Raw genomic sequence first — 230,686 nt, 5'->3', positions numbered from 1 at the left:
CACCAATTACTGAATTATATTTTTCTAAAGCTTCTTGTTTTGAAATACGATTATTTTGAATGGCATTTAATGCTTCCACAGAAGTGTTGCCAAAAATCTTCCAAACATTTTTTATTTCTATAGCAGAGTCCATCAGATCCGTTCGAAAATTTAATAATTTTTTAAAGAAATATACCCGGCAACAAATTTGGTTGCCGGGTAAAATTTAGTTTAACTTAAAGGCCTAACCAACCATCAACTTTAGACTTATTGTTTTTCATCCATGTTCTAGCAACATCAGCTGGATCTTTTTTCTCAACTGAAATTTGAAAAGCCATTAATGAAACATCGTCTGCTGACAATTGAAAGTTCTTAAAGAAATCAACAATCGCTGGTGACTTTGCTTCTAAAGAAGTTCCCCAACCGATTTGGATTTGCTTAAGAGCATCTTTTGATGCAACATAAGATTTTTTGTACCAATCAGCATCTTCTTTAGGCTGAACCATTTTGTATTTTGCTTCATCGAACTTAGGTTCAGTTAACATAACTACATCAGCCATTCCCCAAATTGCATGTGGCTTGTAACAATAAAATGCATAACCTTCACTTTTTTTAATAGAGTCAAGTACTCTTGCATTTTTTACAGCTTCAGCAGCTCTGATTGCTTCAATGCCTGCATCGTATAAACCGTAATCTCTAAGTTTTACTTGGTTTACATTTGCAGAAGCCCATCCATCAGCACCAATCCAAAACTCACCTTTACCATTTCCGTCACTGTCCATTGCTTTAACAACTTCTGGTCTAGCTAAGTCTTCAATTGCTGTAATATTCATTTTTTTAGCAAATTGTTGAGACACACAATATCCTTGGTTTCCTTCGTAAGGTTTTGAACTTAACTTAAGAGTTCCTTTAGGAACTAGATCGTTAGTATAAGCCTGTTGATTAGGTAGCCAGATATCAGGGTGAACTTCTATCTCACCTTTGCTTCTATCAATTGCCGCGTAGATTGCAGTATTATTTCCTGGAACTAATTCTGCTTCTCCACCCATTTTGTCATTAACAACTGCTGCTAATAAATTTGCAATAGCTGTTGCACCTGTCCAACCTGGATCTCCAATTTTAACTTTCTCAGCAAGCACTGAAAAAGTAGCAAATAAAGAAATTAAACCAGCTACAAGTGTAGTTTTTATTATTTTCATTATATCCCTCTCGATTAATTTAAAAAAACTAGCATAACTTAAAACTTTTGAGCAAGTCAAAGAAAATTATCTACTTATAATCCCTAATATTATTTATCTTTTTATGAATGACTAATCCAAATAGTCTTGGTTTGAAGGTATTGGTCCAGAGCTTCTGTACCTTGATCTCTACTTAAAGATCCAGATTGTCTGTATCCACCAAAGGGCGTTTTAATATCTCCTTCAGAAAAAGTATTAACAGAGACAGTTCCACAAGGTAAACTTTTAGCCATATGAAAAGCTCTATCTATATCTTGAGTAAAAACACTTGCGTGCAACCCATACTTTGAATTACTTGCAATTTTCAAAGCTTCTTCATCACTATTGATTGTAAGAACACCAAGTACTGGTCCGAAAATTTCTTCTTGGGCAATAGTCATATTCTCTTTTAAATCATCAAAAAGAGTTGGTTTTGCAAAAAAACCTTTTTGATCTTTACTTGAAACTCCTCCAAATAATAGTTTAGCACCTTCATCAACTCCTTTTTGAATGTACCCATCAACAGTTGCTAGATGTTTTTTAGAAATCATTGATCCCATATTAGAGCTTGGATCTAAAGGATCTCCTACTTTAAGATCTTTTACTTTTTTGGAAACTTTATCTAAAAATTCATCTTTAACTTTAGTGTGAATTATTTGCCTCATATTTGCAGAGCAGTTCTGTCCACCATTCCAAAAGGCAGAATTAATTGCATTATCAATTAAATTATCTGTAATCTTTGCATCTTCTAAAACGATGAACGGACTTTTACCACCCATCTCTAAACCAATTGTCTTTAAATTACTTTCACCAGAATATTTCATGAACAGTCCTCCAACTTCTGTTGAGCCAGTAAATGAAACTGCATCAACATCATTGTGTCTACCAAGTACTTCACCAACATCTCCAAAGCCAGGTAATACATTTAAAACTCCATCTGGAATACCTGCTTCTTTAGCAATTTGAGCAACTCTAATTGCAGTTAAAGGTGTGTCTTCTGCTGGTTTAATTATAACTGAACAACCTGCAGCTAACGCTGGTGCCATTTTCCAAACTGCCATCATTAAAGGGAAGTTCCATGGAACAACTCCAGCAACAACACCAATTGGTTCTTTAACAATTAAACTAGTTAACGATGGTTCTGTTGGTCCAACTTTACCAAATACTTTATCTATTAATTCTCCATACCACTGGAAATGCATTGGCGCGTCATTTGCAACTTCATTAATACAATCTCCAATTAATTTTCCACTATCCACACATTCAAGAACTGAATTTTCTTCACCAGTTTGTCTTAATAATTCTGCAAATTTCAGTAAGACATCTTTCCTAAACTCTGGAGATGTTCTGGACCAAATTCCACTATTAAAAGCTTTTCTTGAAACTTTAACTGCTAGATCAACATCTTTATGATTACATTTTGAAACTGCACAAAGGACTTCGCCTGTTGCAGGGTTTATATTTTCAAATTTTTCGCTATCAATGGCATCTACATATTTACCATTAATAAAAGCTCTGCCTTCAAATTTTAAATTTTTAGCTATAGTTTTGTAATCTACAGTCATTTTATAGATTTAAAGATATTCTAAAGATTGATTTTAGTAAAGAAGCTATTCTGGATTTGCAGTCAATGTTTTAATCTCTAAGATGTTTTCATTAGGATCTTTAACAAAGAATGTTTCTTGTTCATACTTCGTGCCTTTAAACCTTAAATAAGGCTCATCATAATATTTTGTATTGTTGTCTGTTAATCTCTTTTTTAATGAATTAAAATTTTCTCTAGATAAATGTACACCGAAATGAGGAACAGAAACGTTACCCATATCAACATCATGTCTTTCGCTTTCAAGTTTATGCTCGCTTGCGTGAAGAGTTAATTCATTTCCCCAAAAATCTACATCTGCCCATTCTTGAGCTGAGTTATCTAATCTGCACCCTAATATTTCACTGTAAAAATGTTTTGCTTTCTCTAAATCGCCACAAGGTATTGCTAAATGAAAACAGTTGGTGTTTTTGTACATAGATTTTCCTCTTTAAATTACTTATTTAAAGCTTATATAAACCACTATAAATTTATAATCAACATTAGCAAATAATGAACGACTTTTTACAATCTATAATTGATAGAGATCCTGCGGCAAAATCTAAACTAAGTATAATTTTAACTTACCCAGGCGTTAAAGCAGTTTTTTTTCACAGAATTGCAAATTTTTTTCACCTTGCTAAGTTTCATTTAGTAGCAAGAATAATTTCACAACTATCAAGATTTTTAACCGGAATTGAAATTCACCCAGGTGCTAAAATTGGAAAAAATTTATTTATTGACCATGGTATGGGTGTTGTAATTGGTGAAACTTCAGAAATTGGAAATAATGTAACTATTTATCATATGGCAACATTAGGTGGTATTGCTCCAAGTATTAATTCAAATAATCAAAGAGAAGTTAAAAGACATCCAACATTAAGTGATTGTGTGGTTGTTGGTTCAGGTGCACAAATTTTAGGACCTGTAATGGTTGGTACTCATGCTAAAATTGGAGCTAACGCCGTTGTAACTAAAGATGTTCCTGAGAATGCAGTAATGGTTGGAATACCCGCTAAAAATGTTGGAACAGCAACTGAAGAATTTAAACCTTATGCGGTAGAAGAGGTAGATAAAAATACTTCAAGCTAATGAAAAATATTCAAGACAACTTTATTTCTGGAATAGGCAATACTCCTTTAATCAAGCTTAGAGCTGCATCAGAAATAACTGGTTGTAATATTTATGGTAAAGCAGAATTTATGAACCCTGGTGGTTCTGTAAAAGACAGAGCGGCACTTGCTTTAATTAGAGATGCAGAGACCAAAAAATTAATCTCTAAAGGTGGAACAATTGTTGAAGGTACTGCTGGTAATACTGGTATTGGCTTATGTCTACTTGGTAATTCACTTGGTTATAAGACAATCATAGTAATGAATGATAATCAAACTCAAGAAAAGAAAGATCTTCTTAGAAATATTGGTGCTGATTTAAGACTAGTTCCAGCTAAACCTTATAAAGATGATGCTAATTTTGTAAAAGTTGCAGCAAAACTTGCTGATGAATTAAGACCTTCAAATAATAATGGAGTTGTTTGGGCTAATCAGTTTGACAATGTTGCAAATGCTAAAGGTCATTATGAAGGAACAGGACAAGAAATTTGGGATCAAACTGAAGGTAAAGTTGATGGTTTTGTATGTTCATCTGGAACAGGTGGAACGATTTCAGGAGTAAGTAACGCTCTTAAAGAAAAGAATAAAGATATAAAAATATTTCTATCTGATCCAAAAGGCTCTGCTCTTTACAATTATATAAAAAATGGAGAATTAAAATCTGAAGGTGGTTCAATTACTGAAGGAATTGGCTCAAGTAGAGTAACAAAGAATTTTGAAAATGCTAAAATTGATGATGCTTATTCAATTGATGACCATGAAGCACTACCAATACTTTATGATCTAATTCAAAATGAAGGTTTAAGCCTTGGTACTAGTTGTGGAATTAATATTGCTGGTGCAATTAGATTAGGTAAAGAGCTTGGTCCTAGAAAAACTATTGTAACAATTCTTTGTGATAAAAGTGATAAGTACGCTACTAAAATGTTTAACAAATCTTTTCTTGAAGAAAAAGGATTGCCTTTTCCTAATTGGATTGATTAAATTTAAATAAAATTATGACTGGTCAAAGACGTTGGTTAAAAATTTGGGCAAGAACTGTTGGAATGCCAATAGGTATTAATGACAAAGATAAACCTGAATTTTTACCTATAAAACAAACCGATGTTAAAAAAGCATTAGCTTTTAGAACATTTTGGATAGCGCTTCATGTATTAACTTGCCTATTAATTATTGCTGGTAACGGCCGTGTAATGGGTTGGTGGTAATATCTAAATAATTATATATCTCTAACAATATTTCATTTAAGATAATTAGATGAATCTTACTGGCGGCTACATATTTCTAGTGTTAGCAATAACACTTGGTATTTCATCCAATGGTTTCTTAAAAGCTACAGAAGGCTTTACAAATATTTATCCTACTATTTTTTGCATTATTACAATTGTTGCATGTATCTTTTGTTTATCTAAGGCAATGACCATTATACCCGTTGGCTTTACTTACGCTACTTACGGGGGGCTCACTATTACAGCTGTAACAATCTTTGGTGTTGTAAAATACAATCAAACACCAAACCTTTATGCTGTTCTTGGAATATCTTTAATTATTATTGGTGTTATATTATTAAACACAATGGGAAAAACTAATTAATGAATATGACAACTTCCTACTTATTTCTAGCTTTAGCAGTAGTACTAGGTGTTGCTTCAAATAGTTTTGCAAAAAGTGCTGAAGGTTTTACTCTACTTGTTCCAAGTATTATTACGGCAATTACTATAGTTTTGTGCATGTATGCCTTATCAATGGTGATGAAAAATATTCCAATGGGAATTACTTACGCATCATTTGCGGGTCTTGCGATTATCTCAACTGTAGGTGTTGGCATAATCAAATATAATCAAGTTCCAAATCTTTATTCGATAGTTGGTTTATGTTTTATTATTGTGGGTGTACTAATGGTAAATCTTTTAGGTAATAATTAATAAAATTATTTAAATAAAATTAGTTAGAAGAGTTTCTAAAATTATCGAAATCCTACAGTTTTGCTAGGTTGCATTCAATAAATATATTTAACATAAAGTGAAATAAATATTTTGAATAGAGTATTCAAAAATGCTAATATATGAATATCAATAAAGGAGGATGATTATGAATTTATCACCACCTGACACATAACTGGTGTGATTAAATAATCAAAGACTAGATAAGACCATAGAAAATAAAAAATCTATTATTATAGATTTTAGCGTAAACCGCTGACTTATAGGGGAACTCTTTTGGAGTTTACCGAAAGGGTGACCCCCTTAAAAAAAAAGCGGTCAAAAAATATCCGGCAACACATGATTGCCTTCATCATCTAAAGTAATATCAAATTCATCTACTACATTAGAAATATCTAGCGACGAATATAAATGTGGAAACATAGTTCCATCTGATGCTTGCTCCCAAACTAAATGATCTAATTTTAAAGTATCGACCTTTAATAAAATTAAATCATTTTGATTTTTGTAAAACTTTTGAAGAGTTCCGGCAACCTGATCATCACCTGAAAAATGAATATAACCATCTTCTAAATCTTTTTTAGAACCAGTTAATTGACCTTTACTTTTAGCTTCTTGCCACTCAGATTTGGTGCATATTTTATAAACAAACTTAAAGTTCATTCAAAATTTATATTATTCAGGAGGGATATTGACAATAAGAAACTTCCCTCAAAAGAGGGAAGTTAATATTAACTATCTAATAGAGAGAGAAGATAATGTTAATTTTTTTTAATTTTATGGGCTCCTTATAGATAGTAAATTTCAATATTAAAATGACTATTTGTCACTAGTGGAATGCAAATATTGAATATTTTATTTTATCTGTTCACTTAGTGAACGATTTACCAGGATGAGTTTGGTTGACCTAGGAACTCTATTTCCTCAGGAGTAGATTTTCTATCTAACACTATGTTTCGATGGGGATATCTATGAAATTTTTTAATTGCTAATGTGTGATATTTCCAAGATTTTTTTATAGAAACTAAATCTGGATGATCTTTTAAATATTTATCGAGTAAATAGTAGGCCATATCATGATCTGTTATCTCCTCACTATGAATGAGTGGTAGTAGCATAAATAATCGTTGATCCTGATCCATGTCATCTAAAAATCCAGCATAAACAGAATCATTAACTATTAATCTTGCTTTATGGTCCTGACTAAAAGCTTTTGAGTCGTCTCTAAACATGTTTCTTGAAAATTGATCAAACAAAATAACTAGTGCTAAGCTTCCCAATGGAGTGTCTTGCCAATCATCATATTCATTTGTACTTGCTAATTCAAAGTCTTTTAAAAAAAATTTCTTAATAGAGACATCAAGTTTTTCATCTCTTTTAAATCTTTTTTCAATTGGAGTTTCTCTAAACCAGAAATCAATTATTTCTTGAGCTTTGGTAGGTACTACAGACATTTATTTAGAAACTGGTTTTAAAAGTTTAAGCATTTTATTATGTATTAATTGATTTGCAGATACTAAAATATTTCCTGCATTAACTGCATCTCTATTGCCCCAAGTGGTTACAACTCCACCTGCTGCTTTTATAATTGGCATTAATGGATGAATGTCCCAAATTTTATTAGTTGCTTGAAATACAACGTCAATTTTTCCCTCACAAAAATGAGAATAACTTAATGCATCCGCTGTTGGAAATTGCATTAATTTTAAAACTTTTGGTATTTTCATTTGCTGCTTAAGGCTAACTGCACCATGAAAAGCACCTGCAACTTTTATTTTAGAAAAAGAGACATCTTTTGAAACAGAAATTTTTATTCTTTTTTTATTCTCAAAAACATAGGCTTTTTTGTTGTTAATGTTTAAATAATATTTATTCAAAATCGGAAAATTTGCTAAACCTACAACAGGATTACCTTTGAAATTAAGAGAAATTAAATTGCTCCATGTGGGGTTACCTATTACAAATGATCTTGTTCCATCAATTGGATCTATCACCCATGTAAAGTCACTAGTTGATTTTTTATGGCCAAACTCTTCACCTATAACTTGATGACTTGGAAATTTTTTTTTAATTTTTAATCTAATAAATTTTTCAAATGCTTTGTCAGCTGTTGTAACAGGATCATACCCTTTGCCTTTAAGCTTATTAGATGTCACAAAAGATTTATTAAGTTTTGAGTAATAAAATTTATTTAAATTCTTTGCTAAAGTATTTAAAAAGTTCGAATATAGCTTGTACTCTTTCACACTTAATAAACTCATTATATTATGTTCTCAATTTGACTTTCTGCTTCTTTAATTGATTTTTCATAATCTATAGCCAATTGATCCGCAGCAATAATATCTATTTTTTTTATACCAAAAAAATTTAAAACATGAGTTAGCCAAGGTGTTAAAAAATCATCCTTACTATTGATTTTTGTGCCACCAGAAGTGATTATGAGATAAACCTGTTTGTCTTCAAGCAAACCTACCCTGCTTCCGTCTTCATTATATTTAAATGTCTCTTTAACTCTTGCTGCTAGATCCGCCCAGGCTTTTAGTGTTGCTGGTGGGCCAAAATTATAAATTGGCACAGAAATTATAATTATGTCGCTTTCTTTTAACTCCATGACTAGTTTATCTGACATTTCAAACATTTTCTTATGTTGCTCTGTTTGCTCACCATCAGGGATTTTCATTCCTGACTCAGTTAAATTAGAAATAAAGATCATTTCGTCATTAAGGTCTCGGTAAACAACCTCATCTTCTGGCTTTTTAATTTTGTCCAATAATTTTTTTGCTAAAGCTCTTGAGGTAGAACCTTCTTTTCTAGCGCTGGTGTCAATTTGATATATTTTCATGAATTAATTATCTTTAGTAGTTTCTAACCGAAATTTTGTAAAAATGGTAAATAATTTAGAATATAATAGCCAAGAACTTGTAATTGGTTTGTTAAAATTAAAATTCCTGTAATTAAAAGTATTATACCCCCTCCTTTTGTAACCAAATTAATATTTCTTTTGAAATTTTTGGAAAATAGTAAAAACTTTTGCATCAAATAACCTGATAGAACAAAAGGTATCGCTAATCCAAGTGAGTAAAAACTTAACAGTAAAATTGCTTTATAAATAGTTTCTTCAGTAGAAGCTAAAGCAAGAATTGATCCTAAAATAGGGCCAATACATGGTGTCCATCCAAAGCCAAATGCCATTCCAACAATAAATACAAAGAAAATATTATTTGATTTTTTTGTATAAAATTTCTTTTCAACATTAAGAAATTTAATATTTAAAACACCAATTAATTGAAGAGAGAATATAATTATTATAATTCCTGCAATAGTTCTTAAAATTTGAGAATTTTGTAAAAGAATTTGTCCTAAGAAAGAAGCAGTTGCACCAAAGACAATGAATACAAAAGAAAAACCTAATGAAAAAACTATCAACGGCAATAAATCTATTTTCTTTTTTTCTAAAATTTCATTTAATGTACTACCAGTAATAAATGAAACATAACCAGGTATTAGTGGTAAGACGCATGGAGATAAAAAGCTAATTAACCCTGCGCCAAATGCAATAAATAATTCTAACATTAAATATTATTCAGCTAACACTTTTAAGTTTTGTCTTCCAAGATTATCAATTGATAGCTCCATGTTATCACCATCTTTTAAAAAAACAGGAGGACTCATGCCAAGACCAACACCAGGAGGAGTTCCTGTTGTAACTATATCACCAGGCATTAACGTTATAAAACTTGTAATATGAGCGACCAAGAAGTTAAAATTGAAAATCATCTGATTAGTGTTACCTGTTTGATGTCTGTGACCATTAACATCTAGCATTAAATTCAAATTATTAATGTCTTGAATTTCATCTTTAGTTACTAAATATGGACCTAAAGGTCCAAATGTATCACCAGATTTACCCTTTACCCACTGACCTCCTTTTTCTTTTTGCCATTCACGCTCACTAATATCGTTACAAATACAGTATCCAAAAATATAATCTTGTGCATCCTTTTCTAAAACTCTTTTTGCTTTTTTTCCAATCACAAAAGCAATTTCAACTTCATGATCTAATTTTTTTGAAGTCTTGGGGATGATTACATTGTCGTTTGGTCCAATTATAGAATGAACAGACTTATTAAATAGAACTGGGTTTTCAGGTGTTTTCGCACCAGTTTCTTTTGCATGTTCCACATAATTTAAACCAATTGCAAAAAAGTTTCCAGGTTTAGAAATACAAGATCCTATTCTTTCACTTTGATTTATTTCTTCCAAGCTCTCAAGACTCATGTTTTTAATCTTTTCTAAATTTTCAAAATTAATACTTTCAGGATTTAAGTCTTTAATAATCGATGATAGATTTCTATATTTTCCATCCTTATCTAATACTACAGGAATTTCTTGACCTTCTTTTCCAATTCTTAAAAATTTCATTTTTTATTTATTTTTTCAATCGCATTATATAAAGAGCTATGATCTGTATTACCATGACCATCAGCTACTAGATCATTATACATTTCTTTAATTAAACTAGAAATAGGCAGATGAGTTTCAACTGCTTTTCCTGCGTTAATAATATTTGTCATATCTTTTAACTGTGTTGTGGTTTTTCCTTTTGGTGTAAAATCTTTATCAATCATTCTTTTTCCGTGTGTTTGTAATATTTTACTGTCTGCCCATCCTCCTGATAAAGCTTCAATCATTTTATTTGGATTGGTTCCAGACTTTTCACATAATGTAACAGCTTCTGCAACTGCTCCAATAGTAACACCTACAATAATTTGATTTGCTAGTTTTGAAATTTGGCCAGAAGACACGGGGCCTACTAATGTTGGGTTACCCATTTTTTTTAACAGCTCATAGCAATTTTTAAAAGTTTCTTCATCACCACCAACCATTATAGCTAAAGTTGCCTCTTCTGCCCCAATAGTTCCACCCGAAACTGGAGCATCTAAATAATTTATTTTTTTTTCTTTTAATTTTTTTGAATATTTTACGGTCAAAACTGGATTAACCGAACTCATATCAATAACAGTAGCTCCTTCTTTTATATTAGAAATAAATTCATCACTGCCCATTACTTTTTCAACAGCATTATCGTCCGTAAGCATAGTGATAATTATGTCAGAATTTGTGACAACGTCTTTAATGGATGCAGATATTTCTGCTCCAAATTCTTTTAGTCTATCTGCTTTATCTTGAGATCTATTATAGGCTTTTAAATTATAACCAGATTTAAGAAGGTTTTTTGCCATGGGAAAACCCATGAGTCCAATTCCAATAAACGCAATACTTTTCATTTTATTGATTATATAACTTATATTCTCTGTTTGGTATCTTTATCAAAAATAGAAATATTATTTAAATCAATAAACAGTGTCATTTCTTTATCAATCTCAACATCTATTGAAGAAGCAAATTTACCCAATAGTTCCTGCCCCAAATAGCTAAAAGTAATTATTTGTTCATGACCAACATATTCATGTAATTCAGTTTTAACTTTAATTTCAGCAAAATTTTCATCTTTTGCCACTCTAGCAGCATGAGTTTTTTTTAAAAAAATATGTTCTGGCCTTATACCGAATAAAACTGCAGAATTATTTTGTAATTCTTTATTGTGATTAAAATTTATAGTCTCATTTTCACTAGCATTATCAGGTAAGAATGAAATCAATTTATTATTTGATGTCAAAGAACCTTTAATAAAATTCATTGATGGAGAACCTACAAAGTCAGCAACAAACACACTACTAGGTTTATTATAAATATTTTTTGGAGTATCAAATTGTTCAATTTTACCATTATTCATTATTGCAATTTTTGTTCCCAAGCTCATAGCTTCAGTTTGATCATGCGTAACATAAACCATAGTCGTTTTTAAATTCTTATGTAGTTTCTTAATTTCTCTGCGCATCTCGATCCTAAGTTTTGCATCTAGATTTGAAAGTGGCTCATCAAACAAAAAGATTTTAGGCTCTCTAACTAATGCTCTTCCCATGGCTACTCTTTGCCTTTGTCCTCCAGAAAGTTGCGCTGGTTTTCTATCTAACAATTCGGTAATCTTAAGTAATTCTGCTATTTTGTTTAATGATTGATTAATTTTTTCTTTGGAAATTTTTCTTTGTTTTAAACCAAATGTAATATTATCTTTGACGCTCATTGCTGGGTAAAGAGCATAAGACTGAAACACAAAAGCTATATCTCGCTCACTAGGCTCCATTTTGTTTACTATTTGGTTGTCTATTAATATTTCTCCCACACTAGATTCTTCAAGACCAGCAATAGTATTTAACAACGTAGATTTCCCACAACCAGATGGGCCCAATAATACGAGAAAGTCACCTTCTTCAACGTTTAAATTTATTCCCTTTAAAACCTCTGTTTGTTTAAATCTTTTTTCTAAATTATTAATATTTAACGTTGCCATGTTATCCTTTCACTGACCCTGCTGTTAGTCCTTTAATAAAGTAATTACCTGCTAAGACATATATTATTAAAGTTGGTAATGCAGCCATAATTGCTGCTGCCATATCAACATTATAATATTTTACAGAGGCCGATGTTAATACCATATTATTTAACGCTACTTGAAGCGGTGCATTTTCACCAAAGGAAAAAGTCACACCAAATAAAAAATCATTCCAAATTTGTGTAAATTGAAAAATAATTGTCACTACTAAGATTGGTAATGATACAGGTAACAATATTTTAAAAAAAATTTTAAAAAAACCTGCTCCATCAACTTTAGCAGCTCTAATAATCTCATCTGATATTGAAACATAATAATTTCTAAAAAACAAAGTCGTGAACCCTAAGCCATACACAGTGTGAACAAGTATTAAACCAAATGGTGAATTTGATATTCCAAGAAAACCCAAGGTTCTAGCCATGGGAAGAAGTATTGCTTGATAAGGAATAAAAGTGCCAAAAAGAAATAGTAAAAATATTAAATTTGCACCTTTAAATTTCCATTTTGTTAAAGCATATCCATTTAGAGCTCCTAGAAATGTTGAAATTATTAGAGCAGGTATAGCTATTTTAAGTGAATTAAAAAAATATGGTTTTAAAAAAACATCACTAGTTCCTTCACCTCTACCAGCCCATGCAATTTTCCAAGATTCAAAATTAATACTGTTTGGCAAACTAAATAAGTTACCTTCTCTTATTTCGTTCATTGTCTTTAATGAAGTAACAATCATTACATACAAAGGGGTGATATAATAAAAGACAAATACTCCTAAAACTAAAAAAAGAAAAATACGAGATACTTTTTTTTTATTTAGCATCTTGCTCCCTTCTTAATTCTGAATAAAGATACGGTACAATTATTGCTGAAACTGTAGCAAACATCATAATTGCACTAGCAGATGCAAGTCCAACCTCACTTCTTCCAAAAGCCATTTTTGTCATAAATACTGCTGGCATATCTGAAGAAATTCCTGGGCCACCAGCAGTTAAGGCAATTACCAGGTCATAACTTTTAATTGATAAATGAACTAAAATTACAATTGCACTCATAAACACTGGTCGCATCATGGGTAAAACAATTTTTATATAAATTGAAAAAGTGCTAGCACCATCAACTTTTGCGGCTTTTATAACTTCGTCATCTATAGATCTTAAGCCTGCTAAAAAAATAGCCATTATAAATCCTGATGATTGCCAAACTCCTGCAATTACAATTGTGTAAATAGACATTCCTGGGGTAACCAACCAATCAAATTGAAAGTTTTCAAATCCAATTTGGTGTGCAAATTTTTCAATCCCCATTGTAGGGTTTAAAATCCATTTCCATGCAGTGCCCGTTACAATAAAAGATAATGCCATTGGATAAAGATAAATAGTTTTTATAACTCCTTCTGATCTAATTTTTTGATCTAAAAAAATTGAAAGAATGACACCAATAAAAATACATAAAATAATAAACAAACTTGTAAAAATAAATAAATTTTCAACGGCTATATGCCAACGTGGCATTTGCCATAACCGAACATATTGGTGAATTCCCCAAAATTCATAATTAGGTAATAGTTTTGATTTAGTAAGTGATATATAGAAAGTCCACCCAATAAAACCATATACAAACCAAAGTATAACTGCAAAAGATGGTGCAACTACAATTTTAGGTAAATTCTTTTTTAACCAATACATTATAAATAAATAATCTGTGCCACTAACTTAGTGACACAGATTTTAATTGTTTTAACTTTAAAATTACAAAGACGCTTTAACAGCTGCTGCTAGTTTCATTGCAGCATCTTTTGAAGACATGTTTGAGTTAAAGTGTTCAGTTACAACATCAGTTATTGCACCAGACTGAGCTCCTTTTAGAGCCATTCCATGAGCATAACTAGGCATTAAACCACCAGCTTTACTAGCTGCATTCAAGTCTGAATTTGATTTTTTTGCACAATCATCAAAGTCAGCCATTGAAACATCTAATCTTGCAGGTATTGAGCCTTTATACATGTTAAAAACTTTTTGAAAGTTTTTACCCATGATCAAACTTGCTAGTAACTTTTGACCTTCTAATTTATCAGCTCCTTTAACATTGTAGAATACAAAAGAATCTACATTATAAAGGTATCCATTATTTGATGGTGTTGGTGAACAAAGATAATCTTTTCCAGGTGTTAAACCTTTTGCAGAAAATTCTCCTTTTGCCCAGTCACCCATAATTTGAAAAGCAGCTTTGCCGTCCATAACCATACCAGTTGCAACGTTCCAATCTCTTCCTGGTGAACCTGCATCAGTGTATCCTTTAAGTTTTCTCATTTGGTCAAATATCTTAACCATAGTTGAACCACTTAAAGCTTTTGGGTCTAAATCTATAAAAGCTTTTTTATAGAAATCATTTCCACCTATTCCTAAAGCAACAGCCTCAAAAACAGTAGCATCTTGCCAAGGCTGACCACCATGAGCAAATGGAATTATACCTGCAGCTTGTAGTTTGTCTGCTGCAGCATTAAATTGCTTCCAAGTAGTAGGCATTTTAATTCCATTAGAATCTAAAACACTTTTGTTAGCCCAAAACCAATCAATTCTGTGAATGTTAACTGGAGCAGCACAATATTGTGTAAAATTATTACACTTCATATGTTGTGCAACTTGTTTGCTTACTAAATTGTCCCAACCCTCAGCTTTTGCAACGGAGTCGATGTTGTAAGGTTTGATAACACCTTGATCATCATATTCTTGAATTGCAGGTCCTTTAACTTGTGCAGCTGCAGGTGAGTCACCAGCAACAATACGAGCTTTTAAAGTTTGCATAGCAGCATCTCCACCACCACCTGCAACAGGCATATCAGTCCAAACACCACCTTTTGCAGCAAAGTCAGCTTTTAAAACACTCAATGCTTTTGCTTCTCCACCAGATGTCCACCAGTGAAGCACTTCAGCTTTAGGTCCAGCAAATGAAATATTTGGAACTAAAGAAATTGCAAATAATGCAATTAATACTTTTTTTATTTTCATATTTTTCCTTTTGGTTAATTTAAATAAATTAAATATTTGATAAGAATTTGTACAAATAAAACCTTTAAATAGTAAGTGGTAATTGAACACACAACTTATAATTGTTTTAACACTTTTTAATAATTGATATTGATTTAATTGTTAATATTTTATTATAAAAAAACAGAAAATCACTTTTCACGAGAATTAACTAATAATTACTTTTTCTACCCAATCTAGCAGCTCCTCTAACACCACTAGCATCACCATATTTAGGTTTAAGAAAAACTCCTTCGTATTCTCTTCCAATAACATATTTTTTTACTAGATTTTGAACCTCAGGAAAAAAATCAATTGAGTTAGAGACACCTCCACCAAAAACAAATGCATCAGGATCCATTATATTTATAATGGTTGCTAATGACATTGCTAAATTAATTTTAAATTGATCAATAAATTTTTCAGCATCTATATCATGTCTAGAGTTAAGTTGAAAAATGTCTTTAGTTTTTAAATTTGTTTTATATTTTTTATTATATTTTTTTGCTAAACCTATCCCTGAAATAAAACTTTCTATCTCAGACTCTCTTAGGTTCGATGTTTCAAGGTTTTCTTTTTTAGCAGCCATATATGGTAGTTGATTATGACCCCATTCTCCTGCAATACCATTTGGTCCAGATACAATTTGTTTATCTATAACAAGCCCTCCTCCAGCACCTGATCCTAGAATAATACCATAAACAATTTTATAATTTTTTCCCGAACCATCAATTGCTTCTGATAATGCAAAACAATTACCATCGTTTTCACAAAAAACCTCTCTTCCTAAAGCTTCATGTAAATCTTTTTGAAATGGTTTTTTTTCAATCCATATACAATTAGGTGCATTTTTAACAAGACCACTTTGTGGTGAATGAACACCTGGATGACAAACACCCACTTGAAGAGTTTGTGATATTTTTTTTTCTAATTCTAAAGAGGTGTTTTTTATTAATTTGATAATTTCGTTATAATCTTTTGGGCAGCCTCTTCTTTCTCTAAAGTGTTCAGCGCCTTCTCTATCTAAAACTACACTTTCAATCTTCGTTGCACCAACATCAAACCCTATCTGCATTTCATTTAGCCTTTAATGCCCATGTGAGTATATTTAACATTTAGATAATCTTTGATAGCCATTGATCCACCTTCTCTTCCGTATCCACTCTGTTTTATACCACCAAATGGTGCCTCAGCAACCGCAACAACTCCTGTATTAACTGCTACAGATCCAGTTTCTAATTTTTCTGATGCCAGATTAGCTGTTTCCATTGAATTAGTACAAACATAACTACATAAACCAAGGTCATTATCGTTAGCTCTTTCAATGACTTCATCAAAAGATTTAAATGACAACATTGGAACTAATGGTCCAAATGGTTCTTGTTTCATAATAGTAAAATCATCTTTTACATCATCAAAAACTGTTGGCTCATAATAAAAACCTTTATTAAAGCCTGCTGGTCTTTTTCCACCTAATAAAACTTTAGCACCTTCTTGTTTAGTTTTTTCAACTAATTCCTCAACTTCATTTAATCTTTTTTGAGTAGTTAATGGACCTAATTGAGTGTCTGGATCCATTCCATTTCCAATTTTTAACTTTTTAGTTCTCTCAATAAATAAATTAATAAATTCTTCTTTTTTTGATTCATGAATATAAAATCTATTAGGAGAAATACAAACTTGTCCATTATTTCTAAATTTTGCAGCAATAGCCATATCAGCTGCTTTTTTAACATCAGCATCATCAAAAACTATAAAAGGAGAATGACCACTTAACTCCATTGTTACTCTTTGAACTTTATCAGCAGCTTGTTTTAAAATTAATTTTCCAACTCTTAAAGATCCAGTAATTGAAATTTTTTTAACTATATCTGATTGAATTAATTGAGAGGCTATGCTTGGTGGATCGCCTGATAAAAGATTAACTGCTCCTGGTGGAACCCCACACTCTCTACAAATATCAACCAACTCCATTACTACACCAGGTGTAATTGTATCAGGTTTAATAATTACCGAACACCCTGCAGCCAGTGCAGTAGATATTTTTCTAGCTGCTAAAATAAGTGGAAAATTCCAAGGCGATAATGCTGCTACAACTCCAACTGGTTGATAATAAACATGAACTCTTGTGTCTTCAAATCTACTTTCAATAGTTTGTCCAAAAATTCTTTTTGTCTCTTCAGCATTCCATTCAAAAATGTCTGCTGCTCCGTTTGTTTCACCAACACCTTCTGCTAAAGGTTTTCCATTTTCTAAAGTCATCCATTTAGCTAATAAATCTTTTTTCTCTCGCAGTTTATCTGCTATACGTCTAAGAATATAAGATCTGTCCCAGGGTGTTGTTTTTTTCCAGATTTGTAATCCTTTTTCAGCTGACTTTAATGCTTTATCAACATCAACAGATGTTGCTTTAGAAGCATGACCTAAAATTTCCTCTGTTGCTGGATTGATAACCTCATAAGTTCCCTTGTCTGCTGAAGGAGACCAGTTACCATCAATAAATTGTCCAAATTTTTCGTACATGATTTATAAATTTTTACTACTTTTATCCTAAAGACCAAAGTTTTGGAAACATTATACCTTCTAATTTATCACCATTTTTATAGCCATTAGCTTCCATAATAGACCTTTCCTCTCTTGCCCATTCTCCCCTATAAATAATCTGCGAATTTTCTTTTGCCATTCTTAATGTGTAACGATGTATATCTCTATTTGGTATAACGGTATCTAATCCTCCATGTAATGTTCTAATATCGAAATAAATACAATCCCCAATATCTAGATCCCACTGCAAAAACTCATAATCATTTTTATTTTTTAATATATCGGGAGTTAATTCATATTTTTTTCCATTAACAATCCCTGGTTCACCATCAACTTCATGGCCGTCATTAAACCGCGTTCTTAGGAATAATTTATCCCACAAATGAGAACCTTTAACCCATGCTATACCATCCTCTTTTTTTATTGGTTCAAGTGGTATCCACAAAACACACATAGATCCTTCAAAATCAAAATATGATATATCGTGATGAAAAGGGGGTAATGATTTTGACCCTGCTTCTCTAAAAAACCAATTATCCATTACTAAATTAATTTTTTTTGCTTCCAAAAGTTCTGCTGCAATTTTTGCAGTAGGAGATTTAAACACGAAATCTCTAAATTCTTCATGCAAATCCCAAGTCCAAAAATCCTCATAATATCCAGGTTGATTTTGATCTTTAGTATGATTTACAAATCGAGGACTAGGGTTTTCTTTAGCTTTATTAATCCCTGTTTTTAACCTGTCAATCCATGCGTTATCAAATTTACTCTTGATTAAGACAGCTCCGTCTTTTTTAAATAGATCCAGTTCTGATTTGGTAATAATTTTGCTCATATATTATTATTATAATATAATGTAATAAATATAAGATGAAATTACTAAGTGATACTTTTGGAAGAAAATTTCCCTACATAAGACTATCGATCACAGACGTCTGTAATTATAAGTGCTCCTACTGTTTACCACAAGGTTACAAAAAAACACCTGGTGACACGAGAAGTTTTATGTCTGCTCAAGAAATATCCAGATTGACAAAAGCATTGTCTGAATTGGGTGTTTGTAAAATTAGATTAACTGGTGGAGAACCAACAGTTAGAAAAGACTTTTTTGATATCTTAAAAGATATGAAGCAAAATTCCAATATACCCAAAGTAACAATGACAACTAATGGTTATCGTTTAAACAAAATTGCAGAACAATTATTTGAAGCTGGTTTAGATGGAATAAATATTAGTATTGACAGTTTAAATAGAGAAACTTTTAAAAAACTAACAGGACATGACAGGCTTAATGAAATTTTAGAAGGCATAAAGATTTTACAAAAACTAGATTTTAAAAATATAAAAATTAATGCCGTTTTACTCAAAGGTATTAATGATACCTATGAAAAATTTGAAAAATTTGGAAATTTCATAAAAGATAACAATATTGATTTTAGATTTATAGAATTGATGCAAACTGGTGATAATTTAGAATATTTTAAAAAAAATCATGTTTCCTCTAAATTATTCAAAGATTATTTAGAGAAAAATAACTGGATACCACAAACTTATGGGAAAGATGCGGGCCCTTCATTAAATTTTATACATCCAAATTTTAAGGGTAAATTTGGATTAATTGCTCCTTATACTAAAGATTTTTGCCAAACTTGTAATAGATTAAGAGTTACCTCTAGAGGAGATCTAAGATTATGTTTATTTGGTAATACTGGAATTAGCATCAGACATCTATTACAAGATGATACTCAAAAAGATGAGCTTGTTGATCTTATCATAAAACAATTGCATCTTAAAAAAGAGTCACATTATTTAGAGCTTGGAGATACTGGAATTACTCCAAATTTATCTAGTACTGGAGGATAAATGGCAAACTTAAAAGTGATAAACGAGGAAAAATTAAAAGACTGGGCTAAAGAAATTTTTAAAAAAAATTCTTTTAACATGATTGATGTTTCATCAAAAAAAGAAACATTTAGAAGAGCGTTAGCTTCTGGGAGAATTTATGTAGGAAAAGAAGTTTTTAATCTAATTAGAAATAAAGAAATGCCTAAAGGTGATCCGATCACTTTAGCTGAAGTTTCAGCAATTTTAGGTGTTAAAAAAACTAGTGAATTAATTCCATTATGTCACCCACTTCCAATAGATCATACTGCAACAAAAATTATCATGCATGAAGATGATAGCTCTTTAGAGGTTTTTTGTGTTGTGTCAGCTGTTGCAAAAACTGGTGTTGAAATGGAAGCTATTATGGGAGTTAATGCTGCATTAATTACAATCTATGATCTTAGTAAAATTGTAAACCCAAATCTTAGAATTGATAATGTGAAATTATTAATTAAAGAAGGTGGAAAAAGTGGTCTATGGATCAATCCTGACGGACTACCAGAGTTTTTAAAAGATATTTTTTAAACATGAAAGTTAAACTTGAGTTATTTGGAGCAAGTAGAGATTTTAGCAATAAAGATTACTTAGAATTTAATATTAAAGAAAAAATTGAAATCAAAGATTTAAGAAGAGAAATCATCAATTACTTGGATATTAATTTTAAAGGTAATGAAGATTTTATAAAAATAGTTAAAAGCTCTGCTTTTTGCTCTGAAGATAATAATATTGTTAATGATAATTTTAAAATTACAAAAGATCAAAAAATTGGGATTATACCTCCAATAGGTGGTGGCTGATGTTACATGCAAAAATTATAGATATTGAAAAAAATAACATAAAAACTTCTGAAGCAGAAGCATTTATAAAATCCTGCTCATATGGTGCATCAATTATTTTTACAGGAAATGTAAGAAATATTAATGAAAATAAAGAAGTTATTGGTATAACTTATGATAGTCATGACGAACTAGTACTAAAAAGTTTTGAAGAAATTTATAAAGAGACTACAGAAAAACTTAAAATTATAGATAAAGCAGTCTTTATAGAGCATATAAAGGGCTATGTGGGGCTTGGAGAAACTAGCATAATTATCGCAGTTGCCTGCAAACATAGAGATGAAGCTTACGTATTATCTAGGTATATAATTGAAGAAATCAAAAAAAGATCACCTATTTGGAAAAAAGAACATTATAAAAATGATGAAACTGAATGGTTAAAAGGTAATCCTATTAAAAATGAAAAAATATAAACATTCAGAAATTACACCAGAATTAATTTACAATAAAAGAAGAAAATTTATTAAATCAATTGGGCTTGGTGTTGGTTCAATATCTTTGAGCAGTATACCATTCTTAAACAATGCTTATTCACAAAATAAAACTAAGCTAACATCATATGAAGATATTACGACGTATAACAATTATTATGAATTTGGTACCAGTAAAAGTGATCCTTATAGAAATTCACAAGAATTTATTACTAAACCTTGGAGTGTAACTATTGAAGGGGAAGTAGAAAATCCAGTTACGATTTCAGCTGAAGAAATAATTTCTTTATTTCCTTCGGAAGAAAGAATCTACAAACTAAGGTGTGTTGAGGGTTGGTCTATGGTTGTTCCTTGGATGGGATTTTCTCTAAGTAAGTTACTTAGTAAAGTATCTATTAAAAATACTGCAAAATTTGTTGAATTTGAAAGTGTTTATGACCCTGAACAAATGAATGGCCAAAGATATCCAGTTTTAAATTGGCCTTATAGAGAAGGATTAAGAATTGATGAAGCTATGCATCCTATAACAACAGTTGTTACTGGGCTTTATGGAAAAGCATTGCCTAATCAAAATGGAGCTCCATTAAGAATTTTTGTTCCTTGGAAGTATGGTTTTAAAAGTGCAAAAGCAATTGTTAAAATAAAATTAGTTAAAAATATGCCTACATCATCTTGGATGAGATCGTCCCCAAGAGAATATGGATTTTATTCAAATGTTAACCCAAATGTTTCGCATCCAAGATGGTCACAAGCAACAGAACGTGTCATAGGTGAAAGTATTTTAGCTCCTAGAATTGAGACTGAAATGTTTAATGGGTACGGTGATGAAGTTGCAAATCTATACTCTGGTATGGATTTAAAGAAAAATTTTTAAAAATATTTAGTTGGTTTTTTAAACTATGCAAAAATATATAAAAATATCAATTTTCTTTTTTTGCTTACTACCAATATTAATTATTTTTTATCAAATTGCTTTTAACCAATTAGGTCCTGAACCTGTGAAAAAAATAACACATGATACTGGTGAGTGGACACTTCGTTTTATCATAATAACTCTTGCAATGACCCCTTTACAAAAATTTACTAAATTAAATTTTTGGATTAGCTATAGGAGAATGTTTGGCTTGTTTGTTTTTTTTTACGCATCAGCACACATGATGACTTATGTTGGCATAGATTATCGTTTTGATTGGTCTGGTATTGGTGATGATATTATAAAAAAAAAATTTATATTTGCTGGATTTTTAGCTTGGCTTTTATTAGTGCCACTTGCTCTTACTTCATCTAAACGAATGATAAGGTTATTGAGAGATAAATGGAAAAAACTACACAAGCTTGTTTATATAATTTCTTTATTAGGAATTATTCACTACTTATGGTTAGTTAAAGTAGTTACAGTTGAACCTTTGATTTATCTTATTATTATAGTAATTTTACTTACACTAAGAGTTAAAATGAAATTTAATTAATTAATTGATTTTTTTTCAGGAACGCAAATCTCAGATCTTGTTAAAAATCTTCTGCCAGTTCCATTGTCTAAAGAAAACATTCCACCCATACCTTGAATGCAATCAATAATTAAATCTGTATTTTTCCATGCTTCATGTTGAGTTTCACTTATGTAAAAAGGAATACCACCAATTTTTCCAACTAAAACATCGTCATCACTTACTAAAAATTCTTTAACAGGATAACACATTGGAGCACTTCCATCACAACATCCACCAGATTGATGAAAGAGTAATTCTTTACCATGATCTTTCTTTAGATCTTCAATTAGTTCTAAAGCTGAAGGGGTTGCTGAAACTTTCATAGTTATATGGCCTGTAGTTTAATACAGGCCATCATAATATATCTGTTAAAAGAAGCCTAATTTTTTCTCACTGTACGACACGTGTAAGTTTTTCACCTGTCTATAATGATTAAGCATCATTTTATGTGTTTCTCTACCGATTCCAGATTGTTTATAACCTCCAAAAGCAGCATGAGCTGGATAAGCATGGTAACAGTTAGTCCAAACTCTACCAGCCTGGATTCCTCTTCCCATTCTATAAGCAATATTCCCATTTCTAGTCCAAACACCTGCTCCTAAACCATAAAGAGTATCATTAGCTATTTCTAATGCATGAGCTTCATCTTTAAATTTAGTAACAGATACAACTGGTCCAAAAATTTCTTCTTGGAAAACTCTCATAGAGTTATTACCTTCAAAAATAGTAGGTTGGATATAATTTCCTTTTTCCAAACCACTGTTTAAGTTAGCAACTTCACCACCACATAGAACTTTGGCACCTTCTTTCTTACCTAAATCTAAGTAAGACTTTATTTTTTCCATTTGTTCTAATGATACTTGAGCACCAATCATAGTTTCCATTTTTAGAGGATTGTCCTGCTTGACTGCTTTCGTTCTAGCAACTGCTCTTTCCATGAACTTATCATAGATAGATTCTTGGATTAATACTCTACTAGGACAAGTACAAACTTCACCCTGATTAAGAGTAAACATTGCAAAACCTTCAAGACATTTATCAAAGAAATCATCATCTTGATCCATAACATCTTCAAAGAAAACATTTGGAGATTTTCCACCTAATTCTAAAGTTATTGGAATTAAGTTTTGTGATGCATATTGCATGATCAAACGTCCAGTTGTAGTCTCACCAGTAAAAGCAATCTTTCTAATTCTTTTAGATGAGGCTAATGGTTTACCTGCTTCAAGACCAAAACCACTTACAACATTAACAACTCCTGGAGGCAATAAGTCTCCAATAAGTTCCATTAATAGCAAGATTGATGCTGGTGTTTGCTCAGCTGGTTTTAAAACTACACAGTTACCTGCAGCTAGTGCTGGTGCAAGTTTCCATGTTGCCATTAATAATGGAAAGTTCCATGGTATAATCTGTCCAACTACACCAAGTGGTTCAGGTATATGATAAGAATATTCACTATTACTTATCTCTGAAACCGAACCTTCTTCTGCCCTGATTACTCCAGCGAAATATCTCCAATGATCAACAACTAATGGTAAGTCAGCTGCCATACACTCTCTAATTGGTTTTCCATTATCTAAACATTCAGCAGTAGCTAATAGTTCAAGATTTTTTTCTATAACATCAGCTATTTTAAGTAGTATGTTGGATCTTTCAGTTATTGATGAAACTCCCCAAGTAGGAAAGGCAGCGTGTGCAGCATCTAATGCAGCCTCAACATCTTTTGCATCTGATCTTGGAACGGAACATATAACATCATTATTAATTGGACTTACGTTATCAAAATATTTTCCTGATTTTGGTTTAACGAATTTGCCACCTATAAAATTTCCATATTGTTCTTTAAATGGAAATTTAACTTTTAAGTGAGACGTATCTAGTAATGGAGATCGTCCACCTTTTACTGTTTCTGTGCTCATTTTTACCCTCTCTCTTTTATTAATATTCTTATGCTTATTTTTTTTTATTGGCTTAAGTAACTTCTTTTTAGCCACACCTTTTTTCTTTTTAACTTTTTTAATATTTTTAGGTGATTGCTTGACCAAGTTTTTCTTAATTTTTTTTTTGGTCTTACTTTTAGATTTTTTGGCTGTTTTTTTCTTTTTTGTAGCCATCACTTAACTAAACAAAAATTGATCTAAAGATCTATTAATTATATTATTATTTTCTACTTAAGATTGAATATAGCCTACATCTTGTGCTTAATTGAAATGTGTCTAATAATTTAGTTATGGATAATAATATAAAAAAAGAATTACAGTCTGCTACATTTGAAAGATTGCTCAAACATCTAGATGAACGAAAAGATGTTCAAAATATAGATATTATGAACCTTGCTGGCTTTTGCAGAAACTGTTTATCAAAATGGTACCGAGAAGAAGCTGAAAAAAAAAATATTGAAATTTCAGACTTAGATGCACGTGAACATATATATGGTATGCCTTATTCTGAGTGGAAAGAAAAATATCAAAAATAATTATTTTTCTTTAAGTCTTGGAAACAGTTCTACAAAATTACAAGGTTTATGATTTATATCTAACTGATGTTTTAAAATTCCATCCCAGGCATCCGTTACCCCGCCTGAAGAACCTGGTAAAGCAAATACATATTTTCCATTAGCTAGTACTGCACAAGCTCTAGATTGAATGGCCGATGTACCAACTGTTTTTAAACTTATTGTTCTAAACACCTCTCCAAAACCTGGAATATGTTTGTCAGCTATATCGTTTACTGCCTCTGGTGTAATATCTCGACCTGTAAGCCCAGTGCCCCCTGTTGTAATTACAACATCTATTTCAGATTGATTAATCCAATCTTTAAGGATTTTAATGATGTCCTCTTTGTTATCTTTACAAATTTTTCTATCTACTAATTTATGTTTAGCCTCCTCTATTTTTTTCACTAAGATCGCACCTGACTTATCATTCTCATAAGTTCTAGTATCTGTAACTGTTAAAAGTGCTATATTTACAATCATAAATTTAAAATAATTATTATGATTATATTATCATTTTTATTTCTTCTAACAGCAACTTTATATTCAAGTGTTGGCTTTGGTGGTGGCTCTACCTATCTAGCCTTTCTATTAATTTGGGATATTCCTTACTTGATCTTTCCTGTAATTGCTCTCTTTTGTAATATTATTGTCGTATCAGGAAATTGTATAAATTATATTAAAGCTGGAAATATCAATTTTAAGATCCTTGCCCCATATTTGATTTCATCTGTGCCACTTGCATTCATAGGAGGATCTTTATCAGTAGATAAAGAAATTTTTGAAATTTTACTTTTTTTAGTCTTAGCACTAGCAGGAGTTCTACTCCTCTTGAAATTTCAATCTTTTGATCAAAAAATTGAAGTTTATAAAAAGATACCAAAAATGTTATCGATATTAATTGGTGCATCTATTGGATTTGTGTCTGGTATAGTTGGAATTGGTGGTGGAATTTTCTTAAGCCCTATATTGTTATTATTTAGAGTAGATAAAGCAAAAAACATTGCAACAGCAGCATCATTATTCATACTGATTAATTCTTTATCAGGACTTGCTGGCCAATTTACAAAGGCATCAACAATAAATGGAATTTTTGATTATTGGCCATTATTTCTGTTTGTTTTAATAGGCGGTCAATTAGGAAATTTCTTGAATATTAAAATTTTCCCTGCAAGAATATTGGCTCTTGTAACATCAGCACTTGTCATATTTGTTGCTATTCGAATGGGACTAAAGTTGTTTGCATAACAGAAGTATTAAATTATTATAGAAAAATTATGAAAACATTCAGAGCATTTGGACCCACCATAGGAAAAACAAAGTTATCCAAAAAAATTATTACTATATTAAATAATCACGTTGATAAATCTCAATTATCTAAAAAAAATGACTATAGCTCTAAACTTGCAAGTCAAATTAAGAATGAAATTAAGATACCTAAAACATTAATTAATAAGAGTTTGTCTAAAGAATTAATAAAAAATATTAAAGTTTACCTTGATAAGTCAGGTGTTAAAAAAATTAAAGAAATTAAGATAATAAATCTATGGGTAGTTAAACAGTTAAAAAATGAATATAATCCAATTCATTATCATGAAGGACAATTGTCAGGGGTTGGCTATCTTAAAATCCCAAAAGATATGAATCAAAATAAACTAGTTAAGAATAAAAAGATTAAAACTAATGGAACAATTGATTTTATTAATGGTCAAAAAAACTTTTTAAGTCAAAGTATCTATAATTTAAACCCTACATTAGGAGATTTATTGATTTTTCCTAATTATTTAATGCACACAGCTTATCCATTTAATGTTGATGGTGAGAGAAGATCCTTCTCATTTAATGCTAAAATATTATTCAAGAAGTGATTTACTAATCAGTCTATTAGATATATAGATAGTTTAACCGATTTGATCCATATTGCAGGTACTAACTGCTAAAAAGGAAATCATTATATAATTGGTAAAGGTAGTTGAGCTGTATTGTGCACCTGGCATAAAGCCAAAGCACTAAAAAAGTTAGGAATAAAAATGGATATTAATTTTTTTAAAACAACACGAATTTTAGATGGTGGTATGGGGCAAGAATTGTTGGCTCGTGGTATGAAGCCAAACGGCACATTGTGGAGTGCAAATGCTGTATTAAAAGAAGAATACCATCAACTCTTACTAGACACACATTTAGATTTTATTAAAGCAGGTGCTGAAGTTATTGTTACAGCAACCTTTACTACTAGACGAATAAGATTACGTGATAATAAAATTGAAGATAAATTTGAATACTTAAACAAAAAAGCTGGTGAGATAGCTCAGAAAGCAAAAGAACAATATCCTAATGTGTTAATTGCAGGTGGTCTTCCACCTCAATATTTAACATACGAAGAAGATACAAGGCCAGATCATGAAATTAAACAAAATTTTTATGATCAAGCAAAATTATTAGATCCTTATATTGATTTTTTTTACCTAGATGTTTTGTCTAGCGTAAAAGAGTTTAGGTTAGCAATTGAAGCAATTAAAAAATTTAATAAGCCATATTTAATAGGCGCTCATATTTCTGAGGGAATAAATCTTCCAAGTGGTGAAAAAATATCAGATATTATTAATCATATTAACCATAACAATTTACTAGGATTAATTTTATCGTGCGTTTCTCCTGAAAACTTTTCTGAAAATTTAGAAGAAGTAAAAAATTTAGGTGTTCCTTTTGGATTTAAACTTAATGCTTTCGTGACAACTAAGCCTAAAGATGGCTATACTAACAATTACAATATGAGCAAAACTGGTAACCCAAATGAATTTTTGGGTCAAAGAAAAGACTTAACACCTGAATTGATGGCAAATTTTGTTAAAAAATTTAAAGATACAGGTGCAACTATTTTAGGTGGATGTTGTGAAACAAGACCTTCTCATATTAAGGAAATGACTAAATTTAAATAAACTAATCGTTATCAGTTAATCCAGCACCAGCACCACTTTCTTTTAAACTGTCATTTTCTTCAACAAAAGTTTCTTCTGAAAGCTTATAAAGCTCATTCCATTCTTTTTCTTCAAACGAGTCTCTGTTTTCTAAAACTTTTAAGTAAATATTTTCAGCAGATACGATGATTTCGTTTTTAGTATAATTAGAATAAATATTGTTATTGAAGTTTAACAAAAACTCCCTGTCATCCATTTTTAAGAATATTCTTTTACCGATTACCTCAGCTGCTCTACTTACAAATGGTAGGAAAAGTAATGGATATGAGATTTTTTTAAACGTTATCTCATTTAAAGTTTCTAGAGTTTTAATCTGATCTAAAAAATTTACCCCTGCGATTATTGGGCAATATTCATTTTTACCAGCCTCATTGTCTTGCTTTATGATGCTGATATTCTCTAACCTTGTTTCTTTTTTTTTCTTAAAAAAACTATTTAAGTTTTTAATTCCAGGTAAGCTAAAAATTTCAAGTAGTCTTATGTTTTTTCCAATTTCTTCTGCAATACCCCAAGAATATCCAGCAGCTCTACTTGATCTTTTAGAAACTGTATCTATTTCGCTTAATGATCTCATGTTGATTAATTATAAACCCAATGTTCATCATAGTTTTTTAATTGCTCTGGTAGGGGTGCACCTTGAAACATACATATTCTTAGCCACTTATCAGAACGTGGATCGAATTTTAATGCTCCAAAGAATGATAACTTTAACCTCAGCATATCAATAGGCATTATTTTTTGGCCAATAGTATTGTCTTGTATTTCAGAATAAGGGAATTTCTCTACTATAAATGCTCTTCTAACAACGTGTCTTAATTCATTATTAGTTGATAAAAATTTAGCAATAGTCCAGCTATTTTTAGTAACTGATAACAATTCATAAAGTTTTTTAATATCCCTTGCGATTGCTAAGGGTTGTTCTAACTCAGCACCCTCTTCATCAAATCTATTTGCTAGTCTTGGCTCTTCTTTATTTTTTGAGATAAACCAAAAATTTAAATTATTTTCATCTTTAGTAAAATCTATAGTTAGAATATCTGGATATTTTTTTTCTAAAATCAGCTTTAAGTCTTCTACTGTTCTTTCAGTTGGAATATTAAAGTATTTTTCTTCTTCAGAGCTCATTTCTTTAATTAACGGAGACGTTATATCATCATAAGGTTCCATCATCATTGAGACGACATATTCAATACATTCTTCACAATATTCTTTTTCTAAATACAGATACAATTCATTAAAAGCATAATCTTGCTCAAAATTAAAATCATTATCTAGGTAGACAATAAATTCATTAAGATCTTTTAATAAAGATTTAATTTTATTTATTTGATATTCACTTTCTGTATTCCAAGAAGTGATATTCTTTATTGATTTTTTTAAACATTCTAAAAATAAGTTTTTATCTTTCTCTGATATTGTTTTTATCTCTCTTATTTTTTTTAAAGAAATTTCTCTTGCTGAAATCCAATTATTTAAAAGAGTTGGATGATTAACAATAAATGGAGCCATTCCAAGACCCGTAGAATTTCCTATTCCTAAATTTTTACAAATATTTATATCAAGGTTTACGGCTTTTTTTGGATTCTTGCTTTTAGCAACATGATTAACCTGATCAAAAGTAAATTGTCTTACCAGATAAACCAACATCATCTCCAATCTAAATGGACCATATATTTCTTCTCGGTCTTTAATTCTAAATCTATCTGCTAAGCCAAATTTACCTGATCCATAAACTGCTGTGGTTCTATATAAATAACCAACACTAGTTAACAAATCATTATCAGGTTGCTTACCTTCGCTTAAACATTCAACCACATGATTGAAAACTCTAACTGATTTATTAGCTCTTGAAAGAGTTAATTCTTTATAAGAAAGTCTGCCAAATTCTTGTTTGGGTACTTCGTTTTTTAATCTTTCAATATCTTGTTTTTTTGGAACACCATCAAAAAGTGTGAAGGCTGCATCCCATTTGGTAGCTATAACTCTATCTGATCTTTCATCATCATCTAATTCATTTGCAAAACAAATTAATGAATAAACTCTATTTTTTTTCTTAAATGAATAAACTGCAGTGCCATAACCATGTTCGTTTAATTCAAATAAATCTCTTTTATAATTCCAATCCTTAAACTCTTTTAAAAAACTTCTTAAAAATGAAAGTTTAGATTGATGAAAAGACCCAAGTCTTGATAATTTCATTACTACATTGGGGTCTCTTAATGAAATATTCATTGATTCATTTCTTTGTAAAAATTGTACCAGTTGTTTCCAAGAATTCCATCAACTTCATTTTCTGAAAAACCAACTTTTTTAAGTCCTATCTCTAAGTTTTCAAATCCTCTTGCATCTTTAAACCAATCAGGCTGTTTTGGAAAACCAGGTTTGTTTTTAGACCCTTCTCCATAATTTTTGCTTTTAGTCCAAGTACCATTTCTCATCCACTCAACAATAGTATCTGGTTGATTTAAACAAAGATCTGAACCTATTCCAATTTTTTCAACTCCCATAATCTCAGCTGTCTTAGCTGTCATCTCACAAAAGCTTTCTAAAGAACAATCTGTTCCATCTTTTAAATGATGAGGATATAAAGAGAGACCCAACATTCCTTTGTGTTTGGATAAAATTTTTAGTAATTCGTTTGATTTGTTTCTCTTAGCTGGATGCCAAAATGATGGATTTGCATGAGTTATTGCAATTGGTTTTTCACTTATCTCAATTGCATCAATTGTACTTTTTTCTGCTGAATGAGACATGTCTATTACAAGACCTAATCTATTCATCTCTTTAATAACCTCTTTACCAAAATTAGTAACTCCACTATCAATTGCCTCATAACATCCCGTCGCTAGTAAGGACTGATTATTATAAGTAAGCTGCATAAACCTACATCCTAAATCATAAACTTTTTCAACCAATCCAATGTCATCTTCTATAGGTGAACAATTTTGAAAACCAAAAAAAACTGCAGTTTTATTTTCAGATTTAGCTTTTTCAATATCTTTAAAACTTTTGCCGTGAAAAATTAAGTCGGAATTTTCTGAAAAGTGATTTTCCCAATTTTTTAATACCGTTTTTAGCTCATCAAAATCTTCGTGGTAAACAATAGTTACATGGATTGCATCCAGTCCTGCTTGTTTATTGATCTGAAAAATTTCTCTAGACCAGTTACAATATTGTAAATTATCAATTTTAAAATTCATTGTGATCTTCTTTGTTTTAAAGAATATCAATAAGATAGATAAATTCTATTAATTTTATTGAAATTTTAGGCTTAATTTGAAATAACAATTTACGTTAGAATAAAATTACAACAAATGGCTAAAAATAAATTAAACAAAGTATCAATTGTTATGGGCAGTCAATCTGACTACAAAACCATGATATTTTGTCAAAATATTCTTAAAAAATTAAACATAAAATTTGAAATAAAAATAATATCAGCTCATAGAACTCCTAAAAGAATGTATGAATTTGCAATTAATGCTGAAAAAAATGGTATTGCAGTAATTATTGCTGGAGCTGGTGGATCTGCACATTTACCAGGAATGATTTCAGCCCTTACCTCTCTTCCAGTATTAGGTGTTCCAATTGAAAGCAAAAAGTTGAAAGGTCTTGATAGCCTTTTATCTATTGCACAAATGCCAAAAGGAATACCCGTTGGAACATTAGCAATCGGAGAAGATGGTGCAATTAATGCTGCCTTATTAGCCGCATCTATTATTGCTCTTAGTGATTTAAGTGTTAAGAGAAAATTAAATCAGTTTCGTTTAAATCAAAGCAAATCTGTTAAAAAAAAACCAAAATAGTTTTAAAATATGTCTAAACCAATTCTTGGAATTATAGGTGGAGGTCAGTTAGGTAGTATGCTTGCTATTGCTGCAAATAAACTTGAAATTAAAACAGTTATTTTTTGTGATGATATTGATGCTCCTGCGCAAAATTTTTCTAATGATTTTGTACACGGTGAATATAATGATAAAAATAAGATTAATGAGTTTTTGAGTAAAGTTGATGTTGTAACTTACGAATTTGAAAATATTCCCTACGAAACATTAAATGAAATTAATAAAATAAAACCTGTTTTACCAAAACCTTCCGTAAATAGAATAATTCAGCATAGATTAGCAGAAAAAGATTTTATCAATAATCTAAATATAAGAACTACAAGATATGTATCTATTGAAAAAAAATCTGAAATGGATTCTGTTAAAGATTTATTACCTGGTATACTTAAAACTACAACACTAGGATATGATGGTAAAGGACAACACCCTATTAACAGTTTAGAAAATTTAGACTCAATTGATGTTGATTATTCAAAAGGTTATATTTTAGAAAAATTAGTAAAATTAAAAAAAGAAATTTCAATAATCATTACAAGGTTTGCTATTCAAAAATATGAAATTTATGAACCCATTGAAAATGAACATGAAGATCAAATCTTAAGAAATTCTAAAATTCCAGCAGAGATTAGTGATAAAATATTAGAACAATCAAAACTATGGGCTACAACAATTGCAGAAGAATTAAAATATGTTGGAACTTTAAGTGTTGAATTTTTCATTGATAGGAATGACAATCTTTATGTAAATGAAATTGCACCAAGAGTTCATAACTCAGGGCATCTAACAATTAACGCGTATAATGTAAGTCAATTTGAAAATCATGTAAGAGCAATTTGTAAACTAGAGCAAATACCTCTTAAAAAAATATCCAATGCAATGATGATAAATATAATTGGTGATCAAATTACTAATTACAGAAATAAAGAACACAATGAAAATGAATTTTTCTTTGATTATCTTAAAAAAGAAATCAAACCAAAAAGAAAAATGGGACACCTAACAACCCTTCTTAAGTAGATATTACTCACATGCTAAAATCAATCGAAGGAAATTTTGATAATCCAGAAGTTCATGAGCTACTTATAAAGCATTTCATTGAGTTAAGATCTGTGTCACCTGAAGGTAGTGCTCACGTACTTGATATAGCTGGATTAAAAGATCCAACTATTAAATTTTGGAGCCTGTGGGAAGAAAATGACCTAATGGGAAGTGGTGCATTAAAATTCCTAGATAACGAACATGGTGAATTCAAATCTATAAGGGTTAGTGACAACTTTAGAGGTAAAGGAAATGGTACAAAAGTCATAAATCATCTAATTAATGAGGCAAAAAAACTTAATATTAAAAGATTAAGTTTAGAAACAGGTGCCGGTGAGTTCTTTTTAAATGCTAGAAAACTATTTAGTAAGTGTGGTTTTGAGCCCTGCGAGCCCTTCTCTCATTATAAAAAAGATATCAACTCTATTTATATGACCATGCTAATAAGCAACAAATAAGTCTTTAATTATTTATTCTTTTAAATTTAGTTGACAAAACCTCAATAAATCTAAACAAAGCGTGAATTACTTAATTATAAGTAATAAAAGTAACACAATAAAAAGTAAGAAGATAAATATGAGTCTACAAGGAAAAGTAAAATGGTTCAATCCAACTAAAGGTTTTGGTTTTATTGAAAGAGAAGATAAAGAAAAAGATGTATTCGTTCACGTTTCAGCTGTTAGAGATGCTGGTATGAACGGTTTAGATGAAGGTCAAGCTTTGACTTTTGAAGTTGAAGATGGTCCAAAAGGTCCTTCAGCGGTAAATTTAAAAACTGCATAATATTCACACTTTCTATTGGCTGAGATTTTTTAATTAAATTAATTTTTTAATTATTTAGCTAAATATTTCAGCCAATACCAATCAGTTTTTTTTAAGAAATTCACTCACTATAGTATTAAATTCATCTGGCTTCTCTAAATGAACATTGTGAGAGCAGCCATTAACTATTCTAAGATCGCTATTTATAATATTTTCTTTTAAAGTTTCTACTTGATTGAAGTTATAGGCTTTGTCTTGATCTCCCCAAATTATCAAAGTTTCGTTCTTAATATTTTTTAAATTTTCAATACCACTCCAATTTTTCATAGCAACAAGAGCATTGTCCGCCGCCTCTAAAGAGGTTTGCTTACCCGCTTCTTCACATAAATAAAAATATTTAGATTTATCCTCTTCAATGAACCATGTTTTTGCAATTCTATAAGCTGTATTATCCAGTCCATTAGTTTTTAGTTTGTCTCTAGAAACATCTATGGTTTCAAATCTGCCAGGTATATTTCCTCTTGGTCCTGTACCATAACAAATCAACTTTAAGATTTTTTCACCTACTAACTTTGCCATTTCTTGTACAATCATGCCACCCATTGAGTGACCTAATAAATAAAAACGTTCTATTTTCTTTTTTTCTAAACTTGTCAATAGAGATTTAGCCATATCTTCAATTGAGTTACATGAGTTAACTTTATTACTTTTTCCAAAACCAGGTAATGCTGGTGCCAAAACTCTAAAATTCTTTTTAAAAAAGTCAGTTTGCAAAGTCCACATCTCAGAAGATCCTAAAAAACCGTGCACTAACACTAGTGGAGTACCACTTCCCACATCTTCAATAAATATATCTTGCATATTTATATTTTATTAATAATCATCAAATATAACAATTTAATAATAAGTAGCTATCAGGTATGACAAATAGAAAAATAACTGACCTTTATGATGTTGAATTCACTCCATTTGATAATTATGGGGTTATTGTGCCTGGAATGAGTTGGCATAAAATTAGTTATAATAAAGAAAATGGTGGTAATGGAACTTATCTTTTAAAGATGGAACCAAATGCAAAAAGTTTGCCCCATGTGCATACAGGCTTTGAAGAGTTTTTGATGTTAGAAGGTGAATTAACTGATCCAGATAATAAAGTTTTTAAAAAAGGTGATTTTGTTACTTTTGAACCAGGCTCTACACACTCGTCCTTTACTAAAGATGGTTGCTTAATTTTAGTTTTTATGAGAGGTATCAACAAACCTCTTTAAGGAAATATTAAATAAATTTAATAGAATATATATATTTATGATTGGAATTTTAGGTGGAATGGGAACTCAAGCAGGACTTGATTTTTGCAATAAACTTGCAATGTTAAATAGAGGAAAAAGTGATCAAGAATACCCCCTATTCATGCTTTATAACAAATCAAATATTCCTGGAAGACCAGAATCTATTGGTGTTCAAACTAAATCATTATCCACAATTCCAAGAAGTTCAAAAAATACAAAAAAATATAATAGAGTTTTAAAAAGTTTGTTAGATGGATGTAAATCATTAGAAAAAAGTGGGTGCAAATTTATTGTTATACCCTGTAATACTGCACACTATTGGTATGAAGATTTAAAGAAAAAAATCAAGATACCAATCATTAACATGCCTAAAGAAGTTTTTATACAAACAAAAAAAAGTTGTAAAAAAAATTCTAAAATTGGACTTCTTGCAACAGAGGGAACTTTAAAAACTGAGATTTATGATAAAATTTTTAAAAAGGATTTTGTAATAATTAAACCTTTAAATAATTTACAAACAAGTTCAGTAAATAAAGCAATCAAACATGTAAAAATGGGCAATATAAAACTAGCAGAAAAAGCTATTGAGCCTGCAATTAAATATTTAATCAAACAAAAATGTAAAAAAATAATACTTGGCTGCACTGAGATACCTATTGCAATTTTTGCTTATAAATCTTTACGAAATGCTAAAGTTTCAAAATTGTACCTTGATCCTAATTTAATATTAGCCAACTCCTGTATGGCAAAATATAAAAAATAGATAATGAATACAAAAGTCAAAAAACCATATGTTATATATATGGCTGAAATTATTTACTCCTACGTTTCTATTGAAAAAAATAAAGATCCGGAGCTTGATGTAAAACAAGCTATTAATAAATTCATGGAAACTAATGAATTTATAAAATTAAGCACTGGTACATTACATGACGAATGGTTTGATGAATTAAAAAAAAATGAGTATCTAGACAAAGATACTGGAAATAAAATACCAGATGAAACTATTAAACTTTTAGAAATTCAAAAAGACATGACTATTAAAAATTTAATTAAAATTCCTAAACTTTACGAGACTGAAAACAATACTCTCATCGAAGCATCAAATAGAGCACAACAATTTTTATGGCGTATGTGTGAAAGTTATGAACTGTGGTGTAAAGAAACTGGGCAATCAGAGCAGCTATTATTAGGTATTACTGATTAGCTAATTGAATAATTTTACTTGTTTTTTCTATTCTACTTTTTACTAAAGCAAAAAACTCTTCTTGGCTTTCTTCTTCTTCAACTTTTAATTTTTTATCATCTATAAAGCTTTTAATATTTTCAGTAGGAGACTTACCAGTAATTTCTTTAACTGCTTGATTAGAACCATATGAAAGGCCAGCTTGATAGATATTACCAGAGCTAGCTAATGTATAAGCAGGTCCTAATAAGGCTGTACTTTGCACACAACCATTAAGAAAAAATAGCAAAAATAATCCAGCAAATATTTTTTTTAAAATCATTATACTCCCTCTTAATCCTAAGTATTTAAAAGCACAACTCAAGAGAGAAAGTGTTCATTTTGGATATTAATCTCTAATATTGGTATAAAATATAGCCTATAACCTTGGTATGGTTAAAATTTTTCCATTCATTTTTATTGTTTTATGGTCCTCAGCTTTTGTGACAACAAAACCAATAATAGATAACAGTGATCCCTTTGCGGCATTAGCATTTAGATTTTTTGTGGTAGCTTTTGGTTTCTATATTTATTCAATTTATACAAAACAAAAAATTTTAACAAATTCAAGAAACCTTCTACAATCACTTTTTAGTGGGGTACTTTTTCATGGTGTGTATTTGGGAGGTGTTTTTTATTCAGTTTCAATCGGGATGCCCACTAGTATTGCTGCATTAATTGTAACTTTGCAGCCAATTTTAACCAATGCCTTAGCAGGAAAATTTTTAGGTGAAAAAGTTAGTTTTAAACAATGGATTGGAGTGATCCTTGGGTTTATTGGTGCAGCTTTAGTTTTAGGTTTTGATATAGGATTAAGCCTTCCTATTTTTGGAGTGATAGCTTCTTTTGTGGCTCTTCTAGCGATCACAACTTCTACTTTATGGCAAAAAAAAATAAGTAATAATTTACCTTTGTCTGTCAGTAATATGTATCAAGCAATAGGTGGCTGTTCTTTTCATATAATAATTATTTTAATTTTTAGTGAACCTTATATTAATTTTACATCCACATTCTTAATAGCAATGAGTCATCAGATATTCCTTGTATCTTTTGGAGCTTTCACAATCTTAATGTTTTTGATTAAGAACAACTCAGCAAGTAAAACTGTTTCTATATTTTTTTTAATACCCCCTACTACCGCAATAATGGCTTGGATATTTTTGAATGAAAAATTGAATAATCTAGATTTAGTTGGTTTTGCTGTGGCAACTTTTGGTGTTTATATTGCAACAAGGAAGCAATAAATTTTTAAATTCCTTTATAACCAAATTCTAAGCAAGCATCAATAATTGAATGATAAAAAGATTCTCCAAAACTTCTTAATGTGAATATTCTAACTTTATCTGGATTGTCATCTAGCATATCAATTGTAACTGACATTCCGTTATAAATTGAATTTAAACAAGTATCTTTTTTCAATTCATTAAAATTAAAAGGGCATCCTTTTTTTAATATCTCTTTTGTATTTTTTCCCTCTATTTGAATTATCGCTCTGCTATGAGATATATTTGTTATGGCGAAATCTGTTTCTGGTAATTTTTCATTAATTTCTTTTAAAATTTCTTTTTTTGAAGAAACTAAAAGCCAGTTATTTGGTCCATTCCATAAAATTCTTGTATTGGTGTTACAGCTTATATTTAGAGTTTCATTTTTTAAGTTCAAATCATCTAACTTAATATTTTCAATAGTTATTGCTGAACTATTATACTTAACAATTTGAATGATTAGATAATCACTTAATTCGCTTATTTTTAACAGCTCTTTATCATTTTTTCCTTCATGATCGCCAAATAAACCTTTGATATGAATATTCTTTAAAGCAGAAATTGAACTCATGATCTTACTCTTTCACCTTTTGGATCAACATAATGCGATGAAACAATCTCAACTGGTATTGTTTTATTTTTTAAAGGTGACATTGCAAATAGTTTTTGCCCTATCATATTTTTTCCATCCTTAAGAATTGCTAGTGAAAATGGATTATCGTATTCAACACTCCAACAAGATGCTGAAATATATCCTAATTTAGGATTTGGTGTTGGAGCCATTGCGTCTTTAACTAAATGAGACCCTTCTGGGATACTTGTTTTCTTATCAATTGGAACAACTCCTACTACTTTTTGTCTATCTTCAGCTATAAATGCTTCTCTTTCTAATGAACGCTTCCCTATAAAGTCTTTCTTTTTACTAACAAGTCCTTCTAAAGAGTTATCATAAGGAATGGTTCTGCCATCAAGTTCTGATCCTGCAATGTGACCCATTTCAATTCTTAGAGTTGATAATGCTTCAGTGCCGTAAGGTTGAATTTTAAATTCTTGTCCTACTTCCATTATCTTCTCCCACATAAAGTTTCCATTGTCAGATTCGACATTAACCTCATAAGCAAGCTCTCCTGAAAATGAGATTCTAAAAATTCGTGCGTGAACTCCAAATAAATCAGCTTCTAAATATCCCATAAAAGGTAACCCTTCATTTGAAGCATCAATATTTGGAAATAATTTTTGTAATAAGTCTCTAGATTTTGGCCCAGCAATTGCAGCTCCTGCCCATTGCTCTGTAGTTGAAACCACTTTTACATTTAGTTCTGGCCATACAAGTTGTAGATAATATTCAAGATGAGATAAAACATTTGCTGCTTGTGCTGTTGTTGTTGTCATATGATAATGGTTTTCAGAAATTCTCGTTGTTGTTCCATCATCCATAACAATTCCATCTTCTCTTAACATTACACCATACCTTGCTTTACCAACTGGCAGTTTTAACCAAGCATTAGTGTAAACTCTATTTAGTAGCTCTGCTGCATCAGGTCCTTTAATGTCAATTTTACCTAAAGTAGTTACGTCACAAACACCTACATTTGTTCTAACATTTTTAGCTTCTCTTTTTGAACCTTCAAATAAAGTTTCTTCTCCAATTTTATAATATCTTGGTCTCAACCAAACACCTGCGTCTACAAACACAGCATTATTTTTTTCATGCCAAGTGTGCATTGGTGATTTTCTTGTTGGTTTTGAATGTTTGCCAACTTCTCTTCCAACAATTGCACCAATAGTAACTGGTGTATATGGAGGTCTAAAAGTTGTATGACCTACTTCTGGCACTATTTTATTTTCAATATTTGAAACTAATTGCAAACCATTGAGATTACTTGTTTTTCCTTGGTCTGTGGCCATTCCTAGTGTCGTGTATCTTTTTACATGTTCTATGGATCGATACCCTTCTTTTAGTGCAATTTCTACATCTGAAACAGCTACATCGTTTTGAAAATCTAAAAATCTTTTATATGTTTTTCCTTTAGGCAAAGGCACACACCAAAATTTATCATGGGTGGTAGATTTTTTTTCCATAACTGTTGGTGATGATGTTTTGTTATCATTATTAGTAATTTTTTTTGAAAGTTCATATCCAGTTTCAAATGAACTTTTTAAAGTTTCTTCTAATGTAAAAGTTCCATTAGCAGCACCTAAAGTTGTTTCATTTTGTTTTGATAATCCAGGTACAAATGCATCTATATCCTTATTAAAAGTAGTTTTATTTCCTGATTGAGAAGCTAAATGTATTGTTGGTGTCCAAAAGCCTGAAACACAAATACAATCACAATTAATATTTTCTAAAGTTCCTAGTTCGTTTTTATCATCAGAAATTTTAGCAACTTCAGCTGATTTAACTTTTTTATACCCTTTAGCAGCAACTACTACGTAAGAAAATTTAATTTCAATATCTAGTTTTTTTGCTTCATCTATAATTTCTGACTTTGGTTCTTTTCTTGTATCTAAAATAATTGGATCAACACCATTTTTTTTAAACTCTATAGCCGTTTCATATCCGCTATCATTATTGGTAAATATTAAAGGTTTTTTACCAACTAACACTCCATAAACTTTTAAATATTCTTTTGCTGCAGAAGACAGCATCACACCTGGTGTATCATTATTTCCAAATACTAAAGGTCTTTCAATTGATCCTGATGAAATTAAAACTTCTTTTGCTCTAATATACCAAAGTCTTTGTTTTGGATTATATTTTTTAGTTTTAGGTAAGTGATCACTTAATTTTTCTGACATCACTAACATATTGTGATCATAGTAACCAAATACTTGAGATCTATTTTTAACAATAACATTAGGCATTTCTTTAAGTTCAGAAATAATATTTTCAGCCCATTCTTTTCCTGTTTGATTTCCAATATTAACCTCGCTAGTTAATAAAGTTCCACCAAATCTAGGCTTGTCTTCTGCTAAAATTACTCTTGCTCCATTTTTAGCAGCAGCATATGCACTTGCTAAACCAGAGGGTCCTGAACCTGCAATTAACAAATCACAATACTCATATTTATGTTCGTATCTTTCCTTGTCATGTTCAATTGATGCAACCCCAAGTCCTGCTGCTTTTCTTATAAATGGCTCATAAACTTTGTACCAAAAACTTTTTGGCCACATAAACGTTTTGTAATAAAATCCTGCTGGAAGAAATATTTTTAACAAATTGTTGATAGCACCAATATCAAAATTAACACTTGGCCAACAATTAACACTTGTTGCTTCCAAACCTTCAAAGAGCTCTTGTTCTGTAGCTTTTACATTCGGTTCAGTTTCATTATTTCTGTATAATTGAACAATTGCATATGGCTCATCTACACCTGCACCAAAAAAACCTCTGGGTCTATGATATTTAAAGCTTCTTCCTATTAAATGAACTCCATTAGCAAGTAATGCTGATGCTAACGTGTCTCCCTCATAGCCAAAGTACGTTATACCATTAAATTTAAATGAGATTTTTTTATCTCTATTTATTAGTCCAATATTATCTAATCTATAATTTTGTGTCATATTAAATATCTTCGCTAGCTTTAACGGTTTTAAATATTTCGTGAGTTGCAGTGTCTCTTTCTACTTTAATCCACTGTCTGCACCCTGATATATGTTGCCATAGCTCTTTGTGTTTTCCTCTTAAACTTTTTCTATTATAGACAAAATTATCCCAATCTTGATCTGAAACTTCTTTATTAAGCTCTGGTCTTTTAACGGTTGCATCACCACCATATGAAAATTCATTTTGAGATCTCATCCCACAGTGAGGACATTTAATATGAAGCATTTATGAAATCCACGTTTTAGTTCCAAGTCCTTTTTCATCTAATAAGTGACCTGTGTGAAATCTATTTAAACTATATCCAGCATTTAATTTGTGAACTCTATCTTGTGCAATTGTATGTGCAAATGTCCATCCTGATGCTGGTGTTGCTTTAAATCCACCATAACACCATCCACAATTTAAATATAATCCTTCAATATGAGTTTTATCTATTATAGGTGAACCATCCATAGACATATCCATTATCCCACCCCAAGTTCTAAGCATTTTTAGTTTGCTAAGAAAAGGCATCATCGCAATTCCTTCAGTTAAAACATGTTGAAGGGTTGGAAGGTTTCCTCTTTGCGCATAGCTATTATAGCCATCCAAATCTCCTCCCATTACCATCTCACCTTTATCCGACTGACTAATATAAAAGTGTCCTGCACCAAAAGTTACAACTTTATCTAAAACAGGTTTAACTGGTTCTGAAACACAAGCTTGTAGAAGATGTGTTTCAATTGGTACTGTCATATTTAATTTCTCTGCTAAAATATTTGTACTACCTGCAACACACAGTCCAATTTTTTTAACTTTAATATCTCCTCGTGAAGTTCTAACTCCCTGAATTTTTCCACCTACCACATCAAAACCTGTTACTTCACAATTTTGAATAATATCTACACCCATTGAATCTGCTTGACGTGCATAACCCCATGCAACAGCATCATGCCTTGCCGTTCCAGCGCTTGGTTGCATCAGTCCGCCAAATATAGGAAACCTTACATTGTCTGAAAAGTCAGCCATTGGAATAATTTCTTTTACCTCTTCTCTATTTAATAAAACTGCATCGATACCATTTAATCGCATTGAGTTTCCTCTTCTTGCGAAAACATTCATCTGGGCATCTGAGTGAGCAAGGTTAATAATTCCTCTTGGAGAAAACATTACATTGTAATTTAAATCCTGACTCATTTTTCTCCACAAATCCATTCCAAACTCACTGAACAATGCATTATCGTCATGCATGTAGTTTGATCTAATGATTGTGGTATTTCTTCCAACATTTCCGCCCCCGATCCAACCTTTTTCAATGATAGCAACGTTTGTAATATTGTGCTCTTTAGCTAAATAATAAGCAGTTGCTAGGCCGTGACCACCTCCACCAATTATAACCACATCATATTCTTTTTTAGGAGTTGGATCTTTCCAGGCCAAATCCCAATTTTGATGACCAGAGAAGGCATTTTTAATCAAATTAAATATAGAATATTTTTGCATAAAATAATTTTATACAAAGGAATATAAATAGTTCTTATTTTTTTTATATATATTTTTTAGAAGTTTCCAAAAATTTAAAATAAGATATCAATTGGGCATTAAAAATTAATTTTATAGGAGTTTAAAATGAGCGAAGTTAAGTCAGACATTCAAATAGCTAGAGAAGCTAAAATGCAACCTATAAATGATATTTTAGCCAAGATAAATGTGCCTGATGAAAGCTCAGCTTTTAGTCCAATGGGAAGACACATTGCAAAGATTAATTTAGAATATTTAGACACTTTAAAAGATAAACCAAATGGAAAACTTGTATTAGTGACGGCAATCACTCCTACACCAGCTGGTGAAGGAAAAACTACAACTTCAGTTGGTTTAAATGATGGATTAAACAAAATTGGAAAAAAATCTATTGTTTGTTTAAGAGAGCCAAGCCTTGGTCCTTCTTTTGGAATGAAAGGTGGAGCAGCTGGTGGTGGTTATGCTCAAGTAGTTCCAATGGAACAAATTAATTTACATTTTACTGGAGATTTTCATGCAATAACATCAGCTCATAATTTGTTATCAGCCTTAATTGATAATCATATCTATTGGGGAAATAAACTTGATATCGATGTTAGAAGAATTGTCTGGAAAAGAGTAATCGATATGAACGATCGTTCTTTAAGATCTATAAATATAAACTTAGGTGGAGTTGCAAATGGTTTTCCAAGAGAAGATGGTTTTGATATTACTGTTGCATCTGAAATCATGGCAATCTTTTGCTTATCAAATGATTTGGAAGATTTAGAAAAGAGAATAGGAAATATTACAATTGCTTATACTAGAGATAAAAAACCTGTTTATGCTAAAGATTTAAAAGCACAAGGTCCAATGACAGTATTATTAAAAGATGCAATTCGACCTAACGTTACTCAAACTTTAGAAAATAATCCTGCAATTATTCATGGTGGCCCTTTTGCTAACATTGCTCATGGCTGTAATTCTGTAATTGCAACAAAGACTGGACTAAAACTTGCTGACTATGTTGTGACAGAAGCAGGATTTGGTGCAGACCTTGGTGCAGAAAAATTCCTTGATATTAAATGTAGAAAATCAGATTTAAAACCTAGCTGTGTTGTAATTGTTGCAACTATTAGAGCATTAAAAATGCATGGTGGTGTAGCAAAAGATGATCTTAAAACAGAAAATGTAGAAGCCTTAAAAAAAGGTCTAGTTAACCTTCAAAGACATGTAGAAAATGTAAAAAAATTTGGTTTACCAGTTGCAGTCGCTGTTAATCATTTTATTAAAGATACAGAGAATGAAGTAAAAGCTTTGATAGAATTTTGTGACACTATTGGGGTTAAAGCAAGTCTTTGTACTCATTGGGCAAATGGTGGCGAAGGTACAAAAGAACTTGCAAGTCATGTTGCTGAATTATGTGAGAAAAATGAGGATAAATTCAAATTCTTATATGAAAGTAAAACTCCTCTTTTTAAAAAAATAGAAACAATTGCAAAAGAAATTTATAGAGCAGATGAGGTTATTGCAGATACTAAAATTAGAGATCAATTAAAAAGCTTTGAAGATGCTGGATATGGTGACTTTCCAATTTGTATTGCAAAAACCCAATACAGCTTCTCAACAGATCCAAGCTTAAAAGGTGCACCAACAGGACACTCTTTACCAATTAGGGAGATTAAACTTTCTTCTGGAGCAGAGTTTATTGTTGTTATATGTGGAGCTGTTATGACGATGCCTGGGTTACCAAGAGTTCCAGCAGCAGATTCAATTAAGCTAAATAAAGATGGTGAAATTGAAGGTCTATTTTAGAAACTAGTTACGCAGATAATTAAGCCAGTTTCTAACTTCACATGTTCTGTCATTAAAATCTAATAGTTCGTTTTGAGATTTTATGTATGAGATATGACTTTCATACTCTTCTTCATTTAAAAAATTTTTATTTACAAATAGTCGTTCTTTACGACCTTCAATAAGTTTAAGCATCTGAAAGTACTCATAATCAGGATGATACTGTAAGCCAATAATTTCAGAGTTTCCCGCTCTAAAACTAACACCCATTACATTGTTAACTTTATCACTTGATAGAAGAATAGCATTTTCCGGTAATTCACTTACTTCATCAAAATTAAATGCTGGTGATGTAAAAATTTTTTTCTTATCTTTGTAAATAAAATGCTTCTCACCTTCATTATTAATAATTACATCTGATGCAATTCCAATGTGAGCACCATTTTTACCAGGGTTTACCTTGCCTCCAGCTGCTGTAGAACAAACTTGTAATCCCCAACAAATAGCTAAAATCTTCTTTTTTTGAGTAAAACAATTTGATGCAAAATTAATATGTTTCTTAATCACATCCGTCATATCATTTATTCGCATTGCACCACCCGTAAAGACAATACCATTATATTTACTCATGTCTTTTAGAGCATTCGTAGTCTCATCATCATTACCAGGATTTATAATTTCAGTAATTGCAGATGGTTCTATTTTTAAGATTAAATTTTTTAAATTATCTGCTGCAGAAGCTCCAGCTGCTTTAATAAAAAACTCACTATCTTCTCTAATATTTCCTTCAACAATTAAAATATTTAAATCACTCATTTAAACAATTCACCCGTCATACTGTTCTGGTACATTATCCTCATATCATCCTCAGTTAATTTTTTTGGATTTCCTCCAGTAGATGGGTCTGCTAAAGCCATTTTTGATAATCTATCAATATCAAAATCTTTTTCATCAATCACTTCTGATAATTTATGAGGCATATCAAGTTTTTTTCTTAAATCTAAAACCCAGTTAACAAAACCATCAAAAGATCTGTCTTTAAGTTCTAAATAGTCACAAATTTTAATTATTTTCTTTTCAATTACATCTTTGTTAAAAGTTAACACGTAAGGCATAAATATTGCATTAGATAAACCGTGATGAATATTATTTAATGCATTGACAGGGTGACTTAGAGAATGAATTGCTCCTAGTCCTTTTTGAAATGCAGTTGAGCCCATACTAGCTGCTGTTAACATATTCATTCTTGCTTCAATATTAGATCCATTGCTAACAGCTTCTAATAGCCACTTATCAATTAATCTCATTCCTTCTAAAGCAATTCCATCTGCCATCGGATGATAGCCTGGTGCACAATAGGCTTCTAAATTATGTGCTAGTGCATCCATTCCAGTTGCTGCAGTCATTTTTGCTGGTAATCCAACTGTTAAAATTGGATCTAAAATAACTATTGATGGTAAAAATTTTGGATGAAAAATAATATTTTTCACGCCTGTTTCTTCATTTAATATTACTGATGCTCTGCCAGTTTCAGAACCAGTGCCCGCAGTAGTAGGTACTGCAATAATGGGAGCAATCTTATCAGAGTTTGCTTTAGTCCAATTATCTCCAACATCTTCGAAATCCCAAATAGGTAGATTTTGACCTGACATAAAAGCAACTGCTTTACCAACATCTAAACCACTACCACCTCCAAACGCAATAACACCATCACAATTGTTTTTTTTATAACTATCAACACCTTCATTAACATTCGTGCCAGTTGGGTTACCAACAACATTTGAATATAATGCAGCAATAATTCCACCCTCTTTTAAAATCGATAAAGTGTTTTTAACAATAACTGATTGAGCTAATCCATTATCAGTAACAAGCAGTGGCTTTTTAATGTTTAAATTTTTACATGCTGAAGCAACATCATTAATTCTATTTTCACCTACCCACATTGTAGTAGGATAATTCCAGTTGTATTTTTGCATATTATGTTTTAGTGTTTTATAAAGTTGGTTGATGTATATCACTTTCTAAAATAATTTTAACCGAAATATTTATGCAAAAAACTATTACACCTATTGATAATACCCTTTATATCGAAAGAAATTATGATGGAGCTAAAATAGAAGAAACTATTAATGGCTCAATGAAAGCTCAAAAAATGTGGGCCGATCTAGATATTAAAGAAAGAGTAAAACTATTAACAAGTTTTGTTGAAGATTTTTTATCAAGAAGCGATCTGATTTGTGAAGAACTAAGTAGACAAATTGGTAGACCTATTTCTCAAGCGGCTGGTGAATTAAAGGGCTTTAAAGAAAGAGCCGATTACATGCTATCTATTGCAGAAAAGAAATTATCAAATATTGATGTAGCAAAAGATGATAATTTTAAAAGTTATATAAAAAGAAAAGCTCTTGGTGTAGTTTTTGTAATAGCGCCATGGAACTATCCATACCTCGTTGCAGTAAACTCTATAATACCAGCTATGGCAGCAGGTAATTCTGTTATATTAAAACATTCTGCTCAAACCCCTTTATGTTCTGAGCAACTTTACCAATCAGCTAAAAAAATTCTGCCTAAGGATATTTTTAATTATTTACATTTAAACCATGAAGATAGTTTAAAAATTGTTTCTGATAAGCGAATTAATTTTGTCTCATTCACTGGATCAGTAAAAGCAGGTTACGATGTTCAAAGAGCAACTCAGAATAAATTTATTGATATGACTTTAGAATTGGGTGGTAAAGATCCAGCTTATGCCAGATATGATTGTGACTTAGAAAAAACAGTTGAAAATTTGGTTGATGGATCTTTTTTTAACTCAGGTCAATCATGTTGTGGAATAGAAAGAATTTATGTTGATGAAAAAATTTATAATAATTTTTTAGAATTGTTTGTTTCAAAAACTTATAATTACAAACTTGGAAATCCATTAGAAAAAGAAACCAACTTAGGTCCTGTGGTTAAACTATCAGCTGCTGATTTTATTTTACAACAAATAAACTCTGCAATTGATAAAGGTGCAAAAAAAATGATTGATGAAAGTAAATTTAACTTTTCAAAAGAACATAAAAATTATTTAATTCCTCAGGTTTTAACAAACGTGAACCATGATATGGCTTTTATGACTGAAGAAACTTTTGGACCCTGTGTTGGGATTATGAAGGTTAAAGATGATAATGAAGCAATTAAATTAATGAATGATAGTCCTTATGGATTAACAGCTTCAGTTTGGACAAAAGATCTTGATGTTGCTCAAAAAATTGGCAATCAAATTAATACAGGCACGTTTTATATGAATAGATGTGATTATCTAGATCCTGCATTATCATGGACTGGTGTTAATGAAACCGGAAAAGGTTGTTCGCTATCTGAGGTAGCTTATGAAAAATTAACTTCACCAAAAAGCTTTCACTTAAGAAAAGAACAATAAAATGAAATTAAATTTTAAAGGTAAAACTGCTGTAATCACTGGTGCAAGTGGTGGTATGGGTTTAGAGATGTCAAAAAAACTATCTCAAAACAATATTTCAGTTTTAATGTTAGATTTAAAAAGTCCTAGTAAAGAATTTTTAGATAATAATAAAAAATGTGAATTTAAAAAAGTTGATGTAACTAATTTTAATAAATTGAAAGTATATATCGATAATTTTTATAAAAAACACAAAAGATTGGACTACCTAGTTAATACAACTGGTGTTCTTTGGTTTGATAAAGATGTATCAGCGGTAAATATAGATTTTAATGTATGGGATAAAGTTTTTGAAATAAATTTAAAATCTATGATGTATCTTTCAAAAATTATTGTACCTAAAATGATTAAAAATAAATTTGGTTCAATGGTGCATATATCTTCCATTGATGCATTATCTGGTGATGACAAACCTCAAGACGCTTATGGTGCTTCAAAAGCAGCAATGATTAGACTTTCAAAGTCCTTTGCCATTCAATTTGCATCTAACAAAATTAGATCAAATATAATCTTACCTGGGCCAATAGATACGGGTATGCAGATTAGATGGAAAAAAAATCCTAATACAAAGAAAAATTTAGAAAAATTTATTCCTTTAAATAAAGTAGGTAAACCCGAAGATATTTCAAATGCTTCTTTATTCTTATTAAGTGATCAAGCAGATTATATTACTGGAACTGAATTGATTGTTGATGGGGGTCTTACGGCTAATCCGTAGTTATTAACTTTAGGCGCCTCTTTCTTGAGGCGCCTAAAAAATATTTATTATCTATAAGGGTATCCAGCTTTTTCCATTGTGTTTGCATATAACTTAAATGCATCCACAACTTTTTTAGCTCTTGGACTAATACTTGAAGTCTCATCCCAGAATGCTTTAGAGTCGTTTACGACTTTAGCCCATTCATTATCAGGAAGACTTGTTAGTTCCATTTTTTTCCCATTAACACGAAGATCAGCTTCTCCACCCCAATACCAAACTTGTCTATAATAATGAGAGTCATTAATAGACATTCTGTAAAGTGCTTGAAGTTTTGGACTTAATTTGTCCCAAGCTTTTTGATTAGCAAAGTAAGATCCAAACCATGCTCCTGTAACGGAGTTAGTTAATGCATACTTGCAGATATCAGCCCAACCCACTTCATATGCCTCAGTAAACCCGCACCAAGCAACACCATCTAGTTCTCCGGTTTGCATAGCAACTTCCACATCATCCCAAGGAACCGTAACTGGTATTAGACCGTATTGCGCCAAGAATTTTCCAGCAGTAGGAACACCAAAAACTCTTAGGCCCTTCATATCTGCTAAAGAAGTAACTTTTTTGTTTACAGTGAAAAGATGACATGGATCCCAAGCACTTGTGCTCAACCATTTAACACCTTCAACCTCACTATAAGCTTCATCCCAAATTTCATTTAAACCATAATATTTAAATAAAGCTGGAACGTCTAAGCTGTATCTAGTTGCAAATGGAAAGTATCCACCAAACACTGAGATATCAACTGGTGATCCCATTGTAGCATCATCACTTTGTACGGCATCTAGAGTTCCTGCTTGCATGGCTCTGAATAGTTCATCGGTAGGAACTAATTGATCCGCATAATACAGTTCAATTTCCATTTCACCATAAGCAGCTTTATTAAATGCTTCAATTTGTGGTTTGATAACATGTGCACCAAGCGGAGCCCCTGAATATGTTTGAAGCCTCCATTTAATTGGGTTTGATGCAGAATAAGCGTAAGGTGCTTTAACAACACTTGCTCCTGCTACACCAAAAGTTAACAAGCCAGCTTTCTTAATAAACGATCGCCTCTTACTTGTTATTATTTTTTTTTCTTTTTTCATTAACTCTCCCTATTAGTTAAAAAGTATTCTTAAACCCTATTATAAAAAAAATTATGATTAAACCAAAAAATGAAATATTTTATTCAACTAAATAATAATTTTTTCAACTTTAAAACCTAAAGTTGTATTATTATTTTTTATAAGTACTTATTTGGAAGATAAGTTGCAATTTGAGGAAAAACCATAACCAAAATCAATGCTAAGAGCATCACTAAGAGAAACGGTGTAATAGATTTATAAATATCAGATAAAGTTATTTCTTTTGGTGCCATTGCTCTCATAAGAAATAAATTATAACCAAACGGAGGGGTCATATATGCAATCTGACATGTAATTGTGTAAAGAACGCCGTACCAGATTGGATCGAATCCCAATGAGATAATTAGAGGTACATAAAGTGGCGCCACTATAACTAACATCGCCGTATCATCTAAAAACATTCCCATAAATATATAGGAAAGTTGCATCATAATTAAAACTCCCCAAGGAGTTAAGTGCCATCTTTCTATAAATAAAGTTTCAATTGCACGCGCAGCACCAAGTCCATCAAATACCGCTCCAAAACATAGTGCAGCTAATATTATCCACATAAACATGCAAGAAACACCAAGAGTTTTTCTAAGTGTTGTATCAAGAACTTTTCGAGTAAATCTTTTTTTGTAAATGGATGCTAAAGTTGCAAGTAAAGCACCTACAGCAGAACACTCAACTAAACTTGCTATACCCATTAAGAATAATCCAGTCATGGACATAAATATTACAAATGGAATTATTCCAGCTGTTAAAAGTTTTAGTTTTTCTTTAAGTGGAATATTTCTTTCTTTTTCACTTAATACAGGACCTAATTCAGGTTGAAGACGACATCTTACATAAATATAAATTATAAATAAGGTAGCCATTAAAAGACCTGGTAAAAGTCCTGCAAGCCAAAGTTTACTTACTGGTTGACGTGCGATCATACCATAAAGAACCATCACAACACTTGGAGGTATTAAAATTCCTAACGAACTTCCTGCTTGAACGACACCAGTAATCATTCTTTTATCATAATTACGTTTTAACATTTCAGGGAGAGCAATGGTTGCTCCAATCGCCATACCAGCAACACTTAATCCATTCATAGCTGAAATTCCAACCATCATGAACATTGTACCAATTGCTAAGCCTCCTTTTATTCCACCAAAAAATACATGGAACATTTTATATAAATCGCTAGCAATACCTGACTCTGAAATCATAAAACCCATGTAAATAAAAAGTGGAAGCGTAAGCATTGGATACCACTTAAAAAGTTTCCATGTAGCCGTATATGGCATTTCAATAGCTCCATTTCCCCAAACTAATAATGCTGAAATAACAGCCACAAATCCAATTGCACCAAACACTCTTTGACCAGTAAACATCATTGCCAACATCGTTATGAACATGAACAATGCAATAAATTCATAACTTAGATATTGAGCGAGCATTATATTTTAATACCTTTAATTTTTGCGATATCTTTAATTAACATTGAAAAAGCTTGTAATAACATCAAGAGTATACCCAGTAACATCAAAGATTTTATGGGCCAAAGATAAGGCGCCCAAGCAGTAAAAAGTTTTTGTTTGTATTCCAATGTATATTGTAAACTTGAAATAGAGCCATAAAGAAGAACTACCAAGAAAAAAATCAAGAAAATACTTGTAAAAACATCCATTTTAGCTTTACCTTTTGCAGATAGTTTCCCATAGAATAAATCCATTCTAACATGATCATCAGTAATCATCGAGTAGCCACCCCCAAGTAAATAATACGCTGTAAGAGTAAATTGAGCCATCTCTATAATCCACATTAAAGGATAGTTAATAATGTTTCTCGTAACGAAAGATAATATTAAAAGAAACATCATAAAAAAAACACCGTACATTACAAATCTGCCAACTTTGACACAAATGTTGTCTATTATATTTACATAAATTGAAAATATTTTTGGCATAAATTTCTAATTTTTATTTTTTTTAATTTCTTCTTCACAAAATTTTTTAGCTTCCGCAAGATCAGTAATTTTAGATTTAGATAGTTTTTGGCTTCCAGCTAAACAGGCATCTACTGCTCTTTTAAGATTATGGTCGCTAAAATTTAAAATAACCACCATTCCAAGTATTATAAAAACAAATATTAATATATTTTTTACCATTGAATTTCTAATTTCTTATTATCGCATATAGTATTTAACATACTAAACATTAATGGAAAATGTTTAGAATTAAGATCTTGTAAAATTTTAGGACCAATTTCCAATGCAAGTTGTGCACCTTCAACTGTAATATTTTTCATAAATTTTTCTTTAGCTTCTTTATAAAGGTATCCTTCACCTAAATATTTTCCCATCAAGCTATTTCTTCCTCCTATTGCACTAACATACAAATCACCTAAACCAGCTAGGCCATAAACAGTTTCAGGTCTTCCTCCATAGAAAGAAACAAACTCAACCATTTCAGATATTGATCTATGAATTAATGAGGCTGATGTATTTAAATAATATTTAGATTGAATTTCTTTAGGTGCTTTTGAATTACTTAACCCTTCTGAGGCTCCAATTAACATAGAATAAATATTTTTAATTGCACCTGATAATTCAATGCCAGTTAAGTCATCTGATACTTCTGTTGAATAGTAATCTGTTGATATAATTTTTTTTAATTTTTCAGTTTCTTTGATATCTGGGTTTGCAATAACTGTGCCTGTCCTCATTTTATATGCAAGACCTGCTGCCAAACAGGGTCCTTTAATCGCTGAAATATTTACTTGTGTATGACCTTCATCTTTGAGAAGTTTTTTAATTTTATCTGAAAGTGTTATTAATTCATTACCCTCAATAGCCAGGCCTTTGGTTAATAAAATAATGGGAAGATTTTTTTTGTAGCTCTTTGTAATTTGCTTAACAAACCATTCAATTCCTACCGAGCTAACTCCAGCAACCATGATGTCTACTCCCTCTTCAAGTATTGATTGTAATTTTTCAAATTTTTCTACCTTCAATTTTGATGGTAATTCAATATTTAAAGCTGGATGAAGATTGTTATTAGATTTAATATTATTTATTAAATCATCTTCTAAATGCGTACCAACGAGTGTTACCTCATTTTGGTTTTCAAGACATGGTACAGCAAAAGCTGATCCCATTGCTCCAGCACCAATAATAATAATTTTTTTCATAATTTAGTATTTTTTTATATTAATTTTTAGCATTTTGTTGGTAAAGTACAGTTATAAATTTATAGAGAGAGATGATATTATGACAAAAGTAGCTATTATTGGTGCTGGCCCTTGTGGTTTGTCCGCTTTAAGATCCTTTGAACAAGCAGAAAAAAATGGTGAAAAAATACCTGAAATAGTTTGTTTTGATAAGCAAGAAGATTGGGGAGGATTATGGAATTACAGTTGGAGAACTGGATCTGATCAATACGGTGACCCTGTACCTAATAGTATGTATCGATATCTTTGGTCAAACGGCCCTAAAGAATGTTTAGAATTTGCTGACTACTCATTTGATGAACACTTTGGAAAACCAATTCCTTCTTTTCCACCTAGAGCAGTTTTATATGATTATATTTTAGGTAGAGTTAAAAAGGGAAATATAAAATCTAAAATAAAATTTAACACCTCTGTTACTAATGTTTCTTATGTAAACAGTAACTTTGAGGTTACTTATCGAGATAAAAAAAATGACAAAATTTCGAAAGATATTTTTGATTACGTAATTGTATCTACTGGTCATTTTTCGGTTCCATTCATCCCAGAATATCCTGGAATGAAATCATTTCCTGGAAGAATAATGCATTCTCATGATTTTAGAGATGCAGAAGAATTTCGAGGCAAGAATGTTGTTGTTTTAGGAAGTAGTTATTCTGCTGAAGATGTTGCTCTTCAGTGTCATAAGTATGGGGCAAAAAGTGTTACTATTGGTTATAGACACAATCCAATGGGATTTAAATGGCCCAAAGGTATGAAAGAAGTTTTTCATCTAGATAGACTTGAGGGGAATAAGGCAATATTTAAAGATGGCCACGTGCAAGAAGCAGATGCTGTAATTTTATGTACTGGATATCTTCATCATTTCCCTTTTATATCTGAAGATCTTAAATTAAAAACTGGCAATAGATTGTATCCTCCGATGCTATACAAAGGTGTAGTTTGGCAAAATAATCACAAATTAATGTATTTAGGTATGCAAGATCAATTTCATACTTTTAATATGTTTGATTGTCAGGCTTGGTTTGCAAGGGATGTTATAATGGGAAAAATTAAAGTTCCAAATGACTCTGAAATTGAAAAAGATATTAATAAATGGGTATCAATGGAAGAAAAATTGGAAAATCCTGAACAAATGATAGATTTTCAAACTGAGTACACCAAAGAACTTCATGATTTATCTGATTATCCTAAAATTAATTTTGAATTAATTAGAAAAACTTTTAAAGAATGGGAACATCATAAAGTGGAAAATATAATGACTTATAGAAATAAATCATTTGCTTCACCAGTGACAGGCTCTGTTGGACCAATTCACCATACACCATGGGAAGAAGCTATGGACGACTCTTTAAAAACATTTTTAAATAAATAAAAGATTTATTATCTAGTTTAAGAGAATATTAGCTATCCTATACCAAGGTGTTTTTTTCTTTTCCCAACCCACGTTCTGATTAAATGGTCAAATATTAGGCCAATAAAAGCAACACAAAGTCCCAATGTCAATCCTATACCTGCACCCTTTTTATCAGATAGAGCTTTTAGAATGTACTGTCCTAAATCTTCTGTTCCAATAAAAGCCCCAATAATTACCATGAACAAAGCAAATACAATTGTTTGATTTAAACCAAGCATCATGTGAGGAAAAGCTAAAGGGAATTCAATTTTTAATAACCTTTGTACTTTATTTACACCTGACATTGTGGCAGCGTCATGTAAAGCTTCTGGAACACTTCTTAAACCTTCAATAGTATACCTTGTTGCAGGTATAGTTGCATAAACTATTACAGCAATTAATACTGAAGTATCTGTAACTCCAAAAAGCATCATCACAGGAATCAAGTATACAAACGAAGGGAAGGTTTGAAAGATATCACAAACGCCCAGCATAAAATTTGCAGTATGCTTGTTTTGAAATGATATAATTCCAACTGTAAATCCAATTATAGTGGATATAAAAACTCCAAAAGTTGCCATGTACAATGTAACTAAAGCTCTATCCCACCAAGGACTCAATGCAATAAATAAAGTTAATCCGCCCACTACAAGAGCTGAACGAATTCCTCCAATTATATAACCCGCTCCAATGACTAAAACTAAAGTAGCAACTGCTGGCATTCTTAAATATAAAGCTCTCATGGGTTGCAACACATCTACTATCAACCAAGTATTAAAAATCTTTAAAGTATGAAAGAAAGTATCCCAAATCCAATCCACACCTTTATTCCAAAAATCTGCTGTTGATATTCCTTTATTGTGAGGAACTTCAAATAAATAATTAGACCCATCTTTAAAATAAAATGACCCCAGATATGAAAAAATAATTCCTAGAATTACAGCAGCTGCAAAAAATAATATATTTTTATTACGCTGAAAATAAGTCAAGTTACCAAAATAATCTATTTGCTTATTTGCCCAAGCTAAGGACATCTTATCCAAAAGTATTGCAATCAAACTAATACATAAACCAGCCTCTAATGCTAATCCAATATTTAGCTGGTTTAATGCTAATAATAAATTAAACCCTAAACCTTTTGCTCCTATAAAAGCTGAAATAACTGCCATAGAAAAACACACCATTATGACCTGGTTAACTCCAATTAAAATATCTCTTCTAGCAGTAGGAATTAATACTTTAGTCATCAGTTGCCAATTATTACACCCACTCATTCTACCAGCCTCAATAACCTCAGAGGGTATTCCTCTTAGACCTAACAAGGTTAATAATATCATTGGTGGAACCGCTACAACCATAGTTATAATAACTGCAGCATGATCACCAATGCCAAAAAGAACAATTGCAGGAACTAATACTGCGTATTGAGGCATAGTTTGCATAACCAAAAGTATTGGATATAAGAATTTTTCTACACGTTTGCTTTTAAATGCCATAACTCCAAAAGTTAAACCAAAAAGAAAAGAAAGTGGTGCTGCTACTAATATAAAAGAAAGAGTTTGCATCGAAGGTTTCCATTGACCAAAAACAGAAATATAAATCATGACTAAACCTGCAAATAAAGCTAAGCCTTTACCGCTTAATTTATATCCAAGTATTACCGCACCTGCTGTAACGATTGTCCAAGGTAATCCTGGCAGTTCTGCCCATGGATTTGCATCTATCCAATCCCAACTACTAAATGAAACAATTGTTTCAACACCTCCTAATAAAATTTCTCTTATTAACTCTATAAGAAACGTCATAAATGAAGTTAAATTTCTTGTAATTTGTAAAAGTAGAGGTTGAGTTCTGAACTCTTGAATGTCTTCATTCCAAAACTCCATTGGCATCCATTCATTCATTAAAAAAAATAAAGAATCGTTTATCCAAATAGGCAACCATCCAAGTAAAGGTGGTAGTCTCCAAAAAACATCAAACGCATAATATCTCACCTCAGCACCAAATAATGTGTAAGTACTTTGATTAGGGTCTTTAATGAATTCGGCTTGGCCTCTTATAAAATTATAAGTTTCAGGAACTTCTATTGCAAAACATAAGCTAAAAAATACAATTAACAAAAATAACCATTGAAAAAATTTTGGATATTTTTTTAATAATTCCATATTTTGCCTTTATTTTTTCTCCCTTGAAAAAACAGTATGAATTATTTTTGAGGGGTGAACGCTTCCAACAATTTTATTATTTTCATCTGTAACAGCTACAGATTTTTCTTGAGTTAAAATTTTTTCAGCCACATTTTCAATTATTTCATTTTTCGAAACTTTGAAATCACTTAAATTTTCAGTTTCTGGTTTTTCCATTAGATCTGCTATTTTTAGAACCTTTCCCCTAGGTACTTCTTCGGTAAATTTTCTTACATATTCAGTTGCTGGATTTAAGACAATGTTGGCGGGTGTATCCAATTGCTCAATAACTCCATCCTTCATAATTGCAATACGGTCAGCAAGTCTTAATGCCTCATCAAAATCATGAGTAATAAACATAATTGTTTTTTGTAACTTTTCTTGAAGTCTTAAAAATTCATCCTGCATTTCTTTTCTAATTAATGGATCTAATGCAGAAAATGGTTCATCTAAAAACCAAATATCGGGCTCAACCGCTAATGATCGAGCAATACCTACTCTTTGTTGTTGTCCACCAGAAAGTTCTCTTGGAAAGTAGTTTTCTCTTCCATCAAGACCTACAAGTTTAACCATTTCCATTGCTTTATTGATGCTATCTTGAGTTTTAATCCCTTTGATTTGAAGTGGAAAAGCAATATTTTCAACAACTGTTTTATGAGGCAGTAAAGCAAAACTTTGAAAAACCATTCCCATCTTATTTCTTCTAAGTTCAATTAATTCTTTATTATTTAGTGTAAGTAAATCTTGACCGTCTATATAAATTTTTCCGCTTGTTGCATCTGTTAATCTAGAAATACATCTTAGTAATGTTGATTTTCCTGAACCAGATAGCCCCATCACAACTAACATTTCACCTTTTACAACTTCAAAAGAGGCATTATTTACACCAACTATACACCCATTATCTTGAAATGTTTTTGCATCCACATTTCCATTTGCTTCATGAAGCATCTTCTTGGCATTAGAGCCAAAAATTTTGTAAACTGATTCACATTTAATTACAGGATCGCTCATAATGTATTAATAAGTTATACGAAATAGAAATAAAATACACTGTATATTATTTTTATTTATTGTTTTTCCTCCTTAAAAATTTTTAATAAAATAAACTCTTGTATCAATACCAGTACTTAAAAAACTTAAAGCTTCACCAGTAACAGTAATTGTTTCATCTATCCCAATGTTATTTCCACTTACCGTATAACCTGTAATACATTTGTTTTTGTCTTTGTCCCATTTAACAAATGTTTCATCAATTAGATTTCCATTCTTAGTATAAATTTCATGTGCCTTAAAATTTAAAAAATTTGCACCCATAATTGCACGTTGTGGAATAAGTTTTGTTGCATTACAAACTGCCTCATACAATTCATCTGTTAATTTAAAATGATTCGTTCCATCAAAAGTTACTAAAATACCTGATGGAAGACTTGATGTCAGTTCACTTAGTTTTCTTTCTTTTGCAATTCTTTCTTCTTCTATTTTCATCTTTTTAACTAATTCATCTCCTTGACCAAAAAAGATATTTAGAGTTACAAAAAATAAAATTACAACAACGGTAACTGAAATAAGACCAACAAATTGATTAAGTGCATGAGGTAAGTTTCTTAATTTATCTAAATATTTTTTTTCCATTATTATTTTAATTATTCTTGTAACTTCCCATTTTTCCAAATTCCTATTTTTTCCTTTCCATCGGACCAGGTAAATTTTCCTTCACCATTCATGAAGCCATTAGTCCATTCCCCATCATAAGTTGAGCCATCAGGAAAAGTTAAAATACCTTGACCACTCCATTCGCTATTTTTAAATTCACCTTTATAAATATAGCCATTTGGCCAAGTTTCAGTTCCATTACCCTCTTTTTGCGTCTGAACCCACTCTCCTTCATAGGTGGTTTTATCTGTGTACACCCATTTTCCAAAGCCGTTTTCACAGTTTCCCTCTTTACATCCGGTACTTCGGGCTAGGGCTATAGATGTGGTTAAAAAACTTAAAATAATACAAATAAGATATTTTTTCATTATTATATTTTACACAAAATTAGATAAAAAAAAATCAGACTTTTTTCTCATTTTTTTTACATGAATAAAAAGAAATATCTTTTTCAGAGTTTTCACTTTTCATGTCTCTTGTAATTTCATGAATTAATTCACCAGATTTTCTATTTATAATTCCTGATTCAGAGTAGTTTTTTTCTTCATCAATAGCTTTAAATAAAACTACGTCTTTGTTTACTATTCTAACTGTTAGTTTTTCTTTTTTTGAAAGAAATGAAGATAATCCATTTATTAAAAGTGTTTTTGGTTGTTTTGCATTGATTTCAAATTTATCTAAATCTTTATCCTCTAAATCCTTAGCTAAAAAAGTTTGATAATTATATTCTGCATTCTTAACTATTTTTTTTTCTAATTCACATACAAAGCTAAGACTAATATTTTCCTCTATATTCACATCTTGTGCTAAAGAAAAATTAAAAACAAATAAACTTATGGAAATGTAAAAAAAATATTTCATAACTTGTATAATTTTTTTCATTAATAATATGAATGTTTCTTGAAAAATTACCTATAAAAAAATCCCCCCCAATAAATATTGGGGGAGATCTTAAATTATTTGTTTATATCCTTATTTAGTAAAAGGAGTCCAAACTGACTTATTATCTGCAAGCCACTTTTTAGCTGCATCTTCGTGAGTCATTTTGTCAACGTCAACTAAAGCAGCCATTGCACCAATGTGACTTGTAGAGAATGACATCTTTTTAAACGTTGCAGCCGCAGCTGGATGAGTTTTTGGAAAGTCTGCATTTACAGCTTTTTTCAAGTAACCATCAGGCGAACCACATTTACCGTCACCACCATCTTCTGGTCTACAACCAGCAGTATATGGAGGGAAGTCTATAAATGTAAAACCAGCACCATCTGTAAAGTTTGGTGTCCAGTTGAATATTATAGTTCCTCTTCCTTCTTTTTCAGCAGCTACTAATTCTGCCCAAAGTGCATCTGCACTTCCAGCAAATTTAACTGTCCAAAGATCTCCTAAGCCTAAAGCATCAACCCTTTGAGGTATCAAATCTCCATGCCAAGTTTGAGGTCCTTCTAACATTCTTCCTTTTCCACCTGAGTCAGGTGTTGTAAAGTTTTTAGCACAAGCTGGATTTTTTAAAGCAGTCCAATCTGGTAGACCTGGACATAATCCTTTTTCAGCAACCCAGTTTGGATATCCCATATCTTCAAGCGTTCGAGCTTCATGATCTCCCCAATCAACTAAACCACCTTTATCAAGCGCTGTAGTAAATGATTTACCAAAAGCAGATTCCCAAACTTCATGAGATAAACTTACATCACCTAGACGAATTGACTCATACACAGCTTGTGAATCAGTATTTACGTATTTTACGTTATTTCCCATACTTTCGAAAATTCCACCAATAACGTGAGCCATTACAATTTGGCTTGACCAGTTATGAGTTGGAATTACGATGGGCTTTTTACTGTCTGCTGCGTTAGAAATTCCAGCGAAACTTACTACTGAAATTACTAGGGCAGACATTAATGATACTATTTTTTTCATTATTCTCTCTCCCTTAATATTAAGTTATAAAAGTATGTTCTCATTTATTAAATTTATAGTCAATCCCTTATGAATATATTATGCTTAAGGTAATTTATCAAAATTTACACTGGCAATGCTACATACTAGTAAAGATATACGAAGTCCTGGTTTAAGAACGTTACCACCTGGAGTTGAAAGATATTTTGTAAGAGGTGGAGGTTTATCAATTATAGAAGTTTTACCAGAAGATAAAATAGAAATAATAAATGAAGAAGGAAAACAAATTTGTGAAATAATTGTTTTTAATTCAAAAGGTAAATCTGATTTATCTATTTTAAATTTAAAAGAAAATTCTAACGCAGATTTTTCAAAAAAAACTATCTCAAACGATGAAAAAATTTCAAAAATTTTAAAGAAAAAAAACTTAAATTTAAGTAATGCTAAAGCATCTATCATTTTTAACGATGATTGCTTGATGGGTGAAAAAATAACACTAACCTCAAAAGATAAATGCATTGTAATGATTGCTGCACCTGGTGATGCAATGAATGTTCATGAACAAAATCCTCCAACAGATTTAACGATTTATTTAAATAAAGCTAAATTTATTGAAACTGATGAACAATTTATCTTACCAGATCCACTTAGTGATCCAATTATAGAACAACTTGTAAAAAGAAGAACTGCTGAAACCTACAGTGTTAAAGCTGGTGAATATATTCAAATAATTGATCCAGGTGGAAGACAGTGTTCTGATTTTTTAGCTTTTGATACACAAAAATTAAATGACGGTATTGAAAGCATTATTGATGATAAAACAACACGAACCTTTATGGGTGGTGCCTACCCTGGGCCAGGATTATTTTCAAAGTTTTATGACGGCGATCATGAAGCTATGATTGAAGTTGTGAGAGATACCGTTGGAAGACATGATACTTTCAATCTTGCTTGCACATCAAAATACTATGAAGACATGGGATATATGGGGCACATAAATTGTACAGATAATTTTAATAATAGGCTGGATAAATATGACATCAATTCTCGAAAAAGCTGGTCTGCAATAAATCTTTTTTTCAATACTGCTATTGACGCTAATAATGTTGCATCTTTTGATGAGCCTTGGTCAAGACCAGGGGATTATGTTTTGTTTAGGGCTTTAAAAGATTTAACTTGTATATCCTCTGCTTGCCCATGTGATGTAGATGCTGCAAATGGCTGGAATCCAACTGATATTTTTGTTAGGACTTATTCAAAGGAAAAAAAATATTCAAAAGCAATAGCATTTAGAATGAAAACAGACTCAGAGCCTAAATTAACACAAGAGACAGGGTTTCATAAAAAAACTTCTGAGCTAACAAGAAATTTTGTTGAGTATAAAGGTTTTTGGCTTGCTAATAATTTTACAAATTCAGGAACAATAAAAGAGTATACGGCTTGTAGAGAAAGTGCGATTGCAACAGACTTATCACCTCTTAGAAAGTTTGAAATTCTTGGACCTGATGCAGAAAATTTAATGCAATACACACTTACTAGAAATGTTAAAAAACTATCTATCGGACAAGTTGTTTATACAGCTATGTGTTATGAAAATGGCTGTATGCTAGATGACGGTACTTTATTTAAATTAGGACAAGATAATTTTAGATGGATCGGTGGAGATGAATACAGTGGTGAATGGTTAAAAGAACAAGCTAAGAAGAAAAATTACAAAGTTTGGATAAAATCTGCAACAGATCATATTCATAACATTGCCGTTCAAGGTCCAAATAGTAGAAAAATTTTAGAAAAGTTTGTATGGACGGCGCCAATCCAACCATCAATCACTGAACTTGAATGGTTCAGATTTAATATTGCAAGAATAGATCATGAAACAGGTACGCCAATTGTTATTTCAAGAACAGGTTACACGGGTGAACTTGGTTATGAAATATGGTGTCATCCAAAAGATGCTGCAGAAGTTTGGGATAAAGTTTGGGAAGCTGGTAAAGAGTTTGATATTACCCCATTAGGTTTAGAAGCTTTAGACATGGTTCGTATAGAAGCTGGCCTTATTTTTTATGGTTATGAGTTTGACGATCAAACAGATCCATTTGAAGCTGGAATTGGTTTTACAGTTCCACTTAAAACTAAGGAAGATGATTTTATAGGTAAAGAAGAATTAATTAAAAGAAAAGCAAATCCACAAAAAAAATTAGTTGGTCTGGAATTAGTAGGTCATGAACCGGCATTACATGGAGATTGTGTTCATGTAGGTCGTGGTCAAGTAGGTGTAATAACAAGTGGAATGCTATCCCCTAAACTTGGAAAAAATATTGCGCTTTGTAGAATAGATGTAAAATATTCTGAGATTGGAACTGAAGTTGAAATTGGTAAACTTGATGGTCATCAAAAAAGAATTGGAGCGAAAGTTGTACCTTTTCCTTTCTACGATCCAACAAAATCAAGAGTTAGAGCGTAATAAATGCCTAATAACAGTAAAGATCTTTTAAGTTTTTGGGAAGACCAAATGAAGCAATCCCATACTTCAAGCAACTATTTTTTTAGAAAATCCCCTTCTCATTATCATATGATGCTACTTGTAATGTCAGCTTACAAACATAATGAAAAGTTATCTGTTGAAGGGCTAAAGACAAAACTATTCAAAACTTCTAGACCAAAATCTGCATTGATTATTAATGAAGCTTGTGAAAAAGGATTCTTTCGTCTTGAAAAGACTTCAACTGACCAGCGAATAAAAAACATAGTGCCTAGTGAGACTTTTATTAATGAGTTTAAAGAATATTTAAATACACTGCAAAAGTTAAGTTATTAGTCACTTTTTAAAAAAATCTATAATATATAATTTATATATATAATTTATAGATCTATAAAAAATTGTATTTTTTTTTATCCAAAAAAATATTGTTTTGCTATGTCAACTTTACCAAAAAAAGCAAAAGTCGTAATTATAGGTGGTGGGATTCATGGCTTAAGTACAGCATGGAAACTTTCTGAAACTTATAAAAACGAAAATGACATAGTTGTTCTAGAAAAAAAAGATATCGCAGCAGGTGCAAGTGGAATTGCTTGTGGTGTTGTTAGAAATAATTATTTTCAGCCCGCTATGAGAGAATTAATGGCTCACTCAGTATCGGTTTGGGAAAGTGATCCCAAAGCATTTAAATATAACTCTGTCGGTTATTTGCAAATTTCACCGGAAGTTATGCACGAAGATGTTGCTTCAATAGCTAAACAACAAAAAGCAATAGGATATGATTCAGAATTTATAGAAGGTGAAGCAGACTGCATGAAGTATATGAAAAATATGTTTGGTGACTGGCAAGCTCAAGGGATAACTTCAGTTCTTCATGAAAAAAAAGGTGGTTATGCATTTAATAAAGATTCTATAAAAGCGCTTGAAGAAAAATCAACATCAAATGGGGTCAAGGTTGTTAAAGGGGTAACTGTTACAGGTTTTAAAAGAGGTAGTAACAGTAAAGCTGTTACAGGTGTTGAAACAGACAAAGGTATTATTGAGTGCGATCAAGTTGTTGTTGGTGCTGGTCCTTGGGTGAGAGATTTTTGGAATATGCTAGAGCTACCAAAAACTGCAAAAATTAAAGATAAAGATGGTAAATTTCATGAAACTGAAATGTGGAAATACTGGATGCTACAGGAAGGTGTAATTGGTGTTGATGAGGATTTTTTAAAAATGGATAATGGTGGTCAACCACCTGTAATTCATGTCGATTCTACGGCTCCTTTATATTCTGATAAAACAAAAAAATTAATTACTGATAAAATTTGGGGAATTTATTATAAACCTGATATCGAAGGTTTGGGAGTACAAGGTGGAACGTCACCCTACATAGTTGATAAACATTTTGATAAAGTTAATGTTGACCCCTATGGAATTGAGTCTCCTGAATTTCAAACTACAGAAGAGTTTAATGATATGTGGTGCTCAGCTTTAGCTCATTGTCAAAAAAGATTTGAAGGAAAATCTGATCTTTATAGAAAAGGCCCTTCAGGTGGACTTGGTTGCATGACCCCTGACTCATTTCCAATTTTTGATAAATTTTTAGAAAATGTTTACATGATTGCTGATGCTAACCACGGTTACAAAATGATCGGTGTTGGTGAACTTGTTGCAAAAGAAATTCTTGGAACTGAAAGTGATTTATTAAAACCGTTTAGATTCAACCGTTACGAGAAAGGTGAACTTCACCCAACTTCTAACAGTCCGTTCCCTTGGAGTTAAACTTCAAGCCTAGACACTAATAAATTTTTCAGTTACGGTTCGTTAAATAAAAATTCATTAGAGGGAGAGATAATGACAGATTTAGATAGACACGTAAGACAACCTGGTAGAGACAAATTAGTAAAGCAAGTTAGAGCTAAGATTAATGAGCTAGGTGTTGAATATATTTTTTTTCAATTTATTTCAGTAACTGGAAGAGTTGTAGGTAAAGGTATTCCTACTGATCACTGGGAAAGAACTTGCGAAAAAGGTTTTCAATTAGTTTACGGTGCTACAGCTAACTTATTTGTTGATCGTCATGGAGATTATATTGGTTATGGTCCAGAAGCAAAAGAGCTAGTTGGTATTCCTGATCCTGAAACTTTTTGCCAACTCCCTTGGGATAAAAAAGTTGCAAGAGTGTTTGTTACTTGCTTTAGAAATAGAGAAGAAAGAGAAAACCCAGGTGCACACTTAACTTCAGACTGCCGTGGAAATTTAAGAATACACGCTCAAGAATTTAAAAAGAAACACGGCTACCAATTAAGAGTTGGAACAGAGCCTGAAATGATGTGGTTAACTAAAAATGAAGATGGTTCACCAACAGGTAAAGGTTTTTCTAAACCCTACTGCTATCATATTGATCAATTCGAGTCGTTAAGACCAGTATTTATGAAAGTTTTTGAATACGCTAGAGCAATGGGCTTTGACATGATTCAAGGTGATCATGAGGATGCACCAGGACAATTAGAATTAAACTGGATGTATGATGACGTATTAAGAAATGCAGATAGACTTTCAACTTATAGACAAATTTGTGCTCAAGTTGCAAGAGAGTTTAATTTGATAGCTTGCTTTATGACAAAACCTTTTATGGGAGTGTCAGCAAGTGGTTGTCATACTAATATGTCTTTGTGGAAAGGTGGAAAAGATAAAGTTAATAAATTATCCCACAAATCAATACCAGCGATGGATGAAGTTTTCACTTATGTTGAAGGTGGAACTAATTACTTTATGCCTGATACTAAAGATATTCAGTTACCAGGTAAGGTTGGATTAAAAGCAATTGGTGGAGTAATGAAACATTTAGGTGCATTAACTGCAATTGGATCATCAACTGTAAACTCTTATAGAAGATTATGGGATACAGGTTTTTGGGCTCCTGTTTATGCTGATTGGGGATTTCAAAACAGAACATGTGGATTAAGAGTTTCTGCACCAGGAAGATTTGAATATCGTTCAGTTGACTCAATGCATAATCCTTACTTGATGGGTTCAGGATTATTGAAATGTTTTGATGATGGGATAACAAATAATATTGATCCAGGAAAACCAGAATCTAGAAGTATGTACGATGCTCAGGCAGCTGGTAAAGAAGTTAAAAAATTACCTTTAAGTCTAGGTGAAGCTTTAGATCGTCTGGCAGAAGATGAAGTGATCAAAGCAGCTATGCCAGATGAAATGTATAAAGTTTTCCATTGGTATAAAAATGATGAATGGGAAAGATTTTTAGGGGCAACAACTCAGTGGGACTTAGATACTTATCTAGATTGTCTACCGTAATCTTTAATAAAATAGGGGAAATATATGTGTGGAATAGCAGGATTAATACATAGAGGAAAATCATCCAATGTAGGAAGTGAGCTACAAGGAATGCTTCAAGCTTTAAAACATAGAGGAGAAGATTCTACAGGTTATGCTTTGTATGGAGATACTGATGGTAAAAATTTTATCATGCGTTTTAAAGTTGGAGAAAATGTTGGTGAAGGAAGTTCATCCATAATGGAAGATGTTTCTGTTTATGACAAAAGAAAGAAAATTGTTGATCAATATTTATCTGAACTAGGTGCTAAAATAGTAAAAGAGGAAAGAATTTTACCCTACTCTTTGAGATATGAGCTTGATTATGATGTAAAAGATCTACTAGAATTTTCACAAAAGATTGAAAGTATTCCAGGTGTTGAAATTTTATCTATGGGAAAATCCTTAGAGGTAATTAAAGATTTAGGAAATGCTCAAATGGTTCTTGATAGGTATGATTTAGGTAAAGTAGTTGGAACTCATGCAATTGGCCATGCAAGAATGGCTACAGAATCTGGTGTAGATATTAAATCAGCCCACCCTTTTTGGGGTTATCCTTTCAGTGATGTATCAGTAGTTCATAACGGTCAGTTAACTAACTATTGGAACAATAGAAGAATGCTTGAAAATAAAGGCATGAGATTTATGTCTGAGTGCGATTCAGAATTAATAGCGGTTTATATTGCTCAAAAAATGAAAGAAGGAGCAAGCCTTGAAGAGGGCATGAAAGCTTCATTAACAGGTCTTGATGGAGTGTTTACATATTTTGTTGCAACTAAAGATTCTTTAGGAATGGCAAAAGATACTATGGCTGCAAAACCTTTGGTTCTTTATGAGTCAGATGATTTAGTGGCAATGGGCTCAGAAGAAATAGCAATCAGATCAGTTCTACCACAAGAGATAGATACATATGATCCATTTGATGGAGAGGTAAAAGTATGGCAAATTTAAAGAATACAGAGAAAAAAACTAAAGCCCAGTCAATGGGTATGCACTCAGAAGTTTTAACAGGAAGAACTCAACAAAAGTTTTTTAATCCTGATGAAGGTGAAAACCTTTATTATTTTGGAACTTACGATGTAGATTTTAATAAAAGAACAGAGCTAGATGTTAAAGATATGACAGCTCCAGAAGCTAATAAAGAAATTGATAACTTAATGAGCCAAGGATTTGGCACAATTGTTATTAAAAACCCTCAAGGTAAACATAGTTTAGGGGTTGGTATTTTAAATAAATTAAATTTAATTTTTGAGGGAAGTTTAGGTTATTTTGGTATGGGTTCATGTGATGGACCTACTGTTAGAATTAATGGTAGAGTTGGTTGGTCTTGTGCAGAAAACTTAATGGCAGGAAAAGTTGTTATAGAGAAAAATGCAGGGTCTTGCTTTGGTGCCGCTATAAGAGGTGGTGATTTAATTTGCAAAGGAAGTGTTGGTGCAAGAACTGGAATTGACATGAAGGGTGGAACTATCATTGTTGGTGGTGATGCTGGAGCGTTCACTGGTTTTATGATGCAAAGAGGAAGAATAATTATTCTTGGTGATGTTGGAATAAACTTAGGTGACTCTATGTATGATGGCACAATCTTTATTGGTGGAAAAATAGGATCATTTGGAAGTGATGCTGTGCCTGCTGATCTAACTGCTAGTGATCAAGATTGGTTAAAACGAAAATTAAAAGTTGCAGAAATTGGTGAAAAATTTGATGTTAGTAAAATGACTAAAATTGTAGCTGGTAAAAAACTTTGGAACTATGACAATCTAGAACCTCATGAAAAGAAAGGAGCTATCTAATGGCTAAAAAGAAAACAAAAAAAAATGAAAAAAAATTAAAAAAAGCTAAAGGTAGTGTTGGTGGAAAAGCTGATGTTCATGCACATGAAGATGGTAAAAGAAATAAAAGTCTATTAGGTCACAATGCTATTTTTACTCCTGAAGTTATAGACGATATTCACATCAAAGCTCAACTTGGAAGATACAGAATGCGTGGAATGGCATTAATGAAAAAAATTCCAACATTTGATGATTTAGTATTCCTACCAGGAACTCTTACTAGATTTGTAATTGAAGGTTATAGAGAAAAATGTGAAACAAAAACTATTATCGGTCCTAATTGTGAGAACCCGATTGAACTAGATATACCAGTATATATTACAGGTATGAGTTTTGGTGCGCTTTCTTATGAAGCTAAAACTGCTTTAGCAAGAGGAGCAACAATGGCTGGAAGTGCTACTTGTTCAGGAGAGGGTGGAATGATTCCAGATGAAAGAAGATATTCTGAAAAATGGTACTATCAATGTATTCAATCAAGATACGGGTTTAACCCTCACCACGCTCAACTTGCTGATGCAATAGAAGTGTTTATTGGTCAAGGACAAAAAGTTGGAATGGGTGGACATTTAATGGGTCAAAAAGTTACTGATCAAGTTGCAGAAATGAGATCTTTACCATCTGGTATTGATCAAAGATCTCCAGCAAGACACCCCGACTGGCTAGGTCCAGATGATTTAGCTTTAAAAGTTGAAGAATTAAGACAACTTACAAAAAACAAAGTACCAATTCAGTTAAAACTAGGTGCATCAAAAGTTTATGATGATGTTCGTATGGCTGCAAAATGTAATCCTGACTCAATCTTTTTAGATGGTATGGAAGGTTCAACTGGAGCTGGTCCACATATAGCTGCTGCAAATACTGGTATCCCAGGAATTGCTGCAATCAGAGAAGCAAGAAGAGCTATTGATGATGTGGGTAAAACTGGACAGGTAACTTTAATTTATGCAGGTGGTATTAGAGATGGTGCTGATATGGCGAAGGCTTTAGCCTTAGGTGCTGATGCAATAGCAATTGGAACTGGTGCTTTAATAGCCTTAAACTGCAATAAAGATATTCCAGAAGCAAACTTTGAAAAAGAAATGGGTGTTAAGGCTGGTGACTGTTATCACTGCCACACTGGTCGTTGTCCAGTTGGTGTTGCAACCCAAGATCCTAAATTAAGAGCTAGATTAAATCCTGATGATGCTGCTTTAAGAGTTTATAATTACTTGCATGCAATGACATTAGAGGCTCAACTTTTAGCAAGAGCTTGTGGTAAAACTAATATTCACTCATTAGAACCAGAGGATTTAGCTGCACTAACAATGGAAGCTTCTGCACTAGCAAAAGTTCCTTTAACAGGAACCAACTTCACTGTTGGTGTTGATAACTATCACAAAATATAAGAGGTAAATATGGTTAAGAAAAAAACGAAAATAAAAGTAAAAAAAGAAAATCTAGGTGGAAAGTCTAAAGAAACTGCTAGAGAAAAAATGATTGGGCAACATATTGGTTATAGATATGATGTTAACTTACTCCCTGATTATAAAAAAATCACTCCATTCTTAAAAAAGTATATTGAAGCAATGGGATGGGATGATCTTAATTGGCTAGAAGATATACACATGGGTTATGAAGAAGATAGACCTGCTGTATTTTGTAGAAATGCAAATGGCTGGGTTACAATTCCAAAATCAATCAAATTGCCAAACAACCAACAAGACAGAGATATGATCGCAAGAGAGCTTTTAGTTAAGTTTCAAATGTCTAAAAAACACCCTCTTGTTGATTTGAAAAAAGCTTACCTTAAGTTTTAGTACCTCAATCAAAGGTTGATTATTTTTCAAAACTTGTAGTTATTACTTGCTTATTTAAGCAATGTATAGTTTGTCACGTCTCTATAAATTTTATAGTCTTTCTTAAAACTAATAGGAGAGAGATTATGGATGATCAATTAGGCGCTCTTACAGTTATATTTACAGAATTTTACTACTGGGTAACAGTGGTATTAATGTTCCTGATTCACGTCGGGTTTTGTATGTATGAAGTTGGAGCCTCACGATACAAGCATCACCAACATACTTTAATGAAAAATACCATGGTAATACCACTAGTAACGGTAACCTGGTTTTTCTTTGGTTGGTGGATTTACTGGGCATTCCCAACAGGACCGGGAATAGCACCTTCAATAATGAATGAGAGTTCAGCATTAATTACTGATGAAAGTACTTTTAGTGCGAAATGGTATGTGGCAAATACTGAATTTATGGCTGTCAACTTAGGTGACCGTATAAGTGGAGTATTCTGGGCTGCATTCTTACTATTTTCATGGACAGCTGCTTCAATTGTTTCTGGAGCAATCATTGAAAGAATTACAACTTTTGCATTTGGTATTTTAGCAATTGCAATTGGTTCGTGTTTCTGGGTAATTGATGCTGCATGGGGATGGCACTTTGATGGATGGATGCTTAAAATTTTAGGATATCATGACGCTTACGCATCAGGAGTAATTCACGCAATTGCGGGTGGATTTGCTTTAGGTGTTTTAATCGTTTTAGGACCTAGAATTGGAAAGTTCTCATCAAGTGGTGAACCAAGAAATATAGGACCAAGAAACCCATGGCTAGTTACAGTTGGATTATTTTTAATCTATACTGGTTTCTGGGGATTTTATGCGGCATGTAACATACCGATATTTGATCTTGGACCTGAGTATGGAATGGAAGGTGTAACGTACTGGACAGCAACAAACATATATGTAACCCCAACCACACTGAGTGGAATAACCTATAACTTCCTGATGTCATTATCAGGTGGATTATTGGCTGGATATGTGGTCGCTAAAGGTGATCCATTCTGGACTTACTCAAGTGGACTAGCTGGGATCATCTGTGCATCTGCAGGTAATGATTTGTATCACCCGATACAAGCAATGCTTATTGGTGCGATCGGTGTTGTTATAGCATATAAAATGCATTACTGGGTTGAACGTAAGTTCAAAATTGATGATGCAGTTGGTGCAGTAGCGGTACATGGTTACGCAGGATTTGTTGGTCTTGTAATTTGTGGGTTTGTTTTAAATGGCTATCCTTCATCTGGATACAGTGTTGGAGCTATGTGGGACGGATCAACTTATGCATCAATCAATCCACTGGGACAATTCCTTGGAGCAATTATAATGTTCGGAGTTCTTGGAATGTTACCAGGCTACGTTATTGCTAGAATACTAAGCGCTTTTGGTAAATTAAGAATACCGCGTGAAGTTGAAATAGCAGGACTAGACTATGAAATAATGGAGGACGATAGAGAAGCTGAAAAAGCGGTCGCCTCTTCAACTAGGTAAAGGAGAAAAAATATGGCTACAGTTACAAACTGGATAGATCATTTAAGTGCAGAAGAGGTTGTCGGAGCCATTTATCCGGGAGCTGGATCCACTGAAACTTTGCTAGTTATTCTTGGTGTAGTTTTTTGGATTGGATGGCATGTCATCACAGCTAAATCTGAGAGTGAAAAACTTTCAAGATTAGCTAAGAAAAGACATGGTGCAAATGATCATAAAAGCAATATTACCGACTGGTAATATTAAATAAACTTTGGGCGCTACTTAATTGTGGCGCCCTTTTTTTTATAAAAATTCAATATGAATGAGAATAATCAAGAAAATCAAAGACCAAGTAAGATGAGAGGTGTTGTTTTTCCAAAAGCAAAGTACGGAGTAATAGCAGCTATTATCATCATTGTAGTAGGAAATATTTTCTACTATAAAGAATTCTTAATATCCTTAATTAAATAAACTTAAAAATCTATGTGTGGAATAGTAGGAATTTATCTTAAAACAAAAAAATACGAAAAAGATCTTGGTAAATTTTTATCTGGAATGCTTGATGGTATGGCGACTAGAGGCCCTGATAGTGCTGGATTTGCAATATACACAAAACAAAATAAAAACAAATTTAAATACTCTATTTGTTTAAATCAATTAACAGATAAAGAATTTAAAAAAAAAATATCTAAATTTTTAAAAAAAATAACACTTAAAACTTTTTCGGATCATGTAATTCTTGAAACAGAGGAAAAACCCGAAAAGGTATTAGAAATCCTAGATTCTAAATTAAAAGAAGTTTCTTTGGTGGGTTATGGTAAAAGTATTAATATCTTCAAACAAACAGGAAATCCTAAAGACGTGGTTAGAAAATTTAAATTATCTTCTTTTTCAGGAACTCATGCTATAGGACACACTAGGATGGCAACAGAAAGTGCAATTACAACTCAAGGTTCTCACCCCTACTCTACATCAGAGGATGAGTGCTTGGTTCATAATGGATCTCTTTCAAATCATAACAACATACGAAGGTCTTTAAAAAAAGAAGGTCAGAAATTTAATTCAGAAAATGATACTGAGGTTGCGGCTGGTTACATCTCTAATCAAATTTCAAAAGGAGAAAATCTAGAAGAAACCCTAAAAAATAGCCTAAAAGATTTAGATGGTTTCTACACCTTTATAGCTGGTACTAAAGATGGTTTTGCATTGTTGAGAGATGAAATAGCTTGCAAGCCAGCAGTTGTTGCAGAAACAAAAGATTATGTAGCGGTTGCTTCAGAATTTCAATGTATGGCGCACTTGCCAAATGTAAACACAGCTAAAATTTTTGAACCAAAACCTGGTATTGTTTATCACTGGTAAATTATGAATTTAGATCTAAATAAAAAAAAACTAAGAGAAATTAATCAACTACTACAAAACGTTGGTAGAGAAAAAAATAACAGAAGTTTCCAAATTTTAAATCCCCAAGGTCAACACGCTATTTGTGCAGGTTTAAAAGATGATATTGAAGTTTCAATAAAAGGACACACTGGCTATTATTGTGCTGGGATGAATAAAAATGCTTCTATTACCGTACACGGAAATGTTGGAACGGGTGTAGCTGAAAACATGATGTCTGGTAAAGTAATTATCAAAGGCAATGCTTCTCAATCTGCTGGAGCAACTGGTCATGGCGGTTCTTTAATTATTGAAGGAGACGCTAGCTCAAGATGTGGCATATCAATGAAGGGGATTAACATTATAGTAAAGGGGTCTGTTGGTCATATGTCAGCATTTATGGCACAAAAAGGTAATTTAATTATTTTGGGAGACGCTGATGCTGATTTAGGAGACTCAATTTATGAGGCAAAAATATTTGTTAAAGGTAAGGTTAAAAGTTTAGGTTCTGATTGTATAGAAAAACAAATGGATGATAAAAATATAAAAGAATTAAATAAAATTTTTAAAGATTTGAATATATCTGAAGATGCAAAAAAATTTAAAAGATATGGATCTGCAAGAAATTTATATAATTTTAAAATTGATAATGTGAGCTCATATTAGTTATGAAAAAAGATTTAAAAGAATTTAAAACGTTTCCATCTTCAACAATTAAAGAAATTCAAAGAGCTGCTAAGGAAGGAATTTACCAAATTAGAGGATTGGGTGCTAAAAGAAAAGTTCCAGACTTTGATGACTTGGTATTTTTAGGAGCTTCCATGTCTAGATATCCATTAGAAGGTTATAGAGAGAAATGTAATACCTCTGTAATACTTGGAGACCGTTTTGCAAAAAATCCTATTAAATTAGATATACCAATTACTATTGCTGGAATGAGTTTTGGAGCTTTAGGTGCCAATGCAAAGGAAGCTTTAGGCAGAGGTGCTTCTGCTATGGGAACTTCGACAACCACTGGAGATGGAGGCATGACAAAAGAAGAAAGAGGATCTTCTAAATATCTAGTATATCAATTATTACCTTCTCGATACGGTATGAATCCGGATGATTTAAGAAAAGCAGATGCTATAGAAATAGTTGTGGGACAAGGTGCAAAACCTGGAGGGGGTGGAATGCTTCTTGGACAAAAAATTAATAAAAGAGTTGCTGGTATGAGAACTTTACCTGAGGGCATAGATCAAAGAAGTGCTTGTCGACATCCAGATTGGACAGGACCTGACGATTTAGAAATAAAAATTCAAGAATTGAGAGAAATTACAAATTGGGAAAAACCAATTTATATAAAAGTTGGAGCAGCAAGACCATACTATGATACGACTTTAGCAGTAAAAGCTGGCGCTGATGTTGTTGTGTTAGATGGAATGCAAGGTGGAACAGCTGCAACACAAGATGTTTTTATAGAACATGTGGGTATACCAACTCTTGGTGCCTTAAGAGAATCTGTAGATGCTTTAAAAGAATTGAACATGCATAGAAAAGTTCAATTAATTGTTTCTGGTGGAATTAGAACTGGTGCTGATGTTGCAAAAGCAATTGCAATGGGAGCAGATGCTGTATCAATAGGATCTGCTGCTATGATGGCTTTAAATTGTAATGCAGATCTTTATAGAAAAGATTACGAAAAACTTGGAACAGAGCCAGGTTACTGTCATCACTGTCATACAGGAAAATGTCCTGTAGGTGTTGCTACACAAGATCCTATACTAGAAAAAAGACTCAATCCTATAGAGGGGGGTAAAAGATTAAAAAATTATTTATCCACATTAACCCTAGAGTTGCAAACATTAGCAAGAGCAAATGGAAAATCAGATGTAAGAAATTTAGAACCTGAAGATTTAGCAGCTTTAACAGTAGAAGCTGCAGCAATGGCAAGAGTTCCGCTGGCTGGAACAGATTGGATACCAGGACTAAAAAATAAAAAATAGTATTGTGAAGACTAATTAACAGTTGTAAATTAAGAAATAAAATATGCCTATTAATTTATCTAAAATTGCTAAAGCTAAAAAAATAAAATATTTTTTGATTAGTTTTGTAGATTTTTTTGGTGTCTTGAGATCAAAATTAGTACCAGCACAAGCGATTGCAGACATGCAAAAGAATGGGGCGGGTTTTGCGGGTTTTGCAACTTGGCTAGATATGTCTCCTGCAGATGGGGATATGTTTGCTCTACCAGATCCTAAAAGTTTAATTCAATTGCCTTGGAACAAAGAAATTGGCTGGTTAGCTTCTGATTTATATATGTATGGTAAACCAGTTAAGGCTTCACCTAGAGTAATGCTCAAAGAGCAAATTAATAAATTACATAAAAAAGATTTAGTCATGAAGTCAGGTGTAGAGTGTGAATATTTTTTGATCTCAGAAGATGGGAGTAAAATTGCTGATGCAAGAGACACTCAATCAAAACCTTGTTACGATCAGTCTGCTTTAATGAGGAGATATGATTTAATCAAAGAAATATGCGATAGCATGATTACTATGGGTTGGAACCCATACCAAAATGATCATGAGGACGCTAATGGCCAGTTTGAAATGAATTGGGATTATACAGATTGTTTAACTACAGCTGATAGACATGTATTCTTTAAATATATGGTGAAATCATTAGCTGAAAAACATGGTTTGAGAGCAACATTTATGCCAAAACCTTTTAGCAATCTAACAGGAAATGGCTGTCATGCTCACATCTCTTTATGGAATGGAAAAATTAATAAATTTCTAGATAATGGAGACAAATTAGGTTTGAGCAAATTAGCATATAATTTTCTAGGTGGAATTATGAAACTTACTCAGCCTTTGACAGCATTTTTTAATCCGACAATTAATAGTTATAGAAGAATAAATGCACCACCAACAAAATCGGGAGCTACATGGTCACCTAGTAGTATTTCTTATACAGGAAATAATAGAACTCATATGATAAGAATTCCAGATAAAGGTAGATTTGAACTAAGGTTAATGGACGGAGCAGTAAATCCTTATTTGCTTCAAGCTGGAGTAATAGCTGCTGGTTTACATGGAATAAATAATAAAATAGATCCTGGTGAACCTTTATCTTGTAATATGTACACTGATCATAAAAATTACCCTCACCTAAAAAAATTACCTGACATAATTGAAGATGCATTAGATCAACTAGAAAATAGTAAAGAAATTAAGGAAGCATTTGGCGGTGATACTATTAAAAGCTATCTAAAGTTAAAAAGGTCTGAAATTAATGATTTTAATCAAGAAGAAAAATTTGATAAAAAAAGCTCGGTAACTCACTGGGAAAAAAATAGCACTCTTGATTGTTAATAAATGAAATCAATCATGCAGAAAGACCTTTGGTCTATTACATCATTTTTAGAGAATAAAAATTATAAATTTAATAAAGAAAATATACTTACGCAACTTCCAGAAAAATTTATAGATGAAGCAATTAAGGCTATATCTAGTTGGGATAATTATGCCCCCACTCCATTGGTTAAATTAAATAAACTAAATGATGAATTAAAATTTAAAAATATTTACTACAAAGATGAGGATAAACGGTTTGATCTAAAATCTTTTAAAGCTTTAGGTGGAGCTTTTGCTGTTTACAAGATTGCCAGTGAAAAAGAGAATATAACTGTATCAACAGCAACAGCTGGAAATCATGGTCGATCTGTAGCCTGGGGGGCTCAAAGACTTGGATTAAAATGTAAAATATTTATAAGTGAATTTGTTAGTGAATCTAGAGCTGAAGCAATGCGTAAATTGGATGCTGAAGTGATTAGAGTTAAAGGTAATTATGATAATTCATTAAAAGAATGCATAAAACAATCTAAAGAAAATAATTGGGAAATTGTACAAGATGTGTCTTGGGAAGGTTACAAGGAAGTACCAAAATTAATTATGGCTGGATACACCATAATGATTAAAGAAATTTTAGATGAAGTAAAATCTAATTCAATATCACACGTATTTCTTCAAGCTGGAGTTGGCGGAATGGCTGCAGCAATGATTGCTGGCTTTGCAAAATTATCACAAAATATTCCAAAATTTATTATTGTTGAACCAGAAAATGCAGACTGTGTATTTCAAAGTATTAAGAATAATAAACCCACAAGTGTTGATATTAAAAAGGAAACAGTAATGGGTGGAATGTCTTGTGGTGATGTATCAAGTATTGCCTGGGAAATTTTAAAAAATTCTTCAAATTATTGTTTAACTATATCTGATGAAGCAATCTCAACTACTGTAGCATTGCTAGCAGAAAAGCGTTTATCCGATCTAAAAATAATAGCTGGTGAATGTGCTGTCCCAGGTATAATCGCGTTAATAAGCTCATTTAACAATAAAGAATACTTAGATAAGCTAGAGTTAAATGAACAATCAAATGTACTTTTATTTGGTTGTGAAGGTTTAACTGATAGTGCAATGTATCAAAAACTACTAAGTGATGGATTGCAAAAAATCTGAGTAAATATGACAAAAAAAGCCATTGTTTGGATTAGAGAAGATTTTAGAATTGAATATAACGAAGCCTTAGCGACAGCAACTCAAAATCATGAGTATGTAAGTGCTCTTTATATATATAACCCAAAAAACTTTGATAAAAAAAGAGAGGCTCAAAAATGGTGGCTGTCTAAATCATTAGAAAATTTAAGTATAGATCTAAAGAAATTAAATATCACATTGGAAGTTCAGTTAGGTGATGAACTAGAGGTATTATCAATTTTAAAAAAGAAAGATGATGTTACTGTTTATTGGAGTAAAGTTTATGAGCCAGATGTAATTAATAAAGGTAAAAAAATAAGAGATCTATTTATTAAGAATGAAGTTCAATATAAATATTTTAAAGGAAATATTCTTGTAGAATTTCAAGAAATGACTAAAGACGATGGCACTCCCTATAAAGTATTCACTCCATTTTGGAAAAAAACTGAACAGCATTATATTTCAAAAGCTCCTTCAAAATTAATACGAGTTAAATCAAAAATTAAAAAGATAAACATATTTAAAAATTCAATTTCTATAAAAGAAATATTACCTAAAAAAAATTGGTATAAAAAATTTGAGAAATACTGGGACCCATCTGAAAAAGAAGCTAAAAAATATTTACAAGAATTAATAAATAATAGAATTGAGGACTATGGTGATGCACGAGATATTCCAGGTGTTAACGGAACCTCCAAGTTATCTCCTTTCTTAAAATTTGGTCAAATACATGTAGAAACAATTTGGAAGAAATGCCAAGACATTAAAGTTAAAAAAATTGGATATAGAAAGTATATTAATGAATTAGGATGGAGAGAATTTTCTCATAGTTTAATTAATTACTTTCCACAAATGTTAAAAGGTAATCTTAGAAAAGATTTTGACAATTTTCCTTGGGTTAAAAATGATAAATTTCTTAAAGCTTGGAAAGCAGGCATGACAGGATACCCTATTGTAGATGCTGGAATGAGAGAACTATATGAAACAGGATGGATGCACAATAGAGTTCGAATGATTGTTGCTTCTTTTCTTGTTAAACATTTAAGAATTCATTGGATTGAAGGTGAAAAACATTTTAAAAATTGTTTAGTTGATTATAATGAAGCCAGTAACGTTGCTCAATGGCAATGGGTTGCAGGATGTGGTGCAGATGCAGCTCCCTACTTTAGAATCTTCAATCCTATCCTTCAGGGGGAAAAATTTGACAAAGATGGGATTTATACAAAAAAGTGGGTTCCAGAACTTAAAAACATGCCTAATAAGTTTCTATATAAACCATGGGAGCTTGAAACCAAATACCAAGAACAGATTAAAGTAGTTGTTGGTATCAACTATCCAAAACCAATTGTAGATCACGTTGAAGCCAGAAATGCTGCTCTAGATGCTTTTAAAACAATTAAGAAAAACTAATCTCCTAAATAATGAAGAATAATCAGTCTTTTTTGCTTCTCAATTCTGTGCTCAAAAAGATATAAACCCTGCCAAGTACCAAGTAATAACTCATTGTTTTTAACGCTTAAAGAGATTTGATTATTAGTTAACGCAGATTTTATATGTGCAGGCATGTCATCTTTTCCCTCAGCTGTATGGATGTAAAGGGAATTGTCCATAGGTACGAGCTTATTAAAAAAATTTACTAAATCACTTTGAACATCTGGATCAGCATTCTCTTGAATTATTAAAGAAGCACTGGTGTGTTGAATGCTTATATTGATAATTCCATTATTAAATTCATTATCCTTGATCCATTTGTTAGTTTGGCTTGTAAATTCATAGAGATTCTGGCCATTAGTACTCAATTCTAAGTTAAAAAACTCTTGTCTCATAACTTCGTATACTTAATAGATGTTAATTCATACAACCTACTAATAGTTCTTTTAAATATTTTTTTTAAATCTTCAGAAGAGCTTAATAAATCTAATTGTAATTGAGAAGTTATCATAAGTGGTATTTTTTTTTCATAAAGAATATCAATTAAAGTAATAAATCTTTGTTGTTGATTAGAATTATCACTGTTAAAAATTGGAATATTTTCTATAACAATAAAATTACATACTTCAGTTATTTTAATGTAATCTTCAGCTCCAATATTTTTAGAACATAACTCTTTAAAATCAAAACGTGCTATTCCATTAAAGTAATTCTTAATAGTAAGCTTTCTACCTTTAATACTTAAGATCATTTCTTGATTAGTAAGATTTTTAGTTATTTTTCTAAAAAATTTATTAAGTTTAAAATTAGTTGATTCATTTAATGGATAAAAATATCTTTCATTTCTGTTTTTTACAGACTTTCTATAATCATCTTGGATAATCAATTGTGTCTCGTAAGTTTTTTCCTTCATTATTTTAATAAAGGGAAGAAATTGATCTCTTTGTAATCCGTCTTTATAGAGATCATTTATTTTAGTATTTGATGAAAATAAAACTTTTATATTCTCATCAAATATTTTTTTAAATAAGCTACCTAAAATCATAGCATCTACAATATTTGTAACCTGAAACTCATCAAGATAAATTAATTTAGATTTATTTTTTAGTTTTTGAACAAATTTATCTATAATATTTTCTTGTGTATTTTCTTTGTTTTTAAATACAAAGTCGTGAAAACTAATCATAAACTCATTAAAGTGAAATCTTTGTTTAGTTTTATCAAAATTATTATAAAAAAAATTTAGTATCATGGTTTTACCTACACCCACATCCCCTTGTAAATAAAACCCTGTTTTATAATTTTGTTTAGTAAATATTTTTTTTAAAAGTGATTTATTAAAGTTTTGAGTATAGAATAAACTCAATTCTTCTATTAAGCCTAATTGACTGGGATTAATTTCTAAATTATTAATTTTACAATAACTAAGAAATAATTTATTTAAATTCATTTTTTCGTTTTAAAATCTATACCATATTCAGATCTAGGGCCTTTTCTTAATCCAAAGGGCCCAGATATAAACAAAGTAAGCGGTCTTGTTCCTGGTTTAAGATCAACTCTGTGTAAATTATTAGCTGACCTGAAACCTATATATCCAGGCGCTCTCCAAAATCTTCCAGTATTTAGTGTTTCCCAGTAACCCCCTCTTAATATCACTGTTATGTAAGGAAATGTATGATTGTGAACTCCCTCTCCATGATCGTCAGCTAACATTTCATGTAATAAAATATTAAATGGAAACCATTTTGGCCTATGCCTTAATAAGACATAATATCTGTTCATCCAAGGTTTAGCTTCATTAAATTTGGGGTGAGAGGGTCCTCGATCTAAAACAATTTTTTTTCTTCCTAGCTTATCAAGTAACTTAAGAAACATTACTAATTTAATTTAATAATAGAATTATCAGTAATTAGATATAAATTTTTATTAAATATAGCTGGCCTAGAAATTTTTTTATTGTCAATTTTTAGGATAGTCCTGGCTTTGCCGGTAGCAATATCAATAACTAGAAAACGTCCAATATTAGTTGATAGGTAAATATTTTTGTTCCCAACAATAAAGCCAGCTGGTCTTATCTTAAGTCTATTTTTAGCTTTAAATTTATTAAGTAAATAATTTGATCTTATAATATTTCCAGTATTTTTTTCCATAATAATTAGATAACCTTCCATTGATATAGTGAATATTAAGTCATTAATTATTACTGGTCTTAAGTTGGAGTTAATCTCTTGTTTCCAGTTTAAGTTACCAGTTTGTATATCTAGTGAAAAAAATTGATTTTGGTTATTAGAAAAAAACAATGCCTCTTTGTCAGCTACAACATCAGATGTCTTTAAAAAAAAACCCGTATCAAAGGCTAAACTACTTTGTGTAGGGGTTTGCCATAATAAATTACCGTTATTAATATCGACAGCACTTATATCGCCCAAAGAATTATTAAAGTAAATTTTTTCATTTAAAATTACTAATGAAAGTCTTTTTTGAGATCTTATAAGTGAACCTTGCGTTTTTCGAGCCCAAATTTCTTTTCCATCGTTTATTGAATAAGCTCTTAAAGTATTTTCAAAATCTATTACATAAATTCTATCTTTATAAATCTTTACTTGTGAATTAAATGGCGCATTATTATTTTTAGACCATAATAATTTTCCTGTATTAATATTGATAGCATATAATTTTGCTATATTATCAGCAATTATTAAAATTTTATCATTGTAACCAAAAAATAAAAATGGGTTTTGTTTTTTTTCATATTTTGAATAAAAGTTTTTTTTCCATATTAAATTCGATTTATTGTCAAAGTTTAAAATAGACCCTTCATTATCAAAAAAAATAATATTATTTTGATTAAATGTGATTTCTGGTTCGTATTGATAAAAATCTTTTATCTTTTTAAATTTATATCTAGATAAACTCTCAAGTTTACCGTTGTAGTTAATTTTGCCGCTATTATTGCTAAGATTTTTAAAAAAACTATTACTTACAGCTCTTGAATCGAGCTCTATTTTTAAATTAGGATTAAATTCAAAATTTAATTTTTCTTCTTTTTTGAAGATTTCTGTTATGTTTTTATTTTTTTCTTCTTCAATATTTTCTTTATTCCAAAACTTTGAGCTTTTGTGAAATGAACAATTTGTAATAAAAATAAAAATTAATAATAATTTAAAAATTTTACTCACCTATGTCTCTTTTAAGTCTTTTTTGTGATGCTAGTTTAATTTCATTATTTGCATTGGGTAGTAATAAAATTTGATTAAAAAATTCTTTTGCTTTTTGTTTTTCCTCTTTTGAATAAAAAAATTCTGCAAGTAAGTATAATGCATGGGACTTCCAGATACTTTCAGAATTAATTACTGGATTAAGTATTTTCAATAATTCGTTTTCACTAACAAAGTCTGAATTGAATAATGCTTTTTTATATATAATCAAATTCTTAATTTCGTTATCAAGTTTTGTTTTTTCAATTAATTCATTAAATAATATATTTATCTCATCATTGCTCTCTAATAAATTATTGTCTATTAGATGGTATAAAGCTAATGGAGAATAAGTTGCATCATTACTTTTTACAACATTAACCATTTCATCAATTGTTTTTTGTTTATTTTCAGGATTAAGATCTATTAATGCTAAGTTGTATTGATTGGCTAATTTAATTCTATTTTTTTCTTTAGAATTTTCAAATGATAGATAGCCAATTATAATTACTAATATTATTGAAATAATTATTATAAGTTTTTTTTTATTATTTATAAAAAAATTCTTTATTCTCTCATTTCTTGTGTTTGTATCTATGATTGTAATTTCTTCGTCCATTTCTATATCATGTTCCTTAATACATACTGAAGTATTCCACCATTTTTATAATACTCTAATTCGTTTTTTGTGTCTATTCTGCATAACGTTTTGATCTTTTTAATATCTCCCGAGGCATATTTTATTTCAACTTGAACATGATCTGATGCATTTATACCCTCTTCAATTTGAAGAACGGTTATCAACTCTGAACCAATTAATTTTAAGTTTACCCTATCGTGCCCTTCGGTAAATTGTAGAGGTAAAACACCCATTCCAATTAAATTAGATCTATGAATTCTTTCAAAACTTTCTGCTATTACAGCTTTAACACCTAATAGTTTTGTTCCTTTAGCAGCCCAATCTCTTGACGATCCTGTTCCATATTCTTTTCCACCTATAACAACAAGGTCTGTGCCTCTTTTTTTATATTCCTCAACAGCATTATAAACTGGCATTACTTTTTCTTCTGGATATAATTTTGTAAATCCACCTTCTGTTCCTGGTGCCATTTCATTTCTTATTCTAATATTTGCAAAAGTTCCTCTCATCATTACCTCATGGTTTCCTCTTCTTGATCCATAAGAGTTATAATCTGTTGGAAGTATTTGATGTTCCATAAAATACTCACCTGTTGGGCTTTCTTTTTGAATATTTCCTGCTGGAGAAATATGATCAGTTGTAACCATATCCCCTAAAATCAAAAGTGGTCTTGCATCTTTAATAGGTTTAAAGCCCTCAGGTTGATCAGATAAATTTTCAAAAAATGGTGGTTTCTTCACATAAGTTGAACTTGAATCCCAATTGTAAATACTGGTATTTTCAGTTTTAATTTCTTGCCACTGTTTAGGGCCTTCTGAAACATTTGAATATCTTTTAACAAACATCTCTGCATTTAAAGATTCTCTTAATGTGTCTTCAATTTCCTTATTAGATGGCCAAATATCTTTTAAAAATATATCTTTACCATCTTTACTTTTTCCTAAAGGCTCTTTGTATAAATCAAATTCCATGTGACCAGCAAGTGCATAAGCTACTACAAGTGGTGGTGATGCTAGGTAATTAGCTTTTATATGTGGAGATATTCTTCCTTCAAAGTTTCTATTTCCAGATAAAACTGACACAGCGTAAATGTTTTCCTTGTCTATTGCTTTAACAATTTCCTCTGGTAAAGGGCCTGAATTTCCTATGCAAGTCGTACAACCATATCCAACCAAATTAAAACCAAGCTTATCCAAAAATACATTTAGTCCTGCTTTTGCTAAATAATCTGTAACTACTTGTGAGCCTGGTGCTAATGATGTTTTTACCCAAGGTTTAGTTTCTAAACCAAGTTCAACAGCTTTTTTTGCTAATAACCCAGCTCCAATTAATACATTTGGATTGGATGTATTTGTACATGAAGTAATAGCTGCAATTAATATTGAGCCATCTTTAATTTCATAATCTGTTCCTGATACTTTTGAAACATGTTGTTTTTTTCTATTAGTTGCTTCTTCAAAAACTTTTTTAAATCCAGTAGATGCCTCTGTTAATAAAACTTTATCCTGAGGTCTTTTAGGTCCTGAAATAGTTGGAACAACTGTAGACATATCTAACGATAAGGTATCAGTAAATTCAACTTGGTCATTAGCCCATAAACCTTGCTCTTTTGCATATTTCTCAACTATATTTACTATGTTCTCATCTCTTCCTGAGAATCTTAAATATTTTAATGTCTCTTCATCAATTGGGAAAAAACCACATGTTGCTCCATATTCTGGTGCCATATTTGCAATTGTTGCTCTATCAGCAAGAGTTAAATTCTTTAAACCTTCTCCATAAAATTCAACAAATTTTCCAACAACTCCTTTATCTCTTAACATTTTTACGACTGTTAAAACTAAATCTGTTGCAGTAGTACCTTCTGGCATTTTATTTTTAACTTCAAATCCTATTACTTCTGGAATTAACATTGAAATTGGCTGACCTAACATTCCAGCTTCAGCTTCTATTCCACCAACACCCCAACCAAGAACTGATAAACCATTAACCATAGTAGTGTGACTATCAGTACCAACTAACGTGTCAGGAAATAAATAGTCCTCGTTTTGAAATTTTTCAGACCACACTACTTTTGATAAATATTCTAAATTAACCTGGTGACAAATCCCAGTTCCAGGAGGAACAATTCTAAAGTTATTAAAAGCTTGTTGACCCCATTTTAAAAATGAATATCTCTCACCATTTCTTTTAAATTCAATATCAACATTTTTTTCAAATGAATCTTTATTTGCTGATTTATCTACTTGAACTGAATGATCAATTACAAGGTCAACTGCAGACAGTGGATTAATGGTATTTGGATCTCTATTTTTTTCTTTAACGGCTTCTCTCATTGCTGCAAGATCAGCAACAGCTGGTATTCCTGTGTAATCCTGTAACAAAACTCTAGCTGGCCTATAAGCTATTTCAGTTAATGATTTTTTTGTTTTTAACCATTCTTTAATTGCTTCTATTTGGTTTTTAGTAACTGACAGATCGTCCTCGTATCTTAAAAGGTTTTCTAACAAAACTTTTAATGACTTTGGAAGTTTTGAAATTCCATCTAAACCGTTCTTTTCTGCTTCTACTAAAGAATAATATTTGTAGTCCCTATCATTAATACTGATAGTTTTTAGGGAGTTATAAGAATTTTGATTTCCTGGTTTCATTTAATTTAGATATAGAACCCTATTATACAAACAATAAGTAGCAAGGACATAGCATAATTAAATCGTTTAATAAAATTATTATTTGTCGCAAAATTCCTTAAAAACTTACCTAAAAAAGCCCATGCTGTAATACTTGTTAGAGCTGTCAAAGAGCAAACGATAATAACTGTTAAAGAACTATTTAAGTAATCGTTTTCTAATACAAATTTTGAGATCAATGTAATAGCTGCCATTACTCCTTTAGGATTTAAAAACTGGAATGTAAAAGTATCAATAAATTTTACTGGATTAATTTTTTTACCCTCTTTGGATGTTTCAGAAAATGAAATTTTATAAGCTAAATATAAGAGGAATAAAGTTCCTAATATTCTGATCACTTCCTGGATTAGTGGATATTTAATAAAAGTTGATATCAATACAAAATTGATCAAAATTACTAACACAGTATAACCCAACCAAACTCCCATTATTAATGGAATTGTTTTTTTTATACCAAAATTAAAACCTGAGTAAGAAGCAACAGCATTATTAGGTCCTGGTGTAAAACCTAATGAACAAGAAATTCCAATCAATAAAAATAATTCAGGATGCATAAAGTTTAAGCTATTGGAAGCCCATTCTCTGATTGTTGAGATGGGTGAACTAGTATAACTTTGCCTTCATCATCAATCGAACCTAAAATAAGAACTTGTGAAACTACACCTGCAATATTTTTTTCTGGAAAGTTGCAAACACCAATAACTTGTTTACCTTTTAAATTTTCTTCATTGTAATAATGGGTAATTTGTGCGGATGATTGCTTAACACCTATATCTTTTCCAAAATCCACTTCAATTACTAGTGAAGGTTTTCTAGCTTTTTCATTTTTTTTAACTGATATTACAGTTCCAACTCTAATATCTATTTTATCAAAGTCATTATAGGTGATTTGTTCTTTCATATATTTAATATATAATGGTTGATAAATATGAGTACAGAAAATAATTTAAAGCTATTGTATAATAATTCAGTTCAAATTTTAACTGACTTAATAGCTTTTAAAACTATTTCAGGAGAAGATAATAGCTCATTAATTGATTATTGTGATGGTATCTTAAAAAAATTAGGTGCTACTTCTTTTAGAACTTATGACAGTGAAAAAAAAAGAGTAAATTTATTTGCAACACTAAAAGCTAAAAATTCAAATAGTAAAAAACCAATCATTTTATCAGGCCACACTGATGTTGTTCCTGTGTCAAAGGGCTGGAGCTCTGATCCTTTTACTGCAACTATTAAAGGTGATAAATTATATGGAAGAGGTTCGTGTGATATGAAGGGTTTTATTGCTTGTGCTTTAGCTTATGCACCTGTTTATTCTAAATCGAACTTAGATAGAGACATTCATTTCTCATTTACATTCGATGAAGAAACTGCATGTCAGGGTGCTCCTATACTAATAGAGGAATTAAAAAAAAGAGATATTAAAGATGGTATTTGTATTATTGGTGAACCGACTAATATGAAAATTATCGATGCTCATAAGGGGTGTTATGAATACACAACTTATTTTAAAGGTTTAGCAGGACATAGTTCAGCACCTCACAAAGGTGTGAGTGCTGTTGAATATGCATCAAAATACGTAAATAAATTAATTGAACTTAGGGAGAAACTTAAAAGTAGAACACCAAAAGACTCCATTTTTGAACCACCTCATTCCACTCTTTCTATTGGTGGTGTGTTTGGTGGTATTGCGCATAATGTAATAGCAGACAAATGTCATGTTAATTGGGAAACACGACCAGTTATTAAGGAAGATGGTGTATTTTTAAATCAAGAAATCGACAAGTATGCAAATGAGGTGTTATTACCTGAAATGAAAAAAGTTTTTCCTAATGCTTCAATTGAAAAAGATATTATTGGTGAAATAGTTGGGTTTGATAGAGAAGATAAGTCAGATGCTTGTGAATTAATTTCAAGTTTAACGGGTGATAATTCTAGACAAGTTGTTTCATTTGGAACTGAAGCAGGTTTATTTCAAGAAATTGGGATTAGTACTGTCGTGTGTGGTCCAGGATCAATTGATCAAGCTCATAAAATTGATGAGTTCATTGTTTTGGATGAGCTTAAAAAATGTTTAAACTTACTTGATGGTATCAAAGCAGAATCTGTTTCAAATTAATAAATTGTTAAACAATACAAAGTAAATTATAATTTTTTATGTCTAAAAAAGATCCAAGAGATATGATTGGGTATGGTTCTAAGGATCAAAAGATTATTTGGCCTAATAATGCACGTATTGCTGTTCAAATAGTTTTAAATTATGAAGAAGGTGCTGAAAATTGTGTTTTAAATGGTGACAATAACTCAGAAATTTTCTTATCAGAAATCATTGGCGCTCAACCTATCAAAGGTAGACATATAAATATGGAGTCTCTTTATGAGTACGGTTCAAGAGCAGGATTTTGGAGATTGCATAAACTATTTCAAGAAAAGAAAATTCCTATTACGGTTTTTGGAGTCGGTATGGCTTTAGAAAAAAATCCTGAAGTTTGTAATGCTATAATAAAAGCTGATTATGAGGTTGCATCTCACGGGTGGAGATGGATTGATTATCAAAATATTAAAAAAGCAGAAGAAAAAAAACATATGAAACTTGCTATTCAAGCTCATACAAAAATTTTTGGGGAGAGACCTAATGGTTGGTATACCGGTAGATGTAGCCCCAATACTAGAGACTTAGTTATGGAAGATGGTGGTTTTTTATATGACAGTGACTCTTATAGTGACGACTTACCATACTGGGAAACTAGAAATAAGAAAAAACAATTAATCATTCCTTATACTCTAGATAACAACGATATGCGATTTGCTACCAATCAAGGGTTTAATACAGGTGATCATTTTTTTTCTTATCTAAAAGATAGCTTTGATGTTTTATACGAGGAAGGAAAAACAAACCCTAAAATGATGTCAGTAGGATTACACTGTAGATTAATTGGAAAGCCTGGAAGAGTTCAATCTTTAAAGAAATTTCTAGATTATATTCTTAAACATGAAGATGTATGGATATGTAAAAGAATTGATATAGCCAAACATTGGATTAAAAACTATTCTTAATAATGTCAAAAAAAATTATTTTTACAAATGGTCTTATAGATTTAGCTCAACCTAGATTGGGAACTAAGGTTATATTTAAAACTGATGATTTTTTTGCTTCAGCAAATAGAATTATTAGTCCTTTACCAGCAATTTTTAAAGATGGATTGTTTGATAAAAATGGTAAATGGATGGATGGATGGGAATCTAGAAGAAAAAGAACTAAAGGGCATGATTATATAATTTTAAAATTAGGAAAACCTGGTTCTATTAAAAAAGTTGATGTTGATACATCACATTTTAATGGAAATCAGCCAGCTATGATTTCTATTGAAGGAACAAACTCAAGTTCAAATAAAATAAGTCAATTAAAGTGGGAACCATTACTTTCTAAGAAAAAAACTAAAGCTAATAGCCATCACTTCTTTACTACAAATAGTAAAAAAAAATTTACACATATAAAATTTAATATTTTTCCTGATGGTGGGGTTGCTCGACTGAGGTTATTTGGCTCAATTGCTAAATCTAATAAATTGAAAAATAAAAAAACAAATCTTGCATCACTATTAGATGGTGCCTCTGTTATTGCTTGTAACAATGAACACTTTGGTAAAGCTGAAAATATTTTAGCCCCTGGTAAAGCTAAAAATATGGGAGATGGATGGGAAACAAGGAGAAGACGTGGCCCAGGATTTGATTGGCTAATATTAAATTCTTTAGATGGAAAAGAAATTGATAAAATTGAAATTTCTACTCATCACTTTAAAGGTAACTTTCCAAGCTATTGCTCTTTACAAGCTGCTTATTTACCAACAATAAAAGGCTCTAAACAAATTGTAAATTCTTCGGTCAAATGGAAGTATTTATTAAAAGATGCAAAATTATCCTCTAATAAATTACATATTTTTAAAAATAATCTAATGAAAAAAGATAAAATTAATTTTATAAAAATTAATATTTTTCCAGATGGTGGGATATCTCGATTTAGAATATATGGAAAAAATGTATGACCAACTTAGCAATCAAACCCAAACCTATTAATAAAGAAAATTTTAAAAAGTTTGGAGATATGATCACAACAGACGATATCAAGCCTTTAGAAATAAATGATGGCTATGCAAAACGATATGATGGGATAGCTAACCTGGATGCAAAGAAAGATGGTGGAGAGTCTATAATTAGTATTTTTTCAGCTTTAAAAAGATCTTTTCCTATGAAGATTGATATGATGGAAAAACATCCACTTGGTAGCCAAGCCTTTATCCCAATGAAAGAAACAACATTTTTAGCTTTTGTTGCTCCTGAGGGTGATAAGCCTGATTTAAATAAAGTGGAGGCTTTTATTATTCCAAACGGAATTGGAGTAAATTATAATGCTGGTATTTGGCATTTTCCTTTAATTGCAACTGAGGATATGAATTTTTTGGTTGTTGATAGAAAAGGTGAAGGTGACAATCTAGTTCTTCATGATTTAAATAAAGAAAATATCACTTTAGAATTTAAAATATAAAAAAAGCCCACCAATGAATTGATGGGCTTTTAGTTATAACTTTAATTATCTTTTAGATATAGCTAGATGAACTACAGCACCTAGTGATGCACCAATTATCCAAGCATATCCTCCGCCACCACCTAGGTTTGCAAAGAAATCATCTAAACCAAAAACTAAAATGTTTGGCCAAACAGTTCCAACTGCGATGTAACCTGATAGTATCCAAGCTAACATTCCTTTATAATTGAAGCCACCATTGTAATGATACTTCCCACTAGGGCTAGCATCAAACAATGCATCTACATCTAGTTTTTCTTTTTTGATGATATAATAATCAACAATCATGATACCAAATACAGGTGCAAGAATTGCTCCTAGTGTATTAACAAATGGAAATAAACCCATTTGAGTAATAACAGCAACCCACATACCACCAATAATAAAACCAAAACCAGCAGTAATTAATCCACCTGTTTTGAAATTTATCTTATCTGGCATTAAATTGGCCAAGTCATAAGCTGGAGGTATAAAGTTTGCAACCATATTAATACCAACTGTTGCAGCAAAAAAAGCAAATGCAGCAATAATTGTTAAACCTAGGTTATCTACTTTAGCTACCATCTCTGTAGGACTTGCAACATACTCACCAAAAATTGCGATTGTTCCGCCTGTGATCATTAAAGTAATAAAAGAGAATAAGATCACGTTACCTACTAATCCCCATAGGTTACCTTTCCTCATTTCATCTTCATTTTTAACAAATCTAGCGAAGTCACCAAAATTGATAACTACTGCAGCAAAATATCCAACCATGATAGAAAATACTGCTAAGAAAGCTCCAAATGATCCTAAGCCTTCAAAGCCACCTGTTCTTTCACCACCAGAGAATATATTTCCAACTTCCGAAAATAATCCTCCACCAGCTTTAGCCCAGATAATAATCATCAATAGTATCATTACCGCATAGACAGCAGGACCAGCAAAGTTTAAGAATTTTTTAACAAGATCTACACCCTGCCAAAATAAATAAACTTGAAATGCTGAAACAAATATAAATGAAACCCACATTACACCTGTCATGCCAAGAAACATAACTTCACCTTCCATTCCTGTTATTCCAGTAATTAAAAGTGCTACAGCAGTTGATGCTGCATAAGTTTGTGCTCCATACCAAAACATTGCAACAAGACCTCTGGCCATTGCTGGAAAGTTTGCTCCAAAGACACCCATACTAACACGAGCAAATACTGGATATGGAATTCCATGTTTTACACTTGGTTTACCTGATAAGTTTACTAGCCACATTATAAAAAATCCTGCTAGAATTAATGCAGCAAATACAGCCCAACCATTTAGTCCTGACGCTAAAAACAAAGATGCAGCCAAAGTATAACCAAATAAACTTTGAACATCATTAGCCCAAACATTAAAGATTTCAAACCATCCCCAATTTTTTTTATTGCTTGGAGTTGGAGCTAAATCTGAGTTGTAGAGTTTTGACGATCTACCCATATTATTTCTCCTTTTTATTTTTGTTACTCTTATTAACTATAAAGCTATGGTAACACTACCTGCGACATTATGGATTATTTATGTTATGTAAAGTATAAAGCGATACAACTTTTAGTTTAGAAAATTAACTAATAAATATAGGGTTTATTGAATTGCAGAAAACCTATTATGAACAGCAATTTAGTTAAATTAATCGTTCCAACCGCTAACTACTTTAACTTCTAAATATTCTTCTAGACCTAATTTACCTGCTTCACGTCCAATACCTGAATGTTTGTATCCACCAAAAGGAGCATCAGGAGCTAAGCCTGCACCATTAATATCGACCATTCCTGATCTTAATTTTCTAGCAACTCTATTAGCTTTTTCTTGATCTTGAGTTTGAATAAAATTTAATAATCCATACGGAGTGTCATTAGCTATAGCAATAGCTTCTTCTTCAGTTTCGAAAGGTATAATTGACAAAACAGGACCAAATATTTCTGTTCTTGCAATCTGCATTTGGTTATTAACATCCGCAAATGCTGTAGGTTTAACAAAATAACCTTTATCAAGGCCATCTGGTTTGCCTGTTCCACCAGCAACTAATTTTGCACCTTCGTCAATTCCAACCTGTATTAATGTTTGAATTTTTTCAAATTGAGTTTTTGAAACAACAGGACCAATATGATCACCATTTTTTGTTGCAACATCAACTTTCATTGAGTTAGCAAAATTTTTAACTCTTTCCACTGCATCTGCATAGATTGATTTTTCTACCAACATTCTTGTTGGAGCATTACAGGATTGCCCTGTATTTCTAAAACATCTAAGCGCTCCTCTTTCAACTGCTTCAGCATCAGCATCTTTAAATATAATGTTAGCACCTTTTCCTCCAAGCTCTAAACTAACTCTTTTAAAGTCTTTTGCCGCATTTTCAGAAATTAAAGCACCTGCTCTAGTTGATCCTGTGAATGAAACCATGTTTACATCGGGGTGACTTGTTAATGCATTTCCAGTAACTGCACCATCTCCATTTACTAAATTAAATACACCTTTTGGTAATTTAATTTCATCAATCATTTCTGCTAAAATCATCGATGATAAGGGGGCTATCTCAGATGGTTTAAGGACCATTGTACAACCTGCAGCAATAGCTGGTATTACTTTTAAACAAACTTGATTCATCGGCCAATTCCATGGAGTTATTAACGCGCAAACTCCTTTTGGTTCATGCAAAATATTATTATTAAGAGCATGTTCTCCTAATTTTGCTTCAAATGTGTATTCTTTTAAAACTTTTATATAAGATTTTATGTGACTAGCACCAGTTCCAGCTTGTAATTGAGTTGAAAAATCAATTGGGGCTCCCATTTCAAGGGAGATTGCTTCAGCCATATCAGCCCATCTTTTTTTATAAACATCATATAAGGCTTCTAAATATTTTAATCTTTCTTCTTTTGTTGAGAATGCCCAAGTTTCAAAAGCTTTAGTTGCAGCACTTACTGCATCATTTACATCTTCTACTCCACTTAAAGATATAACTGCGCATTCCTCTTCAGTTGAAGGGTCAATTACTTTGAAATCATTTGATTTTTTTGGAGAAACCCATTCTCCATTTATATAAAAATTTTTTTTATCTAGCATTCCTAAAAATTATATTATCTTTTAACTTTTGCAAACAAATTAGTTAATTCATAAACAATTGTAGCTGCTGCTAAAGATGTAACTTCTGCATGGTCATATGCTGGAGACACTTCAACTACATCCGCAGAAATTAAATTTAAACCTGAAAGGCCTCTTATGACATTAACCATTTCTCTTGTAGTCATTCCTGCAATTTCAGGTGTACCCGTTCCTGGTGCAAAAGCAGGATCCAAAACATCTATATCAATAGATAAATAAAGTGGATTGTTTCCAACTCTTTTTCTTATTCTTTCAGCAATTTTATCTGTACCTTGTGTTTGAAATTCATCACAGTGAATGATTTTAAAACCAAACTCTTCATCATTTTTTATATCATCTCTACTGTAAAGAGGACCTCTAATCCCAACATGCATTGAAGCATCATCTAAAAATAAATTTTCTTCTCTTGCTCTTCTAAAAGGAGTTCCATGAGTATAGGGTGCTCCAAAATATGTGTCCCATGTATCTAAGTGAGCATCAAAATGTACTAAAGCAACTGGACCATTATTCATTTTATTAATAGCTCTTAGCAAAGGAAGAGCAATTGTGTGATCACCTCCTAAACTAATAATGCCACCTACTTTATTTAAAAGTTCTGTAGCGCCCTCTTCTATTTGTTTAATGGCTTCATCAATGTTAAATGGGTTGCATGTGATGTCGCCTGCATCAGCAACTTGCTGAACTTTAAATGGTTCAACATCATAACTTGGATGATAATTAGTCCTTAAATGTCTTGATGCCTGCCTAATACTCATAGGTCCAAATCTCGCACCAGGCCTATAACTAGTGCCTGCATCAAATGGAATTCCAACAATTGCTACGTCACAACTCTCAACATCTCTTAATTCTGGTAATCTTGCAAATGTAGATGGCCCAGCAAATCGTGGAACTTTAGTTCCACTTATTGGTTGTACTGGATTTTTGTTTCTTTCTTTTTTCATTTTATAAATAAAATGTACCACATTCTTTAAGAATGGAATATCTTCTATCTTTAAAATTATGAACTTAATAAGAGCTATTTTACTATTAATTTTTTTAATTACACCTCTAAAGGCAAATACTATTTATAATTTAATTAAGATACCTAACTTAGAGGTTTATGAAATAAATACAAAAAATAAACTTAGATATTTTTATGCAGCTAGACCCTTCCGACTAGGCACTCAAAAAAACATTGTTTGTTCAAATCCTAATAAGAAAGATTTAGAATCAAAATATAAGATTATTCATAAAAATCTTAATAGATACTCTTATGACTATCTAAAAAAAATTAATCTCAAATATATTGTAATGTGTCAAAATTTATCAATCTCAGAAATATATACAGCTGGTATTCCAGATAATGTAATGAAAACATTAATACTAGATATCAAATTTAATCAGAAATATTTTGAAAGAGTAATTCATCATGAAGTTTTTCATGTAATACATCTTCAGCACAAAAATATTTTTAATGAAGAAGAATGGGCTAAATTTAATAATTTTGAATTTAAATACGCTGAATGCTCTACTTGCACAAAGAATATATCTTTAGAAAAATATCAAGAGACTAATGGGTTTTTTACAGAATACTCTAAATCAACAGCCTCAGAAGATATGGCAGAAGTTTATTCACATATGATTTTTTTAAAGAAAAAAGAAATTAATCAAATTCGTAAATTTGATCCTATTTTAAATAATAAAATTTCATATATTGAAAATAAAATAAAAGAAATAGATAATTCTTTTACTTTCTAATGATAAAAAAAATTAAAGCTTCTAAATCAGAAAAATTTATTTTTATTTTTTTAATCCTACTAGCTATCACAACTTTCTTCACATATTTTATAATTAAAAATAAATGTTTATTTGTTAAAAATATTGATCCAAAGAATATTACTTTTAAGAATCCAAATAATATTGCAATTTTAAATGTACCTTGTGGAAATGTAATTATAGAACTTTATCCTAACATTTCACCTAATGCAGTTCAAAGATTTGTAACTTTAATTAGATCTAAAGCTTATGAGAATATTGCTTTTCATAGAGTAATCGAAAATAAACTTATCCAGGCTGGTGACCTAGAGTTTGGAAAAAAAGGAAATTTAGATTATGGAAAAATTGGAACTGGAAAATCAGGTTTAGGTACAATTAAATCAGAAATTGATAATGAGTTTAATTATACCATAGGTAGTGTCGGGTTAGCTCGAACATTTAAGAATGATACTGAAGACAGTCAATTTTTTATAATCCTACAGGATGAACCATTATTTGAAGGTGAATATACACCTGTTGGAAAAGTTCTTTATGGTTTCGAAGCATTGAAAAAGATAAAATCTGATAAACGCTCAGAGTATATATTAAGACCAGATTTTATTAATTCATTTAAAATGCTTAATTAACAATGAATAAAATTTCAAGTTGAACCCATTTTAGTCACTCTACAACTATTATTATTAATTAAAAATTGATGAGATACGTTTGTGAAAAATGTCCTAAAAAATACAATTAGGAAAAAAATTAATTTAAGTAAAAAAAAATTAATTGAACAACCCTTAAAAATTTTAAAAAAGATTAATATAGAAAAATTAACAAATTTCACATCATCTTCACTAATAGAAAAATACAATAATTTCAAAGAAAGAGCTAAACAAAAAGAACTGCGTAGAATTAAACTAATAAAAGAAGAGAAAATTAAAGAATTAAAAAAAGAAAAGTTAGAACAAGAAAAACAAAAAAAAGAAGAAATAATAGAAGAAAAAAAAGAAGAAATATTAGAAAACGAGGTAAAGAAAGAAGAAGATGAAAGATATTAATTAGTTAATTAAAGCCTTTCCTGTTGCTAGTGTGTGTTTAATACGGTCTTGAGTTTCTTTTGTCTCTATTAATCTCATGAAAGCATCTAATTCTAATTTAAATAAATCATCTTCTGATAAAATTTTATCTATAGTTGTATCTCCTCCACTCAAAACATGAGCCAGTTCTTTTGCAACAGTAACACCGTGATCACGAATTATTTTTTTATTATAAAGGTTTTCTATAATTTTATTCATTTCTGTTAAAATTTCTTTTCCTGGTAGTTTAAATTCAGTCTCTGTTGGAGTTTTAAATTCTTTATTGTCGTCTAAGATCTTTTTTGAAACTTCTAGTAAACTATTTCTATTCATTATTTTTTTATCTTCTGGTCTTAAGTATTTTAATGGTTCTGCCTCAATTGGTGAAGTTGCTGTTTTTCCATAACCAATAATATCAAATACTTTAAGTGGTGCATAATGAGGATCTTTTTTAGCCTCATCTGTATCAAACCATCTTGCCAACATTTCCTTACATCCACCTCCAGCTGGTATCAGTCCAACTATTGTTTCCACTAATCCAACTACAATATTTGTATGTGAAGCAACAAAATTACTTTGGACCATTACTTCAAATCCACCTCCTAGAGTTAAACCTGATGGTGCAGATATCACCGGGTGATTAGAATACTTAAGATGCTTGCAGGTTTCTTGAAAGTATCTAATAAATTTTTCTATGGATTTAAAATCATTTTTGTTCGCAAAATCCATTGTATAACTCAAGTTTACTCCAGCAGAAAATTGCATACTTTCATTTATTATAATCAAAGGTTTGTCAGTGGCTTTTTTTAAAGCATCCATTGAATCGTAATCTAGAGCATTTGCTTTAGTGGTAAACTCAACAATATTATAATCTTTAAATCTATATATCTGTGCTGAACTGTTTCCATCAACACTTAATGCTTTCTTTTTAGCTTTTCCAAACGTTTCAATGTCAGTGTATTTTTGTCTAGATCCATAAAAATCTTGATTTCTATTTTCAGATAAATTTTCTAAAAAAGCATTTCCCTTAAAGTCGTCTATTTTACCAAAAAAAGTTTCAACTCCGATTTCCTCCAACATTTCAAATGGACCTTTAGTCCAGTTAAAACCTAATCTCATTGCTTCATCAATATCATTGAAATCTTTTGTAATTGATGGAACTAAAGAAGAAGCATATTTGATAATCTTAGAAATAACAGACCAAGCATACTCACCATACTTGTCCTCTCTAGATATTAATTCTTTAAGGTCTATTTTGTCTGATTTAATATTAATTTTTTTACTTACAGAGTATTCTCCAGTTTCAAGATTAATTGCTTCCATAATCTTAACTTCACCAGTTTTGTTAACTCTATAAAATCCACCCTTGCCTTTTCGGCCAGTATATCCTGTTTCAATTAATTTTTTTACTAAAGGAATTTCTTTTGCAACTACTTGAAAAGGGTCATTTTTTGATAATTCTTTAATAAAACTTTTTAAAACATCAGCCATTAAATCAATACCAATTAAATCATAAAGACCAAACACACCTGTTTTTGGTATACCCATTGGTCTTCCAAAAATTGCATCAGCTTCTTCTATACTAAGTTTCATTTTAAAAGCCTCAGTCATTGCAACTTGCATTGCATAAACACCTATTCTATTTCCTAAAAAGCCTGGCGTGTCATTACAAATAATTGCACCTTTTCCAAGTTCTGTTTCACAAAAAGTTTTTAGAGAGTTTATTTTATCTAAATCATTATTTTCATTTTTAACTATCTCTAATAATCCCATGTATCTGACTGGATTAAAAAAGTGAGTAATGCAAAAATCTTTTTTTTCTTTCTCTGATAAGTGTTGAGATAATATTTTGATAGGAATAGATGATGTGTTTGAAGATACTATCGCACCTTTTTTTCTTTCTTTGAATATTTTTTTATAGATATCATGTTTAATATCTATTCTTTCAACAACAGCTTCTACTACCCAGTCAGCTTCTTTTACTTCATCAAAATTATCTAAAATGTTTCCTACTTTAATGTTTTTTATTTTGGACTTATCTAACAAAAGTGGTGGTCTCGATTTGTAAATTTTATCCCGTGCTTGCTCACTTATTTCAGTTTTTAAATCTAATAAAGTTACTGGAATATTTGCATTACATAAATGTGCAGCAATTCCACTACCCATAGTTCCTGAACCTATAACTACTACTTTTTTAATTTTCATAAGATTTTAAAATCGAAGAATTGTTTATAATAAAAAAAATGATCTTAGTAAATCAATTACCTGTTAATTCCTCTTAGTCTTTCAGATCTTCTTCTTAAAAGTTCTGCGCTAACAAGAATTAATGTGGACATTATAATTAAACAAGTTGCCACTGCCATTATTGTTGGGCTTAGCTGTTCCCTTAGACCAACCCACATTTGAATTGGAATAGTAGTGTTTTCAAGTCCTGCTAAGAATAACACAACGACAACTTCATCAAATGAAGTTACAAAGGCAAATAATGCACCTGAAATAACACCTGGTAAAATTAATGGTAATGTTATTTTCATAAAAGTATTAACTGGATTACTTCCTAAACTTGCAGCAGCTCTTGTAACACTATGGTCAAACCCTGTTAATGTTGCTGTTACTGTAATAACTACAAATGGTGTACCTAAAATAATATGTGCTAAAATTATTCCTGTATGCGTTGCAGCTAAACCTACTTTTGCCATAAAGAAGAATATTGCTGTTCCTGAGATAATTAACGGCACAATCATTGGAGATATTAATAAAGCCATGAACGCTGCTTTATATGGCATATGTCTACTACTTAAACCTAGCGCTGCAACCGTTCCTAAAATTGTAGAGCCAATGGTTGCAAAGAAAGCAATAAAAATACTATTCTTTGCAGCAAGTCCCCATGGATTTTTAGTTCCATAAATCATATCCTCATACCATCTTAATGAAAATGCGTCAGGGTCAAGTGCTAACATTCCTTTAGAAAAGTGAATATATTGCTCTGCATTAAATGAAAGTGGTAAGATTATAAACAGCGGCGCAATTAAAAAGAAAAATACTAATGCACAAATTGTTAAATAAGTGTAGTGCCAAACTCTATAATTCCATGATGTATAATTTGGTAATGACATAATTTATCCTAATTTAATATTATCTATTCCTACTAATTTATTATAGATCCAGTAAATAGTTAGTACACCAACCAACAGCATTGTTCCTAATGCAGCAGCAAATGACCAATCTAGAGAACTTTTCATATGATAGGCAATTGTATTACTAATCAAAGACCCACTTGCCCCTCCAACTAATGCAGGAGTTATATAATAACCTATTGCTAAAATAAAAACTAACAAGGATCCGGCACCAATTCCAGGAATTGTTAATGGAAAATATATTTTTCTAAATGCTACAAATGGTGTTCCACCCAAAGATTTTCCAGCTCTCATTAAGCTTGGAGATATTGTTTTCATCACACTGTAAAGCGGTAAAACCATAAATGGTAATAAGATTTGAGTCATTGCAACAAAAGTTCCAATTACATTATACATCAATTCTGGTCTGGCATCGTTTGCTGCAAGTCCGAGCCATACAATCAAATCATTAATTGGGCCTTGTTGCTGAAGTAAAACCATCCAACTTGAGGTTCTGACCAATAGTGATGTCCAGAATGGAAGAAGCACACATATCATCAGTAAATTACTATATTTCATGGGTAATGTAGCTAATAAGTATGAAATTGGATAAGCAAGCATGAAGCAAAATATAGTTACCCAAAAAGCAACTTTAAGAGTTCTTAGCCAAAGTATTTTATGAATTCTTCTGTCTTCATCTTGTTGAACGATGTTTCTGTCTGGGTCAAGTTTTAAATCCACACCTTTTAAGTATTTAGCATATGACCATTTTGGTGCAGTATTCTTTAGAGCAACCCAGTAATCTACATCTCTCCAGATTTTATGAGTTTCCATAAACTGCTCTTTGTAGTTACTCTTTTCAAATTTCTTAATTTTTCTATTTGTTTTTTTTAATCCACTACTAAAACCAGATTTTTCATAGTTTAATCTCTGATATAATTTTCCAGCTTCTTTATTAATAGCCAATGGATAGAAATCCTTGTAAAAAGCTTCATATACATCCTCTTCTGGTAACTCTTTACCATCCCATTTCTTAAGTGCTGCAAAAGTATTTGGTAACTTACTTGTAATCATACGATCATCAACACTTCTAAATAACATATCACCTATCGGAAATACGTATGTAATTATAAGAAATAAAAATAAAGGACCTACAAGCATTAAAGCCTTTAGCTTATTTTTTTTCTCAGCTTTTTTTAAGCTTATCTCTAAAGGTATTCCGTCTGATGATAATATCTTTTCTGTACTCATATATAAAATTTTAAAAAAAAAGGGCGGTTATTATGTAACCGCCCTAGTATTTTATAACAAAAACTTAATCTATAAAACTAAATTATAGTCCAGCTTTCATTGCTTCCCATTTTTCACCAATTTCATCCTGGTTATCTGCCCAGAATTCAGGGTTCATAAGAATGTATGATTTAGTGTTCGCAGGGGCTGTTGGCATATGTGGTACCATGTTAGTCTTACCATCTTTAAACCAAGGTTCTCCTGCTTCCATGATAGCGATTGAAGATTTTCTCCAAGGAGCGTAAGCAATATACTTAGCACTTCCTGCTAAACCTTCAGTACTTGTCATTTCTCTAAGAACTTTCATAGCTTTTCCGTTAGCATCGTTAGGTCCACCTTTAACCATAGCGAAATACTCATAGTCAAGAATTTGAGAGTCCCATACTTGTACAATTGGAGTTCCTTCCATTTGTGCATTGAAGAATCTACCATTCCAACCAGTAGCCATAACAACCTCACCGTTAGCTAATAATTCTGGTGGCTGAGCTCCAGCATTCCAGAATACACATCCACCTTTTGGATCTGCACATAGTGCTTTGATTTTAGCAATTGCTTTATCAACTCCACCATCAGCTTCAAGTTTGCTGTAAATCTTATCACCACCTTTACCAGCTTTTGTACCTGCTGCCATAGCTAATTCTAAGTTAGACATTGCACCTTTGTAGATAGCTCTTTTACCAGGAAACTTTTTAGTATTAAAAAAGTCTTTTGCTGATTTTGGAGTACCTTTTACATTGTTTTTATTGTAAGCAAAGTTCCAAGAGTACAAGATGTTTCCAACTGCACATTTTGAAGGCATGCCAGTAAAGAAGTCTTCACTTGCAGGTGTTCCATCTGGAGCAGGTGCGAAGTCTTTATCGAAATCGAATTCAACAAAAATTCCTTCATCACATCCAATGATAGTATCTTTTGCGTATACATCAATGATGTCCCAAGTGATTTTTCCAGCTTCTTTTTGAGCTTTAATTTCTGATAATCCACCAGTGTAGTCCACCCAATTAACAGGTATTCCTAATTTTGCTGCTGTAGGATCACCATACCCTAATTTTTGACTTTCAGTGTAAGCACCACCCCAAGACACTACAGTAACTGCAAATGCTGAAGTTGTGATAGAAAGTACAAAAGATAGAGCAAGTAATAATTTACTTAATTGTTTCATTTTATCTCCTATTTAACGTTAACGTTTGTTATTTTATAAAGTGAAAGTAAAACAATATAGACAAGTTTAGTCAACAGCCAATTATGTCTATTTTGCCTTTATTTTATTTAAGTTTTTTTAGGGATTTTTTTTAAGATTATTTTGGATCTAAAGCTCTGCAATCAATACTGTTCCAGCCTATATTAAGTACATTACCTTTTTTTAGATCTAATCTTGCAGTGCTATTTGGTACTTTAAGGATAAAATCTTTATTACCAAGTAAATCAACTCTTAGTCTAGTATGATCACCGTGATAAATTATTTCTTCAATTTTACCTTTATGGTTATTATCCATTTTATCTGTAGGATCTATAATTGCTCTTTCAGGTCTTAGTGAAACTTTAGTCTTATCCCCTTTTGCTTTAACAGCAACTGGATTTGCTAAAATTTCTGTGCCATTTTCTAATTTAACTTTACATTTGTCTCCTGAAATATCTAAAACTTGACCTGAAAATTTATTATTTTCTCCAATGAACTCAGCAACAAATGAATTAACCGGTTTTTCATACAATTCATCTGGACTTGATAGTTGCTGAACTTTACCATCATTGAAAACTGCAATACGGTTTGACATTGTTAATGCTTCAGTTTGATCGTGTGTAACATACACAACTGTTACACCAATACTTTCGTGAATATGTTTAATTTCATATTGCATACTCTCTCTTAAATTTTTATCTAAAGCTCCAAGTGGTTCATCCATAAGTACTACTTGTGGATCAAAAACTAAAGATCTCGCCACAGCAACACGCTGTTGTTGTCCACCAGATAATTGCATAGGCATTCTTGCTTCAAAACCTTGAAGGGATACCATTGATAAAGCTTTATCAATTTTTTTATCTGCTTCGTCTTTTGGAATTTTTCTCACTCTTAATGGAAAAGCTAAATTTTCATAAACTGTCATATGTGGAAATAAAGCGTAGTTTTGAAATACCATTCCAATCCCTCTTTTGTGAGGTGGAATATTTGAAATAATCTTACCATCTAAATAAATTTCTCCATGAGTTGGAGTTTCAAAACCAGCAAGCATCATTAAACAAGTTGTTTTACCAGAACCAGAGGGTCCCAACATAGTTACAAACTCACCTTCTTCGATGTCTAGATTTAGTCCTTTAACGACAAGTACTTTGCCATCGTAGCTTTTGTCTACATTGTCAAATTTTACAAATTCTTTATTTTTAATCATATTTTTTAAATGAATTTAAAACATTTGTTTACTTGTTTATCAAGTTTTTTTATTTCAATTATTTAATGTGCAGATCTTTTGAAAAATTACAAAATAATTCACATCCTTTGTCAGTTATTCGTATTGCTTCTGATGCTTCAACTCCCCACCCCCCAAATTGCATTACAGCAATCATATGAAAAGTAACATTTGGTTCTAGAATAGTCATATCACCTTTAGATATATTAAGAGTATGCTCACCCCAATCAGGTGGATAACCAATTCCTATTGAATAACCAGTTCTAGAGGTTTTTTCTATTCCATATTTATCTAAAATTTTCCAAAAAGCTTGTGCAACATCATCTGCAGTTTGTCCAGGTTTTGCAGCATCTATTCCAGCTTGAAGTGCCTCATTAGTTTTATTCATAGTATCAATTTTCAATTGATCTGGTTTTCCAAGTAAAACTGTTCTAGCCATGGGACAATGGTACCTTTGATATACCCCTGAAAGCTCTATTATTGTAGCCTCACCCTCTACAAACTTATCTTGAGTTGCTGTTAAATGTGATGCTGAAGTACCTTTCCCAGTTGGAAGTAGCGTTGCAATACTTGAATATTCACCACCAAATTCTGGCGTTCCATAAAATAATGCTTTTTGAATTTCACCCACCGCATCACACTGCCTGACACCAGGATTTATAATGTCAATTGCTGTTTGCATTCCTTTTTGAGAAATTATTGCTGCAGATTTCATAAGTTCTATCTCTGCATTAGATTTAACAACACGAGCCCAATTAACTAATCTTTCAGAATCTTTTAACTTAACGTTTGGTAGCCCTTGTTTCATTTTTTCATAACAATAAGCAGTAAAATAATGACTATCCATTTCTAAACCTATTGTAAGTTTATCCCATTTTCTTTCTTTTATAATTTCTACTAAATTATCAAATGGATGAAGTGGCCATGTATGAATATATTTTTCGTCATAGACTAAAATATTTTCATTTTTTAAATAAGTTTTTATATAAGCTCCACCTGAATCTTGCTTTCTTACCCAGCATAATGGCTCATCAGCATTCACATGTACAATTACAGCTTGAGCATAATAAAACGACCAAGCATCATAACCAGTTAAATAGTTCATATTGGCTGTATCACTAGAGATTAATAGTTCAATGTTTTTTTCTTGCATTGCGCTTTGAACTTTTTTTAATCTTGCTTTGTATTCTTCTTTGCTAAAATTCATATCTTAATAACTATTAGTTTTCTTTGGAAATTTTTTATTTTTAACTTCATTTTTAAATTTAATTATAGCAGTATTAATCTGTTTTGTAATATTAGAAAATTTTTTAACAAATCTAACTTTTATTGGGTTTAAACCTATTAGATCGTCAGTAACCAGAACTTGTCCGTCGCAGTGTACTGATGCACCAATACCAATTGTTGGAACTTTAACAGTTTTTGTAATTTCTTTTGCTAATGAACTTTCAACACACTCTAAAACAATTGAAAATACACCAGCTTCTTCTAAAAGTTTAGAGTCCTTTAAAATTTTATTTCTTTCTGTTAACTTTTTTCCTTTAAATTTAAAATTTGTTGCAGATTGTGGAAGAACACCAAGATGTCCCATTACTGGAATTTTATTCTTAATTAAAGTTTTGATTATTTGAACAACTTTTTTACCCCCCTCAAGCTTAATTGCATCACACTTCGTTTTAGACATTATTTTTTTTGCATTATTTAAGGCTTCTTTTGGGTTTCGGTAAGTATTATGAGGCATATCTACTACCATTAAGCTTTTTTTAACACCCATTCTTACACTTTTAGAATGTTCAATCATCATATCTAATGTCACTTTTTTTGTGGAAGAAAAACTATAAAGTACAGATCCAAGGGAGTCGCCTACTAAAACAAGATCACAGTGTCTATCTACTATTGATGCAATATTTTTAGAGTAAGCAGTAAGACTTATAATTTTGGATTTATTTTTTTTTTAATAAAGTTTAAGATTTTTTTGTTCATTTTTTACCAAACACCTTCATTTTTCATTGAGGACCAAGGTTCTTTAATTTCTAAATTACCCTCTTGTAAGATTTCTATAGAAATATTGTCAGGAGATCTGACAAATGCCATATGACCATCTCTAGGCGGTCTATTAATTGTATACCCCATATTTTTAAGTCTCTCACATGTTTGATAAATATTTTCAACACGGTATGCTAAGTGACCAAAATTACGAGATCCATCACCCAACTCATCACCATCCCAATTGTAGGTTAGCTCTAATTCAGCTTTTTCATCGCCAGGTGCTGCTAGAAAAATTAAGGTAAATCTGCCTTGCTCATTTTCCATTCTTCTAGTTTCAATTAAACCTAATCCCTTGCAGTAGAAATCTAATGATTTCTCTATGTCTGAGATTCTGATCATGGTGTGTAAATATTTCATAATATTATGCACTCTATAGTAAAGTATTACTCTAATTCAATGGTACTAGGTGGTTTTGAAGTAACATCGTAAACAACTCTGTTTATACCTCTAATATTATTAATAATTTGATTAGAAATTGATTGCATAAAACCTTTAGGAAAATCAAAAAAATCAGCTGTCATTCCATCTTCAGAGGTAATTGCTCTTAACAAACAAATATGTTCATAAGTTCGATTATCTCCCATAACACCCACAGTTTTTACTGGTAGGAGTGCAGCATATGCTTGCCAAATTTTATCATATAACCCATGTTCTCTTAAAGCTTTTATAAAATAGAAATCAGCCTCTTTTAAAATTTTAATTTTTTCATTAGTTATAATACCAGGCATTCTAATAGCTAGACCAGGACCAGGAAATGGATGTCTAGAGATTATGTCATTAGATAAATTAAGTTCTAATCCTAATTTTCTAACTTCATCTTTAAATAAAAATTTAAGAGGTTCTACTAATTTTAATTTCATTCTTTTAGGAAGGCCCCCCACATTATGATGTGATTTTATTTTTGAAGTTTGACTACCAGTCACAGATTTACTTTCAATTAAGTCGGGATAAAGAGTGCCCTGAGCAAGAAATTTAACATTCTTAATTCTGTTTGCATATCTTTCAAATATTTTAATAAATAGATTACCAATGATTTTTCGTTTTTTTTCAGGATCAGATACATTTGTTAATTTTCTAATAAATTCTTTTTCTGCATTAACATAAATCAAATTAATTTTTAATTTTTTCTTAAAAGTATTAACTACTTGTATTTCTTCGTTTTTTCTTAAGAGACCGTTATTAACAAAAATACAAGTTAAATTTTTTCCAATTGCTTTGCTTAATAATTGTGCAACCACACTACTATCCACACCACCCGACAATCCACAAATTACTTTGTTGTCACCTACTTGCTCTTTAATTTCATTGATTAATTTTAATTTTTGATCTTTTGATGACCAGTTTTTTTTAATTTTACAAATGAGAAAAACAAAATTTCTTAATAAAATTTTACCTTTATTAGTATGTGTTACTTCAGGGTGAAATTGTACACCATAAAAATTTTCTTTAATATTTTCAATAATTGTTAATTTAGAGTTTTTTGTAGAAGCTATAATTCTAAAATTTTTTGGCATTTTTGATACTTGATCAGCATGGCTCATCCAAACATCACTTCTATTATTTTTATTAAAAAAATTCTTAGTTAAAATACTATTGGAGACTTTACTTATAGTAGCCAAACCAAACTCTCTATGTTTTGATTTTTTAACTTTGCCACCTAATAGTTTTGACAATATCTGATGTCCAAAACATATGCCTAGGATTGGAATTCCAAGTTTCAATATCCTCTTATCAAATTTAAATTTATCATTTTCGTAAACATTAAGAGGACCACCAGACAGTATTATTCCAGCAATATTATCTTTTGCAATTTGAGATATTTTTATTTTTTTATGACTTACAATTTCTGAAAAAACCCCTAATTCCCTTACTCTTCTTGCAATTAATTGTGTAAATTGAGAACCAAAATCGATTATTAAGATTTTACTTAAATTATTACTAAGACTCATTTTTAGGTTCCAAATTCTTTAAGGATTCTAAAATAGAATTTTTCTTATCACACAATTTATTGCAAATTTTTGAAAAATTATCTGCTAGTTCTTTTACTTTGGAATAATTAGATCTTTTTAACTCTATTTCCATAAGCATGTAGTTTGCTTCTTCATTTTTTGGATCAAGTAATAACACTGTATCTATATTTTTTTGTTCTTCTCTTTTGTTCTCTTCAAAATTATAAATTTTTGCTAAATACAAATATGAATCTTTGTCCTTAGGGTTAAAAACAATACTTCTTTGAAACAAAAATTTAGATTCTTCATATTTTTGTTCATCGTATTTATTTTTTCCTTCTTCAAAAAAGTTATTTTCTGCAAAAGAAGAGCTTCCAAAATTTAAAATTAAAAACAGGACAATTATTAATTTATTTATTGTTCTCATTAATACTTGCTCTCATTTTTAATTTGATCAACATTATGAACCATACTTTCATAAAAACCAGCCTTAGTTATTTTTACAAAATTCGGTTTATTTTTAAGGTTTGGTACTTTTTTAGCACCAAGATATCCCATAGATGATTTTAATCCTCCAATTAATTTATAAATTATACTTTTAACATCACCTTTATATTTCACAAAACCTTCTACTCCTTCTGGAACATATTTAGATATATCTTTTTGTTTGGTTTGAAAATATCTATCAGCTGATCCTTTATTCATCGCGCCAACTGATCCCATTCCTCTAAAACTTTTAAATAACTTACCATTTTTTTTAATTAATTTTCCAGGTGTCTCTAAGCTTCCTGCAAACAAAGAACCAATCATTATAGCATCGGCACCTGCTGACAATGCTTTAGCTAAATCCCCTGAATATTTAATTCCACCATCTGAAATTATTTTTACTTTATTGTTTTTAACACCTTTTTTAACTGCAAGGATCGCACTTAATTGCGGTACACCAATACCTGCAACTAGCCTAGTTGTGCAAATTGATCCTGGCCCTATTCCAACTTTAATAATATCTACTCCTAATTTTATTAAAAATTTTGCTGCTTCAGTTGTTGCAATATTTCCAGCACATAGAGTTGTTTTGTTTGTTTTTAATTTTTTTATAGCTTTAATAATTTCAGCTACTTTTTTGCTATGTCCATGAGCTGTATCCACAACAATTAAATCAACTTTTTCTTTTAAAATTGCTTTTGCTCTTTTAAGTTCTAATGGACCAGCTCCAACTGCCGCACCAACTAATAAGTTTAATCTTTTAACCTTTTTAATTTCTTCAACTTGTTTTTTAATATCCAAATTTCTGTGAATTACACCAATGCCTCCAGCTTTAGCTATTGCTATTGCCATTTTGCTCTCCGTAACTGTATCCATTGCAGAGGATAATAAAGGTATTTTTAATGTTAAATTAGATGATAATTTAGTGCTGGTATCAACTTCAGAAGGTAAAACTTCTGAGTATTTTGGTGCCATTGTAACATCATCAAAAGTGAGAGCTTCTTTTATAGGATCCATAATCATTTATATATGATTCCCCTCAAAAAAAAAGTCTCTATCTTAAGATTTTACAAATAATAAAACTTTCCTTAGATTCTTTTCTGCTAGACTTGGGTTTAAACACCTTCACTTCTTTAAATAATTTTTTACCCAAAGCAACAATTTCGTTAAATGATGAGCCTAGAAAAATCTTAGAGACAAATCGTCCTTCTTTAACCAACATTTCTTTGGAAAAATTCATAGCCTCCATTGCAAGTTCGCCAGTATAAATTGCATCTATATCTTTTATACCCGTTGTATTTACAGCCATATCAGAGACAACAACATCAACTTTTGATTTGAATAAAGCTTTTATTTTTTCTTGAGATTCTAAATCAGTAAAATCACCTTTGATTTGGATTGTATTCTCGATTTCCTCCATACCTTTTAAGTCGATTGAAACCAATCTTCCACTTTTTACTGTTCTTGAAATATATTGAGACCAGCTACCAGGTGACGCCCCTAAATCGATTACAGATATTCCATTTTTAAATATCTTAAATTTTTCATCTATTTCTATTAATTTATATGCTGATCTGGCTCGATAACCGTCTACTTGAGATTGTCTAACATAAATATCTCTTTTTTGTTTATTAATCCAGTTTTTAGAGATTCTATTTTTTTTCAATTAATGACCAAACCTTAAGCTTTTTGATAAAATTTTACCTTCTAAAGTTTTTATGTCTATCTTTACTTCTCTATGTAATCTCATGTCTTTATCTCCATTCCAAATTCCAGAGGCAAGATGTATTATTCCTATATTATGATTGGGCAAATAAGGTTCAACAAACTTTTTTTCTTCATCATTAAATTTTGGTAAAAGATTACTAACTAACCAGTTACAATTATGAGGCAAGAACTCTGTTTCTAAATCGTCAATGTAAACTGACATGTTAATAGCCAATTGTTCTGAACCAAAAATATTTCCAGCTTTAAGTGTTTGTTCTAAATTTTTTTGCCAAGTCGTCCAGCCGGCTGAATTTTTTTCTAAAGAAAAAACACCAATATTGATATGTGGGGCAAAAGCAAGCTTCCGAGCTTTATCTATTCCAATTTTTGACTTTATTGCATGTTTAAAATTTTGAGATTTAATTATTGCTAATTGCCCAAATACCCATTTAACTTTAGACATTATTTTATATCCTGGTGTAAAGGTTTGAGTAATTCCTAATTTTCCATTTTCACAGGCCTTAAAATAAAGCTCTATTGAACTCCAATCCCCTACCCAAGCGTCACAGTCTATCCATAAGAATTTTTCATAACTAGGAAAATATTTTGGTAGAAAGGCTCGAGATACTTGACTCTTTAGCCACTCTTTTTCTTTTACCTTGAAGGCTGGAACGTCAATATCCCATTCGGCTGATTTAATTTCATCAACTTTTTTTGATAATTCATTTTTCTGTTTTTCAGATAAACCTGCATCTAAGATACAAATTGCTATATCTTTGCTTTGTTCAAAACTTTTAATAGAATCGACCAATTCATTAAGTAATTCAAAGTAATTTGAGTCTGCCAGAGATACAATTACATTTTTTTTCATCTATAGAATATCTTCAAGGTCTTCTTTAGTGTCACTTTCACCATTTAAAATGTTCTGTTTATGAATTTTTTGATAACTAAAATATCCAACTGGAATTAAGCAAATATAGATTAATCCACAAATAACTAAAACTTTAAATGTATATATTAACAAAAGTCCAAAAAATAAAACAACACTAAACAATGCAAAAATTGTCAAATGACGAGGAATAGAAATTCTTTTAAATGCAAATGTAGGTACTTTACTGATCAATAAAAATGATATCAAAATAAACAGTATTGGTACTACTATATCGTAATTAATTTTGATTAAATTTATCTCGCTTAGACTTAATATTAAAGGCATCAATACCAAAATTCCACCTGCAGGTGACGGCACACCCTCAAAGTAATTATCCTTCCATGATGGTTCAGAGTTTGAACTTACATTAAATCTTGCAAGTCTAAGGGCAACGCAAACTACAAAAATCATTGTGAGTAACCAGCCAAATTTACCTAAATTATTTAAAGACCAAAAATACATTATAAAAGCAGGAGCTACTCCAAAGCTAATTAAATCCGCCAATGAGTCTAATTCTTTTCCAACTAAAGAAGTTCCTTTTAACATCCTAGCAACTCTGCCATCTAATGCATCAAAAATTGCGGCAAACATAATAGCTATAATAGATAATTCAAACTTTGCATCTAATGCAAATTTAATAGAACTTAATCCAATACACACATTTATTAATGTCAGTGCATTAGGCAAAAGCATTCTAGCTTTTTTATCTGATACTATTTTAAAATTATTTTTTGGTTGTTCCATAAGCTACTTTTTAGCTAATAGTGTTTCACCAGCAATTGTTTTTTGTCCAACTTTAACTAACGGCTCATAATTCTCAAAATAAACGTCCGCTCTACTTCCAAATCTAATTATACCAATTCTTTCACCTTGTTGTAATTGTTGATCTTTTGAAGATTCACAAACAATTCTTCTGGCAATTAAACCGGCAATTTGAACAACTATTATTTCTTCGCCATGAGTATTTGTTATCTTGTAATAGTTTCTTTCATTGTCTTCACTTGCTTTATCAAGTGATGCATTTAAAAATTTTCCAGGCTTATAAAGTATTTCTGAAATTTTACCTTCACAAGGAGTTCGATTTACGTGACAGTCAAATACGTTCATAAAGATACTAATCTTAGTAAATTTTCTATCTTCTAAACCTAATTCTTTTGGACCATCTACTTCATGGACCATCAAAACTTCACCGTCAGCAGGACTGGTTAGATAGTTTTCATCATTTATTGAAATTCGTTCTGGATCTCTAAAAAAATAATAAACCCATATCGATAATACTAGACCAATTAATCCTAGAAAAGTGCTCAGGACATATAAAAATATTGTTACAATAATAGCTATCGCTAAAAATTTGTAACCTTCAGAATGAATTTTTGGGAAAATTTTCTCTAACATAAGCTTATATTTGATAATTTTTTATTAATATGTATATAAAGCACTAAATTACAATTACTAATATATATTATTCATTTATGGCTAAAATAAAGGTTAAAAATCCAGTTGTTGAACTAGATGGTGATGAGATGACTAGAGTCATTTGGGAATTCATCAAAAGTAAACTGATTTTGCCTTATTTAGATTTGGATATTAAATACTACGATCTTGGTATGAAAAGTCGTGACGATACAGATGATCAAATAACAATAGATTCTGCTAACGCAATTAAAGAACATAGTGTTGGCATAAAATGTGCAACAATTACACCAGATGAAGCGCGTGTAGAAGAATTTAAGCTAAAAAAAATGTGGAGATCTCCAAACGGAACGATACGAAATATTCTTGGAGGTACAGTTTTTAGAGAGCCTATAATTTGTAAAAATATTCCAAAACTTGTTCCAACTTGGACAGATCCTTTAATTATTGGAAGACATGCTTTTGGCGATCAATATAGAGCAACAGATTTTAAAGTACCCGGTAAAGGTAAAATGGAAATAAAATGGACTGCAGAAGATGGCAGTGATGAAATTAAATATGAGGTCTTTAACTTTCCTGGACCAGGGATTGCTTTATCGATGTACAATTTAGATAAATCTATAGAAGACTTTGCAAGATCTTGCTTTAACTATGGAATAATTAAAAAATGGCCCGTTTATCTTTCTACTAAAAATACTATTTTAAAGATTTATGATGGTAGGTTCAAAGATATCTTCCAAGATATTTTTGATAAAGAGTTTAAATCTGATTTTGATAAACTTAACATTACTTATGAGCATAGACTAATTGATGACATGGTTGCTTGCGCTATGAAATGGAGTGGTAAATATATTTGGGCTTGTAAGAATTATGATGGAGATGTTCAATCTGATACTGTGGCTCAAGGTTATGGATCATTAGGGCTAATGACAAGTGTTCTTCTTGCACCTGATGGAAAAACTATGGAAGCAGAAGCAGCTCACGGAACTGTAACTAGACACTACAGAATGCATCAAGAAGGTAAAGAGACTTCTACAAATCCAATCGCTTCAATTTTTGCTTGGACTAGAGGTTTGGCACATAGAGGAAAATTAGATAGTAATGAAGATTTGATTAAATTTTCAACTACATTAGAAAAAGTTTGTATTGATTGTGTTGAAAATGGATCAATGACAAAAGATTTGGCAATTTTAATTGGGCCCTCAAGTAATTATCTAACGACTAATCAATTTTTAGATGAATTAGATGGTCAGCTTAAGAAAAAGCTTAATTAATTAATTTTTTAATATTTTCAAAAGACTCTTCAATTTTATTAGGCAAAGTTCCACCAGCTTGTGCAAAGTCAACTCTGCCACCACCGCCTTTACCCCCAATAACTTCTGAACCAGCTCTAACAATTTTTACGGCATCAAACTTTTCTTCTAATGTTTTGGTAACACCTACAGCTAAGCCAACTTTATTATCATTGATTGCATAAATTATAACTAATCCCTCTCCAATTTCTTTTTTGCCTTCATCAATTAGCTTACGTAAATCTTTAAATGGTAAATCTATAATATTTTGAAATCTAACTTTAAATCCATTAATAGTTTGATCGTTGATTTTATTTTTATCTTTATCTTTTAATATTGAGATAACTGAAAGTTGATCAAATTGTCTATTAAGGTCTTTTATTAAAGTTACTTGATCCTTGTTTTGAAGATTAGGTTTTCCTCCTAATTTAATAATCTTTGCCTCTAATTCTTTTATAACTGCCTCATTTTTTTGATCCGACAAATTGGATTGGTTTTCTTTTTCCTTTAAAAAATCAACTAACTGCACATCTCTTAACGCTTCAACTCTTCTTACGCCTGCAGCAATAGATGATTGGCTAATAATCTTAAATTTTCCAATATCAGCTGTGTTTACAACGTGTGTTCCTCCACATAACTCAGTTGAGAAAAATTTACCTTCTTCATCTCCCATAGACAAAACTCTAACTTCATCGCCATATTTTTCTCCAAATAAAGCTAGGGCACCATTTTCAACAGCTTCTTTAGGTGTCATTACTCTTGTTTTCACCTCTGACTTTTTTTCAATTATTGAGTTTACATAATGTTCAATTTTTCTAATCTCTTCATCTGAAATAGGTTTCATGTGACTAAAATCAAATCTTAATCGATCAGATTGAACTAAAGATCCTTTTTGGGTTACATGCTCACCCAAAACTCTTCTTAATGCTTCGTGCAATAAATGAGTGGCAGAATGGTAAGCTCTAATATTATTTCTTCTTTGAGTATCAATTTTTAATTCAACACTATCATTTAATTTAATTGAACCTTTTGTTACTTTTCCATAATGAACAAATAAATCCCCTAGTTTTTTTTGCACATCAGATACTTCAAATTCAAAATTTTGCGCACAAATTATCCCTGTATCTGCAACTTGCCCTCCTGACTCTCCATAAAAAGGTGTTTGATTAGTAATAATGATACCCTCATCGTCTAGACCTAAACTATTAACTTCTTTGTTTCTTTTTAATAATAGTTTTATTACTCCTTCTGCTTCATTCGATGCGTATCCTAAAAAATCTGTATTACCAATTTTATCCTTGATACTAAACCAAATTTTATCTAGAGAGCTATCTCCAGATCCTTTCCAATTTTTTCTAGCTAATTCAACACTTTGTTTCATCAATTCACCAAATCGTTCTTTATCAAATTTTAGTGACTTTGATTTTAATATGTCCTCTGTGAGATCTAATGGAAATCCATAAGTTTCGTATAATTTAAAAGCAACATCGCCTGGTAATATTTTTCCTGCTTTTGATATTTCTTCATCTAATATTTTCATTCCTCTATCTAGTAAAACTAAAAATTTTTCTTCTTCAGTTTTTAATGTTTCTTTTATTAAAGATTGTGCTCTTTCAAGTTCTGGATAGTTTTTAGACATTTCTTCTAGAAGCGTTTTAAAAATATTATAGAAAACTGGTTTTTTAGAACCTAGTAAATGTGAGTGTCTCATTCCACGTCTCATAATTCTTCTTAGAACATAACCTCTTCCTTCATTAGAAGGTAAAACTCCTTCTGCTAATAAAAATGAACTTGCTCGTAAATGATCTGCTATTACTCTAAAACTTGATTGATTATCATCAGTTACCTTAACGTTTAATGTGTCAGATGCAGATAGTATTAGTTTTTTAAAATGATCTGTTTCGTAGTTATCGTGTGTTCCCTGTAGTAGTGCAGCTATTCTCTCAAGACCCATACCCGTATCCACAGATGGTTTTGGTAAATTTATTCTCTTATCTTTTGAAATTTGCTCATATTGCATGAATACTAAATTCCATATTTCTATAAACCTATTACCATCCTCGTTTTTAGTGCCAGGTAAACCACCCTCTAGATGATCACCGTGATCATAAAATATTTCAGAACATGGTCCACAAGGCCCTGTGTCACCCATAGACCAAAAGTTATCTGACGTTGCTATCTTGATTATTCTATCATCACTAAAACCAGCTATTTTCTTCCAAAAGTTAAATGCTTCTTCATCGTCATGATAAACTGTTACATAGAGGCGATTTTTATCAATTCCGAACTCTTTAGTTATTAAATTCCATGCGTAACTAATTGCCTCTTCTTTAAAATAATCTCCAAATGAAAAATTTCCAAGCATTTCAAAAAATGTATGGTGTCTTGGTGTATAGCCTACATTTTCAAGGTCGTTATGCTTACCACCTGCCCTTACACATTTTTGGGAAGTTGTTGCTCTTACATAGTCTCTTTTTTCTAATCCGGTGAATACATTTTTAAATTGTACCATTCCTGAATTTGCAAACATTAATGTTGGATCATTATTTGGAACTAAATTACTAGACTCAACAATCTTGTGATCATTTTTTTCAAAATAATCTAAAAAAGTTGTTCTGATTTGATTTAGCGTTATGTCAGCCATATAATTAAAATACAGCTTTTTTATTTGATGTCTAGATAAGTGTAGGGAAAAAAGGCGCTTAAATTAAGCGCCTTTTAATAATTAAAGATGACTTTAACTAATTCTTTTTAGATGGAGGTGTTACTTCTTCTTTTATTTCCAGTTTAGGCTCCTCAATTTGATCTTTTGCTGCTTTTTCTGGATCTAATGGATTACCTTCAATTTTTTTTGCTATCACTCCAGCCTTTTCTCTAATTGCCATTTCAATTTCTGCTGCAATTTTAGGATTTTGCTCTAAATAAGTTTTAGCATTTTCTCTTCCTTGGCCAATTTTTTCACCTTTATAAGCGTACCAGGCTCCAGCTTTTTCAACAATGTCAGCTTTTGCACCAAGGTCAACTAATTCACCTACTTTACTAATACCTTTGCCGTACATTAGGTCAAATTCAACAACTTTAAATGGTGGTGCTACTTTATTTTTAACCACTTTAACTCTTGTTGAGTTACCAATAATTTCATCTCCGTTTTTAATGGCACCAATTCTTCTAATGTCCATTCTAACAGATGAATAAAACTTAAGTGCATTTCCACCAGATGTAGTCTCTGGACTTCCAAACATAACTCCAATTTTCATTCTAATTTGGTTAATAAAAATCATCATTGTGTTCGTGCTTGAGATTGAACCTGTTAGTTTTCTTAAAGCCTGACTCATCAATCTTGATTGAAGTCCTACATGGTGATCTCCCATTTCTCCTTCAATTTCAGCTCTAGGTGTTAGTGCTGCAACAGAGTCAATTACGATAACAGAAATCGATCCTGATTTAACTAAAGTATCAGCTATTTCTAGAGCTTGTTCACCAGTATCTGGTTGTGAAATTAATAATTCTTCAGTATCTACACCAAGTTTTTTTGCATAAATTGGATCTAAAGCATGCTCTGCATCTATAAACGCACAAATTCCTCCAGCTTTTTGGGCTTCCGCTAATACTTGCAATGCTAAAGTTGTTTTACCAGATGATTCTGGTCCATAGACTTCAATAACTCTTCCTTTTGGTAAGCCACCTATTCCAAGCGCTACATCTAAACTTAATGATCCAGTTGAAACAGACTCAACGTCCATTGCTCTTCTTTGGCCAAGTTTCATTACTGATCCTTTTCCAAAATTATCGATAATTTGGCTCATTGCCGCGTCCAAAGCTTTGTTTTTTTCGTTGCCTTCTGATTGTTGCGCTTTTGTAGATTTAACTACTTTTAAGTTGTTTTTAGTCATTTTATGCCTTTTTTATTAAATAATTAGTGTTCGAATCGTGTATTAAATGTACACATTTTGTTCTTATTTTCAATAGTTATTTTTTTTATAATAAAATGGCCTAATTACTGTATTTTTAAGTAATTGCTATTCAACAAACCGATAGCTTGAAGAAGTTTAAATTGTGAAAGTAAATAATTTCTTTCAGAATTTGCTAGGCTTATTTTTGAGTTTAATAAAATTGAATTTGACTGAATAACATCAAGTGTGGATCTTCCAAGACCTGTTTCATATTCAACTGTTATTCCTTCATTTGCTGTTTCTGCCGCTTTAACTTGCGCAGTAACTGAATTCAATAAACTTTTTGATACTTGAAAGCTTGACCATGCGCTTGCAATATTTGCGTCATTTGTTTTTAAGGCATTCTCTAATAATAGTTTTTTTCTATTTTTCAAATTTTTACTTTTATTTAATGAGGCGGTATTTTTTCCACCATTAAAAATTGGCCATGAGATAGTTGCTTTTAATATTTCTTTATCACGCTCTCCAATACTTGAGCTTACATTGTCCGATTTTGAACTATTAAAGGATAAAGATGCAGATGGTGATAGATCAGATCTAGCTATAGTTACATCTTGTTCAGATTGTTCATACTCTAACCTTGAAATAATTAAATTTGGATTAGTTGTTTTTGAAATTTCAATTGCTTCATTTAAATCTTTTGGTAATTCAAAAGTTAAATCTGAATTCTTACTTAAAGTATTGGTATTTACAATTGGGCCTATAATTTTTTCATAGGTTAACTTAGCTGTAATTGTTTCATTTTTTGCTTGTAAAAATTGTGCTTGTGCACCTGCAAGTGAAGACTCAGATTGTGCTAAATCAGATATAGTAATTTGACCTCTTTCTAATCTTGCTTGATTGGTCTCAACTTGTCTCTTTAACAGGTTAACGTTATCTTGATTAATCTTAAGTTTTTCATCAGAAAAAACTAAACCCGAATAAGCCTCAATAGCTTGGTACAAAATCTCCTGTTCAGTTTTTAAAAGTTTTGCCTCAGCTAAAGTTAATCCAATTTTACTTTTTTCCATGCTGGCTATACCTGCAAATCCTTGGAATAATTTTTGCTCAATATCTATTGATTGAGTTTTTGGATCGACATCAGTAAAAGATGAATTAGTACCTGTTCCATCAGTTAACTTTTCTGTATTTTCTTGGCTCTTAGAACCTGACAGTGTCACACTTGGTAAAAACTCACTTCTTGATATTTTTACATCTTCTCTAGAAACTTGAATATTTTCACGTTCTGCGTTTAATACTGGGTTTTCATTATACGCTTGAAACAATGCTTTTGATAAAGGTACTGAAAAAGCTTTTCCATTAAAAAGAATAATAGCTAAGAATATTAATATTATTTTTTTCATTATTTTTTAAACTTTATTTTTTCAATCTGATGATTGCTATTTAAATTCATTATAACTGATGAGCTTTTTATCGCATCTTTAAACATTTGTTGAGTAATTCTTTGATAAGTCTGCATAAAGTTTATCACATCTCCACTACTCATAATCTTTAGATTTTTCTTGTTTTTTGTTTGAACCCAGAGCTTTCGCTCCTGTTTTAATCTCCATTCTCTCAATAAGCTAAAGTTTTTAGCCTTTAGATACAGTAATCCATCTAATTGTTTGAATAAGGTTTTGTATTTAGTTTTTAATTGATTGTTAACATGGGTTCTCCATTTAGTTCCTTGATCATAAACTTTTTCAAGTGAGTTAATTGGTTTTTTAAGCTGACTACTTGATTGGGCTCTTGCTCCAACGCACCAACCTTCAAAAATGACCACATCAGGCTTTGTTTTGATTTTATACCATAAGCTCTTTTGGCACCTATCATCTATTGCTTTATTAAATGTTGGAATTTGTAAACTTTTAAAGTTTTTATTTTTAATCTGTTTAAAAAAATTTAACATTAAATCTACATCGTGAGTTCCTGGTACTCCTCTCGTCATTAATAAAGGGTGTTTATTTTTAGACAATAATGTTCTGTCTTTTCTTGTTTTATAAAAATCATCAATAGAAACTTTAAAAACATTTAACTTAAAATATTTTTTTAAAATTAAAGATAAAATTGATGAGATAGTTGTTTTGCCTGACCCTTGTCCTCCAGCCAAACCTATCATTAATGGTTTTTTTTTATTAATCTTTTTTGCTATCCAAAAACTAACAGGTATTAAAAAAGATTTGATCATCTTATCTTTATTTTTAAATTTATCCTTCTTGGTTTCTTGAGAAGAGATAAATTTAAAACAATCTTTTTTTACTTTTTTAAAACAATCATTAACTGCTTGCATAAAAAATTACTTATTGTCTAGAGGATGATTTTGCCCATCGTTGACTGCAACATTTTCTAATTCAAACGTATTTATTTCATCTACGCATCCGAGATTAAATCCTGTCATAGCTGGATTGGCTCTTGGATTATGATGTGTATAAATTCCGCAGTTCGAACAAAAATAGTGTTTTGCAATTTTTGAATGAAATTGATAAAGTTTTAATTTATCCTCACCTTTAATTATTTTAAAATCTTCATTCTTAACCATAGACATTATTGCTCCTTTTCTTTTACAAATAGAACAATTACATTTTAAAACTTTTTCTAAGTTATTAGGCACGTTTATTTCTGCTTCTACTTCTCCACAGTGACATGTTAGTTTTTTCATTTATATTTCTCCTTTATTTTTTATATTTATTTCAAACATTGCTTCATTTCTTCTGTTCATGGGTAGCGTGAAAGGTCCATCGTAAGTTGCTTTAATAGGTGGGCTCAAAATTATCATATTATCTTTTTTTAATTCATTTTCTAAAACGCTTTTATGTTTAATAAAATTTTTATCAGAAGCCCTTCCTGAGTATCTAATAACCGCATAATAACCACCTTTAATATTTAATATTTTAACATCTGGATTAGACGGGCTTGGTATGTTTTCTTTATTAAATCTTGAAGGTAAATAAAATTGCATGGTCATATTTCCTTTTTTTTCTATTTGGGTGACTGGTGTTGTCATCTTAATCTCTTCATTTTTATCATTGTTGCCTGATATGTAGTTAAATAATTTTCTAAAACTGTTGCCTTCATTTGATATATCTGTTTCAATTGCTAAACGATCAGAATATTTTCTGATTTCATAAACTTCATTTTTTTTCACTACTTCATAGTTTGCTTCTTCATAAGACATACTGTTAGAAGTTATAATTAAGCCAAGTAACACAATTGATAGAAATTTTTTCATTTTAATATGAAGCTTAAACTATCTCTGGTTGAAGTTATCCACAAGAGCACAAAATGTAGTTTCAATGTTCATGTTTTGATTCACCTTTGATTCAGTTACAGACTCAAAATACAACCTATTGCGTGTACTGTATAACTAGTCTATAAATTAGAACAAAACAAGAACATGAAATTAACTATTCCCTTTTACTTACATAAAGCTGGAGCTGGCTTTCCCTCTCCTGCAACAGATTACATTGAAGAAGATGTAGATCTTAATGTTCACTTAATCAAAAATGTTCCTGCAACTTTTATCATTAGAGTTCAGGGAAAATCGATGACTGATGTTGGTATTTATGATGGTGACTTATTAGTTATTGATAGAAGTTTAAAACCTAAAAACTTTTCAACAGTGGTTGCAAATGTTCATGATGAGTTAGTTGTTAAAAGTTTTGTTAAATCAAAAGATGGTCAATTTTTAACATCAGGTTCAAAAAATATTGAAGATAAAATAATTATTGGAGATGAAACTGAAGTGTTTATTTGGGGAGTTGTGACTTATGTCATCCATTCAACGTACTAAGAAAATAGCATTAGTAGATTGTAATTCATTTTATGTTTCTTGTGAAAGATTATTCAATCCTAAAATTAGAAATAAGCCAGTTGTTGTATTGTCGAATAATGATGGCTGCATTATTGCAAGATCAAATGAAGCAAAGTTTCTTGGTATTAAAATGGGTGAGCCTTACTTTAAAGCTAAAGAAATAATACTTAAAAATAGAGTTTATGTATTTTCTTCAAATTATTCTTTGTATGGAGATTTATCAAGAAGAGTGATGAGAACTTTAAAAAGATTTAATCCTGAGTTAGAAATATATTCAGTAGATGAAGCTTTTTTAGATTTGAGTAATTATCCAGATGACGAAGTAGAAGATGTGGGAAAAGAAATTAGAAACATTGTTTTACAATGGACAGGAATTCCGACTAGCATTGGTATTGCTAAAACAAAAACACTAAGCAAAATTGCAAATCATATAGCAAAGAAAAAACAATCTGGTGTTACAAACTTGATAGGAATTGAAAATATTGATCCACTATTAGAAAAAATAGATATCAACGATGTGTGGGGAGTTGGTAAACAGATGACAAAATTTTATCATCAAAATGGAATTTATAATGCTAAGCAATTAAAAAATATGTCAAATACTTGGATTAAAAAAAGTTCTAACGTTTTAAGTTCTAGAACCGCCTTAGAACTTAGAGGTATTCCTTGTATCCCACTAGAAACTAAAACTTCAAAAAGAAAAAGTTGTGTAGTGTCAAGGTCATTTGGTACAAGAGTTGAAAAGTTTCAAGAGTTAGAAGAGGCGGTTGCAAGTTATTGCTTAAATGCTTCAGAAAAAATTAGATCAGAATCTTTAATAGCAAAATCAATAACCGTGTCTGTTAGAACAAGCCCTTTTCAAAATAGAGGAGTGCATTATTCAAATGCTAAAACTATAGATTTTCCAATAGCTACCAATAATAGCATTGAAATAGTTAAAACTGCTTTGATTGCTTTAAATGAAATCTTTATTAATGGATACAGATATCAAAAAGCAGGCATAACATTGACTGGTTTAGTTAGTTCAAGTGGCAGTAAAAATCTATTTTCCACTGAAAAAGATGAGAAAATTAAAGGCTTAATGAGATCTATTGATAGCACAAATTATAAGTATGGACGATCAACATTAAGTTTAGCTAGCGCTGGAGTAAATAAAAAATGGAATATGAGAAGAGACCACTCTTCAAAGATAGATACAGCTGATTTTCATTCACTACCAATAATAAAAGCTATTTAAATTGATCTATGCTGCTAATATTTTCTAAAGAGTTTTCAAATTCTAAAATACTTTCTCTCTGAGAAAGTATAATTACTGAAAACATCATAATAAGAACTCCTAAAACAGGCAATAATGTAATCCATGATAGATTACCGGCAACTAAAAATAAGTAAGCAATTAAAAAAAATATAGATCTAATCAATAGTGTCATTTTAAAAACAGCTATAATTGATAGTGAGTGTTTTAATAAGTTAATAAAACTCATTTTCGATGGACCAAAAAATCTTTTACCTCTTATTGATGGGATAGATTTTCTATCTTTAAATAGTTTAGCAACAGCACCTGAAAAACTACTCCATGTTGCTTTATCTTTTATCATTTTATTAACTGCAAATTTAGGTAAGCAAATAAAATTACCAAACTTAATAGACTGTCCGGTGAAAACAAAAGTTAAATATTTGTGTAAAAGGTAACAAAGTTTAAAGAAAGAAGCTTCAGATCTTTTTACTCTATTAGCTGTAATAACTTTATCAGGATAGTTATTTATCTTATTAATAAGAAGAGTTATTTCTTCCGGTCTATCTTCACCATCTCCATCCATTGGAATTATATAATCGTAATCTTCATGCTCAGCAATATATCTTAAGCCAGACGCATTACATCTAGCATGTCCTTTATTTGTTTTCATGTTGATTATTTTTATAGACTTAAGGTTATTAAAATTAAAATCATTGGTAGGTTTTTCTTCCGTAGAGCAATCGTTTACAATTATAATTGAGAATTCATGTTTTAAATCATTAACTTTTAAGTCTATATCTTCTAAAAGTTTAAAAGCTGACTTCCAATCATTATATATAGGGATTAAAATTTTTATTTTGCTCATCTATTTCCTACACAAATATTATCAATACAAATATATTTCGACAATGACTTAAGCTTATCTTTTGTAATCAATCCTTCCCAAACGGGTCTAGAATTTAGGTGATATGATAAATTTCCAGCATGCCATTCATCACCAAGGACAACATTAATTGGTAATGTATAATTTTGCTTCCATAAGTATTCAGTTTTAATTGCTATTTCTTTACCTAAATAATCTGTTCTTTTGTCAGTTTCAGTAATTGAAATATAAGCATAAGCAAAGGGTGAAAAAATAAATAAAATCAAAAATGTTGATATAAACCCATTTAACTTTTTAAGATTTATTTGTGCTTGAAAAATATAGATAATGAATACACCAAAAAATAAATAAAATGGGGTCATCCACATTGTTCTTATTTTAGACCCTATTAACATCGAGGTTAAGAACATTAATCCAATTGGAATTAAATTAATAAATATTAAGAACAATAGCTTCTTATCTTTTAAAGTTACTTTTAACTTAATTTTTTTTATTAAAAAAAACGACATTAAAAAAAATGGAATTATTATTCCTAGTTGTTTAACTAAGAATATTAATGGGTAAGTTATATGATCTAATAAACTTGAATTCTCAAGCCCTGTTCTAGCTAATCCATACGTAATCGTAATGTAATCATTATTAGTTAACCAAATTAAATGAGGAATTAATAAAACAATAAAGACCTCAAAAGATATTAAATATTTGAAATCAAACTTTTGATATTTTTTTACAAAAATTATATAAAAAAATAATAGGACTATTGATATTAAAAGGTAAATAAAAAGATATTTTGATAAAAAACCTATGGCTGCAAAAACTCCAAGCAAAAAACAATCCATAAAGTTTATTGCTTTTTTATCAAATATTTTCCAAGAATAATAAACACACAACGACCAAAAAGGTAGTTGGCAAACATTCACATTAAATTCAGGTGTTGTAAAATTATAGAAATAAATACCCTCTAAAAGAAGTACCGATATTAAACTTAAAGTTTTATTCTTAAAAAGCTCTTCAGCAAATTTAAAAACAATAATAAATGCAGTCACTACAAATATTTGACTTAATAAATAATAAGCCCAATCTTGGGCACCGAAAATTTGATAAAAAATTTCTGGAAAAAATGCACTTCCTGGGGGATGTTTGTTAAATCCCCATTCCAAATTACTTCCCCAGGCTAAAGCCTCAATAACATCAAGTGGTAGATTTTTATTTGTTAATGAGGGGATCAATGTCCATAAAATTAAATGAGTTATAAGAAAACTATAAAACAATTTATTTATATTGTTTTTATTGATTAACATTTAATTGATTTTATATGAATTAAGCTTGCTTGACACGTATTAATTGCTGAATATACTCCGGCCACTAAATTTATACATATGCCTAAAATTGCAAAATCATCTACTAAAAAACCAACAGCTAAAACAAAAAAAGTTGCTGCTGCAGTCAAAAAAGCTACTAAAGTAATAAAAAAAAATAGTACACCTGAAATTAAAGTAAAGGCACCAATTAGAATTTCAAAAACATATATACCAAAAGAAACAGAAAAATATATGTGTGATAAGCATTTATCATTTTTTAAGATAAAACTTACTGAATGGAAAAAAGAATTAGTAAAAGCAAATAATGAAGCTCTTTACAATGGGTCAATGGATGACAATAGTGTTTCAGCAGATATTGTTGATCAAGCAAGTTCTTACACGGATAAAACTGTAGAAATGAAAGCAATTAATAGACAAATTAAATTAATTTCTAAAATTGACCAAGCTTTAATAAGAATAAAAGATAAAACTTTTGGATTTTGTGCAGAAACTGCTGAGCCAATAGGATTAAAAAGATTAATGGCTAGACCAGTTGCCCATCTTTGTATTGCAGCACAAGAAAAGCATGAAAAAGATGAAAAGGTATACGCTGATGATTAAACTTAAAAATTGATAGCTAAAACCTCTTTATTATTAACATTCCACTATATTTCCTGCTTCTATTTTACCTTCATCTAAAGATCTCAAGTAAACACCCATATCGCAATGATCGTAGTTTTTTTTTAATAACTTCAGCAAACTCTTATCACTACTATCTGTTTCAGGTTTTAAATTAACTGCAGTACAGCGTGGAATATTTTTTACTATTTTAAAAGAAATATTATTAATTTTTATAATCTTTCCAATCCATTTACGCTCTTCCCAAGCTTCAAGTCCTTCAATGTAAAAATTTCCTCTAAATCTCTCTAATTCAATTTTTTGATTAATTTTTTTTTCAAAATCTTTAATACTATTTAAATTTATAAGGGATACGGAATTAAAGATCTTATTTGAATGAGATGTATCAAAGAAAGGGGCAATATTACTTTGTAATAAGAAAATTGGTTTGGTTAATGAATTTTCTAATTCTAGTATTTTATTTACAAGTATAGATTTTTGCTCTGGATCATCTGCTATTATTGATAATAGCTGCTTGTCACCAAGTTTTAAAATTAATTTATTATTTTTGTATTCAAAATTGTATTTATTTAAAACTGGTGAATTTTTTAATGTTAAGAAATTATTAAGCTTTCTTTCACTTGGATTTTTCTCAAGTATAAGAGCTTTTTTTGAGTCAATAATTCTGGTAAATGCAAAACTTCTATCATTTACAATTCCCAAATCTTTTTTAATGATACATGATTTGATATTTGTAAAAGATAAAGATTTTACAGGACTAAAGTATATTGATGAAATCAAAACACTCATAAAGATTATTATGGTTGTGGAATCTTAGAGTTGTTTTTTAATAAATCGTACCCTCTAATAACAGCTTCTCTTCTTGCAATATCTAAATACCATCTAGTTAAGTTGCTATAATTTTTAAGACCAATATCATGCCATTCATGTCTTGCAATCCATGGCCAAGTTGCAATATCTGCAATTGTATATTCATTTCCTGCTAAGTATTTTGATGAAGATAATCTTTCATCCAATTCGCTATAAATTCTTTTTGTAATTTTAAAATATCTTTCTTCTCCAAATTCACTTTTACCAGGATTATAATGATGAAATTGATGATGTTGTCCGATCATTGGTCCAATAATTCCCATCTGTGCCATCAACCATTGATTTATAACATTTCGATCTTTTGCTTCATAAAATTTATTATATTTTTCAGCTAAATATATAAGTATTGCTCCAGACTCGAATAATGACTGTCCATTTTCGTGATCTGTAATTACTGGTATTTTTCCAAATGGGCTTATCTTTTTAAAATCTGTTTTAAATTGTTCATCTTTTGACAGATCAATTTTAGTAACTTTAAAATCACAACCTATTTCCTCTAACATTATTGTAATTTTTTTTCCGTTTGGAGTGTCTGCTGTAAATAACTCTATCACTCTTTAACACCTAGTCTGCCTTTTACCGTCTTAGAAGAAGTGGTAAACTCGAATCTGTATTTTTCATCTGGCTTAGCATACTTAAAGCAACCTCTCGCAGCTAATGCTCCTTCATGAAAGCCAGAAAGTATCAATTTAAGTTTTCCAGGATAAGAGCAGATATCACCAATTGCAAAAATACCTTCCTTATTAGTTTCAAAATTTTCTGTGTTAACAGGAATAGTTTTTTTGTCTAAATTTAGCCCCCATTCCGTAATTGGTCCAAGCTTCATAATTAGTCCAAAAAAGCCCAGAACATAATCAGTTTTAATTTCTTTTATACTATCATCATCATGCTTAATATTTATGCTTTCAACTTTTTCATTTCCATTGACTAAATCTAATTGGTATTTTGTATGAACTTCTATTTTGCCTTCTTCTTTTAATTGGTTAACTTTATCGATACTTGCTTGCATTCCTCTAAACTCATCTCTTCTGTGGACCAATATAACTTTAGATGTATTTGAAAGTTCAATTGCCCAATCTAATGCTGAGTCTCCTCCACCAAAAATTGTAACTGTTTTATCTTTAAAGATTGTTTTATCTTTAATTGAATAAAGTATTTGCTTGCCTTCATATTTTTCAATCTCTTTTGTTGGAAATTTTCTGGGCTCAAAAGAGCCTACACCTGCTGCAATAATTATACTTGATGCTTCAAATTCAGTTCCTTTGTTTGTTTTAATTATCCATTTTTTTTCAACTTTTTTAAGCTCTTCTACTCTTTCGTTTAAATGAAAATTTGTTTTAAATGCTTTTATCTGTTCAATTAAGTTTTTAGTTAATTCTTCTCCAGTACATTCAGGAACTGCGGGAATATCATAAATTGGTTTGTCTGGATAAAGTTCAATACATTGGCCTCCAATTTTATCTAAATTATCAACTACTTCACATTTTAACCCAATGATGCCTAATTGATGAACGCAAAATAATCCTACTGGGCCTGCGCCTATTATTAAAGTATCTGTTTTAATCATTTAACCTTGTTTTGATGGAATGCTAACTGTTAGTCCATCTAATTCATCTGAAACTAATATTTGACAACTCAATCTACTGTTTTGTTTTGGTTCAAACGCCATATCTAACATGTCTTCTTCTCCGTCTTCTTTTTTTGGAAGTTTATCAAACCATTCTTCTTTGACATAAACATGGCAAGTAGCACAAGCCATTCCACCACCACAATCAGCATCAATTCCAGGAATGTCGTTTTGAACCGCGCCCTCCATTACACTCAGCCCGTTAGAAACTTCTATGGTATGAGACTTTCCATTATTTTCTAAGTATGTAATCTTTGGCATATATCTAAATATAATGAGATAAAAAAAAAGGGCAAGTATGTAAAAACATACCTGCCCTTCTTCTAATTATTTAACGAGTAAAACTACTTCTTAGCTCTACCAGGTTGAGACATTGCTGCTGCCCAAATGATTAGACCAAAAGCGATCTTGTTCAAAAAGTCAGCTGCGTTGTAAATCACGTTTAGTGAGTTTGCGTCCATTCCACCAGTCATGTAACCAAATACATAACCTAATGGGTAGATAGCCCAACCAACTGTAACGATCATTCTCATTGCACCAAATGCAGTAACAAGAGCCTTGTTTCCACTTTTCGCTGCATTTTTTCCTGCTTCGCCTGAGAATACTTCATAAAGAATGTAGAACCATCCAGCCATACCGATTACAAAACCAAGTGTAGTGTTGATGTATCCTGCTTCTCCTAAGTATCCACCGATTAACATTACTAAAGTACCAATCATCAATCTCCAGAAAATTCCAGAGTTTGCTTTATTTACTGCTGCAAGAACAAAATAGAATTCTAACATCAATAATGGAACTGTAATTAACCAGTCAATATATCTGTATACTGTTGGTGACTCACCAGTCATAACCCACACATCTCTCATGTACATGTAGTGAATAAATGCAATACCAGTAACCAGTCCTGCAACAGTGATTGAAACTCTCCAGCCAGCTGGAACCGATGCTCTTTCAATAAAAAAGAATGCCGTTGACGCTAATAACGCCATTGACACAAGCCAGAATGAAATTCCAACAAAGTCATCAGAAGCTAACAGTGTAGTTTCTGCGTTTGCTACACCTGAAATACCCATTAGGGCTACAGCTGTAAGAGCAAACAATTTTAGTTTTTTCATAAAAAACTCCCTCTTTCGTTAGTTTTTAACTTTTTAGTTTATATAAACTAGACTTAAACAAATGCTTAAGTCATGTTGAGGATTAACTATCAAAATAATTAAGTTTTTAGAAGGTTTAATTGCCTCTAATTTGTATTGATTTTACTTACTTTTTGAATTTTAATACAATTTTTAATTTAATAAATCTTAAAATATCAAAATAAAGAATCATTAAAGATGAATAAAAAATTCAGTGAAATTTATCAAAACTCTATAAAAAACCCTGAAGATTTTTGGCAAGAAGTGTCTAACGATATTTTTTGGTTTAAAAAACCAACAAAAATTCTAAACAAATCTAATCCTCCTTTTTATAAATGGTTTGAAGATGGGGTTACTAACACCTGTTATAATGCTTTAGACCTTCATATCGATGAAGGTAGAGGTGAAAAATTAGCTTTAATCTATGACAGTCCCATAACTGGCAACAAAAAGCAGTTTACCTATAAAGAATTAAAAGAAAAGGTTTCAAAATTTGCAGGAGCTTTAAAAAACCAAGGGGTTAATAAGGGAGATAGAGTTATAATCTATATGCCCATGATCCCAGAGGCAGTTATAGCAATGTTGGCTTGTGGAAGAATTGGAGCAATTCACTCTGTGGTGTTTGGTGGTTTTGCATCCAGTGAATTAGCAAGCAGAATCGATGATAGTAAAGCAAAAATATTAGTTACGGCTTCGTGTGGTTTTGAACCTGGAAGAACTGTTGAGTACAAACCTCTAGTGGATGAGGCCATAAAAATGGCATCACATAAGATAGAAAAATTAATCCTATTTCAAAGATCTGGAAATGAAGCAAATATAAATGCTCCAAAAGAAATCAGTTGGGATGAAGCACTTTCAAATGCAAAAGAAGTAGATTGTGTTGAAATGAATTCAAATGATTTAGCTTATATTTTATATACCTCAGGAACTACGGGTGTGCCAAAAGGAATAGTTAGAGATATTGGTGGTCATATAGTTGCTCTAAAATGGACTATGAAAAATATTTACAATATCGATACTGATGATGTCTGGTGGTCAGCAAGTGATATTGGCTGGATAGTTGGTCATTCTTATATAGTCTATGCTCCTTTGTTTAAAGGTTGCACCACAGTACTATTTGAAGGAAAACCTGTTGGCACTCCTGATGCTGGTGCTTTTTGGAAAATAATTTCTGATTATAAAGTAAAATCACTTTTTACTGCACCAACTGCTTTTAGGGCTATTAAAAAAGAAGACCCTGAGGGAAAGTTTTTTTCTAAGTATGATTTAAGTAAATTTGAGTCATTGTTTTTAGCTGGTGAAAGGGCGGACCCAGATACCATTAAGTGGGCAGAAAATTTATTAAAAGTTCCTGTAATTGATCATTGGTGGCAAACTGAAACTAGTTGGGCAATTAGTTCTAATTGTACAGGAATTGAAATGATGAAAACAAAGTATGGCTCAGCTTGTAAGGCAGTTCCTGGTTATGACGTTCAAATTATGAAGCCAGATCAAACTTTAGCAAAACCTAATGAGATGGGAGATATAGTTATAAAATTACCTTTGCCTCCTGGAACTTTTCCAACACTATGGAATGCAGATCAAAGATACAAAGATAATTACATGACCAACTATGACGGTTACTATGAAACTTATGATGCAGGTCATATAGATGAAGATGGTTACATTTGGATTATGTCTAGAACAGATGATATTATTAATGTTGCAGGTCACAGATTATCAACTGGAGCAATTGAAGAAGTATTATCAGAACACCAATCAGTTGCTGAGTGTGCGGTATTAGGCGTTGCAGATAAATTAAAAGGACAATTGCCAATTGGTTTGGTCGTTCTTAAATCTGGTGTTGAAAAAGATCACACAACAATTTCAAAAGAGTGCATTCAGATGGTTAGAGATAAAATTGGTCCTGTTGCTGCATTTAAGATTGTAATTGTTATTAAAAGATTGCCAAAAACAAGATCTGGAAAAATATTAAGAGGAACAATAAGAAAAATTGCTGATGGAGAAGATTATAAAATACCAGCAACTATTGATGATCCTGTAATTTTAACTGAGATAAAAGAAGACTTAATGAAAAATAATATTCTTAAATAATGATAAAGACATATTTATTTTTAACTATTGCCATTTTTTGTGAAGTAGGTGGAACAATGTTATTACCTGTTTCACAAAATTTTACTAAAATAATTCCAACCACAACACTTGCAATTTTGTATTTATCTTCATTTTACCTTTTAACATTTGTGGTTGATAAACTTCCTATCGCCATTGTTTATGCAACATGGAGTGGCCTTGGTATATTTACAATTGCAATATTAGGATATATTTTCTTCAAACAATCACTATCATGGCAGGCTGTTTTAGGGTTATTCTTTATTGTTACTGGTGTTGTTCTGGTAAATAGCTTTACTATAAAAACTATTTAAAATTTTAAAGGCTTACCGTCAGGTTCACCCAAAATCTTACCGTCTCTCATTTTGATTTGGCCAGCAATAATTGTTGACACAGGAGTTCCTTTAAATTCATACCCATCAAAAGGTGACCAAGCACATTTACTTTCAATATTTTCATTTTTAATTGTAATTTTTTTATTCATATCAACGATTGTGAAGTCTGCATCAAATCCTTCTTTAATAAAACCTTTGTCTTGAATGCCAAAAATTTTTACTGGATTTTCACATATAGAATTCATTAATTGTTCTAAACTTAATTTTCCATCATTAACATGATTTAACATAACCGGTAAAAGTGTCTGAACACCTGGCATTCCAGATGGTGAATTGGGATATTTTTTTTCTTTGTTTTCTTTTAAGTGTGGAGCATGATCAGATCCAATTGTGTCATTAAGATTATTTTTTACTCCATACCATAACCTGTCATAGTGAGACTTATCTCTTATTGGTGGGTTCATTTGAGCATATGTTCCAAGTTTATCATAACAATCTGGGGCATAGATTGTTAGATGTTGAGGTGTTATCTCAAATGTGATGTTACCTTTGTGCTGCGATAAAAAATCAATTTCTTGTTTTGTTGTTACATGAAGGATGTGTGCTTTTTTTTTATATCGCTCAGCTATTCTTACAATTCTTCTAGTCGATGAAATTGCACATTCTTCACTTCTCCAAATTGGATGTGAGTGAACATCTTCATCTTTAATTAATTTTTTATTCCTATTTAAAATTTCTTCATCTTCAGAGTGAACTGAAACAACTTTAGAGCTACTTTTAAATACTTTCTCAATATCTTCTTCAAATTGAACCAATAGATTTCCTGTAGAAGAACCGGCAAAAAGCTTAATTCCACAACATCCTTCTAAGTTTTTTAAGTCTGCTAACTCATCAGCGTTATCTGGTGTTGCACCAAAATAAAAAGCATAGTTGCAATACATTCTATTTTTTGCAAGATCTAATTTCTTTTGAAATTCAACTTTATTAGAAGTTGGTGGATTAGTATTTGGCATTTCAAAAACACTCGTTATTCCTCCAACAATTGCTGCCCTACTTCCAGAATGAAGATCTTCTGTGTCAGTTGATCCGGGTTCCCTAAAATGAGTTTGAGTATCAATACATCCTGGTAAAACTGTTAATCCCTTAGCATCAAAAACTTCTTTTGCTTCACTATCAATTTTACCAATTTCTATAATTTTACCATCTTTGATTGCTATATCTTGATCTTTAAGATCTTTATCTATGTAGCAAGAACCGTTTTTAATTATTAGATCTAACATTTATGAAAAAAGTAATTATATTATATTAAGACATCAATCAATTATGAATAATCAAAATGTATACATTTTAGAAGATAGAGGAATTCTGTATATAAACGGTGCAGATGCTAAAGAATTTTTACAGAATATGATTAGTAATGACATTAATAAAGTAAGTGAAGACAGTAGTTGTTTTGCATCACTATTAACTCCTCAAGGAAAATTTCTTTTTGCTTTTATTATCATAAAACACAAGTCTGGCTACTTCATTGACTGTGAAAAATCTCAAACAGAAGCACTTTTCAAACAACTTAGTGTCTATAAACTTAGATCAAAAGTTGAAATTATGAATCTTAGTAACGAATTTGTTGTAGCTGCGTTTAATAAAGAAAAATTTTTAGAATTTGAAGGATCAAAAGATATTGCTGGGAATACAATTAAATATAGAGAAGATTCCATCTTGTTAGACCCAAGAAATAAAGATTTAGGTGCAAGGCTTATCATCAATTTAGAAAAGCTTTATCTGTCTTTAAAAAAATTAGAGCTAAAAGATTCTCCAATTACTGAATATTATAAATTGAGTCATCAATTAGGAATTCCTCAAAAAAACATGAATGAATTACAGAATAAGCTATTTGGAATTGAATGTAACTTTGAAGAATTGAATGGAATAGACTTTAAAAAAGGCTGTTATGTTGGGCAAGAGAATACTGCAAGAATTAAATTAAAAAATAAACTTTCAAAAAGATTATTACCTATTTATTTAATTGAAGGAGAAATAAATCAAGATGATTTAATCTATAATGGTGATTTTGAGATAGGAAAAGTTTTAATAAGTAATGAATATCCTTTTGCTTTAATTAAATATTTGGATGATAATTTTAATCAAGAAAATGAGTTTAAAAGCAAAAACGCCAAGTTAAAAATCAAAATTCCTAGTTGGATTAATTAGTGCGTCAGAATAAATGCATGACAAGATTGTATCAAATTGATAGGTTTTAATATGGAGTTTACTGAAGAAGTAAAAAAAGCAACCGATCCAATTTATCAAAAAATCTCTAAGGTTTTACCTGAGATTGAATGGTCAGTTCATGCTCCCTATATTCATAGAATTAATCAATTAAAAAAAGGGAAAAATGCGGTTATTCTTGCGCATAATTATCAAACACCAGAAATTTATCACGGTGTAGCAGATTTTGCAGCTGACTCTTTGGCTCTAGCAGTAGAAGCTTCAAAAACTTCAGCAGATATTATTGTAATGGCTGGTGTACACTTTATGGCAGAGACAGCAAAATTAATGAGTCCACAAAAAAAAGTTTTGTTACCCGATATGCTTGCAGGATGCTCCTTGTCATCCTCTATTACAGGTAAGGATGTAAGATTATTAAAAGAAAAATATCCAGGTGTACCTGTTGTTTCCTATGTAAATACTTCGGCAGATGTTAAAGCTGAGACTGACATTTGCTGCACATCAGCTAATGCTGTTAAGATTGTTAATTCTCTTGGTGTTAAAAAAGTTATATTTCTACCTGATGATTATTTAGCTAAATATGTAGCTTCTCAGACAGATGTTGAAATTATTGCTTGGAAAGGAATTTGCATTGTTCATGACCAATTTAATGAAAAAGAAATTCACGATATAAGAAAAAATAATCCAGGAATAAAAATTATTGCACATCCTGAATGTCCACCCGATGTAATTAAAGCAAGTGACTTTGCTGGTTCAACTTCAGGAATGATCAAATATGTAGAGGACAATCAACCTAAAAAGGTAATGATGGTTACAGAATGTTCTATGAGTGATAATATTCAGGTAGAAAATCCTAATGTTGAATTTATTAAACCATGCAATCTATGTCCTCATATGAAAAGAATTACTCTACCAAAAATTTTAGCCTGTTTAGAAAATGAAACTGGTGAGATAATTATGGATAATGAAACTATCAATAAGGCAAGAATACCTGTTGAAAGAATGACTGCTATTGGCAGATAATAAATGTGCCTAAAATTAAATTAAGCAACTATTATATCAGGAATAAAGTTAAGCTTGCATTAAATGAGGATCTTTATCCAAATGGAGATATTACTTCAAGTTTAGTTAAAAATAGTAAAGTTATAAAAATCAAATTAATTTCAAACCAACAAGCTGTAATTGCTGGCTTAGAGTTTGTTAAACAAACATTCAAATTAATTGATAATAAAATTAAATTTATTATTAAAAAAAAAGAAGGTTCAATAGTCAAAAAGAACGACGTAGTGGCAACAATTGAAGGTAGGGCTGAAAATATTTTAATTGGTGAGAGAGTTGCCTTAAATTTTTTAAGTCATATCTCTGGAATTGCTACTAAGACTAATCAATTTGTTAAATTAGCTAATAAAAAAACTAAAATTTGCTGTACTAGGAAAACAATTCCAACCTTAAGAGTAATACAAAAATATGCCGTTACGTTAGGTGGTGGTACAAACCATAGGTTTAATTTAAGTGATGAATTTCTTATTAAAGACAATCATATTGCAAGCTCTGATATTAAAACTTTAGTATCTCTTGCAATCAAAAATAAAAAAGGAAGAAAAATTACAGTAGAAGTTGATAATTTAAATCAGCTCAAAAAAATAATGGGTTTAAAATTTAATACTGTTTTGTTTGATAATATGAACAATAAAACACTCAAGGCAGGTGTTAGAATGGTTAAAAAACATTATGAAACAGAAGCTTCTGGGAACGTTAATTTGAAATCTATTAAAAAAATTGTAGCAACGGGTGTCGATAGAGTTTCAATTGGAAGTATCACTCATAGTGTACCAGCTATAGATTTTAAATTTGAAATCTAATTTTTTTTAGAAAGTTCAGCTTGTGCAGCAGCTAATCTTGCTACTGGAACTCTATATGGTGAGCAAGAAACATAATCCAAACCTGCATTAGCACAAAAGTGAATACTTTTAGGGTCTCCACCATGTTCTCCACAAATTCCAAGTTTAATTTTTTTATTAGTTTTTCTTCCTTTTTCAACTGCAATTTCTATTAAATCACCCACTCCGTCATCTATAGAGATAAATGGATCTATAGAAAAAATCTTATTCTCGAGGTAATCATTTAAAAATTTACCACTATCGTCTCTACTTAAACCGAATGTTGTTTGAGTTAAGTCATTAGTTCCAAAACTAAAGAACTCAGCGTGTTTAGCTATATCATCAGCTTTAATTGCTGCTCTTGGTAATTCAATCATTGTACCAACTAAATAATCTATTTTAATTTTTTTATCCTTTTGAACTTCTTTTGCAACTCTGACTACTAAATCTTTCATTATTCTAATCTCAGCTTCAGTTGATACTAAAGGGATCATAATTTCTGGAAATGCCGACTTAATTTTTTTTATCTTAAGTTCAGATAAAGCCTCAAAGATTGCTCTACATTGCATTTCATAAATTTCTGGAAAAGAAATTCCTAATCGACACCCTCTATGACCAAGCATCGGGTTTTGTTCATGCAACTCGTTAATTCGAGACTCAATTTCTTTTAATGGTAACCCCACAACTTTTGCTACATCATTAATTTCTTTTTCTGTTTTTGGAAGAAACTCGTGTAATGGTGGATCTAACAGTCTCACTGTGACAGGAAGACCATTCATAATTTTGAATATTTGTACAAAATCTTTTTTTTGATGTGGTAAAAGTTTTGCTAGCGCCCTGTTTCTATCTTCTACTGTTTTTGATAAAATCATTTCTCTAACAGATAAAATTCTCTCTTCATCAAAAAACATATGTTCGGTTCTACAAAGTCCTATGCCTTCTGCTCCAAAGTCTCTTGCAGTTTTTGTATCTAATGGTGTTTCTGAATTCGTTCTCACTTTTAGTTTTCTAAAATTATCTGCCCAGCTCATTAATTTAGAAAAGTCTCCTGAAATTTCTGGTTTAACCGTTGGCACTTCTCCTAGGATAATTCTTCCTGTTGAACCATCAATTGTAATAATGTCTCCCTCTTTAATTTCAATAGAAGAAGTTTTAAAGGTTTTCGCTTCATAGTTAATATCAATCTCACTAGAGCCAGAAACACATGGTCTTCCCATTCCTCTTGCAACCACTGCAGCATGACTAGTCATCCCACCCCTTGCTGTTAAAATTCCTTTTGCAGCATGCATTCCATGAATATCTTCAGGTGACGTTTCTACACGTACTAAAATAGTATCTTGCATAACATTATTTAATCTTTCTGCTTCCTCTGATGTAAAAACAACCTTACCACTTGCAGCGCCTGGAGATGCTGGCAAACCGTTTGCTATAACGTTTAGTGTGCTTTTTTCATCTAATGTAGGGTGTAACAATGTATCTAAAGAAGCTGGATCTATTCTCATTACTGCTTCTTTTTTAGAAATCAACTTTTCTTTAACCATATCAACTGCAATTCTAACAGCTGACTTTGAAGTTCTTTTTCCTGATCTTGTTTGTAGCATCCACAATTTATTATTTTCAACTGTAAATTCTACGTCTTGCATATCTTTGTAGTGTTTTTCTAAAATTTTTAAAATCTTATCTAATTGTTTAAATACTTTTGGCATAGCTTCTTCCATCGAAGCTTCTTTTGCTTTTGCATCTTTTCTTGCTTTTTTGGTTATATACTGAGGGGTTCTTGTACCTGCCACCACATCTTCTCCTTGAGCATTAATTAAGTATTCACCATACACTTCATTAACCCCATCTGATGGATTTCTTGTAAAGACAACACCAGTTGCACAATCATTACCCATATTGCCAAATACCATTGATTGAACGTTAACTGCAGTTCCCCATTCAGCAGGAATTTGGTTTAGTTTTCTATAAACTTTTGCCCTGTTACTTTCCCAAGATAGAAATACCGAACTAATAGCTCCTAATAATTGATCATATACGTTCTGGGGAAATTCTTTTTTGGTTTGATTTTTAATAACTTTTTTAAAATCATTAATTAATCCCTCCCAATCATCTGCATCAAGATCTGTATCTAAAAGAACACCTTTAGTTAATTTGTAATTTTCAATTAATTCTTCAAAGTGATAGCCCTCAACACCCATAACAACATTGCCATACATCTGAATAAATCTTCGGTAACTATCTTTTGCAAATCTGCTATTAGAAGTTTTTTTTGATAGTGCAATAACGGTCTTATCGTTTAATCCTAAATTCAAAATTGTGTCCATCATGCCAGGCATTGAAACTCTTGCACCAGATCTAACAGATAATAATAAAGGATTTTTTAAATCACCAAATTTTTTCCCTACTTCTTTTTCGATAATCTTTAATTCCTTTTTTATAGTATTAACAATTTTTGAATTTAATTTTTTCTTATCTTTGTAAAATAATTCACAAACTTTTGTTGAAATTGTAAATCCAGGAGGAACTGGCAGTCCCATTCTGCCCATTTCAGAAAGGTTTGCCCCTTTTCCACCTAAAAAATTTTTAGGATTTTTAATTTTTTTTGAATCTTTTGATTTAAAATTTAAAATTAGCTTATTCACTGTTTGATTTCTATATTTGAAAAATTTATGTAATTATCAAATGTTCTACATAACATTTGTAAAAGTTCCAATCTGTTTTTTTTAATATTTTTATCATCATCATTGACCTTAACATTGTCAAAAAACTCTGAAGTTGCTTTTTTAGCGCCAGCAAGAATTTCAAGTGTTTCTCTGTAGTTTTCATCTTTGCCAATATTTGTAAAATATTTTCTTATTTCATTAATTTTTTTAAATAGGTTTTTTTCATAGTCATTTTTAAAAATACCAGGGTCAGTTGTATTTGATAGTTCAAGATCTGTATTTTTTAACTCACTTTCAAGTATACTGTAAGCTCTCTTATAGCTTGTGATAATGTCCTCTCCTATGACTTTGCTAATTAGCCCATTAAGTGTTGAAGCTTTTTTATATATTTTGTTCATATGATCTAATCCATGTGCTTTTATACTGGCTTCTATTATCTCTGATCTAATCTTTTTCTCTTTCATGTAGTATTTTAATCTGTCCATTAAAAAATCGGATAATTCTTTTTGAGATGAGTCGTTTGAAAAAATAAACCCTTGGTCTTTATGCAGTGAAGTGGAATAACTAATAAGATCTTTAATCTTAAACTCTTTATTATTATCAATTAATAGTTTTATTACACCAAGTGCAGACCTTCTAAGCGCGTAAGGATCTTTTGAGCTAGTTGGTTTTTGGTTAATTCCAAAAAAACCTACTAAGGTATCAATTTTGTCAGTTAAAGCTAAAGCAATACTAAACGGTTTCTTTGGAGTTTTGCTATCAAGACCTACTGGTTGATAATGTTCACTTATTGCTAGCGCTATCTCTTTATCAAAACCTTGCACTTCAGCGAAATGTCCGCCCATAATTCCTTGAAGCTCAGGAAATTCACCAACAATATCAGAAACTAAATCAACTTTGCAAATCGATGCTGATAGTTCAACTTGATCTTTACTAATTAATAATTCATCAGAAATCATTCCTCCAAGTTTTCTCATTCTTTGAATCTTATCAAAATAAGATCCAAGACCTTTAAAATAATTCATATTTTTTAATTTTGAAACTTGTTTAACTAAATTTTGAGATTTATTTTTTTCCCAAAAAAATTGAGCATCACTTAATCTTGCTTCTACAACCCTTTCATTACCCATCTTAATATAACCTTTTTCATCTTTGTTATTTGCCACAACTAAAAATTCATTAGTAATTTTTCCTTTTTTATCAAATGTTGGAAAATATTTTTGATGGTGTTGCATTGTGATAATCAAAATTTCTTTTGGAATATTCAAAAATTTCTGATCAAATTTACATACCAAAATATTTGGTTGCTCAACAATATCTGTAACTTCATCTAAAAGTTTATTATTAGGCTCGACAATAAAATTATTTTTTCTAGATATTTTTTCAATTTCTTTAATAATAAATTCTTTTCTCAATACGTGATCTATAATTATGCCAGATTGACTAAAGAAATCTTTGTAACTTTTAAAATTTTTAAATATTTTTTTTTTATCTTCAAACTCTTTGTCAATAAATGTTGTGTTAGAGGCTATTAAATGATGAAATTTAAAATTTAAACTTTTATCATCAAAAACTGCTAGGATGGATTTTAATGGTCTCGCCCAACTAAGGTTATAGTTTCCCCAAGTCATAGATTTTTTCCATTGTAATTTATCAAGGATTATAGGTGTGTATTCTTGAAGTAAATCTATGGTATTAATTTTAGTTGATGCTTTCTTGAAAAAATAAAATTCTCCTTTTTCCAATGTTTTTTTAAGAAGATCTTTTTTTTCTATTTGATTTGACCTTAAAAACCCCTCAATAGCTTTTTCTGGAGCTTTAACATTTGGTCCTTTTATTTCTTCAGCTTTTTGTATTATTTCTTTAGATAGGCCTTCAAATAAAATTATAAGACGATTTGGTGTTGAGAATGAAGAACTTTTTTTGAACAGAATTTTTTTTTCCTCGAATAAATTTTGAAAATTTTCTAATAAAACATTACGTGAGTTACTCTGTAAACCAGCTGGTATTTCCTCACTAAACAACTCTATAAAAAAATCTGACATTAATCTGTTTGACTGCTTAACCAACTTTCGGCGACTGCTTTTGTAATGTCTCTAATACGCCCTATATAACCCGCTCTTTGAGCAACACTTATAACTCCTCTTGCATCTAAAATATTAAATGCATGGCTTGCTTTTAGACATTGATCATATGCAGGTAGTGAAATTTTTTTATCTACCAATGCTTTTGCTTCAAGCTCGAACATATCAAACATTTTGAATAGATTTTCTGTATTGGCATGTTCAAAATTATATGCTGAAAACTCTTTTTCAGCTTGAAGAAACACATCCCCATATTTTACACCTTCATCATTCCATAGTAGATCATAAACATTTTTCATTTGTTGAGTAAACATGCAAATTCTTTCCAGACCATATGTTATTTCAACTGAAACAGGTTTACATTCAAATCCAGCCATTTGTTGAAAGTATGTAAATTGAGTAATTTCCATTCCATCACACCAAACTTCCCATCCTAAACCTGCCGCACCTAAAGTTGGACTTTCCCAATCATCTTCAACAAATCTAATATCATGTTCTTTATGATTAATACCGATTACAGCCAAACTATTTAAATAAAGTTTTTTGATATTATCTGGTGAAGGTTTTATTAAAACTTGGAATTGATAATAATGTTGTAATCTATTTGGGTTTTCTCCATATCTTCCATCAGTGGGTCTTCTTGATGGCTGAACATAAGCTGCTTTCCATGACTTAGGTCCTAATGATCTTAAGGTTGTAGCAGGATGAAAGGTTCCTGCACCAACTTCTATGTCATATGGCTGTAGAAGAATACATCCCTGTTTGCTCCAATATTTTTGAAGGTTCAAAATAGTATCTTGAAACGATTGAAATTTAGGTTTTATAATTTTTTTCTTAGAAGCCATATCTTTGCCAGATAGATCTTTCCTCTAAAATATTTGCTAGTTGATCTATTTGATTGCTAGAGGAAGATAATTTCTTACTTAACCAACCCTTAGATTTTTCAAATTTTTTGATAATCACATCTTCACCAAATTTTTCTTTTAAAATTTCATTAGCATTACCTAATCCATCAATAAGACCAAGTTCTTTTGATTTACTACCCGCCCAAAACTCTCCTGAGAACAATTCAATCCCATCCTTTTTAAGTTTAGATCCTCTACTTTCTTCTACAACTTTAATAAAATCTTTATGCAGATCTAGTTGAATATTCTTAAGTCTCTCAATATCTTCTGATTTCTCTTCTTGAAAGGGATCTAATGAGCTTTTATTTTTTCCAGCTGTATGAACTCTTCTTTCTACACCAATTTTTTTAATTAGTTCTGTAAATCCAAATGATGAATAAATAACCCCTATTGATCCAATAATTGAACTTGAATTTGCATAAATCTCATCTCCTGCACAAGCTATTAAGTATCCACCAGAAGCTGCAACATCTTCCGCGAACACTATTACTTTTATTTTGTTTTTCTTAGCTTGAGCTCTAATAAATTTGTAGATTAAATGTGATTGGACTGGTGATCCACCAGGTGAATTTATACTAATTGCCACTGCTTTTGCTTTTTTTAGTGAAAAAGCCTTTTCTATAATCTCTTCTTGTCCTGCAAAATCTATACCCTGTTTAAACTTTCCAGCATTGCCAATTACACCATTTAGCTTGATATGAGCTATTATTTTTTTCTTTTTAAAAAAAGAGAACATTGTTAATCCTTATAGAATTTTTGATTTAATATAAAGCCTACTTATAGTTGAAGATTAAGGTGCGTCAATTGATAAGTAATAAATATAACTTAATTATACTAACTTATTTTTTATGGGAACTGTAGTTCAACTTAAAAACCAAATAAATAATTCATATTATCAGCTAAAAGATTCTGTTGATGAAAAATTAGTTTTAGTTGAAGAAAAGATTAAATCAAAACTCTTGAGTGAAGTAGACCTCGTTCAAAAAATGACTGAATATCATATCGACACTGGTGGAAAAAGATTAAGAGCCCTACTAACACTTGGGTCAGCTAAGTTATGTGGCTACACTAAAGGAGGTCGAGATATTAATTTAGCAGCATGTGTAGAAATGATACATGGGGCCACTTTAATGCATGATGATGTCATTGATCTTGGAAATATTAGAAGAGGTAAAAAAACATTAAATTCAATTTGGGGAAATCACTCTTCTGTATTAATTGGTGACTATCTTTTAAGTAGATGTTTTGAAATGATGGTCGATGATGGGAATATAGAAGTTTTAAAACTTTTATCCTCAACTTCGTCAAAGATCGCTCAAGGAGAGGTATTACAACTACAGCACAAAGGTGAAGTAGACATGTTAGAAGAAACATATTTTAAGATTATTACAGCAAAAACAGCTGAACTTTTCTCTGCAGCAACTAAAGTTGGTGCAATTTTATCTAATAAAGAAACAAAAGAAAAAGAGGCACTAGAGTTTTATGGAAAAAACTTAGGCTTAACATTTCAAATTGCTGATGACACATTAGATTACAATTCTGATCTAAAATTTTTTGGTAAAAAAATTGGTAAAGATTTTCTTGAGGGTAAAATTACTTTACCTGTTATTTTATTATTTCAGAATGTATCATCAATAGAAAAAGATAAGTTAAAAAATATTTTTAAACAAGAAACAAGATCAAATGAAGATTTAAATTTTACCTTAGAGATTATTAAGAAATACAACATAATCAATGAATGCTACAAAAAAGCTGAACATTTTGTTAACCTTGCATCAAATTCTTTAACTGTATTTAAGGATAGTGATGAAAAAAAGATTTTAGAAAGTCTTACATCATTTAGTCTACAAAGAACCTTTTAGGGACTTAATAAAGATTTAACCCAGTTTCCCTCGGTATCTTTAGTATATTTAAGTCTTTCGTGAATTCTGCTCTCTCCATCTAACCAAAATTCTATACTTGTGGGTATTAAATTCCAACCTGACCAATGCTCTGGTCTTGGTACATCATTTTTATTACTATATTTTTTTTTATATTCTTCTATTGAGTTTAAAAGCTCATCTCTATTATTTATTACAGTGCTTTGTTTTGAGGCCCATGCACCAATTCTACTCTCATAACCTCTACTGCTATAATATTCATCTGCCACTTTATTAGAAACTTTTTGCACCACTCCATTAATTCTTACTTGTCTTAGAAGGCTTTTCCAATGAAAACACATGGATGCTTTTGGATTTTTTTTTAATTCATTTCCCTTTTGACTATTTAGATTGGTATAAAAAACAAATCCATCTTTGTTAAAATCTTTTAATAAGACCATTCTAATTGATGGAAAATTATTTTGATCTGATGTGGCTAAAGCTAGTGCATTTGGATCATTTAACTCTGTTTTTTTTGCTTCATTCATCCAAACTTCAAATAAATCTATTGGATCAATTTTATCTAAAAAGCATTTATTAAGGCCTAATGAGTTTTTTTGATTCATAATTTTAACAAAATAATCTATATACTATAGATAATGTCATTTAATACTTTTGGAAAGCAATTTCGTTTCACAACATGGGGAGAATCTCATGGCCCAGCATTAGGCTGTGTCGTTGATGGTTGTCCACCAAATATAAACTTAAAAGAGCAAGATATTCAAGTTGAGCTAGATAAAAGAAAACCAGGACAATCAAAATTTACAACACAGAGAAAAGAAGATGATAAAGTGCAAATTTTATCTGGTGTATTTGAGGGCAAAACGACTGGAACACCTATTTCTTTAATTATTTACAATCAAGATATGAGGTCAAAAGATTATGGAGATATCAAAGATAAATTCAGACCTGGACACGCTGATTTTACATACTTTAAAAAATATGGAATAAGAGATTACCGTGGCGGTGGAAGATCCTCTGCAAGAGAAACAGCTGCAAGAGTTGCTGCGGGTGCAATTGCTAAAAAAGTTTTAGAGAATAAATTAGGTAAAAAATTTAAAGTTGTAGGGGCTGTTACTCAATTAGGAATATTGGGATGTGATACTAGAAAATGGAACGATCTAACAATTAACAAAAATCCTTTTTTTTGTCCTGATAAGAATATGCTGAAACTCTGGGAAAAATATTTGTTAGATATAAGAAAGTCTGGATCATCTTGTGGAGCAGTTATTGAAGTAAGAGCCAGAGGAATTCCTGTTGGTTTAGGGGCTCCAATTTATTCTAAACTAGATATGGATATTGCCTCTGCAATGATGAGTATTAATGCTGTGAAAGGTGTTAACATTGGTTCAGGAATGAATTCTGCGCAATTAAGTGGAGAACAAAACTCAGATGAAATTTCACAAAAAGGTAAAAAATTAAAATTTGATTCTAATAATGCAGGTGGAATTCTTGGTGGTATTTCAACAGGACAAGAAATTGTTGTTTCATTTGCTGTTAAGCCAACATCATCGATTTTAACAACTAGAAAAACTATAAATAAGTTTGGAAAAAATACTACTATTTCAGTTAAAGGTAGGCATGATCCTTGTGTTGGTATTCGTGCAGTTCCTGTAGGGGAAGCAATGATGAATTGTGTTTTGTTAGACCATTACTTAATGAACAAAGCTCAGTGTAGCTAATTTTTTTAAATTTAATTTTTAACTACTTTTATCGACTCTTTTGTAAATAAGATGTCTAGTATTTTTTTTGATATTTGAGATGCGTTAAGACCAGCAACATCATACATTTTTTTTGGACTATCTTGTTCGATGAAAATATCAGGCAATATCATGGTTCTAAATTTTAAACCTTTATCAAATATACCTTTTTCTGATAATAAATTTTCCACGTGAGAGCCAAAACCTCCAATAGATCCTTCTTCTACAGTAATCATAGCCTCATGTTCTCGCGCACACTTTAAAATAAGTTCTTGGTCCAAGGGTTTAGCAAAACGAGCGTCAACTATCGTTGACTCAATTCCTTTATTTTTTAATTCTGCTGCTGCAATTTTACATTCTTCCAATCTAGTTCCTATACTTAAAATACAAACTTGTTTCCCTTCTTGAATAACTCTTCCTTTTCCAATCTCTATGTTCTCATCTATTGATGGTAATTCCACTCCTATGCCATTTCCTCTTGGGTATCTAATAGCACAAGGTTTGTTATTGATTGTCATCGATGTATTTATCATTTTAACTAATTCTGCTTCATCACTTGGTGCCATTACTATAAAATTAGGAAGAGTAGAAAGATAAGTAATATCGAATGAGCCAGCATGAGTTGATCCATCAGCACCTACTAAACCTGCTCTATCTATAATAAATCTCACAGGTAAACTTTGAATAGCCACATCATGAACCACTTGATCATAAGCTCTTTGTAGAAAAGTCGAATAGATTGCAACATATGGCTTATAGCCTTCAGTGGCTAACCCTGCTGCAAAAGTAACAGCATGCTGCTCAGCAATTCCAACATCAAACATTCTTTTTGGAAAATCTTTGGCAAAAATATCCATACCTGTTCCACCTGGCATAGCAGCAGTAACTCCTACAACCTTGCTGTCTCTTTCTGCATGCTTCACTAAAGTGTTTGCAAAAACCTTTGTATAAGCTGGAAGATTTGTTCCACTTTTTACCTGTTCACCAGTTACAACATTAAATTTTGAAACACCATGATAATGATCACTAGCTTTTTCAGCATAAGAATATCCTTTACCTTTTTGTGTTTTTATATGAATCATAATTGGACCTTGATGCTTTGAATCTCTTGCATTTTTTAAAATTGGTATGAGTGTAGACAAATCATGTCCATCTATTGGACCAACATAATAAAAGCCTAAAGAATTAAAAAGAGTACCACCAGTTACAGCTGATCTTAAAAAATCCTCAGCTTTTCCAGCTTTAGCACTAAATCTTTTAGAAAAAGCAGAAACTATTAATTTAAAAGTTTCCCTTAAACTGAAATAAATTTTTCCTGTTAAGAGTTTAGCTAAATAAGTTCTCATAGCACCTACTGGTTTTGCAATCGACATATCGTTATCATTTAAAATAACAATCATTTTAGTTTTTGAAGCACCTGCGTTATTCATAGCCTCATATGCCATACCCGCACTAATTGCACCATCTCCTATGACTGCAATTATATTATTTAATTTATTTGATAACTTATTTGCTTCCGCCATGCCTAGAGCCGATGATATTGATGTTGAGCTATGTGCTGCACCAAATGGATCATACTCACTTTCAGATCTTTTTGTAAAACCAGACAATCCATTACCTTGTCTCAGTGTTTTAATCTTTGATTTTCTTCCAGTCAAAATTTTATGTGGGTAAGTTTGATGACCCACGTCCCAAATTAGTCTGTCATTTGGAGTATCAAATACGTAATGTAAAGCTACGGTTAGCTCAACAACCCCAAGACCTGCACCTAAATGTCCTCCTGTTTCAGATACTGCATCAATCATCTCTTTTCTAACTTCGTTAGAAACTTCTTGAAGATCGTTCTCTGATAATTTTCTTAAGTCAGAAGGAAAATTAATATCTTTGAGAAATTTATAGTTTTGCATTATTTATTTCTTTTTAAAATGTAGTCTAGGGTTTCATTTAAATTGTTAGTGCTTGAACCATATTTATTTAAATCTTTAATTATTTTAGACTTAATTTTATCAGCATATTTAATAGCATTTTGATATCCTAGTAAACTGATTAAAGTGGCTTTACCTTTTTTCTTGTCTTTACCGGTTAACTTACCAGCAATAACTGTAGAACCTTTAAAGTCTATTAAATCGTCAGCAATTTGAAATAAAAGTCCAATATTTGACCCTATATTTTCAAAAAACTTTATTTGTGTATTACTTTTTCTCTTAATAATAACTGGGACAGCGCAACAAAAGCTAAAGAGCTTGCCTGTTTTTTTTATTTCCATGTCTATAATTTTACTTTTAGAAACTTTTTTTTTTTCAAAACTAAGATCTAAATATTGACCACCAGCTATTCCTAGATGTCCAGAAGTCTCTGAGAGCTTTTTTACTAGATCTACTTTTATTTTTTCATTTATCTTTAAGCTCGAACTAACCAAGATTTCAAAAGCCATTGTTAAAAGTGAGTTTCCTGCTAGTACCGCTGTTGATTCTCCAAATTTAATATGTGTAGAAATTTTTCCTCTTCTTATTTTATCATCATCCATGCAAGGTAAATCATCATGTATTAATGAATAAGCATGAATACATTCAACTGCAGCGCCAATAGAAATTAATGTTTTATAATTAATTTTAAATATAGCTCCTATATCAATTAAAATTTTTGATCTAATTTTTTTTCCACCTGGAAATAACCCATATTCCATAGCAGCTATTAATTCTGTTCTTTTTTGTCTTTTAATAAATCGCTTTAAAAAAAAGTTTGTATCTTTTGCTATTCTAGCAAGTTTATTTTGCATTTTTTTTTGAACTTATATTATTAATTTTTTTTTTTGTTTCTTCATTGATCATTTTTGAAGTTTTATAGAATTTTTTTTCAATAATACTATTTAATTTTAATAATTGCTGGTATGAATCAATTGAATTCTGCAAGTCTTTTTCCGACTCTAAAGACTCAATAATATTGTTTGCCTCTTTTGTTAACTCCTCAAGAGATAGTGTGATATTATCAAGTGGTAAATTTTTATCTTTCATATAATAATAATTATTAATACATGAAATCTAATCAATCAAATATCAAAAAAGCAAAAAAATACCTTGATAAAAATTACTGTATTGGCGTACCAACTGAAACCGTTTATGGTCTAGCAGCTAACGCATACAAGAATTCAGCGGTAAAAAAGATTTATAATTTAAAAAAGAGACCAAAAAACAACCCTCTAATCGTACATTATCACGATATCGATTCTCTTAAAAAAGATTGTTTAATAAATGATAATTTTATTAAACTTTATAAAAAATTTTCGCCTGGCCCAATAACATACGTATTACAATTAAAAAAAAACTCTAAGATTTCAAAATATGTAACTAATAATAAGAAAAGTTTAGCAGTAAGATTTCCAAAACACACAATATTTAAAAATTTACTAAAACAGCTAGATTATCCATTAGCTGCACCTAGTGCTAATATTACAACTAAAGTAAGTGCTGTTAATGCAAAAGATGTTAAAGAGGAATTCGGCAATAAAATTAAATATATTTTAGACGGAGGTACTTGCGTTATTGGAATAGAGTCTACAATAGTTAATCTTACAGCTAGGCCAACTATACTAAGATTAGGAGGTCTAGATATTTCAAAAATTCAAAAAGCTTTAGGTTTTAAGATGAATATATCTACCAATCCTAAGAAAAAAATAGCTCCCGGCCAATCACGGTTACATTACTCTCCTGGTATTCCTTTAAGAATAAATGTCACAAAACCCAAAAATAACGAAGCTTTCATTTTAATTAAGAAAAAGAAAACTAAACTCAAAAACTATTTTTATTTAACCTCGAAAAGTAATTTAGATGAAGCAGCAAAAAATCTTTATTCGTGTCTAAGAAAAATAAAAAATGAGGGTTATAAATCGATTGCTGTGGAAAAGATTCCTAATATAGGACTTGGTAAAGCTATAAATGATAGATTGCGGAGGGCATCAAAGTATTAGACATTTTGTTTGGTTATGGTGCGCCTGCTAGGAGTCGAACCCAGAACCTCCTGATCCGAAGTCAGGCGCTCTATCCAATTGAGCTACAAGCGCATATAGTATTAATATTACATTTTATGGAAAAAAACATTAATTTAATAGTTGGTGAAGACGAAAATAATCTCAGGCTTGATGTATTCATTAATAAAAGAGAAAACTTAATTAGCAGATCCAGAATTAAGAATTTAATTCTTAAAGAAAAATTAAAAATAAATGATCAAATTATTAATAGTCCCTCAAAAAAAGTACTGAGTGGAGATGAGATAAATCTTCAAATTCCAGAACCTAAAGAAGCATCATTAAAGCCATATAATTTTAAGTTACAAATTGTTTATGAAGATGATGATTTGCTAATAATCAACAAACCAGCAGGTATAATTATGCATCCAGGTGCAGGAAATTATGATGAAACAATTGTTAACGCCTTAATGCATTATAACAAGGACTCGTTATCAACAATAGGTGATGAACTAAGACCTGGCATAGTTCATAGGATTGACAAGGATACTTCTGGATTAATAGTTATTGCTAAAAATAATGAAACACACAAAAACTTATCACATCAATTTAGTGAGCACACAATTACGAGAGTTTATCAGCTTTTAATTTGGGGGAAACTTAGACCGTCCTCTGGAAAAATTGATACGTTTATAACTAGAAGCTCAAAAAATAGACAGATGATGGAAGTTAGCAATTCTAAAGGCAAAAGAGCAATCACTAATTACAAAACAATTGAGATTTTTGAAAATGATAAAACTCCTACATTAAGCTTAGTGGAATGCAGATTGGAAACTGGAAGAACGCATCAAATAAGAGTTCACATGACACATATGGGTAATAGTATTATGGGTGATGGAAAATATAAAAAAAAATATAAAAAACTTAAAAATATCGATACTAATTTAGAAAATTTAATTTATAAATTAGATAGACAATTTTTGCATGCTCAAACATTGGGGTTTATTCACCCAAGAACTAATGAGGAAATGGTTTTTACCTCAATTTTGCCACAAGAACTTGAAAATATTTTAGTATTGCTTAGAAATACTGGCAAATAAAACCTTGAAATAATACTATAGTCAATTAAATAAATACAACTTATGAATACTACAATGAATAGTAATCTTCCCGCACTTTCTAATGAAGGTGGTTTATCAGCTTATCTGGAACAAATTAAAAAATTTCCTATGCTGGCAGCAGAAGAGGAATATATGCTTGCAAAAAATTGGAAGGCAACAGGAAATGTTAAAGCTGCAGAAAAACTTGTTACTAGCCATCTAAGACTCGTTGCAAAAATTGCGATGGGTTACAGGGGATACGGTCTTCCAGTAAATGAAATGATTTCAGAAGGAAATGTTGGGCTAATGCAAGCTGTTAAAAAATTTGAACCTGAGAAAGGATTTAGATTAGCAACTTATGCAATGTGGTGGATTAGAGCTTCTATACAAGAATATATTCTAAGATCTTGGAGCTTAGTAAAAATAGGAACAACAACTGCACAAAAAAAATTATTTTTCAATTTAAAGAAAATTAAAAATCAAATCGCTCCTCAATCTGAAGGCGATTTAAGACCTGAACATGTAACTGAAATTGCAAACAAGTTAGATGTCAAAAAAGATGAAGTAATTTCAATGAACAGAAGACTATCTGGCAAAGAATTTTCTTTAAATGCACAAGTTGGAGAAGATGGTGATGAGTGGCAAGACTGGTTGGTAGATAAAGAGCTTGATCATGATCTTAAATTTGCACATCATGAAGAAATGGGTCAAAGACAAAGCTTACTTAAAGATTCTATAAAAATTCTTAATGAAAGAGAAAAAGAGATTTTATACTCTAGAAGATTAAATGATGAACCTACAACACTTGAAGATTTAAGTAAAAAATACAAAATTAGTAGAGAAAGAGTTAGACAAATTGAAAATAAAGCATTTGAGAAGCTTCAAAAACACATGTTATTATCTGCTAAATCTAAAAATCTACTTCCAGTAAACTAAACCTCAAAGGGGTTTTCTAAAAGAATAGTATCTTCTCGTTCAGGGCTTGTAGAAATACTTGAAACTTTTGTTCCAATAAAATCTTCTAATGCATAAATATAATTTTTTGCATTTTCTGGTAAATTTTCAATATTCTTTATTCCTTGTGTGGAGCTTTTCCATCCAGGAAAAGTTTTATAAATTGGTTTAATTTTTAACTGATCCTCAACTGCAGCAGGTAAGTAATCCATTTTTTTGCCATCAAGCTCATACTCAACACACATCTTAATTTCATCTAATTCATCTAAAACATCTAATTTAGTTAATGCTATTCCGTCTATGCCTGAAATTTTAATTGTTTGTCTAACCAAAACACCATCAAACCAACCACATCTTCTTTTTCTACTAGTGACAGTCCCAAATTCTTTTCCTCTTGAACCAAGCAATTCTCCAATATCATTTGTTAACTCAGTTGGGAAAGGTCCTTCACCAACTCTGGTAGTGTAAGCTTTTGTTATTCCAAGAACATAATGAATAGAATTAGGACCACAACCAGTTCCTGTTGCAGCCGCAGATGCAACAGTATTGGATGATGTTACAAAAGGGTACGTTCCATGATCCACATCTAGTAGTATTCCTTGTGCACCTTCAAATAATATTCTTTTTTTTTGTTTCTTAAATTCATCAATTCTAAGCCAAACAGGTTGAGAAAACTTTAATATTTCTGGAGCAATTTTTAAGAGTTCTTCTTTAAGCTTATCTTTTTCAAAAATTTTTTTACCTAACCCTTTTCTAATTGCATTATGATGAAGAAGTACTGTTTCCAATCTATGGTCTAGATTAGTCTCAGATCTTAGATCCATAACACGGATTGATCTTCTTCCGACTTTATCTTCATAGGCTGGCCCAATTCCTCTTCTTGTTGTTCCAATTTTTCCTTTTCCAGCAGCATCTTCTCTTATTTCATCCATTTCTCTATGAAATGGTAAAATAAGATTTGCAGATTCTGAAATTATAAAATTATCCACATTAACCTCAACACCCTTAGATTTAATTTCCTCTATTTCCTCTAATAGTGCCCAAGGGTCAACAACAACTCCATTTCCTATAATAGAAATTTTATTTTTTCTTACAATTCCAGAAGGTAGTAATCTTAATTTATAAGTTGTTCCATCAATTACTAATGTGTGTCCAGCGTTATGTCCTCCTTGAAAACGAATAACAACATCTGCTTGGTCTGATAGCCAGTCGACTATTTTACCTTTTCCTTCATCACCCCATTGAGATCCAACAACTACAACATTTTTCATTATCTAAATTTTTTTTCTATTGTTACTGAACTTAAATGGTTGATAGGCCCATGACCTTTACCGAATTTAAGGTTTGAATTTATTGAATTGTGTACATACTTAGTTGCAAGCTCACAAGATCTCTTTAAGGTTTTTCCACATGAAAAGAATGTAGAAATAGCAGAAGAAAGAGTGCAACCAGTGCCATGTGTATTCCTGGTTGTAATTCTTTTATTTTTTATAATGAAAATTTCATTTTTGTTTACAAAAATATCTTGGACGATTTTAGATTCTAAATGACCACCTTTTATAAAAACATTTTTTGCTCCTAATTTTATTAATATGCTGGCAGCAAAAATCATATCTTCTTTTGTTCTTATTTTAGTTTTAGTTAATATTTCCGCTTCTGGAATATTTGGAGTAATTAGGCTAACTTTTTTAATTAGTTCATTTTTTAATAACTGAATTGCCTTATCATCAATAAGTTTTGCACCACCTTTAGCTACCATAACAGGATCTAAAATTATTTTTTTAACTTTAATAAGATTTAATGAGTGAATTACTGATTTTATTACTTTTGTAGAATGCAACATTCCAATTTTTATGGCATCAGGTTTAATGTCTTTTGAGGTAAATTCTATTTGATTTGAAATTTCTTTAGGATCAATTGGTACTATTGATTTTACACCTGTTGTATTTTGGATTGTGACAGCTGTTATTGCTGTCATTGCATACGAACCTAAAGCTGTGATAGTTTTAATATCAGCTTGGATGCCAGCACCACCAGATGAATCTGATCCGGCAATAACTAATATTTTAGATTTTGGTTTCAATTTATTTAATTTTTCTTAAAACGATTTTCAAACATTTTTGAAGCAGTTTAATATTATCACTCTCTCCCATTACTCTGATTTTAGACTCCGTTCCTGAGCTTCTGACTAATATTCTACCTTGACCTTTAATTAATTTTTCAGCTGATTTTATAGAATTTTTAATATCAATATTTTTAATTATATTTTTGTCCTTAACATCAATATTTTCTAATATTTGTGGAGTTTTCTTAAAGGTATTAAAAAAACTACTAGCTTTTTTTCCTTTTCTTAATGAAAATAAAACCTCTAAAGCAACTAATAGGCCATCTCCAGTAGTTGCAAATTTGCCTAGAATAATATGCCCAGATTGCTCACCACCTAAATTAAAATTATTTTTTTGCATTTTCTCTTTTACAAAGCGATCTCCTACATTTGATCTTAAGAATTTTATATTATGTAGTTTAAAAAACTTTTCTAATCCATAGTTAGACATTAACGTGCCAACTACACCTCCTTTTAACATTTTTTTTCTTTTCCATCTCATTGCTATTGCAGCAATTATTTGATCTCCATCAATTACAATACCTTTTTCATCACACATAATAATTCTGTCGGCATCTCCATCAAGTGAAATTCCTATATGTGCTTTATATTTCTTTACTGCAAATCTGATTTTATTTGGAAAAGTAGATCCACAATTTTTATTAATATTAAGACCATTAGGATTTATTCCAATTGAAAATACTTTGGCACCTAAAGATTTTAATAATTCAGGTCCAGCCTTATATCCAGCCCCATTTGCACAATCAATTACTATTCTTAAACCTCTTAGATTAAAATATTTTGGTAAATTACTTTTTAAAATTTTTATATAATCTTTATTTGCAGTTTCTAACCTTTTTACACGACCCAAATTTTTTGGTTTTGATAAAGATTTTTCAATCTTTTGATCAATTAAAGTTTCAATTTTCTTTTCAATTTTATTTGACAGTTTTAACCCATCAGGTCCAAATAATTTTAACCCATTGTCATGATATGGGTTATGAGATGCTGTAATCATAATTCCCATATTGGCTTTAATACTCTTTGTTAGCATTGCTAAGCCATTGGTTGGAAGTGGGCCTAATGTATAAACATGCATACCAGCCGATGTAAGTCCTGATACTAACGCAGGTTCCAAACTATAACCTGAGAGTCTCGTATCTTTAGCAATTATTGCTATTTGTTTCTTTTTTTTTTCAGTTTTAAAGTAAGTTCCTGTTGCAAGACCAAATTTAAAAAACATGTCTCCATTAATATTTTTACTATTAACAGCACCTCTTATTCCATCTGTTCCAAAATATTTTTTTGCCATTAGTTTTTAATTAATTCTTTAAACACCTTTATACTTTGTCTTAATTCATTCACATCATGAATTCTTAGAATTTGAACTCCTTGCATTATTGCATACATGGAAGAAGCTACTGTTCCACCTAATCTTTCCTTGCTATCATTTTTTCCAGATAAATCCTTAATAAATTTTTTCCTAGAAAGTCCAAGTAATATAGGAAAACCAAGAGTATGAAAAATAGAAACGCTTCTAATTAAATTCATATTATGTTTCAAATTTTTTCCAAAACCAATTCCTGGATCAATTACAATATTATTATGTTTTATACCCATGGATCTTAAAAATTTAATCTTTTGTTCAAAAAAATCATAAATATCTAATAATTCATTTTTGTACTTAGGGTTTTTTTGCATTTTTTCTGGTGTACCTTGTGAATGTTGAATGACAAATGGAGTTTTGCTTTTTATCAATACCTCAACTGTTTTTGGATCATAACTTAGACCTGACACATCATTTATAAGTTTAACTCCTAACTGAATCCCTTTAACCATAATTTCTGATTTTCTTGTATCTAATGATAGTGGAATTTTTTTATTAACATCTTTTAATATTTCTTTTATTCTATTCCATTCTTCCTTTTTACTTACAGGTTTAGATCCAGGTCTTGTTGATTCTCCACCAACATCAATAATATCTGCTCCCGATTTAAATAAATTCTTTGCATGAGATATTCCTTTTTTCTTTTTATTAAACTTGCCTCCATCAGAAAAACTATCTGGTGTTGAATTTAATATACCCATTATATTAGGTGTTTTATTAAAATTTAAACTTGAAAAATTTTTATTTTTTTTAACAATAGTCTTGAGATCTTTATTAATTTTTTCTTTCAGTAGTTTGGGTAATTTTTTTATATCTTTAAGATTAATTTTTTTGATAGAAGTTCGTGTAAGAATTTCAATTTGTCCAAAGGAAATTTTCTTATTGCCATTTAGTGGAAGATTTTTTTTTTTCTAACTAATTCAACTGAAAATTTACCATAAGCAAAATTACACGCTCTTGTGTAATATTTTTTCATTTAGCCTTAATGAACTATTTTCGGCTTAAGACCCATTGAACTTAAAGCTGAACCTTTATCTTCATCTTCAACTTTTAAATCCTCTTTATTGCTTGGATATATATTTTTATTTATCAGGTTTTCTATTTCTTCACCTGTAAGTGTTTCATATGTTAAGAGAGCTTTAGCTAATTTATGCAGATCATCAATTTTTTCAGTTAAAACTGTTCTTGCTCTTTCATAACCTTTGTCTACAATTTTTCTAATTTCTGAGTCTACTTTCTTTGAGGTTTCTTCAGACATATTTTGAGTTCTCGCAACAGACCTTCCTAAAAATACCTCTTCTTCATTCGAACCATAGGCAACAGGTCCCAACTCTTTACTAAGGCCTGCTTGCATTACCATAGCTCTTGCTCTTTGAGTCGCTTGTTCAATATCACTAGATGCACCAGTTGTAACTTTATCTTCTCCAAATATGATTTCTTCTGCTACTCTTCCACCCATAGCTATAGCTAATTGAGCATGAAGCTGTTCTCTTGTTTGAGATAGCTGATCTCTCTCAGGTAGTTGCATAACCATTCCTAAAGCTCGACCTCTCGGAATGATTGTTGCCTTATGAATTGGATGAGCCGCATCCTCATTAATAGTTACTATTGCATGTCCAGCTTCGTGGTAAGCTGTTAATGTTTTTTCTTCTTCTGTCATGACCATGGATCTTCTTTCTGATCCCATCATCACTTTATCTCTTGCTTCTTCAAACTCAGTTAGAGTAACTAGTCTTTTATTTTTTCTTGCAGCAAGTAATGCCGCTTCATTAACTATATTTGCTAAATCTGCACCTGAAAAACCTGGGGTTCCTCTAGCTACTGTTCTTAAATTTACATCAGGTGCCATTTTAATTTTTTTAACATGAACTTTTAATACTTTTTCTCTTCCTATTATATCTGGAAGTCCAACAACTACCTGTCTATCAAATCTACCTGGTCGTAATAATGCTGGGTCTAATACATCAGGTCTATTTGTAGCGGCAATAATTATTACACCTTCATTCGTGTCAAAGCCGTCCATTTCAACTAATAACTGGTTTAAAGTTTGCTCTCTTTCATCATTACCTCCTCCAAGACCAGCACCCCTGCTTCTTCCAACAGCATCTATCTCATCTATAAAAATAATACAGGGTGAATTTTTTTTACCTTGTTCAAACATGTCTCTAACTCTTGAGGCTCCAACACCCACAAACATTTCAACAAAGTCTGATCCTGATATTGTAAAGAACGGAACTCCTGCTTCCCCAGCTATAGCTCTAGCAAGTAAAGTTTTACCTGTTCCAGGTTGGCCAACTAATAAACATCCTCTTGGTATTTTTCCACCAAGTCTACTAAACTTTTTAGGATCTTTTAAAAATTGAACAACTTCTTCTACTTCTTCTTTAGCCTCTTCTACTCCAGCGACATCATCAAAAGTAACTTTACCTTTCAATTCATTCATCATCTTTGCCTTAGATTTTCCAAAACCCATGGCTCCACCTTTGCCACCCTGCATCTGTCTCATAAAGAAAATCCAAACAGCGATTAGTAACAACATCGGAAACCACGACAATAAAACACCAAACAAAGAGGGCATCTTATCTTCTAAAGGAGCAGCTGATATACTCACACCTTTTTCAGATAGCTTCTCAATTAAATTTGGATAATTCGGTGAATAAGTAGAAAAAGTATTTCCATTAGCTAATACTCCTCTAATATTGTTTCCTTGAATATCAACTTTTATAACTCCACCATTATCAACTTCTGATAAAAATTCTGAAAATATAATAGAATTACCTTTGCCCACATTAGCTTGAGGATTCTTAAACATATTATATAGGCCTATTGTTAGAAAAACAATTACTGCCCACATTGCTAAATTCTTCATATTCATACTTATAAGATAATAATTATTATTAATTAAACAAGTGTCAAATTGTTACAAAACCTTAACTTTATTAGTGTTTTCCCTTGAAATTAATATCGTCTCATTAACTCTTTCAACAAAACAACCTCCTAAAGTTATTTTTGAAAATGTCTTTAGGATAATTCGGTTAATCAGTTCATTGATACTTTTTCCTCTAACAGGATAGTATTTTTTTCCTATTTTTTGAATAACAAATGTCAAAGATCTAAAAACAACTTCATGCGATTGATCAAAAAAATTATGACTTAAAATATAAGTATCTTTTGTTTTAATATGTATAGAATTATCCTTCAAATTTTTGTTAACATAAAACTTAATTGATTTGTCTGAGTCTCTTAAATTATCAATGGTTAATTTTAGTTTTTTTAAGTCCAATCCCTCTTTTTCAAGAGATTCTAATAAAGTTCTAATTCTTGTTCTTTTATATATCTCGTTAATATTAGATGGATCTTTTATAAAAAATTTAAATACTATTTTAGAAATATTAATTAAATCTTTTTTTTCTAAGTTGAGTAATGGTCTTAAAATATTTAGATCCTCATCTTTATATTTTACACTTTTGTTAAAAGATACCAATCCATTTAGTCCACTCCCTCTAACCACTCTAATTAAAAAATTTTCAACTAAATCATTTGAATGATGTCCTAATAATAAGTGCTTAATATTATTTTTTTTACATTCTTTTGATAGTAAAGAATATCTTGCTTCTCTTGCTAAAGATTGAATATTTCTAGAAGGTTTTTTTCCTTTCCAGCTTAATACTTTGCATGTAACACCAATTTTTTGTAAAATTTTTTTTACTAACGTTGCTTCCTTTGTCGACTCAGTTCTAAGTCTATGATCAACTAAAAAAAATTTAACTTTTATTTTATTTTTTATTGAATAGCATTTAGCCAAGTAAGCCAGTGCCAAACTATCGGGTCCACCCGAAACTGCTACTGCTAAATTTTCCCCAGAATTTAAAGAGGAAGAGAATTCACCATAAACTTTTGAGATTTTTCGATCTTTTAAAAAACTAAGAATTTGTTTATGAGTTTTGTTTTGAACACTCAAACTTTTTTGATTCATATTTTGCTTTTTGAAGCACAGATTGATTTGCTTTAGGATATTGCTCTTCAACCCCCACAATCATTTTACAACCTTGCTCTTTTTCTCCTATTTGAACCATTGATACACCAAGTTTTAATAAATTTATAGGAGCCTTCTCACCTTTTGGATATTTTTGATATCCTTCAAGATAAGCAGTAGCTGCATCTGTATAAAGTTGTCTTATTCTAAATGTTTCAGCATACCAATATTGAGCATTGCCTGCCAATTTATGCTCTGAATTATTTATCACAAATTCTCTAAAAGCTCTCTCTGCAGTGCTGTAATCACCTACCTTTAAAAAACTAGTTGCAAATTCATATTGTTTTTCTGGAGTAGCATTTGGAAGTATATTTTTTTCTGATTCAAAGTTTTCTGTCACTATTGATGAAGTAGTTTCTACTGATTGTATTTGCTGACTAGTTTCTTCACTTTCTGTATCTTTATATGAAATAGATCCTAAGTCTTGAGGTTGTGAAGAGCCTGGTAAAGTTTTGTCTACTTGTTCCTTTGGTATTGAAGTTAATTTTTTTCCAATTTCTCCAGATGATAAAGTATTTTCCAGATCTTGAAATCTAATTTGGTTATCTGCTTGAACCTTAGAAAGCCTATTTGATAATTTATCTAACTTGAAATTAATTTCTTCAAACTTATTAGTCAGTTCTTGAAATTGTTTTTCAACATCAGACAATTTTAGAAGATGTCTTGTTAAAACATCCTCAGAGTTTTCGTTTGTGCCTGTTTGACTATTTGAATTAATTGACCCTGAGTAAACAGCTTTTTCCAGGGTTTTTAAATCTTTTTGAATTAACTCTAAAATTTCATTTACATTATGATTATCAGCAAAAATAATATTTGGAAAAAATATAAAGACTAATATTAATTTTAATCGAATTATTTTTTTATAATTAAACATAATAAATTGAGTAGTAATTATAATGATGGCAAAAAAAAGACCCTATTCACAAATGTGATAGGGTCTTTTATAATTTATTAAATTGATTAGTTCGCTTTAACAGTAACTGATCTTCTATTTTTAGACCATGCTAAAGGGTTAGATCCAGAATCTACTGGTCTTTCTTTACCATAACTTAATACAGAAATTCTGTCTGAAGAAATTCCATATGTCATTAAATAGTCTTTTGCTGAATTAGCTCTTCTTTCACCTAATGCTAAGTTGTACTCTCTTGTACCTCTTTCATCAGCGTGACCTTCTAATACAACATTAATATCTGAATTTTTTCTTAACCATGCAGCTTGTTTTCTTAAAGTTTCTCTTGAAGCTGTTGTAAGTACAGTTTCATTTGTTGCAAAGAAAACTCTATCTGGAACACCAGAAGCTAAATATTCAACAGAATCTGTTCCTGTATAAACATCACCTTGCATTTGTCCTGTTGTTGTTTTTTTTGTAGCACAAGCAGTTAATACTAAGCTTGCTAAAACAATTAGAAATCCACTTTTTAAAATCTTGCTTAAGTTCATTGTTGCTCCTTGATCCTTGTTTTGTAATACTTTATATTTTTCATATTTAATTAGACCTTTCAAGTTAAAAATCAAGTAAAATTGAGACTAATTGCTTAATAAAGACGACCAAGATGGGTCAGAAGCATCAGTTTCAGTTTCAACCATCTTTTCATTGTACCCTGTTAAATCAATAGACCATAATTTGGCTGAAAATCCCTCTCCTTTAGAGTTAGTCTTAGTTTCTCTATAAAAGATAAGAACCCTTCCATTTGGTGACCATGATGGAGCTTCTTGATAAAAGTTCTCTGTTAGGAGTCTTTCACCAGTTCCATCTGTTCTCATTACTCCAATATAAAATTTTCCTTTATGAAGCTTTGTAAATGCAATTAAATCACCTCTTGGAGACCACACTGGAGTTCCATACAAACCATTCCCAAATGAGATTCTCTTAACATTTTTTCCATTACTATCCATTACATAAATTTGTTGGTAGCCACTTCTGTCTGAGTTAAAAGTAATTCGTTTTCCATCTGGTGAGTAAGAGGGTGATGTATCAATTGATGGATGATTGGTAATTCTTTCAACAATTCTGTTTTCAAGATCCATAGTATAAATATCAGAATTGCCATCTTTAGCAAAACTCATTATAATTTTTTTTCCATCAGGTGAAAACCTTGGGGCAAATGTCATTCCAGGAAAATCTCCGACTACTTCTTGCATTCCAGTTTCAATATCTAATAAATATACCCTAGGTAAATTTCTGAAATAAGAAAGATATGTGACCATCTGATTTGTTGGGCTAAATCTTGGTGTTAAAACTAATTCATTTCCAAGTGTTAAATATTTATTATTAAAACCATCTTGGTCCATTATTGCTAATTTTTTTATTCTTTTAGTTTTAGGACCTTCTTCAGAAACGTATATTATTCTAGTATCAAAATAACCTTTTTCTCCAGTTAAGCGTTCATACACCTTATCTGTAATAATATGACCTACTCTTCTCCAGTTACTAGGAACAGTAGTAAATGCTAAAGCCATCATTTCTTTTCCAGCTAAAACATCCCATAATCTAAATTCTACTCTTAATTTTTCATCTATAAACGTAACTTTGCCTGTTACTAGAGCTTGTGCTTTAATTAAATTCCAATCCTCAAACCTTGGTTTTAAATTGGCTACATCTGGTTCTTGAAGAAATGCATTTTTGTCTAGTGGATTAAATAGACCAGATTGTCTTAAATTATTCTCAACAACTATTGAAATTTCTGATCCTAGGTCTTCTTGTTTTAAAATTTTTTTAAAATTTTCTTTTGATTTATTATCTATTGATAAAGGGGATACAGCTACTGGTAGAGGATTTAAATTTCCTCTAGTAATATCAACTTCAATTAAAGCAAAAGCTTTAATAGGAATAATAATAAGTAATATAAATAAATATCTTAATAACATTTTTATCCTTCTAACATTTCTCTAGCATCAAAATTTAGCTGCATATCTTTCCATCTTTCGTAACCTGTACTAGGTACTCTAAGAGGTTGGCAAAGCTTTATCGCTCTTAATGCACTTTCAGCTAATACTTTATAAAATCCCTGTCCAGGCCTATTCATTCTAGCATGATCAAGAATCTCTGTTTTTATAATAGAACCATCTGGCTTTAATTGTAACTTAATTCTTACTAATAAATCTTCATTAAACGGTAACCCTAGAGGAATACTCCAACAACCAAAAATTTGAGCTTTTAGAGCATCTTCTTCACTTAAAGTTAATCCTGAAAAATCCATATCTTTATCTTGATCTTGAGTAACTTTATTGGATTTTTTATTTGTTTCTGCACTCTCAGTCTTAGATTTATCAATTAATGCAGCAATACTATTAGTGTCAAATAGTTCTTTTTTTTCAAATTCTGAAATTTGTTTAATTTCTGTTTCTTCTTTTTCAGGGTTTTGTTTTTCATCCTTAATTTTCTTTATTTTTTCTATTTTTTCATCTGGTAATGGAACGGCATCTGGCTTTTGTTTTTTTATTTTTTTTGGTGGTGCCTGTTCAGAAACTAATTTTTTTTCTTTTTCTTTAACTTTCTCTATTATTTTTTTTGCTTTTGGTGCAAAAGGAATATTAGTTTTGTCTGTGATTTGAATCAACTCAACTGATATAATCGGAGGAAGATCAATCGGTTTTTTAGCAAGGAATGGTAAGCTCATAGCTGTGATTACCACAAGAAATATATGAAGCCCAAAAGAAATAACAATATTTCTATTCACTTTAGTTACCTCTCTTTATATGGCTCAGAAATTAATGCTACTTTAGTAAAGCCAGAGCCAGATAGCATTCCCATTATTTCTAAAACTCTACCATAGTTTATAGATTTGTCTCCTCGAACATAAATTCTAGTGTCTGTTCTATTTTTAGATACAGCTAAAATCTTTGCAATAATTTTATCATACTCAACTTTAGATTCTTGAATAAATATTTCACCTTTAGAATTTATAGATAATGTTAATGGTTCTAATTCTTCAGGTAATGAGTCTGCAGAACTTTCAGGTAGATCAACTTGTATTCCAACTGTTAATAATGGTGCTGTTACCATAAATATAATTAATAACACCAACATTACATCAACAAATGGAGTGACATTTATTTCACTCATAGGCTCTTTTGATGAACGTTTGAGATTAAAAGCCATTTTATATTATTGATAAAAATCTTTTAGAAAAATTTTCTAATCTTTGTGAATATTTTTTTGAGTCGTTATTAAATTTGTTATAGGCAACAACTGCAGGTATTGCTGCTAATAATCCGAGTGCAGTTGCAAATAAGGCTTCAGCTATTCCTGGTGCTACAATTGCCAAACTTGTATTTCTTGAGATTGCTATAGATTGGAATGAGTTCATTATTCCCCATACAGTTCCAAACAAACCTATAAAAGGTGCAGTTGAACCAACTGTTGCTAAAAAAGTAAAACCTTTGTCTATTTTTGAAATTTGTTTTTCAATATTAACCTCAAGTATGCTTGCCATTCTTTCATTTAGGTTAGTTTTACTTTTGGCTTTTAATAAACTTTGCATTGTATCTTTAAACAATAAAGCTGTAGGGTTTTCTACATCAGCTGGCAAACTATTGTAAAAAGTTTCGGCTGATTTTGATTTCCAAAATTTTTCTTCAAATTCCTCAGACTCTAAATTAATTTTTTTAAACAGTCTAAATTTTTCAATAATAACGGCCCATGAATATATAGAGCAGCCAATCAACATAAGTATTACTGACTTTACAATAAAATCTGCTCTTAAAAATAAACTCCACAAGGAAAAATCGGTATTTGAGGCAAGGCCTACTGCTTGAGATGTAATATCAGCTTCCATATTGAAGGTTTCACACTTAAATGTGTCATGAATTTGACTTTTAAAGTCTTTATTTATTCTTCTAGTTTATAAGTTTCGTAATAAAAGCTAGCAATCAATATCGCATCAGCTTTATTTGAGTCTTTTTTTCTTGATAACTCTGATGAAAAATAAGGAAATACCTCTATTGCTTTTGTTCTACTAGCGTCTTTTTCTGAATTAATAAGGTTAAAATACTTTTTCCATTTTGTCGGTCTTACAAAATACATTGGTAATTGCATTGCAGAACAAATTCCTTTTAAAATACCAAACGATTGTCCAAAATTAAACATACTAGTAACACCTTGACCTGGCATAGCTGATACTTGTTCAATTATAACTTTGATATCTTCCCTTTTTATATCATTAATTCTTGAAGAAATTTCGTAATAAATTTGAGCACCATTAACTTGTTTTTTATTTTTTTTCCCTTCAGGCATATTGGGCATTTCAATAACATCAATTATTTTACCATCTTGAAAAAAACAAATAGAACCTGTTATGCCTGGGTCTATTCCAATAATAAGCATTAGCTATTCTTAAAATTTATATTTGAATAAACACTTTGAACATCATCATCATCTTCTAATGTTTCTAAAAACTCTATTGCCGCTTCCACTTTATCTTTTTCAACATCTACACTATTTAAAGGAACCCATTCAATCTCTGTTGAAATAAAATTTGCAATTGTTTTTTCTAAATTTTTTTTTACATTATAAATTTCACTCATAGGACATTGAATTTCATGAAATTGATCACTTGAAATACACTCATCTGCACCAGATTCAATTGCTAGTTCAAAAATTTGTTCATCTGAGATTTCTTTTTTATCAATTTTTATAATCCCTAACTGATTAAAGTTATGTGAAGCAGATCCCTGAGTTCCTAAATTGCCACCACTTTTTACAAATATAGATCTAACATTGGAAGCTGTTCTATTTTTATTGTCAGTTAGTGCTTCCACAATTACGGCTATTTTATCTGGACCAAATCCTTCATATCTTAAATTTTCATAATTTGTTTCAGAATTAACCGAAGATTTGGCAATAGCTCTTTCAATATTATCTTTTGGCATGTTGGCTGATTTTGCGGCTTGAATTGCAGATCTAAGTCTTGGGTTCATCGCAGGATCTTTATCACCTAGTTTTGCTGCTACACTTATCTCTTTAGATAATTTTGAAAATACTTTAGATCTTTGTTTGTCTGCTTTTCCTTTAGAGTGTTTTATACTTGCCCATTTTGAATGACCCGACATAATAATTATTGAGAGTTTTTTAATTCTCCTCCATGTATAAAATTTTTTACAGTTTTTGCTAACCCTGTTTCTACATCACATTCAACAATCACACCACACAAACTAGCTTCACCAATTGCTGGAAAGTGCTTTGTGGACTTTTTTTTTAAAAATCTATTAATTGAATTTTCTTTATTCATTCCAATAACTGAGTCATAATCACCACACATTCCTGCATCAGTTTGATAAGCAGTACCACCTTTTAATATTCTAGTATCATTTGTTGGAATATGCGTGTGAGTTCCAACAACCAATGTTGCTTTACCATCAAAAAAATGTCCCATAGCTGACTTTTCACTTGTTATTTCACCATGAAAATCGACTAATAAAAAGTCATAATCTTCTTTAAGCTTATATTTTTTCATAAATTTTTCAGCTGCTTCAAATACATCTTCACATTTCTTCATAAAAACATTTCCCATCAAATTAAGTACCCCCACTCTCATCTCATTTTTAGCAGTAAATATTCCAAAGCCTTTTCCTGGAGATGGTTCAAATAAATTTTTAGGTCTAAGAAGTCGATTTTCTTTTTCAATATGAGACATTGTTTCTTTCTGATCCCACACATGGTTACCCGTTGTAATAGCATCTACACCACAGTTAAAAAAATCTTTACATATTTCCTCTGTAAGACCAACACCTGAGTCGGCTGCATTCTCACCATTAACAACTACAAAATCGATTTTTTCATCTTTAATTTTTGATAATAAATTATTCAAAACCATCGACCGTCCTGAAATGCCAACTACATCACCTAAAAAGAGTATTTTCATTTTATAATATTTTTATTTGTTACAATATAATCTAATTTTTGATCATACATATTAGTTGGCACTTTATCAATTTCTTGAATTGAAAAAGCTAAACCTATCTTTATGATTTTTTTTTTTTGATAATTTTTCAATTAATCTATCGTAGTATCCACCACCATATCCAAGTCTGTTTAATTTTTTATCAAATGCTAACAAGGGAATTAATAAAACATCAGGGTATACTATATTTTTAGCTTCTGGTTCAGGTATTCCATATTTATTTATTTTTAAAGGCTCAGAAAATGACCATGAATAAAAATCCATTTGAAAGTTTTTCTTAATTATGGGTAAAGAAATATTAAATTTATTCTTTTTAAATTTTCTTAACAGTGTCAAGTCGTCTATCTCAAAGTTTACCGGATAGTATCCACCTATAATAATCTGATTGGTTATCTTTTCTTTTTTAAGAATTTTTACAATTTGCTTAAAATTGAGCTGAATATTTTTTGTATTAAATTTTTTTCTTACTTTAAAAATTTTTTTTCTTAATTCAGATTTTAACACAAATCTACTGAATTGGATTTTCTAAATTTGCTTTTTCAACAAAATTTTCAATTTCATCTGCTGCAGCTTCGATTATTTTTTCATAATCTTCTTTATTTTTTTCTATTTCTTTTTTAAAACTTTCATGATTTTGTTGAAGTTCCTTCATCTCTTCTTCTTTTTTATCTCTGTAATCATAAACTAATGACTTCAATTCTCTAAATTTATTTGATAAATTCTGTAACTCAGTTTTTTTTTGTTCTACCTTTTTTTTAGTTTCAAAATATTCATCCATTATTTGAACTGAAGTGATCAATAGAAGTTTATTTTCCCCTATGTTTCCAAGGTCATTCTTTAAATTGCTAAATTTTTCATTAATATGAGTTAACAATTCTTCTAAATGCTCTTCCTGTCCATCATCACAAGATAGAAGAAACTCTTTGCCATTAAATTTAATATTTACATTTGCCATTTATCTATTTCTTCTAATAAAGTATCTGTTTCTTGATTTAATTCATCTATTTTTTCTGAAAATTCCGTCTCTTTTTTTTGTTCTTCTATTTTTTGCTGGTTAATATCTTCTAATTTTTGATTAAGAGCTTTGTATTCACTTTCTAAATTTTGATATTTTTCTTCTATTTGTTTTTTTTCAATTTCTAATTGATTTTTTTGAATGTTTAAGTTTTCTAGATTAGACTTTAGCGTTGGGTTTTGTAAATTCAAACTCTTCAATTTATTAAGTGCAAAACTGAGCTTTTTTTCTTTTTCACTGTCTGTTTTCATATATATATATTTATATTATTAAATTGAGTCTTCTAAGTCTAGATAGGATATTTTTGAACAAATTACATAAAGATTTATCAAACGCAATAAGGTTTTTATCTATAGATGCTGTGCAAAAGGCAAATTCAGGTCATCCTGGAATGCCAATGGGTATGGCAGACGTAGCAACAGTTTTATTTAAAAATTTTCTTAGATTTAATCCAAAAAATCCTAACTGGATAAATAGAGACAGATTTGTTTTATCTGCTGGTCATGGATCTATGCTTCTTTACTCTTTATTACATTTAACTGGGTACAAAGGTATTTCTTTGAATGATATTAAAAATTTTAGACAATTAAAATCTATTTGTGCAGGTCATCCTGAATATCACCCTGGTACTGGTATTGAAACTACGACAGGTCCTCTTGGGCAAGGAATTGCTAATTCAGTTGGTTTCGCTATTGCAGAGGAAATTTTGAAGAAAAAACTTGGTAAAGAAATAATAAATCATAAAACTTATGTTTTAGCTGGAGATGGATGTTTAATGGAAGGCATTAGCCATGAAGCAATGAGTTTAGCGGGACACTTAAAGTTAAAAAATCTAGTTATGCTTTTTGATAATAATTCAATATCTATTGATGGACCAACTAGCTTGGCGGTTTCAGATAATTTCAAAAAGAGATTTGAAAGTTATGGTTGGGATTACATACTAATCAATGGTCATAACGAAAGAGAAATTTTTTCAGCATTAAAAAAAGTTCAAAATGCTAAAAGACCAACTATTATTTCATGCAAAACAAAAATTGGTTATGGCTCACCTAATAAATCTGGTAAAGCCTCTTCGCACGGTAGTCCAATTGGTTTAGATGAAATTAAATTAGTTAGAAAAGCATTAGATTGGAAACACAAACCTTTTGAAATTCCTAAAAATATTTTAAGTGAATGGAGAAAAATTGGTAATAAGGGTGCAAAACTTGATTCTGCATGGAGTAAAATTTATAAAAGAAAAAAAAATTTAGTAGATAAAGTCTTTAAAAATAATTTCTCTAAAGCTTTAAAAAGTGAAAAGCAAAATTCTCTTAGAGAAAACAAAAGTTTAGCCTCAAGAAAAGCTTCTGAGTTAACTCTTAATGCTCTTACGAAAGAAAATAATACGTTAATTGGTGGCTCAGCTGACTTAGCGGGATCTAATAACACTAAAACCAAACATCATAATGCTATTAATTCTGGCAATTTTAAAGGTGATTATATTCACTATGGTGTTAGGGAGCACGCCATGGCAGGAATAATGAATGGTTTAGCACTTCATAGTAAATTTATTCCATATGGGGGAACCTTTTTAATATTTTCTGATTATTGTAAACCTTCCATTCGTTTATCTGCTTTGATGCAGCAACGGGTTATTTATGTAATGACCCACGACTCAATTGGCTTAGGGGAAGACGGACCCACACACCAACCTATAGAACAACTGTCTGGATTAAGATCTATTCCTAATTTAAATGTTTTTAGACCTGCAGACAGAATGGAAACTATCGAGTGTTGGGAACTAGCATTAAAAAACTCGAAGACACCAAGTGTGTTATCTTTAACTAGACAAAATCTTGAACCTATTAGAAAAAAATATTCAAATATGAACAAATGCTCTTTAGGTGCTTATGAGGTTTTAAGAACAAATAAAAAAATTAATTTAACAATATTTGCTAGTGGTTCTGAGGTTAATTTAGCAATTGAGACTAGCCATAAATTAGCCAAAGATAAAATTTATTCTAAAGTTATATCAGTACCATGTCAGAATATTTTTGATTTGCAGTCAAAAGCATATAAGAAAAAAATTCTTAATGAAGCAAAATTTAAAATATCTATTGAAGCAGCTTCAACTGATTGCTGGAAAAAATATATTGGAACTGAGGGTTTAGCTTTTGGAATTGATACATTCGGTAAAAGTGCACCCTACAAAGAAATTTATAAATATTTTGGATTAACAGTTCAAAATATTTCACAAAAAGCAAAAAAACTAATAAAGAGTTAAATATGACAATAAAAGTTGGTATCAATGGAATGGGAAGAATTGGTAGAATGGTAATTAGAGCTATCATTGAAAGCCAAAACAAAAAAATAAAAATCAAACACATCAATAACCGATCAAATTCTGAAGCCAGCTGTTCTTTAATTAAATACGATTCTATTCATGGTAAATTTAATGCAGATTTAGATTATGATGAACAACATTTAATTATTAATAATAATAAAATAACATTTTCACAAGAATCTAATATTGAAGATATTAACTGGAAAAAATTTGATGTTGATTATGTTTTTGAATGTACTGGAAAATTTAATTCAAAAGAAAAATTATTAGCTCATATAAAAAATGGTGCTAAAAAAGTTATAGTTTCAGCTCCATGCAAAAATGCTGATAAGACAATTGTCTATGGCGTAAATGAAAATATTTTGACAAAAGATGATCAAATTATTTCTGCAGCCTCTTGTACAACTAACTGTCTTGCACCTGTGGCTAATATTTTAAATGAAACTTTTGAAATTGAAAAAGGGTTTATGACAACTATTCATGCTTTTACAAGTGACCAAAGAATTTTGGACAATTCCCATAAAGATCCTAGAAGAGCAAGATCTGCCAGTCAATCTATTGTGCCAACTTCTACGGGTGCTTCAAAAGCAATCGGTGAGATTATACCTTCATTAAAAGGAAAACTTGAAGGCATTGCAATGAGAGTGCCAACTCCTAATGTTTCCCTTATAGAACTAGTTTTTTGTACAAAAAAAGAGATGAGCAAAGAGACAATTAATGAGGCATTTACTATCGCCTCTAAAGAACAATCAAAGAAAGTTTTAGAAGTTACTTTAGAAAAACTAGTTTCAATTGATTTTAATCATAATTCAGCTTCAGCAATTGTTGATTTGTCTTTAACTAATGTAGTTGGTAAAAATATGGGAAAAATTTCAGCGTGGTATGATAACGAATGGGGCTTTTCAAATAGAATGTGTGACATAGCAGAACATCTTCATCAAGTCTCTTAATGAGAAATATTCAAGACGAAACTAATTTTAATCAAAAAAAAGTATTACTTAGGTTGGATTTAAATGTTCCATTAGATAATGGAAAAATTACTGACACTACTCGAATAGATAAAATTTTACCTACTATTAATTTTTTATTAAAAAATGAAGCAAAGATAATAATACTATCTCATGTAGGTAGGCCCAAGGGCAAAGTGGTAAGTGAACTCTCTCTTAAACCAATATGTGAAGATCTAAAAAATAAACTAAACCAAAATATAAAATTAGTTTCAAAAAATATAAAAGAAATTAAATCTACTGATTTATTTAATGAACATGATGAAAAAATTGTAATCCTTGAAAATCTTAGGTTTTATGAAGAGGAAGAAAAAAATGATAATGGTTTTGCCAAGCATTTAGCAAGTCTAGCTGATATTTATGTTAATGATGCTTTTTCATGTTCGCATAGAGCTCATGCTTCAATTTTTGAAATTACTAAATTTATTCCTTCATACGCTGGCCTCCAATTAAATTTAGAAATTGATGCACTAACTAAAATTACATCTGAAATTCAAAGACCTATAACATGCATCATAGGGGGTTCTAAAATATCTTCTAAAATTAATATCATTAAGAACTTAATTGCTAAATTTGATAATATTATAATAGTTGGTGGAATGGCCAATAATATACTTAGATATAAAGGATATGAAATTGGAAAATCTATTCAAGAAGATAATTGTGATAAAATTATTGAAGAAATATTTTCTTTATCAAAAAAGGAAAGCTGTAAGATAATTTATCCTGAAGATGTTGCTGTAGGGAAAAACTTAGATGGATCAGCTAAAATAAAAGGACTAAATAATGTTTCTAAAGAAGAGTTAATTTTAGATATTGGTCCCAAGACAATTAAAGCTATCAATTCATTAATTGAAGAAAGTAATACTATCTTGTGGAATGGGCCAGCAGGTTATTTTGAAAACTCTAATTTTGCCAAAGGAAGTCTTGAAATAGCAAAAAAGATTATTGAAAAAAATAAGAGTAATACAATTTACTCAGTTGCAGGTGGTGGTGATACCGTTTCTCTTTTAAATGGTATTGGAGCAATTAATAATTTTAATTTTGTTTCAACTGCGGGTGGTGCTTTTTTAGAATATCTTGAAGGAAAAGAACTTCCTGGTATAAAGGCTCTTAATTAACATGTCAGAACTTAACAAAATTGCATTAAAAATACTATCTAATGGTAAAGGAATCCTTGCGGCAGACGAAAGTAATGGAACCATGACTAAAAGATTAGAATCTGTCAATGTACCTTCCACCCCAGAAAATAGACTTTTATTTAGAGAAACTCTCTTCTCATCAAGTGGGATGAAAGATTTTATTGGTGGTGTTATTTTGTATGATGAAACTATCAACCAAACATCGAACTTGAAGCAGACTATTCCAGAATTAATTTCTAAGTCTGGAGCAGTTCCAGGAATTAAAGTTGATACAGGTGCAAAAATTCTGGCAGGCTCTCATGAGGAAAAAATTACAGAAGGCCTGGATGGCTTAAGAGAAAGACTAAAGGACTACTATAAACTTGGAGCAAGATTTACAAAGTGGAGAGGTGTTTTTAATATTTCAGATAAATATCCAAGCAAATTGTCCATGCACTCCAATGCTCATGCACTTGCAAGATATTCGGCTTTAGTCCAAGAATGTGGAATGGTTCCAATTGTAGAACCTGAAGTTTTAATGGATGGAGATCATTCTGCCAAAACTTGTTTTAATAAAACTTCTGAAGTTATTAAAAAATGCTTTGAAGAATTAATAATTAATAAAATAGATTTAAGTGGTGTAATTTTAAAGCCTAATATGATTTTAGCAGGAACTGCTGCTGACAAAAAAATATCAAGTGAAGAAGTTGCAAAGCTTACCTTAAAATGCTTAAAAGAAAATGTACCAACTGATGTACCAGGAATTGCTTTTTTATCTGGTGGACAAACAGAAGTAGAAGCAACAGAAAATTTAAACTTAATTAATAAGCATAATGACACAAATTTTATTATGACTTATTCATATGGTAGAGCCTTACAACAAAGTGCACTTAAATTTTGGTCAAAAGACATTAATAATACTAGTGGTACTCAAAAAATCTTTAACCACAGAGCAAATATGTGCACGCTTGCAGCTCAAGGCAAATGGTCAAAAGAACTTGAAACAAAATAAAACAAATAAGAAGTTTGTTTATCTAATTTCTCCAAATAAAATACTTGATATAAATTTTTACGATGATTTAGCTCTAGTATTTAGTTCAAAAAAAATAAGTTTTTTTCAGCTAAGACTTAAAAAAGAAACAAATTTAAATAAGCTAATTATTGGAAAAAAAATTAGAAAAATTTGTAATAAGTATAAAGTTAAATTTTTAATCAACGACGACCCTCTACTTGCTAAAAAAATAAATGCAGACGGTTGTCATTTAGGTCAAAAAGATATGGACTTAATAAAAGCTAGAAAAATATTAAAGAACAAAATTATTGGTGTGACCTGTCATAATTCTATAAATCTAGCAAAGAGAGCAATTAAAGATGGTGCTGATTATTTAGCTTTTGGTGCATTTTATGCAACTAAAACTAAAAGAGTTAAATATAGAGCCAGTTTAACTGTATTAAAATCTATAAAAAAAATAACCTCCTTACCAATTGTAGCTATTGGAGGTATAAAGCTTAGTAATTATAAAAAACTTTTATTGAATAAAGCTAACTTTTTGGCTATTTCAGGCTACATTTGGAATAATAAAAAATACAAACCATTAGAAGCTATTAAAAAATTAAAATGAAATTATACGCAAGTGAAATTAGAGTTGGAATGTTAATTGAATACAAAAATGACCTTTGGCAAGTTTTAAAGACGCAACATGTAAAACCTGGAAAAGGTGGTGCTTTTGCCCAAGTTGAGATGAAAAGTGTTAACAAAAATACAAAATTAAATGAAAGATTTAGATCAAGTGAGTCTGTTGAAAAAGCTTCATTAGATGAAACAAAATTTAATTATCTTTATAGCGATGAAACTGATTATTATTTCATGGACCCAAAATCTTATGAACAAATAAATATTAAAAAAGAAACAATTGGAGAAAAAGGTAAAATGTTAACTGAAAACTTAGAAGTCAGTATAAGTTTTTATAATGAAAAACCTTTAACAGTTGAATTGCCCAATCAAGTAACGTGCACGATTGATACAACTGATGTTGCTTTAAAAGGGCAAACAGTTTCCTCTTCTTACAAACCCGCAACTTTAGATAATGGTGTAAATATTCAAGTCCCTCCATTTATTGAAAGCGGAGATAAAATCATAGTCGATACGAGAACTATGGAATATGTCAAAAAAATATAAATTATATGCAATCAATATCAGCCAATCTAAATGTCATGATAAAGGCTGCAGAAAAAGCGTCTAGAGCTTTAATTAGAGATTTTGGAGAAATAGAAAAACTACAAGTTTCAATCAAAGGGCCTACTGATTTTGTATCAAATGCTGATTTAAAAGCTGAGAAAATAATTATAGAAGAATTAAAAAAAGCAAGACCCTACTATTCTATTATTAGTGAAGAAGATGGTTCTGAAACTAATAAAGATAAAGAACATACATGGATAATTGATCCTATAGATGGCACTACTAATTTTTTACATGGCGTTCCTCACTTTGCAATTTCAATTGCTTTAAAATCTGGTGATGAAATAGTTTCAGGATTAATTTATGATCCAATAAAAGACGAAATGTTTTATGCTGAAAAAGAAAGTGGAGCGTTCTTTAACAATCAAAGAATTAGAGTATCCAAAAAAAGAGAGCTTAATAGCTGCTTGTTTGCTACAGGTGGTGTTTCAAAAAATCAAGTTGATTTGCCTTTAAGAAAATCTGGAAGTGCAGCACTTGATATTGCCTATGTTGCAGCTGGTAGGTATGATGGTTATTTTCAAAATGATCTAAATTTGTGGGATATAGCTGCTGGCATAATATTAGTAAAAGAGGCAGGTGGCTTAATTAATGAAATTGACCTCTCACAAAATAAAAACATCAAAATAAGAGCTTCTAGCATGGCAATTAATGACAAAATGCTTGAAAAATTAAAGAACTTTTAATTGTTTTATAAAATTCTTTTGCTATAAGTCTCGATATGAAAAAAGACATACACCCAAACTACCACACAATTAAAGTAGAAATGACTGATGGAACTCAATTTGAGACAAGATCAACTTGGGGAAAAGAAGGAGAGGTTTTAAAATTAGAAATCGATCCAAAATCTCACGCTGCTTGGACAGGTGGAAAACAAAAACTAATGGATAAGGGTCGTGTGAGCAAATTCAATAAAAAATTCCAAAATTTCAGATCAGAAAAGAAAGATTAAATGTCAAAAGTACCATTAATGCCAATGGCAACAGCTGTTTGGTTAGTAGAAAATACAACACTTACTTTCAAACAAATTTCGAAGTTTTGTAATTTACATGAAGTTGAAGTGCAAGGTATCGCGGATGGTGAAGTTGCAAAAGGAATAATGGCTTATAATCCAATTATATCAGGTCAACTTACTAGAGAAGAAATTGAACTAGCATCTAAAGATGAAAATAAAGAATTGCAAATAAAAAATACTGATATTGAAATTTCAACTGAAGATAAAAAAATTAAAAAATACATTCCTTTATCTAAAAGGCAAGATAAGCCAGATTCAGCTTTATGGTTAATCAAACATCATTCATTACTAAAAGATTCACAAATAGCAAAACTAGTTGGAATAACCAAGGCTTCAGTTACTGCAATTAAAAATAAAAGTTATTGGAATTATAACAATTTAAATCCTAAAGACCCTGTAGCATTGGGACTGTTTTCTCAAAAAGACCTGATTGATGCAATTGAAAAAGCCGAAAGAAGAATAAAAAGAGAAAAAAAGGAAAAAGAGAAAGCAAAGCTAACAAGAGAAGTTTCAAACATTGAATAATTTTAATAGACACCAAAATTATATGATGGTATTTAAACATTCTTAAAAAACATTTATGAAAATAGAAGTTAAAGATAACAATATTGAACAAGCTTTAAGAGTTTTAAAAAGAAAATTACAACGTGATGGTTTTTTTAAAGTAGTAAAATTAAAGAGTGTTTACGAAAAACCCTCTGAAAAGAAAAAAAGAATTCTACAAGAGAATATTAAAAGAGTTAAAAAGCTTAATAAACTTAAAAATAGAATTTAAATATACCGCGGGGTGGAGCAGTCTGGTAGCTCGTCAGGCTCATAACCTGAAGGTCGGCGGTTCAAATCCGTCCCCCGCAACCAAAAGTTATACTATTTAAAAAATAACCTAATCATTTCTAATAAAATTAAAAAACCATCCTTAAAAGCATTTACTTTTTTTATTCCTGCAATTCTTTTCTTTTCATAGGACGGAATTGAAAAATATTTCATTTTCTTTTTTTGCATTTTAATAGGAAATTCTACACAAAACCTAAAATCACTATTTATAACATTTAACTTTTTAAAAGACTCAGTATTACCCATGACAAAAGTGTATAAGATATCAGAAATTTTTAATGAAAAAAATATTCTACCTAATAAAGAAAAGAATTGATTACCTAAATAAGTAATAGTTGTGTCATCTTCACTAGAACCACCAAGAGAATACCTAGAAGTAAAAACAAAGTCATATTGATAGTTCAATTCTAACATTTCTGGCAAATCATTCTCATCAAATGATCCATCTGCATTATAAATACAAAAATATTTAGTCTTACATTCATTAATTCCTTCTATTAGAGCATTACCATAACCTTTTGCACTTTGTTTTAAAATCTGAACATTTTCATAATTGTTTATTGAGTTAATCGTCTCATGATCATTTTTATTCAGTGAAACTATGATGTTATAATTAAATTTTTTTAAACTATTTAAAACTATTGGCAAAGATTCACTTTCATTTTTTGCAGGTATGATTAGTGTTAAAATTTTATTTTTCATTTAAAAGTTTTGTATAAAATTGTAATAGTTATCTTTCAAGACATATAGCAAAAGAATAAAATAAAATATCCTTTAGGATGCTTAATATATTTGTAAAAAATTTTCTAGATAATAAACTTAGATTTTTTACTATCAATTAAAAACCCTTTAACAGTCTCTTTTGTAAGTTGATCAAACGTTTTTCCAAAATTTTCTATTTTTTCAATAGTTGCTGGTGGCACAGTAATAATATGACATTTCAATTGTTTTGCTTGTAAATAATTATAAGGTTCTCTAACACTTGCCCAAAGTATCTCTACGTTTTTAAACTTTTTTGCTAACGCTATACTTTTTTTAAATTCTGGAACTGGATCTTTACCAGTGTCACCCGCTCTACCTGCAAATATTGATATTATAACTTTAGTTTTTTTGTTAATTAATTTTAGAATTTTTTCTGTTTGTCTGGCGTTATATATTGCTGTAATGTTAAGTTTAATTTTCAAACTATTAAGTTCTTTAATAACTTTACCCATAAAAATACCTTTAGAATTAGCAACCGGCACTTTTACATAAACATTTTTTCCCCAAGTATTAATCTGAAGAGCTTGTTTTTTCATTTCTTTATATTCATCAGCAAATACCTCTAGTGAAACAGGTTTTTTGTTGCAAATTTTTAATATTTTCTTTGAATAAGATTTATAATCTTTAGCCCCTGCTTTTCTCATTAGGCTAGGATTAGTCGTAAAACCTTTAACAATTTTTTTCTTATTAAATTTTTTTATTTGATTTAATTCCGCAATGTCACAAAAAATTTTTGTTGTCATTAATCTTAAAGGTTTTTTGTTATATCTTCAGTCATCTTTTTTGCATCAGCAAATAACATTAAAGTATTTTCTTTATAAAACAGGTCATTATCAATTCCAGCATATCCAGGGGACAAACTTCTTTTTACAAATAATACAGACTTACATTTTTCAACATCTAATACTGGCATTCCATAAATTGGACTTTGTGGGTCAGTTTTCGCAACAGGATTTGTTACGTCATTAGCTCCAATAACAAATGCAACATCTGCATTAGCAAAATCATTATTAATTTCTTCAAGTTCAAAAACTTCATCATATGGAACATTAGCTTCAGCTAATAAAACGTTCATATGCCCTGGCATTCTTCCTGCAACAGGATGAATTGCATAAGTAACTTTAATGTCATTTTTCTTTAATGTATCAACCATCTCTCTTAGTGCGTGTTGTGCTTGAGCTACAGCCATTCCATAGCCTGGAACAATTATAACAGAAGAGGCATTTTTCATTAAGAAGGCTGCATCTTCAGCATTACCACTCTTAACAGGTTTTTGTTCTTTATTTCCAGATGATGCGGATTGTTCTGTTGCACCAAATCCTCCTAAAATTACATTAAAGAAAGAGCGGTTCATACCTTTGCACATTATGTAAGATAAAATTGCACCTGAAGATCCAACTAGAGCTCCTGTTATAATTAATGCAGTATTTTCTAAAGTAAAACCAATTCCTGCAGCAGCCCAACCAGAGTATGAATTTAACATTGAAATTACCACAGGCATATCTGCCCCTCCAATAGGGATAATTAATAAAAATCCTATTAAAAATGAAACAGCTATTAATATCCAAAAGAAATTAGAGGACTGGGATGAGCATAACAAGTAAGTTAAAATTATTATTGAGATTAACAATAAAGCATTAAGAAAATGCTGCCCTTTAAAAGTAATTGGTGAACCTGACATTATTCCTTGAAGTTTTAAAAAAGCAATTATTGAACCTGAAAATGTTATGGCACCAACTGCGGCTCCAATTGACATTTCAATTAAGCTTGCAAGTTTAATAGCACCTACTGATCCTAGATTAAATGCCTCCGGATTTAAGAAAGCTGAAATTGCAACAAAAACTGCTGATAGTCCAACTAAACTATGAAATCCTGCAACTAATTCTGGCATAGCTGTCATTGGTATTTTGTAAGCTATGAATGCCCCTATAAGTCCTCCAACCAGTAAAAAAATTAATACATAAATTAGTCCGCTTGAGAAATTTCCAATAGATAAAAAAGTAACAGCGATAGCTATCACCATTCCCAAGATTCCAAAAAAATTACCTTGTCTTGATGTTTCTGGTGATGAAAGACCTCTTAATGCTAAGATAAACAAAACTCCTGAAACTAAATAAAATATTGCTGATAAATTTGCTGACATAATTATTTATCTTTCTTCTTTTTTTTATACATTTGAAGCATCCTTTGGGTCACTAAAAATCCTCCAAATATATTAATCGCAGCAAGAGATATTGCTAAAAAACCAAGAATGTTTGAGATTGTAAAAACATTGTTCGCATTTCCAGCCAAACCTGCAATTATTGCGCCAACAATAATGACTGATGATATCGCATTAGTAACTGACATTAATGGTGTGTGTAAAGATGGGGTTACACTCCAAACCACATAATAACCAATAAAGATTGATAATATAAATATACTTAATCTAAATATAAAAGGGTCTATTTCCATAAATTTATTTAATTAAAGTTTTGTTAATTATTTCATCTTCTAGGTTAATATTAATTTTTTTATTTTCTTTATCATATAAATTAGCCACAAAATTAAATACATTTTTTGAATATAAGTTTGAAGACGAAACAGGAAGCTTATTTAGAATATTTGTTTCTCCCATAATCTTTACCCCATTTTTAACTACAGTTTTATCAACTTCAGTAAATTCTGCATTTCCACCCTGAACTGCTGCTAGATCATAAATAACTGAACCAGGCTGCATATTATCAATCATTGAGCCTTTAATAATTAATGGAGCTTTTTTGCCTGGAATTAAAGCAGTACATATTGCAATATCAATTTTCTTTAAAGTTTCAGCTAAAAGATCTTCTTGTTTTTTTTTAAATTCTTCAGACACTTCTTTTGCATAACCACCTTCTGTCTCAAGATTTTCAGACCCCTCAACAGTTAAAAATTTTCCGCCTAAACTTTCAACTTGTTCTTTCGATGCCATTCTAACATCTGTTGCAAAAACTATTGCACCCATTCTTTTAGCAGTTGCAATAGCTTGAAGACCGGCCACACCCGCACCAACCACCAATACTTTTGCTGCTGGAATAGTACCAGCTGCTGTCATCATCATGGGTATTGCTTTTTCAAAATTTGCAAACGACTCTATTACTGCTTTATAACCAGCAAGGTTAGCTTGAGAAGAAAGTATATCCATTGATTGGGCTCTAGTAATTCTTGGTAACATTTCTAAAGAAAAAACATTAATATTTTTTTTTGACAAATTCTCTACTTTTTCTTTATTAGCATAAGGATTGAATACTCCAATGAGCGTTTGGTTTTCTTTTAAATTCGAAAGATTTTCATCCGATAATAAGCCTAACTGAATAACAATATTAGCTTTACCTAACATTTCAGTTTCATTAGAAGAAATTTCAACACCTAACTCTTTGTAGTCACTATCCTTAAAACCTATATGCTCACCATATTTTTCAACTAAAGTAATTTCAAATCCAAGAGCTATATATTTTTTTGCAATTTCAGGAGTGATTGCAATTCTTTTCTCGATATTTTGATTTTCTAAAATTGAAATTATTCTCATAAGAGAACTCTATAGCAAGAATATTGCCATTAAAACTAAAACACTTATAACAGCGACAGTTCCCCACAACACAAATTTAGTGAAATTATTCCAGGTATTCTTATGGTCTTGATTATCCATAAAAACTACTTCTGTCTTGCTTTAAACTTTGGATTTGTTTTGTTAATTATGTAAACTCTTCCTCTTCTTCTAACTAATTTAGAATTAAGGTCTCTTTTTTTAAGTGATTTTAATGAGCTTTTAATTTTCATAATATTTTTTATAGCCGGCAATGTCCTACTCTTCCGTGTCTTAAGACAAAGTACCATTGGCGCTGAAGGGCTTGACTTCCGAGTTCGGAATGGGATCGGGTATTACCCCTTCGCAATAATCACCGGCGGTAGTGTTATACATAATTAAGAAAGATTGTAAACAATGAAATAGTTTATTTTTTAAGGTTTTTTTTGAAGTTTTGTATATAGTTTTTAAGCTCTATTCTTCCAAAAATTTTGTAAACTTTATTCGAGAGGTTCATGTTTGTTAAAGCAGATGCGTATCTCTCTCCATCTCTTGCAGGTAAAATCTTAATCTTTGAGCCAAATAATTTAGCGACTTCTAAAATCGTATAATTTTTCTTACTTGAAATACTGTAATGACGACATTTATTTTTTTTCCAAGCATCAAAGCAGACCTTAACTGTGTCCTGAATATGGGTAAATCTTCTGGATTGTGTTCCAGGTTTTACAACAGTTAAAGGTTTTTTATTTTTATATGCTTCTTCAAATATCCCTATGACAGTTGCCATTTTACCTTTTGATATTTGACTGGGTCCGTAAACGTTATAAAAATATATTATTTCATATTTCATTTTAAACCATTTTTTTAAATTTTCTAATAATTCTAAATTAATTGATTTTGTAAATGCATAAGGTGATAAATCCTTATCTCTTCCCTTGTTGCCTAGACTAGCTGATGTAGCAGAATATATTAATTTAATCTTATTATTTAAACAAAAATTAAAAATAGCATGAGAGCCTACAGTATTAGAATTTATGCACTCACCCATATTTAAAAAGCTTTGATATATTCTGGAAAATTCACCAAAATGAAAAATTACATTAATTTTTTTTTTTTTTGAATTAAGTATTGTTGAAATATCTTTGGTATTACCTTTTATATAATTTATTTTTTTATCTTTAATATGGTTTCTTTTTGAACCTGAGGAATAGTTATCTATACTTATAATTTTATACTTTGAGTTTTTTAATAAAAAGGAGATGAGGTTTGTACCAACAAAGCCTGCTCCTCCAGTAACAACTATAATATTTTTCATATATTTTATTTTTTATCTAAATATGATTTATACGTTTTTAAAATTTGTGTTTTCAAATTATGATTTGGTTTCCACCCATATTTTTTAGCTAGAGAAATATCGAGAACTTTTCGAGGTGTTCCATTCGGTTTTGATAAGTCATATTTAATGCTAATTTTTTTATTTGGGGCAATGGTATTCAAAAATAATTTTGTAAAATCTTTTATAGAAGAATCTTTTCCACTGCCAATATTAATCATGGGGTGCTTTATTTTCTTATCCATAAAATAAACACACGCTCTAGCCAATTCATCCACATAAAGTATTTCTCTTTTGACTTTTCCATTACCCCACACAACTATATAATTTTTATTTTTTATTTTAGCTTCATGAATTTTTTTAATTAAAGATGGTACAAAATGTGAATTTAATGAATGGTAATTATCATTAGGTCCAAATGTATTTGTTGGCATCAAACATTTGTAGTTTGTTTTATATTGTTCATTATAACTTTGGCACATTTTTATTCCTGCTATTTTAGCAATTGCATAAGCATCATTAGTTTCTTCTAATTTGCCGCTTAATAAATACTCTTCTTTAATTGGCTGTTTGCATTCCTTTGGATAAATACAACTTGAACCTAAGAAAAGTAGGTTTTTTATCTTGCACAGGTAAGCCGAATGAATTAAATTTGACTGGATCATCAAATTTTCATATATGAATTCTGCTTTATATTTGTTATTTGAATAAATACCCCCTACTTTAGCCGCTGCTATAATAATAAAATCTGGTTTTTCTTTTCTTAAAAATTTTAAAACTTTTTGCTGGTTGGTTAATTCTAGTTTGTTTCTTGTAGCTGTAATGATTTTATTGAATTTTTTTTTTTTTAATTCTCTGATAATCGCACTTCCAACCAAACCATTATGTCCAGCAACAAAAATCTTAGAATTATGATTCATGTTTTTCTAAAATCTTTAATTCAGAGTTGACCATATCTCTAACTAATTCTTGAATGCTCGTTTTTGCTGTCCAATTTAATTCTTTTTTTGCTTTTTTAGAATTTCCAAGCAGGGTGTCGACTTCTAATGGCCTGTAATATTCTTCATCACAAGCAACTATACATTTACCATCTAATGTATAGCATTTTGAACTTATTCCCTTACCTTTCCATATGAATTTAATTTTAAGCTCTTTTAAAACTAAATTTACAAATTGTTTTACAGAAAATTGTTTTCCAGTTGCTATAATATAATCATCTGGAGTTTTTTTTTGTAACATTTTCCACATTGCCACAACATAGTCTCTGGCATGACCCCAATCACGTTTCGCTTCTAAATTTCCTAAGTATAGTCTATCCTGCAAATTATTTTTTATCTTACAAAGAGCAATTACAATTTTTCTAGTAACAAATGTTTCGCCTCTTCTTGGGCTTTCATGATTGAATAAAATTCCGTTGCATGCAAAAATATTATATGCTTCTCTATAATTTATCGTTATCCAATGAGCATAAACTTTAGCCACACCATAAGGGCTTCTTGGATAAAATGGTGTACTTTCACTTTGTGGAATTTCTTGAACTTTTCCAAACATTTCAGATGTACCGGCTTGATAAAATTTGGTTATCTTTTCAAAACCATGAAATTTAATTGCCTCTAAAATTCTTAGAGCACCTATAGCATCTGCATTTGCAGTATATTCAGGAACTTCAAAAGATACTGCCACATGAGATTGAGCAGCTAAATTATATACTTCATTTGGTCTAATTTTTTTAATTAATGTTGATACAGATATTGCATCCGTAACATCACCATAATGTAAGAAAAAATTTCTTTTATTATCAAATGGATCCTGATAAATATGATCTATTCTTCCAGTATTGAATGATGAAGATCTTCTTTTAACACCATGAACTAAGTAGCCTTTTTTAATTAAAAACTCTGATAGATAAGATCCATCTTGTCCTGTAACACCAAAAATAAGGGCAATTTTTTTTTTCATGAATAGTTTTTATATTGTTTTTTTTTATATATATAGTCAAAAGATTTTCTCAATGGCATTTTTATTTTAAAAACACTTTTAAAATCATTTTTTAATAGAAAATTATGTATTTCAGAAAATTTATAATTTTTTTTAATCATATTATCATAATGATGTTCAAAATAAATAAAGTTTATAATTTTAATTTTTTCTCCAAGTCCTTTTAGAACCTCTAATTCATAGCCCTCTGTGTCAATTTTTAATATATCTATTTTTATTAGTTTTCTTTTTTTAATAAACTGCGAAAGTTTAATTTGAGAAACATAATTTTTTTTTATATTTAATTTTTTTTTAAAAAAGAAAGATAATATTTTACTTTTTCTTTTAAAATATGAAGATTTTTGATCAATCAAATTAAATGTCGAAGAATTACTATCTGGTAATTCATAAAAAATTTTTGTATCAACTGAATTACCAACACCAAAATTAAATATCTCGATATTAGTCTCTTTGTATATATTTTTTATTCTATCAATATTAGTTTCAAGGGCTTGATAGGTATTTTTGCTCGCTTCAAATGAATAAACATTTTTAATTTTAAAATTTTTTAAAAAACTGGATATAGTTTCCCCCTTATGCGCACCAACATCTATTAAAACATCATATTTAGAATTTGAATTATTTTTAAAAAAGGTAATTATTTTTTTTTGGTAAAAAAAATCAATAATCTTTATAATTAAATTAAATAAATTACCCATTATTTTTCCCTATGATAGATATAGCTTTTATTTAAAAACTTAACTTTTATATAATTATCTGATGTGCATGAATTTAAATCTTTTTCGATGTGACATTTATTAAGGTTTTTGATTTTATCAGCAATTTTAAAGTTTTGCTGATAATCCCAATAAAAAGCATTAACAAGAATATTGTAATTATACGCATGATACTCTTTATTTATTCTTGAAATATTCCTAGATAGAAAAATTACTATTGTTAAAAAAATTATAAAATATATTTTCTTTTTTAATAATTTTGAATCAGTAGAGTATTTACTCAAATAAATAGAAAGTGGAATAAATAATAATAAAGCTATTAAATGATAGCCGCCATATCTTAATGTTGGTAATAAATAGAACCATTCCAACGTTAAAAAAATAATAATTAAATATAATAACCAAAATTTAGTTTTTTTAGATTTATTAGTTTTTTTTGAAAAAAAAGTTAACCAGACCACTAGGCATAAAAAAGATAAACCTAACAAGAAATCAGAAACTTTATTAAAAAAATACATATCTATCCAGTTAGAAACCCAATTAAAATTTTTAATATATATCTCTGGGTTTTCTACGCGAAAGTTCGGATTTGCACCTGCTTTAGCCCATTGTTGATACCAATTATTCATTTGTTCAACTTCACTTATTGGAATAGACCAACTAAAATTATCAAAACAAGTCAGCTTTACCGGATATAATAAGCAACCACTATTAAAAAAATTAACAATTAATAAAGACATAATCATGAACAAACACAAATATGTGATTTTATTTTTAAAGAAAAATATTAAAGAAACTTTATTTTTATTAAAATAGAAAATTAAAGGAATAAGCAACAATACATATAAAACATAAAATGTTTTTAAAGAAACAATAAGTGTTATAAAAATAAAAAGCTTTAAAAATGAGTTTTTATGAACAATTTTTGTTTTATTTGTTAAATAAAGTAATTCAATAATTATAATTATGATTAATATCATTGCAGAACGATCAGTGCCGTGTTCGCCTAGTCGTACAAAAAATACATTTATAAAGGCAAAAGAAAGCAGTGATAAATACAATATATATGAGGACTTCTTTCCCTCAAGATAAGGCAATATTTTATTGTATAAAATAATATTAGCAAAACCCATAAAAAAAACAGGTGATAGATGTAACAAAAAATAATTAGAATAAGGCAAGTTAAATAAGGAAGACAAATAAAAAATTGATGAATGGGTTCTAAATCCATGATTAAAATTTCCTAATCCGATCATATTTGAATATTCGGTTAATAAATGTGTGTAAGGAAAATGATAATATGGGAAATCATCGTGATTTTTTGCTAAAAGAATGAATATAGTTAAAATAAAAAAAACAATTAATAATTTTTTTATATTATTCTTAAGAATATTTTTTTCTTTATTTATTAAAATGTTTATTAAGCCAATTAAAAGAATGATCGAGTTAAATAATTCAGTATGGGGTATAAAAAAACTTGAAATATATGAAAAGAGTATAAGAATAAAAATTCCATAAACCCCCAAATAACCAATATCATTCTCAGAAGAATTGAGAAAAACCTGGTTAAATAGGATTCCATAACCAACTAAGGAAAATGTAATCAGCCAGTAATAAATCAGTAAAATTATAAGTGAGTGCATAATAATTACTAATTATTTCATTATTTTATTTGATAACCAAACAGTGACTTTTGTTAAATAAAAATCATAATTTTTTTTATATTTAATTTCATTCTCTTTGTATATGTCAAAAATAAAATAATGTGCTTGTAATCGTTTTTTCCACCAATTAATGGAAAATTTTTTAATTTTTGACATAACTCCATCATATACTTTTTGATATACTGTAAGATTTAAATTTGTAACCAAAAAATTTTTATAAATCATTTTAGATAAACTTGTAATTATAAAGTCAATTTCTAAAAGTGGATACTTTTGAATTTTTTTATTTTCAAAAATCTTTTGTAAAAAAGTTTTTTTTATACTTATTGAGCTAGTTGGGTGTGTTGTTGGCCAAATATGTTTGTTAAATTTTTTTTTCATTTTAAAATGGCTAAAAATATCATTATTTAATATTTTAGGTTTATCAAAAATTACAGTCACTTCAGAATTATTTAAAAAAAGTTTATTTACTTCTTCAAGTTTATTGTTTTCAAAATAATCATCTGCATCAAGAAAACAAATAATTTCTCCTGAAGAAATAATAAGTGCTTTATTTATAACATCCATCTGATTAACTGGGGAATATTTACTAATTTTTGGTTCACTTCTAATGATAATGTGTTCTCTATATTTTTTTAAGATAGATTCTGTTTTATCTGTTGACTCATTATCAATTAAAATAACTTCATAGTCTTTGTATTTTTGATTGAGGCATGATAATATACATCTCTCTAAATAATTATCCTTATTATAGCTTGAGATAAGTATCGAAATTTTCATTTTAATTATATCAAAATTTAATTATGGCCCATTTCATTTAAAACCATAAAGCTTTGGACGTATTTAGAAAATTTTTGATTTCTAAGGTTAAAATTTAAATTATACATTTTTTGTCTTACATAATCACTATCATCTAATAAATATTTAAATTCTAAAATATTATTATCTATGTTGGCTAGATTTTTAAAAAAGTTACCTTCAAAACTTTGATGGATCTTTATATTTTCATCAAAAGTAATTCTCAGCTTTTTTTTATTATCTATATAATAGTCTCTACTGTATGAGACGGTTAAAACCTGAACTAGATTTAGAGTTGTGATTTTAAATATTGAATTATCAAACTCTTTTGATTTAAGAAAGATATTAAGATCTTCTTGGTTTTTAAATTTGCCTAAACTAATTTTAGTTTTTTGTGTTGCTTGATTAATTTTTTTTTTTTTTCAAAAAAAACTTCAGAATTATTAATATCATCATACCATCTTACTCGGTATTTATCTCTATTAGAAAATCCATTGATATTATCCCACAAACAATTTAGATCTATTGTGTCATAATATATTGAACTAACTCTTCTTTTGTAATAAATTTTTTTAAAAAAACCTTCAATTTTAAGAGTTTCTATTTTCTTATTATCCCCAGGTAAAAATACAAATTTTTTTTCTAATCTTTGTTCCATATTAATAAAGTATTGAATTAATATAGGTATTACTATGTTTTCCTAAAACTATTTGATTATCTATTGTCAATTTTGAATTTTTAGATTGAAGTATTTTTTTAGTTTTCTTATTAAAGTTTTTAATTTTTACAGTTGGATTTTCATATTCATTTTTTTTATTAAATAATGCTAAATCATATTCATTATTTACTGATTCTATATTCTCAAGATATGCAATGGATCCATCTTTAACTGCTACTCCTGTCCTGCTATTTTTCATCACTAAATTTTTAATATCAACATTAGAATTTTCACCAATACTCAAACCTTTATCATAAGATTTATCTATAATTAATTTAATTCCTTTTGTTTTTGCGCCAGAAATATCTAAACAATCATTTCTAATATTTAAACAATTAATTGTATTGAAATTTACTGACCCAAAATCAATATCTATAGCATCGGACTCAATATTTTCTAAAAAAATATTTTTTAATAATGTATTAGAGTTAATCAAGTTTATTGCGTCTTCACTTTTTGAATCTTTTATCAAAATATTTTCTAAAACAGCATTGCTGTTTATAAAGTTTAGTCCTCCATATAAAATGTATTGATTAAGTTTTGGATAACCTAGATTTTCTATATTCGTATGTTTAATTATGACGTTATTATTTTCAAATATTATTGACCCTGATCCATCTGATTTAATATATATTTTGCTATCACTTAATCCTTCAAATTTAATGTTACCTTGAATAAATAATATAGCACCATTATTTAACTGAAGATTAAGATTATTTTTTATTAAAAAATTTTGGTTTTTAGCAATATATGTATTTTTATTTATTTCTAAATTTCTAGAAATTTCAAAGTCGCTTTGTGATATCGCCTCTACACTTGAGTGATTACTAAGAATTTCAAAATCTTTGGCTATATCAAGAATTACATTTTTTGACATAGTTATGTCTTCATTTAAAATGTAAGGTTTATTTTCATCTTTATCTATTATAATTTCTGTGCACCCATTTTTCCAATCAATCATCATATTTCCAGCTAAATAATAAATTTTATTTATTTTATCATTACAATTTCTTGCAATTATTTTTACTGGGAAATTTGAATAATTGTCTTTAAAATTTAATCTGTTGTTTTCTAATGAGATCTTATAATTATTTAAATTTATTGAATTGATTCTATTCTTTATCAATTTGGCTCTCTGATAAAGAATTTGATCATCATATAAATAGGGACCTAGTCCTTTCCATAATATCTTGTCAACTTTCGAAGTTTCTGAGTATATTGCCAGATTAAACTCATTTAATTCATTTTGAATTTCTTTTAAGAATTCATTAATAAATTCTTCATTTGAATATAAGTTTAGATAATGAATATATTTTTCTAAAAATTCAGAATTTAATTCTCCATTTTGTAATTTAAAAAATTTAAAATACCAACTTTTTTCATTACAAATATAAATACAATTAGATTTATTCTCTTGCAGAAAATCTGCTAAAATAAAATTTGAAAAATTTCCAGCACCTAAGTGTGCATCGTAACCAATTGGTTCAAATTTTGATGTCGTTGGGTTAAAATAAAGTCTAACGCTTTTAGACAACGACCCATGATAAGCACCGAGCATATCAATAACAGCAAAATAACTTGCCCATCTATCTATGTCAAAATAATTTGATATGTTTAAATTATCATTGTCTTTAACTTTATTTAATATTGAAAAAGCTACTTTTGAGAGTTCTAACTGTTGTTCTATCCAATATTTACTTGAGTATAATTCATAATTAACATTTGGATAGTATTCACCTATATCTTCATTTAAGCTAAATATTGGACCATTTCTTTTTTTTTGTCTCTCTAATAATTCTTTAGAAAAACTTTCTTCAACAGCATAAACGCCTCTGTTATCATCATTAAAATAAAGGTTTATCGGGAAATATTTAAGATATAGGTTATCAGTCTTTTTTAAAAATTTGTGAAACAAAAATTCATATGCATAATTTTTGGTAATTGGTTTCTGAACGGCAAACTCCTCCATACCCCAAAGTCTATTATTACCAATAAGATCAATTTTATATGAAGATGTTTTATTATTTTGCCAATGAATTGGTCTGACACCTTTTATTCTTATTTTAGCTTTAATTTTTTTTTTATTGTATTGAATCTGCACATCATACATATTGTTATATTTAGACGGTAAAATTCCACCATTTTTATTTTTTAATTGTCTCTGCTTTTCAATTTGTAAAATTGTTTTTTGATTAACTTTAAGATTTAGCTTTTCAAGCTCAGGTTTAATAAACAAATATTTTATTTTAATTTTAACTAAATCAATATATTCATTTTTTTTTAAAATATTAACACCTAAATAACGATCAAGAATTTTTTCGTTTACTTTTGTAATAAAAATTTTAAGACTGTATGTTTTACTTAAACCACTTGAAAAATAATAAATAAAAACTGATATTATTAAAACAAAAGATATAGAGCCTAATCCAAATAAAAATTTACTAAATAAAGATTTTATAAAAAGTAAATATCTATAATTAAAAAAATTTTTTTTTATTAACAAGATTTACCTCATTATTCATAAATTCCTGTTCTTGAATAAACATGAATAGAAATATTTTCTTGTTTTTTTTTTAGATTTTCAGTAATTTCAATAAAACTATTTATATCATTTTTTTTAACATCAAACCAAAAAATATATTGTGAAACTTCTTTTTCAATTCGAAAAGATTTTAACTTTAAATATAATGTTTTAGTTTTTAATGCTGTAATAATTTCTTCAATACCTTTATTTTTATCTGAAATTTCAATCTGCAAAACATTTACAGAGCTATCACTTAAGTTTTTTTGATTTTTTTTATTATCAAAATATTTTTTAATAAATAATATAAAGATTATTAAAAAAGTGCAGATCGTCGAAACTAAAAACTGATTTGCTCCATTTGCAAGCCCTATAGCAATTATAAGAAATAAATAAACTAACTCTTCAGGTTCTTTTATTGCAGCTCTAAATCTAACAATTGAAAGTGCACCTACTAACCCAAGTGATAAAGCCAAAGAAAATTTTATAACTGTAATTACTAATGTTGTAACAATAGCCAAAGGAATAAACGTATCTGAAAAATATTCTCTATCATTAAGTGTTCTGGAAATCTTAATATATGTAAGTTTTACTATAAAAGCTAAAAATGCAGAAACAAGAATTGCAAAAATGAAATTAGAATAGCTTATATCTGGTGCTGAGTTTAATATAAAATTCTCTAGACTTTTTAACTCGCTATTAAATAAACTTTTATTCATAATACTTATATTTAAAAATATTAATAATATAATAATTAGTTAAAGCAATACCAATATACAAAATTATATAAAAGTACTTAATAATTTAATTTAAGTTATGGGAGCTAATTAAGAAACTTCTTGTCTTCAACATTTATTAGGGAACTTGAAATTTTATAATTAGGAAGATTTTAGTTATATCTAATAAAAATCTTCTTACAAATGGTTAGAAGTTTGGGAGATGAGAATAATTAAACAAAAATTTGTCATGTAAACACTATAATTGAAACAATAGTTGAGGTAAAAAAATATTTTTTTGTATATTTAATGCAGATGGTTTCTTTAATTCTTCTCAATTTTATAAAATAATGCTGTTAAATATTCAAACTAACCTAATTTTTTTTTTAAAGAAAAATATAACAATAAATAAACCAAAATATTTAAAATAATAATTATTATTAAATTTTTCGTCAAGAAGTAGTACTTATACGACAGTAAAAATACAATACAATTAAAAGAGTTAATCAGCATTCCTGTAAATGTATTTAAATATTTTTTATTTATAAAATTTAAATCTTTAAATTTAGTATAGATTATTTGATGCAAGTGCCCTTGATCAGCTTGCTCTATTTTTTTTTTCAAAGAAAATCTTCTTAGAATTGAAAATAAATTTTCAAAAGCTGGGTACCATAAAAGTAAACAAATAAAATAAGGAGAAATAGAGTCATTATTTGAATAAAAATCTAATAAAAAATAAGCAGTTAAGAAAGATATCAAATAGGAGCCAGCATCACCTAAATAAATTTTGTTTAAAAAATTAAGCAAAAATACAATACTTAAAAAAATAATCAAATAGTAGACATTAGAATTAATATTAAGACTAAACTGTATTGAGACAGTTACAATTGCTGTCAGAACCAAAACATAATATCCTATAACTAGAGTATTTAATCCATCTAAAAAATTACTTCCATTGATTAATATAAGTATGCAGAAAATAGTAAAGAATATAGAAATAAATTCTATTTCTAAAAAATTATTAAAAAAATCAACTCTTAAATCACTAACAGCTAAATTTTTATTTAATAATAAAAAAATTAGTATTATAAAAAATTGAGAAATAATTCTTAATTTAGGTGAATTAAATTTATTGCTGTCAGAGAGAATTCCAATAATTAAAATTAAAAAACTTAGTATTTTTATTATATAAAGTTGATTATCAAAAAAAAAGAGGCAGTTGATAAAAACGATAATACCCCCACATAATATAATCTTATTCGAGGATTTCTCTTGTGCTAATTGTTTATGTTTAGATGTACTTATTTGATCTAACAAAAAATTTTTCTTACTAAAAAAATAATATAAAAAGAATGATATAAATGTACAAAATATTATTGATAAAAAAAAATTATAAGTTGAAATCATAAATATCGTTTTTTAAAAAAATTAAATGACATTAAAAAAATATAATAAATAGATTTAATAAAATTAAAATTTAAATGAGTGTTATATACATAAAAGGCATCATGAACTCTTTGAAAAACTGAGCTTGAAAGTGAATTATCTAATTTTCTCCATAAAACTAATTTTTGATCAAAGCCCATCATTTTAATATTTTTTTTTGATAATTTTAGCCATAAAACATAATCTTCTTTAGTCTTTATTTTTGGAAATTTTGTATTTTTTAACAGTTTCTTTTTTAACATTACGGTTGATAATCCAATATCGCAAGATTTGATAAGATCTTTATATTCAATATTTTTCTTTGCTTTTATAAATTTAATTATAGTATTTTTTTTATTTATAATTGAGTAAGAGGTAAAACAAAATTCAATATTATTATCGAGCATAAATAATAATTGGTTCTTTAACTTATCTTTTTTCCAAATATCATCACTATCAATGAAGGAAATATATTTACCTTTTGCTTTTAAAATCCCCAAATTTCTTGAAAGTCCAGCACCTATGTTGACATTGTTTATTATAATTTTTTTTCTTTTAATTTTTTTTAATGTTTTTTTTACATATTTTAAATCTGATTTATCAGGATCGTCATATATCAAAATTAATTCAAAATTTTTATAGGACTGTTTAATTATTGAGTTAATAGTTTGATCAATATATATTTTTTTTTTATAATATGGAATTACTATAGAGATGAGAGGTTTCATTCTTATGATTAATTAAATTCTTTTAAAATTTTATCTAATTTTAAATAATGATTAAATAATGAAAATTTTTTGGTAAGTATTAAATTATTTAAAATTAATTTTTTTTTCAAATCTTTATTATCTATAATACTGATAAATCTACCAAAATTTTTTACAAAATCATTAATATCATTTGATTTAAACAGTATGCCATTTATATTATCTTTAATAATTTCCCTGGGTCCTTCCAGGCAATCACTAGAAAAAACAGGAATTTTACAAGCTCCAGCTTCTATTAAAACGAAGCCAGGATCCTCCCATAATGAAGATAAAATAAATCCCTGTGATGAATTAATATATGGAAAAATATTTTTTACATAGCCAATTAAAAAAATATTCTTTTCTAAATTATTTTTTTTTATATATGATAAAATTTTATTTTTATCTTCTCCATGTCCAGCAATTACTAATATAAAATCAGGAAAATTTAAAATCAATTTTTTTACTGCCTTACAAAGCATTATAAAATTTTTTTGTCTAGTTAGTCTTCCAACAGCAATAAAATACTTTGCTTTTTTAAATGGTAAATCCACTTGTTGTTTTTTTTGTAAGTTAATTTTATTAATTTCAATAATTGGATCGTACAAAGTTTTAATTTTTTCTTTATCTATTATTCCAAGACTCTCAATATAGTTTGCTGTTGATTTAGTTGGACAAGTTACCATATAAATTTTTGAGAAAGCTTTTTTCCATAAAAACTTTCTTAACATACCTAATTTTGGTAGTCCCGATATTCTTAAAATGAATCTTGTTTCAAATTTAAAGAATATTAACAAAAATAGAGGAAGAGAGGTAATTAAATGTATTATTAAAAAATCTGGTTTTTGATTACTAATTATTTTTTTTAATGGAAAAAATGAAAGAACAAAAATTAAAATAAAAGATAATCGACTTTGCAACTTACCGTATTTTGGTAAAAAATTTATCAATTTATTGTTAAAGAAATTAATTAACTTTATATCTTTATTTTCTAAATCCTTCCGAAATTTATTGAATTCGCCAAAAAAATTTATTATAGAACAATCATAATTTTTTCCATATTTTTGTAACGCTTTTGCTGAATTTACAACTGCTTTAGGAGTTGCGATAGGAACTAAAAATGGTGACCAATAAAAAATTTTATTTTTTAAATTCAATTTACTCAATCTATGTTAAATTTGGAGCTTTATAATTTTCATTTAATAGTATATCGAATATTTTAAATTAATGTTATTTAGAAATCTATATTATAAAAATAATGACTGATTATGAGTATAAATTAAATAATTTTCTTTATCCGCTAATATCTAAAATTAATAATATTAATATTCTTGAATTTGGGGTTCAAAAAGGTAGATCAACACTCAAATTTTTAGAAATATGTAATAATAATGATGGTCATTTATTTTCTGCAGATATCGACGACTGTTCTAATGTTTCAAAAGATCCTAGATGGACTTTTATAAAATCTAGAGATGATAACTTTGAGTTTATAAAATCAAAAATTCCAAATAAAGTTGATGTTATATTCCTAGACAGTTTGCATGAAGCGTCGCATGTTGAAAACATTATTTATAATTACTTTGATTTACTAAATAAAGATGGATATTTTTTTATAGATGATATTTCACATCTGCCATATCTAAGAAATAAAAATTCAAATAATTTTTATTGTGAGATCAATAATAAGGAAACTTTTAATAAAATTATTGGAATTTACAATAACAATGAAGATCTATTTGATTTAAATTTTTCTTTTATGTCTTCAGGTTTGGCTATAATGAAAAAAAAATCTAATTTATCTATAAAAAGAGGTGATGTAATTATTTCAAGAGATAATTCATTAAAAAATATTATTAGATCGCTATGGAAAAAAATCAAAAAAAATTAATTGTGTTCATGCCATCAATGGACGGTGGTGGTGTTGAAAAAAACCTAGTTATTGTTTCAAATTATTTATCAAAACACATAAAAAATTTAACTTTAATTACCTTTGATGATGGTTTTAATAAAAAATTATCAAAAAAAATTAAAATCATAAATTTTAGAAAAAAATCAAATAGAAAATTTACTAAGTATTTTAAATATTTTATTTGTTTACTCATTTTATCTAGAGAAATAATAAAAAATAGACATACATCGGTAATTTCTTTTCAGGCGAACATTTATACAATTATTCTATCTTCAATTTTAAGATTTGATCTAATTATAAGGTCTAATTCATCGCCTTCTGGTTGGACCAAAAATTATATCAAAAACTTTTTATTTAAAGTTTTTTTTCGTCTTCCTAAATTTATAATTGTTAATAGTTTTGATTTTAAAAGAGAAATTGATAATAAATTTTCAATAAAATCTGTTTTAATTTATAATCCATTAAACAAAAATGAAATTTTATTAAAAAGTAAAGAAAAAACAAATCTCAAATTATTCAGGAGGAGAGAATCTTTAAAACTTATAAATATTTCAAGATTTACTGATCAAAAAGATCATCTAACACTTTTAAAAGCCTTTAAAGAAATTCATGATATTATTGAGGTTGAGCTTTTGATAATAGGATATGGAACCAATAAAAACCTAATACAAAATTTTGTTGAAAAAAATAATTTACAAAATAAAATAAAGATTTTAAAGTTTCAAAAAAATCCATATAAATTTATCAAAAGAAGTGATGTATTTATATTAACTTCAAAATATGAAGGACTGCCTAATGTTTTATTGGAAGCGCTAACATTAAAAAAATTTATAATTTCATCGAATTGTCCAACAGGACCAAAAGAAATATTGGAAAATGGAAAATATGGTTTTTTATTTAAAACAAAGAATTACAAAGAATTATCAAAATTAATTTTAAAGTATGCAAAAAATAAAAGCAAATTCGACAATAAAATAGAATCAGGTTATAAAAGCTTAAGTAGATTTGATTTAGACATTAATGGAAAAAAATATCTAAGTAAAATTCAACAAATAATATAAATGTATAATTTTAAAAAAACATTCCAAAAAATTTAAATTTAATTAAAAGCATTATTAACTAAAGATAAATTTTAAATAATTAATTTTTTTGTTTATGAATTTTGTATTTTTTATAAGATTCTATTGTATTTTTTATTGCAGTATCTAAATTTGTAAATTTCATTTTTTTAATAAGTTTCATAAGTTTTATATTTGAGCCATGTGTCTTATAGACGTCAGCTGGGTGCAAAGGAACATTTACTATATTAATTTTTTTTAGATAATTTTCAGATATTTTTATAAAATTTTTTAAAAAAATAGGTCGTGATGAGCAAATATTCAAAATTTCATATTTATTTTTTACATTTAAACTTATTAATTTTCTTAAGATAATTACTACATCTTTGATATAAGTAAAGTCTCTATAATGATTGCCAGAATTATTTAAATAAAGTTTTTCATTTTTAAATACACTTAAGATCATTTTAAAAAAGAACATATCTGGCCTTCCAAGTTCACCAAAAACTGTAAAAAATCTTAGTCCAATAAATTTAGTTTTATATTTTTTTGAATAAATTTTTGCAACTTCTTCATTATTTTTCTTGCTTAAAGCGTACATATTAATTGGTTCTAAATTCAAATTTTCTTTTAAAGGGAACACCTTTGAGTCACCATAGACAGAACTAGAAGAAGCAAATAAAAATTTTTTAGGAGGATTGTGCTTTAGGCTGTCAATTATATTAAAAAAACCATTAATATTAGAATCTACATACTTGTCGGGTCTTATAATTGAATATCTAACACCAACTTCAGCTGCAAGATGCACCACTATATCAAAATAATTTTTTTTAAATAATACTTCAATTTTTTTTTTATTTTTTATGTCAATTTTTATTAGTTTAAAATTTTTATATTTTTTGAGGAGTTTAATTCGTAAATCTTTAATTTCTTTACCTGAATATCTGCTAAAATTATCTATTCCAATTATTGTAATATTTCTGTTTTTTAGATAATCAATTGCTAAAGAGTGTCCAATAAATCCTGCAATACCTGTGATTAAAATTTTCATATTAAATATTTTTCCACTTTTTTTTAATTAATGAAAATTCTTCTATTGCTTTTTTGTAATTATATAAAAAAGATGAGTCTAAATTTTGGATTTTATATTCTTGAGTTTTTTTTTTTATATACTCTAAATTACTCTTGTCTGGTCCACAAAATATAAAACCAATTTTTTCATTTTTTCTTTCTGTTCTTGGAAATTTTCTAGAAAAAAAAAATTACCTAAAGACATCAAACCTTTGATATTTTTATTTTTACAATTTACGTAATTCATTAAAATTTAACTAATTCAATTTTTTTAAGTTGAAGATGTATTTTATAAAAAAGGTTAATAAAACTATTAATTTATTTTGACCATTATCTAGTCTTATTTTTGTACATTCACACATATGGTCAAAAAAATTTATTTTACTTGAAAAGCCTCCTCTTGAGAAAACGCCAAAAACCTCATTTTTTTTAGTACCCACTCCCCGTAACTTATGTTTTACTATCATCCTATAGAAATAATCATAGTCTGCTGAGTATTTATATTTTAAATTATAATTACCTACAATCTTAGCTGCTTCTCTCTTAATATAGAAACCTGAGGAGTGACTAGAATAAAATCCCCAAGTATAAAAAATTTTCCATGGTTTATAGCCATGTAGTATACCCCAGTGTTTTTTTACAGATCCAAAAAAAAAATCTTTATTTGGATTTTTATTTATATAATTTACCAATATATTCATTGCATCTGGTAACAAATAATCATCTGAATTTAAAAAACCTATATAATCACCTGAAAAAACTCTTAGACCTTTATTAAAAGCATCATAAATACCATTATCATTTTCTGATACCCACTTTTTGACTGTAGTAGAATTATTTTTTATTATAGATACAGTTTTGTCTTCAGAGCCTCCATCAATAATAATATACTCTATATTTTTATATATTTGATTTTTAACACTATCTATAGTTCTTTGTATAGTTTTTTGTGAATTTAATGAAACAGTAACAATTGAAATTAAAGGTGATTTTATTTGGGACATGTATAATTATATATAAATTATTTTCATCATAACATAAAATATTAAATCATTGTAAAATAAAATGTTAAAATGTATTTTTCTAGATAGAGATGGTGTCATTAATTTAGATACTAATTATACTTATAAATTTTCAGATATTATTTGGAATAAGCATATTTTTAAAATTATTAAATTTCTTAAAAAGAATAAGATTAAAATTTGTGTCGTTACAAATCAAAGTGGAATTGCAAGAGGATATTTTACCGAGAAAGATGTCAAGACACTTCATAAAAAAATGAATCGTTATATTTTTAATAAAATTGGTTATAAAATAGATCAATTTAAATATTGTCCTTTTCTTACAAATGCAAAAATTAAAAAATACAAAAAAAATTCAGATGATAGGAAACCCAATCCTGGAATGATAAATTCATATATGAAAAAAAAAAAATTAAAAAAAAAAACTGTATAATGATTGGTGATAAAAGATCAGATTACCTATGTGGAAAAAGAGCAGGAATAAAAAGTTTCCAAATTAAAAATAAAAATTTTTTAAATTTAATAAAGAAAGAAATAAATAATTCTTAAAGTGAATTTTTTTTAAAATTAAAATTTTTAATATATTTTGCTCTAATATTTTGCGAAATCATATGCATTAAACTTTGAAAGACATCTTCACAAATTCCATAGTTTTTTATTTCTAAGTTTAAATTGAAAATTATTTCATTTTTTTTATTTTTATAACTATTTTTAAATCCATAAAATTTAACAACTTTAATATTTTTTTTGTTGGCTAAATTTTCAATATTTTTGATATTTTTAGAATTTCCAGAACAACTAAAAACTAACAATAGATCATCTTTTTTTACGTAATTTTCAAATTGATATGAAAAAATTTTTTCAAAACTAATATCATTTGAAATAGCTGTTATTAACTCTATTGAATTTGATAATGAAATTATTTTAGGTAGTAATTTTTTTGTACTAGAAAATTTAATACCTTTATTAAAATCACAAAGAAAATGATTTGATATTGAGGCAGATCCACCATTACCACAGACAAAAATATTATTTTTACTTTTTATTTTTTTAAAAACTAATTCTGTAATATTTTCTATTTTATTTATATCTAATCTAGAATAACATTGACTTAAATTTTCTATATAATTTTTGAAAAAAATTTTTTTATTCATATTCATTTAAGTTTAAACATTAAAATAAACCTTTAAAGATATATTTAATGTTTTCTATAATTAAAACTTACAAGTTTCTGTTTTTTTATTTCAAAAACCTTATCACATATATCTAAATTTTTTTTATTATGAGAAATAACAATTATTATTTTCTCTTTTTTAAGAAGTTTAATACTATTAATTATATCATTAGCATTTTTCTGATCCAAAGAACTTGTAATCTCATCAAAAATATATATTTCAGGGTCGATAAATATAGCTCTTGCAATTCCTACTCTTTGCATTTGTCCTCCAGAAATTTTTGATCCTCTTTCTCCTAAAATTAGATCTTCTTTATAGTTATTTTTATTTGAAGTCTTTAAAAGATTTAATAAGTTTACTTTTTTTAAAGCATATATAAATTTTTTCATATTTTTTTCATTTTTTTCACTAAAAAATGTAACGTTATTCCAAATAGTATCATCAAAAATTTGAGTGTCTTGAGGAACATAACCAATTAAAGGAATTTGAATATCATTTTTTTTTTCATTGAATAAAATTTTACCACTTGAAACTGGTGTTAAGCCACAAATTACATTCATAAGAGAACTTTTTCCCGATCCACTTTCTCCAATCAACCCGATAATTTTGTTTTTTTCAAACTCTATTGAAATATTTTTAAGTACAGGCCTCTGACTATTATATTTTATTGTAATATTTTTAAGTTTAATCTTTGAAATTTTTACATTAACCTTTTTTTTTAATAAAATATTCGTTTTAGTTTTTTTGAATTCATTAAATAATAAAATTAATGGTGGGCTATAAGTTTTAATCTTTTGAAAAGATGACATTATTCTAGTAGATGCTGGTATAAGCCTTATTCCTATAGCCGCATAAACAACCAAAAATAATAATATCTCTTCATTGGAGCTATTTTGCAGAAGTGACATGAACAATATAACAAAACAAATTGTTAGGATGCTACAAACTTCAATCAGTAATTTGGGTATTTGTAATATTAGTCCAGTTTTGTATTCAGCGTTGACACTATTAAAATAAGGCTTATTTAAAAAATTTAATATTTTTTTTTCTAAATTAAATATCTTTATTATTTTCATCAAGCCGAAAGAGCTAATATAATTTTTATTAATAATTCTCTGAAGATCCTGTTGAAGTTTTGTTAAATTAAATATTTTTTCCTTACTACTTTTGTAAACAATTAAAAAAAAGACTAGAAAAAATGTAAATGCTAAAATCGTTGGAATAAAATTTAAAAATAGAAGATATGAAATCATTGTTAATGATAAAATTATTTCTACAAACAATGTTAGGTAACTAAGAAGACATAAGCTAATTGCACCAGTTGAATTGATATTTCTTATTAAGGTTCCTGTATCATTGTCTAAAAAAAAACTATATTTTTGTCGCAAATAATTGCTGTATAATTCATTAGTAACTCTGAATTGAATATCTCTCACATATTTACCTTGATAAGCATAAAAAAAGTATATGAAGAGATTTTTAAAAATATATATTATTCCTACTAATATTGTAATTAATATTAAAGGATTGGAAATATTTATGTTTGCTAAATAATTATTTGGATTTATGCCAAAAAAAAATTTATTTTCGTTATTTATAAAAATTGAAACCAGGGGTATTAATATTCCAATACTTATTACTTCCAATAAAGTATTCAACAAAATTAAAAAAGATACATAAGGAATTTTTAGCTTTTCTTTTTTATTCAATAATGTAAATAAAAATTTTATTGTTTTCATATGTAAAGATTTAACAAATTAATTGAATAATATAATTTACTTTTAATTTATTAATAATTCCTTATTATTTTTTAAAAAATGAGCGCCTATATCAATATATTCTAAATTCCCATAAGATAAACCACATAATATCTTTTTAGCTTTACGTTGTAAAAAAATAGACTCTTCATCAGGCTTATAATTTTTAGAACCAAATTTTAATTCTGACTCTATTGCAATCTCTTTAATCTCTTCACTTGTATTATCAATTATTTCAAGATGATTCTCCTTAAAGTCACTATCTTTTTGAAACTTAAATATATTTAATTTTTCATATTCTGAAAATGATATCTGTCTGTTAAGTTTTTTTGAAAAAATTTTTTTAAATATGATTAACGGTGATGTGGAATCATTTCTATTTTTAATTTCTCTTTTGTGTGTAATGTTTACCAAGGATATAGGTTTTCTAAACAAAGATGGAACAGAATTAAAACCACCACTATCAAATATGCCAAAGCTGCATGCATGGCAAAAAAATATATCCAAAAAGTCGCTAGATATTTTTGAAAATGGATAATCAAAAATTAATTTATTCTTATCATCTGAAATTTTATTTATTAGAAATTTGCCCATTCTTACAGTTAAATAGGATAATTTAGTCATTTCATTCATTGCATCTATATAAGTGTTAATATTACTATTTCTCCAATACATATTCTCTTTTTGAGTTCTATGTTGATTTTCCCTATAAAATGAGTCCCTTGCATAAAATAATATAATTTTTTTTTGGTTTACATTTTTAAAAAATAAATCTAATTTTTTTTGAAAATTTTTAACCTCATTATTTGAAAAAATAATTCTTGGTTTTGTTCTATTTAATACAAAATTATTATCATAATAATTCCACATTTCTAAATTTTTAAAATTTTCCTTAGTATGATATTCCCAATCTTTATTTATATAATTATGTGGATGTCTATATGGTATAATAAATTTCTTTATATTTTTTTTTTTTAAAAATTTTAAAAAATCTAAAAAAAAACGAGAAGGCAAAATATACAATTGCTCATTCCATTTTTTTAATAAAAATTTATTTGCAATAGTTTTATTTCTTATCCAAAAATCAAGCTTATTTTTTTTATATATTTTTAATTCTTCTTCACATAAAAAAATTTCTATTGATTTACTATAATGACCAATATTTTTTGTTTCTATTTCTTGAAATCTTATTTTTATTAAAGGATAAATAATTTTGAGAATGAATAATAAAATAAAGTAAATTATCGGTTTAAAAAATTGTTTGTAAACTTTATAAATAATCATCCCTCTATAAAATTTATAAATTTATTTTCTTTTTTAAGTCTTTTTTTTATTTTTTTTGATTCAGATATATTTTGGACAGCAATATAAACTTTGGAATTTCTTGGCGCATCACTTACACTATAAATTTTTCTATTATAATAATATTCTCCAACTTTAGATGAATCTTCATCTACAAAAAATCTTATCTTATTTTTTAATTTGGCATATAAATAAAATGTCGAAGTTCCAACTCCAAACAGTCCAATATTTTTATTTTTTTCTTCATTAATTTTTTTATAAACTCGATCTAGCCAAAGTAAGTTAAATATATCTTTTTTGCTTATTTCGCTGAACGAAATATTAACTTTTTTTTTTTATTCTTATAGGCAATAACAAATAGCTCAGCTTTATTAAAATTATTGAAAAATTTTTCAACTTTGAATCCTGATAATATTAGAAGATTTTCTAATGATTTTTTTGTAAAATGAGAACAATGATCAAGCACCGTGAGATCATTATGAACAGTTTTTATATTTGGTAATCTGATTATTAATCTGCCATTATCATTTAAAATTGAATTAACGTGATTGAGAACTTTTCTTGGTTCAATTAAGTGTTCTACAACGTGATTAAGACTTATTAGATCAAATTTTTTATTTATTTTTTCAACATTACCAGTATAAAATTTTTTAACTTTATATTGATCAACAATTTTCTTATTTAAATTTGTTAAATCATGGGCATATAATTCCCAATTTTTTTTTTGCTCACTAAATGATTTTATAAAATGTCCAGCCCCACAACCTATATCTAAAAGTTTACCATTCTTATTTAATTTAAGGTATTTATCTAACAACTTTACAATTAAAAAATTTCTATCAAATACTTTGTTTTTTTTAACAGTAATGTGCTTCCCAATAAAAATATATTTTTTTTCGTATAAATTACTCATATTATTATGCCAAGCATCATCAATTCTTTTTTGTAAATGTCCGCAACTTTTGCAATACATTAGTTTAAGAGGAGCTAATTTAATTGCCATAGGTGCAACACAAGTTTTTATTTTAAAAACAAAATTTTTGAGGGTATTTTTGCAAATTAAACAGTTATGCATATAAATCTTATATTATTTAATTCCTAACAAATAAAATATCTTGATGTTTGTTTTGAATTTTCCATAGAGGCTTGAAGTTATTTTTTTTTAAAAATTTTAATACATCAATCCATTGACTTCCATTTTTATAGATATCTCCCTTACTTACCTCAATTAAAATTGATTTACAATATTTTAGGTTATTTGCGGATCCCTCTAAAACATTTAATTCAGCTCCTTGAACATCAACTACCCAATGATTATACTTTTTAATATCAATTTTATTTATCTTGATAAAAGTATCTAAAGTTAACGTTTTTAGCTTTATACTATTAATCATTTTTAAATTTTTTTTTTCCAAATGCTTTTTTTGCCAGTGCTTAACTTTCCAAATTTAAAAATTGAAGACGAAGCACCGTCATTGTTTGAAATATTAAAATTAACAAGTATATTATCTTTATTGTTCAAAAGTTGACAATATGGTTTTTGAAAAATATATTTTTTTAAATTAATTTTTAAATCCAAAAATATTTTTGGATTGGCCTCAACCCATATTACTTTTTTGCCAAAATATTCATAAACACCCGCTTCTGAACCTCTATGAGCTCCTAAATGTAAAATCCCAGAACATTTGACCATTTTTTGCAAAAGTTCGATTCTTGGTGCTGTTTGATTGTAATCTTTTTGTATATATATTTTTTCTACTTTTAAATTTTTTTTAAAAAGTAATAATTTAATATTTTTTTTAATATCAAGCATATAAAAATAAGTTTATTTTACAAAACCACCTAAAAATGCCGGCATAAAATTTTTATAGTACCAATAAAAAGATGCGATTAAAAAATTTTTATGATTTTTACCATTATTAATAAAGTACTTTTTTTGCTTCTTATTCATATTAAGCAATAATACAAATTGTGAAACGTTTGTATATGAGTAAAAAAAACCATCTGCCAAAGACAATATTAATGACTCTATTAAAATTTCTTTACCCATTTTATATCTGTGTAAATTTCTAGGATAAAAGCGCATTAGATCTCTATCAGATCTTAAAGATGGATAAACAACTACTTTATTGCCAAATTCAGATTGAAATTTTTTATAGTATCTCTTTTCTATCGTTGATAAAAAAATTTTATCATAATTTTCATTTTTTAAAATTTCATGAACTTTATTTATCGCCTGATTAATTGATGGAGGAAAATGATGATTGGAAATTCTGAGAAACTCACCTCCTCTGAGAAATACACCTAAAACTTTTTTATGTTTGAGTTTTTTATTTATGAATTTATTTGCTTCTTTTAAATAATATTCTCTAATTTTTATGTGTTTTTTAAATGTATTGATTACTTCAGATTTTTTGAAAATGTTATCTCTGTAAAAATTTTTATGAAAAATGTTATCAGTAAACATAACATTTTCACTTTTATAAACCTGTTCTAGGCTATAATTATTAACTTTTTCAAAATAATATTCCCACGCATTTTTAGTTTTAAAAATTTTTTCTTTCTCATTATAAAAAGTCAAAAAATTTTCCATATCAACTACTGGAATTAAATTAAATTTTTTAGCTATAATTAAATGATTTAGAACAAATGATAAATTTGAAAATAGCCCTGCTCCTGGTGTTCTTTTAATAACATAAAAATATTTTTTTTTATTTTTTTTTCCAAATTTTGTGATATTTAATCTTAATCCTTTTGTGATTAGATAATTATCAATAAATTTATTTTTAATAAATAGTGGTTTTGTTCTATAAAAAATTATGTCTTTTATGATTTCTTTAAATTGTTTAACTATTTTCATGTAAAATAATTTTTAGTTAAATTAATTTTTTGTAAAGCTCAATATACATTTCTGCAACTTTATCAGAAGAAAATTTTTCGTTGGTTCTATTTATGCAATTTTTAAATAAAAAATCTGAATTTTTTTTGTCTAAACACCAATTTATGCCATTAATGAAATCACTAATCGAATTTTCTTTTGATATATATCCAGTTTTTAAATGATCTATAATATCTACAACACCTGTTTTATCAAAACACACAGTTGGAATGCCACAAGACATTGCTTCTAGGGCTAATTGACCAAATGACTCCAATGAACTTGGTACAAGTAATAAATCTGATGCTGAGTATAACAATTTTAAATCATATGAATTTGGGGCTATATTTTTGAAATATTTAAAATTTATTTCAAAATTCTTTGCTTCATTTAAAAAATTTTTATCATCACCAAAAAATATAAAAGTTGTGTCTGACAATAACTTATTTTTATTTGCTTCTTTTAAAATTGTTTTAATACTTTCAAATCCTTTCCATTTTCTAGATACAAAATCGTCACCACCAAAAAGAATTACTTTTTCTGTCTTGATTTCAAGAATATTTCTACTGACTTTTTTATCAATTGGCCTCCAAAAATTAGTATCAATGGGTAATGGTATTAATTGATTGTAATTATTTTTATATAGAAAACTTTTACTTAAATTATTTTTTTGCCAATTACTTGTTGCTACAAAATTAATATTATTATTTAAAAATTTTTTTTTTAACTTCCAAGCAAGATAATTAAAATCAATAAAATAATAATTCTTTTTATTATAACCGTAAATATAATCGTCTGAGTGTGTGTAATGCTCACTGGCACAGTATGGCCACATATCATGTAGTGTCCAAACTATAGGTATCTTAATCTTTGAAAGCTGTTTTATTGAAATCATTTCATTACCAATCCAGTGTAAATGTAAAATATCAGGATTATTTTTTTTTATCTTATCTAAAATGTTTGAAGGTATTAAGTTATAAGACTGACTAAAGTCAGTTTTTAGAGAAGAAAATTTATTTAATTTTCTCTGAAATGAGATTTTTAATAAATTTAAAATTTCTTCAAATGTTGAATTTGGTCCAATTACTTTGGGATTATTTGAATTTTTTTTAGATACAATAATCTGACTATCAATATTTTTTGCTAAAAGAGCATTGTGAATCCTTTGTACTGCAATTGCTGCACCTCCTTGACTTTCATAATAGTTTAAATGTAAAATTTTCATTTTTTCATTACAGTAAAAATATCAAATAATTTAGCTTCTATTAAAAATAATTATTTTTTTATTGAATATTGGGTTGTTATATTGATATTTATAAAATATACAATTTTTTGATGATGGATTGCAATAAAATATTAATTTGTACTCCAATTTACAAAAGAAGACTTGATGATTTTGAATTTAAAAATTTAAAAATTTCTGAATATACAAACCCAAATATTAAAAAAATTTTTTTTGCTCCCTATAACCTTAATTTAGATTTTTATATTAGGAATTTTAAAACACATAAAATTATTAAATTTGATAACTGCTATTTTAAAAGTACAGATTCTTATAGTAAATTATTATTATCAGAAAAGTTTTATAAAAAATTCATTAGATATACCCATATAATAATTCACCAACCAGACTCAATCATTGTAAAAAATCTTAAAAATCTTAGTATTAATAATTTTGATTATATTGGTGCTCCTAGCAAATATAAACTTCCAAAGTTTAATACTTTTTTTGAAAATAAAAATTTTTTATATGAAAATAAAAAGTTAAATTTTTTTAACAAGTGCGTTAGTAAATTTAAAAGAAAAATAAATTATAATGTCAAACTTTTAGATAAAAATTTAAATTTCTTGAATATCTATAATCATATAAAAAAATACCTACGTTTTTTTTTAATAAATAAAACATATCATGACATTGGATTAAATGGTGGTTTATCAATAAGAAATGTAAGAAAATTTATTTTAATTTTAAATGGTATACCCAATATTAACCAAATAAAAGCACCAGAAGATCATATATTTAGTTATTTTTCAAATATAGGAAAATTAAAAATTCCTACTTATAAAAATTTAATGAAAATATTTTCAGAAAAAAAAAAATGAATGTTTATGGTTATCATCAATTAGATGTGTATGATAATGATTATCTTAAAGAAATTCATAAAAATTTTTATTTCATAAATTGCAGTATTAATTAATGCCACTTAAGAAAAAAATATTAATTATTGGTAAAAATGGTTTTTTTGGAAGAAGCCTTGAAAAAAGTTTAAAGTTTCACAAGCTTAAATTAATTGGAAGAAAGGATGAATTAGAAAAAATAAATCTTAAAAAGTTTGATGTAATTATAAATTGTGCTGCAGATATCTATAATGAAAAAAAAATGTTTTACAGCAACACCTTACTTGTTTACAGACTTTTAGAAAATTATTTAAATCAAAAATCAAAAGCAAAAATTATTCACTTTGGTAGCTCAGGTGAATATGGTAATTCCAAATTATCTCCATCAGAAAATCAAGTAATTAATCCATGCTCAATTTATACGGGGACAAAAGCTGCAGCAACTATGCTTTTACAATCTTTTTCAAAAGAATTTAAAATTAAATCAGTAATATTGAGAACATTTACTGTTTATGGACCGTATGAAAATCAATCCAGACTTTTACCCTTTATATTCAGACATCTACTTTTAAAAAATAAACTTACTATATTTAAAGGTCATCAAGATTATTTGTATATAGATGATTTGTGTAAAATTATTGATCAATTAGTCACCAAATGGAGTGTGAAAGGATATGGTGAAATAATTAATATTAGTTCAGGAAAAAAATATGAAAATAAGGAAGTTTTAAAAATTTGCGAAAAGATCACTAAAATTAAATCTAAAGCCAAAGTTTTAAAAAGCTATAGCCAAAGTAATCACAACAAGTACTATAATTATCAACAAAAAGCTCTTAATACAAAAAAAATGAACAATCTAAAATTTAAAAGTAAAACTGATATTAAGAGTGGAATTGTAAAATATTGGAATGAAATTCATAAAAATAAAGATTTAAAAGAGCACACTATGAATTTTACCAAAAAATTTTTTAATAAATGGTAATTGTAAATACTATTGATTGAAAAAAAATATGAATTTTATTTTTGAAAAAAAATTTATCAATCTATTTATAAAGGCTTTAATTTGTTGTGCGGCTGTTTTTTTATTAGTTATAAGTTCCTACAATCATGAGTTATGGAGGGATGAAGGGCACTATATTCAAATTGCAAAAGAACTTTCTTTTTATCAATTGGTAACTCACTCAAGAGTGGAGGGACTGATTCCAACGCATCCCATTATATTAAAGTTATTATTTTCTTTATTTGAAAATAAAATATACGCCTTAAAATTTTTTAATATAACCCTGTATTCTATAACTTTTTATATTTTGCTAAAATCAAAGACACCTTTTTATATTATAATACTTTTTATGCTGTCTTATCCTATTTTCTATTATGGAATAGTTAATAGGTATTATATAATGTTATTTCCACCTATTGCTTATTTAATCTTATTTGATGGTAAAAATAATCTCTTAAAACAATTTGCATTCTTTGTTTTATCGATATGTGGAATTTTTGGTTTGTTTTTTTTATTTAGCTATCTTATTGCAAATTTAAAAGAAACAATAAAAGATTTGCTTAGAAATAAAATAATCTACTTTTTAATTTTTGGGGTTTGTTGTTTTTCCTTTTTTTACTACACATTTCCTTATGACGGCAGAAATTGGAATAATATTCAGTTAAACCATTCATATTTCATCTTTAAAACTTGGTATAAATTTTTATTTGCTCAGGCTTATATACATAATATTTTTAAAGATTTTAATATTGCAACAAGCATTTCAATCCCGTTTTATCTATCAAGTTTTTTAGCTATAATATCAACAACAATATTATACTTAAGTATCCTAACTTTATATTTAAAAAAAGAATTTTCATTATTAATTATTTTATTAAGTACTTTAATTATTTATCTGCTGTTTTTTTCTATTACGAGTCATCATTCAATTAGACATTATTTTATTTTTTCAATAATTCTATATTTAATAAATATCAAATCTTTATTTATAAATAAAAATAATTTTAATTTTTCTGAGATAAAAATTTTCAATATTTTTAATATTTTTAAATATTTTTTATTATTTATAATGCTAATTTTTATTATTGGATCTGGATTTAAATTTTTTGATAAAATAACAAAAATTGATGTCTCAAGTTTTTACATAATTTTGATATATATTTTTTTAGTTTTAACAGTGCAGAATTTATATTTTAAAAAAAAATATTTTTTAATAATGTCTTTAACAACTATTTTTTTTATTTATTTATTTCTTTTTTCTACAAGAATAAATCAAACATATGGTAACTTTTTTATTTTTATGAATATTTTATTTCTAGTTAATGTTTATTCTTTTTTTATCAATAAGGAAAAAAATAACTTTTTTAAACTCAAAATACTTGAAAGATATAATATTCAAAAATATATGATTACTTTTGTTTTGTTGGTTTCAACTATAGGTACATTTTCTTACGCTATTAAAGAGACAAAGAATATTTATAGTAATTCAAAAAATCTAGCAAATTATATAAATGAAAATAAAATTGAATGTGGGGAGATCAACTCTTACTATGCATGGGAAATTGGAGCTTGGCTTCCATATATTCATGAAAAAAACTGTAGGGTCTCTCAAGTAATAACAAAGAAAACATCAGGATTTTGGGATCTAAATTTCTGGACATATTTAAACTCAAAATACTTAGAATACCAAAAAGAATTTTTTTTAGATCTAAAAAAATATGACTTTACAAAAAAAAAATATACTGTTTTTATTTGTTCGGACAAAAACTGTAAAAATGAGGAAAAAATAATTAAAAAAACTTTAAATGATTTAAAAATTAATCATTCAATTAACTTATTTGATAAAAAAACACTAGGCAAAAATGGTGAAAAATTATTACTTCTAAATATATTGGGTAAATCTTAATTCTAAATTTTTTTACTTAAAATTTTTTTTGCTGTTTTTAAACCAATTTCTATAGCCTGGTCAGTATTTATGTACTTATACTCTGCAAGTCTACCTGCAAAATAAATACCTTTTTTTTCTAATATTTTTGATTTTTCCTGATAAGTTTTTAATATCTTTTTATCTTGGATGGTTGAAATAGGATAATAAGGATCTCCTGTTGACATTGGGTATTCATAAGACAAGGTTGTGAAATTTGACTTTTGATTAGTCACATATTTATATTCCACACTTCTCGTGTGATTAAAGTTATTAGGATAATTTATTTGTAGGCAGTGTTGTTTATATTTTTGTTTAAATGTTTTAAATTTAAATTTGAGTGACCTCCATCCTAGTTTTCCAAATCTATAATCATAAAATGCATCAATGGGTCCTGTGTAGATAATAAAATTAAATTTTTTCAAGTCTTTCTCTGAAAATTTATATTTCTTTTTTAATTTTATATTTATATTTTTTTTTGAAATCATCTTTTTAAACATTTCTGTAAAACCATATTTTGGCATTAACTTAAATTTAGATAAAATATAATCTTTATTTTTATTGAATTTCAATGGTATTCTTTTAGCAACAGATTCATTGATTAATCTTGGATTAATACCCCATTGTTTAATTGTGTAATTTTTATAAAATTTTTTATAAAGTTTTATTCCTATTGTTGAAGTAAGGTGGGTTTCAAAATTTTTTTTATTTTTATTTTTTAAAGATATCTTATTAATAAAACTTTTAGCCTGTGAAGAATTAAAATTTTTATTAAAAAATTTATTTATAGTATTTAAATTGATAGGGAAATCATAATACTCCTTGTCCACAAAAGCATTAACTATATATTTTCCTGGTATCCATTTAGTAAATTTGTTGAGGTAGTTAATTATTCTTTTTTTATTTGTTCTAAAATAATGAGGACCATACTTATGAACTAGAATTCCAAATTTATCCTTATAATCATAACAGTTTCCTGCTATATGGTTTCTTGAGTCAATTATTTCTATATTAAATTTTTTGTTTGATAGAATTTCAGCAATAGTACATCCTACAGGACCAGCTCCAACTATTAAAACTTTTTTATTTTTTATTATTTTTGACAAATTTTTTTATATAATCTTCAATTTTAATTTTTGGTTTATATCCTAATATTTTATAAGCATCATTGCTTATTTTTAAAGAACTAAACCTCTCACCTTTTCTGAATGGTATAATGTTTATTTTATGATTAAAAAGTTTTGCTATTTCAATTATTTGATATTTTTTTCCTGTTCCTAAGAGATATTCTTTATTTAGATCTTTTTTCCAAGCTAAATAAGTTCCTCTTATAATGTCTTTGATATGTGTAAAATCTCTAGATTGAGTTCCTGGTGCGACTACGGTTAAAGGTTGATTCTTTAAATATTGACCTTCAAAAATTCCAATTACCGCAGCTAATTTTCCAAAATGACTATGTCCTGGGCCATAAACATTAAAAAAATAAACTATTTCATAATCTAGTTTATACCATTTATTAAAATTTTTTATTAATTCAATATTTTTACTCTTAGTCCAGCTATATGGAGAAAGGTTTTCATCTCTTCCATTGTTTCCAAATTTACTAGATGACGCTGAATAAATAATCTTTATATTTCTTTCTTTACAAAATTTTAGTACCTTGAAAGTTCCAAGTGTATTACTAACAAAGCATTCATTATAATGCTTAAAACTTTTAACAATTCTTGAAAATTCACCAAAATGAAAAACAGCAGTTATATTTTTAAATATTTCTAATTTACTTTCTATTTGTAGCGTATTAGCAATTATTATTTTAATTTTATTTTTTTTTGATTTAAGATTTATTCTAGATAAATTTTTTTTTGACTTATCGAGTATGATAATCGTATGATCTTTGACCATAGAATCCAAATAGGCAGCAAAAGCACTGCCAATAAAACCAAGCCCTCCAGTTATTACAACTTCTTTTTTCATCAAACCTTTGAAATAAAGTTAAAAAACATTAAAAACATTTTTATAAAATTAAACTTAGAGCTACCATACGTTCTATTTCTGAAATTAATATCATGCCATTTTATAGAATATTTAATCTTTATTTGATACGTTAATAAACAATTAAAAAGTTCAATTTTCTTAAAATTTTTGTTTTTATTTATATTTTTTATTATCTCTTTTAAAAATTTTGTTTTCATCATTCGATAGGGGGTATTTAAATCTTTTATATATATAAATTTTTTTAAATAAAAAGTTAAAGCCATAACTTTTGACGTAAGATATCGAATAAAACCATCATCCCTAGTGTTTCTGTATCCAAAAATAAAGTTATAATTATTTTTTGCTGATTTTATAAATTTTTCTAAATATTTAGGATCACATTGGTTATCGCTATCTATTTGTAGTAAATAACTATATTGAGCATATTTCGTTGTAATAAGTTGATAGCCATACTTGCAGGTATCTCCATGCCCAGAGTTTTTTTTCTTAATTATTTTATATGAAATTTTTTTTATATTATCTCTTATAATATTGGCTGATTTATCTATAGACCCATCATCTATAAAGAAAAAGAATAAATTTCTTCTTAATTTTTTTTTTTTTTAAAAATTTCTCCCATTCATTAATAAAATAAATTAAGTTTTCTCCTTCATTATAAAATGGAACTAGTACTGCAATTTTCATTTTTAAAAATACTAAAATTCACTTATCAAGTGTTTATAATGGTCTGTATTATAAGGAATTTCTTTTATTTTTTTTTTCACAAATAATTTACTATTTAAATTCAAATAACTTCCAAGAAAAGGTCTTTTAGAATTAGTTTTAAACTTATCCCAAGAAAGATTTTTATCTTTAGAAGATTTTTTTTTAATAAAGTTTATGTAATGAAGATTAATAGGAATTTTATTAGTGGTACTTTTTTTGGATTTTTCAGCTACAGCAAGTACATAATGTATACCATTGCAGCTATTAGATGATTTCAGATAATCAAAATTTTTTTTACGTGTAAATTTAGGATTATAAGAAAATACATCAACCTTATAATCAAATGCATGCCTCTTTTTCTTTGGATCTTTTTTATGATGTAGTAAATAAACCTTGTAATCTTCAAATTTATTTATACCGAAATAAGAATAAAAATATTCTGGAGTAAAATTTAACATTGAGCCAACAAGTCCTCTGCTTGGTTCCCAAATTAAAATTCTACCATCATCTTTTAATAACTTGGAAATATTCATTAAAGCTTTCGAGGGATTGAATAAATTATCCAACACACCACCAGAAAAAATAAAATCAAATTTTTTATGGTATTTTTTTGGTAAATCTTGGTTTAGATCACCAATAATACTAGCATCTTCATATTTGCTGATATCTAAAGAGTGATATTTAACTGGAAAAGTTTGTTCTAAAAAATATTTATCTGTAATTCTGGTATTTTTAGTTTGTTTTGCGTGTTTGGTTTTATTATCTATTGTTTTTTTATTAATGATGTATTTTTTATTAAATATTTTTTCTAATTCTTCAATATCTAGGTTAACTGTTTGTTTTCCTAGGCATAAAAAGTTGCCTTTTATTGGCTTATAGTTATTTTCAAAAAATAATGTTTTTATATTTTGTCTACAAAATCCCATATGAATAAGTGAATTAATTATATATATACTGTATCAGTTAATAAAGAAAAAAAAAGTTTTATTAAAATTAATTTTGTAAAATCAAATAAGAAAGTTTTTAAAAAATTTATTTAGTTATGAATATTCTTGTCTTGGGTGGTTGTGGATATATTGGGTCTGTATTGATCGAAAAACTAGTGAAAGATAAAAAAAATATTATTACTGCTATTGATACACAGTGGTTTGGAAACTATCTCCCAAAAAATTCTAGAATAAATATTATAAAAGAAGACATAAGAAACGTTGACAAAATTTCTTTTAAAAAAATTGATACGATTATTCACCTAGCAAATATTGCAAATGATCCAGCTGTGGAACTTGATCCCCAACTTTCTTGGGAGGTTAACACTTTAGCGTCAAAATTTTTAATAGAAAAAGCTATAAAAAATAAAGTGAAAAAAATTATTTTTGCTAGTTCCGGAAGTGTATATGGTGTTAAAAAAGAAAAAAAAGTAACAGAAAATTTAGATCTCAAGCCAATATCAACTTATAATAAAACAAAAATGATAGCTGAGCGAGTTTTGTTAAGTTACAAAGATAAGATTAAAGTCTTTTGTGTGAGGCCAGCTACTGTATGTGGATTATCCCCCAGAATGAGATTCGATGTATCTGTTAATATGCTTACATTACAGGCCTTAAAATCAAAAAAAATTACTGTTCATGGTGGCTCACAAATAAGACCAAATATACATATACAAGATCTTGTAAGTGTTTTTGTGCACCTTTTGAAAAATAAAAATACAAAACCAGGTGTATATAATGCTGGCTTTGAAAATATGTCCATTTTAGCTATAGCCAAAACAATTCAAAAAATAATTCCTTCGAAAATAATTGTGACAAAAACTAAAGATATAAGATCTTATAGATTAGACTCATCAAAACTTTTAAAGACTGGTTTTAAACCATCATTTAAAGTTAGAGATGCAATACTCAAAATCCAAGAAAATTTTAATAATAAAAAATTAATTATAAGAAAAAATAATTTTTCAGTAGAATGGTTAAAAAAAATATTAGAAAATGATAAAATCACCATACAGACTAAATAAAAATTTTAATAAAATTTTTAACAATAAAACAAATTTTTTTTTATCCAATATTTATAAAAAATTATATTTAAGCAGGTATACTGAAGAATTTATAAGAGATATTTATCCACAAAAAAAAATGCGTACACCAACTCACCTTGGTATAGGTCAAGAAGCAGTAGCTGTAGGAGTTTGTTTAAATCTTATAAAAAATGACAGTGTGTTTTGTCACCATAGAAGTCATTTACCTTTTATAGCTCTTGAAGGCAGCATTTATAAACTTTTTTGTGAATTAATGGGCAAAAAAGATGGGGTTAGTGGGGGTAAGGGAGGCTCAGTTCACCTATCTATTGACAAAAAGTATAAATTTAGTAGCACAGCAATATTAGCACAATCACTAGGATTGGCTGTGGGTGCAGGACTATCATTTAAAGTTTTAAAAAAAAATAATATCTCTGTTGCTTTTTTTGGAAATGCTTCTCTAGAAGAAGGTGCCGCATATGAAGCGCTAAATTTTTCATCTCTTAAAAATATACCAACACTATTTGTTTATGAAAATAATTTTTATTCTACTGAAATGCCTAATTATAAAGGATATATGAAAAAAGTTAATTACCAAAAAATAATCAAATCACTTGGAATAAAGTATTTTAAAGTTGATGGTAATAATATTTCAGAAGTTTATGATAAAAGTTTAAAAGCCATAGATTATATAAGACAATCCTCAAGACCTGTTTTTATTGAATTTATAACTTATAGATGGCTTGAGCATTGTGGTCCTTTTTATGACGTTGAACAAGGTAGAAATTACAGAAAAAATGATGAAGTAGAACATTGGAAAAAAGCTTGCCCTGTAAACAATTATAAGAAAAAACTAATAAAAAAATTAAGTTTAAAAAAAATTTTATATATAGAAAATTCTGTAAAGAAAATTGTAGATAATAGTTATTTGAAAGCAACAAAAGCAAAATATCCAACAAAAAAAGATCTTTATAAAAATGTTTAAAAAAGAATTAACATATTCTGAAACTATAGGTGAAACACTATGCTTGAATATGAAAAAAAATAAAAAAATACTGATTGCAGGTTTGGAAGTAAACTATTCCTCTAAGGTGTTTGGCTCTTTAAAAAAACCCTATCAAAACTATCCAAAACAATTTTTACAATCACCAGCAATGGAAAATGGTCTTTGTACAATTCTTGCTGGCGCAGCTATATCAGGTCTAAAACCATTATTTGTTAACAATAGATGTGATTTTCTATTGCTAGCATTTGACCCCATAGTAAACATAATTGATAAATGGAAATATATGTTTGATGGAAATTCAGGCACATGTCCCATAGTAATTACAGCTGTAATTGGAAGAGGATGGGGGCAAGGTGCAACTCATTCACAATCATTCCATAACTTTTTTAGCCGTCTATCAGGATTCGATATTTTTTTACCAACTTTTCCTTCAGATGTTAAAAATGTATATAATTATTGTCTTCAATCAAAGAAACCGTCAATAATATTAAAACATAGAAGTTTATTTGATATTAGAGAAAAAAATAAAAATAAAAAATTTCTTTATGGAAAAGCAAATATTATAACTAAAGGTAATAAGCTTTGCATAATCACACTATCTTATGGCACAATACAATGTTTAAAAATTTATGATGAGTTAAAAAAAAACCATAATAAAAAAATTACTATATTGGACCTAGTATCCTTGAATCCTTTGGATAAAAATAAAATTTTAAAAGTTGTTAAAAAACATGATAAAATTATGATAGTTGATATAGATCATGTAAGTGGTGGACTTACCAGTGAAATATATTCTCTTATTGCTGATAAATTTAAAAATAAAATAATAAAAAAAATAGGTAATAAGTTTTTACCAGCACCAGTTTCTGTTGAGTTAGAAAAACAATTTTATCCTAGTACTCAAATCATATATGATGAATGCTGTAAGCTTTTAAATATTAAAAAAAAAAATAACAATATAAATGACGACCAAGGGTTTTTTGGTCCATACTAGATTAATGAAGTTGAAAAATGAAAATCAATTAAGAACTTTAAGAAAGCAAAACTCAAAAAAAAAAGTAGGTCTTTGCCATGGTGTATTTGATATATTACACAATGGGCATATAGAGCATTTTAAAAATGCCAAAAAAAAAGTTGATATTTTGGTTGTAAGTATAACAGAAAAAAAATATGTCAATAAAGGACCTCGGCAACCCCTTAATTCAAACGATGAAAGAATATCAGTTTTAAATTCTATTAAAATTATAGATCATGTTTACTTAAATGAAAATAAAGATGCAATAAAAGTAATTAAAAATCTAAAACCAAATTATTATTTTAAAGGAAAAGATTATCTTGAAAATGATGTGCATGGAAATTTAAAAAAAGAGATAGACGAATTAAAGAAAAATAAAGGCCAACTTATTTTTACTACAACAAAACTTCTTAGCTCAACAAAGTTATTTAATAATAATTATAAATGGACATCAGAACAAAAGGAAGTTTTAAAAAAAATTAGTAAAATTAATCTAAATGATATTGTAAAAATATTTGATAGTTTACTTAAAAGAGAGATAAACATAATTGGTGAACCTATAATTGATAAATATGAAGAGTGTGACATCCTTGGTACAACGACTAAAGATCCTGCAATATCCATACTTTCAAAAAATAATAAAGCAATATCAGGTGGTGTTATTGCAGTGGCAAAAATGGCTTCTACATTTGTAAAAAAAATAAATTTATACACTTATGGTGATCCAAAAGTAATAAAAAAATTAATTTACCCTATAAAGAATATTAAAATAATATCTCTATCAAAAAATAAAGAAATACAAACAAAAACTCGTTTTATAAATTCTAATAGGGGAGAAAAATTATTACAAATAACAAATTTAAGTAAGAATGTATTTACAAATAGTGAAATAAATAAATCACTTAATGTAATTAAAAAAATCAAAGACAATTTAATTATTTGTGACTTTGGCGTTGGCTTATTTGAAAAAAAATTATTAAAACTTTTAAATAATCATAAAGTTAAAAAATTTATTAATGTTCAAACAAATTCCGTAAATTATGGATTCAATCTTTTTACAAAATTTACAAACTCATTTTATTTAAGTCTAGATAATAGAGAGTGGTCACTTGGGTTAAATATGAGGGATTTAAATATAAATACAATCAAAAATAAACTAAGAAATATACCCAATAAGAGCATAACCAAAGGACAGCTTGGTGCTACATTTATTAAAAAAAATAATATTATAAATACACCTGTTTTTGTTAAGTCAGTAAATGATACAACAGGAAGTGGTGATGCATATTTTATTTTGACCTCATTGTTGCTCATGGAAAATACACCAGATATATTGATTCCATTTATTGGCAATCTATATGCCGGTATGCATGGACAAGGCCTTGGAAATAAAAATATAATCTCTAAAGAAAAAACCATTCAAAATATAATTAGTATAAGAAAAATTTAAAATAAATTTTAGTCTTAAAAATAATTATTATATTTTTTAAAATTAATTAATGAGCTAAAATTAAAAGCTGGATATAAAAAAGTCAAAACATTCCTTTTTTTAAAAATCGTAAATTTTGATCTTCTATGGAAACCATTGGTACAAGCTACAATTAAAGAATTTTTTTTCACTGTAATATTATTTTTAAATTTCATAAATTTTTTACTATTAGGATTTCGTTCATCAAAAATCCATTGTTCATTATTGTTAAAAAATTTCAAATACTGATAATCTATCTTATGAGATCCTAAAGCAAAATCAAAGTGTCCTTCACCTAATTTTATATCATCAGGATAATAGAACATTTTGATATTTGGCAAATATCTATCAACATGATAAATGTTGTCCCCAGGTACATCTGGCTCAGGTATTTTTTTTGGTATACTTGTTAAGACTGAAATAGAAGGTTTAACTGGAGCACCATAAACAGCTTGCGTAATTTTATTGCTAATTGATATTAATAAATGTTTTTCATCTATTTTAATATTTTTTAAAATTTTTTTAACATGTGCATTTCCAACAACATTTTTGTCTAGATTATCATTTTCATCAGAAATATTATCTATTAAATCTTTAATATGTTTGTAATCTTGTGCTTCTAAAATATTTTCTAGAATAATTATTCCACAATGTGATAAACATTTTTCCTGATTTTTGTTTATATTGTTAATAGGATCAAATAAGAATCTAAAATTTTCGAATTTTTCATTATTAGTGTTAAAAAAAAAATTTTGAAAAGCTTTATTTTTTTTTGCTAACTTTATTAAAAAAAAAATCTCTAAATAACGATAAAATCGTGATTTTGAATATGCAAATTTTAACCCAGGATAATAATTCAGTCTATTAATAAAATTTTTTATTTTTTTTGGATCCTTTAGAAGTTTTAACCAATTCTTAGGATTTACAATATCCTTAACTAAATTTAACATGTTTCCATACAATCATTTAGACTTTACTAAACTTTTTTGATAATTATTAATTATCTATTAAAATATACTCCTTTGAGTTAATAAATTTTTTTATTTTGATATATTTATCTTTATGCATTTTCATATTAAAATTGCTTATCCAATATTTATATAATTCCATTCTGCAAAAATTTCTAAACCCTCCTACTGCATGTTTAACTTTATTTAGATCATTGAAAAACCATCTATTGTTAAAATATTCATACTTCATATAACTATGCTGTAAAACCTGTTTCTGATTTTTTACACTACGTGGTTTTTTTAAGTTTTTTAGAAATTCCAAGTAATTTTTTTTATTCTTTGGTGTTATTGTAAAATCATAATTTATTTGAGTATGATTGTTTGATGCATTTATAACATTTATACCAAAGAATGGATACTCACCAGCTATCGTCCCATAAACTGTCAGTACATAATCTACACCTTCTTTAATTAATTGATTGTGAGATATTTTATTATCTATGTAATTAATTTTAGGATATCTTTTTACATACCTTTTTACCAAATCAATAGTGTTATCAAAATATGTAGTATAATCAGGATGACATTTTATATACCAATCGTAATTAGTCTCATTAGATATTTTTCCTAAACTTTCTAACCACTGAAAATTATCAGTAAAAAAAGCATTGCCAAATGCATGGGGTGAGTCACAAAAACTATGTGGTGCAATCAATATCTTTATTTTTTTAGATTTTTTTAATATTCTCTTATTTTTAATTTTGCCATATGCATTTCTTGATACATAAACAAGATCGCTAGACAATTGACCATTAAATCTTTTTAGTAACTTTTCTTTTGTAAATTTCAATTTATCATTTTTTTGTATAGTTGGTAAACCATTAAATATTTTTTTGTAATCTGTATATTCAAATCCAGGAAGTATTTTATTTTTGTTTAAACAATATAGTTTTTCAATATTAGCAACATAAGCAGGTAAATTTTTACTAATAGCAAATCTTAAAGGCATGGCTGCCAGATAAACTCCATGAAAAGAAATAACAGAACTAATTTTTTTTTTGAAAAAAAAATTTTCCCAGTAAAAAAATAGCTTAATAGAGTCCAAAAAAAATTCTTTAAATTCGTCAGAATTTATATCTATTGTTGGATATAAAGTTTTTTTTAAAAAACTGTCATAAATTAGATCTCCAATTAATATATTATTAATTTTATAGTTTTCTAATTTTTCTTTTGATTTTATTTTTTTGTTATAATTTTTAAATTCCTTTAAAGCATTTTTTTCAATTTTATAATCCATCTTAGGCCAAAAAATATTTTTAACACCAAATGATTTATAAATCCCAAATGATCGAAGTGAAAATAAATTACCCAACTTCCAATAAAGTTTTTGAATAAAAGACTGATTTAATTTTGATCCTATTAATTGATAACCTGGATACCCCTCTACTTTTGCCTTATGTTTTTTTGATAGAATATTGCAAATATATGACGCGGCTATATGGTTAAATGTCCAACTATTAAATTCTAAGAGTATAGTTTTATCACTTCCCTGATTTAATCTTGAAGAACTAAATAGATTTGAAAAAAAGGAAGCTGTCTTATTTCTAATTATCAACTTCTCTAAAAAATTCATTCTATTTACTGTTTAATCTAATTAAAATTTTTAATTATTAAATTTTTTCATTAATAGTTTTACTATTTTTAATCAATTTTTTGAGATCAGCTACACTTAAAAATGTCGAGTTAGATTTTGAGTAATATGAAAAATTTTTAGGTAAAGATTTTGAAAAAAGTTTTTTATTATAATATTTTTTTTGAGCATGATTATTCTGTTGTAAAATAATGTAATACTTTTTAGTCGAAATAGTGTTCGATGACTCTTCTGAACTAATCATTTCTTCATGCAATTTCTCTCCAGGTCTTTTTCCAATTATTTGAATTTTACAATTTTCACAGATACTTTTGACAACATCAATTATACGATAAGATGGAATTTTTGGCACAATAATATCTGCACCGTATGAATTTTGAATAGTCCAAATAACTAAATTAATACTTTCCGTCATTGTAATATTAAACCTAGTCATTTCTTTATCTGTTATACTTAAAATACCTTTTTCTTTTTGTTTTATAAAGAGAGGTATAACGCTTCCTCTGCTCCCCATTACATTTCCATATCTCACTACTGAGAAAGATAATTTCTTTTTGCCTGTGTAATTGTTGGCAGCAATAAATAGCTTATCCGCACAAAGTTTAGTTGCTCCATACAAATTTAGTGGTGATGACGCTTTATCACTAGAAAGTGCAACAACTTTTTTAACATCAGTATTAAGACATGCCTCTATAACATTTTGAGCACCAATAATATTTGTATTGATTACTTCGAAAGGATTATACTCTCCAGACACTACTTGTTTTAAAGCCGCAGCATGAATAACTATATCTATTCCCTTTAAAGCTCTGGTTATTCTCTTTTCATCTCTAACGTCACCTATAAAAAACCTAATAAATGGATATTTTTTTTGAGGAAATTTTTCCTGCATTTTAGATTGCTTGAGTTCGTCTCTGCTAAATATAACTAATCTTTTTATATTTTTAATTCTATCACATAGGTGTTTTGTCATTGCCTGACCAAATGAACCAGTACCACCAGTAATTAATATTGAAGAGCCTTTAATATTTAACATTATAGATTATATTTTATTCTTTTAGCATTTGCTCAAGATTTTAGCTAGTTTTTTTTCCATTTTCTTAATTCAAGAATTTCTAATTTATTTATTAAAATCATAATTATTTATTAAATCTATAATTCTTTTAATGTCTTTTAATTTTAAATCTTCATACAAAGGTAAGCTTGCCGATTGAATATAATAATTTTCACAATTTGGAAAATTGAAAGTTTTTTTTAGCTTTGCATAAACGTTGTGCTTATAAATTGGTATATAATGTGTTTGAAGTTTAAATCCCTTTTTAGCAAAATATTCAAAAAAAAATTTTTTTTGAATTAATTTTTTAAATGGAAATAAAACAATATATAGATGATATGAAGAAATTGATTTTTTTCTCATTTTTTGAATTTTAAATCTACTATCTTTTTTAAAAAAATCATCGTAAATTTTTGCTATTTTTCTCCTTCTAGAAATCTTTTTATTTAAATCATTCAATTGTGATAAACCTAAAGCACACTGAAAATCTGTTAGTCTGAAATTATACCCGATTTCATTAATTTCATAATGCCAAGGAAATTTTTTTCCTCTTTTTTCAATTCCATGACTACAACTTTTACTTATTTTGCGATAATATTTAGCGTTATTAGTAAGTATAGAGCCTCCCTCACCTGAAGTAATATTTTTAATAGAATGATAGCTATGAACCACTAAATCTGCATATTTTACAGCATAATTAATTTTATTTAGATATTTTGTTCCTATTGCATGGCAATTATCATTTATAATTTTAAAATTATATGTCTTAGATAATTTTTTTAATTTTAACCAGTCACATGGATTTCCAGCAATATCAACAGCAACTACTAGATCAATTTTTTTTTGTTTAAGTTTTTTCTCTAAACTTTCAGTGCAAATATTAAAATTGTCAATATTAATATCACAAAATTCAATATTTCCGCCATTCATTAATACACAATTTGCAGAGGCTACAAAGCTATTTGCAGTTACAATGGCATTAAAACCTTTCTTTAAATTTAAAGATTTAACCGCAAGATAAAGACCACATGTTGCATTCGTTACTACTTTTGCATACTTTGCACTAAATACTTTACTTAATTTATTCTCAAATTTTAAAACCTCAGGTCCCTGGGTTAAAAAATCTGAAGAAAGAACCTTGTTTACTTTTTTTTTATCTTCTGACGTTATTTTGTGTTTGCAATAATTAATCATTAGTCAGTGTTTATATGAACATTAATATATAAACAAATCTTATTTGCAAAATTACTAGTAGCACAAATAATTGAAATTGATTTATTTTTCTAAATATTGCACAGAATAATATGTATTATTAATAAAATTTTTTAATTAAACTTTCCAGTTTCGTGGATCAATTAAAGTTTTATCGCTTGTTTTATATTGTGAAAATTGATCTTTATTATAATTATCCCTTTGGTCAAAAATTTTAATAATTTCCTTTAGTTGATTTAATGAATTTACACCAATTACAATTGTTTTGTAAAAATTATATTTTTTAATAAAGTTAATCAGTAATTTCAATTTTTCTTGTTTTTTCTTTTTAATAAAAAGGTTTAATTTTTTTGTTATTTTTAAAATTTTTTTATTTTTTTCTTTTTTGTAATTAATGAAAACTAAACCTTGTAAAAATATAGATCTAACATGAATATCAATTTTTTTTTTAAGTAATTTTTTGTAAAAATTTTTATTCAATAATGATTGGTCAAATAAATTAAATGGAATTTGTATAAAATCTATCTTATGATTCTTAATAATTTTTTCTGTATCCTTGGAAGAGTATACAGAAACCCCAAAATTTAAAATTTTTCCTGACTTTTTTATTTTTCTTAATATATTAATGATTTTTTTTGACTTATTATTCTTACTCAAAATATCTTTAAAATCATGTAATAATAAATAATTTATTTTATTAGTATTCAACCGCTTACACATATTTTCAACTTTAGAATTAATTTTTTTTTCTAAGTCTTTTTGTTTAACTTTTTTAAGTGATGAAATTTTTGTACTAACTGTAAATTTTTTTTTTTTATTATATTTTCCAATTTTTAATTCTGCATCTGCATAATTTTCAGAGGTATCAAATTTTTGAATTTTTTTTTTTTAAAAAATAAAAAATTTTTTTTATTTCTTTTTTGCTAATTTTTTTTTTATTAGATACACCATATATTGACCCAAATTGGGCTGTTCCAATCATAATTTTTTTAATAAAATTATTATTCATTAGATATTATCAACAAACGAATTGCCAAATTTAAACAAAAAATGCAAAATTGATAAATTTTTATCATTTAATAAATCATATTTTTTATATTTTTGGTAAGTAATTTTAATATGTTCTTTTTTAAATCTATCATTTAATTCAATGTAATTTTTTGAACCAGGAGGGCTAATATAATCATTAGATGAAATTTTTTTTAAGATCTCTACTATTTTTTCATCCTTTTTTTTATTTATATTGATTTCAGATGAAATTAAAAAGTTAACATTTAATTTAAGATAAAAAGATATTTCTTTAATTAAATTTATATTTAAATCCGAAATCATTTCATAATTAGAAAGTACCTGCTTTTCATAAATACTAAAAACCTCGTTGAAGTACTTATATTTTTTGTAATTGTGTTTTATTGTTGAGAGGTGTTTTTTTTTCCAATTAGACGTATAATCTATTTTGATTTCATTAATATTTTCATTAAAATTTCCCTTATTTTTAGTTGGAACTGACAATATTTTTGCTTTATTTTGAATTTCTATATAATTTCTACATTGCCATGATCTCCTTTGAAATTGAACATCATCTAAAAATACGAAATTTTTGACATTTTTTATTAAAGAAAAATATCCTGGCCAAGGTAAATATGTTGGTTGCATAATTGCAGTTGTCATACGATTTACTTTATTAACATATCATAGCCTTACGTATAGAACAAAAACTCATTAACATTTTTTGTTTATTACAGAATTTTTTGAACATACTCTATTTGGAATTTTTATATCACTATTATCTAAAAATTGTTTGCTATAAAATTTTTTTTATATAATCTTAGATTTTTAATTTTAGTTAATATATTTTGTTAACTTTGTGAGTAGAACCAAAATATGAACAATCTAATAAGAAAAAAAGGTTATATTATAGTTTCATCTAAAGAAATACACTTGATAAAAAAAAAACTAAGAGCATCTATAATTAAAGCATCTAATCATATAATAAAACTAAATACCAAAAAAAGAAAAAAATTCAGTAATTTTGACAATGTTATAGAATATTTGTACAGCGTTGATAAGAAGCTAAAAACTAATTTAATATCTAAACTATATGATGTCGCTCCAGATCTACATGATGTAAGTGAAGTTATTACAAACAAAACTTTCATTAAAATTATAAAAAAACTAGGAATTAAATACCCAACAATTGGTACAAGTATTGCTTTAAGATTGGATAGGCCAAATTGTAAGAAACTTAATACGTCTTTACATCAAGATATTTGGTATTCTATGATATCTAATAATTCTCTAACCATTTGGTTTAATTTAAGTAAAGTTAATGAAATTGATGGACCTTTAGAAATTTGCAAAACTTTTAAAAAAAAAATATATAAATTTACTGACAACAAGATGGGAACCTATACCGCTGTGGTAAGTGATAAATATAAGTTCGATCAAGTATATTTAAAAGAAAATGAAATATTAGTTTTTAGTCAATACTTACTTCATAGAAGCGGGAATAATCTTTCAACCAAACCACGAGCTAGTATTCAAATTAGATATAATGATTTTTACGATAATAAAAAATTTAATAAAAGTTATAAAAATGTACTATCTTCTCATGTTTTAAATAATCAAAAAAAATATTTAATTTAAATATGAAAAAAATTATCATTTTTGGAAATGGAGAATTTGCAGATATTTCTCAATATTATTTTGGCAAAGAAAATGTTACTCATTTTTGTGTTGATGATGAGAATGTTAGAGAAAGTCATTTCAAAAGCACTCCAATATTAAGCTTTAGTGAACTTTTAAATTTTAATAAAGAGGAATTTGATATTTTTGTTGCATTATCATATAGAAAAATGAACACAGTAAGACAGTCTAAATATGAAATTTTTAAGAAGCTTGGTTTTACCTTTGCTTCTTTCATTCATGAAAATTCTTATATTTCAAACGAGGCTATCATTGGAGAAAATTGTTTAATACTGGAAAATCAAACTATTCAAAAAGATGTTGAAATTAAAGATAATGTATTTTTGTGGAGCGGCAATCACATAGGTCATAACTCTAAAATAGACAATAATACCTATATAAGCTCAGGTGTTACTATAAGTGGAAATGTAAAAATAGGAAAAAATTGTTTTTTTGGGGTAAATTCTTGTACTAAAGAATTTATTTCAATAGGAGATAGTGTTCTTATTTCTATGGGGGCTACAGTATTAAAGAATATTAAATCAAACTCAGCTGTATTATCACCCGAGTCAAAAATATATGAGCCTAGCAATCCAATTACCAAAAAAATTTTAGGAAAAATATAAAACATGTCAAAACTTTGGTTTAAAGCAAATAAAATTATTCCAGGTGGTAATACACTTATATCAAAAAGACCTCAGTTATGGCTTCCAAAAAAATGGCCAACACATTTTTTAAAAGCTAAAGATATTAATGTATTTGATGAAAAAAATAATAAATATACTGATTGTGTTTTTGCAGTTGGAACCAACGTATTAGGATACTGTAATAAAAATATAGATAATTATGTCAAGAAAGCTATCGACAAGGGTGTTATGAGTTCACTTAATTGTAAAGAAGAAATTCTGTTTGCTGAAGAAATTTTAAAAGCTAACAAATGGGCTGGTATGGTTAAGTTTGCTAGAGGTGGTGGTGAGGCAAACTCAATAGCAGTAAGGATTGCTAGATGTAATACAAAAAATACAAACATAGCATTTTGTGGTTATCATGGTTGGCACGACTGGTATGTTTCTAGTAATTTAACGTCAAAAAAATCTTTAGATGGACATTTAATTGAGGGTATTAACGTCAAGGGAACCCCAAACAGTTTTGTTAATACTTCCTTCCCATTTAAATACAATGACCTTGATGGTCTAAAAAAATTAATATCAAATAAAAAAATTGGTGTCATCATAATGGAAGTGAAAAGATACATTGAACCAAAAAATGACTTTTTGAAAAAAATTAGAGATTTATGTGATAAGAAAAATATAATTTTGATTTTTGATGAATGTACAACTGGATTTAGAGAAAATTATGGTGGTCTACATCAAAATTATAAAGTATATCCAGATATAGCAATGTATGGTAAGGCAATAGGTAATGGATATGCCATTAATGCAATAGTGGGTAAAAAGGAATTAATGCTAAATTCCAAAGATAGTTTTATAAGTAGCACATTTTGGGGTGAGAGAGTGGGATTTGCTGCTGGTATTGCAACTTTGAGAGAAATGAAAAAAACAAATTCATGGAAAATTATAAAGTCTCAAGGCCAGGAAATAATCAACAAATGGAAAAGAATTGCACATCAAAACAAAGTAAAAATAAGAATTTTGGGTATACCTTCAATCCCTACGATGGTTTTTGAAACTAACAATTTAGTATATAAAACTTTAATAGCTCAAGAATTTTTAAAACATAAAATTCTTGCGAGTAATATTTTTTATGTATCAACAAAGCATACTAATAGAAAATTAAGTAATTATTTTGATAAATTAAATGATATATTTTTAATAATTAATAAAGTTGAAAAAGGTGATGATATTAAAAAGTATCTAAAATCAGAAATCGTTGAAAGTCACTTTTCGAGATTAAATTAATGAGATTAAAAAATTCAACATATATAATTGCTGAAATTGGTTCTAATCATAATGGAAAATTAGAATTAGCGAAAGACCATATAATTCAAGCAAAAAAATCAGGTGCAAATGCAGTAAAATTTCAAGTATTTAAATCTAAATATTTTTTTAAAAAGAACACAAAAAACTATAAATATATCAAAAAATTTGAATTTAACTTAAAGTGGATTAATCAAATTGAAAAGTTATGTAAAAAATTAAAAATAGACTTTATACTAAGTTTTTTTAATTCTAACGATCTTAAACCTGAAATAATAAAAAAAATTGATGCAATAAAAATAGCTTCAAGTGAAGTCATTAACCACGACTTAATCATAAAATCTGCTAAAACAAATAAGCCAATTATTTTGTCAACTGGCATGAGCAATCTCTCAGAAATATATGAGGCAATTGAATTAATTGAATATAACGGAAATAATAAAATATTTATACTCCAATGTTCGTCAATATATCCAACACTTGATAATGAATTAAACTTAAACGTTATAGACACATATAAGAAAATATTTAATTACAAAGTGGGTTTTAGTGATCATTCAAAATCAATTATTAGCACTTTAGTAGCGGTATCAAAAGGTGCAAAAATAATTGAAAAGCATTTTACTATTGATAATTCTTTGGAAGGACCTGATCACTTTTATGCCTTAAACCCAATTCAATTTAAAGAAATGTCATTAACGATTAAAAGAGTAAATAAAATGCTTGGTAGTTACGATAAGAAGCCTCTAAAAAATGAACTAAAATTTTGCAGAAGAGACTCTTTATACTTAAATAAAAATCTAAAAAAAAATTCAAAAGTCAAACCTCAAGATTTTAGTATTAAGCAACCGCAAATTGGAATTCCCTCAAAATATTTAAATAAACTGGGAAAGATGAAGTTAAATAGAAATTTAAAATCTGGCTCAGTGTTAAAATGGAAAGACATATTTTAAAAAAAAAAATAGCAATATTTGTAAATAATAATAATAATAAAATTGGCCTAGGTCATATTTATCGATGCATTAGCTTTGCTGATACTTTTAAAAAAAAAATTAAGGTATTTTTTTTTATTAATAAAAAGTCTTCTATTCTAAATTATCCATCTTACATTTTTAGTGAAAAACAAAAAAATTTAATTAAAATTAATAAATTGCTAAAAAAAAATAATTGTAAAAATATTTTATTTGATATTGATAATAAATTAAACACTAAGATAAAATTATCAAATATTTATAATTTTTTTATAAAAAGAAACTATCAAACAATTTGTTGGGATAATCTAAAGAATCCGAATACTAAATTTTCATATATTTACAGACCATATCCTAAAACAGCATTTAATAATTCAAAAATCCACAAGCAAAAAAAAATAATTGGTACAGAATTTTTTTTTAAAAAGATAAAAAAAAAATTTGTTTATAAAAAAAAAATTCATGCAATTGCAGTTCAACTTGGTGGAACAAAAAATTTGAAAATTATTAAAATATTAATCAATTATTTTGAAAAACATAAGAATATAAAAATCTATTTTTTTGTAAAAAATGCTACTGAAATTAATCTTTTAAATTCTTGTAAAAACAAAAATTTTAAAATTTATAAAAATAGTAATTTTACAAATTTTGCCGATTGTATTGATTTTTTAATATCAAGCGGTGGCATGACAAAATATGAGTCATCAATTGTAAATTTACCAAATTTGGCTATTTGCCTTGATCAATTCCAATATAATTTGAATAAAAACTTAAATATAAAATATGGTTTTATTGCATGTAAAAAAAAAGATATTATAAAAAAATTAAATTTTATATTTGAAGATAAAAAAATTAGATTATTACTACATAAAAATGCTAAAAAAAATTTCAAAAATTTTAACAATGAAAGTATTAAAAAAATATACTCGATACTGAAATGATTACATGTTCACCAAAATTAAATGTTATTTATGAATCTGAATTCAGAAAATTTGGTGATACATTTAAAGGCATGGGCTGGAAAAGATCAAAAGATCAAATAAAAAGATTTAAAGAATTTTCTAAAATTTTTACAATTGATAATAAGATGAAAATTTTAGACTTAGGTTGTGGCACTTCTCATTTTTATGAATTTTTAAAAAAAAATAAAATTAAGAAATTTAGCTATACGGGAATTGATATTTCCCAGGAATTTATAAATATATCAAAAAAAAAATTTCCAAAAAATAAATATTTTTGTGTTGATATCATTAATACAAAAAAAAAATTAAAATTTGATTATACAATAATTAACGGCATTTTTACCCAAAAGGGAAATTTATCTGAAAAACAAATGTATCAATTTTTTATAAAATTTATAAAAAAAGCTTTTAGTTTTACAAATAAAGGGTTGGCTTTCAACACATTAAGTCCTTTGACTGATCATACAAATAATCAAAATTTTTATTTATCATTTGGTAAATTGGAAAAATTTTTAAAACTATCAAATATGAATAATTTTTTAATTAATCACACTTATAATAAATATGAATATATCATCTACATTTTTAAAAAAAATTAATCAGTGGAATAAGGCTGGTCTAATATTTAAGTTGAATAAAAACTCAAAATATTCTCACACATCTGTTCCAACAGCTTATAAGTTAAAAAATAATATTATAAGAATTTTTTTTTCATCACGTAATAAAAATAATGAGTCAAATATATTCTTTGTTGATTTTAATTTAAAAAACAAAACAATTTTAAATAAAAAACCACAGTTAATTCTTAGACCTGGAGAGGATGGCCTCTTTGATGACTCGGGTGTTACACCCTCTTATGTAATAAAATATAAAAATCTTTATAACATGTATTATGTTGGTTGGCGAAGTGGCAGCAAAACAAGAATGTCTCTTTTTGTTGGCTTGGCAAAATCTAAAAATTTAAAAAACTTTAAAAAAGTTAGTAAATGCCCAATTTTAGATCGAAGTAATATTGATCCTTTCCTTACTGCAACTTTAAGCATTCTTAGAGAAAAGAATGAATTTAATATGTGGTATGTTTCGGGTGATAAATGGCTTAAATATAGAAATGAAAGTTACCCAAAATATAATATTAAATTTTGTACATCCAAAGATGGAATAAATTGGAATAGAAATAATAATATTAAGATTAATTATTTAAGTAATAATGAATATGCAATTGCAAGGCCATCTGTTCAAAAAATTAATGGAATATATTGCATGTGGTATTGTTATAAAAAATTTTCAAGTGAATATAAAATTGGTTTCGCCTACTCAAAAGATAATAAAAAATGGAAAAGAGCGGATAATTTAGTAAATTTTTTAGGCAAAAATAAAATATGGGAAAATAAAATGAAATGCTATCCTTTTGTATTTGTGGAAAATAAAAAAATTTTCATGCTATATAATGGAAACGAGTATGGAAAAACAGGAATAGGCTTAGCTTATATTGATCTAGATGAATAAAAATAATCGCATTCTAGTTATACCGGCACGAAGCGGTTCACAAAGATTAAAAAATAAGAATTCAAAAATTTTTTTTTCTAAACCAATAATTACATATTCTATTGAAAGTGCATTAAACTCAAAATTATTTAAAAATATAATAATATCTTCAAATGATAAAATTATTAAAAAAATATCATTGAAATATAAAAAAAAAATTACCTATGATCAAAGGCCAAAGGAACTCTCAAAAAATAATACACCACTATTAAATGTAATTAATTATATTTTTGAAAATTATAACTGTAAAAAACTATATAACGAAATTTGGATTTTGATGCCTTGCGCTCCATTAATTAATAAAAAAGATTTAATTGAAGCAGCTAAAAAATTAAAAAATAAAAAAGCTGTTACCACTGTAACTGAAAACTCAATACCAATTGAATGGAGCTATAAAATAAAAGGTGGTTTTTTAAAACCAATATTCCCTGAAAAAATGAAAAAAAACTCAAATTCATTTGGTAAAAGCTATCAGGAAGTTGGAGTTTTTGCGGGATGGAAAACTGAATATTTCAAAAAAAATGTTAAAAGTAAGAAATTTAATTTTTCACCATATATTTTAAATTACTTTAAATCTATAGACGTTGACACTCAAAGGGACTGGGATATAGCTACAAATGTATTCAAAGCAAATTTACATAAATCATGATTAAAAATTTGTATAAAAATAAAGTTGATGAATTTATAAGAGAAATTGAAGTTTATGGTTTCTGCCATGCAAAACAACTTATAAAACCTTCTCATAAAAAAAAATTGCTCTTGATGGTAAAAAAATGCCACAAAGAGAGTGTTATGGACACTAATATGTTTAAAGGTCTGCCAAAAAGAGACGGCAAGGACTTAAGAGTTTATAATTTGCCAAATAAAAATAAGATCTTTATTGATCTAATTACTAATAATCAAATTGAAAAAATTTTAAAACCTTTAATAAATGATAGGTATTACAGATTTTTACCAGATAAAGTTCCTAATTATATTCTTAATAGTTTTAGTGCAAGATCAAGTGGCTATGCTTTAGATTTGCATATTGATTCACAGATACCATTCCAAGGAAACTTCCCAATATCAATACTTGTGCTGTTTGTTTTAGAGGACATGAATGAAAAAAATGGATCAACTATAGTGGTGCCTGGTTCACATCAATCTGGAAAATACACAAATAGAGATTTAAAAAACGTTAAAATCATTGAAGCTAAAGCTGGTGATGTATTATTTCTAGATAGCAGAACTTGGCACGGAACAAAAGAAAACAAAACTAAAAAATCAAGATGGTTAATTAATGCATTATTTTCTCAATGGTGGTTAAAACAGCAGATAGATCTTGTAAAATCAATTCCTCCGAAAATATTTAAGAAATTATCTAATAAACAAAAACAGGTTTTAGGTTTTTGTTCAATTCCTCCAAAGTCTGAATTGGATCGCATCAATACAAAATGTGGATATAATTTTCTAAAAAAATTTTCTAAAGAATAATAATTAATCCCTACATCGTTATTATAGACTATTCTATCAAAGGTCTTATATTAAATAATTTGACGTTTTTGTTGAGTATTCGCTTAGATCAACCTCTTGCAGGGATTAATGCTAATACTTTTGTCATTGAAATTATTATTGTCGTTTAAAAAATATCAATATTATAAGTTCAAATTGTGTTTATCTCATTTTGATAAAAAAAAATTTTAGTGTATAAATCAAGCCAATTGAGCTATTAGTACTGGTCAGCTACACGCATTACTGCGCTTCCACATCCAGCCTATCAACGTGGTGGTCTACCACGGCTCTATAGGAAGAACTAGTTTTGAGGTGAGTTTTCTACTTAGTATTTCAATCTAAAAATAAACTCAACTGATTAAGTTTGGGTTATAAAATAAAATATCAATTTTTTTTAAAATTACTTAAAAATTTTTTTCAGTGCATAAATCAAGCCAATTGAGCTATTAGTACTGGTCAGCTACACGCATTACTGCGCTTCCACATCCAGCCTATCAACGTGGTGGTCTACCACGGCTCTATAGGAAGAACTAGTTTTGAGGTGAGTTTCCCGCTTAGATGCTTTCAGCAGTTATCTCTTCCATACTTAGCTACCCTGCACTGCGGCTGGCGCCACAACAGGTCCACCAGTGGTATGTTCAACCCGGTCCTCTCGTACTAGGGTCAACTCCTCTCAATTCTTCTACACGCATAGCAGATAGGGACCGA

Annotated in this window: 244 protein-coding genes, 2 tRNA genes, 2 rRNA genes, 2 pseudogenes and 1 riboswitch (2 of these 251 cut by a window edge); of the genes and pseudogenes, 96 read left to right on the top strand and 154 right to left on the bottom strand. The window is 29.0% G+C overall.

What is annotated here, in order from left to right:
• The 4 genes from AC5SLN_RS01875 to AC5SLN_RS01860 form a co-directional block, all read right to left on the bottom strand.
• Positions 1-133 carry the beginning of a quaternary amine ABC transporter ATP-binding protein gene (locus AC5SLN_RS01875; protein ID WP_006997121.1) on the bottom strand. Its footprint begins 917 nt before the window's first position, so the window shows 133 of its 1,050 coding nt (coding positions 1-133); it begins with the start codon at positions 131-133; its stop codon lies off the left edge, out of view.
• A gap of 82 nt (positions 134-215) precedes the next feature.
• Positions 216-1,178: an ABC transporter substrate-binding protein gene (locus tag AC5SLN_RS01870; protein ID WP_494593834.1), complete on the bottom strand. Its 963-nt coding sequence runs from the start codon at positions 1,176-1,178 to the stop codon at positions 216-218.
• 101 nt (positions 1,179-1,279) lie between these two features.
• Positions 1,280-2,761 carry an aldehyde dehydrogenase gene (locus tag AC5SLN_RS01865; RefSeq protein WP_494593832.1) on the bottom strand — a complete coding sequence of 494 codons (1,482 nt, stop codon included), beginning with the start codon at positions 2,759-2,761 and terminating at the stop codon, positions 1,280-1,282.
• 45 nt (positions 2,762-2,806) lie between these two features.
• Positions 2,807-3,217: a VOC family protein gene (locus tag AC5SLN_RS01860; protein WP_494577153.1), complete on the bottom strand. Its 411-nt coding sequence runs from the start codon at positions 3,215-3,217 to the stop codon at positions 2,807-2,809.
• Between the two features lie 74 nt (positions 3,218-3,291).
• Here AC5SLN_RS01860 and epsC point away from each other — a divergent pair, with 74 nt between their 5' ends.
• From epsC to AC5SLN_RS01835, 5 genes are read left to right on the top strand one after another with little or no spacing between them, the layout of a single operon-like run.
• A complete protein-coding gene (gene epsC, locus AC5SLN_RS01855; protein WP_494593830.1) occupies positions 3,292-3,870 on the top strand; it encodes a serine O-acetyltransferase EpsC in 579 nt (192 codons plus the stop codon).
• Positions 3,870-4,874 carry a cysteine synthase A gene (locus tag AC5SLN_RS01850; RefSeq protein ID WP_494593828.1) on the top strand — a complete coding sequence of 335 codons (1,005 nt, stop codon included), beginning with the start codon at positions 3,870-3,872 and terminating at the stop codon, positions 4,872-4,874. Before epsC ends, AC5SLN_RS01850 begins: the two co-directional genes overlap by 1 nt.
• 14 nt (positions 4,875-4,888) lie before the next feature.
• Positions 4,889-5,098, top strand: coding sequence for a hypothetical protein (locus AC5SLN_RS01845; protein WP_006997128.1), 210 nt, complete (start codon positions 4,889-4,891; stop codon positions 5,096-5,098).
• Positions 5,099-5,147: 49 nt separating this feature from the next.
• A complete protein-coding gene (locus tag AC5SLN_RS01840) occupies positions 5,148-5,483 on the top strand; it encodes a DMT family transporter (protein ID WP_494593826.1) in 336 nt (111 codons plus the stop codon).
• Positions 5,483-5,815: a DMT family transporter gene (locus tag AC5SLN_RS01835; protein WP_006997130.1), complete on the top strand. Its 333-nt coding sequence runs from the start codon at positions 5,483-5,485 to the stop codon at positions 5,813-5,815. Before AC5SLN_RS01840 ends, AC5SLN_RS01835 begins: the two co-directional genes overlap by 1 nt.
• A 336-nt stretch (positions 5,816-6,151) precedes the next feature.
• Here the strand turns inward: AC5SLN_RS01835 and AC5SLN_RS01830 are convergent, their stop codons facing one another.
• The 14 genes from AC5SLN_RS01830 to AC5SLN_RS01765 all read right to left on the bottom strand — a co-directional run bounded on the left by AC5SLN_RS01830 (position 6,152) and on the right by AC5SLN_RS01765 (position 18,692).
• Positions 6,152-6,496 (bottom strand): DUF952 domain-containing protein, encoded by a 345-nt coding sequence (locus tag AC5SLN_RS01830; RefSeq protein WP_494593824.1) that lies wholly within the window; start codon positions 6,494-6,496, stop codon positions 6,152-6,154.
• Positions 6,497-6,717: 221 nt separating this feature from the next.
• Complete coding sequence (locus tag AC5SLN_RS01825) at positions 6,718-7,287, bottom strand: DUF924 family protein (protein ID WP_494593822.1); 570 nt, start codon at positions 7,285-7,287, stop codon at positions 6,718-6,720.
• On the bottom strand, positions 7,288-8,094 hold the full coding sequence (locus AC5SLN_RS01820) for an inositol monophosphatase family protein (RefSeq protein ID WP_494593820.1): 807 nt from the start codon (positions 8,092-8,094) through the stop codon (positions 7,288-7,290). It abuts the gene before it with no gap.
• Positions 8,094-8,675 carry an FMN-dependent NADH-azoreductase gene (locus AC5SLN_RS01815; protein WP_494593818.1) on the bottom strand — a complete coding sequence of 194 codons (582 nt, stop codon included), beginning with the start codon at positions 8,673-8,675 and terminating at the stop codon, positions 8,094-8,096. The genes AC5SLN_RS01820 and AC5SLN_RS01815 overlap by 1 nt, the downstream gene beginning before the upstream one ends.
• A 23-nt stretch (positions 8,676-8,698) precedes the next feature.
• The gene (locus AC5SLN_RS01810; RefSeq protein WP_494593816.1) at positions 8,699-9,406 is read right to left on the bottom strand and encodes a cytochrome c biogenesis CcdA family protein; all 708 of its coding nucleotides are present in this window, start codon (positions 9,404-9,406) and stop codon (positions 8,699-8,701) included.
• Positions 9,407-9,412: 6 nt separating this feature from the next.
• Positions 9,413-10,255, bottom strand: a complete 843-nt coding sequence (locus AC5SLN_RS01805) for a fumarylacetoacetate hydrolase family protein (protein ID WP_494593814.1) — start codon at positions 10,253-10,255, stop codon at positions 9,413-9,415.
• Positions 10,252-11,121 carry an NAD(P)-dependent oxidoreductase gene (locus tag AC5SLN_RS01800; RefSeq protein ID WP_494593812.1) on the bottom strand — a complete coding sequence of 290 codons (870 nt, stop codon included), beginning with the start codon at positions 11,119-11,121 and terminating at the stop codon, positions 10,252-10,254. Before AC5SLN_RS01800 ends, AC5SLN_RS01805 begins: the two co-directional genes overlap by 4 nt.
• A gap of 17 nt (positions 11,122-11,138) precedes the next feature.
• Positions 11,139-12,248 (bottom strand): ABC transporter ATP-binding protein, encoded by a 1,110-nt coding sequence (locus tag AC5SLN_RS01795; RefSeq protein WP_494593810.1) that lies wholly within the window; start codon positions 12,246-12,248, stop codon positions 11,139-11,141.
• A 1-nt stretch (position 12,249) separates the two neighbouring features.
• Positions 12,250-13,107 carry a carbohydrate ABC transporter permease gene (locus tag AC5SLN_RS01790; RefSeq protein WP_018413992.1) on the bottom strand — a complete coding sequence of 286 codons (858 nt, stop codon included), beginning with the start codon at positions 13,105-13,107 and terminating at the stop codon, positions 12,250-12,252.
• Entirely contained in the window at positions 13,097-13,972 is an 876-nt protein-coding gene (locus AC5SLN_RS01785) for a carbohydrate ABC transporter permease (protein WP_018413991.1), read from the bottom strand. The genes AC5SLN_RS01790 and AC5SLN_RS01785 overlap by 11 nt, the downstream gene beginning before the upstream one ends.
• Before the next feature lie 63 nt (positions 13,973-14,035).
• A complete protein-coding gene (locus AC5SLN_RS01780; protein WP_494593808.1) occupies positions 14,036-15,295 on the bottom strand; it encodes an ABC transporter substrate-binding protein in 1,260 nt (419 codons plus the stop codon).
• A 190-nt stretch (positions 15,296-15,485) separates the two neighbouring features.
• Entirely contained in the window at positions 15,486-16,388 is a 903-nt protein-coding gene (locus AC5SLN_RS01775) for an ROK family protein (RefSeq protein WP_494593806.1), read from the bottom strand.
• A gap of 5 nt (positions 16,389-16,393) precedes the next feature.
• Positions 16,394-17,836: an NAD-dependent succinate-semialdehyde dehydrogenase gene (locus tag AC5SLN_RS01770; RefSeq protein ID WP_494593804.1), complete on the bottom strand. Its 1,443-nt coding sequence runs from the start codon at positions 17,834-17,836 to the stop codon at positions 16,394-16,396.
• A gap of 22 nt (positions 17,837-17,858) precedes the next feature.
• Complete coding sequence (locus AC5SLN_RS01765; protein ID WP_494593802.1) at positions 17,859-18,692, bottom strand: phytanoyl-CoA dioxygenase family protein; 834 nt, start codon at positions 18,690-18,692, stop codon at positions 17,859-17,861.
• A 35-nt stretch (positions 18,693-18,727) separates the two neighbouring features.
• On the opposite strand from AC5SLN_RS01765, the gene moaA reads away from it, so the two are divergent.
• Genes moaA through msrQ form a run of 6 tightly spaced genes read left to right on the top strand, consistent with a single transcriptional unit; the run spans position 18,728 to position 22,477 of the window.
• Entirely contained in the window at positions 18,728-19,720 is a 993-nt protein-coding gene (moaA, locus tag AC5SLN_RS01760) for a GTP 3',8-cyclase MoaA (RefSeq protein WP_415315625.1), read from the top strand.
• Positions 19,721-20,266: a cyclic pyranopterin monophosphate synthase MoaC gene (gene moaC / locus AC5SLN_RS01755; RefSeq protein ID WP_494593799.1), complete on the top strand. Its 546-nt coding sequence runs from the start codon at positions 19,721-19,723 to the stop codon at positions 20,264-20,266.
• 2 nt (positions 20,267-20,268) lie between these two features.
• A complete protein-coding gene (locus AC5SLN_RS01750) occupies positions 20,269-20,538 on the top strand; it encodes a hypothetical protein (protein WP_027306642.1) in 270 nt (89 codons plus the stop codon).
• Positions 20,538-20,990 (top strand): molybdopterin synthase catalytic subunit, encoded by a 453-nt coding sequence (locus AC5SLN_RS01745; protein WP_494592246.1) that lies wholly within the window; start codon positions 20,538-20,540, stop codon positions 20,988-20,990. The genes AC5SLN_RS01750 and AC5SLN_RS01745 overlap by 1 nt, the downstream gene beginning before the upstream one ends.
• Positions 20,977-21,882, top strand: a complete 906-nt coding sequence (gene msrP / locus AC5SLN_RS01740) for a protein-methionine-sulfoxide reductase catalytic subunit MsrP (protein ID WP_494593797.1) — start codon at positions 20,977-20,979, stop codon at positions 21,880-21,882. Before AC5SLN_RS01745 ends, msrP begins: the two co-directional genes overlap by 14 nt.
• Before the next feature lie 25 nt (positions 21,883-21,907).
• Entirely contained in the window at positions 21,908-22,477 is a 570-nt protein-coding gene (gene msrQ / locus AC5SLN_RS01735) for a protein-methionine-sulfoxide reductase heme-binding subunit MsrQ (RefSeq protein WP_494592243.1), read from the top strand.
• Here msrQ and AC5SLN_RS01730 read toward each other — a convergent pair.
• Positions 22,474-22,821, bottom strand: a complete 348-nt coding sequence (locus AC5SLN_RS01730; RefSeq protein WP_006997157.1) for a DUF779 domain-containing protein — start codon at positions 22,819-22,821, stop codon at positions 22,474-22,476. The genes msrQ and AC5SLN_RS01730 overlap by 4 nt on opposite strands.
• 45 nt (positions 22,822-22,866) lie before the next feature.
• On the bottom strand, positions 22,867-24,417 hold the full coding sequence (gene adh / locus AC5SLN_RS01725) for an aldehyde dehydrogenase (RefSeq protein ID WP_494594193.1): 1,551 nt from the start codon (positions 24,415-24,417) through the stop codon (positions 22,867-22,869).
• Between the two features lie 311 nt (positions 24,418-24,728).
• On the opposite strand from adh, the gene AC5SLN_RS01720 reads away from it, so the two are divergent.
• The gene (locus AC5SLN_RS01720) at positions 24,729-24,974 is read left to right on the top strand and encodes a DUF1244 domain-containing protein (RefSeq protein WP_271499342.1); all 246 of its coding nucleotides are present in this window, start codon (positions 24,729-24,731) and stop codon (positions 24,972-24,974) included.
• Here AC5SLN_RS01720 and moaB read toward each other — a convergent pair whose 3' ends face one another.
• The gene (gene moaB / locus AC5SLN_RS01715; RefSeq protein WP_494577132.1) at positions 24,975-25,475 is read right to left on the bottom strand and encodes a molybdenum cofactor biosynthesis protein B; all 501 of its coding nucleotides are present in this window, start codon (positions 25,473-25,475) and stop codon (positions 24,975-24,977) included.
• 18 nt (positions 25,476-25,493) lie between these two features.
• On the opposite strand from moaB, the gene AC5SLN_RS01710 reads away from it, so the two are divergent.
• From AC5SLN_RS01710 to AC5SLN_RS01700, 3 genes are all read left to right on the top strand, one after another.
• The gene (locus AC5SLN_RS01710) at positions 25,494-26,240 is read left to right on the top strand and encodes a sulfite exporter TauE/SafE family protein (protein WP_494593795.1); all 747 of its coding nucleotides are present in this window, start codon (positions 25,494-25,496) and stop codon (positions 26,238-26,240) included.
• A gap of 29 nt (positions 26,241-26,269) precedes the next feature.
• The gene (locus AC5SLN_RS01705) at positions 26,270-26,860 is read left to right on the top strand and encodes a 2OG-Fe(II) oxygenase family protein (RefSeq protein WP_494592237.1); all 591 of its coding nucleotides are present in this window, start codon (positions 26,270-26,272) and stop codon (positions 26,858-26,860) included.
• 89 nt (positions 26,861-26,949) lie between these two features.
• A riboswitch (SAM riboswitch) is annotated at positions 26,950-27,013 on the top strand.
• A gap of 9 nt (positions 27,014-27,022) precedes the next feature.
• A complete protein-coding gene (locus AC5SLN_RS01700; protein WP_494577130.1) occupies positions 27,023-27,931 on the top strand; it encodes a homocysteine S-methyltransferase family protein in 909 nt (302 codons plus the stop codon).
• A 1-nt stretch (position 27,932) separates the two neighbouring features.
• On the opposite strand, the gene AC5SLN_RS01695 is transcribed toward AC5SLN_RS01700, so the two are convergent.
• The 3 genes from AC5SLN_RS01695 to AC5SLN_RS01685 are packed head-to-tail and all read right to left on the bottom strand — an operon-like array spanning position 27,933 to position 31,170.
• Entirely contained in the window at positions 27,933-28,544 is a 612-nt protein-coding gene (locus tag AC5SLN_RS01695) for a DUF3726 domain-containing protein (protein WP_494592233.1), read from the bottom strand.
• Positions 28,545-28,549: 5 nt separating this feature from the next.
• Entirely contained in the window at positions 28,550-30,202 is a 1,653-nt protein-coding gene (locus tag AC5SLN_RS01690) for a hypothetical protein (RefSeq protein WP_494592231.1), read from the bottom strand.
• A complete protein-coding gene (locus tag AC5SLN_RS01685) occupies positions 30,199-31,170 on the bottom strand; it encodes a membrane dipeptidase (protein WP_494578454.1) in 972 nt (323 codons plus the stop codon). The genes AC5SLN_RS01690 and AC5SLN_RS01685 overlap by 4 nt, the downstream gene beginning before the upstream one ends.
• Before the next feature lie 114 nt (positions 31,171-31,284).
• Between AC5SLN_RS01685 and purE the strand changes: the two genes are divergently transcribed.
• From purE to AC5SLN_RS01665, 4 genes are all read left to right on the top strand, one after another.
• Positions 31,285-31,776, top strand: coding sequence for a 5-(carboxyamino)imidazole ribonucleotide mutase (gene purE / locus AC5SLN_RS01680; protein WP_494592228.1), 492 nt, complete (start codon positions 31,285-31,287; stop codon positions 31,774-31,776).
• A 9-nt stretch (positions 31,777-31,785) separates the two neighbouring features.
• Positions 31,786-32,832 carry a 5-(carboxyamino)imidazole ribonucleotide synthase gene (locus AC5SLN_RS01675; protein ID WP_494593793.1) on the top strand — a complete coding sequence of 349 codons (1,047 nt, stop codon included), beginning with the start codon at positions 31,786-31,788 and terminating at the stop codon, positions 32,830-32,832.
• 11 nt (positions 32,833-32,843) lie between these two features.
• The gene (locus AC5SLN_RS01670) at positions 32,844-33,311 is read left to right on the top strand and encodes a GNAT family N-acetyltransferase (RefSeq protein ID WP_278386947.1); all 468 of its coding nucleotides are present in this window, start codon (positions 32,844-32,846) and stop codon (positions 33,309-33,311) included.
• Positions 33,312-33,429: 118 nt separating this feature from the next.
• Entirely contained in the window at positions 33,430-33,636 is a 207-nt protein-coding gene (locus tag AC5SLN_RS01665) for a cold-shock protein (protein WP_006998008.1), read from the top strand.
• Between the two features lie 81 nt (positions 33,637-33,717).
• Here AC5SLN_RS01665 and AC5SLN_RS01660 read toward each other — a convergent pair whose 3' ends face one another.
• A complete protein-coding gene (locus AC5SLN_RS01660; protein ID WP_494592224.1) occupies positions 33,718-34,476 on the bottom strand; it encodes an alpha/beta fold hydrolase in 759 nt (252 codons plus the stop codon).
• 59 nt (positions 34,477-34,535) lie between these two features.
• On the opposite strand from AC5SLN_RS01660, the gene AC5SLN_RS01655 reads away from it, so the two are divergent.
• Genes AC5SLN_RS01655 through AC5SLN_RS01645 form a run of 3 tightly spaced genes read left to right on the top strand, consistent with a single transcriptional unit; the run spans position 34,536 to position 36,111 of the window.
• A complete protein-coding gene (locus AC5SLN_RS01655) occupies positions 34,536-34,883 on the top strand; it encodes a cupin domain-containing protein (protein WP_494578448.1) in 348 nt (115 codons plus the stop codon).
• Positions 34,884-34,920: 37 nt separating this feature from the next.
• Positions 34,921-35,667 (top strand): aspartate/glutamate racemase family protein, encoded by a 747-nt coding sequence (locus tag AC5SLN_RS01650; RefSeq protein WP_494592222.1) that lies wholly within the window; start codon positions 34,921-34,923, stop codon positions 35,665-35,667.
• Positions 35,668-35,670: 3 nt separating this feature from the next.
• On the top strand, positions 35,671-36,111 hold the full coding sequence (locus tag AC5SLN_RS01645) for a hypothetical protein (RefSeq protein WP_494592220.1): 441 nt from the start codon (positions 35,671-35,673) through the stop codon (positions 36,109-36,111).
• Here AC5SLN_RS01645 and AC5SLN_RS01640 read toward each other — a convergent pair.
• Positions 36,101-36,412: a hypothetical protein gene (locus tag AC5SLN_RS01640; RefSeq protein WP_494593791.1), complete on the bottom strand. Its 312-nt coding sequence runs from the start codon at positions 36,410-36,412 to the stop codon at positions 36,101-36,103. The genes AC5SLN_RS01645 and AC5SLN_RS01640 overlap by 11 nt on opposite strands.
• Positions 36,413-36,521: 109 nt before the next feature.
• Between AC5SLN_RS01640 and AC5SLN_RS01635 the strand changes: the two genes are divergently transcribed.
• Positions 36,522-37,373 carry a DMT family transporter gene (locus AC5SLN_RS01635; protein WP_494593789.1) on the top strand — a complete coding sequence of 284 codons (852 nt, stop codon included), beginning with the start codon at positions 36,522-36,524 and terminating at the stop codon, positions 37,371-37,373.
• Between the two features lie 4 nt (positions 37,374-37,377).
• Here AC5SLN_RS01635 and AC5SLN_RS01630 read toward each other — a convergent pair whose 3' ends face one another.
• The 4 genes from AC5SLN_RS01630 to AC5SLN_RS01615 are packed head-to-tail and all read right to left on the bottom strand — an operon-like array spanning position 37,378 to position 42,483.
• Positions 37,378-37,965 (bottom strand): sarcosine oxidase subunit gamma family protein, encoded by a 588-nt coding sequence (locus tag AC5SLN_RS01630; RefSeq protein WP_494593787.1) that lies wholly within the window; start codon positions 37,963-37,965, stop codon positions 37,378-37,380.
• Positions 37,962-40,958 carry a sarcosine oxidase subunit alpha family protein gene (locus tag AC5SLN_RS01625; protein WP_494593785.1) on the bottom strand — a complete coding sequence of 999 codons (2,997 nt, stop codon included), beginning with the start codon at positions 40,956-40,958 and terminating at the stop codon, positions 37,962-37,964. The genes AC5SLN_RS01630 and AC5SLN_RS01625 overlap by 4 nt, the downstream gene beginning before the upstream one ends.
• A gap of 1 nt (position 40,959) precedes the next feature.
• Positions 40,960-41,226: a sarcosine oxidase subunit delta gene (locus tag AC5SLN_RS01620; RefSeq protein WP_006997999.1), complete on the bottom strand. Its 267-nt coding sequence runs from the start codon at positions 41,224-41,226 to the stop codon at positions 40,960-40,962.
• Positions 41,227-42,483 (bottom strand): sarcosine oxidase subunit beta family protein, encoded by a 1,257-nt coding sequence (locus tag AC5SLN_RS01615; protein WP_011282278.1) that lies wholly within the window; start codon positions 42,481-42,483, stop codon positions 41,227-41,229.
• A gap of 126 nt (positions 42,484-42,609) precedes the next feature.
• Between AC5SLN_RS01615 and AC5SLN_RS01610 the strand changes: the two genes are divergently transcribed.
• Positions 42,610-44,295 (top strand): formate--tetrahydrofolate ligase, encoded by a 1,686-nt coding sequence (locus tag AC5SLN_RS01610; protein WP_027307074.1) that lies wholly within the window; start codon positions 42,610-42,612, stop codon positions 44,293-44,295.
• Between the two features lie 3 nt (positions 44,296-44,298).
• Here AC5SLN_RS01610 and AC5SLN_RS01605 read toward each other — a convergent pair whose 3' ends face one another.
• Together AC5SLN_RS01605 and AC5SLN_RS01600 are read right to left on the bottom strand one after the other, a co-directional pair.
• Entirely contained in the window at positions 44,299-45,090 is a 792-nt protein-coding gene (locus AC5SLN_RS01605) for a type 1 glutamine amidotransferase (RefSeq protein WP_011282280.1), read from the bottom strand.
• Positions 45,087-46,253 carry an iron-containing alcohol dehydrogenase gene (locus AC5SLN_RS01600; RefSeq protein WP_020169583.1) on the bottom strand — a complete coding sequence of 389 codons (1,167 nt, stop codon included), beginning with the start codon at positions 46,251-46,253 and terminating at the stop codon, positions 45,087-45,089. The genes AC5SLN_RS01605 and AC5SLN_RS01600 overlap by 4 nt, the downstream gene beginning before the upstream one ends.
• A gap of 71 nt (positions 46,254-46,324) precedes the next feature.
• Between AC5SLN_RS01600 and AC5SLN_RS01595 the strand changes: the two genes are divergently transcribed.
• Together AC5SLN_RS01595 and AC5SLN_RS01590 are read left to right on the top strand one after the other, a co-directional pair.
• Complete coding sequence (locus AC5SLN_RS01595; protein WP_027307076.1) at positions 46,325-47,701, top strand: aldehyde dehydrogenase family protein; 1,377 nt, start codon at positions 46,325-46,327, stop codon at positions 47,699-47,701.
• A gap of 1 nt (position 47,702) precedes the next feature.
• On the top strand, positions 47,703-48,458 hold the full coding sequence (locus tag AC5SLN_RS01590; RefSeq protein WP_027307077.1) for an SDR family NAD(P)-dependent oxidoreductase: 756 nt from the start codon (positions 47,703-47,705) through the stop codon (positions 48,456-48,458).
• Between the two features lie 47 nt (positions 48,459-48,505).
• On the opposite strand, the gene AC5SLN_RS01585 is transcribed toward AC5SLN_RS01590, so the two are convergent.
• The 5 genes from AC5SLN_RS01585 to AC5SLN_RS01565 form a co-directional block, all read right to left on the bottom strand.
• On the bottom strand, positions 48,506-49,582 hold the full coding sequence (locus tag AC5SLN_RS01585) for a type 2 periplasmic-binding domain-containing protein (protein ID WP_011282284.1): 1,077 nt from the start codon (positions 49,580-49,582) through the stop codon (positions 48,506-48,508).
• 137 nt (positions 49,583-49,719) lie between these two features.
• On the bottom strand, positions 49,720-51,051 hold the full coding sequence (locus tag AC5SLN_RS01580; RefSeq protein WP_011282285.1) for a TRAP transporter large permease: 1,332 nt from the start codon (positions 51,049-51,051) through the stop codon (positions 49,720-49,722).
• On the bottom strand, positions 51,051-51,560 hold the full coding sequence (locus tag AC5SLN_RS01575; RefSeq protein WP_011282286.1) for a TRAP transporter small permease subunit: 510 nt from the start codon (positions 51,558-51,560) through the stop codon (positions 51,051-51,053). The genes AC5SLN_RS01580 and AC5SLN_RS01575 overlap by 1 nt, the downstream gene beginning before the upstream one ends.
• 6 nt (positions 51,561-51,566) lie before the next feature.
• Positions 51,567-51,761: a hypothetical protein gene (locus AC5SLN_RS01570; protein ID WP_011282287.1), complete on the bottom strand. Its 195-nt coding sequence runs from the start codon at positions 51,759-51,761 to the stop codon at positions 51,567-51,569.
• Entirely contained in the window at positions 51,755-52,783 is a 1,029-nt protein-coding gene (locus tag AC5SLN_RS01565) for a glycerol-3-phosphate dehydrogenase (protein WP_006997993.1), read from the bottom strand. Before AC5SLN_RS01565 ends, AC5SLN_RS01570 begins: the two co-directional genes overlap by 7 nt.
• 79 nt (positions 52,784-52,862) lie before the next feature.
• On the opposite strand from AC5SLN_RS01565, the gene AC5SLN_RS01560 reads away from it, so the two are divergent.
• Positions 52,863-54,194 (top strand): trimethylamine monooxygenase, encoded by a 1,332-nt coding sequence (locus AC5SLN_RS01560; protein WP_011282288.1) that lies wholly within the window; start codon positions 52,863-52,865, stop codon positions 54,192-54,194.
• Between the two features lie 32 nt (positions 54,195-54,226).
• On the opposite strand, the gene tmoV is transcribed toward AC5SLN_RS01560, so the two are convergent.
• From tmoV to tmoX, 6 genes are all read right to left on the bottom strand, one after another.
• A complete protein-coding gene (gene tmoV, locus AC5SLN_RS01555) occupies positions 54,227-56,380 on the bottom strand; it encodes a trimethylamine N-oxide ABC transporter permease protein TmoV (RefSeq protein ID WP_011282289.1) in 2,154 nt (717 codons plus the stop codon).
• 9 nt (positions 56,381-56,389) lie between these two features.
• Positions 56,390-57,415 (bottom strand): trimethylamine N-oxide ABC transporter ATP-binding protein TmoW, encoded by a 1,026-nt coding sequence (tmoW, locus tag AC5SLN_RS01550; RefSeq protein WP_006997990.1) that lies wholly within the window; start codon positions 57,413-57,415, stop codon positions 56,390-56,392.
• 72 nt (positions 57,416-57,487) lie between these two features.
• Entirely contained in the window at positions 57,488-58,036 is a 549-nt protein-coding gene (locus tag AC5SLN_RS01545; protein WP_011282290.1) for a hypothetical protein, read from the bottom strand.
• Positions 58,037-58,047: 11 nt separating this feature from the next.
• Positions 58,048-58,425 (bottom strand): MORN repeat-containing protein, encoded by a 378-nt coding sequence (locus tag AC5SLN_RS01540; RefSeq protein ID WP_006997988.1) that lies wholly within the window; start codon positions 58,423-58,425, stop codon positions 58,048-58,050.
• Between the two features lie 34 nt (positions 58,426-58,459).
• A complete protein-coding gene (locus tag AC5SLN_RS01535) occupies positions 58,460-58,939 on the bottom strand; it encodes a hypothetical protein (protein WP_006997987.1) in 480 nt (159 codons plus the stop codon).
• 90 nt (positions 58,940-59,029) lie between these two features.
• Entirely contained in the window at positions 59,030-59,974 is a 945-nt protein-coding gene (gene tmoX, locus AC5SLN_RS01530) for a trimethylamine N-oxide ABC transporter substrate-binding protein TmoX (protein WP_006997986.1), read from the bottom strand.
• A 115-nt stretch (positions 59,975-60,089) separates the two neighbouring features.
• Between tmoX and AC5SLN_RS01525 the strand changes: the two genes are divergently transcribed.
• The 17 genes from AC5SLN_RS01525 (at position 60,090) to AC5SLN_RS01445 (ending at position 78,200) form a co-directional block, all read left to right on the top strand.
• A complete protein-coding gene (locus tag AC5SLN_RS01525) occupies positions 60,090-62,417 on the top strand; it encodes a trimethylamine N-oxide demethylase (protein ID WP_011282291.1) in 2,328 nt (775 codons plus the stop codon).
• A gap of 3 nt (positions 62,418-62,420) precedes the next feature.
• On the top strand, positions 62,421-62,771 hold the full coding sequence (locus AC5SLN_RS01520; RefSeq protein WP_011282292.1) for a hypothetical protein: 351 nt from the start codon (positions 62,421-62,423) through the stop codon (positions 62,769-62,771).
• A gap of 99 nt (positions 62,772-62,870) precedes the next feature.
• Positions 62,871-64,199, top strand: coding sequence for an NAD(P)/FAD-dependent oxidoreductase (locus tag AC5SLN_RS01515; RefSeq protein WP_011282293.1), 1,329 nt, complete (start codon positions 62,871-62,873; stop codon positions 64,197-64,199).
• 72 nt (positions 64,200-64,271) lie between these two features.
• On the top strand, positions 64,272-65,741 hold the full coding sequence (locus tag AC5SLN_RS01510) for a glutamine synthetase family protein (RefSeq protein WP_027307086.1): 1,470 nt from the start codon (positions 64,272-64,274) through the stop codon (positions 65,739-65,741).
• 24 nt (positions 65,742-65,765) lie between these two features.
• The gene (locus tag AC5SLN_RS01505; RefSeq protein ID WP_011282295.1) at positions 65,766-66,710 is read left to right on the top strand and encodes a class II glutamine amidotransferase; all 945 of its coding nucleotides are present in this window, start codon (positions 65,766-65,768) and stop codon (positions 66,708-66,710) included.
• Positions 66,698-67,552: a GltB/FmdC/FwdC-like GXGXG domain-containing protein gene (locus AC5SLN_RS01500; protein ID WP_011282296.1), complete on the top strand. Its 855-nt coding sequence runs from the start codon at positions 66,698-66,700 to the stop codon at positions 67,550-67,552. The genes AC5SLN_RS01505 and AC5SLN_RS01500 overlap by 13 nt, the downstream gene beginning before the upstream one ends.
• Positions 67,552-68,976 carry an FMN-binding glutamate synthase family protein gene (locus AC5SLN_RS01495; RefSeq protein ID WP_006997979.1) on the top strand — a complete coding sequence of 475 codons (1,425 nt, stop codon included), beginning with the start codon at positions 67,552-67,554 and terminating at the stop codon, positions 68,974-68,976. The genes AC5SLN_RS01500 and AC5SLN_RS01495 overlap by 1 nt, the downstream gene beginning before the upstream one ends.
• Positions 68,977-68,985: 9 nt before the next feature.
• A complete protein-coding gene (locus AC5SLN_RS01490; protein ID WP_006997978.1) occupies positions 68,986-69,387 on the top strand; it encodes a hypothetical protein in 402 nt (133 codons plus the stop codon).
• A 125-nt stretch (positions 69,388-69,512) separates the two neighbouring features.
• The gene (locus AC5SLN_RS01485) at positions 69,513-70,913 is read left to right on the top strand and encodes an ammonium transporter (RefSeq protein ID WP_415271430.1); all 1,401 of its coding nucleotides are present in this window, start codon (positions 69,513-69,515) and stop codon (positions 70,911-70,913) included.
• A gap of 12 nt (positions 70,914-70,925) precedes the next feature.
• Positions 70,926-71,150, top strand: a complete 225-nt coding sequence (locus AC5SLN_RS01480) for a hypothetical protein (protein WP_006997976.1) — start codon at positions 70,926-70,928, stop codon at positions 71,148-71,150.
• 60 nt (positions 71,151-71,210) lie between these two features.
• Positions 71,211-71,363, top strand: a complete 153-nt coding sequence (locus AC5SLN_RS01475; RefSeq protein WP_271499107.1) for a hypothetical protein — start codon at positions 71,211-71,213, stop codon at positions 71,361-71,363.
• A 12-nt stretch (positions 71,364-71,375) separates the two neighbouring features.
• A complete protein-coding gene (locus AC5SLN_RS01470) occupies positions 71,376-72,254 on the top strand; it encodes a class II glutamine amidotransferase (protein WP_271499110.1) in 879 nt (292 codons plus the stop codon).
• Between the two features lie 3 nt (positions 72,255-72,257).
• A complete protein-coding gene (locus AC5SLN_RS01465; protein ID WP_011282299.1) occupies positions 72,258-72,938 on the top strand; it encodes a GltB/FmdC/FwdC-like GXGXG domain-containing protein in 681 nt (226 codons plus the stop codon).
• A gap of 2 nt (positions 72,939-72,940) precedes the next feature.
• The gene (locus AC5SLN_RS01460) at positions 72,941-74,257 is read left to right on the top strand and encodes an FMN-binding glutamate synthase family protein (RefSeq protein ID WP_006997972.1); all 1,317 of its coding nucleotides are present in this window, start codon (positions 72,941-72,943) and stop codon (positions 74,255-74,257) included.
• A 43-nt stretch (positions 74,258-74,300) separates the two neighbouring features.
• Positions 74,301-75,626, top strand: coding sequence for a type III glutamate--ammonia ligase (gene glnT, locus AC5SLN_RS01455; RefSeq protein ID WP_006997971.1), 1,326 nt, complete (start codon positions 74,301-74,303; stop codon positions 75,624-75,626).
• 3 nt (positions 75,627-75,629) lie between these two features.
• Positions 75,630-76,772: a diaminopropionate ammonia-lyase gene (locus tag AC5SLN_RS01450; RefSeq protein WP_006997970.1), complete on the top strand. Its 1,143-nt coding sequence runs from the start codon at positions 75,630-75,632 to the stop codon at positions 76,770-76,772.
• 6 nt (positions 76,773-76,778) lie between these two features.
• Complete coding sequence (locus tag AC5SLN_RS01445) at positions 76,779-78,200, top strand: cryptochrome/photolyase family protein (protein WP_494593782.1); 1,422 nt, start codon at positions 76,779-76,781, stop codon at positions 78,198-78,200.
• Here the strand turns inward: AC5SLN_RS01445 and AC5SLN_RS01440 are convergent.
• From AC5SLN_RS01440 to AC5SLN_RS01405, 8 genes are read right to left on the bottom strand one after another with little or no spacing between them, the layout of a single operon-like run.
• A complete protein-coding gene (locus tag AC5SLN_RS01440) occupies positions 78,197-78,616 on the bottom strand; it encodes a secondary thiamine-phosphate synthase enzyme YjbQ (protein WP_271499126.1) in 420 nt (139 codons plus the stop codon). The two genes, AC5SLN_RS01445 and AC5SLN_RS01440, sit on opposite strands and share 4 nt — an antisense overlap.
• Complete coding sequence (zapE, locus tag AC5SLN_RS01435) at positions 78,613-79,671, bottom strand: cell division protein ZapE (RefSeq protein WP_494592202.1); 1,059 nt, start codon at positions 79,669-79,671, stop codon at positions 78,613-78,615. The genes AC5SLN_RS01440 and zapE overlap by 4 nt, the downstream gene beginning before the upstream one ends.
• Positions 79,668-80,096, bottom strand: coding sequence for a hypothetical protein (locus AC5SLN_RS01430; protein ID WP_271486587.1), 429 nt, complete (start codon positions 80,094-80,096; stop codon positions 79,668-79,670). The genes zapE and AC5SLN_RS01430 overlap by 4 nt, the downstream gene beginning before the upstream one ends.
• A gap of 2 nt (positions 80,097-80,098) precedes the next feature.
• Positions 80,099-81,400, bottom strand: coding sequence for a PQQ-binding-like beta-propeller repeat protein (locus tag AC5SLN_RS01425; protein ID WP_494592198.1), 1,302 nt, complete (start codon positions 81,398-81,400; stop codon positions 80,099-80,101).
• A complete protein-coding gene (locus tag AC5SLN_RS01420) occupies positions 81,393-82,037 on the bottom strand; it encodes a hypothetical protein (RefSeq protein ID WP_494593780.1) in 645 nt (214 codons plus the stop codon). Before AC5SLN_RS01420 ends, AC5SLN_RS01425 begins: the two co-directional genes overlap by 8 nt.
• A gap of 2 nt (positions 82,038-82,039) precedes the next feature.
• Positions 82,040-84,709 carry an aconitate hydratase AcnA gene (acnA, locus tag AC5SLN_RS01415; RefSeq protein WP_494593778.1) on the bottom strand — a complete coding sequence of 890 codons (2,670 nt, stop codon included), beginning with the start codon at positions 84,707-84,709 and terminating at the stop codon, positions 82,040-82,042.
• Between the two features lie 5 nt (positions 84,710-84,714).
• Positions 84,715-85,302 carry a LysE family translocator gene (locus AC5SLN_RS01410; protein WP_494577105.1) on the bottom strand — a complete coding sequence of 196 codons (588 nt, stop codon included), beginning with the start codon at positions 85,300-85,302 and terminating at the stop codon, positions 84,715-84,717.
• A gap of 5 nt (positions 85,303-85,307) precedes the next feature.
• The gene (locus AC5SLN_RS01405; RefSeq protein ID WP_494577104.1) at positions 85,308-85,649 is read right to left on the bottom strand and encodes a tRNA-binding protein; all 342 of its coding nucleotides are present in this window, start codon (positions 85,647-85,649) and stop codon (positions 85,308-85,310) included.
• A gap of 27 nt (positions 85,650-85,676) precedes the next feature.
• On the opposite strand from AC5SLN_RS01405, the gene argE reads away from it, so the two are divergent.
• From argE to AC5SLN_RS01385, 4 genes are read left to right on the top strand one after another with little or no spacing between them, the layout of a single operon-like run.
• Entirely contained in the window at positions 85,677-86,867 is a 1,191-nt protein-coding gene (gene argE, locus AC5SLN_RS01400) for an acetylornithine deacetylase (RefSeq protein ID WP_494577103.1), read from the top strand.
• 38 nt (positions 86,868-86,905) lie between these two features.
• Positions 86,906-87,805: an allantoinase PuuE gene (puuE, locus tag AC5SLN_RS01395; RefSeq protein ID WP_494592193.1), complete on the top strand. Its 900-nt coding sequence runs from the start codon at positions 86,906-86,908 to the stop codon at positions 87,803-87,805.
• Between the two features lie 2 nt (positions 87,806-87,807).
• Entirely contained in the window at positions 87,808-88,794 is a 987-nt protein-coding gene (gene alc, locus AC5SLN_RS01390) for an allantoicase (protein ID WP_494578411.1), read from the top strand.
• Complete coding sequence (locus AC5SLN_RS01385) at positions 88,791-89,294, top strand: ureidoglycolate lyase (RefSeq protein WP_494577100.1); 504 nt, start codon at positions 88,791-88,793, stop codon at positions 89,292-89,294. The genes alc and AC5SLN_RS01385 overlap by 4 nt, the downstream gene beginning before the upstream one ends.
• A gap of 45 nt (positions 89,295-89,339) precedes the next feature.
• Here the strand turns inward: AC5SLN_RS01385 and AC5SLN_RS01380 are convergent, their stop codons facing one another.
• From AC5SLN_RS01380 to speB, 3 genes are all read right to left on the bottom strand, one after another.
• Positions 89,340-90,788: an NCS1 family nucleobase:cation symporter-1 gene (locus AC5SLN_RS01380; RefSeq protein WP_494592191.1), complete on the bottom strand. Its 1,449-nt coding sequence runs from the start codon at positions 90,786-90,788 to the stop codon at positions 89,340-89,342.
• Between the two features lie 189 nt (positions 90,789-90,977).
• Positions 90,978-92,414, bottom strand: coding sequence for an aldehyde dehydrogenase family protein (locus AC5SLN_RS01375; RefSeq protein ID WP_494592189.1), 1,437 nt, complete (start codon positions 92,412-92,414; stop codon positions 90,978-90,980).
• Between the two features lie 14 nt (positions 92,415-92,428).
• Complete coding sequence (speB, locus tag AC5SLN_RS01370; RefSeq protein WP_271499193.1) at positions 92,429-93,394, bottom strand: agmatinase; 966 nt, start codon at positions 93,392-93,394, stop codon at positions 92,429-92,431.
• 58 nt (positions 93,395-93,452) lie between these two features.
• On the opposite strand from speB, the gene AC5SLN_RS01365 reads away from it, so the two are divergent.
• The 3 genes from AC5SLN_RS01365 (at position 93,453) to AC5SLN_RS01355 (ending at position 95,248) form a co-directional block, all read left to right on the top strand.
• Positions 93,453-94,190 (top strand): putative zinc-binding metallopeptidase, encoded by a 738-nt coding sequence (locus tag AC5SLN_RS01365; RefSeq protein ID WP_494593776.1) that lies wholly within the window; start codon positions 93,453-93,455, stop codon positions 94,188-94,190.
• Positions 94,190-94,834, top strand: a complete 645-nt coding sequence (locus tag AC5SLN_RS01360; protein WP_494593774.1) for a peptidylprolyl isomerase — start codon at positions 94,190-94,192, stop codon at positions 94,832-94,834. The genes AC5SLN_RS01365 and AC5SLN_RS01360 overlap by 1 nt, the downstream gene beginning before the upstream one ends.
• A gap of 81 nt (positions 94,835-94,915) precedes the next feature.
• On the top strand, positions 94,916-95,248 hold the full coding sequence (locus tag AC5SLN_RS01355) for a hypothetical protein (RefSeq protein ID WP_494593772.1): 333 nt from the start codon (positions 94,916-94,918) through the stop codon (positions 95,246-95,248).
• Here the strand turns inward: AC5SLN_RS01355 and AC5SLN_RS01350 are convergent, their stop codons facing one another.
• From AC5SLN_RS01350 to AC5SLN_RS01280, 15 genes and pseudogenes are all read right to left on the bottom strand, one after another.
• Positions 95,249-97,471 carry a 3-hydroxyacyl-CoA dehydrogenase/enoyl-CoA hydratase family protein gene (locus AC5SLN_RS01350; RefSeq protein WP_494593770.1) on the bottom strand — a complete coding sequence of 741 codons (2,223 nt, stop codon included), beginning with the start codon at positions 97,469-97,471 and terminating at the stop codon, positions 95,249-95,251.
• Between the two features lie 56 nt (positions 97,472-97,527).
• Positions 97,528-98,382 carry an ABC transporter permease gene (locus tag AC5SLN_RS01345; RefSeq protein WP_271486547.1) on the bottom strand — a complete coding sequence of 285 codons (855 nt, stop codon included), beginning with the start codon at positions 98,380-98,382 and terminating at the stop codon, positions 97,528-97,530.
• A 3-nt stretch (positions 98,383-98,385) separates the two neighbouring features.
• Positions 98,386-99,633, bottom strand: coding sequence for an ABC transporter permease (locus AC5SLN_RS01340; protein WP_494577092.1), 1,248 nt, complete (start codon positions 99,631-99,633; stop codon positions 98,386-98,388).
• 82 nt (positions 99,634-99,715) lie between these two features.
• Entirely contained in the window at positions 99,716-100,831 is a 1,116-nt protein-coding gene (locus tag AC5SLN_RS01335) for an extracellular solute-binding protein (RefSeq protein ID WP_494593768.1), read from the bottom strand.
• Between the two features lie 136 nt (positions 100,832-100,967).
• The gene (locus AC5SLN_RS01330) at positions 100,968-102,056 is read right to left on the bottom strand and encodes an ABC transporter ATP-binding protein (protein WP_494593766.1); all 1,089 of its coding nucleotides are present in this window, start codon (positions 102,054-102,056) and stop codon (positions 100,968-100,970) included.
• A gap of 58 nt (positions 102,057-102,114) precedes the next feature.
• Complete coding sequence (locus AC5SLN_RS01325) at positions 102,115-103,281, bottom strand: M24 family metallopeptidase (RefSeq protein WP_494593765.1); 1,167 nt, start codon at positions 103,279-103,281, stop codon at positions 102,115-102,117.
• A 3-nt stretch (positions 103,282-103,284) separates the two neighbouring features.
• Positions 103,285-104,057: pseudogene (gene panB, locus AC5SLN_RS01320) on the bottom strand (3-methyl-2-oxobutanoate hydroxymethyltransferase).
• Between the two features lie 3 nt (positions 104,058-104,060).
• Positions 104,061-104,480, bottom strand: a complete 420-nt coding sequence (locus AC5SLN_RS01315; protein ID WP_494593763.1) for a VOC family protein — start codon at positions 104,478-104,480, stop codon at positions 104,061-104,063.
• Positions 104,481-104,506: 26 nt separating this feature from the next.
• Positions 104,507-106,072 (bottom strand): glutamine-hydrolyzing GMP synthase, encoded by a 1,566-nt coding sequence (gene guaA / locus AC5SLN_RS01310; RefSeq protein WP_494593761.1) that lies wholly within the window; start codon positions 106,070-106,072, stop codon positions 104,507-104,509.
• Positions 106,062-106,499 (bottom strand): tetratricopeptide repeat protein, encoded by a 438-nt coding sequence (locus AC5SLN_RS01305; protein ID WP_271479826.1) that lies wholly within the window; start codon positions 106,497-106,499, stop codon positions 106,062-106,064. Before AC5SLN_RS01305 ends, guaA begins: the two co-directional genes overlap by 11 nt.
• Complete coding sequence (gene guaB / locus AC5SLN_RS01300; RefSeq protein ID WP_494593758.1) at positions 106,499-107,575, bottom strand: IMP dehydrogenase; 1,077 nt, start codon at positions 107,573-107,575, stop codon at positions 106,499-106,501. The genes AC5SLN_RS01305 and guaB overlap by 1 nt, the downstream gene beginning before the upstream one ends.
• 37 nt (positions 107,576-107,612) lie before the next feature.
• A complete protein-coding gene (locus AC5SLN_RS01295; protein ID WP_006997257.1) occupies positions 107,613-108,224 on the bottom strand; it encodes an RlmE family RNA methyltransferase in 612 nt (203 codons plus the stop codon).
• Positions 108,225-109,136: a glycosyltransferase gene (locus AC5SLN_RS01290; RefSeq protein ID WP_494577085.1), complete on the bottom strand. Its 912-nt coding sequence runs from the start codon at positions 109,134-109,136 to the stop codon at positions 108,225-108,227.
• The gene (gene pssA / locus AC5SLN_RS01285) at positions 109,137-109,940 is read right to left on the bottom strand and encodes a CDP-diacylglycerol--serine O-phosphatidyltransferase (RefSeq protein ID WP_494577084.1); all 804 of its coding nucleotides are present in this window, start codon (positions 109,938-109,940) and stop codon (positions 109,137-109,139) included.
• Between the two features lie 3 nt (positions 109,941-109,943).
• Positions 109,944-110,591, bottom strand: a complete 648-nt coding sequence (locus tag AC5SLN_RS01280; protein ID WP_494577083.1) for a phosphatidylserine decarboxylase — start codon at positions 110,589-110,591, stop codon at positions 109,944-109,946.
• Between the two features lie 77 nt (positions 110,592-110,668).
• On the opposite strand from AC5SLN_RS01280, the gene AC5SLN_RS01275 reads away from it, so the two are divergent.
• Positions 110,669-111,883 (top strand): NADP-dependent isocitrate dehydrogenase, encoded by a 1,215-nt coding sequence (locus tag AC5SLN_RS01275; protein ID WP_494593756.1) that lies wholly within the window; start codon positions 110,669-110,671, stop codon positions 111,881-111,883.
• Here AC5SLN_RS01275 and alaS read toward each other — a convergent pair.
• The 6 genes from alaS to AC5SLN_RS01245 all read right to left on the bottom strand — a co-directional run bounded on the left by alaS (position 111,876) and on the right by AC5SLN_RS01245 (position 119,062).
• Complete coding sequence (gene alaS / locus AC5SLN_RS01270; protein WP_494593754.1) at positions 111,876-114,545, bottom strand: alanine--tRNA ligase; 2,670 nt, start codon at positions 114,543-114,545, stop codon at positions 111,876-111,878. The two genes, AC5SLN_RS01275 and alaS, sit on opposite strands and share 8 nt — an antisense overlap.
• A 97-nt stretch (positions 114,546-114,642) precedes the next feature.
• Entirely contained in the window at positions 114,643-115,794 is a 1,152-nt protein-coding gene (recA, locus tag AC5SLN_RS01265) for a recombinase RecA (RefSeq protein WP_494577081.1), read from the bottom strand.
• A 104-nt stretch (positions 115,795-115,898) separates the two neighbouring features.
• A complete protein-coding gene (locus AC5SLN_RS01260) occupies positions 115,899-117,197 on the bottom strand; it encodes a TolC family outer membrane protein (RefSeq protein ID WP_494593752.1) in 1,299 nt (432 codons plus the stop codon).
• The gene (locus tag AC5SLN_RS01255; protein WP_494593750.1) at positions 117,197-118,123 is read right to left on the bottom strand and encodes a uridine kinase; all 927 of its coding nucleotides are present in this window, start codon (positions 118,121-118,123) and stop codon (positions 117,197-117,199) included. The genes AC5SLN_RS01260 and AC5SLN_RS01255 overlap by 1 nt, the downstream gene beginning before the upstream one ends.
• A 6-nt stretch (positions 118,124-118,129) precedes the next feature.
• Entirely contained in the window at positions 118,130-118,492 is a 363-nt protein-coding gene (locus AC5SLN_RS01250) for a GFA family protein (RefSeq protein WP_494593748.1), read from the bottom strand.
• A complete protein-coding gene (locus AC5SLN_RS01245; RefSeq protein WP_494593746.1) occupies positions 118,493-119,062 on the bottom strand; it encodes an SOUL family heme-binding protein in 570 nt (189 codons plus the stop codon).
• A gap of 165 nt (positions 119,063-119,227) precedes the next feature.
• Here AC5SLN_RS01245 and AC5SLN_RS01240 point away from each other — a divergent pair, with 165 nt between their 5' ends.
• The gene (locus AC5SLN_RS01240) at positions 119,228-119,623 is read left to right on the top strand and encodes a LexA family protein (protein ID WP_018413913.1); all 396 of its coding nucleotides are present in this window, start codon (positions 119,228-119,230) and stop codon (positions 119,621-119,623) included.
• Complete coding sequence (locus AC5SLN_RS01235) at positions 119,601-120,881, top strand: Y-family DNA polymerase (protein ID WP_494593744.1); 1,281 nt, start codon at positions 119,601-119,603, stop codon at positions 120,879-120,881. The genes AC5SLN_RS01240 and AC5SLN_RS01235 overlap by 23 nt, the downstream gene beginning before the upstream one ends.
• Here the strand turns inward: AC5SLN_RS01235 and AC5SLN_RS01230 are convergent.
• On the bottom strand, positions 120,874-121,746 hold the full coding sequence (locus AC5SLN_RS01230; protein ID WP_494593743.1) for a glycosyltransferase family 2 protein: 873 nt from the start codon (positions 121,744-121,746) through the stop codon (positions 120,874-120,876). The two genes, AC5SLN_RS01235 and AC5SLN_RS01230, sit on opposite strands and share 8 nt — an antisense overlap.
• Positions 121,743-123,065, bottom strand: coding sequence for a glycosyltransferase family 39 protein (locus AC5SLN_RS01225; protein ID WP_494593741.1), 1,323 nt, complete (start codon positions 123,063-123,065; stop codon positions 121,743-121,745). Before AC5SLN_RS01225 ends, AC5SLN_RS01230 begins: the two co-directional genes overlap by 4 nt.
• Before the next feature lie 78 nt (positions 123,066-123,143).
• On the opposite strand from AC5SLN_RS01225, the gene AC5SLN_RS01220 reads away from it, so the two are divergent.
• On the top strand, positions 123,144-123,686 hold the full coding sequence (locus tag AC5SLN_RS01220; protein WP_494593739.1) for a TraR/DksA family transcriptional regulator: 543 nt from the start codon (positions 123,144-123,146) through the stop codon (positions 123,684-123,686).
• Positions 123,687-123,719: 33 nt separating this feature from the next.
• Here AC5SLN_RS01220 and AC5SLN_RS01215 read toward each other — a convergent pair whose 3' ends face one another.
• The 5 genes from AC5SLN_RS01215 to AC5SLN_RS01195 all read right to left on the bottom strand — a co-directional run bounded on the left by AC5SLN_RS01215 (position 123,720) and on the right by AC5SLN_RS01195 (position 127,316).
• On the bottom strand, positions 123,720-124,493 hold the full coding sequence (locus AC5SLN_RS01215; protein ID WP_494593737.1) for an MOSC domain-containing protein: 774 nt from the start codon (positions 124,491-124,493) through the stop codon (positions 123,720-123,722).
• A gap of 8 nt (positions 124,494-124,501) precedes the next feature.
• Positions 124,502-125,128, bottom strand: a complete 627-nt coding sequence (locus AC5SLN_RS01210) for a glutathione S-transferase family protein (protein WP_494593735.1) — start codon at positions 125,126-125,128, stop codon at positions 124,502-124,504.
• Positions 125,125-126,141, bottom strand: coding sequence for an NAD(P)/FAD-dependent oxidoreductase (locus AC5SLN_RS01205; RefSeq protein ID WP_494593733.1), 1,017 nt, complete (start codon positions 126,139-126,141; stop codon positions 125,125-125,127). The genes AC5SLN_RS01210 and AC5SLN_RS01205 overlap by 4 nt, the downstream gene beginning before the upstream one ends.
• Positions 126,142-126,462, bottom strand: a complete 321-nt coding sequence (locus AC5SLN_RS01200) for a 2Fe-2S iron-sulfur cluster-binding protein (protein WP_494593731.1) — start codon at positions 126,460-126,462, stop codon at positions 126,142-126,144.
• An 83-nt stretch (positions 126,463-126,545) separates the two neighbouring features.
• A complete protein-coding gene (locus tag AC5SLN_RS01195; RefSeq protein ID WP_494593730.1) occupies positions 126,546-127,316 on the bottom strand; it encodes a bacteriorhodopsin-like in 771 nt (256 codons plus the stop codon).
• A 216-nt stretch (positions 127,317-127,532) separates the two neighbouring features.
• On the opposite strand from AC5SLN_RS01195, the gene AC5SLN_RS01190 reads away from it, so the two are divergent.
• Together AC5SLN_RS01190 and AC5SLN_RS01185 are read left to right on the top strand one after the other, a co-directional pair.
• Positions 127,533-129,428: a propionyl-CoA synthetase gene (locus AC5SLN_RS01190; protein WP_494593728.1), complete on the top strand. Its 1,896-nt coding sequence runs from the start codon at positions 127,533-127,535 to the stop codon at positions 129,426-129,428.
• Entirely contained in the window at positions 129,428-129,760 is a 333-nt protein-coding gene (locus tag AC5SLN_RS01185; RefSeq protein ID WP_006997281.1) for a DMT family transporter, read from the top strand. Before AC5SLN_RS01190 ends, AC5SLN_RS01185 begins: the two co-directional genes overlap by 1 nt.
• Here the strand turns inward: AC5SLN_RS01185 and AC5SLN_RS01180 are convergent.
• Positions 129,757-131,061 (bottom strand): dihydroorotase, encoded by a 1,305-nt coding sequence (locus tag AC5SLN_RS01180; RefSeq protein ID WP_494593727.1) that lies wholly within the window; start codon positions 131,059-131,061, stop codon positions 129,757-129,759. The two genes, AC5SLN_RS01185 and AC5SLN_RS01180, sit on opposite strands and share 4 nt — an antisense overlap.
• 43 nt (positions 131,062-131,104) lie before the next feature.
• Between AC5SLN_RS01180 and ygfZ the strand changes: the two genes are divergently transcribed.
• From ygfZ to nadC, 3 genes are read left to right on the top strand one after another with little or no spacing between them, the layout of a single operon-like run.
• On the top strand, positions 131,105-131,992 hold the full coding sequence (gene ygfZ, locus AC5SLN_RS01175; protein ID WP_018413901.1) for a CAF17-like 4Fe-4S cluster assembly/insertion protein YgfZ: 888 nt from the start codon (positions 131,105-131,107) through the stop codon (positions 131,990-131,992).
• A gap of 51 nt (positions 131,993-132,043) precedes the next feature.
• Positions 132,044-133,033: a quinolinate synthase NadA gene (gene nadA / locus AC5SLN_RS01170; RefSeq protein WP_494593725.1), complete on the top strand. Its 990-nt coding sequence runs from the start codon at positions 132,044-132,046 to the stop codon at positions 133,031-133,033.
• A gap of 5 nt (positions 133,034-133,038) precedes the next feature.
• Positions 133,039-133,872, top strand: coding sequence for a carboxylating nicotinate-nucleotide diphosphorylase (gene nadC / locus AC5SLN_RS01165; RefSeq protein WP_018413900.1), 834 nt, complete (start codon positions 133,039-133,041; stop codon positions 133,870-133,872).
• Here nadC and ppdK read toward each other — a convergent pair.
• From ppdK to AC5SLN_RS01145, 4 genes are read right to left on the bottom strand one after another with little or no spacing between them, the layout of a single operon-like run.
• Positions 133,869-136,532, bottom strand: a complete 2,664-nt coding sequence (gene ppdK / locus AC5SLN_RS01160) for a pyruvate, phosphate dikinase (protein ID WP_494593723.1) — start codon at positions 136,530-136,532, stop codon at positions 133,869-133,871. The genes nadC and ppdK overlap by 4 nt on opposite strands.
• Positions 136,529-138,598, bottom strand: a complete 2,070-nt coding sequence (glyS, locus tag AC5SLN_RS01155; protein ID WP_018413898.1) for a glycine--tRNA ligase subunit beta — start codon at positions 138,596-138,598, stop codon at positions 136,529-136,531. The genes ppdK and glyS overlap by 4 nt, the downstream gene beginning before the upstream one ends.
• Entirely contained in the window at positions 138,598-139,482 is an 885-nt protein-coding gene (locus AC5SLN_RS01150; protein WP_494593721.1) for a glycine--tRNA ligase subunit alpha, read from the bottom strand. Before AC5SLN_RS01150 ends, glyS begins: the two co-directional genes overlap by 1 nt.
• Complete coding sequence (locus AC5SLN_RS01145; RefSeq protein WP_494593719.1) at positions 139,472-140,278, bottom strand: S49 family peptidase; 807 nt, start codon at positions 140,276-140,278, stop codon at positions 139,472-139,474. Before AC5SLN_RS01145 ends, AC5SLN_RS01150 begins: the two co-directional genes overlap by 11 nt.
• 112 nt (positions 140,279-140,390) lie before the next feature.
• Here AC5SLN_RS01145 and AC5SLN_RS01140 point away from each other — a divergent pair, with 112 nt between their 5' ends.
• Positions 140,391-141,404 carry a polyprenyl synthetase family protein gene (locus AC5SLN_RS01140; RefSeq protein ID WP_494593717.1) on the top strand — a complete coding sequence of 338 codons (1,014 nt, stop codon included), beginning with the start codon at positions 140,391-140,393 and terminating at the stop codon, positions 141,402-141,404.
• On the opposite strand, the gene pdxH is transcribed toward AC5SLN_RS01140, so the two are convergent.
• The gene (gene pdxH / locus AC5SLN_RS01135) at positions 141,401-142,027 is read right to left on the bottom strand and encodes a pyridoxamine 5'-phosphate oxidase (protein WP_494593715.1); all 627 of its coding nucleotides are present in this window, start codon (positions 142,025-142,027) and stop codon (positions 141,401-141,403) included. The two genes, AC5SLN_RS01140 and pdxH, sit on opposite strands and share 4 nt — an antisense overlap.
• 33 nt (positions 142,028-142,060) lie before the next feature.
• On the opposite strand from pdxH, the gene aroC reads away from it, so the two are divergent.
• Positions 142,061-143,143: a chorismate synthase gene (gene aroC / locus AC5SLN_RS01130; protein ID WP_006997292.1), complete on the top strand. Its 1,083-nt coding sequence runs from the start codon at positions 142,061-142,063 to the stop codon at positions 143,141-143,143.
• An 11-nt stretch (positions 143,144-143,154) separates the two neighbouring features.
• On the opposite strand, the gene dxs is transcribed toward aroC, so the two are convergent.
• Genes dxs through AC5SLN_RS01115 form a run of 3 tightly spaced genes read right to left on the bottom strand, consistent with a single transcriptional unit; the run spans position 143,155 to position 146,175 of the window.
• Entirely contained in the window at positions 143,155-145,068 is a 1,914-nt protein-coding gene (gene dxs / locus AC5SLN_RS01125; RefSeq protein ID WP_018413892.1) for a 1-deoxy-D-xylulose-5-phosphate synthase, read from the bottom strand.
• Positions 145,068-145,940, bottom strand: a complete 873-nt coding sequence (locus tag AC5SLN_RS01120) for a polyprenyl synthetase family protein (protein WP_494593714.1) — start codon at positions 145,938-145,940, stop codon at positions 145,068-145,070. Before AC5SLN_RS01120 ends, dxs begins: the two co-directional genes overlap by 1 nt.
• On the bottom strand, positions 145,930-146,175 hold the full coding sequence (locus AC5SLN_RS01115; RefSeq protein ID WP_494593713.1) for an exonuclease VII small subunit: 246 nt from the start codon (positions 146,173-146,175) through the stop codon (positions 145,930-145,932). The genes AC5SLN_RS01120 and AC5SLN_RS01115 overlap by 11 nt, the downstream gene beginning before the upstream one ends.
• 20 nt (positions 146,176-146,195) lie before the next feature.
• Between AC5SLN_RS01115 and AC5SLN_RS01110 the strand changes: the two genes are divergently transcribed.
• Positions 146,196-147,128, top strand: a complete 933-nt coding sequence (locus tag AC5SLN_RS01110) for an L-threonylcarbamoyladenylate synthase (RefSeq protein WP_494593711.1) — start codon at positions 146,196-146,198, stop codon at positions 147,126-147,128.
• A gap of 16 nt (positions 147,129-147,144) precedes the next feature.
• On the opposite strand, the gene AC5SLN_RS01105 is transcribed toward AC5SLN_RS01110, so the two are convergent.
• Positions 147,145-147,221 (bottom strand) — tRNA-Arg (locus AC5SLN_RS01105).
• A gap of 23 nt (positions 147,222-147,244) precedes the next feature.
• On the opposite strand from AC5SLN_RS01105, the gene AC5SLN_RS01100 reads away from it, so the two are divergent.
• Complete coding sequence (locus tag AC5SLN_RS01100; protein ID WP_494593709.1) at positions 147,245-148,225, top strand: RluA family pseudouridine synthase; 981 nt, start codon at positions 147,245-147,247, stop codon at positions 148,223-148,225.
• A gap of 54 nt (positions 148,226-148,279) precedes the next feature.
• Positions 148,280-149,161: an RNA polymerase sigma factor RpoH gene (gene rpoH / locus AC5SLN_RS01095; protein ID WP_494593707.1), complete on the top strand. Its 882-nt coding sequence runs from the start codon at positions 148,280-148,282 to the stop codon at positions 149,159-149,161.
• Here the strand turns inward: rpoH and AC5SLN_RS01090 are convergent.
• From AC5SLN_RS01090 to AC5SLN_RS01005, 18 genes and pseudogenes are all read right to left on the bottom strand, one after another.
• Positions 149,158-150,450, bottom strand: coding sequence for an adenylosuccinate synthase (locus tag AC5SLN_RS01090; RefSeq protein WP_018413887.1), 1,293 nt, complete (start codon positions 150,448-150,450; stop codon positions 149,158-149,160). The genes rpoH and AC5SLN_RS01090 overlap by 4 nt on opposite strands.
• The gene (gene thiD / locus AC5SLN_RS01085) at positions 150,450-151,262 is read right to left on the bottom strand and encodes a bifunctional hydroxymethylpyrimidine kinase/phosphomethylpyrimidine kinase (protein WP_006997300.1); all 813 of its coding nucleotides are present in this window, start codon (positions 151,260-151,262) and stop codon (positions 150,450-150,452) included. The genes AC5SLN_RS01090 and thiD overlap by 1 nt, the downstream gene beginning before the upstream one ends.
• Before the next feature lies 1 nt (position 151,263).
• A complete protein-coding gene (gene glmM / locus AC5SLN_RS01080; RefSeq protein WP_494593705.1) occupies positions 151,264-152,595 on the bottom strand; it encodes a phosphoglucosamine mutase in 1,332 nt (443 codons plus the stop codon).
• Complete coding sequence (gene folP, locus AC5SLN_RS01075; protein ID WP_494593703.1) at positions 152,595-153,371, bottom strand: dihydropteroate synthase; 777 nt, start codon at positions 153,369-153,371, stop codon at positions 152,595-152,597. The genes glmM and folP overlap by 1 nt, the downstream gene beginning before the upstream one ends.
• A gap of 281 nt (positions 153,372-153,652) precedes the next feature.
• Positions 153,653-155,539, bottom strand: coding sequence for an ATP-dependent zinc metalloprotease FtsH (gene ftsH / locus AC5SLN_RS01070; RefSeq protein WP_027306714.1), 1,887 nt, complete (start codon positions 155,537-155,539; stop codon positions 153,653-153,655).
• Between the two features lie 51 nt (positions 155,540-155,590).
• Positions 155,591-156,646: a tRNA lysidine(34) synthetase TilS gene (gene tilS / locus AC5SLN_RS01065; protein ID WP_494593701.1), complete on the bottom strand. Its 1,056-nt coding sequence runs from the start codon at positions 156,644-156,646 to the stop codon at positions 155,591-155,593.
• Complete coding sequence (ybgF, locus tag AC5SLN_RS01060; protein ID WP_027306716.1) at positions 156,606-157,580, bottom strand: tol-pal system protein YbgF; 975 nt, start codon at positions 157,578-157,580, stop codon at positions 156,606-156,608. Before ybgF ends, tilS begins: the two co-directional genes overlap by 41 nt.
• Positions 157,581-157,666: 86 nt before the next feature.
• Complete coding sequence (gene pal, locus AC5SLN_RS01055) at positions 157,667-158,209, bottom strand: peptidoglycan-associated lipoprotein Pal (protein WP_494593699.1); 543 nt, start codon at positions 158,207-158,209, stop codon at positions 157,667-157,669.
• 24 nt (positions 158,210-158,233) lie between these two features.
• Complete coding sequence (tolB, locus tag AC5SLN_RS01050; protein ID WP_494593697.1) at positions 158,234-159,574, bottom strand: Tol-Pal system beta propeller repeat protein TolB; 1,341 nt, start codon at positions 159,572-159,574, stop codon at positions 158,234-158,236.
• A 2-nt stretch (positions 159,575-159,576) separates the two neighbouring features.
• Positions 159,577-160,386 (bottom strand): cell envelope integrity protein TolA, encoded by an 810-nt coding sequence (gene tolA / locus AC5SLN_RS01045; RefSeq protein WP_006997308.1) that lies wholly within the window; start codon positions 160,384-160,386, stop codon positions 159,577-159,579.
• 5 nt (positions 160,387-160,391) lie between these two features.
• Positions 160,392-160,808 carry a protein TolR gene (gene tolR / locus AC5SLN_RS01040; RefSeq protein ID WP_006997309.1) on the bottom strand — a complete coding sequence of 139 codons (417 nt, stop codon included), beginning with the start codon at positions 160,806-160,808 and terminating at the stop codon, positions 160,392-160,394.
• A gap of 1 nt (position 160,809) precedes the next feature.
• Positions 160,810-161,484, bottom strand: a complete 675-nt coding sequence (tolQ, locus tag AC5SLN_RS01035; protein WP_018413880.1) for a protein TolQ — start codon at positions 161,482-161,484, stop codon at positions 160,810-160,812.
• A gap of 53 nt (positions 161,485-161,537) precedes the next feature.
• The gene (locus AC5SLN_RS01030) at positions 161,538-162,032 is read right to left on the bottom strand and encodes a crossover junction endodeoxyribonuclease (protein WP_494593695.1); all 495 of its coding nucleotides are present in this window, start codon (positions 162,030-162,032) and stop codon (positions 161,538-161,540) included.
• Positions 162,032-162,757: a YebC/PmpR family DNA-binding transcriptional regulator gene (locus tag AC5SLN_RS01025; protein ID WP_494593694.1), complete on the bottom strand. Its 726-nt coding sequence runs from the start codon at positions 162,755-162,757 to the stop codon at positions 162,032-162,034. The genes AC5SLN_RS01030 and AC5SLN_RS01025 overlap by 1 nt, the downstream gene beginning before the upstream one ends.
• A gap of 5 nt (positions 162,758-162,762) precedes the next feature.
• The gene (locus AC5SLN_RS01020; RefSeq protein WP_494593692.1) at positions 162,763-163,569 is read right to left on the bottom strand and encodes a TIGR00282 family metallophosphoesterase; all 807 of its coding nucleotides are present in this window, start codon (positions 163,567-163,569) and stop codon (positions 162,763-162,765) included.
• Positions 163,566-164,112 (bottom strand): annotated as a pseudogene (locus AC5SLN_RS01015) (5-formyltetrahydrofolate cyclo-ligase). The gene AC5SLN_RS01020 and the pseudogene AC5SLN_RS01015 overlap by 4 nt, the downstream one beginning before the upstream one ends.
• Before the next feature lie 4 nt (positions 164,113-164,116).
• Positions 164,117-164,563: a cell division protein ZapA gene (locus AC5SLN_RS01010; RefSeq protein ID WP_494593690.1), complete on the bottom strand. Its 447-nt coding sequence runs from the start codon at positions 164,561-164,563 to the stop codon at positions 164,117-164,119.
• Positions 164,551-164,874, bottom strand: a complete 324-nt coding sequence (locus AC5SLN_RS01005; RefSeq protein ID WP_006997316.1) for a coiled-coil domain-containing protein — start codon at positions 164,872-164,874, stop codon at positions 164,551-164,553. Before AC5SLN_RS01005 ends, AC5SLN_RS01010 begins: the two co-directional genes overlap by 13 nt.
• Positions 164,875-164,927: 53 nt before the next feature.
• On the opposite strand from AC5SLN_RS01005, the gene tkt reads away from it, so the two are divergent.
• From tkt to AC5SLN_RS00950, 11 genes are all read left to right on the top strand, one after another.
• Positions 164,928-166,886 carry a transketolase gene (tkt, locus tag AC5SLN_RS01000; RefSeq protein ID WP_494593688.1) on the top strand — a complete coding sequence of 653 codons (1,959 nt, stop codon included), beginning with the start codon at positions 164,928-164,930 and terminating at the stop codon, positions 166,884-166,886.
• A 2-nt stretch (positions 166,887-166,888) separates the two neighbouring features.
• Complete coding sequence (gene gap / locus AC5SLN_RS00995; protein WP_494593686.1) at positions 166,889-167,896, top strand: type I glyceraldehyde-3-phosphate dehydrogenase; 1,008 nt, start codon at positions 166,889-166,891, stop codon at positions 167,894-167,896.
• Positions 167,896-169,074, top strand: coding sequence for a phosphoglycerate kinase (locus AC5SLN_RS00990; protein WP_494593684.1), 1,179 nt, complete (start codon positions 167,896-167,898; stop codon positions 169,072-169,074). The genes gap and AC5SLN_RS00990 overlap by 1 nt, the downstream gene beginning before the upstream one ends.
• 1 nt (position 169,075) lies before the next feature.
• On the top strand, positions 169,076-170,086 hold the full coding sequence (locus AC5SLN_RS00985; RefSeq protein WP_494593682.1) for a class I fructose-bisphosphate aldolase: 1,011 nt from the start codon (positions 169,076-169,078) through the stop codon (positions 170,084-170,086).
• The gene (gene thiE, locus AC5SLN_RS00980; RefSeq protein WP_494593680.1) at positions 170,073-170,696 is read left to right on the top strand and encodes a thiamine phosphate synthase; all 624 of its coding nucleotides are present in this window, start codon (positions 170,073-170,075) and stop codon (positions 170,694-170,696) included. Before AC5SLN_RS00985 ends, thiE begins: the two co-directional genes overlap by 14 nt.
• On the top strand, positions 170,693-171,253 hold the full coding sequence (efp, locus tag AC5SLN_RS00975; protein WP_271564967.1) for an elongation factor P: 561 nt from the start codon (positions 170,693-170,695) through the stop codon (positions 171,251-171,253). Before thiE ends, efp begins: the two co-directional genes overlap by 4 nt.
• A 5-nt stretch (positions 171,254-171,258) precedes the next feature.
• Complete coding sequence (locus AC5SLN_RS00970; RefSeq protein WP_018413867.1) at positions 171,259-171,999, top strand: inositol monophosphatase family protein; 741 nt, start codon at positions 171,259-171,261, stop codon at positions 171,997-171,999.
• Positions 172,000-172,034: 35 nt separating this feature from the next.
• Positions 172,035-172,265 carry a 50S ribosomal protein L31 gene (gene rpmE / locus AC5SLN_RS00965; RefSeq protein ID WP_271512504.1) on the top strand — a complete coding sequence of 77 codons (231 nt, stop codon included), beginning with the start codon at positions 172,035-172,037 and terminating at the stop codon, positions 172,263-172,265.
• The gene (locus tag AC5SLN_RS00960) at positions 172,266-172,853 is read left to right on the top strand and encodes a cell cycle transcriptional regulator TrcR (protein ID WP_494593677.1); all 588 of its coding nucleotides are present in this window, start codon (positions 172,266-172,268) and stop codon (positions 172,851-172,853) included.
• Between the two features lie 55 nt (positions 172,854-172,908).
• On the top strand, positions 172,909-173,103 hold the full coding sequence (gene rpsU, locus AC5SLN_RS00955; protein WP_006997326.1) for a 30S ribosomal protein S21: 195 nt from the start codon (positions 172,909-172,911) through the stop codon (positions 173,101-173,103).
• Positions 173,104-173,109: 6 nt separating this feature from the next.
• Positions 173,110-173,186 (top strand) — tRNA-Met (locus AC5SLN_RS00950).
• A gap of 9 nt (positions 173,187-173,195) precedes the next feature.
• Here the strand turns inward: AC5SLN_RS00950 and AC5SLN_RS00945 are convergent.
• From AC5SLN_RS00945 to AC5SLN_RS00845, 21 genes are all read right to left on the bottom strand, one after another.
• Entirely contained in the window at positions 173,196-173,864 is a 669-nt protein-coding gene (locus AC5SLN_RS00945; protein WP_494593675.1) for a glycosyltransferase family 2 protein, read from the bottom strand.
• A gap of 104 nt (positions 173,865-173,968) precedes the next feature.
• Entirely contained in the window at positions 173,969-174,667 is a 699-nt protein-coding gene (locus AC5SLN_RS00940) for a transaldolase family protein (protein ID WP_494593673.1), read from the bottom strand.
• A gap of 5 nt (positions 174,668-174,672) precedes the next feature.
• Complete coding sequence (locus AC5SLN_RS00935) at positions 174,673-176,067, bottom strand: NAD(P)(+) transhydrogenase (Re/Si-specific) subunit beta (RefSeq protein WP_494593671.1); 1,395 nt, start codon at positions 176,065-176,067, stop codon at positions 174,673-174,675.
• Between the two features lie 2 nt (positions 176,068-176,069).
• On the bottom strand, positions 176,070-176,378 hold the full coding sequence (locus AC5SLN_RS00930; RefSeq protein ID WP_494593670.1) for a proton-translocating transhydrogenase family protein: 309 nt from the start codon (positions 176,376-176,378) through the stop codon (positions 176,070-176,072).
• 4 nt (positions 176,379-176,382) lie between these two features.
• Positions 176,383-177,471 (bottom strand): Re/Si-specific NAD(P)(+) transhydrogenase subunit alpha, encoded by a 1,089-nt coding sequence (locus AC5SLN_RS00925; protein WP_494593668.1) that lies wholly within the window; start codon positions 177,469-177,471, stop codon positions 176,383-176,385.
• Positions 177,472-177,480: 9 nt separating this feature from the next.
• Positions 177,481-177,591 carry an aa3-type cytochrome c oxidase subunit IV gene (locus AC5SLN_RS00920; RefSeq protein WP_494593666.1) on the bottom strand — a complete coding sequence of 37 codons (111 nt, stop codon included), beginning with the start codon at positions 177,589-177,591 and terminating at the stop codon, positions 177,481-177,483.
• A 5-nt stretch (positions 177,592-177,596) separates the two neighbouring features.
• The gene (gene ykgO, locus AC5SLN_RS00915; RefSeq protein WP_006997331.1) at positions 177,597-177,722 is read right to left on the bottom strand and encodes a type B 50S ribosomal protein L36; all 126 of its coding nucleotides are present in this window, start codon (positions 177,720-177,722) and stop codon (positions 177,597-177,599) included.
• Positions 177,723-177,734: 12 nt separating this feature from the next.
• Positions 177,735-177,849, bottom strand: a 5S ribosomal RNA gene (rrf, locus tag AC5SLN_RS00910).
• Positions 177,850-177,895: 46 nt separating this feature from the next.
• Positions 177,896-178,783 (bottom strand): NAD-dependent epimerase/dehydratase family protein, encoded by an 888-nt coding sequence (locus tag AC5SLN_RS00905; RefSeq protein WP_494593665.1) that lies wholly within the window; start codon positions 178,781-178,783, stop codon positions 177,896-177,898.
• 5 nt (positions 178,784-178,788) lie between these two features.
• The gene (locus AC5SLN_RS00900) at positions 178,789-179,721 is read right to left on the bottom strand and encodes a GDP-L-fucose synthase family protein (protein WP_494593663.1); all 933 of its coding nucleotides are present in this window, start codon (positions 179,719-179,721) and stop codon (positions 178,789-178,791) included.
• Positions 179,711-180,760, bottom strand: coding sequence for a GDP-mannose 4,6-dehydratase (gmd, locus tag AC5SLN_RS00895; RefSeq protein ID WP_494593661.1), 1,050 nt, complete (start codon positions 180,758-180,760; stop codon positions 179,711-179,713). Before gmd ends, AC5SLN_RS00900 begins: the two co-directional genes overlap by 11 nt.
• Positions 180,757-181,497, bottom strand: a complete 741-nt coding sequence (locus tag AC5SLN_RS00890) for an FkbM family methyltransferase (protein ID WP_494593659.1) — start codon at positions 181,495-181,497, stop codon at positions 180,757-180,759. Before AC5SLN_RS00890 ends, gmd begins: the two co-directional genes overlap by 4 nt.
• Positions 181,497-183,158: a DUF8201 family protein gene (locus AC5SLN_RS00885; protein WP_494593657.1), complete on the bottom strand. Its 1,662-nt coding sequence runs from the start codon at positions 183,156-183,158 to the stop codon at positions 181,497-181,499. Before AC5SLN_RS00885 ends, AC5SLN_RS00890 begins: the two co-directional genes overlap by 1 nt.
• A 12-nt stretch (positions 183,159-183,170) precedes the next feature.
• Complete coding sequence (locus AC5SLN_RS00880) at positions 183,171-183,959, bottom strand: glycosyltransferase (protein WP_494593655.1); 789 nt, start codon at positions 183,957-183,959, stop codon at positions 183,171-183,173.
• 17 nt (positions 183,960-183,976) lie between these two features.
• Positions 183,977-184,321 carry a VTC domain-containing protein gene (locus AC5SLN_RS00875; RefSeq protein ID WP_494594191.1) on the bottom strand — a complete coding sequence of 115 codons (345 nt, stop codon included), beginning with the start codon at positions 184,319-184,321 and terminating at the stop codon, positions 183,977-183,979.
• Positions 184,322-184,350: 29 nt separating this feature from the next.
• Positions 184,351-184,635: a VTC domain-containing protein gene (locus tag AC5SLN_RS00870; RefSeq protein WP_494593653.1), complete on the bottom strand. Its 285-nt coding sequence runs from the start codon at positions 184,633-184,635 to the stop codon at positions 184,351-184,353.
• A 1-nt stretch (position 184,636) separates the two neighbouring features.
• A complete protein-coding gene (locus AC5SLN_RS00865; protein ID WP_494593651.1) occupies positions 184,637-187,198 on the bottom strand; it encodes a CotH family protein in 2,562 nt (853 codons plus the stop codon).
• A gap of 11 nt (positions 187,199-187,209) precedes the next feature.
• Entirely contained in the window at positions 187,210-187,935 is a 726-nt protein-coding gene (locus AC5SLN_RS00860) for a DUF4956 domain-containing protein (RefSeq protein ID WP_494593649.1), read from the bottom strand.
• 366 nt (positions 187,936-188,301) lie between these two features.
• A complete protein-coding gene (locus AC5SLN_RS00855) occupies positions 188,302-189,249 on the bottom strand; it encodes an MraY family glycosyltransferase (RefSeq protein WP_494593647.1) in 948 nt (315 codons plus the stop codon).
• Between the two features lie 86 nt (positions 189,250-189,335).
• Complete coding sequence (locus tag AC5SLN_RS00850) at positions 189,336-190,085, bottom strand: glycosyltransferase family A protein (RefSeq protein ID WP_494593645.1); 750 nt, start codon at positions 190,083-190,085, stop codon at positions 189,336-189,338.
• A gap of 8 nt (positions 190,086-190,093) precedes the next feature.
• A complete protein-coding gene (locus tag AC5SLN_RS00845; RefSeq protein ID WP_494593643.1) occupies positions 190,094-191,260 on the bottom strand; it encodes a glycosyltransferase in 1,167 nt (388 codons plus the stop codon).
• A gap of 101 nt (positions 191,261-191,361) precedes the next feature.
• Here AC5SLN_RS00845 and AC5SLN_RS00840 point away from each other — a divergent pair, with 101 nt between their 5' ends.
• Positions 191,362-191,994: a class I SAM-dependent methyltransferase gene (locus AC5SLN_RS00840; protein ID WP_494593641.1), complete on the top strand. Its 633-nt coding sequence runs from the start codon at positions 191,362-191,364 to the stop codon at positions 191,992-191,994.
• Positions 191,970-193,076, top strand: coding sequence for a glycosyltransferase (locus AC5SLN_RS00835; protein ID WP_494593639.1), 1,107 nt, complete (start codon positions 191,970-191,972; stop codon positions 193,074-193,076). Before AC5SLN_RS00840 ends, AC5SLN_RS00835 begins: the two co-directional genes overlap by 25 nt.
• A 79-nt stretch (positions 193,077-193,155) precedes the next feature.
• Here AC5SLN_RS00835 and AC5SLN_RS00830 read toward each other — a convergent pair whose 3' ends face one another.
• Positions 193,156-194,124: an NAD-dependent epimerase/dehydratase family protein gene (locus AC5SLN_RS00830; RefSeq protein ID WP_494593637.1), complete on the bottom strand. Its 969-nt coding sequence runs from the start codon at positions 194,122-194,124 to the stop codon at positions 193,156-193,158.
• Positions 194,125-194,401: 277 nt separating this feature from the next.
• The gene (locus tag AC5SLN_RS00825; RefSeq protein ID WP_494593636.1) at positions 194,402-195,148 is read right to left on the bottom strand and encodes a glycosyltransferase family 2 protein; all 747 of its coding nucleotides are present in this window, start codon (positions 195,146-195,148) and stop codon (positions 194,402-194,404) included.
• 61 nt (positions 195,149-195,209) lie between these two features.
• Here AC5SLN_RS00825 and AC5SLN_RS00820 point away from each other — a divergent pair, with 61 nt between their 5' ends.
• Positions 195,210-195,599, top strand: a complete 390-nt coding sequence (locus AC5SLN_RS00820; RefSeq protein WP_494593634.1) for an HAD-IIIA family hydrolase — start codon at positions 195,210-195,212, stop codon at positions 195,597-195,599.
• Positions 195,599-195,715, top strand: a complete 117-nt coding sequence (locus AC5SLN_RS00815; RefSeq protein WP_494593632.1) for a hypothetical protein — start codon at positions 195,599-195,601, stop codon at positions 195,713-195,715. Before AC5SLN_RS00820 ends, AC5SLN_RS00815 begins: the two co-directional genes overlap by 1 nt.
• On the opposite strand, the gene AC5SLN_RS00810 is transcribed toward AC5SLN_RS00815, so the two are convergent.
• The 8 genes from AC5SLN_RS00810 to AC5SLN_RS00775 all read right to left on the bottom strand — a co-directional run bounded on the left by AC5SLN_RS00810 (position 195,712) and on the right by AC5SLN_RS00775 (position 203,503).
• Positions 195,712-196,320: an SIS domain-containing protein gene (locus AC5SLN_RS00810; protein WP_494593631.1), complete on the bottom strand. Its 609-nt coding sequence runs from the start codon at positions 196,318-196,320 to the stop codon at positions 195,712-195,714. The genes AC5SLN_RS00815 and AC5SLN_RS00810 overlap by 4 nt on opposite strands.
• 44 nt (positions 196,321-196,364) lie before the next feature.
• A complete protein-coding gene (locus AC5SLN_RS00805; protein ID WP_494593629.1) occupies positions 196,365-198,080 on the bottom strand; it encodes an ATP-binding cassette domain-containing protein in 1,716 nt (571 codons plus the stop codon).
• A 42-nt stretch (positions 198,081-198,122) separates the two neighbouring features.
• On the bottom strand, positions 198,123-199,382 hold the full coding sequence (locus AC5SLN_RS00800) for a TIGR04372 family glycosyltransferase (protein WP_494593627.1): 1,260 nt from the start codon (positions 199,380-199,382) through the stop codon (positions 198,123-198,125).
• Positions 199,383-199,701: 319 nt separating this feature from the next.
• On the bottom strand, positions 199,702-200,403 hold the full coding sequence (locus AC5SLN_RS00795) for a class I SAM-dependent methyltransferase (RefSeq protein ID WP_494593625.1): 702 nt from the start codon (positions 200,401-200,403) through the stop codon (positions 199,702-199,704).
• A gap of 88 nt (positions 200,404-200,491) precedes the next feature.
• On the bottom strand, positions 200,492-200,794 hold the full coding sequence (locus tag AC5SLN_RS00790; RefSeq protein ID WP_494593623.1) for an FkbM family methyltransferase: 303 nt from the start codon (positions 200,792-200,794) through the stop codon (positions 200,492-200,494).
• A gap of 2 nt (positions 200,795-200,796) precedes the next feature.
• On the bottom strand, positions 200,797-201,213 hold the full coding sequence (locus tag AC5SLN_RS00785) for a hypothetical protein (RefSeq protein ID WP_494593621.1): 417 nt from the start codon (positions 201,211-201,213) through the stop codon (positions 200,797-200,799).
• Between the two features lie 12 nt (positions 201,214-201,225).
• Complete coding sequence (locus tag AC5SLN_RS00780) at positions 201,226-202,260, bottom strand: O-fucosyltransferase family protein (RefSeq protein WP_494593619.1); 1,035 nt, start codon at positions 202,258-202,260, stop codon at positions 201,226-201,228.
• Between the two features lie 16 nt (positions 202,261-202,276).
• Positions 202,277-203,503 carry a glycosyltransferase gene (locus AC5SLN_RS00775; RefSeq protein WP_494593618.1) on the bottom strand — a complete coding sequence of 409 codons (1,227 nt, stop codon included), beginning with the start codon at positions 203,501-203,503 and terminating at the stop codon, positions 202,277-202,279.
• 110 nt (positions 203,504-203,613) lie between these two features.
• Between AC5SLN_RS00775 and AC5SLN_RS00770 the strand changes: the two genes are divergently transcribed.
• The 3 genes from AC5SLN_RS00770 to AC5SLN_RS00760 all read left to right on the top strand — a co-directional run bounded on the left by AC5SLN_RS00770 (position 203,614) and on the right by AC5SLN_RS00760 (position 207,302).
• Positions 203,614-204,381 (top strand): DUF5672 family protein, encoded by a 768-nt coding sequence (locus AC5SLN_RS00770; RefSeq protein ID WP_494593616.1) that lies wholly within the window; start codon positions 203,614-203,616, stop codon positions 204,379-204,381.
• 94 nt (positions 204,382-204,475) lie between these two features.
• Entirely contained in the window at positions 204,476-205,378 is a 903-nt protein-coding gene (locus tag AC5SLN_RS00765) for an SDR family oxidoreductase (RefSeq protein WP_494593614.1), read from the top strand.
• A 418-nt stretch (positions 205,379-205,796) separates the two neighbouring features.
• The gene (locus AC5SLN_RS00760) at positions 205,797-207,302 is read left to right on the top strand and encodes a hypothetical protein (protein ID WP_494593612.1); all 1,506 of its coding nucleotides are present in this window, start codon (positions 205,797-205,799) and stop codon (positions 207,300-207,302) included.
• A 2-nt stretch (positions 207,303-207,304) separates the two neighbouring features.
• Here AC5SLN_RS00760 and AC5SLN_RS00755 read toward each other — a convergent pair whose 3' ends face one another.
• Genes AC5SLN_RS00755 through AC5SLN_RS00735 form a run of 5 tightly spaced genes read right to left on the bottom strand, consistent with a single transcriptional unit; the run spans position 207,305 to position 210,946 of the window.
• The gene (locus tag AC5SLN_RS00755) at positions 207,305-208,426 is read right to left on the bottom strand and encodes a UDP-galactopyranose mutase (RefSeq protein ID WP_494593610.1); all 1,122 of its coding nucleotides are present in this window, start codon (positions 208,424-208,426) and stop codon (positions 207,305-207,307) included.
• Positions 208,404-209,294: an NAD-dependent epimerase/dehydratase family protein gene (locus AC5SLN_RS00750; protein ID WP_494593608.1), complete on the bottom strand. Its 891-nt coding sequence runs from the start codon at positions 209,292-209,294 to the stop codon at positions 208,404-208,406. Before AC5SLN_RS00750 ends, AC5SLN_RS00755 begins: the two co-directional genes overlap by 23 nt.
• Complete coding sequence (locus tag AC5SLN_RS00745) at positions 209,294-209,830, bottom strand: glycosyltransferase (RefSeq protein WP_494594189.1); 537 nt, start codon at positions 209,828-209,830, stop codon at positions 209,294-209,296. Before AC5SLN_RS00745 ends, AC5SLN_RS00750 begins: the two co-directional genes overlap by 1 nt.
• A 40-nt stretch (positions 209,831-209,870) precedes the next feature.
• On the bottom strand, positions 209,871-209,999 hold the full coding sequence (locus AC5SLN_RS00740; RefSeq protein WP_494593607.1) for a hypothetical protein: 129 nt from the start codon (positions 209,997-209,999) through the stop codon (positions 209,871-209,873).
• 11 nt (positions 210,000-210,010) lie between these two features.
• A complete protein-coding gene (locus AC5SLN_RS00735; protein ID WP_494593605.1) occupies positions 210,011-210,946 on the bottom strand; it encodes a class I SAM-dependent methyltransferase in 936 nt (311 codons plus the stop codon).
• Between the two features lie 116 nt (positions 210,947-211,062).
• Between AC5SLN_RS00735 and AC5SLN_RS00730 the strand changes: the two genes are divergently transcribed.
• Genes AC5SLN_RS00730 through AC5SLN_RS00715 form a run of 4 tightly spaced genes read left to right on the top strand, consistent with a single transcriptional unit; the run spans position 211,063 to position 215,502 of the window.
• Positions 211,063-212,031, top strand: a complete 969-nt coding sequence (locus AC5SLN_RS00730; RefSeq protein ID WP_494593603.1) for an NAD-dependent epimerase/dehydratase family protein — start codon at positions 211,063-211,065, stop codon at positions 212,029-212,031.
• Positions 212,003-213,016, top strand: a complete 1,014-nt coding sequence (locus AC5SLN_RS00725; RefSeq protein ID WP_494593600.1) for a thiamine pyrophosphate-dependent dehydrogenase E1 component subunit alpha — start codon at positions 212,003-212,005, stop codon at positions 213,014-213,016. Before AC5SLN_RS00730 ends, AC5SLN_RS00725 begins: the two co-directional genes overlap by 29 nt.
• Entirely contained in the window at positions 213,009-214,031 is a 1,023-nt protein-coding gene (locus AC5SLN_RS00720) for a transketolase C-terminal domain-containing protein (protein ID WP_494593598.1), read from the top strand. The genes AC5SLN_RS00725 and AC5SLN_RS00720 overlap by 8 nt, the downstream gene beginning before the upstream one ends.
• Before the next feature lie 4 nt (positions 214,032-214,035).
• Positions 214,036-215,502, top strand: coding sequence for an adenylyltransferase/cytidyltransferase family protein (locus AC5SLN_RS00715; protein WP_494593596.1), 1,467 nt, complete (start codon positions 214,036-214,038; stop codon positions 215,500-215,502).
• A gap of 14 nt (positions 215,503-215,516) precedes the next feature.
• On the opposite strand, the gene AC5SLN_RS00710 is transcribed toward AC5SLN_RS00715, so the two are convergent.
• The 7 genes from AC5SLN_RS00710 to AC5SLN_RS00680 all read right to left on the bottom strand — a co-directional run bounded on the left by AC5SLN_RS00710 (position 215,517) and on the right by AC5SLN_RS00680 (position 222,058).
• Positions 215,517-216,470 (bottom strand): hypothetical protein, encoded by a 954-nt coding sequence (locus tag AC5SLN_RS00710; RefSeq protein WP_494593594.1) that lies wholly within the window; start codon positions 216,468-216,470, stop codon positions 215,517-215,519.
• A 46-nt stretch (positions 216,471-216,516) separates the two neighbouring features.
• Positions 216,517-218,103, bottom strand: coding sequence for a hypothetical protein (locus AC5SLN_RS00705; protein WP_494593592.1), 1,587 nt, complete (start codon positions 218,101-218,103; stop codon positions 216,517-216,519).
• A 37-nt stretch (positions 218,104-218,140) separates the two neighbouring features.
• The gene (pseB, locus tag AC5SLN_RS00700) at positions 218,141-219,157 is read right to left on the bottom strand and encodes a UDP-N-acetylglucosamine 4,6-dehydratase (inverting) (RefSeq protein WP_494593590.1); all 1,017 of its coding nucleotides are present in this window, start codon (positions 219,155-219,157) and stop codon (positions 218,141-218,143) included.
• A gap of 84 nt (positions 219,158-219,241) precedes the next feature.
• Entirely contained in the window at positions 219,242-220,369 is a 1,128-nt protein-coding gene (locus tag AC5SLN_RS00695) for a DegT/DnrJ/EryC1/StrS family aminotransferase (protein WP_494593588.1), read from the bottom strand.
• A 135-nt stretch (positions 220,370-220,504) separates the two neighbouring features.
• Complete coding sequence (locus AC5SLN_RS00690) at positions 220,505-221,218, bottom strand: aldo/keto reductase (protein WP_494594187.1); 714 nt, start codon at positions 221,216-221,218, stop codon at positions 220,505-220,507.
• Positions 221,219-221,252: 34 nt separating this feature from the next.
• Positions 221,253-221,396, bottom strand: coding sequence for a hypothetical protein (locus AC5SLN_RS00685; RefSeq protein WP_494593586.1), 144 nt, complete (start codon positions 221,394-221,396; stop codon positions 221,253-221,255).
• Positions 221,396-222,058, bottom strand: a complete 663-nt coding sequence (locus AC5SLN_RS00680) for a WbqC family protein (protein WP_494593584.1) — start codon at positions 222,056-222,058, stop codon at positions 221,396-221,398. Before AC5SLN_RS00680 ends, AC5SLN_RS00685 begins: the two co-directional genes overlap by 1 nt.
• 213 nt (positions 222,059-222,271) lie before the next feature.
• Between AC5SLN_RS00680 and AC5SLN_RS00675 the strand changes: the two genes are divergently transcribed.
• The 9 genes from AC5SLN_RS00675 to AC5SLN_RS00635 are packed head-to-tail and all read left to right on the top strand — an operon-like array spanning position 222,272 to position 229,960.
• Positions 222,272-223,033: a phytanoyl-CoA dioxygenase family protein gene (locus AC5SLN_RS00675; RefSeq protein ID WP_494593583.1), complete on the top strand. Its 762-nt coding sequence runs from the start codon at positions 222,272-222,274 to the stop codon at positions 223,031-223,033.
• A 2-nt stretch (positions 223,034-223,035) separates the two neighbouring features.
• On the top strand, positions 223,036-223,698 hold the full coding sequence (locus AC5SLN_RS00670) for an acetyltransferase (RefSeq protein WP_494593581.1): 663 nt from the start codon (positions 223,036-223,038) through the stop codon (positions 223,696-223,698).
• Positions 223,699-223,701: 3 nt separating this feature from the next.
• Entirely contained in the window at positions 223,702-224,991 is a 1,290-nt protein-coding gene (locus AC5SLN_RS00665) for an aminotransferase class III-fold pyridoxal phosphate-dependent enzyme (protein WP_494593579.1), read from the top strand.
• Positions 224,991-225,962 carry an N-acetylneuraminate synthase family protein gene (locus AC5SLN_RS00660; RefSeq protein ID WP_494593577.1) on the top strand — a complete coding sequence of 324 codons (972 nt, stop codon included), beginning with the start codon at positions 224,991-224,993 and terminating at the stop codon, positions 225,960-225,962. Before AC5SLN_RS00665 ends, AC5SLN_RS00660 begins: the two co-directional genes overlap by 1 nt.
• A complete protein-coding gene (locus tag AC5SLN_RS00655; protein ID WP_494593575.1) occupies positions 225,944-226,921 on the top strand; it encodes a hypothetical protein in 978 nt (325 codons plus the stop codon). The genes AC5SLN_RS00660 and AC5SLN_RS00655 overlap by 19 nt, the downstream gene beginning before the upstream one ends.
• A complete protein-coding gene (locus tag AC5SLN_RS00650) occupies positions 226,918-227,541 on the top strand; it encodes a methyltransferase domain-containing protein (protein ID WP_494593574.1) in 624 nt (207 codons plus the stop codon). The genes AC5SLN_RS00655 and AC5SLN_RS00650 overlap by 4 nt, the downstream gene beginning before the upstream one ends.
• Entirely contained in the window at positions 227,507-228,448 is a 942-nt protein-coding gene (locus AC5SLN_RS00645) for a glycoside hydrolase family protein (protein WP_494593572.1), read from the top strand. The genes AC5SLN_RS00650 and AC5SLN_RS00645 overlap by 35 nt, the downstream gene beginning before the upstream one ends.
• Positions 228,441-229,136 (top strand): cytidylyltransferase domain-containing protein, encoded by a 696-nt coding sequence (locus AC5SLN_RS00640; RefSeq protein WP_494593570.1) that lies wholly within the window; start codon positions 228,441-228,443, stop codon positions 229,134-229,136. Before AC5SLN_RS00645 ends, AC5SLN_RS00640 begins: the two co-directional genes overlap by 8 nt.
• Positions 229,133-229,960 (top strand): phytanoyl-CoA dioxygenase family protein, encoded by an 828-nt coding sequence (locus tag AC5SLN_RS00635; protein ID WP_494593568.1) that lies wholly within the window; start codon positions 229,133-229,135, stop codon positions 229,958-229,960. Before AC5SLN_RS00640 ends, AC5SLN_RS00635 begins: the two co-directional genes overlap by 4 nt.
• Before the next feature lie 443 nt (positions 229,961-230,403).
• On the opposite strand, the gene AC5SLN_RS00630 is transcribed toward AC5SLN_RS00635, so the two are convergent.
• Positions 230,404-230,686 (bottom strand): 23S ribosomal RNA (locus AC5SLN_RS00630); it runs 2,471 nt beyond the window's last position.

The organism is Candidatus Pelagibacter sp. PS_31, from assembly GCF_059417865.1.
The sequence above is the reverse complement of the archived record's forward strand: the minus strand, read 5'-3'. Positions and strand labels throughout refer to the sequence as shown.

Bases quoted from the DNA above. Each gene is read 5' to 3' on its own strand.
- argE (WP_494577103.1), top strand. From the start codon at position 85,677: ATGAGTACAGAAAATAATTTAAAGCTATTGTATAATAATTCAGTTCAA.
- AC5SLN_RS01480 (WP_006997976.1), top strand. From the start codon at position 70,926: ATGGCTACAGTTACAAACTGGATAGATCATTTAAGTGCAGAAGAGGTT.
- AC5SLN_RS01410 (WP_494577105.1), bottom strand. From the start codon at position 85,302: ATGCATCCTGAATTATTTTTATTGATTGGAATTTCTTGTTCATTAGGT.
- AC5SLN_RS01230 (WP_494593743.1), bottom strand. From the start codon at position 121,746: ATGAGCAAAATAAAAATTTTAATCCCTATATATAATGATTGGAAGTCA.
- AC5SLN_RS00940 (WP_494593673.1), bottom strand. From the start codon at position 174,667: ATGACAACAAAAATTTTTTGTGACATTGCGGAATTAAATCAAATAAAA.
- AC5SLN_RS00820 (WP_494593634.1), top strand. From the start codon at position 195,210: ATGTTAAAATGTATTTTTCTAGATAGAGATGGTGTCATTAATTTAGAT.
- AC5SLN_RS01600 (WP_020169583.1), bottom strand. From the start codon at position 46,253: ATGCAAAAATACAACTGGAATTATCCTACTACAATGTGGGTAGGTGAA.
- AC5SLN_RS01655 (WP_494578448.1), top strand. From the start codon at position 34,536: ATGACAAATAGAAAAATAACTGACCTTTATGATGTTGAATTCACTCCA.
- AC5SLN_RS01010 (WP_494593690.1), bottom strand. From the start codon at position 164,563: ATGGCAAATGTAAATATTAAATTTAATGGCAAAGAGTTTCTTCTATCT.
- AC5SLN_RS01590 (WP_027307077.1), top strand. From the start codon at position 47,703: ATGAAATTAAATTTTAAAGGTAAAACTGCTGTAATCACTGGTGCAAGT.
- AC5SLN_RS01030 (WP_494593695.1), bottom strand. From the start codon at position 162,032: ATGCTTATTATTGGAATAGACCCAGGCATAACAGGTTCTATTTGTTTT.
- AC5SLN_RS01545 (WP_011282290.1), bottom strand. From the start codon at position 58,036: ATGGAAAAAAAATATTTAGATAAATTAAGAAACTTACCTCATGCACTT.
- AC5SLN_RS01805 (WP_494593814.1), bottom strand. From the start codon at position 10,255: ATGAAATTTTTAAGAATTGGAAAAGAAGGTCAAGAAATTCCTGTAGTA.
- ykgO (WP_006997331.1), bottom strand. From the start codon at position 177,722: ATGAAAATTAAAAGCTCATTAAAATCACTTAAAAAAAGAGACCTTAAT.
- AC5SLN_RS01860 (WP_494577153.1), bottom strand. From the start codon at position 3,217: ATGTACAAAAACACCAACTGTTTTCATTTAGCAATACCTTGTGGCGAT.
- AC5SLN_RS01195 (WP_494593730.1), bottom strand. From the start codon at position 127,316: ATGAAAAAACTAAAATTGTTTGCTCTTACAGCTGTAGCCCTAATGGGT.
- AC5SLN_RS00960 (WP_494593677.1), top strand. From the start codon at position 172,266: ATGTCAAAAGTACCATTAATGCCAATGGCAACAGCTGTTTGGTTAGTA.
- AC5SLN_RS01510 (WP_027307086.1), top strand. From the start codon at position 64,272: ATGACAGATTTAGATAGACACGTAAGACAACCTGGTAGAGACAAATTA.
- AC5SLN_RS00810 (WP_494593631.1), bottom strand. From the start codon at position 196,320: ATGAATAAAAAAATTTTTTTCAAAAATTATATAGAAAATTTAAGTCAA.
- AC5SLN_RS01290 (WP_494577085.1), bottom strand. From the start codon at position 109,136: ATGAAAAAAAATGTAATTGTATCTCTGGCAGACTCAAATTACTTTGAA.
- AC5SLN_RS01475 (WP_271499107.1), top strand. From the start codon at position 71,211: ATGAATGAGAATAATCAAGAAAATCAAAGACCAAGTAAGATGAGAGGT.
- AC5SLN_RS00710 (WP_494593594.1), bottom strand. From the start codon at position 216,470: ATGTTAAATTTAGTTAAGGATATTGTAAATCCTAAGAATTGGTTAAAA.
- AC5SLN_RS01720 (WP_271499342.1), top strand. From the start codon at position 24,729: ATGGATAATAATATAAAAAAAGAATTACAGTCTGCTACATTTGAAAGA.
- AC5SLN_RS01240 (WP_018413913.1), top strand. From the start codon at position 119,228: ATGAAATTAACTATTCCCTTTTACTTACATAAAGCTGGAGCTGGCTTT.
- puuE (WP_494592193.1), top strand. From the start codon at position 86,906: ATGTCTAAAAAAGATCCAAGAGATATGATTGGGTATGGTTCTAAGGAT.
- AC5SLN_RS01020 (WP_494593692.1), bottom strand. From the start codon at position 163,569: ATGAAAATACTCTTTTTAGGTGATGTAGTTGGCATTTCAGGACGGTCG.
- AC5SLN_RS01025 (WP_494593694.1), bottom strand. From the start codon at position 162,757: ATGTCGGGTCATTCAAAATGGGCAAGTATAAAACACTCTAAAGGAAAA.
- AC5SLN_RS01825 (WP_494593822.1), bottom strand. From the start codon at position 7,287: ATGTCTGTAGTACCTACCAAAGCTCAAGAAATAATTGATTTCTGGTTT.
- AC5SLN_RS00725 (WP_494593600.1), top strand. From the start codon at position 212,003: ATGATAAAATCACCATACAGACTAAATAAAAATTTTAATAAAATTTTT.
- AC5SLN_RS01275 (WP_494593756.1), top strand. From the start codon at position 110,669: ATGGCTAAAATAAAGGTTAAAAATCCAGTTGTTGAACTAGATGGTGAT.
- tilS (WP_494593701.1), bottom strand. From the start codon at position 156,646: ATGAATCAAAAAAGTTTGAGTGTTCAAAACAAAACTCATAAACAAATT.
- AC5SLN_RS00640 (WP_494593570.1), top strand. From the start codon at position 228,441: ATGAATAAAAATAATCGCATTCTAGTTATACCGGCACGAAGCGGTTCA.
- AC5SLN_RS01585 (WP_011282284.1), bottom strand. From the start codon at position 49,582: ATGAAAAAAGAAAAAAAAATAATAACAAGTAAGAGGCGATCGTTTATT.
- AC5SLN_RS01380 (WP_494592191.1), bottom strand. From the start codon at position 90,788: ATGGGTAGATCGTCAAAACTCTACAACTCAGATTTAGCTCCAACTCCA.
- AC5SLN_RS01845 (WP_006997128.1), top strand. From the start codon at position 4,889: ATGACTGGTCAAAGACGTTGGTTAAAAATTTGGGCAAGAACTGTTGGA.
- AC5SLN_RS01810 (WP_494593816.1), bottom strand. From the start codon at position 9,406: ATGTTAGAATTATTTATTGCATTTGGCGCAGGGTTAATTAGCTTTTTA.
- AC5SLN_RS00880 (WP_494593655.1), bottom strand. From the start codon at position 183,959: ATGAAAATTTCGATACTTATCTCAAGCTATAATAAGGATAATTATTTA.
- AC5SLN_RS00890 (WP_494593659.1), bottom strand. From the start codon at position 181,497: ATGGGTAATTTATTTAATTTAATTATAAAGATTATTGATTTTTTTTAC.
- AC5SLN_RS00655 (WP_494593575.1), top strand. From the start codon at position 225,944: ATGGAAAGACATATTTTAAAAAAAAAAATAGCAATATTTGTAAATAAT.
- AC5SLN_RS00985 (WP_494593682.1), top strand. From the start codon at position 169,076: ATGTCAGAACTTAACAAAATTGCATTAAAAATACTATCTAATGGTAAA.
- AC5SLN_RS00840 (WP_494593641.1), top strand. From the start codon at position 191,362: ATGACTGATTATGAGTATAAATTAAATAATTTTCTTTATCCGCTAATA.
- AC5SLN_RS00815 (WP_494593632.1), top strand. From the start codon at position 195,599: ATGATTGGTGATAAAAGATCAGATTACCTATGTGGAAAAAGAGCAGGA.
- AC5SLN_RS01580 (WP_011282285.1), bottom strand. From the start codon at position 51,051: ATGCTCGCTCAATATCTAAGTTATGAATTTATTGCATTGTTCATGTTC.
- AC5SLN_RS00805 (WP_494593629.1), bottom strand. From the start codon at position 198,080: ATGAAAACAATAAAATTTTTATTTACATTATTGAATAAAAAAGAAAAG.
- guaB (WP_494593758.1), bottom strand. From the start codon at position 107,575: ATGGATCCTATAAAAGAAGCTCTCACTTTTGATGATGTTACAATGGCA.
- AC5SLN_RS01150 (WP_494593721.1), bottom strand. From the start codon at position 139,482: ATGGCTTCTAAGAAAAAAATTATAAAACCTAAATTTCAATCGTTTCAA.
- AC5SLN_RS00885 (WP_494593657.1), bottom strand. From the start codon at position 183,158: ATGCACTCACTTATAATTTTACTGATTTATTACTGGCTGATTACATTT.
- aroC (WP_006997292.1), top strand. From the start codon at position 142,061: ATGTCATTTAATACTTTTGGAAAGCAATTTCGTTTCACAACATGGGGA.
- AC5SLN_RS01865 (WP_494593832.1), bottom strand. From the start codon at position 2,761: ATGACTGTAGATTACAAAACTATAGCTAAAAATTTAAAATTTGAAGGC.
- AC5SLN_RS01405 (WP_494577104.1), bottom strand. From the start codon at position 85,649: ATGAAAGAACAAATCACCTATAATGACTTTGATAAAATAGATATTAGA.
- AC5SLN_RS01780 (WP_494593808.1), bottom strand. From the start codon at position 15,295: ATGAAAATAAAAAAAGTATTAATTGCATTATTTGCAATTTCTTTAGTT.
- AC5SLN_RS01570 (WP_011282287.1), bottom strand. From the start codon at position 51,761: ATGGTAAAAAATATATTAATATTTGTTTTTATAATACTTGGAATGGTG.
- AC5SLN_RS01830 (WP_494593824.1), bottom strand. From the start codon at position 6,496: ATGAACTTTAAGTTTGTTTATAAAATATGCACCAAATCTGAGTGGCAA.
- AC5SLN_RS01485 (WP_415271430.1), top strand. From the start codon at position 69,513: ATGGATGATCAATTAGGCGCTCTTACAGTTATATTTACAGAATTTTAC.
- AC5SLN_RS00925 (WP_494593668.1), bottom strand. From the start codon at position 177,471: ATGAGAATAATTTCAATTTTAGAAAATCAAAATATCGAGAAAAGAATT.
- AC5SLN_RS01625 (WP_494593785.1), bottom strand. From the start codon at position 40,958: ATGACACAAAATTATAGATTAGATAATATTGGACTAATAAATAGAGAT.
- AC5SLN_RS01645 (WP_494592220.1), top strand. From the start codon at position 35,671: ATGAATACAAAAGTCAAAAAACCATATGTTATATATATGGCTGAAATT.
- gmd (WP_494593661.1), bottom strand. From the start codon at position 180,760: ATGAAAAAAAAAATTGCCCTTATTTTTGGTGTTACAGGACAAGATGGA.
- AC5SLN_RS00680 (WP_494593584.1), bottom strand. From the start codon at position 222,058: ATGACAACTGCAATTATGCAACCAACATATTTACCTTGGCCAGGATAT.
- AC5SLN_RS00850 (WP_494593645.1), bottom strand. From the start codon at position 190,085: ATGAAACCTCTCATCTCTATAGTAATTCCATATTATAAAAAAAAAATA.
- AC5SLN_RS01140 (WP_494593717.1), top strand. From the start codon at position 140,391: ATGGGAACTGTAGTTCAACTTAAAAACCAAATAAATAATTCATATTAT.
- AC5SLN_RS01675 (WP_494593793.1), top strand. From the start codon at position 31,786: ATGTCTAAACCAATTCTTGGAATTATAGGTGGAGGTCAGTTAGGTAGT.
- guaA (WP_494593761.1), bottom strand. From the start codon at position 106,072: ATGAGTCTTAGTAATAATTTAAGTAAAATCTTAATAATCGATTTTGGT.
- ftsH (WP_027306714.1), bottom strand. From the start codon at position 155,539: ATGAAGAATTTAGCAATGTGGGCAGTAATTGTTTTTCTAACAATAGGC.
- AC5SLN_RS00685 (WP_494593586.1), bottom strand. From the start codon at position 221,396: ATGAATAATAATTTTATTAAAAAAATTATGATTGGAACAGCCCAATTT.
- AC5SLN_RS01840 (WP_494593826.1), top strand. From the start codon at position 5,148: ATGAATCTTACTGGCGGCTACATATTTCTAGTGTTAGCAATAACACTT.
- AC5SLN_RS00660 (WP_494593577.1), top strand. From the start codon at position 224,991: ATGAGATTAAAAAATTCAACATATATAATTGCTGAAATTGGTTCTAAT.
- AC5SLN_RS00715 (WP_494593596.1), top strand. From the start codon at position 214,036: ATGAAGTTGAAAAATGAAAATCAATTAAGAACTTTAAGAAAGCAAAAC.
- AC5SLN_RS01315 (WP_494593763.1), bottom strand. From the start codon at position 104,480: ATGAAATATTTACACACCATGATCAGAATCTCAGACATAGAGAAATCA.
- AC5SLN_RS00750 (WP_494593608.1), bottom strand. From the start codon at position 209,294: ATGAAAAAAGAAGTTGTAATAACTGGAGGGCTTGGTTTTATTGGCAGT.
- AC5SLN_RS01115 (WP_494593713.1), bottom strand. From the start codon at position 146,175: ATGAAAGATAAAAATTTACCACTTGATAATATCACACTATCTCTTGAG.
- pdxH (WP_494593715.1), bottom strand. From the start codon at position 142,027: ATGAATCAAAAAAACTCATTAGGCCTTAATAAATGCTTTTTAGATAAA.
- AC5SLN_RS00770 (WP_494593616.1), top strand. From the start codon at position 203,614: ATGATGGATTGCAATAAAATATTAATTTGTACTCCAATTTACAAAAGA.
- AC5SLN_RS01145 (WP_494593719.1), bottom strand. From the start codon at position 140,278: ATGTTCTCTTTTTTTAAAAAGAAAAAAATAATAGCTCATATCAAGCTA.
- AC5SLN_RS01180 (WP_494593727.1), bottom strand. From the start codon at position 131,061: ATGTTAGATCTAATAATTAAAAACGGTTCTTGCTACATAGATAAAGAT.
- AC5SLN_RS01005 (WP_006997316.1), bottom strand. From the start codon at position 164,874: ATGAAAACAGACAGTGAAAAAGAAAAAAAGCTCAGTTTTGCACTTAAT.
- AC5SLN_RS01345 (WP_271486547.1), bottom strand. From the start codon at position 98,382: ATGTCATTACCAAATTATACATCATGGAATTATAGAGTTTGGCACTAC.
- AC5SLN_RS01100 (WP_494593709.1), top strand. From the start codon at position 147,245: ATGGAAAAAAACATTAATTTAATAGTTGGTGAAGACGAAAATAATCTC.
- AC5SLN_RS00935 (WP_494593671.1), bottom strand. From the start codon at position 176,067: ATGTCAGCAAATTTATCAGCAATATTTTATTTAGTTTCAGGAGTTTTG.
- AC5SLN_RS00645 (WP_494593572.1), top strand. From the start codon at position 227,507: ATGAATATATCATCTACATTTTTAAAAAAAATTAATCAGTGGAATAAG.
- AC5SLN_RS00945 (WP_494593675.1), bottom strand. From the start codon at position 173,864: ATGAAAAATAAAATTTTAACACTAATCATACCTGCAAAAAATGAAAGT.
- AC5SLN_RS01335 (WP_494593768.1), bottom strand. From the start codon at position 100,831: ATGAAACAATTAAGTAAATTATTACTTGCTCTATCTTTTGTACTTTCT.
- AC5SLN_RS01245 (WP_494593746.1), bottom strand. From the start codon at position 119,062: ATGAAAAAATTTCTATCAATTGTGTTACTTGGCTTAATTATAACTTCT.
- AC5SLN_RS00785 (WP_494593621.1), bottom strand. From the start codon at position 201,213: ATGCTTGATATTAAAAAAAATATTAAATTATTACTTTTTAAAAAAAAT.
- AC5SLN_RS01745 (WP_494592246.1), top strand. From the start codon at position 20,538: ATGTTACATGCAAAAATTATAGATATTGAAAAAAATAACATAAAAACT.
- nadA (WP_494593725.1), top strand. From the start codon at position 132,044: ATGGAGTTTACTGAAGAAGTAAAAAAAGCAACCGATCCAATTTATCAA.
- AC5SLN_RS01440 (WP_271499126.1), bottom strand. From the start codon at position 78,616: ATGAGACAAGAGTTTTTTAACTTAGAATTGAGTACTAATGGCCAGAAT.
- AC5SLN_RS01215 (WP_494593737.1), bottom strand. From the start codon at position 124,493: ATGAGTGTTTTGATTTCATCAATATACTTTAGTCCTGTAAAATCTTTA.
- AC5SLN_RS01665 (WP_006998008.1), top strand. From the start codon at position 33,430: ATGAGTCTACAAGGAAAAGTAAAATGGTTCAATCCAACTAAAGGTTTT.
- AC5SLN_RS01325 (WP_494593765.1), bottom strand. From the start codon at position 103,281: ATGAATTTTAGCAAAGAAGAATACAAAGCAAGATTAAAAAAAGTTCAA.
- zapE (WP_494592202.1), bottom strand. From the start codon at position 79,671: ATGAATTTAAATAAATTATTTCTTAGTTATTGTAAAATTAATAATTTA.
- AC5SLN_RS00900 (WP_494593663.1), bottom strand. From the start codon at position 179,721: ATGAATCATAATTCTAAGATTTTTGTTGCTGGACATAATGGTTTGGTT.
- folP (WP_494593703.1), bottom strand. From the start codon at position 153,371: ATGGGTATATTAAATTCAACACCAGATAGTTTTTCTGATGGAGGCAAG.
- AC5SLN_RS01850 (WP_494593828.1), top strand. From the start codon at position 3,870: ATGAAAAATATTCAAGACAACTTTATTTCTGGAATAGGCAATACTCCT.
- AC5SLN_RS01250 (WP_494593748.1), bottom strand. From the start codon at position 118,492: ATGAAAAAACTAACATGTCACTGTGGAGAAGTAGAAGCAGAAATAAAC.
- AC5SLN_RS01385 (WP_494577100.1), top strand. From the start codon at position 88,791: ATGACCAACTTAGCAATCAAACCCAAACCTATTAATAAAGAAAATTTT.
- AC5SLN_RS01710 (WP_494593795.1), top strand. From the start codon at position 25,494: ATGATTATATTATCATTTTTATTTCTTCTAACAGCAACTTTATATTCA.
- AC5SLN_RS01595 (WP_027307076.1), top strand. From the start codon at position 46,325: ATGCAAAAAACTATTACACCTATTGATAATACCCTTTATATCGAAAGA.
- msrP (WP_494593797.1), top strand. From the start codon at position 20,977: ATGAAAAAATATAAACATTCAGAAATTACACCAGAATTAATTTACAAT.
- AC5SLN_RS00765 (WP_494593614.1), top strand. From the start codon at position 204,476: ATGCCACTTAAGAAAAAAATATTAATTATTGGTAAAAATGGTTTTTTT.
- AC5SLN_RS01575 (WP_011282286.1), bottom strand. From the start codon at position 51,560: ATGCCAAAAATATTTTCAATTTATGTAAATATAATAGACAACATTTGT.
- AC5SLN_RS00905 (WP_494593665.1), bottom strand. From the start codon at position 178,783: ATGAAAAATATTATAGTTGTTACTGGAGGAGCAGGCTTTGTTGGTACA.
- AC5SLN_RS01305 (WP_271479826.1), bottom strand. From the start codon at position 106,499: ATGAGAACAATAAATAAATTAATAATTGTCCTGTTTTTAATTTTAAAT.
- AC5SLN_RS01445 (WP_494593782.1), top strand. From the start codon at position 76,779: ATGACAAAAAAAGCCATTGTTTGGATTAGAGAAGATTTTAGAATTGAA.
- AC5SLN_RS01770 (WP_494593804.1), bottom strand. From the start codon at position 17,836: ATGTACGAAAAATTTGGACAATTTATTGATGGTAACTGGTCTCCTTCA.
- AC5SLN_RS01225 (WP_494593741.1), bottom strand. From the start codon at position 123,065: ATGTTAATCAATAAAAACAATATAAATAAATTGTTTTATAGTTTTCTT.
- AC5SLN_RS01785 (WP_018413991.1), bottom strand. From the start codon at position 13,972: ATGTATTGGTTAAAAAAGAATTTACCTAAAATTGTAGTTGCACCATCT.
- AC5SLN_RS01470 (WP_271499110.1), top strand. From the start codon at position 71,376: ATGTGTGGAATAGTAGGAATTTATCTTAAAACAAAAAAATACGAAAAA.
- tmoX (WP_006997986.1), bottom strand. From the start codon at position 59,974: ATGAAAAAAATAGTATCATTAATGTCTGCCCTAGTAATTTCAGTAGTA.
- AC5SLN_RS00970 (WP_018413867.1), top strand. From the start codon at position 171,259: ATGCAATCAATATCAGCCAATCTAAATGTCATGATAAAGGCTGCAGAA.
- efp (WP_271564967.1), top strand. From the start codon at position 170,693: ATGAAATTATACGCAAGTGAAATTAGAGTTGGAATGTTAATTGAATAC.
- AC5SLN_RS01430 (WP_271486587.1), bottom strand. From the start codon at position 80,096: ATGTTTCTTAAGTTACTTGATAAGCTAGGAAGAAAAAAAATTGTTTTA.
- AC5SLN_RS01375 (WP_494592189.1), bottom strand. From the start codon at position 92,414: ATGCTAGATAAAAAAAATTTTTATATAAATGGAGAATGGGTTTCTCCA.
- acnA (WP_494593778.1), bottom strand. From the start codon at position 84,709: ATGAAACCAGGAAATCAAAATTCTTATAACTCCCTAAAAACTATCAGT.
- glmM (WP_494593705.1), bottom strand. From the start codon at position 152,595: ATGGCAAAAAAATATTTTGGAACAGATGGAATAAGAGGTGCTGTTAAT.
- AC5SLN_RS00920 (WP_494593666.1), bottom strand. From the start codon at position 177,591: ATGGATAATCAAGACCATAAGAATACCTGGAATAATTTCACTAAATTT.
- glyS (WP_018413898.1), bottom strand. From the start codon at position 138,598: ATGTCAGATTTTTTTATAGAGTTGTTTAGTGAGGAAATACCAGCTGGT.
- AC5SLN_RS01610 (WP_027307074.1), top strand. From the start codon at position 42,610: ATGAGCGAAGTTAAGTCAGACATTCAAATAGCTAGAGAAGCTAAAATG.
- AC5SLN_RS01650 (WP_494592222.1), top strand. From the start codon at position 34,921: ATGATTGGAATTTTAGGTGGAATGGGAACTCAAGCAGGACTTGATTTT.
- AC5SLN_RS01255 (WP_494593750.1), bottom strand. From the start codon at position 118,123: ATGCAAGCAGTTAATGATTGTTTTAAAAAAGTAAAAAAAGATTGTTTT.
- AC5SLN_RS00790 (WP_494593623.1), bottom strand. From the start codon at position 200,794: ATGATTAATAGTATAAAGCTAAAAACGTTAACTTTAGATACTTTTATC.
- dxs (WP_018413892.1), bottom strand. From the start codon at position 145,068: ATGCAAAACTATAAATTTCTCAAAGATATTAATTTTCCTTCTGACTTA.
- AC5SLN_RS01360 (WP_494593774.1), top strand. From the start codon at position 94,190: ATGATAAAAAAAATTAAAGCTTCTAAATCAGAAAAATTTATTTTTATT.
- AC5SLN_RS00830 (WP_494593637.1), bottom strand. From the start codon at position 194,124: ATGAAAATTTTAATCACAGGTATTGCAGGATTTATTGGACACTCTTTA.
- epsC (WP_494593830.1), top strand. From the start codon at position 3,292: ATGAACGACTTTTTACAATCTATAATTGATAGAGATCCTGCGGCAAAA.
- alc (WP_494578411.1), top strand. From the start codon at position 87,808: ATGTCAAAAAAAATTATTTTTACAAATGGTCTTATAGATTTAGCTCAA.
- AC5SLN_RS00780 (WP_494593619.1), bottom strand. From the start codon at position 202,260: ATGAAAATAGTTAAACAATTTAAAGAAATCATAAAAGACATAATTTTT.
- AC5SLN_RS01205 (WP_494593733.1), bottom strand. From the start codon at position 126,141: ATGATTAAAACAGATACTTTAATAATAGGCGCAGGCCCAGTAGGATTA.
- AC5SLN_RS01670 (WP_278386947.1), top strand. From the start codon at position 32,844: ATGCTAAAATCAATCGAAGGAAATTTTGATAATCCAGAAGTTCATGAG.
- AC5SLN_RS01705 (WP_494592237.1), top strand. From the start codon at position 26,270: ATGAAAACATTCAGAGCATTTGGACCCACCATAGGAAAAACAAAGTTA.
- pssA (WP_494577084.1), bottom strand. From the start codon at position 109,940: ATGGAACAACCAAAAAATAATTTTAAAATAGTATCAGATAAAAAAGCT.
- AC5SLN_RS01750 (WP_027306642.1), top strand. From the start codon at position 20,269: ATGAAAGTTAAACTTGAGTTATTTGGAGCAAGTAGAGATTTTAGCAAT.
- AC5SLN_RS00990 (WP_494593684.1), top strand. From the start codon at position 167,896: ATGAGAAATATTCAAGACGAAACTAATTTTAATCAAAAAAAAGTATTA.
- AC5SLN_RS00835 (WP_494593639.1), top strand. From the start codon at position 191,970: ATGGAAAAAAATCAAAAAAAATTAATTGTGTTCATGCCATCAATGGAC.
- recA (WP_494577081.1), bottom strand. From the start codon at position 115,794: ATGACTAAAAACAACTTAAAAGTAGTTAAATCTACAAAAGCGCAACAA.
- AC5SLN_RS00795 (WP_494593625.1), bottom strand. From the start codon at position 200,403: ATGGCAATTAAATTAGCTCCTCTTAAACTAATGTATTGCAAAAGTTGC.
- AC5SLN_RS00665 (WP_494593579.1), top strand. From the start codon at position 223,702: ATGTCAAAACTTTGGTTTAAAGCAAATAAAATTATTCCAGGTGGTAAT.
- AC5SLN_RS01495 (WP_006997979.1), top strand. From the start codon at position 67,552: ATGGCTAAAAAGAAAACAAAAAAAAATGAAAAAAAATTAAAAAAAGCT.
- AC5SLN_RS01450 (WP_006997970.1), top strand. From the start codon at position 75,630: ATGAAATCAATCATGCAGAAAGACCTTTGGTCTATTACATCATTTTTA.
- AC5SLN_RS01420 (WP_494593780.1), bottom strand. From the start codon at position 82,037: ATGGACGAAGAAATTACAATCATAGATACAAACACAAGAAATGAGAGA.
- ybgF (WP_027306716.1), bottom strand. From the start codon at position 157,580: ATGTTTAATTATAAAAAAATAATTCGATTAAAATTAATATTAGTCTTT.
- gap (WP_494593686.1), top strand. From the start codon at position 166,889: ATGACAATAAAAGTTGGTATCAATGGAATGGGAAGAATTGGTAGAATG.
- AC5SLN_RS01775 (WP_494593806.1), bottom strand. From the start codon at position 16,388: ATGCAGATAGGGTTTGATGTTGGTGCAACGAAGATTGAAAGTGTAGTT.
- AC5SLN_RS00650 (WP_494593574.1), top strand. From the start codon at position 226,918: ATGATTACATGTTCACCAAAATTAAATGTTATTTATGAATCTGAATTC.
- AC5SLN_RS01190 (WP_494593728.1), top strand. From the start codon at position 127,533: ATGAATAAAAAATTCAGTGAAATTTATCAAAACTCTATAAAAAACCCT.
- tolR (WP_006997309.1), bottom strand. From the start codon at position 160,808: ATGGCTTTTAATCTCAAACGTTCATCAAAAGAGCCTATGAGTGAAATA.
- AC5SLN_RS00720 (WP_494593598.1), top strand. From the start codon at position 213,009: ATGTTTAAAAAAGAATTAACATATTCTGAAACTATAGGTGAAACACTA.
- AC5SLN_RS01540 (WP_006997988.1), bottom strand. From the start codon at position 58,425: ATGAAAAAATATCTTATTTGTATTATTTTAAGTTTTTTAACCACATCT.
- AC5SLN_RS01635 (WP_494593789.1), top strand. From the start codon at position 36,522: ATGGTTAAAATTTTTCCATTCATTTTTATTGTTTTATGGTCCTCAGCT.
- pseB (WP_494593590.1), bottom strand. From the start codon at position 219,157: ATGTTAAATATTAAAGGCTCTTCAATATTAATTACTGGTGGTACTGGT.
- alaS (WP_494593754.1), bottom strand. From the start codon at position 114,545: ATGGCTGACATAACGCTAAATCAAATCAGAACAACTTTTTTAGATTAT.
- AC5SLN_RS01605 (WP_011282280.1), bottom strand. From the start codon at position 45,090: ATGAGTGATTTAAATATTTTAATTGTTGAAGGAAATATTAGAGAAGAT.
- AC5SLN_RS01695 (WP_494592233.1), bottom strand. From the start codon at position 28,544: ATGAGATCATTAAGCGAAATAGATACAGTTTCTAAAAGATCAAGTAGA.
- AC5SLN_RS01465 (WP_011282299.1), top strand. From the start codon at position 72,258: ATGAATTTAGATCTAAATAAAAAAAAACTAAGAGAAATTAATCAACTA.
- AC5SLN_RS00635 (WP_494593568.1), top strand. From the start codon at position 229,133: ATGATTAAAAATTTGTATAAAAATAAAGTTGATGAATTTATAAGAGAA.
- AC5SLN_RS01185 (WP_006997281.1), top strand. From the start codon at position 129,428: ATGATAAAGACATATTTATTTTTAACTATTGCCATTTTTTGTGAAGTA.
- AC5SLN_RS01685 (WP_494578454.1), bottom strand. From the start codon at position 31,170: ATGAATTTTAAAATTGATAATTTACAATATTGTAACTGGTCTAGAGAA.
- AC5SLN_RS01820 (WP_494593820.1), bottom strand. From the start codon at position 8,094: ATGAGTTTATTAAGTGTGAAAGAGTACAAGCTATATTCGAACTTTTTA.
- AC5SLN_RS00860 (WP_494593649.1), bottom strand. From the start codon at position 187,935: ATGAATAAAAGTTTATTTAATAGCGAGTTAAAAAGTCTAGAGAATTTT.
- moaA (WP_415315625.1), top strand. From the start codon at position 18,728: ATGAAATTACTAAGTGATACTTTTGGAAGAAAATTTCCCTACATAAGA.
- AC5SLN_RS01525 (WP_011282291.1), top strand. From the start codon at position 60,090: ATGCTACATACTAGTAAAGATATACGAAGTCCTGGTTTAAGAACGTTA.
- AC5SLN_RS00740 (WP_494593607.1), bottom strand. From the start codon at position 209,999: ATGAAAATTGCAGTACTAGTTCCATTTTATAATGAAGGAGAAAACTTA.
- AC5SLN_RS01520 (WP_011282292.1), top strand. From the start codon at position 62,421: ATGCCTAATAACAGTAAAGATCTTTTAAGTTTTTGGGAAGACCAAATG.
- AC5SLN_RS00825 (WP_494593636.1), bottom strand. From the start codon at position 195,148: ATGTCCCAAATAAAATCACCTTTAATTTCAATTGTTACTGTTTCATTA.
- AC5SLN_RS01730 (WP_006997157.1), bottom strand. From the start codon at position 22,821: ATGAAAGTTTCAGCAACCCCTTCAGCTTTAGAACTAATTGAAGATCTA.
- AC5SLN_RS01630 (WP_494593787.1), bottom strand. From the start codon at position 37,965: ATGAGTTCAATTTCTGCTTTAAAGAATATTCATATCAAAGGTTTATTT.
- AC5SLN_RS01260 (WP_494593752.1), bottom strand. From the start codon at position 117,197: ATGAAAAAAATAATATTAATATTCTTAGCTATTATTCTTTTTAATGGA.
- AC5SLN_RS01500 (WP_011282296.1), top strand. From the start codon at position 66,698: ATGGCAAATTTAAAGAATACAGAGAAAAAAACTAAAGCCCAGTCAATG.
- AC5SLN_RS01560 (WP_011282288.1), top strand. From the start codon at position 52,863: ATGACAAAAGTAGCTATTATTGGTGCTGGCCCTTGTGGTTTGTCCGCT.
- AC5SLN_RS01690 (WP_494592231.1), bottom strand. From the start codon at position 30,202: ATGAATATTTCATTAAGAGACCCCAATGTAGTAATGAAATTATCAAGA.
- adh (WP_494594193.1), bottom strand. From the start codon at position 24,417: ATGAGCACAGAAACAGTAAAAGGTGGACGATCTCCATTACTAGATACG.
- speB (WP_271499193.1), bottom strand. From the start codon at position 93,394: ATGAAAAAAGAAAGAAACAAAAATCCAGTACAACCAATAAGTGGAACT.
- AC5SLN_RS01870 (WP_494593834.1), bottom strand. From the start codon at position 1,178: ATGAAAATAATAAAAACTACACTTGTAGCTGGTTTAATTTCTTTATTT.
- AC5SLN_RS01515 (WP_011282293.1), top strand. From the start codon at position 62,871: ATGTCAACTTTACCAAAAAAAGCAAAAGTCGTAATTATAGGTGGTGGG.
- rpmE (WP_271512504.1), top strand. From the start codon at position 172,035: ATGAAAAAAGACATACACCCAAACTACCACACAATTAAAGTAGAAATG.
- moaC (WP_494593799.1), top strand. From the start codon at position 19,721: ATGGCAAACTTAAAAGTGATAAACGAGGAAAAATTAAAAGACTGGGCT.
- AC5SLN_RS01815 (WP_494593818.1), bottom strand. From the start codon at position 8,675: ATGAAAATATATCAAATTGACACCAGCGCTAGAAAAGAAGGTTCTACC.
- rpoH (WP_494593707.1), top strand. From the start codon at position 148,280: ATGAATAGTAATCTTCCCGCACTTTCTAATGAAGGTGGTTTATCAGCT.
- ygfZ (WP_018413901.1), top strand. From the start codon at position 131,105: ATGAATAATCAAAATGTATACATTTTAGAAGATAGAGGAATTCTGTAT.
- AC5SLN_RS01460 (WP_006997972.1), top strand. From the start codon at position 72,941: ATGAAAAAAGATTTAAAAGAATTTAAAACGTTTCCATCTTCAACAATT.
- tmoV (WP_011282289.1), bottom strand. From the start codon at position 56,380: ATGGAATTATTAAAAAAATATCCAAAATTTTTTCAATGGTTATTTTTG.
- tmoW (WP_006997990.1), bottom strand. From the start codon at position 57,415: ATGAGCGATCCTGTAATTAAATGTGAATCAGTTTACAAAATTTTTGGC.
- tolB (WP_494593697.1), bottom strand. From the start codon at position 159,574: ATGTTATTAAGATATTTATTTATATTACTTATTATTATTCCTATTAAA.
- AC5SLN_RS01565 (WP_006997993.1), bottom strand. From the start codon at position 52,783: ATGAAAAAAATTATTATTATTGGTGCTGGAGCAATGGGATCAGCTTTT.
- AC5SLN_RS01765 (WP_494593802.1), bottom strand. From the start codon at position 18,692: ATGAGCAAAATTATTACCAAATCAGAACTGGATCTATTTAAAAAAGAC.
- AC5SLN_RS00675 (WP_494593583.1), top strand. From the start codon at position 222,272: ATGAACAATCTAATAAGAAAAAAAGGTTATATTATAGTTTCATCTAAA.
- AC5SLN_RS01090 (WP_018413887.1), bottom strand. From the start codon at position 150,450: ATGAAAAATGTTGTAGTTGTTGGATCTCAATGGGGTGATGAAGGAAAA.
- AC5SLN_RS01490 (WP_006997978.1), top strand. From the start codon at position 68,986: ATGGTTAAGAAAAAAACGAAAATAAAAGTAAAAAAAGAAAATCTAGGT.
- AC5SLN_RS01505 (WP_011282295.1), top strand. From the start codon at position 65,766: ATGTGTGGAATAGCAGGATTAATACATAGAGGAAAATCATCCAATGTA.
- AC5SLN_RS00735 (WP_494593605.1), bottom strand. From the start codon at position 210,946: ATGGGATTTTGTAGACAAAATATAAAAACATTATTTTTTGAAAATAAC.
- AC5SLN_RS01235 (WP_494593744.1), top strand. From the start codon at position 119,601: ATGTCATCCATTCAACGTACTAAGAAAATAGCATTAGTAGATTGTAAT.
- purE (WP_494592228.1), top strand. From the start codon at position 31,285: ATGGCTAAAAATAAATTAAACAAAGTATCAATTGTTATGGGCAGTCAA.
- AC5SLN_RS01330 (WP_494593766.1), bottom strand. From the start codon at position 102,056: ATGATTAAAAATAAAGAATTTGTAAAATTTGACAATGTAGACAAAAGC.
- AC5SLN_RS01220 (WP_494593739.1), top strand. From the start codon at position 123,144: ATGCCTAAAATTGCAAAATCATCTACTAAAAAACCAACAGCTAAAACA.
- AC5SLN_RS00930 (WP_494593670.1), bottom strand. From the start codon at position 176,378: ATGGAAATAGACCCTTTTATATTTAGATTAAGTATATTTATATTATCA.
- AC5SLN_RS00775 (WP_494593618.1), bottom strand. From the start codon at position 203,503: ATGAAAATTTTACATTTAAACTATTATGAAAGTCAAGGAGGTGCAGCA.
- AC5SLN_RS01835 (WP_006997130.1), top strand. From the start codon at position 5,483: ATGAATATGACAACTTCCTACTTATTTCTAGCTTTAGCAGTAGTACTA.
- AC5SLN_RS01280 (WP_494577083.1), bottom strand. From the start codon at position 110,591: ATGTTAGAGAAAATTTTCCCAAAAATTCATTCTGAAGGTTACAAATTT.
- AC5SLN_RS01660 (WP_494592224.1), bottom strand. From the start codon at position 34,476: ATGCAAGATATATTTATTGAAGATGTGGGAAGTGGTACTCCACTAGTG.
- AC5SLN_RS01110 (WP_494593711.1), top strand. From the start codon at position 146,196: ATGAAATCTAATCAATCAAATATCAAAAAAGCAAAAAAATACCTTGAT.
- glnT (WP_006997971.1), top strand. From the start codon at position 74,301: ATGCCTATTAATTTATCTAAAATTGCTAAAGCTAAAAAAATAAAATAT.
- AC5SLN_RS01120 (WP_494593714.1), bottom strand. From the start codon at position 145,940: ATGCAAAATAAACTTGCTAGAATAGCAAAAGATACAAACTTTTTTTTA.
- AC5SLN_RS01535 (WP_006997987.1), bottom strand. From the start codon at position 58,939: ATGAAAAAAATTATACAAGTTATGAAATATTTTTTTTACATTTCCATA.
- AC5SLN_RS01800 (WP_494593812.1), bottom strand. From the start codon at position 11,121: ATGAAAAGTATTGCGTTTATTGGAATTGGACTCATGGGTTTTCCCATG.
- AC5SLN_RS01790 (WP_018413992.1), bottom strand. From the start codon at position 13,107: ATGCTAAATAAAAAAAAAGTATCTCGTATTTTTCTTTTTTTAGTTTTA.
- moaB (WP_494577132.1), bottom strand. From the start codon at position 25,475: ATGATTGTAAATATAGCACTTTTAACAGTTACAGATACTAGAACTTAT.
- AC5SLN_RS00730 (WP_494593603.1), top strand. From the start codon at position 211,063: ATGAATATTCTTGTCTTGGGTGGTTGTGGATATATTGGGTCTGTATTG.
- AC5SLN_RS01640 (WP_494593791.1), bottom strand. From the start codon at position 36,412: ATGATTTTAAAAAAAATATTTGCTGGATTATTTTTGCTATTTTTTCTT.
- AC5SLN_RS01340 (WP_494577092.1), bottom strand. From the start codon at position 99,633: ATGAGTACAGAAAAGATATTATCATCAGACGGAATACCTTTAGAGATA.
- AC5SLN_RS01350 (WP_494593770.1), bottom strand. From the start codon at position 97,471: ATGAAAATTAAAAAAGTAGTAGTTATAGGTTCAGGAACTATGGGTAGT.
- AC5SLN_RS00800 (WP_494593627.1), bottom strand. From the start codon at position 199,382: ATGATTATTTATAAAGTTTACAAACAATTTTTTAAACCGATAATTTAC.
- AC5SLN_RS00870 (WP_494593653.1), bottom strand. From the start codon at position 184,635: ATGGAACAAAGATTAGAAAAAAAATTTGTATTTTTACCTGGGGATAAT.
- AC5SLN_RS01700 (WP_494577130.1), top strand. From the start codon at position 27,023: ATGGATATTAATTTTTTTAAAACAACACGAATTTTAGATGGTGGTATG.
- AC5SLN_RS01795 (WP_494593810.1), bottom strand. From the start codon at position 12,248: ATGGCAACGTTAAATATTAATAATTTAGAAAAAAGATTTAAACAAACA.
- AC5SLN_RS00670 (WP_494593581.1), top strand. From the start codon at position 223,036: ATGAAAAAAATTATCATTTTTGGAAATGGAGAATTTGCAGATATTTCT.
- AC5SLN_RS01365 (WP_494593776.1), top strand. From the start codon at position 93,453: ATGAACTTAATAAGAGCTATTTTACTATTAATTTTTTTAATTACACCT.
- AC5SLN_RS00705 (WP_494593592.1), bottom strand. From the start codon at position 218,103: ATGAATTTTTTAGAGAAGTTGATAATTAGAAATAAGACAGCTTCCTTT.
- AC5SLN_RS01200 (WP_494593731.1), bottom strand. From the start codon at position 126,462: ATGCCAAAGATTACATACTTAGAAAATAATGGAAAGTCTCATACCATA.
- tolQ (WP_018413880.1), bottom strand. From the start codon at position 161,484: ATGGAAGCTGATATTACATCTCAAGCAGTAGGCCTTGCCTCAAATACC.
- AC5SLN_RS01615 (WP_011282278.1), bottom strand. From the start codon at position 42,483: ATGCAAAAATATTCTATATTTAATTTGATTAAAAATGCCTTCTCTGGT.
- AC5SLN_RS00695 (WP_494593588.1), bottom strand. From the start codon at position 220,369: ATGATTAATTATTGCAAACACAAAATAACGTCAGAAGATAAAAAAAAA.
- rpsU (WP_006997326.1), top strand. From the start codon at position 172,909: ATGAAAATAGAAGTTAAAGATAACAATATTGAACAAGCTTTAAGAGTT.
- msrQ (WP_494592243.1), top strand. From the start codon at position 21,908: ATGCAAAAATATATAAAAATATCAATTTTCTTTTTTTGCTTACTACCA.
- AC5SLN_RS00760 (WP_494593612.1), top strand. From the start codon at position 205,797: ATGTTATTTCCACCTATTGCTTATTTAATCTTATTTGATGGTAAAAAT.
- AC5SLN_RS01620 (WP_006997999.1), bottom strand. From the start codon at position 41,226: ATGCTTCATATTAAATGTCCTCACTGTGGGATGAGATCTCAAAATGAA.